Here is a 230,686-nt window from a genome sequence, read left to right as displayed (position 1 = left end):
GTGGGACGGTGAGGCATTCCAACCTCGGTTGATGATGCCGCTATGCCTCTCCTATGACCACCGAGCGGTAAACGGCGCCGACGCGGCTCGCTTCACCGCCTTCCTGGGACAGGTGTTGAGCGATATCCGTCGATTGCTGATGTGACGCTCAGCTGCATCGCCTGCCTGAAATGACGGCGCCTGCGGGCGCCGTTGCTCTTGATAGGTGCTGCGACAACGGCGTATCTACAGACCAAAGTGTTAGCCGGGTCGTCAACTCGTTGGCATACAAGCTTTTCTTCCGCCATGACAGACAGGCCGGACTGTATGAGTCGCTTGTCTCCCAACGCTGCCGACGGTATTGTCTGCGCTAATCCCTTTGATAAAAACAGTTTCCACTGCAATTCAAGGAGCACCACTGATGCGTTTGATCCTGTTGGGCGCCCCGGGGGCCGGCAAGGGCACCCAGGCCCAATTCATCTGCGAGCGTTACGGTATCCCGCAGATCTCCACCGGTGACATGCTGCGCGCCGCGATCAAGGAGGGCAGCGACCTGGGACTCAAGGTCAAGGAAATCATGAACAGCGGCGGGCTGGTTTCCGATGACATCATCGTCTCGCTGGTCAAGGAGCGCATCAGTCAGCCCGATTGCGCCAACGGTTTCCTGTTCGACGGCTTTCCCCGCACGATTCCACAGGCGGATGCCATGAAAGAGGCGAACGTGAAGCTCGATCATGTCCTCGAGATTGCCGTCGATGATGAGGAAATCGTCAATCGTCTGGCCGGCCGTCGTGTCCATCCTGGCTCGGGCCGTGTGTATCACGTCGAGCATCAACCGCCCCAGGAACCCGGCAAGGATGACGTCACGGGCGAGCCACTGGTCCATCGCGACGATGACAGCGAAGCGACGGTACGCAATCGTCTGTCCGTCTACCATGAGCAGACCGCGCCCCTGGTCGATTACTATCGTCGTTGGGCGGAAGAGGAACCCGCAACGGCACCGGCGTATCACCGCATATCCGGGATCGGCAGTGTCGATGACATCACACGCCGCGTCGTTGACGCACTCGAAGGGTGAGATAACGACCTCGATGCCTACCTTATTGGCTCTCGATGCCTCATCGAATGCCTGTTCCGTGGCATTGATGCATCGCCCTGCCGGAGCAGAGGCCGATGAGGTGTCAGCACGCTTATCGTTGACACCTCGCGAGCATACGCATCGTCTGATGCCGATGATCGATGACCTGCTGGCCGAAGCTTCACTAACGGTCGAGGATCTCGATGCCATAGCTTATGGGCACGGTCCGGGGTCCTTTACCGGGCTGCGAATCGCCGCCGGTATTGCGCAGGGCTTGGCGTATGGTGCGGAAAAGCCATTGATCGGCGTATCAACGCTGGCGGCCATGGCATACGCCGCCCATCGACAATATCACCTGCGCTACGTGATACCGGCACTCGATGCACGAATGGGCGAAATCTACGTTGGGGCCTATTATTGCCATCAGGGGCAACTGACGCCCCTGATGGACGAAGCCGTGATGTCACCGGAGGCGCTTTCGCTTCCCGCCGGACAGGAGGACGTTGATTGGGTCGGCGTCGGTTCGGGGTGGAAACTGTGGTCGTCGATGCCGGCCCAGTTGCAAGCGGAGATCGGCCAGCATATCGAGGATTTGGCACCGGTGGCCGAGGATATGGCATATCTGGCCTCCCGGGAGTACCTTGCCGGGCAAGGACAATCCCCTCACCTGGTTCAACCGGTGTATCTGCGTGACAAAGTAGCCTGGCGACGCTAGCCATGTCCTGGCAAGAACGTGTCGTTGTGTGTGGTGAGTCGCTCGAGCCGCTGGCGGACGAGTTGGGACTGCCCATGGTGTCCACTGCCGGGCCTGGCCTGACGTTGATGATGCAGGCAGGAGCCTTGGTTCTGGCCGGTGATGAGCGTTGTTATGGCAAACCGTTGAAAGCCGATTTCGTGTCGGGACGTACCGCACATCGCCGGCGTTTCGGTGGAGGGCGAGGCCAGTTGGTGGCCAAGGCGTGCGGTCTGGGGAAGACCGCCTCGCCGGTGATCGTGGACGCGACAGCAGGCCTCGGACGTGATGGTTTCGTGCTGGCTAGCCTGGGCGCTCGCGTCGTGTTGGTTGAACGCCATCCGGTGATCCATGCCTTGTTGGCGGATGCTCTGCAACGCGCACGTCGGGTCGATGAACTTGCCGATGTGGTGTCTCGGATGACTCTTCGTCAGGGTGATGCCAGTCGCGATCTGGCCGCTATCATGGCGGAAGTCGAGCTGCTTCCCCAAGTGGTTCATCTGGATCCCATGTTCCCCCACCGTCACAAGTCCGCTCTGGTCAAGAAGGAAATGCGGGTCTTTCGTGAATTGGCCGGCGATGATGCTGATGCTGCGTGTTTGCTGGAAACCGCTCTTGCTACAGCAACGCACCGAGTGGCGGTCAAGCGGCCTCGCAAGGCACCACCGATCGAGGGAGTCTCGCCCCACCATGTCATTGCCGGCAAAACCAGTCGTTATGACCTGTATGTACACCGGGGGCTTTAGGCATTGATTGCCTTCTCTTCGGTTGGAAGGAGGTTGTGCAACAGGCGAACGGCATACTGGCTATCCGGGGTATCGTTGACCATCCAGCTCTCGTCCCGTGGCGTGATCAGCCCATGCGCGTCGAGTACGGAAAGCGTGTCCTTCCAGGCGACATCGATGGAAACGGGGAGAGCGATATAGTATGCCTCGCATCGAGCCTGCCATGCCTGCCTGTGCAGCTCGAGCGGTGCGGCACTCACCGATCCCGTTTCGTATAGCGCCGTCGCGATCATCTGCACCAGTACGAAGCCATGAAGGACGTTGTGGCGATACCAGTCGAGCAATCCGGCTTGCATCGCGTTGGCATGAACGCGGGGCTTGGCCCCCTCCGTTGAGTCGTACTGAACAAGACCGAGCATGGCGACGCGTTCGATCCAATGTGCAGGGAGCCCTTCCGGTAGCGAGACGGCCGGGGCCGCGGACCGATGGCGTTGCAGGTCCGTCAACAAGCGCAGTTGTCGTTCGAGCGACTGCGACTCCATCGCGTGCTGATCCGTGGCCAGAAGTGCCAAGGCGACCAGGTTGACGGGATTGAGTGTCATGGCGGCGTTGATCCGGCAGGCCAATGCATTGCCCAACTGCGGGACCGCTTCGCGCGTCCAGTCAGGGCGATATGGAGATGAAGGCTGGCGCCAGCGAGGGACGTGTCGATCGAGGAAAACGTCGAGGTCCAATGGGTCGCCGACATTGACGGTGACCTTGCCGAACGGTTGTCTGAGACGATGAATCACTCTCAGCAGGGCGAGAGGCGTCTCGCGTCGTTTCTTGCCGCCTTGCCGTTCCCGCAGATAGCTATTGTCTTCCATGATGCGCTCGTAGCCGATATATATCGGGACGAAGGCGAGTCGTCGGCCGCTGCCGGCCGCGCGGGCATGTGAGCGTAAGGTCATGGCCAGCATGCCCGGTCGGGGAGGCAACATCCTGCCACTGCGTGACCGTCCTCCCTCGATGAAATATTCCAAAGGATGGCCGCGTAGCAACAGACGATGCAGATACTCGGTGAAAACCGCACTGTAGAGGCGGTTATTCTTGAAGCTGCGGCGGATGAAAAATGCCCCGCCGCGGCGTAGTATCGGACCGATTAATGGCATGTTGAGATTGCGGCCTGCCGCGATGTGTGGCGGCATCAGCCCTTCCTGGAAAAGAATATAGGAGAGCAGCAGGTAATCGACATGGCTGCGGTGGCAGGGAACGTAGACCAGCGTGTGATCGCCTGCCACGGCCTTGACCTTGTCGAGTCCCTGAACATCGACACCGTCGTAGAGTCGGGTCCACAGCCGTCTCAGCAGCTGGTCAAGGACGCGCAGAACCGGGTATGTCATGTGGGAAGCGATCTCGCGGCCGTAGCGAAACGCACGTCGTGTGACGCGCGCTCGGGAACGTCCTTGAGCGATGGCCACTTCCTCGATGGCCTGACGCACGGTCGGGCTATTGACGACTCCCTCGATCAGGGTTCGCCGGTGGGAAAGATCCGGTCCGAGCAGTCGGGTCCGCGTTCGTCGGAAATGGACTCGCAACAGCCGGGCCGCCCGTCGAGCCATGACATCCTCACTGCGATCATCCAGAAGCTGACGCAGCGTCAGCGGTGTACCGAAATGGACTTCCACACGCTGGCGATTGACGAGCATCGATAGCCCTCGGCGCAGTCGTCCCGCCAGTGGCCAACTATCCGCCGCAAGAGTATGCCAGAATCCGAAACGTTTGCCCGGCGCCCGCCCCCAGAAGACGCTGACCGGCACCAGTTGGATATGCGCCTCAGGATGAGTGGTGAGATGATGAATCAAGTCGTCCAGCAAAAGGTTGCGCGAGGAGCGTCGGCGATGTGTCAGCGCGAAGCACGCTCGCGTTCGGCGTGAGGCCAGCGTATGCCATTGATCGGCGGCCGGCAGGTTGTGGGCACGGCATAAATTTTCCAGCAGCAGGCTATCCGAGAGGGCCGGAGAGGGCAGGACATAGAGGGTCATTGCCTTGTCGTCGAGGGGTAGCTCGCCAGGCTCCGGTTCGATCCGGCGTGGCGTCACCCAGGCATCGAGCAAGCGGCGTAGCCCTTTGCGCCATCCGGCTGGGATGAGAGGTGACCTGTCCATGGCATTATCCGTGATTGAGTGATGCCGGCCAGTATAACGAGCATGTCGCAATCGTCGTAGTCGCGATGACACCGACACAATGTCATGATGCTACGTACTAGCGTGTCGTCGGGAACAGGGAGAAGGGAGATGCGCACCAGCCGGGCCATGCGCAGTATCTGGCGTCAGGGAAATCGGTTCACGATGTTGCCGGAGGCCAAGCGCTTTCTCCCCGAAATGCTCCAGGCTGTCGAATCGGCTCGACACTGGATCCTGGTCGAACTCTATCTCATGGAATCCGGCCGGCTGACGGACGATATCATCGCGGCGTTGGGACGTGCTTGCGAACGCGGCGTCAGAGTACTCGTCCTGCTGGATGGTTTCGGGGCGCTGGGGCTGAAGGACAATGACCGTGAACGGCTGGTGGCCCAAGGGGTGGCATTGCGATTTTTCAATCCGCTGGCCGTCAGGTCGTTTGCGAGGAATCTGAGCCGCGATCATCGCAAACTGCTCGTCATTGATGGTGAGCTGGCTTTCACGGGCGGGTTCGGTGCTGTCGATGAATTTCTTGATGCATGGTATGAGGTCGCCGTGCGGATCGAAGGGCCCGTAGTCTCGGACTGGGTCGCGCTGTTCGCTCGTCTGTGGCGTTCTTCTCTGACCCGTGGCAAAGGCGACCGGGCCCTGGTGAGGGGGTTGATGCCTGCCAGCGAAAATTATCCAAAAGGCGATATGCTCGGGCGTGTGGTCTGGGGCCAGGGCTATCGTTATCAGGCGATCCGTTACTCACTTCTCCGCCAAGTCGCCTATGCCCAACGTCGTATCTGGATCTGTACCCCTTATTTCGTCCCGACCTTGCGATTACGAATGCGCCTGGTCAGGGCGGCGCGACGGGGTGTCGATGTGCGTCTGCTATTGCCCGGTGACCGTCACGATCATCCTGGCGTTCGTTATGCCGGACAGCGATTCTACGGGCGATTGCTTCGCGCGGGCGTGAGAATTTTCGAATTCCAGCCGACGTTCATTCACGCGAAATTTTCGGTGGCCGACGATTGGAGCAGTATTGGGTCATGCAATTTCGATCACTGGAGTCTGCATTGGAACCTGGAAGCCAATCAGGAAGTGCAGGATCCGGGGTTTGCCAACGAGGTCGTGGCGCTCTTCGAGCGTAACTTTCGGGCCAGTCGGGAGATCGAGCCGAACGAATGGGCGGCCCGGTCTCGGTGGAGGCGGTTGCGGGAGTGGTTGTTTGGCATCCTCGACGACCTGCTGACCCGGGTACGCTAGCCGGATAAGCAATGCAGAGAACGCAAGGAGGCGTTCAGTTGGATAGTGAATGGCATCCTTGCAGTTTACCGTGCCCTTTTGCGTCCGGCGGGTTTTTTCTTGCGCGGTGATGGCTTGGGTTTTTCCGGCGGGACTCGGTAGTGCAGATAAAGGTCCAGTGTCAGTTCAGGGAGTTGTCTGACCAGCCGTTCCTGCTGCATGGTGTCGCCAAGGAAGTCTGACATGTCGGGCTCATCCTCGAACAAACCGGACAACGCCATGAAGGGAAGCAGTAGCGTGGCGGCGTTTTCTTCATCGTTCTCGAACCAGGCGGTTTCGTCGAGGAAGACACCTTCCATGAACCCGGCGCACCAGTCACCGATCGGTGTTTCTTCCGGGGCCATGCCTCCGAGTTCGAGGTCGAATGGCAGTTCGGGCAGTTGTCCCTGTTCCAGGGCATTAATGGCATTGTTCTTCAGTAATTCCAGCAGACCGAGGATCTCGCGACGTTCGTCATCATCCGCAAATGCCGGTTCCCCCTGAAACAATTCTCCGACCCAGACGGTCGGCTCGATTTCTCTTGGAGCGATTGCCAGTGCGACGAGAAAGCCATGCGTTCCTACCAGGTCGAGCGTATCGGCATTGACCCGATCGGATTCCAGGAAGTCGTCGAGGTGGTCCAGGGCATCATCATCAAGCAACGGTGTGGGTTGTGAAGTTTCGGCCATGTCGGTCTCGCTGCATTCGGGGTTGGGTAACGTCGGTTACCGTGCTGGACGTCACCGATTCAATACGTCATTTTACCATCTCATGAGATCTCCCGCGCTTTCTACACCTTCATCCGACACTCTGGCGTCGCTGGATGAGACAGCTCTCGAAGCCTGCCTGCAACGTCAGGTCAGCATGGCCATTCAGTTGTGTCGGGATGTCTTTCCGGCGCTGCCATATCCCCACGTCTGGTTCGATCTGCGAGGAAAGTGCGCCGGTCAGGCGCATTTTGGCCGAGGTGGGTTGCGCTTCAATCGAACTCTCTTGCGTGAGAACCGCTATACTTTCCTTGCCGAAATCGTGCCCCATGAAGTGGCACATTGGCTGGTGCATCATCTGGAGGAGGGGCATCGCGTCAGCCCTCATGGCCATGAGTGGCGTACAGTGATGAGAGAACTGTTTGGCCTGGAACCACGGGTAACGCATGATTTCGATGTATCCCGTGCAAGCCCGGCGCCATATCGCTACCGTTGCGATTGTCGCGACCATTTTTTTACGCCACGTCGGCATGCGCTGGCCAGGCGTGGGACACGCTACTTTTGTCGACAATGTGCCCAGCGATTGGTCCATGAGGCTTCTCAGCGTCCCCAGAATGGTGCATAAGCAATTGAAATATTGGAATAATTCGTTAATACCAATGTCTAAAGGGCGATAGGTGCCTGTGCGGTATATGCTGGTCGTGCTTCAGGGTACGGCGAGCAGACCATCGATTGCCGCCGGCGACATTCACTTCCTGGCACAGAGGTACCTTCATGACCGAACAGCATCAGCACGTCTATCCAGTACGCGAGGAATTCGCCGCCAATGCCTGGATCGACAACGAGAAGTACCTGGCCATGTATCAGCAATCGGTGGATGATCCGCAGTCGTTCTGGGCCGAACAGGCCAGGCGACTGGACTGGGTCAAACCGCCGAACCAAATCAAGAACGTGTCCTTCGCGTCCAACAATGTGGATATTCGCTGGTTCGAGGACGGCGAGCTCAATGCGTGCGCCAACTGTCTGGACCGCCACCTGGAGACGCGTGGCGAGCAGCCGGCGATCATCTGGGAAGGCGATGAACCTTCCGATTCCAAGACATTGACGTATCGCGAGTTGCACGAGGGCACCAGTCGACTTGCCAATGCTCTCAAGTCACTGGGTGTCAAGAAAGGCGATACCGTCACGCTGTACATGCCAATGATTCCCGAGGCGGCCATGGCTATGCTGGCCTGTGCTCGAATTGGTGCGATTCACTCAGTGGTCTTCGGCGGTTTCTCCCCGGATGCATTGGCGCAACGGGTCGTCGATGCGCAATCGAAGCTGGTGATCACGGCTGATGAGTCGGTGCGTGGTGGTAAGCAGGTGCCCCTCAAGGACAATGTCGATTCGGCTCTGACGCGTGAGGGCACTGAGGTCGTCGACAACGTCCTTGTCGTCAAGCGCACCGGCGGTGATATCGATTGGCATGACGGTCGCGACATCTGGTATCACGAAGTGGTCGACAAGCAGTCGAATGACTGTCCGGCTGAGCCCATGAATGCCGAGGATCCGTTGTTCGTGCTTTACACGTCCGGCTCCACGGGCAAACCGAAAGGGCTCAAGCATACGACGGGCGGTTATCTGTTGCATGCGGCCATGACTCACCAGTATGTCTTCGACTACAAGGATGGCGAAGTCTATTGGTGTAGTGCCGATGTGGGCTGGGTCACCGGTCACAGCTACATCGTTTATGGTCCCTTGGCCAATGGTGCCACGACCCTGATGTTCGAAGGGGTGCCCAGCTATCCGACGCACGGTCGTTTGGGTGAAATCATCGACAAGCACCAGGTGTCGATTCTCTATACGTCACCCACGGCGGTTCGGGCGCTAATGGCGCATGGCGATCATGTCATGGATTCCAGTTCGCGCAAGAGTCTGCGTCTGCTGGGTTCGGTCGGCGAACCGATCAATCCCGAGGCATGGGAATGGTTCTATCGCGTGATTGGCAATGAGCAGTGCCCGATCGTCGATACCTGGTGGCAGACCGAAACCGGCGGCATCATGATTTCACCGCTACCGGGGGCCATTGACCTTAAACCAGGGTCGGCGACGCGTCCTTTCTTCGGGGTGCGACCCGCATTGGTCGACAACGAAGGACATATCCTCGAAGGGGCTACCGATGGCAATCTGGTGATCCTCGACTCCTGGCCGGGGCAGGCACGCTCGATCTGGAACAACCATGAGCGGTTCGTCCAGACTTACTTCTCGACTTATGAAGGGATGTACTTCACCGGCGATGGCTGCCGACGCGACGAAGACGGCTATTACTGGATCACCGGCCGGGTCGATGACGTACTCAACGTCTCGGGACACCGGATGGGAACCGCCGAGATCGAATCGTCATTGGTGGCGCATGATGCCGTGGCCGAAGCGGCCGTCGTCGGGTACCCCCACGATATCAAGGGTCAGGGTATCTATATCTATGTGACTCTTACCGATGGGGTCGAGCCAAGCGATGACCTGAAGAAGGAGCTCACCCAGTGGGTTCGCAAGGATATCGGGCCGATTGCCTCACCGGACGTCATTCAGTGGGCCGATGGTCTGCCGAAAACGCGTTCGGGCAAGATCATGCGCCGTATACTGCGCAAGATCGCCGCCAACGAGGTCGATGGACTCGGAGATACCAGCACTCTGGCGGATCCCAGTGTCGTGGAGGATCTGATCGAGAACCGCGTCAATTGTTGATGAAACCGATGATAAGAACAGTCTCACTGCCTGGTCATGATCAGGACAAGAAAAAACGGGCGATCAATGTCAGTATGTGAGCATCCAGACAGATGTGCCGGCCTGAGGGCCGGCTTTTTCTTATCTCATGGCGACTGTGTCGACAATCATGCCTCCGGGCTTGGGAAACCTTCACACCATGGGGTAACATGCAGTATAAGAAAGGCGAACTGGAACCTAGCAGCGGCCCAGCCGGCAACCTCGTTCGCCACATAAGGACTCGGAGGAGATGCAATGGCCTTTGCCCAGAAGTTCATCGTGGCCGATGACCACCCGTTGTTTCGCGCGGCCCTGACTCAGGCGCTTCGTCAGGTAGCGCCCCAGGCCGAAATCGTCGAATCCGATACCATGGATGCCACGATCGACGTCGTGTTGCGACACCCCGATGCGGATTTGATTCTGCTTGATCTGCATATGCCCGGGGCTCATGGTTTTTCCGGACTGATCCAGTTACGTGGGCAATCACCGGATATTCCGGTCGCCGTCATCTCCGGCAGTGATGAGCCGCATGTCGTGCGTCGTGCCATCGACTACGGCTCCTCGGGATTCATACCCAAGTCCGCTTCACTGTCGCTGATCGCCGAAGCCGTTGGCGAGATTCTCGATGGTGAAGTCTGGCTACCCCCGGAGTTGGCCGAGACCTTGGGTGATGTCGACGAGGAGGAAGCTCGCTTTGCCGAGGCGATCGCCGCGTTGACTCCCCAGCAATTTCGAGTACTCAACATGCTCACTGATGGCCTGCTCAACAAGCAGATTGCCTTCGAGCTGAATGTCAGTGAGGCCACCATCAAGGCACATGTCACTGCGATCCTGCGAAAGCTCGGTGTCCATTCCCGAACGCAGGCGGTGATTGCCGCTCAGAAGCTTGAAGTCGAACCGCCGAAGGTGGAAGAATCGTGAAATTCAGCTGTCAGCAATGAGCTGTAGGCCGTCATAAAAAGCGAACCCCACTGGCCTGAAAGTCGTGGGGTTCGCTTTTTATGACGTTGGCCAAAGCCGGTTCACGGATCACGCGTCGCGCGCTAACTTTCCTGCCTCGCAGCTCGATTGGCTTGTAGCGTGCGCGTCAACAGGGCGCGCAGGGCGGCGGGACGGACGGGCTTGAGTAGAATCTGATAGCCACCACGTTTGACTTCTTCAGCCACTTCCTCGGTACGGTCGGCAGTGATCACGATACCCGGTACGGGACCGTCGAAACGCTCGGCCAGCGCGTCGAGTGCCATCAAGCCAGTGACCTCGTTATCAAGGTGGTAGTCGGCGAGGATGGCGTCGGGATCTTCATCCAGGTGCCGAAGGATCGATTTGGCACCACCGATCGATGTGGCGGTGAACACCTCGCATTCCCAACCACTCAACATGGCTCGCATGCCTTCCAGGATCAGCGTTTCGTTGTCGATGCAGACAATTCGGGCGCCGGCGAGTTTATTGCCGGCCCGACGAGCGGGAGCGTCCTCTTCCGTCGTCGTACCAGCCCCCGCAGCCACGACAGGAACGCTGATCGAAAAGCAGGTGCCTACGTCCTCCTTGGATCGCACATGAATCGGGTGCTCCAGGACACGACTCATTCGATCGGCGATCGATAGCCCCAACCCGAGCCCCTTTTCGTTCTCCTTGTGACGGCTACTCTGATCCAGACGGCGAAACTCCTGGAAAATTTCGCTGAGCTTGGATTCGGGAATGCCTGGACCGCTATCCCAGACTTCGATCGTCAGTCGGTCGCCATGACGCCGACACCCTAATAACACTCGGCCGTGAGGCGTATAACGAATGGCGTTGGAGAGAAAATTCTGGATGATCCGTCGCAGCATCTGGGCATCGCTATCCACCCACAGCGCCGTGGGAACGACCACCAGATCCAGCCCCCTCTCTTCGGCCATGACCTCGAATTCTGAGCGTAAAGGGCGGAAGATATCCGCTAGTGCGAAGTGGCTGCGACGTGGTGTCAGGGCGCCGGCATCGAGTTTGGAAATATCCAGCAGGGTGCTCAACAACTCTTCAGCGGACTGTAATGAGTTATCGATATGGCCGATAGTGGTGTTCAGATTGTCGACGTCGGTCTGCTGAGATAATGCGGAGGTGAACAGGCGTGCTGCATTGAGCGGTTGCAGCAGGTCATGACTGGCAGCAGCGAGGAAGCGGGTCTTGGAGGTGTTGGCGTCTTCCGCAACCTGCTTGGCTTGGCGCAGCGCCTGTTCAGCTTCAGCACGAACACGGTTTTCCTGGCGCAGGGCGGCGTTGGCTTCGGAGAGCGCTTGCGTGCGTTCGCGAACCCGTTCCTCCAGGTTCTCGTTGGTTTCCTTGAGCGCCATTTCCGCCAGCCGCCGTTCGGTGATGTCCTGATACAAGGCGAAAAAGCCCAGAATCGTACCGTTATCACCGAAATGGGGAGTATAAGTCACTAGCAGGTAACGTGTGCCACCTTCATTGTCATCGCGCGAGATCTCGAAGCTGACGCGTTCTCCTTCCAACGCGCGACGCATCCAGGGCTCCCTGGCCTTGGTGATACCCGCGGGCATGACATCGGCGAAGCGCTCACCGATGACGGCGTTACGATCGACATCGAATACTTGCTCATAGGCGCGGTTGGTGAACAGGTAGCGGCACTCCTTATCGAAGTAGGCGATCAGGGCCGGAACGTTATCGGTGTAGATGCGGATATTGTTTTCCGAGCGTATCAGGGCTTCCTCGGTACGCTTCTGCTGGGTAATGTCCTGATAGGTGTAGACGAAGCCGCCGCCAGGCATGGGATTGCCTTGTACCTCGAGTACGGTACCGTCCTGGCGATAACGGACATAGCGATGAGGATGGCCCTGACGGATGTTGTCGATCAGCAGGTCGACATGCTCTTCCGGGTCGCCGGGGCCGTACTCGCCATTATGGGCGTTGTAACGGAATATCTTGTCGATCGGTGCGCCGACACGTATCAGGTGATCGGGGAAGCGAAACAACTCCAGATAGCGTTGGTTCCATACCACCAGTCGCAGATTCTGATCGACCACGCTGATGCCCTGATTGATGTTCTCGATGGTGGCCTGCAGCAGTGCACGGTTGAACTCGAGAACCTGTGACGCTTCATCGACGATCGAGATGACATCGGAAATGCCGATGCCACGGCCTTGTAGCGCGGAGTTGACCACGATCCGGGCCGAGGATGCGCCGAGCACCGAGGCCAGGAAGCGTTCGGTGAACTGAATGACATCGATGGATGCACGGGCGGTATCGTCGAGCGGCTTACCGGAGCGCTGGCCGTAGTCGTCGAACGCTCTGGCAACTTGGTTGGCACTCAGGAAGCGTTCACACAGCACCTTGAGATCCCCGACCGTCGTCGCTCCGGTCCAGGGGCGATTGACAGACGTCTGGCGGGTTTCGACGCTATCGACGAACAAGGAGGCTTGAATGCGTTCGACGACCCGCTGTGGCGTCATCTGCGAAACGAAGATGTAGCCGAACAGATTCAAGCCCAGTGACAGCATGACGCCATGGGTGAAACTGTCGCCGATGTTGAGGCCGAAGAGTTGCGTTGGCGACAGCCATTCTATGCCCAGAGGACCGCCGATGAGCCAGGCTTCGGGCAGGACGCCGGCATTGATCAGCGTGGGGAGCAGCAACGTGTACGCCCAGATGGCGAAGCCCACATTCATGCCGGCGATGACGCCGATGCGGTTGCCGCGTTTCCAGTACAAGCCGCCCAACAGGGCGGGGGCGAACTGAGCCGCAGCGGCGAACGAGAGCATGCCGGTGGATGCCAGCGTGCTGAATTCGGCAATCAGCTGATAGAAGCCGTATGCCATCGCCAGGATGACGACGATGGTGATACGTCGGGCTCGCAGCACCAGGCGCCCATAATCGCGTGCCTTGGTGTCGAACCAGCGTAGCCGGAATAATAACGGAATGACGATCTCGTTGGAGATCATGATAGAGATTGCCACGGCAGCCACGATGACCATGCCTGTAGCGGCCGAGAAGCCTCCGATAAACGTCAGGAGCGTCAACAGACTGTTATTGGTGGCCATGGGAATCGCCAACACAAAGGTGTCGGGATCCACGCTGCCGTCGGGGAACATCGTGAGGCCGGCAGCGGCAAGCGGTAGGACGAAGAAGCCGATGACCAGCAGATAGAGCGGGAACAGCCAGCGCGCCTTGTTGGCGTCATCGCGATGGGTGTTTTCCACCACAGCGACATGGAATTGTCTCGGCAGGCAGAGGATCGCCAGCATCGCCAACAGTGTCTGGGCCCAGAAACTGCCACCGAAATTCTGTTCGGCCAGTTGCTGCTGCAATTGCATGTAGTTCTCGGCTCGGCCCAGCAAGTCGCCGAGGCCATCGAATAGCCCCCATGTCACGTAAGCACCGAGAATCAGGAAAGCCGCCAACTTGATCAGGGATTCAAACGCGATGGCCTGAACCAGACCTTCATGGTGTTCGGTGGCGTCGGTATGACGGGTACCAAAGAGAATGGCGAACAACGCCATGACGGCGGCGACATAGAAGGCGGTATCGCCGAACAGGGGCGTGCGGGTAACATCCGACGTATCGGTAAGTACCATGAATGCGGCTGAAACGGCTTTCAGCTGCAAAGCGATATAGGGCAGGGTTCCGATGAGGGCGACCAGGCTGGCGAAGGCGGCCAGTGACTGGGTCTTGCCGTAACGGGAGGCAATGAAGTCGGCGATCGATGTGACATTCTGATGTTTGGCCACTCGAATCATCTTGGCCAGGACCGGCCAGAACAGCAAAAAGGTCAGAACCGGGCCGATGAAGATGCTGGCGAAAGACCAGCCGGCAGTGGCAGCCTCCCCGACTGCCCCATAGAAGGTCCAGGAGGTGCAGTAGATGGCCAATGCCAGGCTGTAGATGATCGGACGCCGCTGGCTGGGGCCATGTTTCTGGGCATGGCGGTCGCCTCGCCAAGCGATGGCGAACAAGATGCTGATATACAACAGCGAAACGGCAATGAGTAGCCAACCTGAAAACATGCACTTCTCCCTCTGTCTGCGACCATTCTAGGGCAATGCGTACATGTGTGGCAGTGGGGTTGTCAGGATGACGGGCAGACCGCTTGGTAAAGTTGGCTTGATGTACTGATACGCCGAAGCTCGACATCCTGCCGTTGCTCGAATTCTTCGGTGAGCGGAACGATCTCCTCGGCGGAGCAGTTGAGCAGATAGGCTTGGTGAGACACTTGATCGGTCGGCTGTTTCTCGAAGCGATAGAGGATGAATTCCACGACTCGCTCGTCTTCTGTTTCGTTTGTCGACAGGTTGTCATGATCCACGACGGTAAATGCCGTGGTCATGGGGAACAGGTACGTCCAGGGACGCCAGAAGGTGGCTTCCTGTTCGGTGGAAATAACCTGGGCCGAGTCTGGTAGCTGCATTTCCTTGTGGCTGTACCAGGTGTATTCGTGATGAACCTGGTAGCTCAGCATGCCCGCACCGGCAAAGGCGGGAATGATCCAGCGTGGCAGGCGTTTGCCACTGATGACACGTAACAATAATGCAATACCGGCTGCTGCTAATCCGGCAAACATGGCGGCAATCAAATGCCATATCATAAATTAGCCTTCCCGAAAGCCATCGGGCTTCCCGCAGGAAGCCCGATGGGGTTGTGATTCCATTCCCCGGTGGGGAGTCGAGCGGAATCGATTATGACTCAGTGAGCGGTCGCAGCACCAGCACCCTTGGGAGAGCGTACGCTTTCCACCAGATCCTGGATCTCCTGCGGCGGTTCTTCCGTGGCATTGGAGACCAGGAAGGCCACGGTGAAATTGATGACTGCACCCACGGCACCGAAGGAGAGCGGGGAAATACCCAGCATCCAGTGCTCCGGCGTATTGGGCAGCATGTTGGTCTCCGGAACAAAGAACCAGCCCAAGTAGGTGAAAATGTACAACAAGGTGGCGAGAAGGCCTGCCAGCATACCGGCGACGGCACCTTTGTTGTTCACCCGCTTGGAGAAGATCCCCATCATCAGTGCCGGGAAGAGCGATGCACCGGCGATGCCGAAGGCCAAGGCGACCGTTTGTGCTGCGAAGCCGGGGGGATTCAGCCCGAGATAGGTCGCCACCAGGATCGAACCGGCCATGGATATCCGTGCCGCCAGCATCTCCCCTTTCTCGGTGATATTGGGGTTGATCATGTTACGGATCAGATCGTGACTGATCGCAGAAGAGATGGCCAGCAATAGCCCCGCAGCGGTGGAGAGTGCTGCTGCTATGCCGCCGGCAGCGATCAAGCCGATGACCCAGCCTGGCAAGTTGGCGATTTCCGGATTGGCCAGAACGAGGATGTCGTTGTTGACGTCAAGTTCGCTACCTTCCCAGCCGCGTTCCTCTTCGGTGTCGGCAAAGTCCTCATTGCCATCGTTGTACAACTGAATGCGTCCATCGTCGTTCTTGTCCTCGAACTCGATGAGTCCGGTATCCTCCCAGGTACGGATCCAGTCAGGGCGTTCTTCGTAGCGAATCGGGTCGCTGGCCGCCTCTTCATAGTTTTCCACCTGACCACTCATTTCCGGGTAGATGGTCGTCATCAGATTCAGGCGGGCCATGGACCCGACGGCCGGCGCCGTGACGTAGAGCAGGGCGATGAACACGAGTGCCCAACCGGCTGACCAGCGTGCATCTGCCACCCTTGGTACGGTGAAGAAACGGATGATGACGTGAGGCAGACCGGCAGTACCGACCATCAACGACAGTGTGAACAATGTCATGTTCAGCTTGTTGTCGACGTCGGCCGTGTAATCCTGGAAGCCGAGCGCATTCACTACATCGTCGAGTTTCTGCAGCAACGGTACACCGGATTCCGTGTGGGTACTGAACATCCCGAACATGGGAATCGGGTTATTGGTCAGTTGTAGAGAGATGAATACCGCCGGAATGGTATAGGCAATGATCAAGACGATGTACTGAGCCACCTGGGTATAGGTGATCCCCTTCATGCCGCCGAATACGGCATAGAGGAAGACGATAGCGGCGGCGATCCAGATGCCAAGCGTATTGGGCACTTCCAGGAAGCGCGAGAAGGCGACGCCGGCACCGGTCATCTGCCCGATGACATAGGTGACGGAAGCCACCACAAGGCAGACTACAGCGACAAGTCGTGCCGAGTTACTGTAGAAGCGGTCGCCGATGAAATCCGGGACCGTGAACTTGCCGAACTTGCGCAGATAGGGTGCTAGCAGCATGGCCAGTATGACGTAGCCACCGGTCCATCCCATCAGGAAAGTCGAGTTGGCATAGCCGCCGGAAGCCAGCAGGCCGGCCATGGAAATGAATGAGGCGGCGGACATCCAGTCGGCAGCAGTTGCCATGCCGTTAGTGACTGGGTGCACGCCGCCGCCGGCAATATAGAAGTCTTTGGTCGATCCGGCGCGTGACCATATGGCGATCCCTATATACAGGGCGAAGGACGCACCGACGAATAGCAGATTGATTGCAAACTGACTCATGCTGGCTTACTCCCCGAGGCCGTATTGCTTATCCAGCCGGTTCATCTTCCATGCATAGAAGAAGATGATGCCGATGAATGTCAGGATCGATCCCTGCTGGGCAAACCAGAACCCCAGGTCCGTCCCACCTATCGGAATACCGGATAGTAGCGGCCTTAGCAGAATGGCGAAGCCATAGGAGACCAGTGCCCAGACGATCAGGCACCCGGTGATCAGGCGGATATTCGCCTTCCAGTAAGCGTCGGCATTGGACTTGTCATCAGCCATGGTGTCGCTCTCCATTCGTGTTTCGAGTTTTTAGGTCGTAGTGAGAGTTGGTGATGGTTTGATAAGGCAATAGCATCTATAGAACACGTTTCGACACACAGTCAGTGATACGAAGGTATTGCACCTAATTGTTAGGTATAGACTATCGTCTATATGTTTACCTTTCACGGTTTACCCTGCATGCGACAAGCTGAATAGTGGTCAATGTCCGGGAAAAAATAAATCCCATACTTTGGTATCACTTCATGTGAGTTTTAATATTTGTAATTAATTAAATCATTAAAATCAATTAGATAATATAGTTTTTTCTGGTTGGTATGTGCTGACTTTTTATCGATATGGGACCATTGTCTATCTCTAGTTAGACGATCGTTGTGGGGGGATTGGTTAAAGTATAGAACGATCGTCTATGTATGATTGCTAGCTGCCTCTTTGCTACTCTTGTTCCTTACTAGGCGCCGGTATTTACATGTGTCTATCCTGAAAGCGTCCTGCCAATACCTGGGGTGGTGTAGCAGTGGGATGGCGCCGGGACAGGCGTATAACGAGGGCACCATCATGGTCGATATCGATCTCTCGCAGCCGCCCTTTACCTTGCTGGACGAGCCGGGACGTGAAAGGGTGCGTAGTGGGGTCGATCTGGCTTACTTCGACACCGAAGAAATCATCCTTGATGCGGGGCAGCCCGGTGAATTCGTGTACGTGATTCACAAGGGCGAAGTCGCTGAACTGGATATCTCGATGCCGCGATCACAAGCCCGCATTGGTCACTACACGGCGGGGGATCTGTTCGGTGCCATCAGCATTCTCAACGGCTCGAGCCGGTATCGCTTTCAAGCCGATCAGGAAAGCCTCTGCTATTTACTGCCCAAGGCGCTGTTCGAGCAGTTATGCGAGTCGTATCCGGCGTTTGCTGAGTTCTTTCGTCAGCGCTTGTCCGATAAAGCCCGCCTCTTGACCGAGCATCGTGCCCAAGGTGGGGTGACCATGGCCGGCTTTATGTTGGCCAGTGTCAGTGAGTGTATGCGTGACCCTCTGGTGGTGTCGGCGGGAACGAGTATTGCCCAAGCTGTCGCGTCGCTGAACGACAGTCAGGCAGATAGTCTGCTGGTAGGCGACAGTCAGCGGTTCGGCATGGTGACCAAAACCGACCTGCTCAACGCGCTGGTGGTTGATGGTCTGGCTCAGGACGCTCCCGCGCTGACGATCGCGCATTTCGAGTTGGTCAGCGTGAGGCCTGAGCAGTACCTCTTTGAAGCCTTGGTCGATATGACCCGTCATAAAGTGTCACGCGTCGTGGTCATGGAAGCCGGCAAGCCCATCGGGGTCGTCGAGCTGATGGACGTACTGAGTTACTTCTCGAGTCGCAGTTATGTCGTCAGCCTGCAGGTTGAGCAGGCGACGAGCCTCGATGAGTTGGCTCGAGCGAGTGCGAGAACGCCGGAACTGGTGCAGGCGTTGATGGCGCAGGGCGTCAAGCTGCGTTTTGCAATGGGGCTGCTCGGCGCACTCAATGGACGGATCATGGCCAAGGCCTGGCGCTTTCTCGTCGACGATCCGTACCGGGATCGTTGCTGCTTGATGGTGATGGGGAGCGAAGGTCGGGGAGAGCAGATTCTCAAGACCGACCAGGACAATGCCCTCATCCTGCCTGACGACCTGGAGTGGCCCGATGTCAGTGGACGTATGGGCGAGTTCACCGACGCATTGATTCGTATGGGCTACCCCCCTTGTCCGGGCAATATCATGGTATCCAACCCGGAGTGGCGAGGGACATTGAGCGAGTGGTTGCAGCGTCTGGATCGCTGGGTCGAACGTCGTGACGGGGACAGTCTGATGAACCTCGCCATTTTACTGGATGCGCATGCCGTCAGTGGCGATTCACGGCTGCTTCAGTCGCTGCGGGAGGCGATGTTCTCACGCTGCTCGGGCAATGAGTTGCTGTTGACCTATTTTGCCCGTGCCGCGCTGCGATTTTCTACGCCGCTGACATTATTCGGGACACTGAAGAAACCCCAGCACGGCATCGACATCAAGAAAGGGGGCATATTTCCCATCGTTCATGGCGTTCGCACCCTGGCCCTGGAGCGCAGTATTCAACCGACATCGACTCTGGAACGACTGGATGCATTGGTCGAAGACGGTCGACTGGAGGCGCGTTTTGCCGAAGATCTGGGGGAGTCGTTATCGCTGTTCATGGAGTTGCGGCTTCGCCAGCAACTCGAGCGGCTTCACGATACCGAGCCCGGCAAGCAGGACAGCCGACTGGTCGTGCAGCAACTCTCCTCATTGGAGCGGGATCTGTTACGTGAAGCCTTGCATATGGTCAAGGATTTCAAACAACGATTATCTCATCGGTTCCACCTGGAATATTGATAGAGAGTGACGAGGAGTCAGTAGGATGCTGAGAACGCTACGACGCGCCGCTGATCGTCGCCGTCAGGCGGGGGGAGATTATGGATGGCTGTTCAATCCCTATACCGGGGACGAACTGGTGGCCATCGACTGTGAAACGACCGGCCTCGATCCCCGTCGTGCCGAGCTTGTTTCGATCGCGGCGGTCACGGTGCGTGGTGAGCGTGTCATAACCAGTGAATCTCTGGACCTGCGGTTGCAATGTCCGACGAGCCTCGACGGGGATTCGATACGTATTCACGGTCTCCGGGGTGTCGATCTCGATGGCGGCGAAAGCGTGGGGGACGCGCTTGCCAGATTACTTGACTTCATCGGTAATCGGCCGTTGCTCGGCTGGTGTATCGACTATGATGTCACCGTCATCAATCGTCAATTGCGCCCCCGGTTCGGGTTCGATCTTCCCAATGCGCTGATCGATATTTCGCATCGATATGCCCGTGAGTTGCGCCGCAAGCACCCCGATATCGATCCTGATCGGGGGTTCGAGTCGATGGCGCGCATGCTGGATGTGCCGGTAATGGGGCGCCATACCGCGCTGGGGGATGCCGTGACGACGGCCCTGATGTACTTGCGCCTGCAGCGGCGAGCGCTGGATGTCGGCTGATAGCTGACGGCTCGGGGTTGCAGTGGTAGCATGTGGCTCCATTTCGATAGTGATGCTGTGAGCATGTCCGAGACGATCTCAGCGGAGGCTTCCGCGCAGGCCTCCGGCGCAGCCAAGCAGAAGCGGGAATTCAACAAGCTGCAAAAGCGCCTGCGTCGCCAGGTGGGTAATGCCGTGATCGATTACGGCATGATCCAGGAGGGTGACAAGGTCATGGTGTGTCTGTCCGGCGGGAAAGACTCCTACACCATGCTGGAGATTCTGCGCAGCCTTCAGCGTAATGCGCCTGTGTCATTCTCGTTGGTTGCGGTCAATCTCGACCAGAAGCAGCCGGGCTTCCCCGAGCACGTGTTGCCCGAATATCTCGACGGTATCGGTGTCGATTACCATATCCTCGAACGCGATACTTACTCGGTCGTCAAGGAGAAAACGCCCGAAGGCAAGACGACCTGTGCGCTATGTTCGCGCTTGCGGCGGGGGTCTTTGTACGGTTTCGCTGAAGACATCGGTGCGACCAAGGTGGCGTTGGGCCATCATCGCGAAGATATTCTCGAGACGCTGTTTCTCAACATGTTCTTTGGCGGTACGCTCAAGTCCATGCCCCCGAAGCTGCTTTCCGACGATGGCAAAAACATTGTCATACGCCCGCTGGCTTATTGCCGGGAAGCGGACATTGCCGAATTCGCCCGGCAGATGCAGTTTCCGATCATTCCCTGCAACCTTTGCGGCTCGCAACCCAATCTGCAGCGTCAACAGGTCAAGGAGATGCTGGCTGAATGGGAGGCCAGGCATCCCGGGCGGCTGGAGTCGATGTTCAAAGCGGTGACGAATGTTGCTCCCTCGCAACTGGCGGACCGTGATCTATTCGATTTCGAAGGACTGGAAGCCAAGCAGAAGCATTTACGCCAGACGCGTATCGAGGCACTCGATCTCGGCGCAGAGTTGGATACCGATTGATAAGAGACGGAGTGGCACTCGCTTCTTCCGTCTAGTGTATCCCCGCAGCTGAGCTTCCCTTCGTCAGGGGGCGTCCTCTCCTTCCGCTAATCGCTCCAGCGCACTCATGTCGAGAATGTTGATCTCTCGTCCGGAGGTTGCCACCAGCCCTTGCTGTTGCAGTCGTCCAAGCACACGACTGACCGTTTCGATGGCCAAGCCAAGATAATTGCCGATATCGCTGCGTGACATGGAAAGACGGAAGCTGTAAGGCGAATAGCCTCGGCGTCGGAAACGTGCGGAGAGACTGATCAAAAAGCTGGCCAGTTTTTCATCGGCGGTCTTGCTCGACAGCAACCGTAGCATGCGGCGGTCGTCACGTAGCTCCTTGCTCATGCTGCGGTACAATTGGGTGCGTAGTTCGGGCAACTGCTGGGCCAGAGCATCGAGTTTGTTGAAGGGGATCTCGCAGATCGTCGTGGTTTCGAGAGCATGTACCCGACCTGGGTAGATGCCCTCGTCGATGGCGTCGAGCCCGATCAGCTCGCTGGGTAGATAGAAATTGGAAACCTGCTCTTCGCCCTTTTCGTTGACCACCTGTTTCAGACTGCCCGAGCGGACTGCGAACACACTATTGAAGGGAGTGCCCTGGTGGATCAGGACCTCGCCTTTTTTCAAGGGAGCGTGGCGCTGAATGATGGCATCGAATTGATCCATGTCAGGCATTTCGAGTGCCAGGGGCAGGCACAGAGAACTGAGACTGCATGTCCTGCACCGGGTTTCGTTCATGCGGCGGTAACGAGGTTCGCGAACCGTGGTGGTCATACATGACCTCCCTGGATGAGGGCAATTTTCCTCATTATGAAGTAGCGTTGCGGGTAGGCAAAGTGGTTCATCCGATGACATAAAAATCGTTGACTTTCCAAGGTGTGCCTGTAGAATGCAGCGCCACGTGACCAAGGGTGGTTAGCTCAGTTGGGAGAGCACCAGCCTTACAAGCTGGGGGTCACTGGTTCGAGCCCAGTACCACCCACCATCATCCTTGATGGGTTGATCACGTAGAGGATAATGCGGACCGGTAGTTCAGTTGGTTAGAATGCCGGCCTGTCACGCCGGAGGTCGCGGGTTCGAGTCCCGTCCGGTCCGCCATTCCCTCATTAGTCATCGTCTGCCGGATTGCGGTTTGTGCCGAATCCATATGCGGACCGGTAGTTCAGTTGGTTAGAATGCCGGCCTGTCACGCCGGAGGTCGCGGGTTCGAGTCCCGTCCGGTCCGCCATATGCGTCGATGTCTACCCTCCCGCATGATTTTACTGATGGGTGATTAGCTCAGTCGGTCAGAGCACCAGCCTCACATGCTGGGGGTCACTGGTTCGAGTCCAGTATCACCCACCATACGGACCGGTAGTTCAGCTGGTTAGAATGCCGGCCTGTCACGCCGGAGGTCGCGGGTTCGAGTCCCGTCCGGTCCGCCATCAAGTTTCGACCATTTCTTCTGGAACCAACCCCGCCTGACGCCAGCATTGCCGTCATTGAACGGTCTTCCGTCGTGCCTGCCATTGTGTCCAGCAGCCGATTCGCTACACTATTCATACAGTTGTTTGAATACAGGTGAGTCCTGCCGTGAAAGAGACATCGAGCGTGAGCCGCTATCCTCATGTGTTCCGCCCTGTATCACTGGGGACATTGACGCTGCCCAACCGCATTCTGATGGGGTCCATGCACACTAATCTGGAGGAGGCGCCGGACGGTTTCCAGCGACTGGCAGCGTTCTATGCCGAACGCGCCAAAGCGGGTGTCGGGTTGATCGTCACCGGAGGGATTGCCCCGAACCCGGAAGGTGCCGTTTTCCAGGGAGCCGCCAAACTGACGAATGCAGAAGAAGCGGACCGGCATCGTCCCGTGGCGACAGCAGTCCATGAGGCGGGTGGTTACATTTGTCTGCAGATTCTGCATGCGGGTCGATATGCCTACTCCCCCTCGTTGGTGGCGCCGTCACCGATTCAGGCACCAATCAATCCGTGCAAGCCGCGTGAACTCACGGCAAGGGAGGTCGAGGAGCAAATCGAGGATTACGTCAACTGTGCTTGCCTGGCCAATGACGCGGGGTATGACGGTGTCGAGGTGATGGGATCGGAGGGATATCTCATCAATCAGTTCGTATGTCCGCGCACCAACCACCGTCTTGATGCGTGGGGAGGCGATCTAGCAGGTCGTATTCGCTTTCCCGTCGAGATCGTTCGACGTATCCGCGCCGCGCTGGGGCCCGATTTTCTGATCATTTTCCGGCTTTCGATGATCGATCTGGTCGAGGAGGGGAGCACCTGGGAAGACGTGGTCACCCTCGGCAAGGCTGTCGAGACAGCAGGCGCCGATGTGATCAATACCGGTATCGGTTGGCATGAGGCTCGGGTGCCGACCATTGTCACCAGCGTACCCAGGGCAGCGTTCGCCGAGGTGTCACAACGCATGAGAACCGAGTTGACGATCCCATTGATCACGACCAACCGGATCAATATGCCGGCAGTGGCTGAGCGGATACTGGCCGAGGGAGCTGCGGACATGGTCTCGATGGCACGCCCCTTTCTGGCGGATCCGGAATGGGTTCGCAAAGCGGCAGAAGATCGTGCCTCGGAAATCAACACCTGTATCGCCTGTAATCAGGCCTGCCTGGACCATACGTTCCAGGGACGGTTGACCTCTTGCCTGGTCAATCCCCGTGCCTGCCACGAAACGGAGATCGAATTGACGGCGGCCGGTATGCCTCGGGATGTGGCCGTGGTTGGCGCGGGCCCCGCCGGACTGGCTGCTGCGGTGACGGCTGCAAAGCGGGGACACCGGGTGACGCTGTTCGAGCGTCACGCTGAGGTGGGTGGCCAATTCAACTATGCGCGCCGCATTCCAGGCAAGGAGGAGTTCGACGAGACGCTACGCTACTATCGAACGATGCTCGACAAATATGGCGTACGTGTATTGCTTCAGTGCGATGTCGATCCACAGACTCTCCAAGACTTCGATACAGTAATACTGGCCACCGGTGTGCGCCCACGGCCATTGGCATTGCCGGGTAGCGACCATCCGAGTGTCATGTCTTATGCTTCGGCCATTCTCCATCCGGAACGGGTCGGGTCACGTGTTGCCATCATAGGTGCTGGCGGTATCGGCTTCGATGTGGCCGAACTGTTGACCCACACAGAGCGACCTGCCTTGGATTCTCGGGCCTGGTGCGATGAGTGGGGCGTGGATCTCAGCGTGCGGCGGCCGGGTGGCCTCAAGGCGCCGACACGCCCTGTCTCGCCTCGCCGGGTGTTTCTGTTACAACGCAAGACCAGCAAGCTTGGCAAGGGGTTGGGGACGACGACTGGCTGGGTCCATCGGCTATCGCTTCGTCATCGAGGGGTCGAGATGCTGGCGGGATGTGAATACCGCTGCATCGATGATGAGGGCCTTCACCTCCGGGTCGATGGTGAGCCCCGTGTGCTGGCAGTCGATAGCATCGTGACCTGTGTCGGCCAGGAGTCGGTCCAGGATCTGTATGACCCGCTCTCTGCCATCGGTATCGACGTGCACCTCATCGGCGGGGCCCAGAAAGCGGCGGAACTCGATGCCAAACGTGCCATTGATCAGGGCACACGCCTGGCAGCTAGGCTATGACTCCAGGTCGTTCGGGGGGTGTGCTGGACGTTGCGAGTGTTAGACTTGAAGCAAGCGCGTGATCCGTGCTCTTCATGGGCATGCGATGGCACCCGGTCGCAGCCTGTCAATAACGACTCATGTAAGGATACTCTCACCATGCGATCCGACTGTACCCCTCGCTTTCTTGCCAGCGACAACACCTCCGGTATCTGTCCTGAGGCGCTGGAATCGCTGCTCGAGGCCAATCGTTGTGATGACCTGGCCTACGGCAATGATACCTGGACCGACAAGGTGGCGGATCGTTTCAGGGAATTGTTCGATTACGATTGTGAGGTGTTTTTCGTATTCAACGGTACGGCGGCCAATTCACTGGCACTCGCCGCCATGGGACGTAGCTATCACAGTGTCATCTGTCATGAGTTGGCGCACATCGAGACGGATGAATGTGGCGGCCCGGAGTTCTTTTCCAATGGTGCCAAGCTGCTGACCAGCTCAGGCGATCATGGCAAGCTGACGCCCGAAGGGATCGAACAGCTGGTCATCAAGCGCAGCGACATCCATTACCCGAAGCCGCGTGTGGTATCGCTGACACAGGCGACTGAAGTCGGGACGCTCTACGACCGTGAAGAATTGCTCGCGATCCGGGCGATGGCCGACAAATACGACTTGCGTGTCCATATGGACGGTGCTCGTTTTGCCAATGCGTGTGCCGCTCTGGAGTTGGCTCCGGCCGAGTTGACCTGGCAGGTCGGTGTCGATGCACTGTGTTTTTCCGGTACCAAGAACGGGCTGGCAATGGGAGAAGCCATTCTGTTCTTCAACCGTGATCTCGCCGAGGACTTTGCCTGGCGGTGCAAGCAGGCTGGCCAGCTGGCCTCCAAGATGCGGTTTATTGCCGCACCCTGGTTGGGGCTGTTGGAGAGTGGAGCCTGGTTGCGCAATGCCGAGCATGCCAATGCCATGGCACGTTATCTGGCGAAAGGGTTGGCGGGTCTGCCTGGCGTTGAAACGATGTTTCCGACTCAGGCCAATAGCGTGTTCGTCAGCCTACCAACGATGGCGGTCGAATGGTTGCGTGACCGCGGCTGGACCTTCTATACCTTTATCGGCGCCGGTGGCGTGCGTTTTGTCTGTTCCTGGAATACTACCACCGAGTTGCTCGATGCCCTGATCGCCGATGTGAAAGCGGTTCTGGGCGCCTCTTGAAACGTCTGAACCGGGTGTGTGGTACGAAACGGACAAATGATTGATCATGTTTCAACGAACCCAACGCGATCATTACGTTCTCAGGAAGTAGGACGTCGTCTAATCCTTGCGTTGAAATCTCTCATCGACGGCCAGTCTCTAAATCGGTCTACGCTTATAGATAGGTCATCCCTCGTCGGCGGTGACGGCCCGAATGACCGGGGATTCGTGCTAAGGAGGCTTGAATGAGCATCTTCGACCATGTGCAGAATCGCTATGAAGAATTCCAGCAGGAAGAGATGAGCCTGCAGGAGTATCTCGAGCTGTGTCGCCGTGATCCCAGTGCGTATGCGTCGGCAGCTGAACGCATGCTGGAAGCGATCGGTGAACCGGAGGTGATCGATACCGCCAAGGACTCCCGGCTGTCACGAATCTTCTCCAACAAACTCATTCGACGGTATCCGGCGTTCTCGGAATTCTATGGTATGGAAGAGGCGATCGAGCAGATCGTGGCCTATTTTCGTCACGCGGCTCAGGGGCTGGAGGAGAAGAAACAGATTCTCTATCTCCTGGGACCGGTTGGCGGCGGCAAGTCGTCGTTGGCCGAGCGCCTCAAGCTATTGATGGAGCGTGTGCCTTTTTATGCCATCAAGGGATCGCCGGTCTATGAATCGCCGCTCGGCCTGTTCTCACCGGAAGATGATGGCGAGTTGCTGGAAAAAGAGTACGGCATTCCCCAGCGCTATCTGAAGAGTGTGATGTCACCCTGGGCGGCCAAGCGTCTCAAGGAGTACAAAGGAGATATCTCGCAATTTCGTGTCGTGAAACTGTATCCATCACGATTGAATCAGGTGGCGATTTCCAAGACCGAGCCCGGTGATGAGAATAACCAGGACATCTCGTCGTTGGTGGGCAAGGTCGATATCCGCCAACTGGAGTTGTACGCTCAGGATGATCCTGATGCATACAGCTTCTCCGGTGGGTTGTGTAAGGCCAACCAGGGCATGATGGAATTCATCGAGATGTTCAAGGCGCCCATCAAGGTGCTGCATCCGCTACTGACTGCGACCCAGGAAGGTAACTACAACCCCACCGAGGGCATGGGAGCGATTCCCTTCGATGGCATCATCCTCGCCCACTCCAATGAAAGCGAGTGGCAGACGTTCCGCAATAACCGCAATAATGAAGCGTTCCTCGATCGTGTCTATATCGTCAAGGTGCCCTATTGCCTGCGGGTGACCGAGGAGATTGCCATTTACAAGAAGCTGCTCGAACACTCCTCGCTGGCCGAAGCGCCCTGTGCACCGGATACGCTGCGGATGCTGGCCCAGTTCTCGGTGTTGTCACGGCTCAAGGAGCCCGAAAATTCCAGCATATACTCCAAGATGCGGGTCTATGATGGCGAGAACCTGAAAGATACCGATCCCAAGGCCAAGTCGATTCAGGAGTATCGTGATGCGGCTGGCGTTGATGAGGGTATGGATGGGCTCTCGACACGTTTCGCCTTCAAGATACTGTCGAAAGTATTCAACTTCGATAATACCGAGATCGCGGCCAACCCGGTGCATCTGCTGTATGTGCTGGAACAGCGACTCGAGCAGGAGCAATTGCCCAAGGAGACGTTCGAGCGCTACTTGCGCTTCATCAAGGAGTATCTGGCTCCGCGGTATGTCGATTTCATCGGCAAGGAGATTCAGACGGCTTATCTCGAGTCCTATTCCGAGTATGGTCAGAACATCTTCGATCGCTATGTCACCTATGCCGACTTCTGGATCCAGGACCAGGAATACCGGGATCCGGAGACTGGAGAATTCTTCGATCGACAGGCGCTCAACGAAGAGCTCGAGAAGATCGAGAAACCCGCCGGCATTTCCAATCCCAAGGACTTCCGACATGAGGTGGTCAACTTCGTGCTGCGTGCGCGGGCGCAGAATAATGGTATGAATCCCAGTTGGCAGTCCTACGAGAAGCTGCGTAGCGTGATCGAACAGAAGATGTTTGCCAATACCGAGGAGTTGTTGCCGGTAATCTCCTTCAATGCCAAGGCATCGCAAGCGGACAAGAAAAAGCACGAGGATTTCGTGGCTCGCATGGTGGATCGGGGGTATACCGAGAAACAGGTGCGATTGTTGTCTGAGTGGTACCTGCGTGTGCGCAAATCGCATTGATGACTTGAGCAACGCGTCATGGGCGACCAGAGGTGGGCGGCATGGTCTCGGAGGTTCTCCCGGCCATGCCTCATCCGCAGTGGAGGTCAGCAATGAGTTATTTCATCGATCGACGCGCCAATGCCAAGAACAAGAGTGCCGTGAACCGTCAACGTTTTCTGGACCGATATCGCACTCACATCAAGCGGTCCGTGGAGGAGGCGGTCAATCGGCGCTCGATCACCGATATGGAACGTGGCGAGAATGTCTCCATTCCCAGCCGCGATATCTCCGAGCCGATATTCCAGCATGGAACCGGTGGCAAGCGTACGATCGTTACCCCCGGTAACAAGGAGTTCGTCGAAGGGGACCGTCTGCACCGCCCAGGTGGCGGCGGTGGAGGTGGAGGCGCCGGTGAAGGTGGCGCTTCCAACCAGGGAGAAGGCATGGATGAGTTCGCCTTCAGTCTGACCCGTGAAGAGTTCCTCGATTTCGTCTTTGACGGTTTGGAGTTGCCGCACCTGCAACGTAAGCAGTTAGCGGACATGGAAGAAACGCGCCCGGTCCGTGCCGGGATTGCCCGGGAAGGGGTGCCGGCCCGCATCAATATCGTACGTTCCATGCGTGAGGCTCATGCCCGTCGGATAGCCATGCGTGCACCGATTCGACGTGCCTTGCGTGAGGCGCAGCAAGCGCTTGAAGAAGAGGAACGCAAGGATTCGGTGCTGCGTAATCCCTCACGTATCGCGGAACTCAAAGCCGAGATAGAGCGCTTGGAAAAGCGACTCGAAGCCGTACCCTTCATCGATACGTACGATCTGCGCTACAACAACCTCGTTGATCAGCCACAACCATCGAACAAGGCGGTGATGTTCTGTGTCATGGACGTGTCGGGGTCCATGACACAGGCGCACAAGGATATCGCCAAGCGGTTTTTCCTGTTGCTCTACCTCTTCCTGGAGCGCAACTACGAAAAGGTCGAACTGGTCTTCGTTCGTCACCATACCGCGGCGAAGGAAGTGGATGAAGATGAGTTTTTCTATTCCCGTGAGACGGGGGGAACCATTGTATCCAGTGCCTTGTCCCTGGTGGACGAGATCATCACGGATCGTTATCCACCGGGAGAGTGGAACCTGTATGTGGCTCAGGCTTCCGATGGCGATAACTGGGACGATGACTCGACCACTTGCCGTAGCCTGCTGCTCGATTCATTGATGCAGAAGTTGCAGTATTTCACCTATGTCGAGATCACGCCGCATGCCCATCAGGCGTTGTGGGAGGAGTATGAAACGGTGGCTGCGGAGTTTCCCTCGCGCTTCGCCATGCGACAGATCGTCGAAGGTGGCGATATTTTCCCGGTCTTCCGCGAACTCTTCCGTCGACGGGCTGAAGCGTGAGGGAGGCTAGCCGAGAGGCGAGGAGGTAGCGACGATGCGACAACGTCCCATTGCCAGCGGTTCCGACTGGAATTTCGAGGTGCTGACCGAGTATGAGCGCGAGATTGCGCGATTGGCTGACGAGTATCGTCTGGATACCTATCCCAATCAGATCGAGATCATCACGTCGGAACAAATGATGGATGCCTATGCCAGTGTGGGCATGCCGGTGGGGTATCACCACTGGTCGTTCGGCAAGCAGTTTCTGGCTGTCGAACAAGCGTATCGGCGTGGCCAGATGGGCTTGGCCTATGAATTGGTGATCAACTCCGATCCCTGCATCGCGTATCTGATGGAAGAGAATACCCTGATGATGCAGGTGCTGGTCATGGCTCATGCCTGTTACGGGCACAACTCGTTCTTCAAGGGCAACTATCTCTTTCGTACATGGACTGATGCCGGCTCGATCGTCGATTATCTGGTCTTTGCGCGCAGATACGTTGCCGAGTGCGAAGAGCGACATGGTGTCACAGCCGTTGAACAGCTGCTTGATGCCTGCCATGCGTTGCAGAATTACGGGGTCGACCGCTACAAGCGTCCTTCGCCGATTTCCGCGGAGGAAGAGGCGCAGCGCCAGAAAGAGCGCGAGGAATACCTTCAGGCACAGGTCAATACCCTATGGCGGACGATTCCCGGGTCGGATAACGAGGGTTCCCCTGAAGACGAATTCGATGAAGAGGATCCGTTGGGGCTTCATCAGAGCGGCCGATTCCCGCCGGAGCCCCAGGAAAATCTGTTGTACTTCATCGAGAAGAATGCGCCGCTACTGGCTCCTTGGCAACGTGAGATCGTACGTATCGTGCGTAAGCTGGCCCAATACTTTTATCCACAACGCCAGACTCAGGTGATGAATGAAGGGTGGGCGACCTTCTGGCACTATACGCTCATGCACCGGCTCTTCGATGAGGGACTGGTGGATGAAGGACTAATGCTGGAATTCCTGCAATCGCATACCGCGGTGGTCAATCAGCCGGCATTCGATAGCCCGTATTTCAGTGGCATCAATCCCTATGCACTGGGGTTTGCGATGTTCACGGATATCAAGCGGATTTGCGAGGAGCCCACAGAGGAAGATCGTGAATGGTTTCCCAACATCGCGGGTAGCGACTGGCTGGAAACCGTGCATTTCGCCATGCGCAACTTCAAGGATGAATCATTCATCCAGCAATTCCTGTCCCCCAAAGTGATTCGTGATCTCAAGCTGTTCAGTGTCGTCGACGATGATCAGGATGACATGCTGACCGTCAGCGCCATTCATGATGAACGCGGCTATCACCGGATCCGTGAGGAGCTCGCCAACCACTATGCGCTCTCCGTGCGCGAACCCAATATTCAGGTCTATTCTGCCGATATTCGTGGAGACCGCTCATTGACGCTGCGTCATGTTCAGGACCGGCGGCGTCCTCTGGCCAAGAGCGTCTACCCGGTGATGCGCCATCTACATCAACTGTGGGGATTCGCGGTCAAGCTGGAATCTATGGAAGATGGTGAGGTCGTACGCCGTTATCAGTGGCCGCTGCCGGAAGATTCCGGTAGTGAGTGAAATTCGGGCGACGGAAATCATGCAGGTCGAATCCGGCCTGCATGATGCTATTGGATGGCATCGGTCTTGAGAGATATCAGAGTGGGCATCTAGGCCTCTGCCCAGGACTGGCACCAACCGTCGGGTTCTACGCTATTGTCCGGGAACAACTGGCATCCTTCGTTGGAGGAGTCGAAAAATTCGCAGTTATCGCAGGTTTGCCCGTCTTCATAGGCAGGATGATCACTGGCGTCACTGGCATTCTCGACATAGTTGAGGGCTTGTGCCTGTGAGTCTTCTGAATCCAGGCGGGGCAATTCCTGAGCGGTGGCGGTTCTGGCGAGCACGCCGGTGCCCACAGGAATGGCAGCCAGGCCCAAAAGACTGTGACGCATGAAGTCACGACGACTTTGGTAAGCCATGGTTACTCCTTGTCAAAGCGTTTGGAGCCCACATTGTCATTCGGGTCGTTGGGGCTCGTGTGTCACGATAATCAGGGCGGTTGTCCGCTTCTGCAGTGTTGGGCCACGCCATGACGATCCGCTATGGCGTAACCGGGAGGCAGCTGGAGTGAGCATGAAGGGATGCCAACTCATATTCGCTCTCTCTATGGTAGAGGATAAGGTGATGTCGTTGTGACCGTCGATGGTCTAATTGCGGCAAAGGGTCGCGCTTCGGAACCAGTGAGGACACGCTATGGACTATACGCTCGTTCCATCGCCGATGGGCGAGGTGCTACTGGCAGGCCGTCAAGGGGCCCTGTGTCGCCTGATATTCATGGAGAGTGCATCGGGCAAACCGACGATACCTGACGAGTGGCGCCGAAACGACGAGACGTTCACGGAAGCGATATTCCAGCTCGATGGCTATTTCGAGGGACGCCGCCGCCGCTTCAGCATTGATTTATTCCCCGAAGGGAGTGAGTTTCAGCGTCAGGTCTGGGCGGCTTTGCTGCGCATTCCTTATGGACATACCCGAACCTATGGCAATGTGGCGCGACGGTTGGGTCGAGAGGGGGCGGCTCGTGCGATCGGTGCGGCCAGTGGTGCCAATCCATTGCCGATATTGATTCCATGTCATCGCGTGGTGGCGGCTGATGGTATCGGTGGATACACCGGCGGTGAATCCCTCAAGCGACGCCTGCTTGCGCTCGAGGGGATACAGGCTTAATGTTTGGCTCCCGATAACAGTCCGATCAAGGCAAGGAGCTCACCATGCAGAACGCTGTCATCCTGATCAATACCGACAAAGGGCAGGTCAAGCCTGTTGCCGAACGATTGGCGGATGTCGAAGGCATCAGTGAGGTCTATTCGACCTGCGGTCGTTACGACCTGGTTGCCATTGCCAGAACACGCGATTTCGAAAGCCTGGCGACGTTGGTCACCGAGCACTTGAATCGGGTCGAAGGAATTCGTGACACTGAAACGCTCAATGCACTGCAGGTGCACTCCCGTCATGACCTGGAAACCATGTTCTCGCTAGGTTGGTAGCGTCTCGTCGTTCATGAAAAAACGCATGGTCTGGCGCCGTTTGCGGCGCCAAGTCGGGATCGGTCTGGTCTTCGCTACTGTGGCCGGTGGGTTGTGGTACTTTCAGGAGAGTGAATATCGTGATCGGCTCACCTGGAAAGGCACGCCCGAGTGGGACAGCATGGCTCCCCTTAGCTGGCATCGGGTATTGCGTAATGATGGTTTTCTGGTCGGTTGGTCGGATGTTCGCGTCAGTCCGCTCTGGGTGAGCTATCTGTTACATGATGACAAGCGTTCCCGTATCGCCGAGCGACCCGACTTTCAACGAGACTGGCGAACCATATGGCCGGTGCAGCCTACCGGGTATCGCGGAAGTGGTTATGATCGTGGCCATCTCGCTCCCAATTATGCCCTGGCGGCGGTTCACGGCCGCGACGCTCAGCAGGCGTCTTTTCTCATGAGCAACATCACGCCGCAGCGGCCCGATCTCAACCGGCGCTTATGGCAGCGGCTTGAAGAGGCGGTCATGGATCATTTCGTGCCCCGGTTCGACCAGCTTCTGGTGATCACCGGGCCGATATTCCATGATGATTTTTCTCGGGGCGTACTCAATCGTGTTGGGTTTGTCGAGATACCCGAGGCGTTCTACAAGATTCTGGTGGTACCTGGCGAGACGCCGCGTGGTTTGGCTTTCATGATGCCACAGGATGTGAAAGGGGATGAGCCACTCGATGATTTCCTGGTCAGCATCGATGAGATAGAGGCGCGAACGGGGTTGGATTTCTTGCCGGCGCTGAATGCCGAACAACAACAACGCCTGGAGTCGAGAATTCGAACCGAGGGCTGGGGACTCGAGCAGGTAGCCGATCTACCGGGGCGGTACGAATAGGAAGCAAGAATGAGGGGTTTGAGTCGTGTTGCCGGCTGGGCATGGTGCCCAGGAGAGGACTTGAACCTCCACGTCCGTAAGGACACTAGCACCTGAAGCTAGCGCGTCTACCAATTCCGCCACCTGGGCGAACACGACTTGATGCCTGTAGGGATTCAAGAATCCCGAGCGTCCTTTTGAAACGCTTTGAATTGGTGCCCAGGAGAGGACTTGAACCTCCACGTCCATAAGGACACTAGCACCTGAAGCTAGCGCGTCTACCAATTCCGCCACCTGGGCAAGTGGCGCGTATGATACCGACTCCACTGCATAATGCAAGCCCATAAAGGAGAGTTTGGTCCGCTTTTGCATCATCGATGAAACATGTGGTATCGACGGTTGGGTCATGTGCCGCTCAACGCTATACTGCGCGGATGAAACTGAAACCGCTTAATATTGCCTCACGACCGCGAAGTCTCGCGCACTCTTTCTCAAGGACGTTCTCATGACTCACTGGACGCTCAGCGATGATCCGCACGCGGCACGTGAAGCTCGCAAATACGAAAATCCCGTTCCCAGCCGCGAATATCTGCTCAGGCGATTGAAAGAATACGGCAAGCCTATTGGTCACGAGGAGATGAGCCTGATGCTCGGCCTCGAGGATGAAGAGCAGCAGGAAGCCGTCCGTCGCCGACTGGCAGCGATGGAGCGCGATGGCCAGGTGTTGCGCAATCGTCGGGGCGCCTATGCACTGATCGATAAACTCGATCTGATCAAGGGCAAGGTGTTGGGGCATCGCGATGGCATAGGCTTCCTGTTACGTGATGATGGCAAGAAGCCGGATCTGGTATTGCCACCGCGCCAGATGCGGCGGGTCTTCCACGGCGACCATGTATTGGTACGCATCAGTGGGCGAGACCGGCGAGGACGTGATGAGGCGACCATTGCGGAAGTCATCGCTCGCAATACGCAGACCATCGTGGGAGTGTATCGCCAGAACAGTGCCGAGTTCGGCGTGCTGATCCCGGAGAACTCGCGCATTACTCAAGAAGTGGTGATTCCGCATAGCGCCTGTGGTGGTGCCAAGGACGGTCAGGTCGTGTCGGCGCGAATCGTCAAACAGCCGGAGACCCGTGTTCAGCCGGTTGGCGAGGTGATCGAGGTGTTGGGGGAACGAATGGATCCCGGCATGGAGATCGATATCGCCATCCGCAGTCACGATATTCCGGCCGACTTCCCCCCTGAGGTGGAAGAACAGATCGCTGGCATGTCGGCCGAGGTGGCGGAAGCGGACAAGGCACATCGCATCGATCTTCGCCATGTGCCTTTCGTCACGATCGATGATGAGAGTGCCAAGGATTTTGACGACGCGGTTTGTGCCTGGAAAACCAAATCCGGTAGCTGGAAGCTGCTGGTGGCGATCGCCGATGTCTCCCACTATGTGCGTCCCGGTTCCCCGCTTGATCAGGAGGCGCATACTCGAGGTAACTCGGTCTATTTTCCAGGGCAGGTCGTGCCGATGCTGCCGGAATTGCTGTCCAATGGCCTGTGCTCACTGAACCCTGAGGTCGATCGCCTGGCACTCGTGTGTGAGATGAATATCTCGAAATCCGGGACGATCAGTCGTTACTGCTTCTATGAGGCAGTATTTCAGTCGCATGCGCGTTTGACCTACAACAAGGTCGGCACGATCCTGCAAGAGCCGGACAGCGATCAAGGCCGAGAGTTGCGCGAACGGTATCGTGAGTTGGTGCCGTCGCTCGAGAAGCTGCATACGCTCTATAAGTTGCTGCGCCAGGCGCGCGTCGAGCGGGGGGCGATCGATTTCGATACAACGGAAACCGAAATCGTATTCAATGACGAGCGCAAGATAGAAACGATCGTTCCGCGGCAGCGGAATGATGCCCACAAGATTGTCGAAGAGTGCATGCTAGCGGCCAACGTGGCGACGGCTCGTTTTCTCGACAAGCATGACCTGCCGGCGTTGTATCGCATTCACCCGTCTCCGTCGGCGGAACGTCTCGACAAGCTGCGGCTGTTTCTCAACGAGCTGGGCTTGACGCTGGGAGGGGGGGATGACCCGACGCCACAGGATTTCCAGGCGTTGCGTGAAGCCATCAAGGATCGGCCGGATGCCGATATCATCCAGACAGTCATGCTGCGCACGATGAATCAGGCGGTCTATTCTCCCTATAATGAAGGGCATTTCGGCCTGGCCTATGCTGCCTATGCCCATTTCACATCACCCATTCGCCGCTATCCGGATCTGTTGGTGCATCGTGCGATCCGCTCGGTGATTCGCGGTCCTCGGCAGACCAATACGGTGTTGCGCGCTGAAGAGGCGCCCGTCGATCGGCCTAGCCAATGGTGCCCCTACACCTTCGAGCAGATGGTCGAGCTTGGCGAACACTGCTCCATGACCGAGCGGCGTGCCGATGATGCGACACGGGATGTGGAGGATTGGCTGAAGTGTGAGTTCATGTCCGACAAGGTCGGTGAAGTTTATGAAGGCTCGGTCGCCTCGGTGACGCAGTTCGGTATTTTCGTGCGTCTTGATGCCATCTATGTCGAGGGGCTGGTGCATGTCACGTCACTGCCATCCGACTATTATCACTATGAACCGGAAAAGCACCGTTTGAAGGGTGAGCGCTCGGGGATGTCTTATCGACTCGGCGATGGTGTCACGGTTCAGGTGGCGAGGGTGGATCTGGACGAACGCAAGATCGATTTCGATCTCGTCGATGCCAAGCCAAGACATCGTCGACCACCTCGCCGACGCAAGACGGAGCAAGCCGGCGCAGAACCAACCACCAGGAAGTCGACCTCCTCGGGAGGAAAGAAGAAGTCGGGCAAGCCGGGGGCGAATGCCAAAGATGGGGTCGCCGGCAAGGGGAAACCGCGCCGTGGCAGCGGTAATAAAGCGCGGGGGAAACGCTGATCGTGCTCAATGATAAGCAGGCAGCTCACCAATGACACGAACTCCTCAACGGCGCCCCTCACGGCCTCCCGATGGTCTGGATGCCGTTTATGGCGTCCACGCCGTGCATGCGCTGCTGGAACGCGAACAAGCTCCTCGTGAACTATGGGTTCAAGAGGGCAGTGCGGCCAAGCGTCTCGATGAACTGGTCGAGCAGGCGCGCACCCAGGGTGCGCATGTCGTCCGTCATTCCCGCGAGACACTCGATGAGCTGGCGCGGGGCGTGGCTCACCAGGGCATCATTGCCTTCTGTTCACCGCTGGTGCCGGAAAATGAAAGCTATCTTTGGCAACGCCTCGATGAGTGGACGGCAGCGTCACCGCCCTTGTTGCTGATCCTCGATGGTGTGACCGATGTCCACAATTTCGGCGCCTGTTTACGCAGTGCCGATGCTGCTGGCGTGCATGGCGTCATCGTGCCCAAGGATAAGGCGGCGCCGCTCAATGCGACCGTACGTAAAGTGGCTTGCGGCGCTGCCGAAGCGGTGACTGTCTATCGCGTGACCAACCTGGCTCGAGCCATGGAACGTCTCAAGAATGCCGGGGTCTGGATTACCGGCACGGCCGGCGATGCATCGGCCAGCCTGTATGATGTCGATTATACCGGCCCTGTTGCGCTGGTCATGGGTGCCGAAGGGAAGGGCATGCGCCGTTTGACGCGTGAAGCGTGTGACAACCTTGTCAGGTTGCCGATGGCGGGAAGTGTCTCGAGCCTCAACGTGTCGGTGGCGACGGGAGTCTGCCTGTTTGAGGCGCTGCGTCAACGTCAGCTTGCAAGCGCCTGACGCGATCACTACAATTACGCGGCTTGCCCGTGGATGCTGGGTGAGCGACTGGATCCTATAATCACCTCCTTGCTTCCCCGGTAGCGGAGAGAACGTTCCCGTCGGAAGCTGTCAAACCGTAAGGAGATTCCATGCGTCATTATGAAATCGTGTTCATGGTCCATCCGGACCAGAGCGAACAAGTTTCCGCGATGGTCGAGCGCTATACCAGCCTCGTGACCGAAAGCGGCGGCCATGTACATCGTCTTGAAGATTGGGGGCGCCGCCATTTGGCCTATCCGATCAACAAGATTCACAAGGCACACTATGTGTTGATGAATATCGAGTGCACCGGTGAGACTCTCGAGGAAATCGAGAATATCTTCCGTTTCAACGATGCCATCATCCGTAGCCTCGTGGTGCGCTGCAAGGAAGCCATTACCGAAGCCTCCCCGATGATGAAGCCGGCAGAAGAGAAGCGTGCTCGCCGTGAAGATAAACCGCGTGAGCGCAGCGAAGAAGCTGCTGAAGCCAACTAAGTCAGACACTGAGAGGAGAGTTTTCAATGGCACGCTTTTTCCGTCGCCGCAAGTTCTGCCGTTTTACTGCTGAAGGCGTAAAGCAGATCGATTACAAGGATATCGATACGCTCAAGGCCTACATCACCGAAACCGGCAAAATCGTCCCGAGTCGAATCACTGGTACCCGTGCCCGCTATCAGCGTCAGCTGTCGACCGCCATCAAGCGTGCACGCTATCTGGCGCTGTTGCCGTATACCGATAGTCATCAATAAGCCCAGAGTGTGATGCAGTCCATAGCCCGCTGGTTGATGCGTGGTACTCCCCAGGCAGCGGGAGCCGCGGCTCTGACAGGCGTTATTCCCTGGTTGTTCTGGTTCAGTGCCGCCGTTGCGGCATTGGTGACGCTGAGACGCGGATTGGGACCTGCGACACCGACCATTCTGGCGGCCGCGGTTCCGGCCGGCTGGTGGTGGACCCAAGGTGATGTCATCCCGCTGGCGAGCGTGTTGATGGTGACGCTGATGGCCGTGGTGTTACGTGCCAGACTGCGTTGGAGCGAAACCCTGATTGCCGGGGTGCTGGTCGGATCGGCGATGATACAGCTGGGGGTTTTCATACCGCCTGAAGGGGTGGGGCCCTTGCTGGAACAGTTACGGACCAGTTCGCCGGAAATCGATAGCATGCTGTCCGATCTCGCTGACCAGGGAGTTGCTACCGAGTCATTGGCAGTCATGCTGATCGGTGGCGTGACGGCGCTTATCGTACTGTTGACGTCGATTGCCTGCTTGGCACTGGCGCGTGGTTGGCAGGCGGGGCTATACAACCCCGGCGGCTTCAGGGGGGAATTCCATGCCTTGCGATTGGCGCCGCGGGAATTGGCCGTACTGGTTGGACTCGCTGTCATCGGTACGGTACTTGGATTGCCGGCACTGTCGATGCTCGCTTGGGTTCCGCTGCTGATCGCGGGGATTGCACTCACACATGGAGTTATTGGGCTCAGGGGAATGAACGGGTTGTGGTTGGTGGCGTTTTATGTCTTGCTCATCACCACGTGGCCCATGATTCTGATCGTGCTGCTGTTGGCCCTGATCGATACATTTGCGGATTTTCGCTCACGGCTGGCACGCAGCGACTGAAAAGAGGTTAACGAGATGGAAGTCATTCTGCTCGACAAGATTGGCAAGCTGGGCAACCTGGGTGACAAGGTCACCGTCAAGCCCGGCCATGGCCGCAATTACCTGGTGCCATACGGTCTGGCCGTGCCGGCAACCAGAGAAAACATTGAAGCATTCGAGACCCAGCGTGCCGAGCTCGAAGCCCAGGCGGCCGAGCGTAAGGCGGAAGCCGAGGCCCGCGCCGCGCAACTGGCGGAAATCGAGCTGTCTCTGGTGGCCAAGGCCGGTGACGAAGGCAAGCTGTTCGGTTCCATTGGTCCGCGTGATCTGGCTGAGGCCATCGCCCAGGCCGGTATCGATGTCGCCAAGAGTGAAGTCCGGATGCCGGACGGTCCGATTCGCCAAACCGGTGAATACGACATTGAGCTCAATCTGCATGCCGAAGTATCCACCAGCGTGCATGTCGTGGTCGTGGCTGAATAATCACCACGACAAGTCGGTTGCATGGTTGAATGGTGAGCGCAAGAGGCCTGGGCTTCTTGCGCTTTTTCATGGATGAGCCATGGCTGCCGATGATTGCCAAGGACCTCGGTACCTCTTATCGTCATTGAGATACACTGCTGGATGTCGTCCCATCATCGAAGGCCTGTAACCCCATGAGTGAGATCTTGGAGTCGGATCAGGAAACGGCTGCGCTCAAGATACCGCCGCATTCACTGGAAGCGGAACAGTCAGTGCTGGGGGGCTTGATGCTCGACAACGCGGCCTGGGATTCCGTCGCGGAACATTTGGTCGCGGGGGATTTCTATCGCTATGAGCATCGTCTGATATTCAATGCCATGGGCTCGCTGGCTGAAGAGGGGCACCCTCTGGATGTGGTAACGCTCTCCGAGGCGCTGGAAAATCGCGACCAGCTCGAAACCACCGGCGGCTTGGCCTATCTGGCCGAATTGGCGCGCAACACGCCGTCGGCAAGCAACATCCGCGCTTATGCCGATATCGTGCGAGAGCGGGCCACGCTGAGAAAACTCATCCAGGCAGCCAATCAGGTCGCCGAGAGCGCGTTCGCTCCCCAGGGACGCCCTTCCGACGAACTGGTCAATGAAGCGGAACGTCTGATCTTTCAGATCAGTGAGGATCGTCCCAAGACAGGCGGTCCCATCGGCATGAGCGATCTCCTGTCCAAGGCGGTGGATCGCATCGATGAGCTCTTCAATATGCAGGGCGAGATGACGGGGCTGTCGACGGGATTTCGCGATCTCGATGACATGACGTCCGGTCTGCAGACATCGGATCTGGTGGTCATAGCCGGGCGCCCATCGATGGGGAAAACGACTTTCGCCATGAATATCGTCGAGCATGCGGTGATATCAAGTGACAAGCCGGTGATGGTGTTCTCCATGGAGATGCCCGCGGAGTCATTGATGTTACGGATGCTGTCTTCATTGGGACGGATTGACCAGACTCGGGTCAGGACCGGTCAACTCGAGGACGAGGATTGGCCACGTCTCACATCCGCGGTCAATCTGCTCAAGGACAAGAAGTTGTTCATCGATGATACGGGGGCCCTATCGCCCAACGAGATGCGTTCTCGGTTACGTCGTTTGGTACGTGAGCACGGTAATGTCGGGCTGGTAATGATCGACTATATCCAGTTGATGCAGATTCCGGGCTTTTCCGAGAATCGTACTGGCGAGATATCCGAGATCTCGCGTTCGCTCAAGGGGCTGGCGAAGGAGTTCGGCTGCCCGGTGATTGCGCTTTCCCAGCTCAACCGTTCTCTGGAGCAGCGCCCCAACAAGCGTCCGGTGATGTCGGATCTGCGCGAATCCGGCGCCATCGAGCAGGATGCTGACGTGATCGCTTTCGTCTACCGTGATGAAGTCTATAATCCGGATAATCCGGATAGTCACGGATTGGCGGAGTTGATCATCGGCAAGCAACGTAACGGCCCCATCGGTACGGTGCATATGGCCTTTATCGGCAAATATACGCGCTTTGAAGATTTGGCGCCGGATAGTTATGGGCAGCATTTCGGCGAGGGTTGAGGCTGACCGCGGGCTACGTATAATCTTCGCCTCGTTCAGCGATGGTATGAGAGGATCCTATGGCAGGCGGTTTTCAACGCGGAAGACGCAAGCGTATTCCCAAGCTCGAGGCCCGGGGTGAGTTACAGGAAGCCGAGCGGGAAGGGCCCTTCAAGGAGTGGCTTGGCATGCCGGATCTCTATCGTTTTCGCTTGGTCATCGACGGTGAGGAATACAGTTATCAGACGGAAGAGGCTGAATTGCCGGTACAGATCGGTGACCGGGTCGTACTGCGTTACAAGGAGACCAAGGCGGGACGATGGGTGGACCGAAACTCATTGGGCAAAGCGATCGATCCTTCCGACTATCAGTAACGTAGGCTCCGAACGTGCCTGACGTCTTCGTGAGTCATGACTGTGATGGGAACTCGACAGTCGTCGGGATGTCATAAAAGAGACGTCAGTTGGACATGATGATGTCATTGGGCACAGCTAGGCTGTGCCCTATTTGTAATATGTAATAGCCATGACCATGACGCCAGGATTGCGTCGCCGGTCATTGCCCATGTCTGCATCATCAGGAGCACGCAATGGAACTCAATGAATTCAAGGCGTTTGTTGGCCATAATGATAATTACGAAATACGTGTCATCAGCCACGCGGGTAGTCATTTCTACCAGGTGGAACTTGAAGACGTCGAAGGTGAACGGCATATGCTGACACAGCGCGGTAAACCGATGCTGTTCCGTTCACTGGATGATGTGTATCTGGAACTCAAGCGTTCGGGTATTCATCGGGCTTACCTGGTCCAGTATGTGGCCCACGACGAAATGATCGGGCGTGATGCGCATTATTCTGAGCCTTTGACATCACGAATGCCCCTGGTCTTTTGATAGAACGGGACACGCCCGAACCGTTGTCCTTCCCTGGCGCGTCTGCTGCGGCCGGCTAGCGATCGTTCTTCCCCTGACTCGATACTATCTCCGATATTATCTCCAAGGTATTCATACATGCCTTGGTTGTTAGTTGTCTCTGTCTTGTACAAATTGGTCCGATAGTATAACTTTATTCCGCTTCGTGCAGCGGCCATTGATAGAATAACGCTTATCGTAACCACCGTGACGACAAGGATCGCTTTGCATGTCTTCAGATGAAACGCTGTTCGATCGGCCCGGTGAAGGCCGTCTCGTCCATGCTGACAAGGATCATCCCCCGGTTCCCCGAGCAAAGGTGGGTGTCCTGTTGGCGAATTTGGGAACACCGGATGGGACCGATTACCGTTCCATGCGGCGCTATCTCAGTGAATTCCTCTCGGACCGCCGTGTCGTCGACTATTCTCCCTGGTTGTGGCAGCCCTTGTTGCAGCTTGTGATCCTGACCAAGCGTCCTTTCAGTTCCGGGGAGGCCTATCGTAGTATCTGGAACACAGAGAACGATGAAAGTCCGCTGTTGACGATCACGCGTGAACAGACGCGCAAGATTGCCGAGGCATTGGAAATGGATTACGGCGATCGCATCGTCGTGGATTTCTGCATGCGTTACGGAAATCCGTCGACGGGTGGTGCCTTGCGTCGATTGCAGGCACAGGGATGTGAACGCATCCTGTTCTTCCCGTTGTATCCGCAGTATGCCTCGCCGACAACGGCGACAGCGAATGACCATGCGTTCCGGACCCTGATGACAATGAAGTGGCAGCCGGCATTCCGGACGGCGCCTGCCTATTTCGACCAGCCGGCGTATATCGATGCCTTGGCTGCTTCCGTGAAAGAGTCCTTCGCTCAGGCCGATCGACGCCCCGATGTGCTGGTAGCGTCCTACCATGGTGTCCCGGAGCGCTATCTTCACGAAGGCGATCCTTATCATTGCCAGTGTCAGAAAACCACTCGCCTGCTCAAGGAGCGACTGGGCTGGTCGGATAGCGATATCGTCACGACATTTCAGTCACAATTCGGTCCTGAAAAATGGGTCGGCCCGGCGACGGTTGATCATGTCGCCGAATTGGCCCGCCAGGGATATAAGGATATTGCCGTGATTTCACCAGCCTTTGCCGCTGACTGCGTGGAAACGCTGGAAGAGATTCAGCAACAGATCAAGGAGAGCTTTCTGGAGGCGGGAGGCGAAGGATTTACCTATGTGCCGTGCCTGAACGACCGGGATGACCATATTCAGGCACTACTGGGCGTGATGCGTAACGAATTGTCGGGGTGGGTATGAAGCATGCCTTAACCATGCCCCTTGTCGGGGTGCGGTACGGGTTTTTCTCCCACTTCCTCGCGGCGTAATTCGACCGGATGGCCACGCGTCTTCTCGACGTGCTCCAATCGCAGGTGCAGTCCTGTCTTGGCCAGCAGGTGTGCAGTCACGGGGGCGGTGATGAACAGGAACAGCGTGATCAGGAGTTCCTGGATATCGGGTTTACCCTCGGTGACCCAGAAGTACAGCATTGATGCGATCAGAATACAGCCAATGCCGATGGTGGTGGATTTGGTCGGGCCGTGCAGGCGCATGTAGAAGTCGCGAAGATGGGTCATGCCCAGTGAACCGATGAAAGCAAAAGCGCCACCGGCGATCAGGAAAAACGCGATCACACCCTCCAGAATTACGTAATGTGTCATCCCGACATCTCCCTTACTCGATGATATCGCCGCGCAACAGGTACTTGCAGACAGCCACTGTGCTGATGAAACCGAGCATGGCGATCAGCAATGCCGCTTCGAAATAGTGCTTGGTGTTGAGCCATAGCCCCAATAGTACGATCAGGGCAATGGAGTTGACATACATGGTATCCAGTGCCAGCAACCTGTCGGGTAGCGAGGGGCCGATGGTCAGTCGATAGACGTTCAGGGCCAGGGCCATCACGATCAGGGCCAGACTGATCCACAATGCGGTGTCTAGCATTCGTAGATCTCCTTGATGGGACGTTCGTAACGTTCGCGAATGGTCTCGATGAGCGCATCCTCATCGCCGACATCAAGCGCGTGGATCAGCAGGGTTCTGCCATCCATGCGTAGATTGGCCGAGACGGTGCCGGGGGTGAGGCTGATGGTATTCGCCAGCAGTGTGATGGGAAAGCGCTCTTCGAGCATCAACGGGTACTCGATGAACGCCGGACGTGTTCGCCGCCAGGGGTTGATGATCAACCATGCGACTTCCAGGTTGGCAAGGATGATGTCCTTCAGTACACGTAGTACGAAACGGAGAAGCAACCACGGTTTCTTGACTCGCGGCTGAGCATCCCAGAAACGTTGTGTCACCAATGGGATAGCAATGCCCAGGAAGGTGCCCAGGAAAATATGACCGAACGCGATGCTGCGGACCAACAATAGCCAGACGATCAGCAGCAGGATCGACAGTAGCGGGGTGGGCAGCCAAACACGTGGGGCAATCATGACTCATCTCCCTTATCGGGCAGCAACGCACGGATATGCGTTTCCGGCGTGGCCAACTGCTCTGCCGTGGCGGCGGTGTAGTCATTGATGGGGCCGGCGAAGACAACGATCAGCGGAGAAGCGGCAAGCAACCAGACGACACCGAACCATTGGCACCGAGAGACGTGGGTATGGCCGGGCGTCCCGTCCTGGCCACGCCAGAATAGGGTCGAGCCGGCTCGGGAGAGGGCTATCAGGGCACACAGTCCGGAAAGCAGCAGAATCGGCCACAACCAGAGTTGTTGATCCGGACCGGCCGATTGCAATATCAGCACCTTGCCTATGGCGCCGGAAAGCGGAGGAAGCCCGGCAATCGCAACGGCACCGAGGAAGAATAGGCCCGCTAACAGGTTAGCGTGATGCATGGGGCGTCCCTTGACCAATCGTGTGCCGGCTTTGCCTCGCTGGATGCCGATCATTTCGGCGAGCAGGAACAGGCCGCCGGTGACCAGTGTCGTGTGAATCAAATAATAGAGGAGGGCCTGCGTGGCATCGGGGGTGCGCATACCGATTCCTGCCAGCAACGTGCCTACGGAGACCAGCACCAGGTAGGCTATCAAAAGACGTAGATCCCGGGCCGCGAGTACGCCGGTTGCGGCCATTGTCAGTGTGGCCAGCGACAGCCACCAGATCCAGGGCTGATCGGGTGCCGACAGACTGCCGGCATGATCTCCGAATACCAGGTGATAGACGCGTAGAATGGCGTAGATGCCCACCTTCGTCATGATGGCGAACAACGCGGCCACCGGAGCGGGAGCCGCAGCATAGGCGCGTGGCAGCCAGAAATACAATGGCAGAATGGCTGCCTTGAGTCCGAAGACAACGAGCAGCAGCAGGGCACCGGCTCTTACCAGACCAGTGCGTTCAGGGTCGATGTCGGATAGCCGTACGGCCATGTCGGCCATGTTCAGCGTGCCTGTCGCTCCATAGAGGACCCCGACGGCGATCAAAAACAGCGATGAGCCGGCCAGGTTGAGTACCACGTAGTGCAGACCGGCCTGGATGCGGCCCTTGCCGCCGCCATGCATCAGTAGTGCGTAGGATGCCAGCAACAGCACTTCGAAGAAGACGAACAGGTTGAAAAGATCGCCGGTCAGGAAGGCCCCATTGATCCCCATCAGCTGAAGCTGGAACAGTCCGTGGAAATTGCTCCCCTCCTCGTCGACACCGGCACAGGCATAGATGACACACCCTAGCGCCAGTATCGCGGTGAGCAGAACCATCAACGCCGACAGGCGGTCCAGTACCAGGACGATACCGAAAGGAGGCCGCCAGTCACCAAGGGCATAGTAGGTCACCTCGCCACTACTTGCCGTCGTGGTCAATGCTACAGCCACGGCGATCAGCAAGATGGTGGCCAGGGCGCTCATTAAACGCTTGTGTCGACTACTGCCGGCCCGTGTGCGCAGGAGAACGATGCCGGCGATCAGGGGCAGCAGGATCGGCAGGATGATCAGATGTTGGCTCACCTGTGCTCCTCCCTGCTGTCGTCGGTCTGTCGACCGTCGACATGATCATTGCCCAGGTCGCCTCGGGCGCGCATGGCAAGGATGACCACGAAAGCGGTCATGGCGAAGCCGATGACGATGGCGGTCAGGACCAGCGCCTGGGGGAGCGGGTCGGCATAGTCGGCAAAGCCATCGAGAATGACCGCGCCGTCGGTGGTCAGGCCGCCCATCGAAAACAGAAACAGGTTGACGGCGTAAGATAGCAACGTCAGGCCAACGACCACGGGAAAGGTGCGGCCTCGTAGTATCAGAAACAGCCCACAGGCACTCATGACGCCGGTGGTAATGGCATACAGGCTTTCCATCAACGTGGCTCCTTGCTGGAAGGCTGCGGCTGCTGGGTGCCGGCTCGCGAGTCGTCTTTTCTGGGGCGATGGGGTGTCGTTACCTTGCCGAGGTTGGCCAGGATCATCAGAGTGGCACCGACCACCGCGAGGTAAACACCCAGGTCGAACAGCATCGCTGTCGCCAGTTCGAAGTCTCCCAACCATGGCAAATGGAAGTGGCCGAAGGCCGATGTCAGGAACGGATAACCGAAAACGAAGCTACCGAGTCCCGTCAACGTGGCAACGGCGACGCCGCCGATGGCAACCGGTTGATAGGGAAAGTCCAGGTGTGACTGCGTCCACTCCACTCCTCGCGCCATGTAGATCAGGATCAATGCCACGGCGGTGATCAGACCGGCGATGAATCCGCCACCCGGCTGGTTGTGGCCTCTCAGGAAAATGAAGGCCGATACCAGCAGTGCCAGCGGTAACAGCGTCTGGGAGACGCTAGTGAGGATCATCGGATATCGGTCGGGAGACCAGACACGCCCCTCACCGTCACTGTGCGGCATGAAAAGGCGCAGGCGGTTGAGCAACTTGTAGATGGCCAGGCCGGCCAGCGCGAGTACGGTGATTTCCCCCAGCGTATCGAAGCCGCGGAAGTCGACCAGGATGACATTGACCACATTATGGCCGCCACCGCCAGGAACACTGTTCTCGACGAAGAAATTGGAGATGCTGTCGATATCTCGGGTCAGCACGGCATAGTTGAGGCTGGCGATCACCATGCCCAGGCTGCCGGCCAGTGTGAGATCACGGATATTACGCTTGGCCGAGGACTCGCGCGGTGTCTTCTGTGGCAGGAAGAACAACGCCAGCATGAGCAGAATCATGGTGACGACTTCCACTGACAGCTGTGTCAGTGCCAGATCCGGGGCTGAGAAGCGGGCGAAAGTCAGCGATACGACCAGTCCAACGACCGAGAGCATCAGCAAGGAAATGAGGCGGTGGCGATGTGATACCACGGTGCCGATGGCACCGAAAATCATCAATGCCGCGCCGAGTAGCAAGATCCCGTCGACCGGGTGGGTCGCCTGTCCGCCATCCAGTCGGGGTAGTTGTACCAATCCCAATGTGGCCAGCAGTAACGCACCGCCCAGCAGCCAACTCATGTATCGCTGCAGCGAACCGTTGTCCAGGCGTCGGGTCAGCGTATGCGCGATGGATGCGATTGTCTGAATGGCTCCCTCGAAGACCAGGCGTGCGTCTATCGGAGCGAACTGTCTGACAAAACGCTTGAGGTGAATGTGGAGGCCATAGGTGGCAACTCCTGCGATGATGGCGATGAGGCTCATCAACAGGGGCAGGTTGACGCCATGCCAGATGGCAAGATGCAGTTCCGGTACCGACTCCAGCACAGCAGTACTGGCCAGTTCAAGAATGCCTGTCGCCAGCAGGGCGGGAAAGAGGCCGACGGCGATACAGATCATGACCAGCAACATGGCGGGTGCCCGCATTAGTCGCGGCGGTTCATGAGGCGTTTTCGGTGGTTGGCGCCTGGCGGGCTTGAAGAAGACGGCATGTACCAGGCGCAGCGAGTAGGCTACTGACAGAATCCCCCCCAGGGTCGCCAGCATCGGCAGCAACCAGCCGAGTCCACCCAGCAGGGGCGTATACAGCGTCTCGGCAAAGAACATTTCCTTGGACAGGAACCCATTGAGAAACGGTACGCCGGCCATCGCGGCGGCGGCGATCATGGTCACCAGAGCCGTCATGGGCATTGCATGCCGCAGTGCACCGAGCTGGTCCAGTTCACGTGTGCCGGTCTCATGGTCGATGATGCCGGCATTCATGAACATCGCGCCCTTGAAGGCGGCGTGATTGAGAATGTGGAATAGGGCCGCGACGATGGCCATGGGACTACCGATTCCCAGCAAGGCGGTAATCAGCCCGAGGTGACTGACCGTGGAGAACGCCAGAATGGCCTTGAGGTCGGTCTTGACAAGAGCGAACCAGGCGCCGTACAGAAAAGTTGCCATGCCTGTCAGGGTCACCAGCCAGGACCAAAGCAGGCTGTCGCCGATGGCTGGGTGCAGGCGGGCCATGAGGAAAATGCCGGCCTTGACCATGGTGGCCGAATGCAGATAGGCGGAGACGGGTGTCGGCGCCGCCATGGCGTGCGGGAGCCAGAAGTGGAACGGGAATTGGGCCGACTTGGTGAATGCGCCCAGCAACACGAGTACCAGCATGATCGGGTAGCGGTCGTCGGCGACGATAGCCTCGCCACTGGCGAGCACCGTGCCCATGTCGAAACTGCCCGCCATATCACCCAGCAGCAGGAGTCCTGCCAATAGAGCCAGCCCACCGGCACCCGTGACGGTCATGGCCATGCGCGCCCCTTTACGGGCATCCGTCCAATGGGACCAGAAGCCGATCAACAGGAAGGACGACAGGCTGGTCAGTTCCCAGAAGATCCACAGCAGGATGAGGTTGTCGGCCATCACGATGCCTATCATCGATGTCATGAACAGCATGAGATAGGCATAGAATCGCCCTGAGGCTTCTTCGGCAGACAGATAGTAACTGGCATAGAGAATGATCAGCAGGCCAATGCCGAGAATCAGCACGGCGAACAGCAACGAGAGACCATCCAGTCGGAATGCCAGATCAAGCCCCAGACTGGGAATCCAGGTGAGCGAGAAGTGGGGCAGCCCACCGCTCAGTAACATCGGAAGTTGGGACAGGACCAATATCAGAGCGATCACTACCGGCGTGGCCGTGGCGAGGGTGCACAGACGCCGTCCGAAGCGTTCCATCGGTACCGGAATCAGCACGCCAAGAAGTGTCAGCAAGGGAATCCATGCCAAAGTCATTTAACGATCATCCTGTCTGATCCAGCGGAAATGGGCTCACTCCCATGATGTCATCGCCTGAGTCATCATGCCGGTCTCGGCACCTCAATGCCGATTCAGAAACCAAGGTCAGTCATACTCTACCGCAAAGTGGATAGCGTCGCCGAATTGTCTGCGGACCTTGCTTTCCCTGACCGAGAATCTATAGAGTTTACCGAACCTATGACGGTTGCCGCCAAGGCTGACCGTGCCACGGGTGGTGCGACGATGGTTCGAACCGCCCAGGGAGACGACAAGGAGACTGCAGGTAATGCAACTTGCCGTATTGGGAGGGTTCGTTCTCGCGGCCTTCGCTCCACTGTTACATCGCTGGTTCGGGGAGCGGGCCGGCCTGGTCATGGCTATCCTGCCGGCGGGGCTGGCGCTGTGGCTGTTCGGGCAGCTCCCGTCAGTGGTCGCGGGTGACACGTTGGTGTTCGAGTATGCCTGGATGCCGGGGCTGGATATCACCCTGACATTTCTGCTCGATGGCTTGTCGTTGCTGTTCGCTTTACTCATCAGCGTGATCGGTGTTTTTGTCCTGGTCTATGCTGGCGGCTATCTGAAAGGGCACCAGGATCTGGCACGTTTCCATGTCGTGTTAGTCGCCTTCATGATGTCGATGCTTGGGTTGGTGCTGGCCGACAACCTGGTTGCCATGTTCGTCTTCTGGGAACTGACCAGCATCACGTCCTACCTCCTGATCGGCTTCAACCACAACGATCCCGAGGCCCGAAAATCGGCACTTCAAGGGCTGTTCGTCACGGTAGGCGGTGGCATGGCCTTGATGGCGGGACTGGTAATGTTGGCGAATGCGGGGAACAGTTGGTCACTGCAGGAACTGATCACCCGTGGTGATGCGCTGCGTCAACATGAACTGTACCTGCCCATGCTGTTATGCCTGTTGGGAGGCGCCTTTACCAAATCGGCGCAATTTCCGTTCCATTTCTGGTTACCCAATGCCATGGCGGCGCCGACACCCGTCTCCGCCTATCTGCATTCGGCCACCATGGTCAAGGCCGGTATCTACCTGATGGCCCGTTTACATCCTGCACTGGGGGGAACGGAGAGCTGGACGTTGATCCTGTCATTGTTCGGTGCCCTAACGATGGTGACCGGGGCGTTCTTGGCCCTGCGTCATACCGGCATAAAGCAGGTGCTGGCATATTCCACGGTGATGGCCTTGGGCACCCTGACCATGCTGTTGGGCATCGGTACGCAAGAAGCGCTGATCGCCTTCGCGACTTTCCTGCTGGCCCACTCCCTCTACAAGGGGGCGCTGTTCATGGTGGCCGGTATTCTCGACCATGAGACCGGTACCAAGGACATCGCCGCCATGGGCGGCTTGCGCAAGGCGATGCCCATTACCATGGTGTGTGCCGTCGTGGCGGCGTTGTCGCTGGGGGGCATCATTCCGATGCTTGGTTTCATCGGCAAGGAATTGATGCTCGAATCGGTGCTGCATGCCGAACGGTTGAACGGGTTGTTGCTGATGATGAGCCTTGCCGCGGCGATCATGACGATGGCAGCGGCGGCCATCGTGGCGCTCCGGCCTTTCTTCGGTAGCTGGAAAGACACGCCCAGATCGCCACATGAGGGGCCGGTTTCAATGCTGGCGGGACCGGCAACGCTGGCGACCTTGTCATTGTTGTTCGGCCTGTTGCCATCATGGGTCAGTCCCTTGGTCATGGCTACGGCCTCGAGTGTCGAGGGTAGCGCCGTCGACTCCTATCTGGCGCTTTGGCATGGTGTGAACCTGCCGCTGATCCTGTCGTTGATCAGCTTGGCGGTCGGCCTCTTGATCTATCGCCATTGGGAGCGTTGGCGCGACTGGCAAGGACGCCTCGACCCGATACTTAATCGCGGTCCCGAAGCCTGCTATTTCCTGTTGATGAATCTGATCGTCGTCGTTTCCGAATGGCAGACCCGTATGCTGCAGAATGGTTACATTCGCAATTATCTGGTCATGACGCTGCTCGTGTTGGTGGGGCTGACATCGCATGCGCTGGTCTACCGTCATGACCTGGTACTGGATGTCAGCCTGGATGTGCGTGCTCACGAAGCCCTGGTCGCCGGACTGATGGTGGCCGGTGCGGTGACTGCCTGCATCATGCGTTCGCGCCTGGCTTCGGTAGCCGCTGTTGGCACCATGGGGTTTTGTATCGCCTTGACGTTCGTGCTCTTCAGTGCCCCGGATCTCGGTATCACCCAAATGCTGGTCGAAACGCTGACCGTCATCCTGTTGATCCTGGTGTTGTTCCGTTTGCCTCGTTTCGCCACGTTGTCGACACCGTTGGAACGAGTGAGGGATGTCGTGGTCGCGCTGGCGACCGGTGGCCTGATCACTGTCTTGATACTGGCCGTCATCAGTGGCGAGCAACTGCCGAGTATTTCCGATTACATGGTGGCCAACAGTGTGCCGGAAGGGCATGGTCACAATATCGTCAATGTCATTCTGGTCGATTTCAGGGCGCTGGATACGCTAGGAGAGATTTTCGTGCTGGCGCTGGCGGCTATCGGTGTATATGCCATGCTGCGTTTCCATGCCGACGAGTACGATGCCGCCAAGCAGCGGCTGCCTCACGAGGAGTATCTCGATGGTTAAGTCAGGGACATTGATTCTGAGTGTGGCGGCGCGGTTATTGATGCCGCTGCAACTGCTGTTCTCGCTGTTTCTGTTGTTGAGAGGCCACGACGAGCCTGGTGGTGGCTTCATTGCAGGGTTAGTGGCGGCCGGGGCATTTGCTCTCTATCTGTTCGCTTATGGACTGACGGCGACCCGGGCCATGCTACGCGTTTCACCGCGCGACCTGGTGGGGTTGGGACTGTTTCTAGGCGTGCTGTCGACACTACCTGCCTGGTGGAACGATCAGGCATTCTTTACGGCACAGTGGTGGACGATTCCGCTGATCGACTACAAATTTTCGACGCCGCTGATCTTCGATATCGGCGTCTACCTGGTGGTTCTGGGGTCGGTGCTGACGGCCGTTGTGGCGCTAGTGGAAAATGACCCGGATTGAGACGGAACGAAGGGGACGCTTATGGAACCGTTGATGGCCGTGGTGATCGGCATCCTTTATGCCACGGCAATTTATATGATGTTGCGGCGATCCATCGTCAAGCTGGTGATCGGTCTGATGCTGCTCTCCAATGCTGCCAACCTGCTGATCTTCACCTCGGCCGGCATGACGCGTGGCGCCCCTCCCTTGATCCCCGAGGGGGCCAGTGAGCCCTTGAGGCAGGTCGCAGACCCGCTGCCACAGGCGTTGGTGTTGACGGCGATCGTCATTGCCTTCGGAGTACTCTCCTTTGCCGTAGTATTGATTCGCCGCGCCTATGAAATCGTCAAGGCGGATGACCTCGACAAGATGAAGGATACCGACACGTGAGGCCTGAAGTCGCACTCCCCATTCTCATCCCGTTGATGGCCGGTGCCACGTCGCTGCTGTTCTGGCGGCTACGCTTGGCGCAACGCCTGTTAGCCGTCGGTGGGACGGGCGCCCTGCTGCTGACCAGTCTATGGCTACTGCATTCCGTGAGTCGCGACGGAATTCTGGTAATGCAGATGGGCGATTGGCCCGCGCCTTTCGGGATCAGTCTCGTCGCCGATCTGTTCGGCGCCATCATGGTCGTACTGACCGGCATCATCGGTTTCGCCGTGGCGTTGTACTCCTTGGCCACCATAGGTCGTGGGCACGAAGCCTTCGGCTATTTTCCGCTGATGCACTTGCTGCTGGCCGGTGTGGCCGGGGCATTCCTCACCGGCGACATCTTCAATCTCTATGTCTGGTTCGAGGTCATGCTGGTGGCGTCATTTGCGCTGCTGATCCTGGGCAGCGAAAAGGCGCAGATGGAGGGCGCGATCAAGTATGTCACGCTCAACCTGCTGTCGTCGGTGATTTTTCTGTCTGCTGTCGGCCTGCTGTATGGCATGGTCGGGACGCTCAACATGGCGGATATCGCCCAACGGCTTTCGCAGGTCGAAGAGAGCGGCATGATCGACGTCCTGGCAGTCATGTTCATGGTGGCCTTCGGCATCAAGGCCGCCGCTTTTCCGCTGTTCTTCTGGCTACCGGCGTCCTATCACACCCCGCCGGTCGCGGTTTCGGCGCTGTTTGCCGGATTGTTGACCAAGGTCGGGGTCTATGCCCTGTTTCGTGTCTTCACGCTGATCTTTCACCAGAACCCGGGATATACCCATGAAATTCTGGTATGGGGTGCCGGTCTGACCATGTTGTCCGGGGTGTTGGGAGCGGCTGCGCAGTACGAGTTCCGGCGTATCCTGTCCTTCCATATCGTCAGTCAAATCGGTTACATGATCCTGGGATTGGCACTGTTCACGCCCTTGGCGTTGATCGGCGGTGTGTTCTATATCATGCACCATATCATCGTGAAGACGAATCTGTTCCTGGTCAGCGGCTTCGTCAATCGCCTGCGGGGAAGCTATGATCTGAAGAAGCTTGGCGGTTTGTATCGTACCCATCCCTGGCTGGCGATTCTATTCCTGATACCTGCACTGTCCCTGGCCGGTATGCCGCCTCTGTCAGGATTCTTCGCCAAATTCATCGTCATTCGTGCGGGCATTGAAGCTGAGGCCTATGGAGTCACTTTCATCGCCTTGCTGGTCGGACTGCTGACACTCTACTCGATGATCAAGATCTGGGCCGAAGTCTTCTGGAAGTCGCCACCAGAACCGGGAGAGAATGAGCCTGAATTGGCACCGGTCAGCCAGCGCGAGATGTGGCAGCTCTATGCCCCGATCGTGGGGCTGGCGTTATGCACGGTATTCATCGGTCTCAATGGTCAGCCGATTTACGAGCTGGCGTCGGCGTCGGCGGACCAATTGCTCGATCCGACGCGTTATATTGATGCCGTCATGAGCGATTCGGGGGAGGTGGCGCCATGATTGGGGCGGTCTGGAATTTGCTGCTGGCCCTCGCCTGGGTTGTCCTGACCGGCGATTTCAGTGGCCTCAATCTGCTCGCCGGGGTGGTGTTCGGGTACCTGACACTGGCCTTGATCCAATCACAGGTCGAGGTGCTGGATGGTTATGCGCAACGTGTTCCCCGATTGATCATGTTCGTGGGCTTTTTCCTGAGTGAATTGATCAAGGCCAATCTGCGAGTCGCTTTCGATATATTGACGCCGCCCTGGTACATGAAGCCCGGGGTCATCGCCATGCCGCTTCGAGCGCGCACGGAGGTGGAAATCGCATTCGTTGCCAACCTCGTATCGTTGACACCGGGGACCTTGAGTCTGGACGTATCGGATGATCGTCGGGTGCTGTACATCCATGCCATGTTCCTTGATGACGAAGAGGAACTGCGTCAAAGCCTTGCCGAGATGGAGCGCCGAGCCCTGGCGCTGTTCCGGTAAATCGACCACTGGCATCGCTTGGAGGAGTCGTTTGGATATCGTGATCACCATAACGCTCGTGATGATGGCCGTCTCGTTGTGCTTGGCGTTCATTCGTCTTGTCATGGGACCCTCGCTTCCCGATCGTGTCGTTGCACTGGAGTTGTTGTCGACATTGATCGTAGGGATCATCGGCGTCATTGCCATTGCCACGGATGTTGCCAGTTTCCTGGATGTCACCATCGTCATGGCATTGATGGCGTTTCTCGCGACCATTGGTTTCGCTCGCTTCCTGGAGCGAGGAGGGCCGCGAGATGATTGACGTACTCAAGAGCATCCTGATGCTCACGGGGGCATCCTTCATGCTGCTTGCCGTCGTGGGTCTACTGCGCTTGCCGGATCTATTGACCCGGCTCCATGCCACCACCAAGGCGGCGACGTTAGGGGTGGCCATGGTCATGGTCGCCGTGGCGTTGCATTTTGCTCAGGTTGCCGTCGTGGCCAGGGCATTCGGTGTGATTCTGTTCCTGCTGATGACCGCTCCCGTGGCAGCCCATGTCATCGGTCGAGCCGGATATTTCGTGGGGTCACGCCTGTGGAATGGTACGATCAAGGACGAGCTCCGACCGCATTACGACCCCATTACCCATGAGCTGAGGAGCGGTCTCGAGGGCGATGAGCTCGTTGAAGGTGGGATGGTAATTGATCCCGCCCAAACGCAAACGACTGATTCGTCGGACGACGAAGAGACTTCCAGCCAACAATCGGGATGACAAGGATGATCATACGCCATGCGGTGCTTGCATTGGCCCTATGTGTGGGGTTGATCGGCTGCCAGACGCTGGCGCGGGAAGACGCCGGCGCGGATGAGGATGCCGTCGTTTCCGGCGACGCTTCACCGTCGACGGAGGCCGCGACAGAGGAGGGTGAGACAGCGGAGGAGAGTGGCGATGATGTCGACGCGGCCGAGGATTTCGATTCCTGGGTTGCCGCGTTCCGACTGGAGGCGGCCCGGGAAGGGATCGACGAGCCTGTCCTGTCTGAGGCTTTTGATACGGCAAGGTATCAACCACGGGTCGTGGAGCTCGACCGTTCGCAGCCCGAATTCGTACGTCCGATATGGGATTATCTGGATAGCGCCGTGTCTGAGACACGCGTCGAGAGCGGTCGCGAGCGTCTGGCCGAGTACCGCAATACCGCAAGGCGCGTCGAGCAGCGTTATGGTGTGCCTGCCGAGATCATCGTCGCGATCTGGGGGATCGAAAGCAATTACGGTGGCAATTTTGGCGACTTTTCCACTGTTGAGGCGTTGGCAACCCTGGCCTATGACGGTCGACGTCCCGAGTTTGCTCGCCGTGAACTGATGTCGGCGTTGCGTATCCTTCAGCGCGGTGATATCGAACCACAACAGATGCGTGGTTCCTGGGCCGGTGCCATGGGGCATACTCAATTCCTGCCGACGAGTTTCGAGCGCTATGCCGTGGATGCCGATGAGGACGGACGTCGCGATATCTGGAACAGTATCCCAGATGTCTTGGCATCGACGGCTCACTACCTCGACGAGGCCGGTTGGCGTTCCGGCGAACCCTGGGGGGTGGAGGTGGCGCTGGACAGTGATTTTGACTATGCCTTGGCGGGATCGGATACTCGTCGTTCCAGTGGGGAGTGGGCGTCTTCCGGGGTCCGTCCTTTAGAGGGCGAGTCTCTGCCCGATCTCAGCGAGGCCTCCCTGCTGATCCCTGCCGGTGCCGAGGGGCCGGCGTTCATGGTCGGTCCCAATTTTCGTGCCATCCTGCGTTACAACAATGCCACCAGTTATGCGCTGGCGGTCGGTGTGCTGTCGCAACGGATCGCGGGTGAAAGCGGCATAGAACAGTCCTGGCCACGCCATGAGCAGCCACTGTCACGGCAAGATGTGCGTGACATGCAGCGATTGCTCAACCGCCTTGGTCACGATGCCGGCACACCGGATGGCGTGCTCGGCCCCAATACGCGGAAGGGACTGCGTGATTTCCAGCGGCGTATCGGAGAAACACCTGACGGATTCGCGACTCAACGTCTACTCGAGAGATTGCGTGATCGGTCAAGCGAGACGGGAGAGTAGGGCGATGACTGCGGTTTCCACACGCAGTATACGTTCGCCCAGATGGATGCCCTGGCAGCCGACATCCAGCAATGTGTCGACCTCGTAGTCGATGAAACCGCCCTCCGGGCCCACGACCAGTATGGTGGGGTGCTCGATACCCCGGGGACAGGGTGCCGGCGTGCCGGGATGGGCCAATAGTCCCTGACGCTCGTCGAGCCAGCCTGCAAGCCGATCTTCCACGAAGGGTTTGAAACGTGGCTCCAGGGAGACCGAAGGAAGACGGGTATCGCGTGCCTGTTCCAGTCCCAGTACCAGATGCTGGTGTATCTTGTCCGGGTGAAGTTCCGGGGATTGCCAATAACTTTTCTCGACGCGTCGTGTGTGCATCAGGGTGATCGATTTCACGCCCAAGGCAGTGACATGCTCCAGCGTGCGGGCCAGCATTCGTGGCCGGGGAAGAGCGAGGATCAGCTCGATTGGCAGAGGCGCCGGTGGTGCCTGATCCAGGGCCTCGAATTCGAATACGGCACGCTGGCCGGAAAACTCGGTCAAACGACCTCGTCCGATGCCGCCTTCGCGTCGCCCCAGGGTCAAGGTGTCGCCAATCTCGACGTGGTGGACATCGTGTAGATGTTGCAAGCGGCGCGGGTCGCGAATACACGCCTGGTGTCGGTCAAGGAAGTCGGTGTCATCGAGCAGTATCAGATTCATGGGCGACTCGGACAGAACATGGTTTGGCTTGAAGCGTGGCGCAGTGCAAAATACCCGAACCAAGCCAGTTTCGAACAACGAAGATAATAGGAGCGGCGCCGTGCGCGTGATTCGCAAATATGCCAACCGTAGACTCTATGATACCGAACAGAGTCGCTATGTAACCCTCGAGGATTTGAGACGTCTGATACTCGACGAGGTACCGTTCCGGGTCGAAGATGCGAAAAGCGGCGAGGACCTGACCCGGACCATTCTATTGTCGATCATTATCGAACAGGAGCAGGCCGACAGTGAAGCCGAGGTGTTCTCCAACGACCTTCTGCAGCAATTGATCCGTGTCTATGCCATGTCCCAGCCTCTGCCGCTGGCACACTATCTCGAACAGGGCACACGATTGATGCTGGAGCAACAGGAGCGTATGCAGGACCAGTGGCAGCAGGCCATGCGGAACTCTCCCATGGAGGTGATGCGAGAGCTGGCTGAGGAAAACATGCGCTTCTGGCAGAAGACCTTCAATCAGCGCCCCGATCAGGACGATGATGACAAGTCGTGACGTGTGAGTCTGATGGTCCCCGAACTGCAGACGGTGGCGCGGTGTCGCACGCGCGCAGTGGCCCGGGTTTTCTGGCATAATACCCGGCTTTTCCATACCAGTGTCGAACAGTAGCAAGGGTTTCGGATGAAGGTTCTGATCATCGGCGGCGGCGGCCGCGAGCATGCGTTGGCTTGGAAAGTGGCACAGTCGCCGCGAGTCACTCGTGTCTATGTGGCACCGGGAAATGCGGGAACGGCACGGGAGCCGGGCATTGTCAATGTCGCGATCGGGGCCGAGTCGATCGCGGAGCTGGAAACCTTCGCTCGCGACGAGTCTATCGACCTGACCATTGTCGGGCCCGAAGCCCCGCTTGTGGCTGGTGTGGTGGATCGTTTCCAGGCGGCCGGACTGACCATTTTCGGGCCGACCCGTGCGGCTGCCCAGCTCGAGGGGTCCAAGTCGTTCGCCAAGGATTTCCTGGCACGCCATCGAATCCCCACGGCCGACTATGCCACCTTCACTGAATTGACCCCGGCGCTTGAGTATCTCGCCCGCAAGGGGACCCCTATTGTTATCAAGGCGGATGGCTTGGCGGCCGGAAAGGGCGTGATCGTGGCGACGAGCGAGTCTCAGGCCGAGGCTGCAGTGCGTGACATGCTGGAAGACAACGCCTTCGGCGATGCCGGTGCCCGCGTCGTGATCGAGGAGTTTCTGGAAGGGGAAGAGGCCAGCTTTATCGCCATGGTTGATGGCGGCACCATCCTTCCCATGGCCACCAGCCAGGACCACAAGCGCGCTCTGGACAATGATCAAGGGGCCAATACCGGCGGAATGGGCGCGTATTCTCCAGCTCCGGTGGTGACCGATGAGGTGCATCGACGCATCATGGAGGACGTGATTCGGCCCACGGTGGAGAGCATGGCAGCCGATGGGCACCCCTACACCGGGTTTCTGTATGCCGGTTTGATGATCACGGCGGATGGCATGCCCAAGGTCATCGAGTACAACTGTCGGTTCGGTGATCCCGAGACTCAGCCCATCATGCTGCGTCTGACATCGGATCTAGCGTCGCTGTGCCTTGCCGGCGCTCGCGGTGAGTTGGCGGGTTGTCGGTGTGATTGGGATACCCGTGCCGCCGTCGGTGTGGTGCTGGCAGCGGGGGGGTATCCCGGTAGCTACCGCAAGGGCGACCCCATCAATGGTCTGGAAGCTGCAGAAGCCGCGGGGTGTCGCGTCTTCCACGCCGGCACGTCGCAAGACGACCAAGGTCGGGTCGTCACCAGTGGGGGGCGCGTGCTATGTGTGACGGCCTTGGGAGAGAGTGTATCCGAGGCTCGTGATCTTGCCTATCACGGGGCTGATGCCATCTCCTGGCCTGACGTACATTATCGTCGGGATATCGCTCATCGGGCCATTGCACGTCAGGCCTGATCGAAGGTTACGGAGACACCGTTATGCAGATGAAGGGGCGTTAGAATGTCGCGCGAATATCCGGTCATTGCCGTGACCGGCTCGTCGGGCGCCGGCACCACGACGGTCAGGCGCACATTCGAGCGTATGTTCGCTCGCGAGGACGTTCATGCCGCTTTCGTCGATGGCGATGCCTTCCATCGCTATACCAAGGACGAGCTGGCGCGAATCTTCCGCGAGGAACCCGAGCGCAAGGATGAGCTTTCGCATTTTGCTGTCGAGGCCAATTTACTGGATCGGCTTGAGGCCTTGTTCCAGGAATATGGTGAGCACGGTACCGGAACCTACCGTCATTATGTGCATGCTGAAGACCGCCGCTTGGTAGAAGGGGGGCATCAGGTCGGCACCTTCACCGATTGGCAGTCCTTGCCATGTGGTACCGACCTGCTGTTCTACGAGGGATTGCATGGCGGCCTGGTGACCGCCGATCACGATATCGCACGTCACGTCGACCTGCTGGTGGGTGTCGCGCCGACGATGAATCTGGAGTGGATACAGAAGATCGATCGCGATACCAAGCTGCGAGGCTACTCCCAGGAAGCGGTAATCGATACGATCCTGGGGCGCATGCACGACTATGTGCGCTATATCCAGCCACAGTTCTCACGTTCCCATATCAATTTCCAGCGTGTACCAACCGTGGATACGTCCAATCCGTTTGAAGTCCAGGATATCCCGACCGATGCCGAATCGTTCGTCGTGGTGCGTTTTCGCGATCCGTCGACCGTGGATTTCCCTTATTTGCTGGCGATGATCCAGGATGCTTTCATGAGTCGGCCCCACACACTGGTAGTGCCCGGTTCGCGCCTTTCGCTGGCAATGGAGCTGATCCTGGGCCCATTGGTACGACAGTTGCTCAGTCAGCGGCGGTTTCGCTGATTCCGGTGCCGGGGTTATTCTGCCCCGTGTCATAATCTGTTTCATCGATAAACGGGAGAACGGTCATGGACTGCCTGTTTTGCAAGATCATCAATCGCGAGATCCCCGGCGACATCGTCTATGAGGATGATGATGTTCTGGCCTTCAACGATATCAATCCTCAGGCACCGACCCATGTTCTGATCATCCCCAAGCAGCATATCGCCACGCTCAATGATCTCACGGAATCCGATCAGGCGTTGATCGGGCGCATGACGCATACGGCGGCATCTCTGGCCAAGGAGAAAGGGTTTGCCGATGATGGTTATCGGGTGGTGATGAACTGCAATGAAAAAGGTGGCCAAACGGTCTATCATATTCATATGCACCTGATGGGCGGTCGCGGCTTTACCTGGCCGGCTGGGTAGTCGGCGCTTCACGAGACAGCTCGTGACAGCTTCCAAGTGAGCGACGCATCAGTGCATCGTATTCGAGCCGCTTCGGGATACCGGAGCGGCTCGTTCGTTCCTGGCGCTTTTTCACCGACCTGCCCTCGAGTAGACTGTGGGCACGCAGCAGAAACGAGGCTCAGACATGACCCGCCAGCTCTCCCGTGCCGATAATCTGATTCATCAGTTCGATACGATACTGCGAACGCTGGTGCCGCATGCCGCGCGTCCATCACGCCCTTCACCGGCGGCCAATCTCGAAGAGACGCCGATGAATGAAGCGGATCGGGAACATGTCGTGGGTCTGATGCGGATCAATCACACCGGCGAGGTGTGTGCCCAGGCGCTCTATCAGGGGCAAGGGTTGACTGCCAAGCTGCCCGATACGCGCGAGCAGATGGAGCAAGCCGCTCAGGAGGAAATCGACCACCTGGCCTGGTGTGACGCCCGTATCGAGGAGCTCGACGGACGCACCAGTCTGCTCAATCCTGCTTTCTACATGGCGTCCTTTGGACTTGGAGCCATTGCCGGTGCCGTTGGCGATCGGATCAGCCTGGGATTCGTGGCGGCTACCGAAGAACAGGTCGGCAAGCACCTAGACGATCATTTGCAGAAATTGCCGACCGATGATCGCCGTTCGCGGGCGATCCTCGAGCAGATGCGAGAGGATGAAGCGCATCACGAGCGCTGGGCTCTGGAAGCCGGCGGGACGCGCTTTCCGTTACCGGTCAAGCTGGGGATGCGCCTCATGTCGAAAGTGATGACGAAGAGTGTCTATCGTCTCTGAGGCGCAGCCCCGCCACGTTTGAACGTCATGCTTCGATGATCGTGTAGTCGTGGGTGATCTCCACGCCGCCTTGCGCCAGCATGATGGAAGCGCTGCAATACTTCTCGGCCGAGAGAGAGACGGCACGTTTGACCTGCGCGTCTTTCAGGCCCTTTCCCGTCACCTTGAAATGAACATGAATGTGCGTGAAAACGCTTGGTACACTGTCGGCACGTTCCGCCTCGATCTCAGCGATACAGTCGGTTACCGGTGCCCGGGATTTCTCCAGTATTTCCATGACATCGAACGAGGTGCAGGCGCCCAGTCCCATCAGCATCATTTCCATCGGGCGCGGTCCGGTGTTTCGTCCGCCATGATCGGGCGGACCGTCGATCACGACGCTATGCCCGCTTCCGGATTCGGCGACGAATTGGCGTCCATCCGTCCATTTGACACTCGCTTGCATCGAAGGGCTTCCTTTGGTGAGCGTTGAATGATGGCGTGCAGCATATCATGCCTGGCGCAGTCTGGTGTCCAGTTCCTGGAGCCGGGCCGGCGTCCCGACATCCACCCATTGTCCCTCATGCTGGTGGCCGCTAACGCGATCCTCGGCCATCGCCTGGCGTAGCAGCGGCGCCAGCGGAAACGTCCCTGGTGCATGGTCAGCCACCAGCGCAGGGTCGATCAGGGCGATGCCGGCATAGGTCAACCGAGGGTCTTGCCGGTGGTCGCTGACGCGGCCGTGATCATCGAGGTGAAAATCGCCACTGGCATGATGATTCGGGTTGTCGATCAGCCACAGATGGCTCAGATCGTTGTCCAGGCGTGGTAGTTGCCGGAAATCGTCATCGCACCATACGTCGCCGTTGATCAGCAGAAACGGCGATGTGCCAAGTAACGGTAATGCCTGGCGAATGCCGCCTCCGGTTTCCAGTGGGGTCGCCTCACGGCTCCAGGCGATCGACAGGCCATAGTGGTGACCGTCGCCCAGTGCATCGATGATCTGGTCGCCACGGTAACTGACATTGATCACGACCTCGCGGAAGCCGGCAGACGCCAAGCGTTCGAGATGATGGACGATCAACGGCTTGTCGGCCACCGGCAGTAGCGGCTTGGGACAGTCATCGGTCAGGGGCCGCATGCGTTTCCCCAATCCGGCAGCGAGAATCATGGCTTTCATGAGGATGCCGACCCCGTGAGTGGTTGCCGCTGTAATTCAGCGTGCAGCCTTGGCTTGAAATGCGCATCCAGCCAGGTACGGAACTCCGTGAAAGCCGGCCACGGCGTGAGACTGTCCTCGAGATGCCCCAGGAAATGTGGCAGACGCGCCAGGAAACGCGTCTTGTGGTCACGCAGGGCCAGGCGACAGAAAATGCCCAGCACCTTGAGTGAGCGCTGTGCGGCCATGGCATCGGCCTGGAAGCGGAAATGGTCGAAAGCATTGCCGTCGGGGAGACGCCCGTCCGTCAGTGCACGTTGATGAAATCCCGATATCCAGCTGGTGTATTGCTCAGCGGAGAAGCGGCAGTAGCGTCCGCGCAGTAAAGAAACCAGATCATAGCTGATCGGTCCCTTGACGGCGTCCTGGAAGTCGATCATGAAAAGCTGGTCGTCGTGGACCATAAGGTTCATGGCATCGTAATCGCGATGCACGGCGGTACACGGTTGTTCGAGTGCGAGGTCGATGAGTCGTTGACGCAGGAATGGCCAACTCGACGGTACGTCCGTTTCCAGCAGAGCGCCGAGGCACCAGTCTTTGAACAGGTCGAGTTCAGTACCCAGCAGTGTTGCATCGTAGGCAGGCAACGCATCGGCCGGGGCACGGACCTGCAGCTGGTCGAGCAGTGCCAGGGCGCGATCGTGCCAGCTCAGGGTCGCCGGAGCGCTCTCGCTGCCGAGGTGATGATGCATTGGCGTGTCGCCCAGGTCGTCGAGTTCGATGAATCCCTGTTCGAGATCCCGGTGATGCATGTGGGGCACCGGCAGTCCGGAATCATACCAAGAGTCGCCGATGGAGACGAACGGCCGGCTGTCTTCCTTGTCCGGCGGGGCGTCCATGATGATTCGCGAATCGCCTCCGGGTAACACCAGGCGGAAATAACGTCGAAAACTGGCGTCATCCGCAGCCAGACGAAGGTCCAGGCTGTCAGGCATCAACCCATGGTGTTCGGCCAGCCAGTGGCGCAGTTGGTCATGACGTGAAAGAGCGGAGTCCGAAGACATGGGGGCTCCTTGGTTGACGGGACGGTGTCGCCACCGCATGCTGATTTCCTGAAAGCGCCACCAGGGCGCGTTGCCTGCACAGGTCGTGTTGCGGGCTGTATGATAACGGTTTCCCATCGCCAAGGACATCGAGGAACATGGGTAAGCGATTGTATTGGACAGCTCTCGCCACGCTTGTGACCGGTTCCGGGATAGTGATCGGCCCCGTGCAGGCCGCTCCTCCCGAGCCGCTACCCGCGGACCAGCTTGACTGGCAGGCGTGGGGCGATGACGCACCACCGAACGCCGTTTGCCGAGGACGTTATGTCGCCCCCGACTATCGCTTACCGGCGGGTGACACGCCGGAACAAACGCGTTCGGAGTCGGAATCCGCCGAATACGGTGATGATGGCGAGACGATCCTGGGAGGCGAGGTTATTCTGCGGCGCGGTCAGAGCCAACTCGAAGCACCGCGGGTGCGCGTCAACGCCGAACGAGACCGGGTGTTTTCCGCGGGACCGCTTGCCTTGCGAGATGAAGGGATGCTGGTTCGCGGTGATGCTGCGGAAATGTCTCTGGAAAGCGATCAGGCGGAAGTCGAGACGGCTCATTATGTAGTGCATGAGGAGCGTCTGCGTGGCGATGCCCAACGACTGGAGCGTCTGAAGGATGGTCGCTATGTGCTCGACGATGCCAGTTTCACGACCTGTGAGCCGGGCAACAACCTCTGGACCTTGATCGGCAAGGATGTGGAGATCAATCGCGAGGAAGGGTTCGGCACTGCCCGTCATGCCCGGCTGGAAATGGCTGATGTGCCGGTCTTCTACTGGCCCTGGGTTCGATTCCCGATCGATGAACGACGCCAGAGCGGGTTCCTGTGGCCCACATTGGGACTGTCCACGGATTCTCTGGATTACGGGCAGCCCTATTATTTCAATATTGCCCCCAATCTCGATGCCACCGTCACGCCCCGGTTCATCAGCGAAAGCGGTCTGCTGCTCGGTGGCGAAGTGCGTTATTTGCAGCCCGGTTTCGAAGGACAGATCGAGGGGGCGTATCTACCCAGCGACAACGATGGCGGCAGTAGCGATAATCCCAATGATCCCGATGGCCAGTTCGAGGGTGAGGATCGCTGGTACGTCGATTTCCGGCACCAAGGACGAATTTCGGACCGTTCGGATTATAACCTTCGTTATGGTGCAGCCAGTGACGGCCGCTACTTCGATGACTTCGGGCGCAATTTCGCCGAGCGCGATACCAACAGCCTGTCTCGCCTGGCCCAGGTGGATTACCAGGGAGATCGCTGGCAACTCGACGCGCGTGCACAGGGATACCAGAAGCTGGATTTCCCGTTGAACCCTCGGGACAAGCCGTTCTATCGCCTGCCAAGCCTGACGGCGAATGCCCGTTGGAATCAGGATGCCGGTTTCTATCAGCAATGGCGCTCCAATGTGACCCATTTCTGGCGGGATCTGGATACTGATGAAAATGGCGTGGCGGAGGACGAGTTGGGTCGATCCCGCACAATACCGCTACGTGAAGCCGCCAATGGAACGCGGCTGCATCTGTCACCGGCCGTCGGTTGGCGGTCGTCGCCGAGCTGGGGCTTCCTGGAACCTCGGGTCGAGTTGCTGCATACCAGCTATGAGCTCGACTACGGCAATCGTGATACCGATCGCAGTGAGAGCCTGTCACGCACCGTGCCAGTGACGTCGGTGGATGGCGGGTTGGTATTCGAGCGCGACATGAACTGGCTCGACTCCACCTATCGCCAGACCCTGGAGCCTCGGCTCTATTACGCCTATGTGCCGGAGAGCGATCAGAGCGAGTTTCCCGATTTCGATACCAACGAGCGCGCCTTTTCCTACAATCAGCTCTGGTCACCCTATCGCTTTTCGGGCAGCGATCGCGTCGGCGACCAGAACAAGATCTCCTATGGAGTGTCCTCACGGTTCCTCGAGGACGAGAGCGGCCGTGAACGGCTCTCCGTGGCCCTGGGGCAGAGTCGCTACTTCGAGGATCGCAACATCGATATGAATGGCGATCCCGATACCTTGCCGCCGGAAAGCAATGCGGAACGTTATTACAATGCGGTCCGTGAGCGTTCGCCTGTCGTAACCCGCATTGACTGGCAGATGACGGATCGCTGGAGCACACGCTACGAGTGGTTGTATGACGAGCACCGTGACTTGACGGAACGCAACAGTGTGAGCCTGCGTTATCGCGATCCCGAGGGACATGCACTGAACCTTGGCTACCGTTGGGAACTCCAAGGGTTCGACCCGTCAGGCGATGCCGAGGATCGTTTGGGTTACAACCGTGAGGAGTACGACATCTCGGGGGCCTATCAACTCAACCCGCGCGTCGATTTGATCGGTCGTTTCCTGTATGACAACACCAACGATCGGGCCCTGGAGCAACTCGCGGGTGTGCAGTGGAACGACTGCTGTTATGGTTTGCAGCTGGTATGGCGTGAGTGGGTGGAAGACAACGATACGGCCAACCGTATTGATGACGACTACACCGACCGGGGTGTCTTTCTGCGGTTCGTGTTCAAGGGACTGGGAGGCACCGGCCAGGAAGCCGACGAGTATTTCGAACAAGCGATTCCAGGATATCGTTCCACGGCGTTCTAAGACATGTCGAGCACCATGGTGAATTCGACCGACACGAGACCCTAATTCGGGAAACAGCATGAGAGTAAAAGAGGTAGTTATGCGCAGCCGTTCGATCGCCCTGCTGGGAGTGGCCCTGCTGCTGACCGTCACACCGTTGATGGTCCACGCACAGAGTGCCGAGCCGTTGGACAGGATCGTCGCCGTGGTCAACGACGATGCCATCATGCAAAGCGAACTTGAGACCCGGGTCGATCAAGTGCGCAATCAGATGTCGAGTCGCGGTATGCAGGGGCCGGATGAGCAAGCGCTGCGCCGCCAGGTGTTGGACCGCATGATCGTCGAGGAAATCCAGCTGCAGATGGCAGAGGAAGCCGACCTCAGCGTCGATGACACGGAACTCAATGCGGCGGTGCGTAGTATCGCCGAGAACAACAACATGACACTCGATCAATTCGCCGATGCGTTGGAGGAGGATGGACTCTCGTTGGCGGATATTCGTCGCCAGGTACGCCGGGATCTGCTGATGCGTCAGGTACAGCAAGGTAATGTCTCCCGCCGTGTCAATGTCAGCGACCGTGAGATCGAGCGTTATCTGGAACAGCAAGGTGGCAGCCAGGGCGAACGATATCGATTGGCCCACATTCTCGTGGCGACTCCCCAGTCTGCGGAGTCTGACCAGATCGAGGAAGCTGAAGCCAAGATCCGGCGGCTGGCCGAGGAGTTGGATGACGGTGCCGATTTTGCCGAATTGGCTGCTGCCGAATCCGATGGCAACAACGCGCTGGAAGGCGGTGACCTCGGCTGGCGCAATACAGGTGAAATGCCGAGACCTTTTGCTGATGCCGTGACGGGACTCGAGGAGGGTGAAGTCTCCGAACCGTTGCGGAGTCCCAGCGGCTTCCACCTCATCAAGTTGCTGGATCGCGAGGAACAGCAAGTCGGCAGCCAGGACCAGCGAGAGCAAGCGCGCCGGGCACTTTTCCAGCGCAAGGCCAATGATGAGCTGGAAACCTGGTTGCAGGAAATTCGCTCCGATGCCTTTGTCGACAATCGGCTCGATGAGGCCTATTGAGGCGGCTCCCGTGTCGAGCCCCGTACTGGCTTTGACGACCGGTGAGCCGGCCGGCATCGGTCCAGAACTGCTGGTCAAACTGGTTGCCGATACGGTGTCATTACCGGCGCGGTTGGTCGCCGTGGGTGACCCTGATTTGCTGGCGGAACGTGCGCGCATGGTGGGCGTGGACATTGATGTCCGCACGCTTGACAAGGGACGAGTGCCGGAATCGTTTAGCCCGGGCGTGCTGCCGGTCTGGCCGGTGACGCTGCGTGCGCCTTCTCGTCCCGGTTGTCTGACCGTTGACAATGCCGCTTATGTCATCGAGACCCTCGATGTGGCGGTTTCGACCTGTCTGCACGGCCCCGCGGATGGCATGGTGACGGCACCGCTGCACAAGGGGATCATCATCGACGCCGGGCTTTCCGGGTTTACCGGCCATACCGAATACCTGCGTGATGCCTGCGGCGTCGAAGGTGTCGTGATGATGCTGGCGACACAGGATCCGTTGCATGCCCGGCAAGTCGCCTGGCAAGGCACTCGGTCGTTGCGTGTGGCGCTTGCCACCACTCACCTGCCATTGCGTGATGTGGCTGATGCCATCACAGGGGAAAGCCTCGAAAACGTCGTTCACATCCTGCACACCGATCTTCAGCGCCATTTCGGGATCGAGTCGCCGCACATCCTGGTCTGCGGACTGAATCCTCACGCCGGTGAAGACGGTCATCTGGGGCGCGAGGAACTCGAAGTGATCATTCCCGCGCTCGATCATCTGCGTGACCAGGGCCTGCACGTTACCGGCCCGCTGCCGGCGGATACCCTGTTTACCCCGCGTCACTTGGCGCGTGCTGATGCTGTCCTCGCCATGTATCATGATCAGGGTCTGGCAGTGCTCAAGTATGCCGGTTTCGGACGTGGGGCGAACATCACGCTGGGTTTGCCGATCATTCGAACCTCGGTGGACCATGGCACGGCTCTGGATCTCGCCGGTACCGGACGCGCCGAGACCGGCAGTTTGTCCGAAGCTGTCTCAATGGCTTGCCTCATGGCCGGACACGCATTTCAAACCCATGATTGATATGATCACCGCCTTTGCGAGTCCAAGGAATTCATAGCCGCATGTCCTCCCGCCCTCAGCCCCATCGGGCGCGTAAGCGCTTCGGTCAGAACTTTCTGCGTGACCCGGGAATCATTTCCCGTATCGTGCGTGCGATTGCCCCCCGGGAAGAGGACCGTCTGATCGAGATAGGTCCAGGGCAAGGCGCGTTGACCGAACCCTTGCTGGAAGCCGCCGGCCACCTGGAAGTCATCGAACTGGATCGCGACCTGATTCCCGGCCTGAGAGTCCAGTTCTTTCGCTATCCCGGCTTCGTCATTCACGAAGGGGATGCCCTGAAGATGGATTATGCAGCCCTCAAGGGGGAGGGACCTGGACTGCGAGTGGTAGGGAATCTTCCCTACAATGTCGCCACTCCCTTGATCATCCGCTTGATGGAGTCCGGCGCAGCGATTGCCGATATGCACTTCATGCTACAACAGGAGGTCGTCGAGCGCTTGGCGGCCTCGCCCGGGGGAGCGCAATGGGGGCGGTTGTCCGTCATGGCCCAATACCATTGCCGGGTCGAGTCGTTGTTTACCGTGCCGCCTGAAGCGTTCGTGCCCCGGCCCAAGGTGGATTCCGCCATCGTTCGCCTGACACCCCATGCCGAGTTGCCCTGTGTCGCCGAGGATGAAAACCTGCTGTTCGACGTGGTCCGTGAGGCTTTCGGGCAGCGTCGCAAGACACTGCGTAACAACCTGAAGGGACGTCTGTCCTCCACGGCATGGGAGCAGTTGTCGATTGATCCTGGTCGCCGGCCCCAAACGCTGACCGTGGAGGAATACGTACGTATCGCCAACTTCCTGGCCAGGGAATCATCATGAGTGCGTCGTCTCCGTCATCATCCGCCGAGGTCCATGTACAGGTCGAGCCGGCTTATTGCGAGGAAGAATCCTCCCCCGCTGAGCAGCGGTTCGTATTCCGCTATACCATCACCGTGCACAACGGTTCCCGGCACAGCGTTCAGTTGCTGGCCCGCTACTGGAAAATTACCCAGGGGAGCGGCAAAGTCCAGGAAGTGCGCGGTAAAGGAGTCGTCGGTAAGCAGCCATTGATCGGTCCCGGCCAGACGTTTCGTTATACCAGTCGTGCCGTGCTCGAAGGGCCTGTGGGGGTCATGCAAGGCGCTTATACCTGTGTCGATACCGCGACCCAGCAGACGTTCGATGTCGATATTGCTCCTTTCCGCCTGGCCACCCCCAACCAGGTTCATTGAGCATCGGTAGGCATCAGCTCGTGAGCTCATTGCGATAGTTGGTAACGCAGGAGAATGTATGACCACGTATGTCGTCGGCGACCTTCAGGGGTGCCATGAAGAGTTCGAGGCACTGCTCGAACGCCTTGAGTTCGATACCGATCGTGACCGGTTGTGGTTGGTTGGCGATCTAGTCAATCGGGGACCGGGGTCTCTAGCTTGCCTGCGACGGGTATATCAATTGAGAGATGCAGCCACGGTGGTGCTGGGTAACCATGACCTCCATCTGCTGGCGGTAGCGCGCGGTGGCGCCGAACTCAAGCGCAAGGATACGCTGGCGCCCATCCTGGAAGCTCCCGATCGCGAAGAACTGCTCGACTGGCTTCAGGCGCAGCCGTTGATCGCGACCGAGCGCAATGACGTCATGGTGCATGCCGGGTTGCCACCCCAGTGGAACGTTCAGCAGGCTGTCGAGTTGGCTGCAGAGGTACAGAACCGATTGACCGGCCCGCGTAGCGGTGCATTCCTGGAACGGATGTACGGCAACCAGCCTGATGTCTGGCATGATGATCTGGAGGGCCTGGAGCGGTTGCGTGTGATCGTCAATATCTTTACGCGTATGCGGTTCATCGATGTCCAGGGGCGACTCGATTTCGCGGCCAAGGAAGGGCTGGATTCGGCGCCTGCGGGGTTTGCGCCCTGGTTCACCTTTGCCCGGGAAGACGACCCGCATATCCTGTTCGGCCACTGGGCGGCGCTGGAAGGGCGAACGCCGGATAGTCGGGTGCGTGCCGAAGCCCTGGATACCGGCTGTGTCTGGGGAGGCTGCTTGACGGCGCTCGATCTGTCGTCGGGGGAGCGAGTCAGCGTTCCCAGCCGCCAGCCGGGTCGTTGACCGGGTTCCTGTCACCGGCTGATGCGGATAGAGGCAAACCAGGCATGACATGTCGAGATGATCATCTGACCGGACTGGAAGTCTACCGAGTGGGCGGCGCCGTTCGTGATGCCTATCTGGGATGGCCGGTATACGACAATGACTGGGTGGTTGTCGGTGCGACTCCCGAGATCATGGAGCAGCGGGGTTTCAAGTCTGTTGGGCGTGACTTCCCGGTATTCCTGCATCCCGAAACCCACGAGGAGTACGCGCTGGCGCGTACCGAACGTAAGAAGGGTCGTGGCTATACCGGCTTCGAGGTCCAGGCCAGTGCCGATGTGACACTCGAGGACGATCTGAAACGCCGTGACCTGACCTGCAATGCCATGGCGGAGACCCCCGAGGGAGAATTGGTCGACCCCTATGGCGGTCTGAAGGATCTACGTCGGGGGGTGTTGCGTCATGTGTCGCCGGCCTTTGCCGAAGACCCACTACGCGTCTTGCGCACGGCACGTTTTCTGGCGCGTTATCGCCATCTGGGATTTGCCATTGCCGAGGACACGCAGGACCTGATGGCGGCCCTGGTCGATAACGGAGAGATGCAGTACCTCGTGGCCGAGCGTATCTGGGTGGAAACCGTCAAGGCATTGGGTGAACCCTCGCCAGATGCCTACTTCGAGGCACTGAATGCTTGCCGGGCCTTGTTCGTACTGATGCCGGAACTGGCCACTGATCAAGCGGAGCTGGAAGCGGCGCTGCTACGTATGCAGCGCCTTCCCGAAATCGAGGAAGCGGATGACGAGGTGATACCACGCTGGCGCTGGGCCAGGCTGTGTGAGCACCTCGACGATGAGGCCCGCCTCTCCCTTCAGCAACGTTTACGGGTGCCCAATGCATATGCCGATCTTTCGGCTCAGGTGGCAGCGACACGCCGCCTGCGAAAGGCATCAGTGAAGGGAGGGGCGGAAGCCGCGAAAGTGGTTGACTGGCTCAATGCCATCGATGCCTGGCGGCGCGATGAACGGGTTTATCCACAACTTCGTTTATTGCGTCAGGACACCCCCTGCCTGGCCGACAGGATCGCGCAAGGTTGGGAGGCGGCTTCCCGGATTCAGCCCCGAGAGCTGCTCGACGCCGGCTACCAGGGCAAGGCTCTGGGTGAGGCCTTGGCTGCGCGTCGGATGGCGGCCATCGAGAACGCGCTGGTCAATGAGCGGGAGCAGTAACAACCTGCGTTTGTGGGTGGAGGGTTTGTTGATCAGCGATGTCGGTGGCCTGGCTCTGTGCCATCGGCATGGGAAATGCGACGTCCTTGCCAAGTGAAGTCGACCGGCCACAGGCGCTGATGTTCTTGAGGGAAGTCGGCCCACAAGGCGGCATAGGTGCGCCCCTCGACGGGGTGGCGTTGGTCAGGTAGTAGTTCAGCCATGGGCAGTAGCACGAAGGCGTGGTAGGTGATCTCGTCACGAGGCAGGGTGACTCCATCGATAGTGCCGCTCAGGCCATCCACGGTCAGCAGGTCGATATCCAGTGTGCGGGGACTGAACTTGGGACTGTCCTTGCGACGGCCATTGGCATACTCCAGTTGCTTGCACCAGGCCTGAAGCTGACCGACGCTCAAGGTGGTATAGAAAACGGCCACCAGGTTGTAGAAGTTTCTGCCATCTTCGAAACCGACCGGCTCGCTTTCAAAGACACGCGACAACTGTGGGGTTCCGAAATTGGCCTGCAGGGCGTCGAGGCATGTGCGAACATGCCGCTCGCGTTCGATATTGCTACCGATACTGACGGTGACTTGCTTCATACGAAGTTTCCGCGTTCGATACGTACACCGACTGACTCGGCATCGGTAACGGCACCGGGTTTGCGTACCGTCAGGGATAGCCCGGTGATGCCGAAGTCCTGGCGTAGTGAGTCGCTGAGACGCTCGGCGAAAGTCTCGACGAGCCCGAAAGCGTGAGAGTCGGCAAAGTCGATGATATGCTCGCTGATCGCAGCATAGTTCAGTGCCTTGTCCAGGTCATCGTTCGCTGCGGCATCCCGAATGTCGGTAGCCATTTCGAGGTCGATCACGAGGCGTTGGCGAATATGTCGCTCCCAGTCGTAGACGCCGATAATGGCTTCCACACCGAGGGACTCGATCAATACGCGATCCATCAAAGCAAGGTCCTTGTTGCATCGAGGTGAGGGGTTCAGGGTCGGTGCTCGATTGTACGTGAGTCCCGGACCAGAATCATGGGATATCATCCCGATCCACAGGAAGTTTCAAATGACGTCCGCCGTTTCTTATACGTCACTGGCTGGTTTGGGGGCTCTCGGTTATCTCTGTGGCTCCTGGCTGAGTGCCATCACAGTGTGTCGGCTCGCCAATGTGCCCGATCCGCGTTATCAGGGATCCTGTAATCCGGGATTTTCCAATGTCCTGCGTTTATATGGTCGCCGTCTGGCGCTGGTCACGCTGCTGCTGGACATGTGCAAGGGCATGCCGGCACTCTGGCTGACCAAGCTCATGGGGTGGTCACCCTGGGCACAAGGGCTGGTCGGGCTGGGCGTCTTGCTGGGGCATAGTTACCCACTATGGTATCGCTTTCGCGGGGGGAAGGCGGTGGCAAGTGCCTTTGGGGTGTTGCTGGTATTGGCCCCGCTGGTTGCGTTGTGCTGTGCCCTGTGCTGGGTGGTACTGGCCTGGCGGGTGCGCACCGCCGCCGTGGCATCGCTCGCCAGCGCTACACTGGCCCCCTTGCTCAGTTTCTGGCTGGCGCCGGATTACGTGCTGGTCATCATTGGTTTTGCCTTGCTGGTATTGGTGCGCCACTTCTGGAATATCCTGCGTCTCAGTCGCGGGATGGAAAGGCCTCTGACCGATCATGGTCGCAAAGGTGAGGTCAAACTGCCGGAGGACGAAGGTCAGTGAGCGGCCAGCGGGGTACGGCGAGTATGGCGCTGTCATCGTGTTCCCCGGCCATGAGGCGCTGAGCTCCTGCGTAAGCAATCATGGCACCGTTGTCGGTGCAGAACCGGTTGCGCGGATAGAACGCCTTTGCCCGACGCTTGGTGAGGGCGTGGTCGAGGCGTTCGCGTAGTCGCACGTTGGCGCTGACTCCGCCTGCCACGACCAGGCGCTTGAGTCCCGTGTCATCCAGCGCGCGTCGACACTTGATCACCAGCGTGTCGACCACGGCTTCCTCAAACGCTCTGGCTATGTCCGCATGTGCCTGCTCATCGAGAGCACCTTCGTCGCGCAGGGCCTTGATCGTCGTCAGCGTATGGGTCTTGAGGCCGGAAAAGCTGAAATCCAGTCCGGGGCGGTCGGTCATGGGGCGTGGAAAACGGAAACGCGTCGGATCGCCATGTTCGGCTAAACGTGCAATGGCCGGACCACCGGGATAACCCAGTTCGAGCATCTTGGCCGCTTTGTCGAATGCTTCGCCGGCGGCGTCGTCCACCGACTCCCCGAGCAAGCGGTACGCCCCGAGTCCCTCCACGGCGACCAGTTGTGTGTGCCCGCCCGATACCAGTAGCGCCACGAAGGGAAACGCCACTGGATCGTCCTCGAGCATGGGGGCCAGCAGGTGGCCTTCCATATGATGAACCCCCAGAACCGGGATATCCAGGCTCCTGGCCATGCCGTGGGCGGTCGAGGCACCGACCATCAGTGCTCCGACCAGGCCGGGGCCGGCCGTATAGGCGATGGCATCCAGGTCGGCACGCCCACAGTGGGCCTCACCGAGGACGTCATCAATCAACGGTAGTAGCTTGCGGGTATGATCACGTGAGGCGAGTTCGGGGACGACGCCCCCGAAATCGGCATGCATCGCTACCTGGCTGTACAGGGCGTCGGCCAGCAAGCCGTGTCGGGTATCGTAGAGGGCGACACCGGTTTCGTCGCAAGAGGTTTCTATCCCCAGAACGCGCATGATGTGGTACCAAATTGACGGTTTCAAGGCTGGAATATTCTACGCGTTTTTGTCGCGTTTGTGGCAATGACGGGTATCAGGCCATTTGCATGGCCGGCGTTGTCACGCTAGAATACTGTGCGCTGTACGACTGGGTCGTGCGCCTGCAGCTTCCCGTTCCTTAGTCGCGGTTCGGCGATGTAGCAATGGCTACATCGGTTGAGTTAGTTGATATGCCATTGATTGGGGAGCATAGGGTGTGCGTAAAAACCGAACTCAAGATTTTTCAAGGTAGGTGAGTGCTTAATGCCTTCTGTCAAAGTACGTGATAACGAGCCGTTTGACGTGGCGCTGCGTCGCTTCAAGCGTTCTTGCGAAAAAGCTGGCGTTCTCTCTGAAGTACGTCGTCGTGAGCACTACGAAAAGCCGACGGCAGAACGTAAGCGTAAGGCGGCGGCTGCCGTCAAGCGTCATGCCAAGAAGCTTCAGCGTGAGCGCAAGCGCTTCGAACGGCTTTACTGATCCGTACTGAAATCGGTCGACGTCATTGCATCGGCCGTTTCTAGAGGGGTATAGAGCGGCTGCCGTAGGGTAGCCGCTCGTCTTTGTATTGTTCCTGTCATTGCTCCATTACCGCCCCGAGGTCGATTCACTACCATGGGTCAGATTCCTCAGCGTTTCATCGATGATCTCCTGGCTCGGGTCGACGTCGTCGACGTGGTCGGAGAGCGGGTGCAGTTGAAGAAAGGGGGGCGCGACTACATGGGGTTGTGCCCCTTCCATCAGGAAAAGACACCCTCGTTTACCGTGAGTCCCGGCAAGCAGTTCTACCACTGCTTCGGGTGTGGTGCTCATGGCAGTGCCCTGAACTTTTTGATGGAGTATGACAACCTCAGTTTCCCGGAAGCCGTGGAGTCGTTGGCAGCGCGTCTGGGAATGTCCGTGCCACGGGAAGGAGATGACGATCCACGGGCGCAGGTACGCGAAAAGCAGCGCCAGGAGGGGGTCAACCTGATGGAGCTGTCAGCGAGCTTTTTTCGCGAGCGACTACGGATGCCGGAAGGCAAGGCAGCGCGCGACTATCTCCATGCTCGTGGTCTGTCGCCGGAGATTCAGGAAGATTTCGCCATCGGTTATGCCCCTGAGGCCTGGGACGCGCTAAAGCGTCATCTGGGTGAGCGGGGTGTCTCGGAATCGGTGCAGATCGAATACGGTCTGCTGATCCATCGCGAGGACAGCGGCCGACGTTATGATCGGTTCCGTGATCGCGTGATTTTCCCTATCCGCGACATCAAGGGGCGAACGATTGCTTTTGGTGGCCGGGTGATGGGCGATGCGAAACCCAAGTATCTCAACTCGCCAGAAACCCCGGTATTCCACAAGGGGCGGGAACTTTACGGCCTCTATGAAGCTCGTCAGGCCAACCGGCACCTTGAGCGGTTGCTGATCGTGGAAGGCTATATGGATGTCGTGGCGCTGGCGCAGTTCGGCATACGTAATGCCGTGGCGACACTGGGAACTGCGGCGAGCGAAACGCATCTGCAGCGCCTTTTTCGGCTGGTTGACGAGGTGGTATTCTGCTTCGACGGCGACCGCGCGGGACGGCAGGCGGCAACACGGGCCCTGGAGACGGTATTGCCGCTAATGATCGATGGTCGTCAAGCGCGTTTTCTGTTCCTGCCGGAAGGGGACGACCCGGATACCCTCGTGCGCCGTGAAGGCGAAGCCGCATTCCAGAATCGGATTACTTGTGCCAGTCCGCTCTCGGAATTTCTCTTCGAGCAGGCCGCTGAAGGACGGGACCTGGGAAGCATCGAGTCGCGGGAGCGCTATGCCAGCCAAGTGCTCAAGGCGGTGGAGCGTTTACCGGATGGGGTGCTGAAATCACTGATGCTGAGTGAGCTGGCGTCACGGACCGGCGTGGAAACGTCACGTTTTGAAGCGCTCCTGAATCGCCATGATACCGCCTCGGCATTTCCGGAGCCTGCTGCGGAAAGCGATATCTCGGCTTCGCATGGGGCGGCGCCAACGATATCGTCAGCGGGGCAGCGCCGTGCTGACTCCCGGGTCGATCTGGCCAACATGGCTCGCGTGTTGCAACTGCTGCTCCGCGACCCTCGATTGGTCGATCAATTGCCGGATTCATTCGACTGGTGCGATGAAGAGGACCCGGATACGCCCTTGTGTACCTCGGTCATTGAATTGGTCCGTGCGGGGCGTTATCGCAGCTCCCAGGTGCTTCTGGCCCATTTTCATGGGACTTCCGAGGGGCAGCGGCTAGCGGAACTGGCCAAGCGGGAGTTGCCCATCAAACCCTCGGATCGGGCGGCGGTGCTGAGTGAGTTGGTTGGGTATTTTCAACAACGTGCAATGCAGGAATCTCCCCGGGAGGAAATCGATGCGCTGTTATCAAAAGAGCGTCGGGGAGAGCGGCTGTCTCAGCCGGAAAAACTACGTCTTCGCGAACTATTGAGTTCGCTGGCGCGTTGAGAGACTGGTACACCGAGGGTGGTGCCAATGGTTCTTTGCTGGCGTCGGGGTTGAATTTTTGCCTAATATCACCATCTAAGAGGCAATGATCTCAAGCCCAGCGGCAATGCAACCGAACAAGCTAACACACCTAAACGTAAGCGCAAATGAAAAACTGGCGAACCTGAGGGGTAAGCCGCTATACTATTCGGCTTTACGGAATTTTGCCGCCTAAACGTTTGGGTGCTTCATTCTTCTTCGCTAGATAGGGTTTCTATGGCTGGAAATGCGCAGCAGCAGTCACGTCTGAAGGAGTTGATCGCGAGAGGCAAGGAGCAAGGCTTCCTGACCTACGCAGAGGTCAACGATCACCTGCCTGAGGATATCGCTGACCCGGAACAAGTGGAAGACATCATCGGTATGATCAACGACATGGGGATTAATGTCGTTGAGGAAGCCCCTGATGAAGATACGCTGATGATGGCCGATCACTCTGCCGATGAGCAGGCTGCCGAAGAGGCTGTGGCAGCATTGGCTGCGGTCGAGAGTGACGTTGGCCGCACCACGGATCCCGTGCGCATGTACATGCGTGAAATGGGAACCGTCGAGCTGCTGACGCGCGAAGGCGAGATAGAGATTGCCAAGCGTATCGAGGAAGGGACGCGCGAGGTCATGTCGGCGCTCGCCTATTTGCCCGGTGCGGTTGACTCGATACTGGAAGCATACGATAACACCCAGGATGAAGAAGCGCCGGGGCGGTTGTCGGATCTGTTCTCGGGATTCATCGATCCGGATGAAGGTATCCCCGGCGTCGCGGAAGCCGAGGTCGCCGATCCCGAAGTTGCTGACGGGATCGACACCGACGAGGAAGTCGACACCGAGGCGGGGGACGACGAGGACGAAGATGCCGCCGGCGGCGATGGCGGCCCCGATCCCGAGGAAGCGCGTGCGCGTTTCGAGCAGATTCGGATGCAGAACGAGCGAGTCAAGGAAACCATCGAAACCCATGGTCGCGGTTCTGCAGAAGTCAATGAGGAACAGGCGCGTCTGGCCGAGTTGTTCTCGCCGATCAAACTGGTTCCCAAGCACTTCGAGCGTCTGGTGAACCAGGTTCGGATCAGTGTCGAACAGGTGCGCGAGCAGGAAAAGACGATCATGCAGATCCTCGTCAAGCGAGGCAAGGTGCCGCGGAAGACATTCATCAAGTCGTTCCCCGGCAACGAATCCCGGACAGCATGGTTTGACGAATTCCTGGCGGCCAACGACAAGTACGCTGAACGCCTGAAACCGTTCCAGGGGGATGTGGCTCGCGCACAGCGCAAGATCGCCTTTGAGGAAGACATGGTTCAGTTGACAGTGGGGGACCTCAAGGAGGTTAACCGCAAGCTGTCGATCGGTGAAGCCAAGGCGCGTCGTGCCAAGAAAGAGATGGTCGAGGCCAACTTGCGTCTGGTGATTTCGATTGCCAAGAAATACACCAACCGCGGTCTGCAGTTTCTCGACCTGATTCAGGAAGGCAATATCGGCCTGATGAAGGCGGTGGACAAGTTCGAGTATCGCCGTGGCTATAAGTTTTCCACTTATGCTACCTGGTGGATCCGTCAGGCAATCACGCGATCGATCGCCGATCAGGCGCGCACCATTCGTATCCCGGTGCACATGATCGAGACCATCAACAAGCTCAACCGTGTTTCCCGTCAGATGTTGCAGGAGATGGGACGTGAACCGACTCCCGAGGAGCTTGGCGAACGTCTGGAAATGCCGGAAGACAAGGTGCGCAAGGTCCTCAAGATTGCCAAGGAGCCGATCTCCATGGAAACCCCGATCGGTGACGACGATGATTCTCATCTCGGTGATTTCATCGAAGACGGTACCATGCTGCTGCCCATCGACTCAGCGACCGGCGAGGGGCTGATCGAGGCGACCCGCAATGTCCTGGGTGGATTGACGGCGAGGGAGGCCAAGGTTCTACGTATGCGTTTCGGCATCGACATGAATACCGACCATACCCTGGAAGAAGTCGGTAAACAGTTCGATGTCACTCGTGAGCGTATTCGCCAGATCGAAGCCAAGGCATTGCGCAAGCTTCGTCATCCATCGCGCTCCGAGTCGCTACGCTCGTTCCTCGAGGAATGAGCAAGGCTCGATAAGTCGACTGCTACCAAGCCCACCAGTGACGGTGGGCTTTTTCATATCTAGGTGTTGTCGGTGCCGTTGTGGCTGAGTCGCCAGCGCCTGGCCAGTAATACCAGTTCAATGATGGCGAACAAGAGCAGAGCGTAGCCGAACAGCTCTGTCACTTCTTCGGCGGCATCCTTGAATGTTCGTGCGTAATGATCACCGAGAATTGCCATCCAGACTTCGCTGCGTCCGTAAAGGCGTGAAAAAACATAAGTGGTCAAAAAGCCGGCAGCAAACAGGCCGAAGGAAAAGGTGTTCGAGTAATGCGTGAATTCGTCGATGAATTGGCGGCGGCGGCGAATGACAAAGAACAGGCAGGGTAAAATGACCAGCGTCACCAGGACTTGCCATGCGCCGTCAAAGAGATAGGTGTCGAGGTGAGAATCCTGTTCACGAATCAGGGATGCAAACAGAAAGCCGAATAGCAGCAATGTGACCTGGGGCATGCTCTTGAGCCCATGCCTGGCATAAATCAGTAGTGCAGAGGCGATTGTCAGAAGTAGCGTCTGCGCCAGCTCGGTGAATCCTCTCTCGGTAAACTGGTTGTCAGGAAGATAGAGCGCTTCATAATAGACGCCCTGCATCAATGCGCCGGTCAGAAGAATATAGATGACAGCGCGTATACACGTAGCTCGAAAGCTGATGGAATCGGGAGCGGGCATTCAAGATTTCCCTATCGGTCAGTCACATCCAGAGAAACATCATTTTAACTGCCTGCTTCACGACTCGCTACAGGGGGCACTAAAGCATTCTGACCGGAGGAAGCGCGTCGTGCTTCTTCCACCAGCCAATCATGAACCGCCTTGACACGTCGATCGTCCAGTGCGCCCTGGGTATGAACAATGCCATAGCGTTTGCCGGTGGCCACGCGTTCGGCAAACGGCGATATCAGGGCACCGGTCTGGAGCTCGTTGGTGATGAGTGTTTGACGAGCAATTGCCACGCCCATGCCCGAGATGGCCGCCTCCATGGTGAGCTGGTTACGGTTGAATGTATAGCCGCGTCGCACATTGACATGCGGTGCATCGATCGCTTTGAGATAGTGCTCCCATTCTGCGTGATCATGGCTGCCGCGCCAGGCGGTGACATCGTGGAGCAATGGGTACCAGGCGAGATCCTCCGGTCGCTGTAGTGGGGGCTTGCCGCGCAACAGGCCAGGTGAGCAGACCGGAAATATCACCTCATCCATCAGCGGGGTAATGCTGAGTCCCGGATAATGACCGTCGTTGAGATCCAGGGCCAGATCGAATTCACCGTCCCGTAGGGAAATGTTGCTATCTTCGGCCACGACCTGTAGTTCGATATCCGGGAAACGGGCCTGAAGGCGAGGCAAGCGAGGCATGAGCCACTTGGCGAGAAACGACGGTACCGAACGCAGTTTCAGTGTGCCGCTCATGACACCGCTGCGCAGGCGGCGTACCTCCATCCCGACTGACTGATATGCCTCATCGACGACGGCAGCCAGACGTCGCCCTTCTTCCGTGAGCTCCAGTTGGCGAGGCAAGCGTCGAAACAGCTTGAAGCCCAAACGTTCTTCCAGTTGTTTGATTTGCTGACTGATGGCGCCGGTCGTGACATGCAGCTCCTCACCGGCTCGGGTGAAGGACATGTGGCGGGCACTGACCGCGAAGACTTTCAGCCAGGCATGGGTTTGAGAATTCAAAGGATGCATAATGGTTTAGCTATTCTAAAGCCATGAAAAGATTTTCTCGGTTGCTGTCGGTGTGTTACTCGACCACCATACTCTTTGACGGGCAACGATGCCATGTCATGAGATTTATAGTTTAGTCAAATTGATGCTGAGAGCGACGGCCTCATACTCTGTCACGACGAGGTGGGCGACAATGGCCATAAGCGTATTCGACCTGTTCAAGATTGGTGTGGGGCCTTCCAGCTCGCACACTGTGGGGCCGATGCAAGCCGCACATGATTTCGTTGATACCCTGCGTCGACGGGAGCAACTGGAGAGCGTGACACATGTCGAAGTGCATCTCTTTGGTTCCCTGTCCGCCACGGGAGCCGGCCATGGGACCGATCGCGCCGTGATCATGGGTTTGATGGGCGAGCAACCCGACAGCATCGACCCCTCGGTCATTCCCTCCCGTATTGAAGCGTTACTGGCTTCGCACACGCTGTGGCTCGACAACCGGGTTGCCGTGCCGTTCCAGTGGACGAGCGATATGCATTGGCACGATGAGCGCCTTCCACATCATCCCAATGCCCTGCGGCTGATCGCATATGAGCATGATGCCCTGTGCTACGAGAACACGTACTACTCCATCGGTGGTGGTTTCGTGATCGACGAGACCCAGGCCCAGGCCGGAGATCTCGACATTGACGACACCTCATTGCCGTACGACTTCAACTCGGCCGGTGAACTGTTGGCCTTGTGCCGTATGCACGACATGCGTATCAGCGAACTGATGCTGGCGAATGAAAAAGCCTGGCGTAGTGAGGCCGACATCCGTGACGGCCTGTGGCGGATATGGGAAGCCATGCAGTCGTGTGTCGAGACCGGCATGGCGACCGAAGGAATCCTGCCCGGCGGGCTCAACGTCAAGCGCCGGGCGGCAGCACTACATCGGCGCCTGCTCGTCATGGAAGAGAGTCCCAGCCTGATTGCCTCGACCTTCTCCGCCATGGACTGGGTCAATGTCTTCGCCTTGGCCGTCAACGAGGAAAATGCCGCCGGAGGACGTATGGTCACTGCTCCCACGAATGGGGCGGCGGGCATCGTGCCGGCGGTGTTGCACTATTACATGAAATTTCAGCCGGGCGCGTGTGAGCGCAATGTCGTGGACTTCCTGCTGACGGCAGGCGCCGTGGGTATTTTGTGCAAGAAGAACGCGTCGATTTCCGGTGCTGAAGTCGGTTGCCAGGGTGAAGTGGGTTCCGCATGCGCGATGGCCGCTGCCGGGTTGGCGGAGGTCATGGGGGCGTCGCCGGCTCAGGTCGAGAACGCTGCGGAAATCGGCTTGGAACACAACCTGGGACTGACCTGCGATCCGGTGGGCGGGCTGGTACAGGTACCATGTATCGAGCGCAACGCGATCGCCTCCGTCAAGGCGATCAACGCCGCACAAATGGCACTGCGTGGCGATGGCGAGCACTTCGTGTCGCTGGACAAGGCCATTCGTACCATGCGTGATACCGGCGCCGACATGCAGGACAAGTACAAGGAGACATCGCGAGGCGGGCTCGCTGTCAATGCCATCGAATGTTGACCTGACCCATCCCTTGTCCGTCTCTGTATGAGGCGGATTCCTCCCCGTTAGCGGCCTTGATCGGACGCCTGTCTTCCATCGCTCCTGGAAGATGTCAGCATATGACGATATAACGTCATGGTCCTGATGACGATTGACCAATGGCAAAGCATACGGGCGAGGGGGCGAACGGTCGATTTCGACTGCCACTATCACAAGAGCAATTGGCTGATGCTCTGGGGCTGAGTGCCGTGCACATCAGCCGTACATTCTCCATATTGCATGATGAGGGACTCGTGAACCGAGAGCGTCACCAGGTCGAGCTGTTCGATCTGGACGCGCTCGCTGATGTGGCAACCTTCGATGCGTGTTACCTGAATCACAATATTCGTTCGCTCCTGTACGCTTGAGCTGGTATCCGGTCGGCGCGGGTCATCGATGCCGTGAATCAAGCCGGTAACGGCGTCTTGGACGGCAAGGTCTCGGCTAGATGCTCGACCAGGAAGTCGACGAACAGCCTGACCTTGGGAGACAGATGGCGATGTCGCGGATAGACGGCCCAGACCGCGGTATCCCTGTAGACGTAGTCGTCCAGTACCGATATCAGGTTGCCGTTGCGCAGGTGCTCCTCGACATAGTAATCGGGCAGTTGCGCCAGGCCGAGCCCTTTGAGGGCTGCATCCAGTAATGCCGGCCCGGAGTTCGCGTGCCAGCGCCCATCGATACGTATTTCCCGGCGGACACCATCGACATCGAACAGCCAGCTATCCCGGGTACCGACCAGGCATCGGTGATGGCTCAGTTCGGCCAGGCTGTGAGGTTGGGAAACCTGCTCGAAATACTCCTTGGACCCGACCACGTATTCATGCCTGCCGCACAAACGACGAGCGATCAGGGTCGAGTCCTTGAGTACGCCCATCCGGATGGCCAGGTCGTACCCTTCGTCGATCAGTTCGACCCGTCGATTGGTGAAGTGCATGTGCGCCTCGAGCTGGGGGTGAAGACAGAGGAAGTCGTTGACCAACGGGGCGACATAGCGCTCCCCGAATGTCGTTGCCGATGTCAGGCGAAGCACACCACGCGGTCGTGCCTGGAAATCGCTGATGGCCTCCTCGGCCTCGTGGAGGCCATCCAGCAGATGCCGACAGTATTGATAGTACAGGGTGCCGGCATCGGTCAGACGGATCTGGCGTGTGGTGCGGTACAGTAGTTGGGTGCCGAGCTGGTTTTCGAGTTGCCCGACAAGACGGCTGACATGTGACGTGGATACTCTGAGTTGGCGTGCGGCGGCGGAAAACGTTCCCAGCCGTACGACTTCGACGAAAGCTTCGCTACGATCCCAACGACGCATGTATCGTTCTCCGGTGAAGACATGAATGAATTATTGTTGTATGGCAACGATTATATGACTGAATGACGGTTTCTCCCATGGTCTTTGCTCACCTAGACTGAAACAGGTTGACCGACATCGGAGCGCCCGATGCGTTACTTTGTCGGCCTTCCACCGAATCCGAACAGCAAGAAGAGGGTGCATCCACGATGAAATCACGTGCTGCGATTGCCTGGGAAGCCGGCAAGCCGCTGGAACTGGCAGAGATCGATGTTCAGGGTCCCAAAGCCGGTGAGGTCCTGGTGCGCATGGCGGCGACCAGTGTTTGCCATACCGACGCCTTCACCCTCTCGGGGGCCGATCCGGAAGGGTTGTTTCCCTCGATACTGGGTCACGAGGGTGCCGGTGTCGTTCAGGAAGTCGGTGAGGGAGTCACATCGCTGTCGCCCGGCGACCATGTGATTCCGCTTTATACGGCGGAGTGTGGCGAGTGCAAATTCTGCCGCTCCGGAAAGACCAATCTGTGCAGTTCGGTACGCGCAACCCAGGGTAAGGGGGTGATGCCCGATGGGACATCACGGTTTTCGCTGGACGGCAAACCGCTCCACCATTACATGGGCTGCTCGACATTCAGCGAATATACCGTACTGCCCGAGGTATCTCTGGCCAAAGTCTCGAAAGAGGCACCGATGGACAAGATCTGTCTGCTCGGCTGCGGGGTGACTACCGGTATCGGGGCCGTGCTCAACACCGCCAAAGTGGAGGCCGGCTCGACAGTGGCAGTCTTCGGCTTGGGCGCGATTGGCCTCGCGGTAATCCAGGGGGCCCAGATGGCCGGTGCCGAACGTATCATTGCCATCGACGTCAATCCCGACAAGTTCGATCTTGCCGGCAAGTTTGGAGCGACTGATTTCGTCAATCCGAAAGAGTACAGTGACCCCATTCAACAGGTGATCGTCGACATGACCGATGGCGGTGTCGACTACTCGTTCGAATGCATCGGCAACGTCAATGTCATGCGCTCGGCACTGGAATGCTGTCACAAGGGCTGGGGCGAATCGGTCATCATCGGCGTGGCGGGTGCCGGCGAAGAGATATCCACGCGGCCATTCCAGCTGGTCACGGGCCGGGTCTGGAAAGGATCGGCCTTCGGTGGTGTCAAGGGCCGCAGTGAACTGCCAGGGTATGTCGAGCGCTATATGAACGGCGAGATCAAGATCGACGAGTTCATTACGCACGACATGCCGTTCGAGCAGATCAACGAGGCATTCGATCTGCTCCACGCCGGCAAGAGCATCCGTACGGTACTGCATTACTGATCAAGGGAAGGGTTGATCATGACCATGTCGGAATCGCTGGAACTCGTATCGGCGACCAAGAGTTTCGGCGGCTGGTTGAAACGCTACAAGCATCGTTCCCGGGCGCTGGATTGCGAGATGGTCTTCGCGATCTATCTGCCACCTCAGGCGGAAAACCAGAAGGTGCCGTTGATGTGGTGGCTATCCGGGTTGACCTGCACGGATGAGAACTTCATGCAGAAGGCGGGTGCGCATCGTGTTGCCGCCGAGCTGGGTGTGGCGATCGTCTGTCCAGATACCAGCCCCAGAGGATTGGATTTGCCCGGAGAGCACGACAGTTATGACTTCGGTTCCGGAGCCGGGTTCTACGTCAATGCCACTCAGGCTCCCTGGTCGGCACATTACCGCATGTACGATTATGTAGCCGAGGAGTTGCCATCCGTGGTACGTCAGCACTTTCCGGTCAATGGCCGGGAGTCGATCAGCGGCCATTCGATGGGCGGGCACGGCGCCTTGATCCTGGCACTACGTCGTCCCGGCCATTATGCGGCAGTGTCGGCTTTTGCCCCGGTCGTCAATCCCAGTGTCGTACCCTGGGGAAAGAAGGCGTTCAGCCACTATCTGGGCGAGGACCCTGCAGTCTGGACCCAGTACGATGCCTGTGAACTGGTGGCCAAGGGTGCCTCACGGCAGCCGCTGTTCATCGACCAGGGAGAGGCGGACAACTTCCTCGAGGAGCAGCTGCGGCCCGAGCGTCTGGAAGCGGTGTGCGCCGAACATGACCATCCGCTGACTCTGCGTCGACAACCAGGCTATGATCATAGCTATTTCTTCATTGCGACATTCATCGAGGATCACCTGCGCTACCATGCGGAGCGTTTGCATAAGTGATTCGCGTCACGTTGCCCCTCGATGACTGAAGCCACAAAGCGCCGAGTTCTCTCGGCGCTTTTTTCATACCAGGCCGTTCATGATGCCGTTACCTGACGGCATGACGACTACGGCATGTGTATTTGCGACATCATTGTCGGAATGCAATGCATTCTGGCTTATCGATAGGCAAATTTGTCATGTCAAAACACGACACAGGCATTACATTGCCAGCAAGACCTGTCGGGATATGATATCGAAGCGCCAGCGATGTCGTATGCCATCTGGTTTGCTGAACAACAAGGATAAAAGAGAAGCAGCGGCATGCGTGCCGCTGACCGACGTGGCCAACCGTGCAGGAGAGTGTACCATGGCAAATGTCTCCCAACGGCCCCAGGATCCCGCTACACCTCAGACGCTGGGGTTCCTGTTGCTCGACAATTTCACCTTGATTTCCCTGGCATCTGCCATCGACCCCTTGCGCATGGCGAATCAACTTGCCGGACGCGAGTTGTATCGCTGGTACACGATCAGTCATGACGGTGCTCCGGTGCGAGCCAGTGATGGTCTGCAGGTTACTCCGGATGCTGCCACCACCACGCCGCTCAAGCTGGACATGGTGATTGTCTGCGGTGGTGTGGGGCCCCATCGTAGTGTACAGCGTGAGCATATCGCCTGGCTGCAGTCCCAGGCCAAGCAGTTGCGGCGGCTGGGGGCGGTTTGCACGGGGAGCTGGGCCTTGGCCAAGGCCGGGTTACTGGATGGTATCGAAACCAGCATTCATTGGGAGTGCCTGGCTGCCATGCAGGAAGCCTTTCCCGGTGTTGCCCTCACAACACGACTGTTCTCCATCGATCGCGATCGTGCCACAGCGTCAGGCGGTACAGCACCATTGGACATGATGCTCAATCTGATCGGTCGTGATCATGGTCGTGAGCTGGCTGCCGGTATATCCGAGATGTTCATCTACGATCGGGTTCGTGGTGAACAGGATCAGCAACGGGTGCCCTTGAAGCATGTGCTGGGTACGACACAACCCAAGCTGCTCGAGATCGTGGCGCTGATGGAGGCCAATCTGGAGGAGCCGATCGGGCTCGATGAACTGGCGAATTATGTCGATGTATCGCGGCGGCAACTCGAGCGTCTGTTCCAGAAGTACCTGCATTGCTCGCCCTCACGCTATTACCTCAAGCTGCGCTTGACGCGGGCACGGCAGTTGCTGAAGCAGACGCCGATGTCGATCATCGAGGTCGCCTCGGCCTGTGGTTTCGTCTCGACCCCGCATTTTTCCAAATGCTATCGGGAGTACTTCGGTATTCCTCCCCGCGATGAACGTTTGGGGGTCGGTTCAGGTCGATCGACGAATCAGCGCTCGCTGCTGACGCCACCGCCGAGCCAGGTTGAAGCCCCACCGGAGCCGATGTCGAGTGCCCTGCTGGCATTGACCCAGGCACAAGGGGAGCCGACCTACGCCAGCGTTCCTTTGTAGCCGGCGATATATCAGTACACGACCCGGCGACGACTTCCGCCGTTGATGCCGCGCCCGAGCTATCTGGCGCGGCATTGTTATAATCGGTGGATGATAGCGGACTCGCAGGGCGTTGATAGATGATGCAAGGGTGGATACGTAAGGGGCTGCGCATTGCCGTGATGACGGCCATCGGTTTCGTCATCATGTCGCTGGTGCTGGTACTGCTGTTCCGGGTCGTGCCGGTCTTCGGTTCCATGGTCATGGCCGAGCGTAAGGTGCAGGCCTGGCTGTCCGGCGAAACGTTGACCGTCGAACAGCAGTGGCAGCCATGGCCTCGGCTCTCCGATCACGCCAAGCTGGCTGTCATTGCGGCGGAGGATCAACGCTTTCCCGATCATCGCGGTTTCGATCTTGAACAGATTCACAAGGCGTGGGAAGCCAGCCGCAATGGCGGCCGCTTACGGGGAGCCAGTACGATCACGCAACAAACGGCCAAGAACCTGTTCCTGTGGTCCGGCCGGAGCTGGGTTCGCAAGGGGCTCGAAGCATGGTTTGCGTTGTTGATTGAAACCCTATGGCCCAAACAGAGAATTCTCGAGGTGTATCTCAATATCGTTGAATGGGACAAGGGCGTGTTCGGACTGGAAGCGGCCGCCCAGCATTATTTCAATGTGCCGGCGAGCGAGTTGACGGAAATGCAGGCCAGCCGCCTGGCGGCCGTACTTCCCAACCCCAGGGAGTGGCACGCAGCCCGGCCCGGTCCATACGTCGAGAATCGCAGCTTGTGGATTCGCCAACAGATGCGCAATCTCGGTGCTGGGTACCTGGAACGCTTATGACCGCAGGCAACATGCTGGCTTGGCGATCATGACCAGGGACGCTATGCTGGCTGCTTTCGGTAAATCAGGTCGTGGTTTATGCAACCTATCAATATTGCTATCGCGGGCTTCGGTAAGATCGCGCGTGACCAGCATCTTCCTGCCATCCAGGCCGATCCCAACTATCGACTGGTGGCCATTGCCGATCCGCATGCGTCGTTGAGTGGCGTGCCCAATTTCCCCTCTCTGGATGCGTTGCTCGAGAACCTGCCCGAACTCGATGCCGTCGCCTTGTGCACACCGCCGCAATTACGTCATTCCCAGGCGTGTCAGGCGCTCGCCGCCGGTAAGCACGTCATGCTGGAAAAGCCGCCGGGTGCCACACTCAGTGAAGTCGAAGACATCAAGGCCAGTGCCACTCGGGCGAATCGGTCGTTATTCGCCAGTTGGCACTCACGTTATGCGCCGGCAGTCGGTCATGCCGCCGCCTGGTTGAGTGAGCGCCGCATCGAGCGAGTCAATATCGAGTGGAAGGAAGATGTTCGCCACTGGCACCCGGGTCAGACCTGGCTCTGGGAACCGGGCGGAATGGGAGTCTTCGATCCAGGCATTAATGCCTTGTCGATCGCCACGGCGATTCTGCCGCGCCCCTTCTTCCTCCAGACAGCCAGTCTGTCGGTACCCGAAAACTGCCAGACCCCCATCGCGGCGTCCCTGACATTCAGCGATCGGGATGGCTTGCCGATCGGCGCCGAATTCGATTTCCTCCAGACCGGGCCGCAAACCTGGGACATTCATGTCGACACATCGGTGGGACGAATGACATTAGCCCAGGGGGGGAGTCAATTATGGATCGACGATAAGCTCGAATATGAGGGCAAGGATCGCGAATATCCCGGTCTCTACGAACGCTTCTCTCAACTGATCCGCACCGGACAGAGCGATGTCGACGTCACCCCATTGCGTCATGTCGCCGATGCCTTCCTTAACGGGCGCCGTACGGTTGCTGCGCCTTTCAGTGACTCTGCCTGATCCACATTCCCGGTGCCATCACCGTGCGCCTGAAGCCTCTCCTGTCGCAGTAGCGACAGGGGTGACGCTTTTGGAATTTTGGCGGTCGCATACAGGCGTCGTGAACAGCAAGTGGCGGGCTATGCTGCCGACAAGAAAGACAGTTTATGTCAGCTTGTTGGAGCCCGACCATGACCCCTGCCGAATTGCACGACGATGCCATCGTCATCGATGGCCTGATCATCGCCAAATGGAACCGAGAACTGCTCGAGGATATGCGTCGCGGTGGCCTGACCGCCGCTAATTGCACCGTCTCGGTATGGGAAGGTTTTCAGGCCACAGTCGATAACATCGTTGCCACCAATGCACTGATGACCGAGTGCAGCGACCTGGTGCGCCCCGTCCATACGACCGCCGACATTACGCGTGCCAAGGAAGAGGGCAAGACCGGCATTATCTACGGTTTTCAGAATGCCCATGCCTTCGAAGACCAGATTGGGTACGTCGAGATATTCAAGCGTCTCGGCGTCGGTATCGTGCAGATGTGCTACAACACCCAGAATCTGGTGGGCACCGGTTGTTATGAACGTGATGGCGGCCTCTCTGGTTTCGGACGCGAGATCGTCGCCGAGATGAATCGCGTCGGCATCATGTGCGACCTCTCGCATGTCGGCGCCAGGACCTCCGAAGAAGTGATCCTCGAATCGCGCAAGCCCGTCTGCTATTCCCACTGCCTGCCTGCCGGGCTCAAGGAACATCCACGCAACAAGAGTGACGATGAACTGCGCTTTATCGCCGAGCACGGTGGGTTCGTCGGCGTAACCATGTTCACTCCTTTCCTGCGTGCGGGTGTCGACGCCACGGTCGATGACTATGTCGAAGCGATCGAGTACATCATGAATATCGTCGGCGAAGACGCCATCGGTGTCGGTACCGATTTCACCCAGGGGCAGGATCAGGCGTTCTTCGAGTGGCTGACACATGACAAGGGCTACGCCCGCCGTCTGACCAATTTCGGCACGATCATCAATCCCGAGGGCATTCGTACCATCGGCGAATTTCCCAACTTGACCGAAGCGCTTCTCAAGCGAGGGCTGAGCGAGCATCAGGTCCGCAAGATCATGGGAGAAAACTGGATGCGTGTATTGAAAGACGTCTGGGGTGCCTGAGCCATATTTCGAGAAGGCTGCCAGCGGACGCTCCGCTGACGAAAGCAACAATGATAGAGGAATACGACCGTGACAAAGATGGCTCCCGAATTGCCGATCGAGGTGGACAGCGAGACCGGCGTGTGGACCACAGATGCGTTGCCGATGCTGTATGTGCCGCGGCATTTCTTCGTCAATAACCATATTGCCGTGGAGCAAGCACTGGGTGTCGAGTCCTATGCCGATATCCTCTATCGCGCTGGCTACAAGAGTGCCTGGCACTGGTGCGAGAAGGAGGCCGAACTGCACGGCCTGACAGGCAAAGCCGTCTTCGAGCACTACATGAAACGTCTGTCTCAGCGTGGCTGGGGGACGTTCACGACCGACGCGATCGACATCGCGGCCGGGAGCGCGCGGGTTCGTCTGGAACACAGTGCGTTCGTCTATCAACTGGGCAAGGTCGGGCGCAAGGTCGACTACATGTTCACTGGCTGGTTCGCCGGGGCCATGGATCAGATTCTCGCCAGTCGCGGGAGTGATCTCCGGACTGTAGCCGAGCAGACCCAGAGCGCCGCTGAAGAAGGTTGTGAAGTGGGCTATTTCACCGTGACGCCGCGTTCATCCGAGCAGCAGGGCTGAGGACCGACCACCATGGCATTCGACGCACTTTTTCAGCCGATCGAGATCGGCAATCTCACTATCCGTAACCGGGTCGTGAGCACGGCTCACGCCGAGGTACATGCCACTGATGGCGGCATGACCACTGAACGTTATGTCAAATACTACGAGGAGAAGGCCAAGGGGGGCTGTGGGCTATGCATCTGTGGGGGGTCCTCACCGGTGTCGATCGATAGTCCTCAACCCTGGTGGAGTTCCGTGAACCTGACCACGGACCGGATCATTCCGCATTTCCAGAATCTTTCCGAGGCGGTGCATCGTCACGGCGGCAAGATCATGATCCAGATTACCCATATGGGGCGTCGTTCACGGTGGGATGGATTCGACTGGCCGGCACTGCTGTCGCCGTCCGGTATCCGCGAGCCGGTCCACCGTTCGACCTGCAAGACCATCGAAGAAGAGGATATCTGGCGTATCGTCAACGATTTCGCCCAGGCTGCGCGCCGCGTCAAGGAAGGCGGGTTGGATGGGATCGAGCTTTCCTGTGTGCATCAGCACCTGATCGATCAATTCTGGAGTCCACGGGTCAACAAGCGTACCGACGAGTGGGGCGGTACGTTCGAGGGCCGGATGCGCTTCGGCATGGAGGTGCTCAAGGCGGTACGGGCCGAGGTCGGTGATGATTTCGTGGTGGGCATGCGCATTTGCGGTGACGAGTTTCACCCGGATGGACTGACCCATGAAGACATGAAGCAGATCGCGGCCTATTACGATGCCACCGGCCAAGTGGATTTCTTCGGCGTCGTGGGCTCGGGATGCGACACGCATGACACCCTGGCCAATGTCATTCCCAACATGTCCTATCCGCCGGAGCCGTTCCTGCATCTGGCGGCAGGTATCAAGGAAGTCGTCAATACCCCGGTGATTCATGCCCAGAACATCAAGGACCCGAACCAGGCGGAGCGCATTCTCGAGGGCGGCTACGTTGACCTGGTAGGCATGACGCGCGCGCACATTGCCGACCCGCATCTGATTGCCAAGATCAAGATGGGCCAGGTCGACCGGATCAAGCAGTGTGTGGGGGCCAATTACTGCATCGATCGTCAGTATCAGGGACTGGATGTCCTGTGTATCCAGAATGCCGCCACCTCGCGAGAGTATATGGGGCTGCCGCATCAGATCGAACCCACCGAGGGGCCTCATCGTCGTGTGGTGGTCGTCGGTGGTGGGCCCGGTGGAATGGAAGCCGCACGGGTAGCGGCCGAGCGGGGGCATACGGTCACCTTGTTTGAAGCCCAGGAACAGCTCGGCGGGCAGATCACGCTGGCGGCCAAGGCGCCGCAACGCGACCAGATCGCCGGAATCACACGCTGGTATCAACTCGAACTGTCGCGGCTGGGCATCGATTTGCGTCTGGGCACGCGGGCTGATGAAGCCATCATCAATGACTTGCGTCCCGACATCGTGGTGCTGGCGACTGGCGGCACGCCGTTCCTGTCACAAAACCCTGGATGGGGGGCCGATGACGGGTTGGTCGTCAGCAGTTGGGACATCCTGTCTGGTGCCGTTGCGCCGGGCAAGAACGTGCTGATCTTCGATGCCATCTGCGAGTTCGCCGGCGTATCCGTAGCGGACTATCTGGCCGAAAAGGGCGCCCAGGTGGAGATCGTCACTGACGATATCAAACCGGGATCGGCCGTCGGAGGAACCACCTTCCCGACCTATTACCGAAGCCTCTACGAGAAAGAGGTCATCATGACGTCGGATCTGTCCATGCCGACGGTCTACCGCGAAGGGGAATCGCTGGTGGCGGTGCTCGAAAACGAATACACCGGCGCGCAGGAAGAGCGAGTCGTCGACCAGATCGTGGTCGAAAACGGCTTGCGACCCGATGAAGCGCTCTATTACGCATTGAAACCGCAATCGCGCAACCGTGGCCAGCTTGATCTCGAGGCGCTGTATGCCATCAAGCCTCAGCCCTGGTTGAGTGAGGAGGGCGAAGGGTTTCTGCTGTTCCGGCTGGGGGATTGCACGGCACCGCGGAATACTCATGCTGCCATCTATGACGCGCTAAGGATTTGCAAGGATTTCTGACGCGAGGAGAGCCGAGATGCTCGACACCCTCTTGCCCATACTGATCTTCGTTGCTTTGGCGCTGGCCGCTATCGGTGCCTGGCGGCGTATCCGGCTTTGGCGTCAAGGACGTCCGTCGCCCGTACCGTTTTTCCGGGGCCTGGCTGCCGTACCGCGACGTTATCTGGTGGATCTTCACCATGTCGTCGCGCGCGACAAGGTGATGTCCAACACGCATGTGGCGACTGCCGGCGGGTTCGTCCTGGCAGCCGTACTGATGATCCTGGTGCATGGCCTGAACCTGGCGGAAGGCGTGCTCGGCTGGCCGCTGCTTGCCGCCAGTGCCGTGATGTTCGGTGGCAGCCTGTTCGTCATGCGACGCCGTCGTAATCCGCCAGCGCGATTGTCGCGTGGTCCCTGGATGCGTCTGCCATGGAGTCTGATGGCGTTCTCGCTGGGGGTATTGCTGGCGACACTGCCGACAGTAGGGATTCTGCCTCAGGATGCCGGCAGTTGGGTACTGGCAGCGACTCTGACGCTCCTGGTGGCCTGGGGCATCGCCGAACTGTTCCTGGGCATGACCTGGGGCGGTCCCATGAAGCATGCCTTTGCCGGCGCCCTTCATCTGGCGTTTCACCGGCGTCCGGAGCGGTTTTCCTCGCGTTCCGGAGGAGAGGGGCGCTCGACCGGCCTCAAGGCCCTGGATCTGGACGATGAGCAGGCGCCGCTGGGGGTACAGACACCCAGTGATTTCACCTGGAATCAGTTGTTGGGATTCGATGCCTGTGTACAGTGTGGGCGCTGCGAAGCGGTATGTCCTGCCTTTGCCGCTGGTCAACCGCTCAATCCCAAGAAGCTGATTCAGGATATGGTCGTCGGCATGGCGGGGGGGACGGATGCCGGCTATCACGGGAGTCCGTACCCTGACCGGCCCATTGGAGAACATCGCGGTGATCCTCAGGGGCCGATCGTGGCACAGGCGGGCCAGACGCTGGTCGATGCCGATACGCTGTGGTCGTGCACGACTTGCCGCGCCTGTGTCGAGGAGTGTCCGATGATGATCGAGCATGTCGATGCCATCGTCGACATGCGTCGTTTCCTCACGCTGGAGCAAGGCAGTACGCCCAACAAGGGCGCGGAAGTCATCGACAACCTGATTGCGACGGATAATCCCGGCGGCTTCGATCCCGGCTCACGCATGCACTGGGCGGCTGATCTCGACCTGTCTCTCATGCGCGATGTCGGCCAGGCCGAGGTACTGCTGTGGCTGGGGGATGGGGTATTCGACATGCGTAACCAGCGAACGCTGCGTGCCCTCATCAAGGTATTACGCGCTGCTCGGGTCGATTTTGCCGTGCTTGGCGACGAAGAGCGTGATAGTGGCGATGTCGCCAGACGTCTGGGTGATGAGGCAACCTTCCAATCGCTCGCCAAACGCAACATCGCCACGCTCTCGCAGTACCGCTTCCAGCGTATCGTGACATGCGATCCGCACAGTTTTCACGTGCTTCGAAACGAGTATGGCGAGCTGGGTGGCCATTATACCGTCTCCCATCACAGCACCTACATTGCCGAGCTTTATGACGCTGGCCGATTGCAATTCACGTCATGGAAGCGAGGGACGGTAACCTATCACGATCCCTGTTATCTCGGTCGTTATAACGGCGAGTACGAAGCGCCACGCCATGTGCTCAAGGCCTTGGGTATCGATGTAGCGGAAATGACGCGCTCCGGTCATCGCTCACGTTGCTGCGGTGGGGGCGGCGCCGCTGCGATTACCGATATTCCCGGCAAGCAGCGGATTCCCGACATGCGCATGAATGATGTCAGGGAAACCGGTGCCGACCTGGTCGCGGTCGGGTGTCCTCAGTGCACGGCGATGCTGGAAGGGGTCGTGGACTCTCCCGCCGATGTACGTGATATTGCCGAATTCGCGGCCGATGCCCTGGTTGTGGAGTCGTCTTCCGATGCTGTCCCACCAACCGTTTCCGACAATGCGTCCAGCAGCCAGGAGGTCGTGTCATGACTCTGCCTCGCCGTGATCCTCGTCAAGAGCGGATTGTCCGCAACCGACGCCATCCCGAGCATGATCGGCTAATGGACGATCAGGGAGCCGGCGCTGCAATGGTGACATGGACCGGGCCCAGTGGTGTACGTCGATGCGATCCGCACCGATGCGGTTTCATCGGGCCCAATGGCATCAAGCGTATCGATCGTGGCGGTAGTCAGCAGCCGATGGGCAATGCGGCGCCGTCGGCCGGAAGGCAGCAGCCCACAGCACAACGCCGCCATATAGAGATCGAATCCCCGGCGTTTCTCGTTACCGTGGTGCCGGATATGCCTGGTGGTAGGTTGTCGTCACATGACCGGGATCTGCTGGGCCTGGCTCGCCAGTTGGCCGACGCCGATGCCCAGTCGCCAGGGGCGGTTCTGGCGATTGTGATGGGAGCACATAAAGAGACCCAGTGGGGGGATGCCGGTGTTGATCGTTTGATGGAGTGTGGGGATAGCGCTCTGGAAGGATACGCGCCCGAAGCTCGCTTGGGGGCATTGGAAGCGGTAGAGCGCGAACTCGCCCCTCGGTTCTGGCTGCTGCCGGATGCGGCCACCGGCGGTGCGGATCTGGGAAGACGGTTGGCGGCACGACTGGGAGAACGCCCCGTGACCGGCTTGTGGTCGCTCGAGAGCGCGCCTGAGACTGCTCAAGGCTGGCGTTGTACCACGCGAGGCGGGGCGGGAAGCCTGGATATTCAGCGTCCGTTATCACGCGTCATCCTGGCTCTCGAAGAGTGTGCTGAGCCGGTGAGTGAAACCCATCATGCAGCGAGTGTCTTGACGCTCTCCCATCCCTTGCTTCCGTTGTTGAGCCGTATCGAGGACCAGGGCCGAGTCCCTGTCGACCCGGCCAGTATTGCGCTGGCCGAGGCGGAATTCATTCTTTCCGCCGGAAATGGCGTCAAGGATTGGGAGGGCTTCCACCATGCCGCTCGGGTTCTTGGCGCTACCGAGGGAGCATCGCGTGTCGCCGTAGACGACGGATTCATGGCTCGTGATCGTCAGGTCGGCGCCACGGGTACCTGGGTCACGGCTCGTGTTTATGTCGCTGTCGGTATCTCCGGGGCCATTCAGCATCTGCAGGGTATCCAGCGTTGCGACAAGGTGGTGGCCATCAACAAGGATCCCGACTGCGACATGATCAAACGGGCGGATCTCGCCGTCATCGGGGATGCCGGTGAGATTCTGTCAGCGCTGGTGGCCAGGGTCGAACAAGAGCGTGAGGAGCAACGTGATGCCGCATGAACTGACCAAGCCCGCTTCGCTGACAGTCGCCGTTCTGTTGTCGGTAGGGCGTCATCCCGTCACCGGACGGGCCCGCCGTGCCGATCAGGATGCCCGCGGCCTTGAGTTGGCGCTTTCTCTATCGGCAGCGCGTATCGAACTGGTCCATGCCGGGCCATTCGATGATGCCTGTGAGGCCTCCATGCGTGGCTATCTAGGTATGTCATCGGGATACACCGAGACCGGTGCCGATAGCGTGACCCTGGTGGAGCAGCCCTCCCAAGCCGATGTGCTGCCTGCGCTAAGCCACGCGCTATCCGAGTCATTGGCTCCCCAACTGGTGATCGCTGGCGAGCGTACCGAGCAGGGGGAAGGCTCGGGCATGCTGCCTTATCAACTCAGTGAATCTCTGGGATGGCCGATCGTGGGTGGCATCGTCGCTGTCGAAGCGGTCGACGAGGGGGTGGCGACCTTGCTGCAAGCGCTCCCCAGAGGGCAACGACGGCGGCTCAGTGTGCGGTTGCCGGCCATCATCACGGTCAATGCGACTGCCACGTCTCCCCGTCAGAGTGCTTTCGGCCCTGCCCGCCGAGGGACGTTGGCGGTCGTCGAACAGCCCGCCGTTCATGATGAAGCGCAGGACGAATGGCACGTCGAGCCGGCGCGGAAGCGCCCCAAGCGACTCAAGATCGTCAAGTCGACATCGGCCCGAGAACGGTTCAAGGCGGCCGCAGCCAAGAGTGATGGCGGTGGCGGTCAGGTCCTGACCGATGTCACGCCCGACGAAGGGGCGGCTGCCATTCACAAACTTCTCAAGGAGGAGGGTGTGTTGCGCTGATTCCCTGACCCTTCATCCTCGATCAAGACAGCCCTATCGCCTCGCGTACGGTACATAGCTGGGAGTGAGGATGGGGCGCCAGGCTTGCCAGGGAAGGCTTTGCATAAAAGTACCCCTGTTGGCGGACGATACCCTGGCTTGCCAGCCAGCAGGCTTCTGCCTGCGTTTCGACCCCTTCGGCAATCAACTGGATACCCAGGTCTATGGACAAGGCGATGATGGCATTGAGCAGCGATTGCCGCCGCTTGTCATGATCGCAGTCCTGAACCAGTTCACGATCGATTTTCAGAAAATCGGGATGCAAGTCGGTCAGCAGGTCCAGATTGGCGTAACCGTTACCAAAATCATCCAGTGCCGTCATGAATCCCATCGATCGGTAGGAGTCGATGATGTTGCTCAGATGAGCACGGTCTTCCACCAGTTCGGTTTCCGTGATCTCGAACACGATACGCTCGGCGGGCCAGCCGACCTGTTTCGATATCTCCAGGGTCGCTTGAATGCAGGCTTCAGGCGCATAGACGGCATTGGGCAGGAAGTTGATCGACAGTCGTTCCTGCATGCCCAGACGGCTGGCCAACTGAATCGCCTTGACACGGCAGCTCTGATCGAATCGGTACATCAGGTCCTGAGTAACCTGGGAAATGATGCTGAACGCCGATTCGCCGGCGGGTCCACGGACCAGGGCTTCATGGGTCGTTATTCGGTTGTGGGCGACATCCACGATTGGCTGGAATGCCATGGTGAAATCGAAAGGGAGCGGCGTATCGCAACGGCCGCAGGTGTCATTGACACGTGCACAGTGACCCATGAGCTTTCCTGATACTCGTTTGTTGACTCTGCAGTGTCGCTGCCGAGGTGGCATGGACTTATAGCCATTAATGTAATGATAACGAGGCAGCGTCAACCGGACATTATCATGGGTTATCGTCAGGCACGGCACTTTCTTGAGTCTGACATGGCGTTGGAACCCCGTGTTCGAGGTCATTCATTGCTTTAATAACAAAAGTTGACAATATGTTTCATAAAGATACGTAAAAAGTTTGAACCCATGGCAGCGGGTGTCGTCACATGTGTGCACACACACAGCAAGAACCCTTGGAGGTATTTTTTCATGCAACGGATGACTGCCCTGTTTTCTGCAGCCCTGCTTTCTGCCGGTGTTATGACTGCGTCAGCTGCTATGGCGCAAGAAGACCCTGCTGCTTCCGAACAGGATCCCGCCGCTACGGAACAGGATCCCGCCGCCGCTGCTACTGCTGAAGACTTCTCCGACGAAGAGCTTCAGATGTTTGCCGATGCATCCCAGGAAATTGCTGTGGTGTCGCAGGACTACACCGAGCAACTGCAGGAAGCGGAAGACGAGTCCGAGCAGCAGGAAATCCGGATGGAAGCCAATGACAAGATGGTAGAGATCGTTGAAGACAGCGGTCTGGATGTCGATACCTTCAATGCCATCGGCCAGGCCATCCAGCAGGATCCTGAAATGATGGAGCGCGTGCAAGGCATGGCTGAAGAGTAAGACAACAGCCTGTCTGATCGCTTGCCTTCTTTTGGGCAAGCCATGAAAGCGTAAAGGCCACCGAAGCACATCGGTGGCCTTTCGTGTCTCTGGGCAATAGCAAGCGTCGAGCGCTTTACAGCCACCATCATGCCAATCAAACTTTCCTTGTCAGACAGGAAGGAAAGGCAATGGACGTCGAGCTGCTAGACATTCGTGAACACATGGCGCGCTTTCCCCCTTTCGAGGGGCTCTCCGATGAATTGCTCGATGATGTAGCGAGCCATGTGGAAGTCGCCTATTTCGAAGCCGGGTCGGATATCCTGAGTTATGATCAGGAGGTGAACGATCTGCATTACATCCGGCAAGGCGCGGTGGAAATTCGCCGTCGTAACGGTGAACTCTATAATCGGCTGGGTGAAGGGGATATCTTCGGTCAATTCAGCCTTCTGAGGAATCACCGTGTTCGTTATCCCGCCCGATCGATCGAAGATACACTGATCTATTTCATTCCCGAGACGGTTTTCCAGCGACTCTGTGAGGCGGATGATCAGTTCGCTGACTTCGTTGAACTGGGACGGACGCGCCTCAAGGCCGTCGTCGAAGAACAGCACAACCGTAATGACACCATGATTACGCGAGTCCGACGGCTCGTTTCCCGCGCCCCGGTCATGGTCGATGTCGCTGTGCCGGCACAGGAAGCCGCTCAGCGCATGAACAAGGAAAATGCCTCGGCGGTTCTGGTCGTGGCTTCGCAAGATGACAGTGATCCCCAGCGGACATTCATGGACCGGGATGGCACCCAAAAACGCCTTATCGGCATTCTGACCGACCTGGATTTTCGTAATCGCGTTGTTGCGGAGGGGCGTTCGGCCGAGGTCCCGGTGGGAGAGCTCGTTACCGAGTCCTTGATTGCGATCCAATCCGACGAGTCCGTGCACGAAGCCATGCTGTGCATGCTGCGCAATAATGTTCATCACTTGCCGGTGCTGTATCGCCGTCGACCACTGGGAGTGGTGCACCTGTCCGACATTATCCGCTATGAGACACATAGTAGCTTGTATCTGGTCAGCAACATTTTCGCTCAGACGACGGTCGGAGGGCTGGCTCGCCTCGAGCCCGACGTGAAGTCGACATTCGTGCGTATGGTCGAAGAGGGGGCGAATTCCCAAATGGTTGGCAGCGCCCTTTCCACCATCGGGCGCAGCTTCACCCGGCGGTTGCTGGAACTGGCTGAACTCTCCCTAGGCCCGCCTCCCGTGCCTTACTGCTTCATGGTCATGGGATCCATGGCCCGTAATGACCAGACTATCGTCAGTGATCAGGATAACGCCTTGGTCCTCGATGACGCCTACGATCCCGACCAGCATGGCGACTACTTTGCGGCATTGGCCAAACAGGTCAGTGATGGTCTGGATGCCTGTGGGTATCCTTATTGCAAGGGGGATATCATGGCGACCAATCCCCGCTGGCGTCAGCCCCTGGCAGTATGGAAGCAGTATTTCAGCGACTGGATCGACAAGCCGAATCCGGAGCATTTGCTGCACAGTTCGATTTTCTTCGATCTCGATAGTGTTCATGGGGAAGAAACCTTTGCCGAACAGCTTCAGGATCTCGTCGCAGAAAAAGCATCTCAAAGTCCAATGTTTCTGGCCGCCATGGCACGCAATGCCCTCAACCGAACGCCGCCGTTGGGCTTCTTTCGCAAGTTCGTCATGGAGAAGGACGGTAAGCACAACAATTCGATCAATCTGAAACGCCGCGGAACAGCGCCGATCGTGGATCTCATCCGTGTACATTCATTGGCCTGCGCCTCGCGGGCGCAAAACCCTTTCGAACGCCTTGATGACATCGCCAAGACTTCACTTCTACCGTCCGGGACCGGAGACAGGATTAGCTATGCGCTTGAGTTTATCTCGATGGTGCGTATCCGGCATCAGGTCCTTGATATCAAGGCAGAGCGCGAGCCTGATAACAACATCGAGCCCGAGCAGGTCTCAGATAGCGATCGTCATCATTTGAAGGACGCGTTCCAGGTGTTGAGCAATGCACAGAAATTCCTGAAATTCCGTTATCCCATGCCGACGACGTCACGCTCGCGATGAGATGGATGCCTCGTTCACTACCGAAGGCCTCCACCCGGCGGCCCGATTGGTTACCGTATTTGACCTCGCGTGCTACCGAGGCGGCACATCCGGCGTTGCGGCAGTACTATTCGCTCTCCGCCTTCTCTTCCGAGACACCCATAGAGGACGTTCCCATGTTGGCGCTCGACATGGAAACGACGGGGTTGGACGAGCGCCGTCATGCCATCGTCAGTATCGGCATGGTCCCGTTTGACCTGCACCGGATTCGCCTGGCGGAACGCCGCTACTGGATCGTGAAACCGCCTCGGCCATTGGTTCGTCAGTCCGTGGCTTTCCATCACATCACTCATTCGGAAATAGCCCATGCGCCGGACTTGGGCGAGATTTTCGATGAATTGCTGGATGTTCTGACCGGCCGTTTGATTGTCGTCCATTACCGTAATATCGAGCGGCAGTTTCTTGATACCGCTGTCAAGGCCCGCCTCGGGGAAGGATTCCAGTTTCCCGTCATCGACACCATGGAGCTGGAAGCACGACTCCACCGGCGGACTTATTGGTCGCGTATCAAACGTCGTCTGGGTGGTAAACCGGTCTCCATCCGCTTGCATAACAGTCGAGTCCGGTACGGTCTGCCGGCCTATCAATCTCACCATGCCGTCACCGATGCCTTGGCCACGGCGGAACTCTTGCAGGCCCAGGTGGCACGCCACTATTCACCTGACACCCCTTTGGGCGATTTGTGGATTTAGGCCGGTATATCATGAAAAAGGGCGGCCATCATGGCCGCCCTCATTTCAGCGAGATCAATAGACTGACTTATTTTGCTTTCGGTTCGCTTTGCAACCCTTTGATGATGGCATAACAGGCCACCAGGAGCACCAGGGTGAAGGGCAAGCCAGTCGTGATGACCGCCGTCTGCAGGGCGGTCAAACCGCCTCCCAGCAGCAGAGCGATGGCGATGGCGCCCTCGATGATCGCCCAGAAGATACGCTGAGGTTTGGGTGCATCGACCTTACCGCCAGCGGTGATGGAGTCGATCACCAAAGAGCCGGAGTCCGACGAGGTGATGAAGAATACCATCACCAGCACGATACCCACGAATGAGGTGATACTGGTCAGTGGTAGTTGGCCGAGCATCTCGAACAACTGCAATTCAAGCGCCGCATCCTGAACGCCTTCGAAGCCATCGTTGACGACCTGGTCGATGGCGGTACCGCCAAAGGCCGTCATCCAGATGACCGAGACGATCGATGGAACCAGCAACACGGCGATCAGGAATTCGCGGACGGTGCGACCGCGGGACACGCGCGCGATGAACATGCCGACGAACGGCGACCAGCTGATCCACCAGGCCCAGTAGAAGGCTGTCCAGCCCTGCGTGAAGTTGGCATCTTCACGACCGAACGGGTTGGCAAGAGCCGGCAGGTTGACCAGGTAGGCGATCAGATTCTCGACGAAGCCGGTAGCCAGCATCAATGTCGGCCCTACCAGGATGACGAAAAGCAGTAGCAATGCCGCCAGCCCCATGTTGAGTTGGGAGAGCCGCTGTACCCCTTTTTCGACGCCGAGCAGAATCGAGCACAGTGCGACGGCAGTGATGCCCATGATCAGGAGCACCATGGTGACGTTGGTATTCGGCATACCGAACAGGTAGCTGAGACCCGCCGAGGCCTGAGAAGCCCCTAACCCTAGCGAGGTAGCCAGCCCGAAGAGGGTAGCGAAAACGGCCAGGATGTCGATCACATGACCCCACCAACCCCAGACACGCTCGCCCAGTATCGGGTAGAAGATCGAGCGCATGGTCAGCGGTAGCCCCTTGTTGAAGGAGAATAGCGCCAATGCCAGCGCGACCACGGCATAGATACCCCATGGGTGCAGGCCCCAGTGGAAGATGGTGGCAGCCATGCCGAGTGTGGTAGCGGCAGCCTCATTCCCTTCAGCGGCGCCAAGCGGTGCCCAATCGGTTCGTGCGCCATTTTCGGTCGAGATGCCGCCTAGGGCGGTATCGAAGTGCGTGATGGGCTCGGATACGCCGTAGAACATCAGGCCAATGCCCATACCGGCCGCAAACAGCATGGCGAACCAGCCCAGATAGCTGAAGTCGGGCGTCGCATGTGCCCCACCGATACGTACCTTCGCCAATGGCGTAAAGATCAGCACGATCGATAGGAGGACAAAGATGTTGGCAGCCAGCAGGAAGAACCAGGCCATATTGCCGGTCAGGAAGTTGAATATGGCGTTGTAGACCGGCTCGACCTGATTCTGGAGCGCCATGGTGATGATGACGAAGAACAGTATCACCAGCGACGAAATTGCGAAGACCTTGCCGTGCAGGTCCAGGTCCACACCGAACTTGGTCGTGGCGATATTGTCCTGTCCGATCACGTAATCCGTGTCGATGAGGTTGGCGGGACCATCCGGCGCCGGAATGCCTTCCGATCCCTCGTATTGATTTTGCGATGAGTTATCAGTTGCCACAGGGAAATCTCCGTCTTTAGGACTTCGGATTCCAGAGGTGTATCAACAATCCCCTTGCCACTCTATTGTGACGCGTTATTGCGTTATTTCCACCCTTGAAATATTTCGTTTCATTCACGGTTGCTGTCAATGTCGGGGGTTACATCTTGCCAGCACGACATCAATTGCCTTCGCTCATATCGTTGATACGTTCATTGATGGTTTCCATGGCGTCCGCGGCGCCTTCTCGGGTACGTTGCCAGGCACTTTCCGCGCCTTCACGCGTTTCCTGCCAAGCCTGTGCGGCCCGTTCCCGGGCTTGATGCCACCAATCCCGATCGTAGGTGGGCAATTCCTGTAGCTCGTCTTCTGAAAGACCGATGATCACGCGATGATCGATATCGTCGTCATCTTCATGTCGGGTTTCGAGGCGGAACTGGTCATTTTCAATGACGACTTCACGACCCTCGATCGTGGATGTGCCATCGATATCGACGATCAAGGCCTGCACCTGCATGTTGTCATCCAGCAGAATGTCGTCGACTTCGCCGATGTCGTTTTTGCTGTCGTTTTCCAGATAGGCATCGGCGTCCATGATGTCGTCGGCGGAATACAGGCCCTGGGGGTCTGGTGACTGGGCCTGTGTGATACCTGCCAGCAGGCATCCGCCGGTGAACAGGGCTGCATGGGAAATGAATGATATTTTAGACATCGCTTTTTTTCCTTGCTGATATTGCATGATATTCCTCCTCTGAAAATCACCAGTACGCGTCCTAACCATAGACGTTGACACTTGAAATTCAAAACATCGTCGAGTTCTGGCCGGCGAGTTTTGCCAGAAACGACATCCGCGTAGCTGTTGCGTCCGCTCCAGACCTTATGATCATTGCCGGGTCGCCGAGGTGGTGCCAACATTCAGGGAGAGATGTTGAAAACGAGCGGTGGTAAAACCGACCTTGAAGAGCACGCTATGACCGTCCAGACCGTGACCCCACAACGTCGCTTCCGTGCCAAGGCGCGCGGTCGCGATCTCGACCCGGCCGCACTCGATGAACTCCGTGCGCTGCTGGGTGATGAACGCCAGTATGCGGAACTTCAGCAACGGGATAGGCTGATCGAGCATCTGCACGTCATTCAGGATGCCCAAGGACATCTGTCACTACGGCATCTGCGGGCGCTGTCGGCGTTCATGAATCTCCCGATGGCGGCGGTGTACGAAACGGCAACCTTCTATGCCCATTTCGATGTCGTGCATGACGATCAGTCACCTCCGCCGGCCATCACCATCCGTGTCTGTGATTCTCTCTCCTGCCAGTTGGTAGGCTCGGAGGCCCTGCAGCGTGAGCTTGAGTCAGGCACCGATGCCGGTCAGGTACGGGTTGTCCGGGCGCCATGTATGGGGCGTTGCGAAATGGCGCCGGTCGTGGAGGTCGGTCATCGTCATGTCGCTAGTGCGACACGGGAACGGGTCGCTGCCATCCTCGCGGAGGGAGACTTCGAGCCCCGAATCCATGAATGGCAGCATCTCGATGATTATCGCTGTGAAGGCGGGTATGAGCTTCTGGCTGATTGCCAGGCTGGCAGGGTGTCAGTGGATCAGCTCATGCAGACACTGGAAAGCGCCAACCTGCGCGGTCTCGGTGGGGCCGGGTTTCCCACCTTCAAGAAGTGGTACTTCGTTCGTCAGGAAGCGGAACCTCGGTACTGTGCCATCAACGCTGATGAGGGCGAACCCGGCACGTTCAAGGATCGCTACTATCTGGAACGTGCACCACACCGCTTTCTTGAAGGTGCGCTGGTCAGTGCCTGGGCCGTCAATGCCCAGGGCCTGTATATCTATTTACGCGATGAATATCCCGGGCTGCATCGGGTACTGCGCGAAGCGATTGCCGAATTGGAAACCGCCGGACTGGCAGCGCCTGGCTATATCATCCTGCGTCGCGGTGCCGGCGCCTATATCTGCGGCGAAGAGTCGGCAATGATCGAATCGCTGGAGGGCAAGCCCGGCAAGCCGCGCCATCGCCCTCCATTCGTGGCTCAGCGTGGCTTGTTCGATCGTCCGACGCTGGTCAACAACGTTGAAACCGTCTATTGGATACCATTGATCTGGCAGCGAGGTGCCGACTGGTTTGCCGGTCATGGCCGACATGGACGAAGCGGTCTGCGCAGCTTTTCCGTCTCGGGACGGGTCAAACGGCCCGGCGTTCATCTGGCGCCGGCCGGCATCACGCTAGGTGAACTGATCGATGAGTATTGCGGTGGTATGCAGGATGGACATGAGCTGGCGGGCTATCTGCCCGGTGGCGCGTCCGGCGGCATGCTGCCGGCCTCCAAGGCAGATATTCCGCTGGACTTCGACACCCTGCAGGAAGAGGGATGTTTCATTGGTTCGGCGGCGATCATCGTGGTGTCCGATCACGATGATCTCAGGCGTGTCGCGACCAACTTGCTGGCGTTCTTTGCCGATGAGTCCTGTGGGCAATGTACCCCGTGTCGGGTCGGCACCGAAAAGATGCTGACACTGCTCGAGCGGGATGAATGGAATGTTGAGGAATTGATGCGACTCTCACAGGTGATGATAGATGCATCGATCTGTGGGCTGGGGCAAGCGGCCCCCAATTCGATACTGGGTCTGCTCAAGGACTTCCGCGAGCCATTGGCTGCCCAGAACGTCATCGTCAAGGGATAAGAGTCGAGGAGACCGATCATGAATACATCACTCGCTCCGACGGCGGATTCCCGAGCCGAGTCTTTCACGCTGACGCTGGATGGCGTTGACGTCAGTGGGTATCCCGGCGAGACGTTATGGCAGGTTGCCAAGCGGGCCGGTGAAACCATTCCCCACCTGTGTTTCAAGGATGCGCCGGGCTACCGTCCCGATGGCAACTGTCGTGTCTGCATGGTCGAGATCGAGGGCGAGCGGGCCCTGGCTGCCAGCTGTCTACGCCAGGCGAAGCCCGGAATGGTCGTCAAGAGTGCCACATCCGACCGGGCTCGCGTCTCGCGGGAAGGGGTGATGGAGCTGCTGATCGCCGATCAGCCCGAGCGCGAAGAGAGTCCCGACCGCTCCAGCCACTTCTGGGACATGGCCGACAAGCTGGCCATCGATGCCTCGGCCGTGCGTGAGTGGCTCCCGCCTCAATCGGTGCGCTCCGAGCCGACGGTGCATCATGTCGCCGAGCGCGAAGGGTCACTGATGCATGATGCGACCCATTCGGCGATGAACGTCAATCTCGATGCCTGCATCGAATGCAATCTTTGCGTGCGCGCCTGCCGTGAGGTACAGGTCAACGACGTCATTGGACTTGCCAATCGTGGCGGGGCATCCAAGATTGTCTTCGACTTTGACGATCCGATGGGCGAGAGCACTTGTGTCGCCTGCGGTGAGTGCGTCCAGGCTTGTCCCACCGGTGCGCTGATGCCGGCAACGCTGATCGATGCCGAGGGTCGTGGCGACTCCAGGTCGGCGGATAGCACCGTAGACTCCGTGTGTCCGTATTGTGGCGTCGGCTGTCAGTTGCGGTATCACATCAAGGACGACGAGATTCTGTTCGTCGAGGGGCGTGATGGCCCCTCCAACCACAACCGGCTGTGTGTCAAGGGCCGGTTCGGTTTCGATTATCCTCGCCATTCATCGCGCCTGACGGTGCCACTGATCCGGCGTGAAGGCGCCCCCAAGGGGGTCGATCCCGACTTCGATCCTGCCCAGCCATGGAGTCATTTCCGTGAAGCGACCTGGGAGGAGGCCCTGGACCGGGCGGCACAAGGGTTGGTATCGCTCAAGAACGCTCATGGTCCCAATGCCTTGGCTGGATTCGGCAGCGCCAAGTGTTCCAATGAAGAGGCCTGGTTGTTCCAGAAGCTGGTGCGCACCGGCTTCGGCTCCAATCATGTCGATCACTGCACGCGGCTATGTCACGCCAGCTCCGTGGCAGCTCTCATGGAATGCATCGGGTCAGGCGCCGTGACAGCATCATTCATGCAGGCGCAACAAGCGGATGTCGTGATCCTGACGGGCTGTAACCCCGCCATCAACCACCCGGTGGCGGCGACCTTCTTCAAGCAGGCGGCGAAGCAGGGGACCAAGCTGATCGTCCTCGATCCCCGAGGGCAGGCGATGGGGGCGCATGCGTATCGCACCTTGCGTTTCACCCCGGGCAGCGACGTATCGCTATTCAATGCAATGCTGAACGTGATTGTCACCGAAGAGCTTTATGACCAGGCGTATATCGACGCGCATACCGAAGGCTTCGAAGCACTCAAGGCCCACGTATGGGACATGACTCCGGAAATCATGGCCGATAGTTGTGGTGTCAGTGCCGATGCCATTCGTGAGGTGGCGCGGCTCTATGCCACGGCAGACAACGCCATGATCTTCTGGGGCATGGGCATTTCACAGCATACGCACGGCACCGACAATGCCCGCTGCCTGATCTCGCTGGCGCTGGCCTGCGGCCATACCGGCCGCCCCGGCACCGGCCTGCACCCGCTGCGCGGCCAGAACAACGTGCAAGGGGCCTCCGATGCCGGTCTCATTCCCATGGTCATGCCGGACTATCAGCCGGTATCCGATGCCCAGGTACGTTCCGCTTTCGAAGAGCTCTGGAATACGCCGCTGGACGACAAGCCGGGACTGACGGTCGTGGAAATCATGGAAGCGGTTCGTGACGGCACCATCAAGGGCATGTATATCCAGGGGGAGAACCCTGCCATGTCCGACCCCGACCTTGATCATGCTCGCGCAGCACTGGGGACATTGGAGCATCTGGTTGTACAGGATCTGTTCGTGACCGAAACCGCCCAGTTTGCCGATATCGTGTTGCCGGCATCCGCCTGGCCCGAGAAGGACGGGACGGTGACCAATACCAACCGTCAGGTCCAGCTGGGCCGTCAGGCGATGCCATTGCCGGGGCAGGCCAAGCCCGACTGGTGGATCATCCAGGAGATCGCCAAGCGCTTCGGCCTACCCTGGGACTACTCGCATCCCCGTGACGTATTCGCCGAGATGAAGCGTGGCATGCCGTCTCTGGACCACATCACCTGGGAGCGTCTCGAACGTGAGGGGTCGGTCACCTATCCCTGCCTCTCCGACGACGGCCCGGGAGAAGATGTCGTCTTTTCAGAGACATTCCCCACCACGACGGGGCGGGCCAAATTCAGCCCGACATTGCCATTGCCGCCTGATGAACCCATCGATGCCGAGTATCCCACCGTGCTGACAACCGGTCGTCAGTTGGAGCATTGGCATACCGGGTCCATGACACGGCGCGCTCGCGTGCTGGACGACCTGGAACCGGAGGCGGTCGCCAGCCTGGCGCCCGGTGAGTTACGACGCCTGGATATGCAGCCGGGCGACCCCATCAGCATCACGACGCGTCGCGGCAATATCACACTGAAGACCCGTGTCGATACCGGCATGCCCGAAGGCATGGTGTTCGTGCCGTTCTGTTATGCCGAAGCGGCCGTCAACCTGCTGACCAATCCGGCACTGGACCCTTATGGCAAGATTCCGGAATTCAAGTATGCGGCTTGTCGAGTGGACAAGGCCGAGGCAACGGCTGTGGCCGATTGAGGTGGGAGGGCGTCAATCATGATGATCGTGGATCTGATCGATGGCGATGATTTTCGTCATCGCCTGGTAGCATTGGGAGTGCGTATCCCGGAAGGGTCCTGTCCCGAAACCTGCGCACGGATGGCCTTACGCCGACACCGCGACGTCGGTGTGCCGGGATTGCGGGAACAGGTTCAGGAATGGATGCAGCATACGGATATGATGTTGCCCTCGGTACGCCAGGCGATCGAGCGTTTCCTGCTGCCGGGATTGCGTTGACCGGGATAGGCCGGGCGGCATTCACGCGGGCTGTGTCGAACCCGGGACTCAGCGCGATGTGACAGAATGACCCATGTGTCGTTTGTCGGCCACACACCTAGTGTTCTACCGCCGGCTTGATGTTTATAACTCCTTGATTATACTTTGGTATGACTGTTGGCATGACTTGTGCTTCGTATTGAGTGCCGTACCGGTTACGCATCGAAATGGAACCTTTGCGCGGTACGGCACTCGGTATCATGGGTGGTTTTATACCCATAGATTGGAAAGCCGCAGTTTATAGTAAGGAGTGCAAGCATGTTACCCAAGGAATTACTCAAGTCACTCGGTGTATTGGGCGTCTCTCTCGGGCTGGTGGCCAGTCCGCTGGCAATGGCCATGGAAGAGGAAGACGATCCGACGGCCCAGTCCACGGAGCAGTCCGCCGATGAAGGTGCTGTCGGCGGAGAGACCGAGCCGGAGGCCTCGCAACCTGATGAGGACATGACGTCCGATCAAGGGATGGAAAACGATGGCATGGACGGGACGCAACAGGATCCCGCCGACGAAGGTACCATGGGCGGTGATGCCACTGGCGGCCAGCCGGACGAAGAAATGCAGGGTGACGCTGAGGAGAGCTACGACTCCGATGGTGAGGACGCTGGCTTCGGGGAAGGAACCGACGACCTGCCTGAAGAAGAGCCTGAAGAGGTGACGAGCGAACCTGCCGATGAGACCTGATAGGTGATTCATGCCCTCGAGGCAGACTCGGGGGCTAGACACTGCCATCCAGTCGTTATCCATCACCGTCATCGAGCCGCCGATAGAGCGTCTTGCGTGCAATGCCAAGAATGTCGGCGGTTCGTCTTTTGTTGCCTCCTGTCGCTTCCAGTACTTTCTGGATATAACGCTTTTCGACATCTTCCAGGCTGGGCCACGACGCTTGGGTGGCGGGAAGACCGCTACCTTCTTCCTCCGTGATGTTTCTCAATTGTCGGGGGTCCTGTGCCTGAATACGCTCCGGTAGGTCTTTATGGCTGAGGATACCGTCCTCGGCGAGGGTGACGGCACGCATGATGGCATTTTCCAGTTCCCTGACATTGCCGGGGTAGGCGTAGGACAGCAGCATTTGCAAAGCAACCGGTTCGACTTGTTCGATACGCTTGCCTTGAGTGTCGGCGTGCTTTTCGATCAAGGCAGCGATCAAGCGATCGATATCGCCGTTGCGTTCTCGTAATGGAGGGATCTTGAGGGAAAAGGTCTCGAGTCGGTAAAACAGGTCGCTACGGAAGTTACCTTCCTGTATCTCCTTGTCCAGATCGCGATGCGTGGCGGCGATGATTCGGACATCGACCGCTTCCTCCTTCTCCGCGCCAACGGCACGCACGGTTTTCTCCTGGAGCGCCCGCAATAGTTTGGCTTGAAGGGCGATCGACATCTCGCCGATCTCGTCAAGGAACAGGCTGCCCCCTTGCGCGGCCTGGAATAGCCCCTGGCGGGACTCATTGGCCCCGGTGAATGCCCCTTTTACGTGGCCGAAAAATTCGCTCTCCATCAACTCGGCAGGGATACTGGCACAGTTGATGGCGACAAACGGGGCGTCACAGCGTGCGCTTTCGGCATGGATGGCGCGGGCAAGCAATTCCTTGCCGGTTCCGCTTTCCCCCAGGATCAGGATCGGGGCATCACTCCTGGCCAGCCGAGCCGCATTGTGAAACAGTTCCTGCATGGCAGAACTTTCGCCGACGATGCCATGGAAGTGCGGGCTTTGCTGTCCTGCCTCGGCCAGCCGGGAAGCGAGCCGTCGGTTTTCCTGTACGCGGTATACGGCTTCACGGACATTTTCGAGGTCCAGTGGTTTGGTCAGGAAGTCATCGGCACCGATCTTCAGTGCCTCTACGGCCTGTTCGATGGTACCGAAGGCCGTAATCACGATGAAACCGGCCTTGTTGCCGTCATGGCGTAGCTTTTCCAGTAACTCCATGCCGCTGATGCCGGGCAACCGGACATCACAGATGATCAGGTCCACCGGCTCGTGGCTGAGAGTGGCAATCGCTTCTTCGGCGCTGCCGGCCCCCAGCGTTTCGTAGCCGGCATCCCGCAATTCGTCTTCGAGCAGTTCGAGGATGGCGCTGTCATCCTCCACGATCAGAATAGGGGCTTGCACGGTAATTCCTCTCCTTGTCCTTGCATGAGTGGTTCATTCGTCCTGTGACGTGACCGCATAGGTTTCCAGTGGCAGGCTGATATCAAAGCCGGCGCCACCGAGCTCACTGTCGAAGACACCGACAGTGCCGCCGTGGTCGTTGACGATACGATGAACCATCGATAGTCCCAGGCCGCTACCTTGACCTACGGGCTTGGTCGTATAGAAAGGGTCGAAGACCTGGTTCTTGACGTTGTCATCGATACCGGGCCCATCGTCCTCGATGAGCAGGTTTACCTCGTTGTCCTCGAACCTGGCCTTGATACGAACATGGCCGCCAGGCGTGGCTTGCAGCGCATTATGTAATAGGTTGGTGATGACCTGGATGATTTGCTGGCCATTGACCACGATCTCCGGGGCCGATTCCGGCAGATCGATCTCGATCCGTGTGCTGTGAATGTCGACATCCTCGTCGAGCAACTCCAACGCGGCAGTCACCAGATCGCCGATGTGGCGTGACTCTTTTTCCACGTTGTGCTGCCGACCAAGGTCCATCAACTGGCGGACGATCACGACGATCCGGTCGACCTCACTGCGGATGCGTTGCAGTTTCGCCTGTTCTTCGTCAGACATGTGTTCACTTCGCGCCAGACGTTGTGCCTGTCCATTGATGACGGTCAAGGGGGCGCCGATTTCATGGGCGACCCCGGCGGCCAGAACGCCGAGCTCGGCGAGTTTCTTGGATTTGCGCAGGCGTTTCTCGAGCTCGATCTCCTTCTGCCGGCGCGCCTCGATATCGGCATCCTTCTCCGCCATTGCATCGAGCATGCCATTGAGAGCGACGGATAACTGCCGGTACTCCTCGGGCCCTTCGACGGAAGCGCGGTGTTCTCTATCGCCCTTCTCGACACGCTCCATGACGCCCAACAACCGGTTGAGAGGACGTTCGATATACCGTCGGAATCCCCACCAGATCATCAGGGCGATCCCGGCCGCCCCAACGGTGAAGACCGCCACAGCGACCAGACTGATGAAGCCCGTGTAGTTTTCGATACCGGTATTGAGACGATTGACCTGAAGGACGCCACGTACTTCACCGTCCGAAGAGGTCAGAGGCATCAGGGTGGAGTAGTAGTTCCAGCGCTCATGCTCACGGTAGGCACCGGTCTGTTCGCCACTTTCTGCCACGGCATGGATATCTTCGGGCTCGAATAATTCCTCGCCCAGCCCCAGACCGTAAATCTTCTCCCCATCTTCGTCGAAGACATACGCACCGTAGATACGATGGAAGGAAAAGGCCGAATGCAATGCCTCCTGCATGGCCTCGGGGGTCTCGTTGTCGAGTGCATAACTCAGGGTCGTGCCGATGGCATGCGTGATGATCTGCACTTCGTTCTGCAGTTTGGAGCGGACATTGTCCTCCAATGACTTGATCGCGACCATGCTGAAGACCAGCAGTGTGGCGAACAGTGGCACGATGACCGTAATGAGAATGATGTTGCGTAAACGCATCAGTGTCCTCGGAAACGACTCGGGAAACCGACCTTGTGACCGTTTCCACAGCAGCACGTTCGTCCGAGAGGCATCAGGGCGCCCGATTTTTCTGCTGGCAAGCAGAGTACGAGCGCGAGAGTGATGCAACGAGGCCCGCCATGACGGGCCCCGTTACGGGGAGGTCAGCCTTGGGCAAGATGCAGGTGAGATGCGTTCTGGTTGAGATTGTCCTGCATTCGTTCGCTGTACCATTCGACGAAGTCGATCACGGCGAATTCGTAGGTGGGGGAGTAAGGGCCGGGGCGATAGGCCATCGAGTTGACGCCACGCTGATTCTCTTCCACCAGTTGGCGGTCCTGTGCGTTGGTGGCATCCCACACATATCGCAGCCGCTCGACATCATAGTCGACACCTTCCACGGCATCCTTGTGGACCAGCCACTTGGTCGTGACCAACGTTTCCTGCGCGGATATCGGCAATACACGGAAGGAGACACCATGATCACCACAGAAATGATTCCACGAGTTGGGCAAGTGGAGCATGCGTAGCGTCCCCATGTCGGCACTGGTCATGCGCCCCATGAGTTTTTGACAGGCAAGTTTGCCGTCGAGGGTCATCGACACGGCGCCTTCCAGCAGAGGGGTGCGTGCCAGACGGTTGCGACGTCCGAAACGGGCCTGCTGCCAAGGGATGTGCTCGCTGTCCCAGTCGGCCTGCTTGCGTCGGCAGAACGTCTTGTATTGAGGAGTCGCGCGAGGATCCTCGGCATCATCGAATTCCGAGAGCGTCTTCAGGAGCTCGGGGTGTGAGGCATCGCAGTGATAACACTCACGGTTGTTCTCCATGACCAGCTTCCAGTTTCCCTGCTCGATGATGTTCGACTCCGCGGCCACTTTGACATTTTCCATGTCGTAGGGCTCATAGTAGTGCTCGAGACTGACCAGGAAGTCGTCGATGGGCGCCGGATTGTCACCCAAGTTGATGAAAATATAACCGCCACCAGAACGGACGGCGACCGGGGCCAGACCGTGATCGGACAGGTCGAAATCGGGCCCCATTTCGGTGCCTGCAAACAGCAATCGACCGTCAAGATCATAGGTCCATTGATGGTAAGGGCAGACCAGCTTGGCGACCTTGCCGCGTTCGGCGGTACAGAGACGTGAACCGCGATGGCGGCAAGTGTTGTGGAACGCATGAATCGTGCCCTTGTCACCTCGCACGATGATCACCGAGCCATCGCCGATCTGAAGGGTCATGTAATTTCCCTTGCTGGGAATTTCACAGGTATGCCCGGCGAACAGCCACTCCTTGGCATAGATCTCCTGCATGTCCAGGGCGAACAGTCGCGCATCGTTGTAGAACGGCTGCGGCAGTGAATAGCCGTAGGCACGCTGTTCGAGCATGGTTGATGTTGCCTCGCGAACCGAAGCCAGGGGATCGTCCAGATGATGAGAGGGTAGCGCGGGCATGGCTGATATCCTTGGATGTCGAACGATTGATGGTGGATGTTCAGCTGAGTCTGAAACAGCGCTCGATAGCACAGTTGTCTGGCGACGACGCTGACTGCATCAGGCGCGACGCCAGGGGGGGCTTCTGCTCTCCATCCGGGGAAAGAGTGACATGTCCATGTCGTTGCCAGATAAGTGGGGGTAGCCAAGGCTGCGCAGAATGCGTGAAACGGTGTGCTATGTCGCACGTCGATCACCCATTGCAGACAGGCGGGAACGACCATGACCACGAGCTTCCTCAACCAGGTGACGACCCAGACCTGGACCAACGGCCGGCATCAAGTGCGCTGCGTCAAGGTGATCCAGGAAACCTGGGATGTGCGGACGTTCTGTTTCATGGCCGAGCAACCGTTGATGTTCTTTTTCAAGCCGGGGCAGTTCGTGACGCTGGAGCTGGAAATCGAGGGCGAGTCGATCATGCGCTCCTATACGATCTCGAGTTCGCCCTCGATCCCCTATAGTTTCTCGATTACCGTCAAGCGCCTGCCGGGAGGCAAGGTGTCGTCGTGGTTGCATGACAACATCAAGGTGGGTGACGAACTGGCCGTTCATGGTCCGGTCGGCGATTTCAACGTCATCGACTACCCGGCCGACAAGATACTGATGCTGTCCGGTGGTGTGGGAATCACGCCGTTGATGTCGATGGCGCGCTGGTTCTTCGATACCAACGCCAGCGTCGATCTGGAGTTCATCCATTGCGCACGGTCGCCACGAGACATCATCTATCATCGTGAATTGATCCACATGTTTTCGCGGCTGCCCGAGTTCAAATTGCATATCGTCTGTGAACGCAGTCAGGACATGGGCGAGGTATGGGCCGGATTTCGTGGATACGTTAATCAGCCCATGCTTGAATTGATGGCACCGGATTTCCTCGAGCGCGAAATCTTTTGCTGTGGTCCGACGCCGTTCATGAAGGCCATCCGGGGCATTCTGCACGATAATGGTTTCGACATGGCCCATTATCATCAGGAGACCTTCGGAGCCACGCCGGCCGATGTGCAGGAAGAGGTGATCGAACTGGCGGAACAGGCCGAGGCAGAAGCCGAAGAGATCAATATCAGCGACATGGTCAATGTCGAGTTTTGTGAATCGGGCAAGAGCGTGCGTGTCACGACCGACGAGACGGTGCATGCGGCAGCCTCCAAGCTCGGGCTTCACATTCCCAAGGCATGCGGCATGGGAATTTGTGGCACCTGTCGGGCCTCGTTGCGCTCCGGTGAGGTGGATATGGAACACAACGGTGGCATTACCGAAGAAGACATCGCCGAGGGCTATATCCTGACGTGCTGCAGCAAACCCAAGGGCGATGTCGTCGTCGAGTATTGATGTAAGCGATCAGTTCAACGGCTCGAGTCGGTAGAGACTGCCCTCGGTCTCATCAGTGAGCAGATAGAGATAACCGTCGGGCCCCTGACGAACATCGCGGATGCGGCCGATTTCGCTGTCCAGTACCAGTTCGGCGGCGTCGACGTCATCGCCATCGATAGTCAGACGAGTCAGCTTTTCACTCGACAGGCCGCCGGCGAGCAGGTCGCCTTCCCATTCAGGGAATCGGTCGCTGCTGACGTAAGCGAGTCCCGACGGGGCATAGCGGCCTTCGAAGACGTGTAGCGGGTCGCGCATGCCGGGCGCGGAATCCTTGCCGATCGGTTCGTTCGTGGCGTAATCGTTGCCGCGCGAGACTTCCGGCCAACCGTAATTGACACCGGCCTCGATCCGATTGACCTCGTCACCGGTCCGGGGCCCGTGCTCCGTTGCCCAGATGGTCCCGTCCGGGGCCACGGTCATCCCTTGGATATTTCGGTTGCCGAGGGTGAACAGTTCATCCAGCGCATCTTCGTTATCCACGAAGGGATTGTCATCCGGAACACTGCCATCGGCATTGAGTCGCATGACCCCACCGGCGTGATCGCCTTTGTCCTGGGCGCGTGCCGGATCTTGGCCTCGATCGCCGATACCCAGTAGCAGGGTGCCGTCCTCCCGCCAGGCCAGACGACCGCTATAGTGACGGCCGGGCTCTGAAAACCGGTCCTGAACGAAAATGTCCTCGACGTCCTTCAGGGACGACTCCCCCAGCCGGGCACGCGCCACGGCCGTGGCGCTACCCCCGTCACCCGGTTTGGAATAACTGAAATAGAGCCAGTCGTTCTCGCCGTTGTCGTAATCGGGATGCAGCGCCAGGTCGAGTAAGCCGCCCTGACCCTGCGCCGACACCTCCGGTACGCCTTCCAGCGTGGTTTTCTCACCGTCGTCGATCAGTGTCAGCCGACCCGGACGCTCGCTGACCAGGTAGCGGCCATCGGGCAGGAACGCCGTGGACCAGGGATACTCGAGGTCCGAAACGATTTCCACCAGGCGGAAGTCGAGATGCTCGCTCTCGATCCGTTCGTGGGTCACCGTTTGTGCCTGGAGAGGCAGGGCGAGAGCCATCAGGCCGACGCCTGCCAGGGGCGTGATCATCACCTTGAGTGTCATGATATCTCCCTCGTCGCGTTGCCATCTCTGACACTCTAGCAGTCAAAGGGCGTCGTGGGACGATTACATCATGACCGCCAGCAGGACCGGCAGATAGAGAAAGGAGAGTAGCGTTGAGCAGAACACCAGTGCTGCCACATACTGGGGTTCACGCTTGGCGCGTTGGGCGAATAGATAGTTATAGACGGCAATCGGCATGCTCATCTGCAACACCAGGATGGTGTGGGCCAGCGGAGGCAGCGACAGCAGCATCCCGACGCCATAAGCCACCAGCGCAGCCGTCAATGTACGCAACAGGCTGAATCCGAGACCGGACTTGAGATTACGGACCTGGATGCTCGCCAGCGATACCCCCAGTGTGATCAGCATCAACGGCACCGTGAAACCGGAGATCAGGTCCACGGTATTGGCAATCCACAATGGCAGATCGGTATCGGTCAGCAACAATGCCAGGGAAATCAATATCGCATAGACAGTCGGCGTACGGACCAGCGTTCTGAGCGGATTACGGTTACGGCTGGCCATGACCGCACCGAAGGTGAATTGCACCAGCGCAACCGTGACCATGACGGTGATGGCGAAGGCGAACCCCGACTCACCAAAGGCATAGAGTGCCACCGGCAGGCCCATGTTGCCGGTGTTGGGATACATCATCGGTGCCAGCAGCACCCGCCAGTCCTTGCGCAGCAGCCATGCCATCGCGAAGTTCAACAATGCCATGCTGAAAAGCACGCATAACGTGCCGAGCATGGTGCGTCCGAAACTGCCGGCATCGATGTTGGCCCCGGACAACGAGGCGATGATCAGCGAGGGCGTGCCGATGTTGAAGACCAGTTTGGTGACGAACTCGACCGGGTAGGGGTGGCCCAGGCGAATCCAGATGAAACCCAGGCTGGCTCCCACGAAGACGGGAGCCATGATGGCGATGAGTTCGACGAGCATGAACGGATCCTGATGCGATGTTGGGTGATGTGACGTTAGTCGAAAGGCGTATTGTCCTGAAAAACAGGGTGTGGTGGCAAATCGCACGTGTTTGCCGCTCCGGATAGCCGGTGATTTCGCATTCGCGACAGGCGTGTCGCAAACGCATCGTGTCGTGACGTCGCCAAGCATCTTGCGGTGTGAGCCTGGGTCTACCATCGCCGCATAGAGGGGCAAGTCGGCCAACTCGGGAGAAGCAAGCTATGCAACGGTATTCAGGTTTCGGGCTGGTCAAGCACGCGCTGCGCCATCACGAGGATTGGCAGCGCCAATGGCGCAATCCCGAACCGAAAGCGCAATATGATGCGGTAATCATCGGCGGCGGCGGTCATGGTCTGGCGACCGCTTATTACCTGGCCAAGGAACACGGGATCACGAATGTCGCCGTGCTGGAGAAAGGATGGCTGGGTGGGGGCAATACCGCCCGCAATACCACCATCGTACGTTCCAATTATTTGTGGGACGAAGCGGCGGCCCTGTATGAACACTCCCTCAAACTGTGGGAAGGCCTGTCACAGGACATCAACTACAACGTGATGTTCTCCCAGCGCGGCGTGCTGAATCTCGGTCACACTCTCCAGGACATGCGTGACATCCAGCGCCGCGTCAATGCCAATCGGTTGAACGGCGTCGACAGTGAAGTCCTCGATGCCAAGGGCGTGCAGGAGATCGTGCCGATCATCGATGGCTCCAAGCGCGCTCGCTATCCGATCATGGGGGCGTCCTGGCAGCCGCGCGCCGGTGTGGCGCGTCACGATGCCGTGGCCTGGGGGTTCGCGCGAGCCGCTGATGCCTATGGCGTCGACCTTCTGCAGAACACCGAAGTGACCGGCTTCAAGATCCTCGACGGCCAGGTGGTTGGCGTGCATACCAATCGTGGCGATATCGAAACCCGCACCGTGGGCTGTGTCACGGCCGGCAACTCCGGTGTGCTGGCCGGCATGGCGGGGTTCAAGCTGCCGCTGGAATCCCATCCGCTGCAGGCTCTGGTGTCCGAGCCCATGAAGCCCATTCTGGATACCGTGGTGATGTCCAATGCCGTCCACGGCTATATCAGTCAGTCCGATAAAGGCGATCTGGTGATCGGCGCCGGTATCGATGGCTATAACGGCTATGGGCAGCGTGGCAGTTACGCGACGGTGGAGCACACGCTGCAGGCCATTGTCGAGATGTTCCCCATCTTCTCGCGGGTCAGGATGAACCGTCAGTGGGGAGGCATCGTGGATACCTGTCCGGATGCCTGTCCGATCCTGTCGAAGACGCCGGTCAAGGGACTCTTCTTCAATTGCGGCTGGGGTACGGGGGGCTTCAAGGCCACGCCGGGGTCAGGGCATGTGTTCGCTGCGACCCTGGCCAAGGGCGAACCACACCCGTTGGCCGCTCCCTTCAGTATCGATCGTTTCCATAGTGGAGCGCTGATCGATGAACACGGTGCAGCCGGCGTTGCTCACTAAGGAGGCATGACCATGTTTTATATTTACTGCCCCTACTGCGAGGAGCATCGCGAGGAGGAAGAGTTCCACCCCAAGGGCCAGGCGCATCTCGCTCGCCCCGAGGATCCCGATGCCTGCTCGGATGAAGAGTGGGGCGATTACCTGTTCTTCCGCAACAACCCACGCGGTATCCATCACGAAATGTGGGTGCATGCGTTGGGCTGCCGAAAATTCTTCAATATCACGCGGCACACGGTGACCTACGAGATTCTCGAGACCTACAAGATGGGTGAGCAGCCGACGATCACGGCGGAAACAGAGGCCTCCCGGCCGGCAGCGACTGCCTCGTCGACAGACGATCGGGTGTCTACCGAGACCAAGGGTGCACAAGGAGTTCAGGCATGAGCCAGTCAGCCAAGCAACCCAATCGCCTGGCAGCAGGTGGCTGCGTCGACCGCAACCACACGCTGAACTTTACCTTCAACGGGCAGGCATACACCGGTCATCCGGGGGATACCCTGGCCTCGGCGTTGCTCGCCAATGGCGTAGACCTGGTCAATCGCAGCTTCAAGTACTCGCGTCCGCGTGGAATCGTGGCTGCAGGGTCGGAAGAGCCCAATGCAGTGGTGCAGTTGGGTGCCAGCGAGGCAGCTCAAGTGCCTAATGTGCGCGCCACTCAACAGGCACTCTACGAGGGCCTGGTTGCCCATAGCACCAATGGCTGGCCCGATGTCCAGAAAGATCTGATGGGCTGGATCGGCAAGTTGGGGGCTCCCTTCATGCCGCCCGGCTTCTATTACAAGACCTTCATGGCCCCGGCATCGATGTGGATGACCTACGAGAAGTACATCCGCAAGACGGCTGGGCTCGGGCGTAGTCCGACCGAGACGGATCCGGATATCTATGACCACATGAGCCAGCACTGTGACGTGTTGGTCATCGGTGCCGGGCCGGCTGGGCTGGCTGCGGCTCTGGCGTCGGCGCGTGCCGGGGCTCGGGTCATCCTGGCCGACGAGCAGGAAGCGATGGGCGGTTCGTTGCTCGATTCCCGCGAGTGTCTTGACGATCGTCCGGCAGGTCAGTGGATCGCCGATGCGCTTGCCGAGCTCGAGCGGCTGGAGAACGTCACCCTGCTGCCGCGCACTACGGCCAACGGTTATCACGATCACAACTTCGTGACGCTTCACGAACGGCGTACCGAGCACCTGGCAGACAGCGCCCCGTCTATCGAGGGGCGGCGTCAGCCACGCTCACGCCTGCATCGCGTGCGTGCCGGCCAGGTAGTGTTGGCCACCGGTGCCCATGAACGTCCGCTGGTGTATGCCAACAACGATGTGCCGGGCAATCTGCTGGCGGGTGCCGTGTCCACCTATATCCGTCGCTACGGGGTGATACCCGGTCGCAGATTGGTGCTGACCACGAGCAACGACCACGCCTATCGCGCCGCGCTGGATTGGCTCGACGCAGGACATGATGTCGTCGCCATCGCGGATGCCCGTGAAACCCCCGATGGCGAGCTTGTCGAGCAAGCGCGGGCTCGGGGTATCCGTATCATTCCCGGCAGCGCCGTGATCGAGGCGAGCGGCAGCAAGCGGGTCACCGGTGCGCGTATTGCCCGAATCGACCGAGAGGCCTTCAAGGTCATCGGCCCCGTGGAAACGCTCGATTGCGACACCATTGCCAGCTCCGGAGGCTACAGCCCGGTCATTCACCTGGCCTCCCATACCGGGGCCCGCCCATCCTGGAACGAGACGATCCTCGGTTTCGTGCCCAATACCGTGAAGGGCGTTGCGGCGGCAGGCGGCGCACGTGGCATTTATCCCCTGGCCGACGTGTTGGCGGATGGTGCGGATGCCGGCGCCAAGGCGGCGGCGTCTCAGGGCTTCGAGGCCGTTTTCGAGACGACCGCTCTGCCTCGAGTACCGGCGATCCGGGAAGGCGAGGCCTGTGCGCTCTATCAAGTGCCGCATGAAAAAACGACGTTGCGTGCGCCCAAGCAGTTCGTGGACTTGCAGAACGATGTCACCGCGGCAGCGATCGAACTGGCCACTCGTGAAGGCTTCGAGTCCATCGAGCATGTCAAGCGTTATACGGCCATGGGCTTCGGCACCGACCAGGGCAAGCTCGGCAACATCAACGGCATGGCCATCGCCGCACGCTGTCTGGGACGCTCGATTCCGGAAGTCGGTACCACGGTGTTCCGTCCCAACTATACACCGGTCACCTTTGGTGCCGTGGTCGGCCGTCATTGTCGTGAGCTGTTCGACCCCGAACGTTATACCGCGATGCATCAATGGCATGTCGAGCAGGGAGCGGAGTTCGAGGATGTCGGCCAGTGGAAGCGCCCCTGGTATTATCCGCGCCACGTGAATGGCCGGCTCGAGTCCATGCATGAAGCGGTGGTGCGCGAATGTCGGGCGGTGCGTGAACGTGTCGGTATCCTGGATGCTTCGACGCTGGGCAAGATCGACATCCAGGGGCCGGACGCGCGCGAGTTCCTTGGCCGGGTCTACACCAACAAGTGGGCCAAGCTGGCGCCCGGCCGTGTCCGTTACGGCCTGATGTGCAAGGACGATGGCATGGTGATGGACGACGGCACCACCAGCTGCCTGGGTGAGAACCACTTCCTGATGACCACCACTTCAGGAGGCGCCGCCGCAGTGCTCGAATGGCTGGAAATGTGGCACCAGACCGAGTGGCCGGAACTCGACGTGTATTTCACCTCCGTCACCGATCACTGGGCGACCATGACCGTGACCGGCCCGGAGGCGCGCAAGCCGCTTGCCGAGATCACCGATATCGATCTGGACCGCGAGTCCTTCAAGTTCATGGATTGGCGGGAAGGCAACGTCGCCGATGTGCCGGCGCGAGTTTTCCGGATCTCCTTCACCGGTGAGCTGGCGTTCGAGATCAATGTGCAGGCCAATTACGCCATGCATGTCTGGAAAACGCTATTCGAGCACGGTGACAAGTACGGGCTGACGCCATACGGCACCGAAACCATGCACGTGTTGCGTGCCGAAAAGGGCTTCATCATCGCCGGCCAGGATACCGATGGCTCGGTCACGCCGGAAGATCTGGGCATGTACTGGGCGATCGGTTATGACAAGCCGTTCCCCTGGATCGGCAAGCGCGCCTTGTCGCGTTCCGATACGCGTCGCACGGACCGCAAGCAGTTGGTGGGCCTGCGTCCCGCGGACCCTGCCGTCGTACTGCAGGAAGGCGCACAGATCGTTTTCGATCCGCAACAGGCAATCCCGATGACCATGGTCGGTCATGTCACGTCCAGCTACTACAGTCCGACCCTGGAAAGCGGCTTTGCCCTGGCGGTCGTCAAAGGTGGCCATCAGCGCCTTGGCGAGACCGTCTATCTACCCATGGCCGATGGCACCATTCACGAAGCCGAGATCGTCGGCACCCAATTCGTCGACCCGGAAGGAGAGCGTCAGAATGTCTGATATCCGCCAATTCCAGACGCATCCCGAGGTAGATGTCGCCACTGAATCGCCGCTCGCCTATTCTCTGCAGCGATCCGGCGCGCCGGCGATCACGTCGACCTCGCAGGTCATACTGCGTGAACGGCCCTGTCTGGGGCACTTGATCCTGCGCGGTGGAGCGATCGTTCTCGATGAAGCGTTGCGCGAGGTGCTGGGCCTGTCGCTGCCCAGCCAGCCTCATGGGCTGAATCATGATGCCAGTGGTGAACGCTCCGTGCAGTGGCTGGCACCCGACGAGTGGTTGTTGATCGTGCCGGGAGGCGAAGAGTTTTCGCTCGAGTCCCAACTGCGTGACGTCCTGGGCGACTCTCATGTCAGCATCGTCAACGTCAGTGGCGGTCAGACGGTCATCGATATCGAGGGCGAGATGGCCCGTGCGGTACTGATGAAGTCCTCGCATTACGATGTCCACCCGTCGGCGTTTCCGGTTGGCAAAGGCGTGACGACCGGGTTCGCCAAGACCTCGGCGATCCTCCGCCGCCCATCGGCATCACGGTGGGAATTGGTGATACGGCGCAGTTTCGCTGATTACCTCTACCGCTGGCTGCTGGATGCCGGGGAAGAGTACGGCATCGGCGTCGAACGCTGACGGAGGTATCGAGCATGAGCGCTTCACCGCCAGCCTGGACCATTGCCGCGCAATCGCCGAGTCGCTTGGGAACCGTGGATGTCGTTACCCGGTTTCTCAAGGAGCAGCGCTGCTATATCACCGAGCTCAACTCCTTCGATGATCGGTTGGTCGAACGTTTTTTCATTCGGGCCGAGTTCCGTCCCGAAGATGACGACTTCGATGTCGACGCTTTCAGTGACGCATTCGCGTCGCGTGCCGACGAATTCGACATGACCTTCGAGTTGACGCCGCCCGAAGCGCGCATGCCGGTCGTGATCATGGTGTCCAAGGCGGATCATTGCCTCAATGATTTGCTGTATCGCTATCGTATCGGCCAGCTTCCCATGGATATCCGGGCGGTCGTTTCCAACCATCCCGACCTCGAACCGCTGGTCGCCTGGCATGACCTGCCTTATTACCATTTCCCGATCACGCCCCATACCAAGGCCGAGCAGGAAGCCCAGGTCTGGCGGGTGATCGAGGAAACCGGGGCGGAGCTGGTCATCCTGGCGCGTTACATGCAGGTACTCTCCAGCGACATGTGCCACCGACTGGCGGGGCGAGCGATCAATATCCATCACTCGCTGTTACCGGGCTTCAAGGGCGCCAAGCCCTATCATCAGGCCTACGAGAAGGGTGTCAAACTGGTCGGGGCAACGGCGCACTATATCAACGACGATCTCGATGAGGGGCCGATCATCACCCAACGTGTTGAAGCGGTGAGTCATGCCGACTACCCGGAAGACCTGGTCGCCAAGGGGCGTGATGTCGAGCGCCTGACGCTGGCGCGCGCCGTCAGCCATCATATCGAGCGACGTGTCTTTTTGCATGCCCAACGTACGGTCGTTTTCGACCGCTGAGACATCGAGTAGCCGCGCACTGACTGTCGTAAATCCATGAGCCTGTAGGTGGCAGTCAATCAAGCAGAGGGTTGCCGGGTGCGGTTTCATGGCTGGATGGCGATTCCAGTAACGGGACATCGGCGGTAGTGCCGGTGCCCGTCAACAACAGCGATACGCCCAGTGCCAGGATGACAAGCCCACCGCCCAGTGCGGCCCAGTCTAGCAGGTGTCTGGCGCGGCTGGACCGAGATTGTCGCGCCAGGCGGCGTTCCGCCCAGCCTCTGGCCATCACGCTGGCTAGCGCGAGGCTGGAGACGGTGAGCGCGGTGCCGGCCGCCATGACCAGCACTGCCAGCACACCGGCCCAGAAATAGCCCATCAGCGACGCAGCGCCGAGAAGTATTACGCCCCCGCTGCAAGGACGTATGCCGATCGTCGCGATGGTGATCAGTGCCGTAGGCCAATCGCCAGCCTCGCTCGGCGAGATGTGATGGTCGCACTCGCAACTGCCGTGATGGTCATGTGCATGATCGGCATGGGGACGTGACGGCTGCTGTCGTAATCGGCTCCCGGCCCGCCAGCATAACCAGAGCCCAAGCAGCGTGACCATCAGATAGCTGGCGTGTTCCACCCATACGACCGAGCCGACCGTATGGCGTGTCAGCCAGCCGAGGCCATGCACCAATACGGCGACCAGGGTAATGGCCGTCAAGGCTTGCAACAGGGACGCAGCACATGACAGCGCCAATGCACGTCGCCAGGCACCTCCCTGGGTAAGCAGGTAGGTGCTGAGTACCGCCTTGCCATGGCCGGGGCCTGCGGCATGAAACACGCCATAGCCGAAACTGACACCAAGCAATACCGACCAGGTGGTCGCGGACGGCGTCGCCGACAGTTGGGCAAGCGCCTGGGTGAGGGCGTGATGCAGATCGCGTTGCCATATGACCAGTTGCAAACTGATGCCTCGGCCTTCCTGAAGCAACCAGACGAGCACGATGACACTCAGCAGGAAAGTACCTGCGATCAGCAAACGCCGGGGCAGGCGTGATCCTTCAGTCATGACCGTCATGAAAGGCTCCTTCGCAGGGCGGGATGATGGAATGGTATGAGCATGGGATCATGGGGCACATTGTACCTCGCCAGTTTCGGCGAAAAATCGGCCCAGGCCGTCCGGTGCGTCGTCGGTCTGATCCAGTCGAGCCGCTTCCGCCACCCGTTCCGGATCGGGGTCGGCGGGGATAATACGTGTCGTGCAGTCATTACCAGTGACTGAAAGTGCCTCGTCCTCCCGGCCTTCGTCATCGGCGTCGTGTACGATCTCGATATAGTAGGTCGGATCGTAGATGCGATACTGCAGCGGCTGGTCTTCCAGTGAAAGGGGCGACGCGAGAGGCAGTCGGAAGGTGAACTCCACCCGCTCGCCACGTGCCATGGTGGTGTATTCCTCGACCCGGCCCGATGGCACCGACTCACCTGCATGAGCGATTTCGGTGAAATACCCTTGAGAGTCGAGGTTGTCACGAATCTCCGTACCCAATTGATCGAGGCGGGCATCCATGGAGGCATCGCTGTCGGCGCGACCCAACTCTTCCAGCAATATCAGGCTATAAAAAGGATCCAGGCGCCAGCGCTGCTGGAGCGCTTCGACGCGACCTTGTTCATCGAGGATGACGCTGACCTGTAGGTCGACCCAGCCATGCGGATGGGCCGCGGCACTCAGAGGGATCATGAACAGTGTGATAGCGATTGCCAGATCGCGACCTCGGGTGACTATCCTGCGAACCAGGTTCACCATCCATGCATCCTCAGTGATGTATCAGAAAGCCAGTGGTAAGAATACCTGTTAAAGTCGCCGCAAGCCCCACATGAAATAGGCACCTCCTACCAGCGAGGCGACGAGTCCGGCGGGCAGCTCTTCGGGATACAGCAGTTGCCGGCCCAGCCAGTCGGCGATCGTCATCAAGACGGCACCGACCAAAGCGGCACCCATCAGTTGTGAACGGCCTCTGGCAAAGCCCATCAAGCGGGCCATGTGCGGCGCCAGAAGGCCGACGAAGGAGAGCGGTCCAACCACCAATGTCGCGCAGGCCGTAAGCAAAGCTACCAAGCCGAGCAGAAGCAGGCGTGCCTGGCCGATATGAATGCCCAACCCCCGAGCGGTCGGTGTGCCCAAGGGAAGAATATCCAGCCAGCGGGCGAATGGTCGTGCCGCCAATGCAGCCAGCAGTGCGCCGGCCGCCACGATGACTGCCGTCGTCAGATCGACATAATAGGTCGAGCCCGACAGCCAGGCGATGACCTGCTGTCCACGTGGATCACCACCGGCTAGTACGATCGCTCTCAGAGCATCGAAGAGTGCGGTGACCGCGACCCCGGTCAAAAGCAACCGTTCCGGCAGGAAGCCGCTGCGATGGTTGAGCAGTACAAGCAGTCCCAGCACGGCCAGCGCCCCCAGGGTACCGATACCGATCATGGTCAGATGAGAGGCCCCCGGCAGAAAATACATGGCGCCGATCAGTGCGATGGCGGTACCGCCGCTGATCCCGAGCACTTCTGGGCTCGCCATCGGGTTGGCTGTCAGGCGCTGGATGAGGGTCCCCGCGACCGCCAGCATGATACCGCTACCGGCAGCCGCCAGCAGACGCGGAAGTCGCCACTCCAGCGTGCTCCACTGGGAGGGACCCAGCCATTGCCAGCCGTCGGCTCCCTGGCCGGTCATGAGAGCCATGATGGCCGCCAGGACCAGCACCCCGCTCAGGACCATCGCCAAACGTTCGGGAGCAGGATGGCGTCGCATGATGGCGTGTTGACCGGAAACGGGATTGCCACCGTGAAGACCCAGACGGGGAATCAGCCATAGCAGCAAGGGTGCTCCCAGTGCTGCGGTGGTGGCACCGGTGGGTATCAGGGTGGGCAGAGCGCCGGAAAACCGTTGCAGCAATAGGTCGGTACTGGCCAGCAGGAGCGCGCCGAGCAAGGGTGCCCAGACCAGACGCTGACTGAGTCGCCTCGCGCCCGACAGCCTTACGATGGCCGGCGCCGCCAGACCGATGAAACCGATCACGCCGACTACACTGACCACACAAGCCGTCAGGAACACGCCCAGGCCGAGTCCGGCCAGACGTACAGACTTGAGTGATACGCCGAGGCTGCGGGCATTGGCATCGTCGAGATCGAGAATCGCCAATGGCCTGAGCATGATGGCGGCCAGGACGGCACCGACAACCAGCCGTGGCCACAGGAATCCGACACCATCCCAGCCACTTTGGGAGAGCGAACCGGCACCCCAGATCAGCAATCCCTTGAGCGTTTCCTGATGGAACAATAACAGGGCCATGCCAAGCGCGCCGGCATAGAGATTGACCACCAGGCCGGCCAACACCACGACCATGGGGGCCAGGCCGCGCCGCCAGGACAACAGGAAAACCAGGCCCATGGCCAGGCCGCCGCCGGCGAGGGCGACCCACTCACGCCCGAAATCGAACAGCCAGGGAGCCATGAGTGTCGCGACCATCAGCCCCAGATTGGCGCCACTGGCGACACCCAGTGTGGTGGGCGCGGCCAGGGGATTGCGCAGGACCTGCTGCATCAGTACACCGGCCAGACCCAGGCCGGCGCCTGCCAGCAGGGCGATGGTCAGGCGTGGCCACCAGCCGTAATGCAGCACGAGTTGAGTGGCGTTACCCGCGTCTGGAGCAAACAGTGCCTCGAGACCGGTCGACAGAGGGCTGGCATGTTGAAGTGCCAGCCCGGCCAGCCCCAAGGCGAAAAGCGAAAAGATCAAGCACAGCCGGGGCGGTGTCAGACGATAGGGTATGTCAAGCACGGTCGGCGTCCTCCAGAGCCTCGGTGAGCAGGTCGGCGAACCGTTGTGCCGAAGGCAGTGCACCGAAGGTCCACACCGGATCGAGCCAGATCACATCGTCGCGTTTCACGCTGGGGAGCTGTTGCCACAGGCCGCTGTCAGCCAACCGAGCTTTGACACCGACCGGTAGCGGCTTGATCACCACCAAACGGGCCTCGATGCCCATGAGGTCCTCAAGACCCACCAGCGAGAAGCCCCAGGCATTGGTGGTACCTTGCCAGGCGTTCTCCAGTTCCAGTCGATCGGTGACAGCCTGCAACAGGCTGTGATCGCCGAACACACGGGCGTGGCGCTCATCCATCAACTGAATCATCAACAGTGGCCGATCATCGGTGGACGACAGTGTCTGGCGTTGACGTTCCAGGCGTGTCTCCGTCCGCTCGATGAGCGCATCAGCTTCCGCTTCTTGATCCACCATGTCTCCCAACCGGTGGGTTAGAGCAACCAGCTGGTCCCATAGCTCGCGCTCGCCGTTGTAGAAGTCGAGGGTTTCCACCTCGGCAATGCGTGACAGCTTGGGCGTCAAGCCAGCGAACATCGGCGAGATCAGAATACGCGAAGGATCGAGTTCCGAGAGACGTTCCAGGTTGGGCTGAGTCCGCAGACCGAGATCGACGACGTCATCCGGCAATTCCGGTTCCCCGACCCAGGCATGATAGGCATCGACCTGAGCGACGCCGGCAGGAGGGGCATCCAGAGCCACCAGCGTCTCGGCCAGGGTCCAATCGATGGCCGCGATGGCATCATCGTTCGCGAGTACCCCGCTGGTCGGCAATAACGTTATCCAGAGCAATGTGAACCGCCGGATCCAACGGCAAACGGTGTGGAGGAACAAGGGAACGGTTGGCAATGAAGGCCTCGAGTCGGTCATCGCAGGCGGTAGTCAATGAATCACGGCAATGGAATGCTTGCCACTGGGATGAGACATGATATGCATGGGGATGCCGTAGATGGCTTCCAGGGTGTCGTCCGTCATCATGTCGCCGGGGGAACCCTGGGCGAGAACCCGGCCGCTATGCAGGGCGACAAGATGGTCGCAATAACGCGCCGCCATGTTCACGTCATGAAGCACGATGACGACACCTAACCGTAACTCGACACACAGTTGACGGATCAAGGTCAGCACCTCGATCTGATGTGCCATGTCCAGCGCGGCCAATGGTTCGTCGAGCAGCAGAAAGCGGCTCCCTTGTGCCAGCAGCATGGCGAGCCAGACACGCTGACGCTCACCCCCGGAGAGCGTATCGACCAGCCTGTCGGCAAGATCCTGTGTGTGCGTCAGTTCAATGGCGCGTTCGATCTGGCCATGATCCTCTCGGGTCAGCCGGCCCAGCAGGCCATGCCAAGGATAGCGACCGAAACCGATCAGTTCACGGCCGGTCAGCGTTTCCGCACTGGGAAGATGTTGAGGGAGATACGCTACCTGCCGGGCAAACTCCCGGGGAGACCAGTCCACCAGTGGACGCCCGTCAAGATGGATCTCACCGCTGCTGACGGGTTGCTGTTGGGCCAGCAGCTTGAGCAGGGTCGATTTCCCCGAGCCATTGTGACCAATGAGGCCGTAGATCCGGCCTTCGGAGAACGTCAGGTCGGTCGGGTGAAGAAGACAGTTGCCATTGACCTCGAAGGTCGCGGCCTTGACATCGAACATGTTGGACTCCGCGTGCAGAGGCTGGCGCATAGGCGCTACACTGAGGGTGGCAAACTCGAACATCGTCATACCAAGCATCACGACGTTGATGGGATGCCATACCAAGCGCCAACTCTAAAGCAAATAAGAATAGTTATCAAAGTTCAGCCGGGCCCGACGTGAAACATGTCGGCACCATGATTGATGATTTGCCCTTGAGTTCGTCGAATTCCATCCCCATACAGTGAGATGGCATGCAGGAACAGTGGTGAATCCGTCGGGTGTTGCGTACATGCACTGGCGCAGGCCACTATTCTCGAGCCCAAACCATAAGGAGTTGATGATATGCCACACACTCTCCCCGAACTGCCGTACAGTTACGACGCGCTGGAACCCCATATCGATGCCATGACCATGGAAATTCACCATTCACGGCATCATCAGACATATGTGAACAATCTCAATGGCGCCCTGGAAGGCACTGGCCTGGAAGAGGTCCCGGTCGATGAGTTGATTGCCAACCTGGACCGTGTGCCGGAAGCCAAGCGTCAGCCGGTAATCAACAACGGCGGCGGCCACTCCAACCACTCCAAGTTCTGGACCATGATGTCTCCCCAGGGTGGTGGTCAGCCGACGGGTAAGGTGGCATCTGCCATCGATAGTGAACTGGGTGGTTTCGATGCCTTTAAAGACACGTTCAAGAAGACGGCGCTGGGCCGCTTCGGTAGCGGTTGGGCATGGTTGAGTGTCACGCCGGAGAAGAAACTGGTCGTTGAAAACACGCTCAATCAGGACAGCCCGCTGATGCACGGCAACACGCCGATTCTGGGCATTGACGTCTGGGAACATGCCTATTACCTGAAGTACCAGAACAAGCGCCCGGATTATGTCGAGGCGTTCTTCAATGTCGTCAACTGGGACGAAGTCGAACGTCGTTATCAGGAAGCCGTTGCCTGAACGGTGGTCTGACGACAACGGTTGATCCAACCGTTTATCCAAGCGCCGCGATCCTGAGGGATTGCGGCGCTGTCAATTGCGAACCCGTCTGTCACAGCCTTCCAGCGGACAATTTCCGCAATAGTCAATCTCCGGCAGCAGATAGCGCAGGCAACAGAGCTTGCGTACCCGTTTGACGTCCTGATTCCGTGACTCGATGTAGCGTATCGGGCGATACAGCGGGTTGCGGCGCCCATCGGGATAGTGGCGTGATTCCAACAACGCTTGTGCGTCTTTGGCAATACCGGGTGAGGCCTGGGGATGTTGCTCGATCATTGTGGCGTAATGTTCGAATACATTACCCGCATTGCTCCAGAAGACCCGGGGGGACGCACCGGATAAGGCAGAAAGCGTCGTGAACAAGGGCGCCAGGTGACCATCGAGCAGTGTCTCGAAACGTATGAATGGGCTTCGCGACGCGAGGGGAGTCCCTTCGTGGGCCAGGCAAAGGCGTTCGGTTCGACCCTCGGATGTCACGACCAAGCGAGTATCCTCGAGGGCGATTGGCAATTCGCGCTCGAGGATCAGGTTGGCGAGCAGCGTCGGCGCCAGTACGGCATTGATATGCCATTTCGACCATAGGGAGGCGACGGCTCGCCGGTCGCCATGATCGTACTGGGCGGCGAACTTTTCCAGCAGCGCATCCAGTGTCTCTGTGTTCTGCAATTCGCTGCCCGTCAGGGCATGTTCCGGGGGCGCGCCGATATCGGGAGGTGACAGCGCGTCGAGAGGCCCCACATACAGATCGCTCAGACATGGTGCGGTCACTGTGGCAAACGGCGAGTGAGCAGGTGCATTCATGGCTGAACCTCTGACGTGGGAACCTCCACTGTAAAGTCAATACGAATCGTTATCAACTGTGTCGATCATTAGAAATCATAACTGATCGTGGCGGTGACGTTGCGTTCGGCACCGAAATAACAGTGTTGAAGCGAGTTGCACGAAGCGACGTACTCTTTATCGAGCAGGTTGCCGACCTTGAGCCGAGCGCTCATGCCTCCCAAACCGAATTGTTCGAGATCGTATCCAAGGGTGGCATCCACCAGCGTGTAGTCGGGCACTTTCTCGGTATTGGCACGATCGGCATAGATGTCGGCGTAATAGCGTACGCCCAAGCCGGCATCAAGTCCTTCGAGGGCACCTTCCTGAAAGGCATAATGGCCCCACAAGCTGGCCTGATGGCGAGGTGCATAGATGGCATGGCTGTCTTCCTCGCTCTCTACGTCGCTCTTGGCGTAGGTGATGTCGGTATAGCTGTAAGCGGCTTGCAGGCGTAGTTCGTCCGTCAGTTGCTTACGGGCTTCCACTTCCAGGCCTTGTGACTCGATCTCGCCGATGGAGCGGTAAGGGTCGGTAGGCTGCTCCTTAGTCGCCACGTTTTCCTGGTTGATGCGGAAAAACGAGAGACTGTAGCGGTCTTGCGTACCCGGTGGCTGGTACTTGAGGCCCGTTTCCCACTGCTCGCCCTCCATGGGGTCGAGCACATCGCCGTCGATATCGACGAAGCTGGTCGGTGTGAAGGCCGTGTTGTAACTGACGTAGGGTGCGACCCCGTTATCGAACAGATACAAGAGCCCCGCGCGGCCGCTGAAATAGGTTTCGTCGAGCGTATCCTCGTGATCGGCCAGCTTCTGCTCATTGGTGATCGAGACCCAGTCGTAGCGGCCGCCGAGCGTCAGTCGCCAGCGATCGAACGCCATCTGATCCTGTAGATAAACGCCAGTCTGGGTCAGTTCGTGGCGTTCGTCGTTGGTAACGGCGATTTCCCCCACGTGATCGACACCATACTGCGGGTCGAAGGGATTTACATTGGGAAAGGCCCCCGAGGTATAAACGACGTCGTTCTCGCGCTTCTGATAGTCGACGCCCACCAGCAGGGTATGATCGATGAAGCCGCTCTTGAGCTTGGCTTCCACTTGGTTATCGATGGTCCAGGCATCGAGTGACTCCTCGGCACCATAATAATAACGCTTGAGCTCATTGCTGTTCCCGCCGACCCAAACGTTTTGCCCTATCAAGTGACCTGCATTGTCGTAAACGTACTCAGCACCTTGGGCGACCTGATCCATATCGACATCGGTATTTAGATAACGCACTTTCTGACGCGCGGTCCAGGCGTCATTGAAACGGTGCTCGAGGCTGTAGCCAAACATGCGCTGAGTGCGCTCGAACTTGTCGTAATCGGCTTCGCCGTCGAAGAAGTTATTGCTGATCTTCTGGCCATTGTGGCTTTCCACCGCTCCCTCGTAAGGCACGCCGGAGTGGTAACCGCCTTCCGGATCCTTTTGCAGATACGCCATGAACGACAGGGTCGTGTCATCGGTAACGTCCCAGGTCACCGAGGGAGCGATGGCATAGCGCTCCTCCTCGACTGGGCCGAACTGCGTATCCGCGCCGCTGGCCAACCCCACAACGCGATAGGCAGCACGACGCTCGTCGTCCAGCGGCCCCGTGAAATCGAATGCGGCGCTGCGCTGACTGTTGTTCCCTACGCTGAAGCGCAGTTGACGCTGCGTGTCGAACTGCGGCTGCTTGCTGGTCATGGCCACCAGACCACCGGGAGACGAACGGCCGTAAAGTACCGAGGCCGGCCCTTTGACGACCTCGACGTTCTCCAGGAAATAGGGATCAACCACCATCGAACTGTAACCATTGGTATCCCCCATCACCTTGAGGCCGTCGAGGTAGGTATTGTCCAGGCTGCCGTCGGAGAAACCGCGCATGACCATGTAGTCGTAGCGATTGGAGGCACCGACCTGGTTGGTATAGACCCCAGGCGTGTATTGCACGGCGTCCCTGAGCGTGCGGGCCCCACGTTCGTCCATCTCCTCACGACTGACCGTGGAAACGGATTGCGGCGTCTCGATGAAAGGCGTCTCGACCTTGGTGGCGGCCTGTTGGGCCGTCACGGTAACTGTCTCCAGCGAGTTGGAATCATCATTGGATGATGCCGTGGACGTCGTTTCGTCCTGAGCCCACGCGGGTGTCAGCATACTGCCTGCCAGGAGGGCGATTGCCAGAGAGAGTGGATGTCTTGTCAACATGAAACGTATCCCTTGATGTGAATAATTCTATTAATGAGAATTATTCCATTTTTTGGGTGGCTTCTGGGTATGCGTGCTGACAATAAGCGTATGGTCAATGACTCGAGCGATAGGGTGCGCATCATTAAAATGCGCTGGGTGACATACCGTAGCGTCGACGGAACGCCGTCGAAAAGTTGGTCGCATGCCGGTAACCGACAAAATGGGCGGCTTGCTGCACACTGAATCCCTGCAAGAGATACTCCCTGGCCAGTTCGAGTCGGCGATCGCGTAGATAGGTGAACAAGGGTTCGCCATATAGCGAACGGAACTTGTTGCGAAGGCTGCTGGGGCTCATCGACGCCAGCTTGGCAAGGGCTTCCAGCGAGTGTTCTCGGGCCGGCTCATCACGCAATAGATTGCGGATGCGTTCCAGCCGTTGCCGCTCTTGAGGCAGGAGTGCATGCTCGCGCGGCTCTAGTGAGCCGGAAAAGGGCAGACCATGGGCGAGCAATTGCAGTGCCAGTCCTTCGAGCAGAAGCTGGCGCTGCATGCCTCGCCATGCATGACTGAAACCATGATCCAGTGATGGAAGGAGATACCCAGGCAGATCCCAGGTGTGCAGTTGGAAGTCGGCGTCCTCTAACCATTGTCGCAGTGCTGCATCGTTGTCGGCGTGTTCGCGAAGGGCGTCGGTGCTCAACGAAAGGTTCAATGTCCTGAGATGCTGTCCGGGCGGTTGGGATGCACTCAGTGCCAGGGTATTTCCCAAGCGCGTGCTCATGGCCATGCCCTCGCTCAGCAATCGCTCTTGCTGACCAAGACGAACGCGAACCTGCCCCTGGAGTATCACGACAATGAATAGCGGAGTCGCCAGCAGTGAGGTCGATTCGTATGGCTCGATAACCTCGATATCGGATGCCGTCAGGCGTATGCCCGGACGCAGCAGGAACTCCTCGACGTTTCCCTGAAAGACCGTGGCACGCTGCTCGTCATGGGGCGCGCAGTTGGAGGTCAACATCGGAAACCGATACGCAATACCGTAATGATCGCCGAAGCGGCGCAAGTCAGAGGCGGAAAAGCAGTTTAGTGTCGATGGTTCCGGCATGGCGGCGTGTCTCTAGGTCTCGGTGTCTCTAGATGCAGTGATCCTTCCTGAATGTGTTGAACGGCCATCCTTGCTGCCTGTCGAGCGGACTGATAGTTGCCGCAAATAAGAAATAGAATCATTATTGACTGTAACGGGTCATGCGTCACAATACAATGCAATGCACCATTTGTGGGTCGACAAGGATCGTTCATGGAACTGCTGCGTGTCGTCTGCCGATACTATCGCTGGGGTCGCAACTGGCACTGACCACGTTAGGTCACCATTTTGTCTACCAACTGCGCGGCAAACTGATCAAACGCATCCTGGATACCGATATCGAACGCCTCGAACAGTTGGGGAGTGCCCGGTTACTGGCCAGCCTCTCCAGTGATATTCGCTATATCACCGTAGCGTTCGTGCGTTTGCCGGAATTGGTGCAGGGTATCATTCTGACGCTGGGGCCGTCCTCTACCTCGGCTGGTTGTCGCCCAGCATGCCGATCGTTTGCTGGAGATGCGTGATGGCGGCCTTGTCGAACTGACCGGCGAACAGCGCGAACTCGCCAGCCGCGATGCCGTTGCCAGAATCGATGAATGACGGCGCTTCAAGGGGGCTGATGCCCTTGTTCCTTCATCCAGGACCCTACATATATGCAGTGATCATTTCTGAGAGTTTTGAATAGCAATCCTTGTCATAAGGGAGATACCTCGATGGCATTCCAGACGAGGCTTTCGGAGGGGCCGTCGTCCAGGTCGGAGCACATATCGACACGCAGGATCGTCGTCGTTTCGCATATGACCTGCAGGCGGCCATGCTCACCATCCTGCTCCCATCGCCACAGGATGCGTCGCCAATGCTCGTTTCCGGTATCTTTCAGCAACACCAGGCTGGCCGTCTCCTGCCGTGGTTCCAGGAAGGTCAGGACCGCGAGTTGGGCACACTGTTGCGCGGGTGTCAGCCGTGAGTCGCCGCGATAGCCGGGCAGGAAGCGACGGCCTCGCGCCTCGGCCTGCAGGAAGGGCAATGCCTGCCGTGGTGTGATGCGGCCGTACTTGCGCACCGGCGACAGCAGGATGATGCTGGCGGCGAGGCGGCAGCCGCCCAGATGGCTGCTTTCCCAGACATCGAAGGGCAGCCCGTGTGCCGCGACGACCTGGGCCAATTGCTTGTAGGTCTGGTAACCATACTTGGCGCAGCACTTGTCCTTCTTGCCGTGGGTACAGCACAGCAGTAGATCCCCGGCGACCCGCCCCCGTTCCCATTCCGTCAGCGGTGCCTCTGCCTGCCAAGCGGCCAGGAACTCCTCCAGCTCCTTGCGCGGCACGACGAAGCGTCGGCGCTCGGGCATCAGCAATATCTGGTGGACGTCACCGGGCTGGTCGCGGCGATGAATCAGGTTGACCCGCCGACCGTCGGCGGCGATGGCGTCGAGGGTTTGCACCAGGCTGTCCGGCATGTCGCTAGCCTGGCGCAGGTTACGTGTCCACTTGGCGCGAGGCCAACTGATCAGGAGATTGTGCTCAAAATGCGCTGCACTCCCGGCCAGCGGATCATCCTGCTCACGGCTGAGATCGGCGCAGAATCGATGGCTCATGAAACACGACGCTGGTGGGCGGTGGGCTGGGAACGCCGATGGGCTCCCCGTTTTTTGTGGGGAACGCAGATCGGGCTGCCGGTCTCGGGATCCTCGAGCACATGGGCATCGAGATCGAAGACATGCTTGAGATTGGTGGCCGTGAACACCTCCTCTGGCGCGCCACTAGTGACAATATGACCTTCACGCATCATCACCAACCGATCCGCGTAGGCCGCCGCTAGATTCAAGTCGTGCAGTACCAGCAGCAGGGTACGGCCGTGCTCGTGGGCGAGGCGGGATAGCAGCTCCAACAAGTCCACCTGCACCTTGAGATCGAGGAAGGTGGTGGGTTCGTCGAGCAGGATCAGGTCGGTTTCCTGAGCCAGTACCATGGCGATCCAACAACGCTGCCGCTGACCGCCGGAGAGCGCATCGACACTACGCTCGGCGAACTCCGTGACATCGGTATAGGCCATCGCCTCGCGAACGGCGCGAGCATCCTGCTCGGCATCCTGTTGCCACAACCGTTGATAAGGAAGGCGTCCCATGCCGATCAGCTGTCGGACGGTCAGCCCCTCTGGTACGGAAGGGCCCTGCGGCAGGATACCCAGGCGCTGGGCCACTTCGCGCGTCTTGCGGCGGTGGATGTCCTTGCCATCGAGACAGACACGACCGGCGCTGGGCGTCAGGGTTCGTGCCAGCGTCTTCAGCAGCGTCGACTTCCCGCTACCGTTGGGGCCGAGCAGCACCGTCAGCTGACCCTCGGCCACCGCCAGGTCGACGCCGTCCAGCACGCGTCGGGACTCGTACCCGGCGTACAGGGCTTCGCCCGTCAGTCGCGGCGGCTTGGCAGGTATCGAGGGCATGGAGTTCGGCTCATCGGTGTAGTTCCTTGATCGAAGCACCCTAAGACAAAAAATTCTCATTTTCAACGCCAAGCATCACGACTGCCTGGCCTTTTCAGCACAATGGATTGTCAGGATATAGCGAACGGATCGATTGAGACGCATGGACAGCCTTGACGCAAACAATTATCGTAATCATTCTTATTAACGGAATGATATCGACGACCCGACGAGTACAACCATCACGATAACTTCGCAATGTGACTAGCGAGGGATGCGCGGATTCACTGGCCAACGGGCGCTGGAAGCCGATGGAGGATAGGCCATCGACGAGATCTGGGGTCTATAGCTAACGGCTCGCAGGAAGGGTGAATCTTTACAGGACGGTATTGTTGCGGAGGCTACATGAGCTACGCCCGTTTCTCTCGCTTACCCGGCGAGATAAGCCGACACGCATCCATGCATGCGTTGCTGAATTGCATCATCAAGGAAGTGGCAATACCGCATGACGCCATGTTCCACCGATGGCCGGACCGGCGGGAAGGCCTGCCGGAGCACCTGCATGGCACACCTCTGCTGATCGAATGGTCGGCATCGTTGTCGCTGTTCGTGATGGTGGATCGGCGCTCGGTGATCGGCAGCCACTTCTACCTATCCGACACCTACCTCCGGGAATCGGGAGCTGCCGGTTGGCATGCCCCCGAGATGGCGGAGTTGATCTCCACCCTGCTGGAGCACTGCCAGTGGCATGACGGGACGCTCAATCGGGAGCTGTGTGATCAGGTTGTGCAAAGTCAGGACATCATGACGGCGATCGTCGCGCATGCCGTCGGGCAGCCCAGACTTCATCCATTGGCGGATTATCGTTGCAGTGAGCAGGGGCTATGGTTCGGCCATCCCAACCATCCCACGCCCAAGGCCAGGCAATGGCCATCCCATCTGTTGCAGGACAGGCCCGCCTATGCCCCGGAATTCAGTGCCACGACGGCCCTGCACCAGTTTTCCTTTCCTGTGGAGGGGCTGAGTGTCCAGGCCAATCGGTTGAGTGACCTGGATGTGCTGTCGCATGTGGCAGACCAGACCCATGCCGAGGATGCCGAGCGAGGGGTGCTCAGCATGCACCCGGTACAGGCCGACCTCTTCCGGCAGGATGCCCGGGTGGCGGAGATGATTCGGGAAGGCATCATCGGCGATCTCGGGCAGAACGGCTGGCCTGCCGCGCCCACCGCTTCCATGCGTACCTGGTACATCGAGGGACACCCCTGGTTCCTCAAAGGGTCACTCAATGTGCGCATCACCAATTGTGTGCGCAAGAACGCCTGGTATGAGTTGGAGAGTACGTTGGTCATCGACCGCATCATGCATCGGCTCGCCCAGAGGAAGGACTCAGTGCTGGAGGCGCTGTGTGTGGCACAGGAACCGGCGACGGTGCACTGGGCGCCGACCGAGGGTGATGATGACGTGAAGCGCTGGTTCCGGGAGCAGACCGGCGTGATCCTGCGGGAGAACTTCTGTCAGCGGTTCTCGCCCGATCACTGCCTGCTCAGCGCGACGCTGTTCGCCCGTGATACCCAGTTAATGCCCATGGTGCTTCCCTTCATCGAGGGGGCGGCTCTCAGTGATGGAGATCGCATACTTCCGTCGGAATGCCGGATTCGACAGTGGTTCCAGGACTATCTGCGCACGCTGGTGGCTCCGGTCATGGGACTGTTCTTCCGTCATGGCATCGTCATGGAGCCCCATTTGCAGAATTGCGTGCTGATCCACGACGAGGGCATGCCCTGGAAGATGCTGCTGCGTGACTTCGAAGGGGTCAAGCTGACCGACGACAAGGGCGTGGACTGGCTCGCGGGGGAGTCTCTGCATCCCCGTGTCAGGGAGTCGATGATCTACCGCCGCGAGCAGGGGTGGAACCGGATCGCCTATTGCCTGCTCGTCAACCATGTCGCCGAGGCGATCCTGGCGCTGAGCTGGCAGCGCCCCGAGCTGGGCGATGCCCTGTGGCAGGACACCCTGGACGAATTGCATCGCGTTCGACAGACCCTGGACATGCCGGCCCCCGAGCTGGATGCGTTGTTGGCGGGAGGGGGCCTACCCTGCAAGACCAACTTCAAGCTACGGCTCATGGCCCAGGCGGACCGACAGGCCCAGTACGTGGCGCTGCCCAGTCCCTGGCAGGTCGCCCGGACGGTGGACAGGGAGGTGGCTTATGGCTGAGCACTTTCGGATTCCCGGGCACATCCTCGATGCCATCGAGGCGCATCGACAGGCATGCCGCGATCCCATGGCGGCGTTCTTCTATGACCTGCCGGCACTCGCGGCGCACGGAAGCGCCATGAAGGCGGCATTACCGTCGGGCGTCGAGCTCTACTACGCGATCAAGGCCAACAGCGAGGCGGCCATCATCGATACGCTGGCGCCCGTGGTGGATGGGCTCGAGCTATCGTCCGGTGGCGAGATCGAGCGTGCCTGCGCCTGTTCGACGCCGCGCCCCTGGGTGCTCTCCGGACCGGGCAAGCTCGACGCCGACATGCGTGAGGCCATGACTCGAGGTGTCGAGGCCTTTCATGTCGAAAGTCTCGGCGAAGTGGCTCGTCTGCAGGCGATCGCGGCATCGCTGGATCGCGTGCAGTCCGTGCTCGTGCGTATCAACCCCTCGCTGCCCGCAGGTCTCAACAGTCGACTGAGAATGGCCGGCACCGCCACGCCGTTCGGTATCGATGAGGCGCAGTTGGCCGATGCCGTGCAAGCGGTGGATGAGGCCCCGAACCTGATGCTTGTCGGCTTCCACGTGCATGCCATGTCGCACCAGAAATGCGAGCAGCGACACCAGCGGCTCCTGGCATTCTATCTGGAGCGCTGGCCCGAATGGCGCGCGCTGGCCCGTCACCCCGAGCAGGTGGTCCAGCTCAACGTGGGGGGCGGTATCGGCGTGAACTATCTCCAGCCGTCCGAGCAGTTCGACTGGCCTGGCCTGTGCCGGGCCCTGGAGCGACGACTGTCGACCATGCACGAGCCGCCGTTGGTGCGCTTCGAGATCGGTCGTTTTCTCTCGGCCTTCTGTGGCTACTACGCGGTTGAGGTGCTCGATACCAAGGTCAGCCATGGGGAAGGCTTCCTCGTCTGTCGGGGCGGCACGCACCAGTTTCGCCTGCCCGCGGCCCAGGGGCACGACCACCCGGTCATCCACTTGCCGCGCGATCCTCGGCGAGCGCGTGAGGGTGAGCGTCGGGCCTGGACCGTGGTAGGGCAGCTCTGTACTCCGAAGGATGTGTTGAGCCGCCAGCAGGCGCTGCAAGGGGTCGTGGTGGGAGACCTGCTGGTGCTGCCGTTGGCCGGCGCCTATGGCTACAACATCTCTCACGCGGACTTCCTGTGCCACCCACGTCCCGATCAGATCTTCGTCTCCGCAAGCCGCGAGAGCAGCGTCCCCGAGACGAGGGCTCAACGGCGCGCCGAGCCGGTGGGCTGAGTTGATCCATTTTCCAGATTTTGTAGGTGCATCATGTCATCACATGAATGTGTTCTGCCGCAGGCTGCGGCAACAGTGGGCGTCTCCAACGCCTTGGGCTCCGTCTCCATGCCCTTCGCCTCCGCAGCGCACTGGCGTCATCACGCCCGCGTCGAGCAACGCGTCGTCGGTCAACTGTTGCAGACCCTGCTTTACGAGGATGTGCTTCCGCATGAGGCCGTCTCCGATCCGGAGGCCGGCGTCGCCGGGGCGACGATCTTCGCGCTGACACTGGGCAGGCGCCGCTATTGCGTCAGCGGCTTGCGCTGTCACAGCTTTCAGTTGATTCGCCTCGAGCATTCCACTCTGGTAGTCGAAGACCATGAGGGCACCCCGGAGCCAATGAGCCTGCAGCGATTCCTCGAGGACCTTGAGGCGGCGCTGGGGGATGCCGCGATTCAGCCCGGCTTCGTCAACGAACTGACGCAGACGCTGATCAAGGACGTGCAGTCATCCGCCTGGCCGGTGCCCTATCGAGAGACGCCGCAGACGTTGGATGCCGATGCCCTGGAGCAGTACTTCACCGACGCGCACAGCTATCATCCCTGCTACAAGTCACGGCTCGGCTTTTCTCTGCGGGACAACCAGCGTTATGGGCCGGAGTTCGCGCAGCCGCTGCGGGTTTGGTGGCTTGCCGTGCCGGCCCGCCTGGCGCACCAGGGAGCGGTCAGCGGAATGGCGCTGGCCGATCGGGTCGCGGAGGATGCCGGGCCGCGAGTGCTGGCGAGTCTGGATGACTACCTGGCGCGGCGGCGACTAGCGCGAGACGAGGTCGTGCTGATGCCGGTGCATCCCTGGCAGTGGGAAAATGCGCTGGTGCCCTCGCTCTACCCGGAGCTGGCCAGTGGCGAGATCGCCCTGCTGGGCGAGGGGGAAGCGACCTATACCGCCCAGCAGTCGATTCGCACCCTGGCCCCGCGAGAGTCGGACAAGCCGTATCTCAAGCTGGCGATGAGCATCACCAATACGTCCAGCACGCGCATCCTGGCACGCCACACCGTGACCAACGCCCCCGTCATCACCCAGTGGCTCCAGCGGCTCATCGACACGGATGCGACCGCCAGGGCGGCGGGTTTCGTGATCCTGGGCGAGGTGGCCGGCGTGGCGCTGGACGAGCGTGCCTTTCCCGAGGCCCGATACAATGACGTCTATGGCAAGGTCGGTGTCATCTGGCGGCAGAACGTCGGCGAGTTCCTGCAGGATGGCGAGCGGGCCGTGCCCTTCAATGGTCTGAGCCAACTCATGCGCGATGCCGAGGGGGAGCCTGTCACCCCCTTCATCGCCCCCTGGGTGGAACGTCATGGGTTGGAAGCCTGGACCCGACAACTCGTTCACGTTGCCACCTTGCCGATCATCCACATGCTGTTCGCCGAGGGGGTGGGAATGGAGTCCCATGGCCAGAATATCGTGGTCATTCACCGTGACGGCTGGCCGCTCAGGGTGGCGTTGAAGGACTTCCATGACGGCGTTCGCTTCAGCCCCTCGCACCTGGCACGGCCCCAGTTGGCCCCTGTCCTGGAGCCCGTGCCCGAACGTCATGCCGCCCTCAACCGCAACTCCTTCCTCGTCACCGATGACCTGGACGCGGTGCGTGATTATTCCTGCGATGCCTTCTTCTTCATTGCCCTGGCCGAGATGGCGATCTTCCTGCATCGGTATTTCGGATTGGAGGAATCGCGTTTCTGGGCGATGACAGCGGACGTGATCAAGGCCTATCAGCGTGCTCATCCGCGGCACGACGAGCGCTACCGCTGCTTCGATGTCTTCGCGCCGCACTGGGAGGTGGAAGCCCTGACCCGCCGTCGTCTCTTTGGCGATGACGTTCCCCAGATCAAGCACGTGTCCAACCCGCTGGCGACCTACGCGCCAGGGGAGGCGGCGTCATGCTGAGGACCAATCGACTGAAGCGGGCGCTGGTCGAAGGGCGGGAAGTCCACGGTGTCATGGCCTCCCTGCCCACGGCGGCCTCCATCGAACTGATCGCGGAGGCGGGCTTCGACTTCGTGGTGATCGATACCGAACACGTGCTGATCAACCCGGAAACCGTCGAGCACATGATCCGTACCGCCGAGAGCTACCGGCTGACGCCGCTGGTCCGGGTCGCGGATGCCGACCCCAAGACGCTGCTACGCCTGCTCGACGGCGGCGCCCAGGGTATCGTGCTGCCCAACGTGGAAGACCCCGGGACCCTCGAGCGGGCCGTGGCCGCGTGCAAGTACGCCCCGGAAGGCGAGCGCAGCCTCAATGCCGGGCGTCCCGGTGCCTTCGGCAAAGCCTCCCTGGCGGAATACGTCGTGCAGGCCAACCGGGAGATCATGGTGGTCGCCATGATCGAGAGCCGCCAGGGGGTGGCACGGATCGAGGCGATTTGCGGCGTGCCGGGCCTCGACATGGTGCTGGAGGGGGCGGCGGACCTGTCCCAGTCACTGGGGGTGACCTGGCAGACCGGTCACTCCGACGTCGTCGAGGCCCTGGAAGCGGTACAGAGCACGGCGAGCGAGCATCGCATCCCCTACTGCGCTTTCCTGCGTCATCCGGAAGCCAAGGCCCGGTGGCAGGCGCGCGGTGTCGGCGCCTTCATGTTGGGCGACGAACGGGGTATTGCCTTTCGCGCCCTGCAGAAAGCGCTTGATGAGGCCAGGGCACTGGCGTCACGCGAGGCTCCCCGTTCATGAGTTCACCGACGACAATGCCTGGCTTTCCGCCTCGTCGCGCGAGCGTGCTGGCACTGCTGTTTCCAATGATTCCGTTTTCTCTATGGAGTTCACAACCATGAAAGCTCTCGATGCCCAGCGCCATGCCCAGGCGCAGATCATGCAGTCGCTGGTGGATGGCTTGCTGGTCGAAGGCCTGTTGGACGACTTAGACGCGGTCTGGCTGGCTACCACCGAGGTCGATGACTGGATCACCCAACTGCCGGTGTTTGAAGGCTACTTAGGTGATCCTTCAAAGCGATTCTGGCACTGGTCACAGGGCCGGCATCATGGGATTACCATGTTGCTGCAGCCCGGTATCGCCCAGGCGTGGGAAAAGGTGCCACGCACCCCGGTGATCGTGAGGTATCACCAGAGCGGGGAGTGGGAGTCGCTCGACCCCGTCGCCTTCATGCGCCGTGTCTTCGGTGCCGTGACGGAAGACGACGACCAGGCCCTGGGGCAGGGAGAGCAGGTGTTTCTCGAGGCGCTGTCCGACAGCCTCTGGCAGGCAGCCAGTTCCGTGGCGCACCGGGTCGAGACACGCGACCTGCTCACTCGCGACACGGCCGAGCACTTCGCAATCATGGAGCAGTGGGCGTCGTTGCTCGATCGGCCTTACCATCCCACGGCGAAGGCTAAGCAGGGGCTCAGCGAGAGCGAGTATCACGCCTACATGGCCGAGTTCAATGCCCCCATCACGCTGCGTTGGGTCGCGATGGCCCGCGACCAGGTGATGACCGGCGCCGGCGTCGACGCGGCGTGCCTCATGCCGGTGCAGTGGCTCGTCGGTGACGAAAGTCGCCAGGTGCTCGAGTGGGAGATGACCTCGCGGGGGCTGTCCCGCAGCCATGTCGCCATTCCGGTGCATCCCTGGCAGCACGAACATGCGCTGCCTCGCTGGCTGGAAGCGGCCTTCGCGGCGGGGGACTGCGTCTCGCTGGAATCGGTCACGGAGCCCTGGCTCGCGACTTCCTCGCTGCGTTCGCTGGCCCCCACCACGGCGAGCCCGCACTTCCTGAAGCTGCCGATGGCCATCCACTCGCTCGGCGCCTCGCGCTACCTGCCGGCGGTCAAGATGTTCAATGGCGACCTCAGCGCCCGCTTGCTGCACCAGGCCAGGGAGAAGGACGCCCGGCTCGCCGAGGCGCTCTACCTGTGCGACGAGGGCAAGTGGTGGGCCTATATGCCGGAGGGGGCGACGCTGTTCGACGAGGCTCCCAGGCATCTGTCCGCCATGGTGCGCAGCTATCCCCGTACGCTGCTGGAAGACCCGAGCGTGCGTTTAGTGCCCATGGCCACACTGGGGACCCCGCTGCCGGGTGGCGAGCATCACGTGTTCGACGACTGGCTGGCACAGCGTGGCATGGCGGCCAGCCCCGCCTCGGTGCAGGCACTGTTCGGCGAGCTCTGCGATGGCTTCTTCGAGATCAACTTGCGCATGTTGCGGCTCGGCATGCTAGCAGAAGTGCATGGCCAGAATGCCGTGCTGGTCTTCCGGGAAGGCCGGTGCCAGGGGCTACTGCTGCGCGACCACGATTCGCTGAGGATCAACGTTGCGCGCCTGGAACAAAACGGCATGCAGGACCCGTGCTACTGCATCAAGCCCGGCCACGCCAACACCCTGTATCACGACAGTCTCGAGGCCCTACTGTTCTGGCTGCAGACGCTGGCGATACAGGTCAATCTGCGGGCGACCATCGACACCCTGGCGGATCACTACGCCTTGTCAATCCATGATCTCTGGCGGGAGATGGCGGTCCGCCTCGAGGCCCAGATCGACGCGGTCCCCTTCGACCGTCGTGATCGCGGGATGCTTAAGGAGCAGCTCTTCGAGCGTGGGCAGTGGCCCTACAAGCGACTCATCGCGCCGATCATCGATCGGGCCGGCGGGCCTGGCAGCATGCCCTTTGGCACGAGTTCGACCTGTAATCCCTTCGTTCGAGTAGGCCGGCAAGCCGACGAGGCGGTAGCCGAAGCATTGACCGAAGCCTGATGCGAACACCGCCCGATATGGCGTCGGGCGGTGTCTTCATGCGGTTTGCGCTTTCAACGAAACCACTCAGGGAATTCGGCCTCGAGGGCGTTTCGCTTTTCCGCCTCCCGGGCCTGCTTGGCTTCCGCGGCCTCGGCCAGGGCGTCGGCGCGATGCGGCGGGATGACGAAGAGCCCGTCGTCGTCGCCCACCACCAGGTCTCCCGGGTTGACCGTGACACCGTCGATGGCGACCGGGGTGTTGATTTCGCCTTCCAGCTCCAGCGCCCGGGTGGTCAGTGGGCTGGTCGACCGGGCGTAGGTGGGCAGGTTCAGCTGGGACAGGGCGTCCCAGTCGGTGATGGCGCCGTTGGTGACAATGCCCGCGAGTTGCTTACGTAGCGCCGCGTAGGCACGGAATTCGCCCCAGCAAGCACGACGCTGATCGCCGGACACGTCGATTACCAGCACGTCGCCCGGGCAGGCCATCTTCAGCGCCTCGCGGATGATGCTGCCGTCAAGGTGGGGAATCCTGACCGTGAGGGCCGGGCCGAGCAGCCGCATGGGGCGCTGGAGCGGCGCGAGCGAGGTAATGGCACCGAAGTCGGTGAAATGACCCAGGGTGGAGGTGGCCAGGCTTCGATAGCGCTGCCGCTGCTGCGCCGTGACGGTGTCCTGACGGGGAGCGATATGGAACATGTGTTTTCCCTTATCTGCCATGGGTATCAGCGATGAAGAGTGAGTGATGATGGGTGGATCGCTTCAATGATTCTGGTAGCGGGTGCGATGCAGCAGATAGACGAAGAAGGGCGCACCCACTCCCGAGACGAAGATGCCGGCGGGCAGGTCCTTGGGGAGGAACGCCACTCTGCCCAGCAGGTCGGCGTAGAGCACGATCAAGGCCCCGATCAGGGCGGCGGCGGGAACCAGCCTGGCAAAGCCCCGCCCCACCAGGCGGGCGGCGATATGGGGTGCGATCAGGCCCACGAAGCTGAGCCCCCCGGCGAAGGCCACGGCCGCGCCCGCCAGCGCGACGCTGCAGGCCATCAGCACCAGCCGGCTGCGCAGGACGTTCACGCCCAGGCCCTGCGCCACCTGATCTCCCAGCGCCATGGCATCCATGTGCCGTGCCTGGCTCAGGCACAGGGGAACGGCCGCCAGCAGCCAGGGCAGCATGCCGAGAACGTCCTGCCACTGGGCGGCGTAGAGGCTGCCGGTCAGCCACACATAGGCAACCATGGCAGCGGTATCGTCGCTGACCACGATCAGCAGGGTGGTTACGGCTCCCATCGCAGCGGAGAGTCCGATGCCGACCAGCACCATGCGCGAGGGCGTCATGCCGCCCTTCCAGGCCAGCAGGAACACCAGCGCGGCGGCAAGCAGTGCGCCGAGCAACGCGGAGGCCGGCAGCCAATGGATGCTCAGGCCGGTGCCGAATAGCGCAAGGAAAGCGACGGCGGCCATGGCGGCGCCGCTGGTGATGCCGATGACGTCCGGAGAGGCCAACGGGTTGCGCACGATGCCCTGGAGTATAGCGCCGGCCACGGCCAGGGCCGACCCCACCAGCACAGCCAGCAGGATACGCGGCAGGCGCAGTTCCCAGACGATGAAGGTGATGTCGCTGCCCTGCGGCACGGCCAGCGCGTGCACCACCTGGTCGAACGAGGTGGGGAAACTGCCCAGGCTTAGCGACAGACCCATGCTGGCCAGCAGCACCAGAACGAGCAGAGCGCTTATGATTACAGGACGGGGCGTATGGGTAGCAGTGATGTCGTTACCTGTCTGTGGCAGGGAAGGGGTGTGCGTCATGGTCAGACCTGCTTCCTGCGTGCCAGATAGATGAAGAAGGGCGTGCCGATCAGCGCGGTCATCACTCCCACCGGCACATCCTGCGGGGCCATCAGGAAGCGCGAAGCCACATCGGCCAGCAACAACAGGCTCGCTCCCAGCAGGGCACAGGCCGGCAGCAGCCAGCGGTGGTCGACGCCGAAGAGGCCTCGCGCCATGTGCGGTACGATCAGGCCGACGAAACCGATCATGCCGGCCAGCGCGACCGAACTGCCGGCGAGCAGGATCACCACCAGGCCGAGCAACAGTTTGGTAGTGCCGGCGCGCATGCCCAGGCCCTTGACGATGTCATCACCCAGCATCAAGGCATTGGCATGGCGGACGAGCAGCATGCACAGCAGCAGGGCGCCGCCGAAGAACGGCAGCAAAGGCACCACTATCGACAGCTCGCGCCCGGACACGGAACCGGCCAGCCAGTACAGCACGCTCTCGAAGCTCTGTTGGTCGATGATCAGCAGTCCCTGACTGAACGAGACGAACATGGCGGTGACGGCCACGCCCGCCAGCACGACCCGCAACGGCGACAGCTCCCCATGACGACCGCGACTCAGCATGACCACCAGACAGGCCGCGACCAGGGCGCCCAGCAGCGCCGCCCAGACGTACTCGGCCGGCGTGTGGAGAGGCAGCAGCGAGACCGCGATCACCACGAAGAACATGGCTCCCGCGTTGATTCCCAGGATGCCCGGTGAGGCGAGGGGATTGCGGGTCATGGTCTGCATCAGGGCGCCGGCGATGGCCAGGCTGGCGCCGACCAGGGCTGCGATGACCGCGCGTGGCAGGCGCTCGGTGACAATGATGATATGCGCGACTCGAGCGGGATCGTAGTGCACCAGCGCTTGGACGAAGGTCGGCGGGGCGATATCCGTGGTGCCCAGCATGACGCTTGCCGCGAAGGCCGCCGTGACCAGTACCACCCCCAGCAGCAATCCCGCGATCCGTGAAACACGCTGATTCAGCATGTGGTGGTCTCCTCGTCCTGTGAGGGAGGCAACACCTTGGTACCCGTGATGCAGGCAACAGCGGACGTGGTATCGGCCGACATGGGGGGCGCCGGCACCGCATGCTCGCGGGGAGTCACCAGCCTGTAATGGGCGTAGAGATCATCCAGCATGGCATTGGCGGCCAGGATACCGCCGCCCATGATCCAGTCCACCGCATCCACCTCGAAGACGCGCTCGTCTTGCACGGCGTCCAGTCGTTTCCAGAGAGGATGAGAGCGCCAGTGCCGGTAGTTCCGGGCGATGGCCGGGTCGTCCGGTTCCAGCAGTACGAAGATCACATCGGCATTCAGCACCGGGATGTTCTCTTCGCTGGTCAGCTTCATGCCCCAGCCCTGGTCGTGCACGGCATCCGGTTGTTCGAAGCCCAGCTCATCGAGGATCGAGCCGGCGAAACCCGTGGAATAGAGGCGCACATGGTCGCTCTTGAAGCGGACCACGGCGGCCTTCTGCGGCCAGGCATCACCCAGCGTATCGGCGATTCTTTGGCGGAAGTCTGCCACGCGTGAGTCCCAGTCGTGCAACAGCTCACGAGCACGGGCTTCCCGCCCTGTGGCCTTGGCGATCAGCCTTAGGGTTGCCTTGAAGTCGAAGACGGTCTCTGTAGCGACCGTCGGCGCGATCTTCTCCAGCAGTGGCTGGACCCGCTCGTGACGAAAGCGCGTGGCCACGATCAGGTCAGGGTCCAGCCAGGCGACCTTCTCCAGGTTGGGCTGGGTCTCCAGGCCGACGTGCGTCACGCCGTCGAGGGCGTCACGCAAGTAGTGATACATGGGCTGTTCCAGCCAGGAGTCGACGACGCCGACCGGTGTGAGGCCCAGCGCCACCGCGCTGTCTGTGGCGCCCTGGTAGAGAGTGACGACGCGCTGCGGGGTAGCAGGAAGGTAGGTGTCGCCGAACGCATTGGTGACGGTACGTCCATCGCGGGCACCGTCGGCAACGGCCCCCAGCGGGATGAGGGACGCCAGCACCACCGCCAGGCACAGGTGCCGGATTCGGGGGCGAATTTTCATTCCGACCCCCTGACGGATGCGGTCTTAAAAGATCGGTCGAGGGGGGGAGCAGGCAATGACACAGTGTCTGGTGGGGCCGCGTCGTGTCGCGTCACGGCACGGCCTAGCCGCCAGGCCAGTGGCATGCAGCACACGGCGACCGCCGCCAGCGCCAGGAAGGCATGATGGAGGGCGGTGGCGCTCGCCTCGGTATAGGGAATACCCCGATCCAGTGCGTCCTTGACGGCCGTATCGTAGTAGAGGGTAAGCGCGACGATACCGAGCGACGAGACCAAGCGCCGAGACATATTGTTCATGGCCGAGGCCTGGGCGACGTGTGACTCGGGAAGATCCTTCATGCCTACGGTGGTCGAGGGCAGATAGGCGCAGCCGAGGCCGAGACCGCGCAGGCCCATCCAGGCGCCGATCATCCACACCGGCGTGGCTTTTGTCAGAGTGGCAAGTCCCACCAGGCTGATCATGGTGATCGTCAGTCCGGTACCGATGCACCACTGCGGTGGATAGCGGTCGATCAGGCGTCCCGCAATGGGTGAGCAGGAGGAGGCGGCCAGCGCGGTGGCCAGGAATACCAGCCCGGTGGTTAGCGGGTCGAACTCCAGCGCATTCTGCATCCACAGCGGCACCAGCAGGATGCAGCCGAACAGGATGATCGATTGCAGGCAGGCCAGGATAACGCTGAGACGATAGCCTTGATGGGTGAACAGCGACAGGTCAAGCAGAGGCGTGTGGGTACGTCGCTCGGTTCGCACGAACAGCACGAGCGCCAGGAGTCCGGCGGTAAGCGGCAGCAGGGCCTGGGTGCGCCCTAGGTCGTTCAACGTCTCCACCCGGCTGAGGGAGAACAGCACCGCGCCCATGCCCAGAGTGATCAGCGCAAAGCCGGGCAGGTCGAACCGACGCCGGCGATTGGCGGCTTCGGCCGGGAGATAGCGATAGCCGCATATGAGCCCCAGCAGTGCGAAAGGCATGTTCATCAGGAACAGCGCCCGCCAGTGGCTGACCTCGAGCAGCAGCCCGCCGACGCTTGGACCGAGGGCCGGGGCGAGCATCACCGCGAAGCCCCAGATCCCGCTGGCGCGGCCTCGCTGGTCGGCGGGATAGGCAGAGAAGATCAATGACAGGGACAAGGGGATCATTAGCCCCGCGGCCACGCCCTGCAGTCCGCGCGCGAGGATGATGCCGGCCAGGCTCTGGGCCATGGCGCCAAGCGCGGAGCCTGCCAGGAACCCCCATAGGCCCAGCAGATAGATAGACCGGCGACCGAAACGGTCGGCCAGGTAGCCGGTCAGCGGCATGGTCATGCCCATGGTAATCATGAACAGCGTCACCACCCAGCTGACCCCCGTGGCGCTGGCTTCGAAGGTGACCATCAGTTCGGCCACGGCAAGGTTCAGGGCGCTGTTGTTGAGGCTGACGGTAAAGGTGCCCAGCAGCACACTGATCAGCACCTTCCCGCCATGCCCGGAAGCATTCAGCATGGACACTCACTCGGCGGGGGACGACAGGCGCTGGTTGGGCGAGGCGCCTGCGTGAAATGCATCATGGACAGAAATGATAACATTGCCGGGCTTAAATGCAAAACGTTATCAATTGCGAGTGATAGGGTGACGGTGCGCCGGGGGATGCTTGCGACTAAAGCGGCGCCATGGGGCGCCGCTCAACAAGCCAGATCAATCGGACGTCTTGCTTAGAAGTCGAGCTGGTAGCTCAGGGTGAAGGTGCGCCCCCGGCCCTTGAAGTACAGGTCGTCTTCAAGCGCGGGCGACTGAGGGAACGATTGTGAGTAGTAGGTGAAGTAGTCCTCGTCGGTGAGGTTCTCTATGCCCAGGCTGGCGCGACCCATGGGTAACTGGTAGGTCAGGGAGGCGTCGACGAGGCCGTAGCCGTCGAACTCGAGCTCTGGGTCGTCGAAGCTGCGGTCACGATAGTAGCTGTACTGGAGGTGGGAGGAGAGCTTGTCGTTCCAGGCCGCGCTCCAGGCCAGTTTGACGGTGTCCGGAGCGAGATCTCGGCCCGTCAGCTTGGTGTCCACGCTGCCGTCACCATCGGTGTCCGATTTGCCCTTGGCGTGGGTGTAAGTGAGCCGCAGCTGGTGGGCGTCATTCACCTGGGCCTCGCCGGTGATCTCGACGCCCTGGATCTCGGTCTTCTCCCGCTGGACCCGGTAGACGCCCTGGTCATCGGGCTCGATGCGCTGGCCGAGGTCGGAATTCGACTCATAATAGCTCAGCTCGAGGCCGTAGCGGTCCCAGTCGAAGCGGGCGCCGACCTCACGGTTGTCGGTGACGATGGGCGAGAGGTCGATCAGGGTGTCGACGTCCTGGCCGGGTTCGTTGACACCGCGCAATACCCGGCCCACGTCGGGCATGCCGAAGCCCTCGGAGTAGTTGGCGTAGAGCTGGGCCCAGTCGGTGGCCTGGTAGATGATACCGGCATTGAACAGGGTCTCGTCGAAATCGGGATTACCGCCCTCCACCGAGACGAGGTCGTTTTCGACACTGGTACTACGATCCACAGTCGAGTAGTCGTCGACGTTCAGCGTGGCATGCTCCTGGCGGACCCCGGCATGCAGGCTCAACGACTCGGTCAGGTCGTAGTCGCCCTGCAGGAAGGCGGCAAGGTTACGGAACCGGCTCTCCGGCACATAGTTACGACCGGTCTTCACCAGCTGCTGGCGGGTGTCGTCCTGCAGCAGGTCGAGGCCAGTGGTCAGCTTGAGGCGATCGTCGAGCAGGCCGTCGCGGCTCAGGGAGAACTTGGCACCGACCTTGTCGGACTCGTTGCGGGTGTGGTCGAAGAGGGTATTGCCCGCATCGTCCTGGTAGGGGAAGGAGCCTAGGCCGGTGGCACCAAACTGTGCGCGGAAGCGCTGGGTATAAAGTTGGGCATCTAACTCGTTGCCCAGCCAGTCGCTGTTCTCGTAGGACAGCCGGGCGTTGGTGACTCTGTTGTAGCCCGGGTCGTTATCGGGATTACCCTTGCGGGCTGTGGTCGGCACGCCCGCGTCGCGATCGCCGGATACCGGCACATAGTCGTCGTCGACATCGAGGTCGTAATGATTGAGGGAGAGCTCGACGTTCTGGTTGTCGTCGATCCAGTAGCCCGCCTTGGCCATCAGGTCGTAGCTCTCGGAGTTCTGGATCTCGCCATGATAGGCCATGCCGACGATCTCGTCGTCGCCATCATAGAAGACGCCGCGTTTCTGGCGGCTAGCGGCGACCGTGTAGTCCCAGTCGCCGTCCTGGCCGCTGAGGCGATAATCCACCTTGTTGCCGAAGCCTTCCGACTCGAAATCATCGTCGCTGGTCAAGCTGACGCCGACATGCTGGCTTACCCCGGCGCCTTCGGGGCGCTTGGTCACGTAGTTGATGATACCGCCGGTCGCCCCCAGGCCATGCTCGGCGCTGGCACCGTGGATGACTTCGATACGCTCGACCATGGAGAGATCGATGGTATAACTATCTCTTCCCCCGCCGCCCAGCGGATTGGACTGCGGTACGCCGTCGACCATGAACAGAGCCGATCGGCCGCGGAAGGTCTCGCCGCTATTGTTGAGCTTCTGGCGGCTGGGCGAGTAGGAGGGGATCAGGTTGCTGAGCACTTGGCTCGGGTCCTGGGTGATCGCCAGCTGCTGCTTGATCTGCTCGCGGTCGATGATGGTGACCTTATGCGGGGTCTCGCCTGCGCTACTGCGGTTGCGGGTCGCATTGATCACCAGTGGGTCCAATTCGTTGCCGTCGGCTCTCTCCGACCCGGATGTATCCTGTGCCATGGCAGTGGCGGGCAGGGCAGATAAGAACGCGAGTGGCAGCAGGCTCAGCCGTACGTGGCGCGGTCGTTGGTAACTTGGCATAAGGAAAATCCCCTGTTTGATTCGATGTAATGATGTTTTGTTGTTAGTGATGGCTTGTTAGAGAAATACGGTGACGAACGATAACGTTTTTCATTTGCTTCTGCAATATAGGCGCATATACGGGTGCGATAGAGACGCATGATCATTGTTACCTATCTTGGCCTCGGTCCCGGCCTGGAGTGCTGGGGCATTGATGCGGGCGTCACGGGTCGGACAATGGCTGTCGCACCAATAAAACGCCCCGCAACAGTGCGGGGCGAAAGCGAGCATCGGGGCGATGAATCAGTAGGACATGGACCAGTTCAGCGTGTACGTTCGGCCACGTCCCTGGTAGTCGTAGAGGTATTCGGGGCCATAGCGAGGAGAGTAAAGCGAGGCGGCACGTTGGCCCCAAGTCGTTGAATAACTCTCATCGAGTAGATTCTGGATACCCAGACTGACTTTGCCGACGTCGGTCTGCTGGCTCAATGACAAGTCGAGAGTGGTGTGGCTATCGATACGACCACCTTCGTCATCCTCCAGATCGAACTCATGATTGGCTTGAAGACGTGCGGATCGGTCAAGATCCGACCACCCGACGAAGGCGGTGGCACTGGACGGTGATGAGGTATCGATACCACGCTTTTCCCAATCGCCGCTGTCGTTCTTCTGCTCGGAACGTACCAAATGGAGCGTACCCCCTGCCTCGAAACCGTTGTCGAAGTAGCGGGTGACTTTGCTCTCGAGACCGAAATCCCGTTTTTTCTCGTCGACGACATTGACGCTCAAGCCATCAGAGTTGTATTCCAGTGATTCATCGGACCAGGCGTAATAGGCAGCAGTTTGTGCCTGCCAATGAGCGCCTTGATACCGCCAGCCAATTTCGAATTGATTGGTCTCGATGGCAGAGAGTGGATTCTCAGCGACATTGAATCCTTCATCCTGGCCATAATACTTTGCCGGATCGGGAAGCTCGAAGCCCTGGCTGAATTGCACCCAGCTCTGTTGACCATTCTGAAAATCATAGAGTGCTTGGGCGTTAAAAAGCGTGGCGTCGTAGTCGTTTTCTCCTCCCGGGATGCCCTGGAAATCATCGATTTCCACATCCATATATTGGTGGCGTATACCGCCGCTGACTTTCAAGGCATCCGTCGCTTGCCAGTCACCCTGCATATAACCGGCATAGGTGTCGATCTCGTAACCGGGGTAGCGCGGGGAAATGCCAGCATTACGTTGGATTAAACCTCCACTGGCATCGGTGAGAGCAGTATCGAAATACATCTGAGAAGCGTCGAAAGACTCTCGGTCCAGATCCACGCCGTAGGTCAGGTTGACATCCTGCCCAGGCTGGGCATCGAACAAAGCCTTGATGCCTGTCAGGTCGGTGTTCTGCTTGGAGGCAGAGAAGGCATATTGATTGACTGGTTCATCGAGGTCCCACTCATCATCACCATCCAAGTCGTCATAGTCTGAGACATACGGGAATGGATGAAAGCTGGCTTCTTCCTCTCGATGGTAGGCCTGTAAGTAAAAATTCTGTTTGAGGAAATCGGCATTGTGATATTGCAGGTTGACCATCTTGCGGTCGGTTTCGGGCTCGCGATCCGCATTGAAGCCATCGCGAATTTCTGCATCATTCAGGTTGGCGGGATCAGCATCGAGGTTAGGAAAATATACGCTGCGATCCCCCTCGTAGCCTGAACGGTAAAGCTGGGCACCCAGTTCCAGCGTCTGGTTGGTATCCAGGTTGACAGTCAAGCTGCCGAAGATATCGATACTGCGATTATCCTGCAGATCGGTTTGCGAGATGTCAGGAAAGATTTCATCGCCGTTGCCATCGTATTGGCGGCCATTGTCCTGATAGGCGACGCCGATTCGACCCTGAATGTGTTCGTTGCCGCCACTGGCGGATTGCGCCACTCGGTAGTCTCGGTCGTCACTGTTATTGAAACCGGTTGTGACGCCAGCTTCACTTTCCCAGTGCGGCCCACCAGATTCGCCTCTCTTGGTGATGATATTGATGATGCCGCCTGTGGCGCCGCCGCCGTAGAGACTGCTGGCACCGGATAGAACTTCGATTCGCTCGATATTGAAGGGATCGATGGAATCGAATTGACGGGATAATCCCCGTGAACTATTCATCGAGATACCATCGACCAGAACCTGTACGCTACGTCCGCGCATGTTCTGGCCATAATTGGTCCGACCTTGCGGCGCGAAATCCAGCCCTGGCACCAGCTTGCCTAATGCCGTCTTTAGGTCGGCTCCCGTTTCGATCTGCTGTTGTAGCTCTGCTTCCTCGACGACCTGAACGGCACTGGGTATCTGATTGATCTGGGTAGGGGTACGGGAGCCAACCACCACCATGGTATCCTTGTTTTCCTGGGCGTATAGGCCGGATGCCATCGACCCGGCGGTTACCACCAGGCCGAGTGTCAGCGGTTTTTTCATTGCGGTTTTCCTTGCTGAGGATGCTTGGTATTGGAATGCGCGGCTCAGGGTAGTGAAGATGACAATTAAACTCAATAAGAGTAATTTGCATTTATTTCAACAGACTGCCGTTCGCTTCGGTCGGCATGCGGTCATGGAGAAGGAGTCGAAATGCGCGTCGATGTCGCTGTGATCGGGGCCGGACCTGTCGGGCTATGTTTTACCCGGGCGCTGGCAGCCGCCGGGCTGTCGGTGGCGCTGGTCGACAAACAGTCGATGGCAACACTGCGTGATCCGGTACCGGATGGTCGCGAGATCGCGCTTCACCACGCCTCCCAGGCCATTCTGAAAGCACTGGATATCTGGCATCGGCTGCCGGCCGATGCCATATCACCGTTACGCGATGCTCGTGTCTTCAACGGCGACTCACCATTCGCCATGACAATCTCGAGTGGGCGAGGGGATTCACGCCAGCCTCTGGGGGTGCTGGTGCCCAACTATCGGTTGCGTCAGGCGGCGTTCGACGCTGTAGCGGAATGTGACGGGGTAGTCTGGCATGAAGCGGCGTTGCAGCGTATCGATAGCGATTCCCGGCATGCCCGGCTATGGCTCGATGACGGTACCCGACTCGAGGCTGACCTGGCCGTGGCGGCCGACAGCCGCTTTTCGGAGGCGCGGCGGCAGATGGGTATCGGCGCCGAGATGTGTGATAACGGTCGCAGCATGCTGGTGTGCCGCATGCAACACGATAAAGCCCATGACCAATCGGCTTGGGAGTGGTTCGACCATGGCCAGACGCTGGCGCTGTTGCCATTGGGACCGCATGAATCCTCGGTGGTCGTGACGCTACCCAAGCGCGAGATGGAATCGCTGACGGCCCTGGATGACGAGACCTTCTCGACCCATATCGCGGCGCGTTTCGACTACCGGCTCGGCGACATGCGCAAGCAGGGCGAACCGGCCGTCTACCCGCTCGTGAGCACCTATGCGCATCGTTTCGTGGCACGCCGATTCGCTCTGGTCGGCGATGCCGCTGTCGGCATGCATCCTGTCACGGCGCACGGTTTCAACCTCGGCCTTCAGGGGCAGCAAGAACTGGCCAGGCGTGTTATCGTCGCGCACCGCCAGGCACAAGATATTGGGGGCCGGGCCGTTCTGGGCCCCTATGAACGCCATCACCGCCTGGCAACCGGCCCGCTCTATGTGGCCACTCAGGCGATCGTGTCGCTGTATACCGATGATCGTCCGCCGGCACGCCTGTTGCGTCATGCCGGACTCCGACTCGCCGAACGTGTGACACCGTTGAAGATGGCGATTGCCCATCACTTGACCCGGCAAAAACCGCCTATCTCCTGACTCCGAACGTTGACTGGCAGATGAACACAATTTGCTACAAAAAACCATATATTGATTTTTCGTCGGTGTGTTCTACCATATGTGGTGTGCCGTTCATGGACGGTGTCCGCAAACCATCACGCTGCCGCGCGTCGTCAACAAAGGGAGTCGCAATCATGACGATCAAGATTTACAGCAAACCTGCCTGCGTTCAGTGCAACGCCACTTACCGCGCTCTGGACAAGCAGGGGCTAGATTACACCGTCATCGATCTTACCGAAGACCCTGTGGCGCTCGAGACGGTACAAGACATGGGATACCGTCAACTGCCGGTGGTCGTCGCCGGGGAAGACCACTGGTCAGGCTTCCGTCCGGACAGGATTCAGGCCCTGGTGGCATGAATCAGCCCGCAGCGCTCGACACGGAGCCTGCAGCAGGGGGGGAGCTGGTCTATTTTTCGACACGTTCAGGAAACACGCACCGTTTCGTGGAAAAGCTGGGATTACCGGCCCAGCGCATTCCCTTGAATCGTGATGAGCCATTCCTGCGGGTCGACTCCCCCTACATATTGATCACCCCGACCTATGGCAACGGCCATCTCAAAGGGGCGGTTCCGGGGCAGGTCATCCGTTTTCTCAATGACGAACACAATCGCGGGCTGATCCGCGGTGTGATCGCCGCTGGTAACACCAACTTCGGTGCGGCCTTCTGCCTGGCGGGCCGAATCATCGCCGAGAAGTGCCAGGTGCCACTGCTCTATCGGTTCGAGTTGTTGGGCACCCCTGATGATGTCGCCGAGGTTCGCAAGGGAGTCGAGGAATTTTGGAAACAACAAGCGTAGTTGCGCCACAGCGTGAAAATGCCTCGAGCAACGAAGCACGAGAGCTGGATTACCATGCACTCAATGCCATGCTCAATCTGTACGGTCCGGAAGGGGAGCTGCAGCTCGACAAGGATCGCGAAGCGGCGCGTCAGTATTTCCTGCAGCACGTCAATCAGAACACCGTCTTCTTCCACTCCCTGGAAGAGAAGCTCGATTACCTGGTCGAAAAAGGCTATTACGAAGGCGACGTGCTCGAACAGTACGACACTGTCTTCATCAAGTCGCTGTTCGAACAGGCCTATGCCTACAAGTTCCGCTTCCCGAGTTTCCTCGGAGCGTTCAAGTACTACACCAGCTACACGCTGAAGACGTTCGACGGCAAGCGCTATCTGGAGCGTTACGAGGATCGCGTGTGCATGGTCGCGCTGACGCTGGCTCGTGGCGACGAGACGCTGGCGCGTTCTCTGGTCGACGAAATCATCAACGGCCGTTTCCAGCCTGCCACCCCGACGTTCCTCAACTGCGGCAAGCGCCAGCGCGGGGAACTGGTGTCGTGCTTCTTGCTGCGCATCGAAGACAACATGGAGTCCATCGGCCGCTCGATCAATTCGGCGCTGCAGCTCTCCAAGCGTGGCGGCGGGGTCGCGTTCCTGCTCAGCAACGTGCGCGAATCCGGGGCACCGATCAAGCACATCGAGAATCAGTCCTCGGGTATCGTGCCGATCATGAAGATGCTCGAAGACGCATTTTCCTACGCCAACCAGCTGGGGGCGCGTCAGGGCGCCGGAGCGGTGTACCTGAACGCCCACCATCCCGACATTCTGCGCTTCCTGGATACCAAGCGCGAGAACGCCGACGAGAAGATCCGCATCAAGACGCTGTCGCTGGGCGTGACGATTCCCGACGTCACCTTCGAACTGGCCAAGCAGAACGAGGACATGTACCTGTTCTCGCCCTACGATGTCGAGCGTGTCTACGGCGTCCCGTTCGGTGATATCAGTGTCACCGAGAAATACGATGAGATGGTCGCCGACCGGCGGATTCGCAAGGACAAGATCAACGCCCGCGAGTTCTTCCAGACGATCGCTGAATTGCAGTTCGAATCCGGCTACCCGTACATCATGTTCGAGGATACGGTGAATCGGGCCAACCCGATCGCCGGGCGGATCAACATGAGCAACCTCTGCTCCGAGATCCTGCAGGTCAATACGCCGACCGAGTACGACGACGATCTCGGCTATCGCGCGATCGGCCACGACATTTCCTGCAACCTCGGCTCGATGAACATCGCCAAGGTGATGGATGCCGGCGATATCGGTACCAGTGTGGAGATCGCCGTGCGCGGCCTGACCGCGGTCTCGGAAATGAGCAACCTGAAGTCGGTGCCGTCCATTGCCGAGGGCAACGCGCAATCGCACGCCATCGGTCTGGGGCAGATGAACCTGCACGGTTTCCTGGCGCGCGAACGAATCTTCTACGGTTCCGATGAAGGCCTGGACTTCACCAATATCTACTTCTATTGCGTGGCCTATTACGCGATTCGCGCCTCCAACCGCCTGGCGATCGAAAAAGGGCAGAGCTTTGCCGGTTTCGCCGAATCCGACTATGCCAACGGCACCTTCTTCGACAAGTACACCGATCAGGTGTGGGAACCGCGCACCGAGAAGGTCCGGGGATTGTTCGAGAAGGCCGGTATTGCCATTCCCGGCCAGGCGGACTGGCAGGCTCTGAAGGAGTCGGTCATGGCCTACGGGCTCTACAACCGTAACCTGCAGGCGGTACCGCCGACCGGTTCGATCTCGTACATCAACCACTCCACCTCGAGCATCCATCCGGTGGCGGGCAAGATCGAGATCCGCAAGGAAGGCAAGCTGGGTCGTGTCTACTATCCGGCGCCGTATCTCAGCGACGACAATATCGAGTACTATCAGGACGCCTACGAAGTCGGTCCCGAGAAGATCATCGATACCTACGCCGAGGCGACGAAACACGTCGACCAGGGGCTGTCTCTGACCCTGTTCTTCCCGGATTCGGTGACCACCCGCGATCTCAACCGGGCCCAGATCTACGCCTGGCGCAAGGGTATCAAGACGCTCTACTACGTGCGTCTGCGCCAACCCGCGCTGGAGGGGACCGAGGTCGAGGGCTGTGTTTCCTGCACACTGTAAAAAAGACGGCCACGGCCGTTTCGTTCGACACCTGATATGTCATGCCGCGCCGGGGGCGTCTTCGCCCCTTGGCGCCAACGCGACGAGACACACGATATGACTGCTACAGCTGCCAAACGCCTCAGTCGCATTAATGCGATCAACTGGAATCGCCTGCAGGACGACAAGGACCTGGAGGTATGGAACCGGCTGACCAGTAACTTCTGGCTGCCGGAGAAAGTGCCGCTGTCCAACGACATTCCTTCGTGGAACACGCTCACCGAGCAGGAACAGCAGCTGACCATCCGTGTCTTCACCGGCTTGACGCTGCTCGACACCATTCAGGGCAGTGTCGGCGCACCGGTGCTGATCGAAGACGCCGTAACGCCACACGAGGAAGCGGTCTATACCAACATCGCGTTCATGGAATCCGTGCACGCGCGTTCCTACAGCTCGATCTTCTCGACACTGTGTACCACGCGCGATGTCGATGATGCCTTCCGCTGGAGCGAAGAGAACCCGATGCTCCAGGCCAAGGCCGATCTGATTCTCGACCGCTACCGTGCCGAGGATCCGCTGATGCGCAAGGTCGCCAGCGTGTTCCTGGAATCCTTCCTGTTCTACTCCGGCTTCTATCTGCCGATGTACTGGTCCAGCCACGCCAAGCTGACCAACACCGCCGACCTGATTCGTCTGATCATTCGGGACGAAGCGGTGCACGGCTACTACATCGGCTACAAGTTCCAGCAAGCACTGGCCGAAACGTCGCCGGCGCATCAGGAAGAGGTCAAGATGTACGCCTACGAGCTGCTGCACGAGCTCTACGACAACGAGGTGAAGTACACCGAGTCACTGTACGACGGTGTCGGGCTCACCGAAGACGTCAAGAAGTTCCTGCACTACAACGCCAACAAGGCGCTGATGAACCTCGGCTTCGAGGCGCTGTTCCCGAACAGCGTGACCGATGTCGACCCGACCATTCTTGCCGCGCTCTCTCCCAGTGCCGACGAGAACCACGACTTCTTCTCGGGTTCCGGCTCGTCCTACGTGATCGGCAAGGCCGTCGCCACCGAGGACGAAGACTGGGCGTTCTGAGACGGACAGGTCACACCTCAAGCGGCCCGAATGGGTCGCTTGACGCCTCGCCATGGCTCGTCGGTGCGCTCCAGCTCCCGGCATGAGTCGTAGTATGCTGTTCGCCCCAGCAAACGCGCCGAGAGGAACGCCGTGAGTCTTGCCCAGCCTTCCCGCCGAACCAGCAGTTTCCATGCCCTGATACGCCTGCTGCGTTATGCCCGGGGCTACCGGCGCCATATCATCGCCGCGGCCAGTTGTTCGATCATCAACAAGCTATTCGATATCGCTCCCGAGATCCTGATCGGGGTGGCCATCGATGTGGTCGTCAACCAGGAGCGCAGCTTCGTCGCCCGGCTCGGTTTCACCACGCCCCAGGAGCAGATCATGATCCTGGCCGTGCTCACCTTCTTCATCTGGGCCGGCGAGTCGATCTTCGAATATCTCTACCAGATCCTGTGGCGCAATCTCGCCCAGCGCCTGCAGGCCGACCTGCGTCAGGACACCTACGAGCACGCCCAGCGGTTGGACATGGCGTTCTTCGAGGCGAAGAGTTCGGGGCAACTGGTGGCGACCATGAACGACGACGTGAACCAGCTCGAGCGGTTTCTCGACGGCGGGGCCAATGCGCTGGTGCAGGTCGGTGTCACCGTGGTGGCGGTGGGTGCGGTGTTCTTCGTCATTTCTCCGCTGATCGCCCTGCTGGCCTTCACGCCGATTCCGCTGATCATCTGGGGCGCGTTCTACTTTCAGCGCAAGGCCGGGCCGCTCTACAGCGATGTGCGGGAGAAGGTCGGCGATCTTTCCAGCCGGCTTTCCAACAATCTCGCCGGTATCGCCACGATCAAGAGCTTCACCAGCGAGGCCCGCGAAGCCGATCGTCTGCGTGTGGCAAGCGAGGCCTACGTTGAAGCCAATCGTCGTGCGATTCGGGTGAGTTCGGCCTTCATCCCGGTGATTCGCATGGCGATCCTGGCCGGCTTTCTGGCCACCTTCACCGTCGGCGGCATGCTGGCGCTGCGCGGTGATCTCAACGTCGGCGCCTATGGCGTGCTGGTGTTCCTCACCCAGCGTCTGCTGTGGCCGCTGACCAACCTGGCCGAGGTGATCGACCTGTTCGAGCGGGCCATGGCCAGTACCCGGCGCATTCTCGATCTGCTGCAGGTGCCGATTCTGGTGCAGGACAACAGCGCCCGCGAGCTTGCCCAGCCGGTGCGCGGGGCGGTTAGCTTCGATGCGGTCAGCTTCCACTATGCCAGCAGCGGGGCGGGGGTCGAGGCAGTCAGCCTCGAGGTGCCGGCGGGTACCACCCTGGCGCTGGTCGGAGCCACCGGTTCCGGCAAATCGACGCTGATCAAGCTGCTGCTGCGTTTCTACGATCCTCAGCAAGGTGAGGTGTGCGTCGACGGCCAGCCGGTCCAGAGCGTCAGCCTGGCATCGCTGCGCCGTGCCATCGGCCTGGTCAGCCAGGATGTGTACCTGTTCGAGGGCTCGATACGCGACAACATCGCCTACGGCAGACCCGAGGCCAGCGAGGCGGAGGTCATCGAGGCGGCGCGCATCGCCGAAGCCTGGGAGTTCATCGAGGTACTGCCGCAAGGACTCGATACACCGGTGGGCGAGCGTGGCATCCGCCTCTCCGGTGGCCAGCGCCAGCGTCTGTCGCTGGCCCGGGCGCTGCTCAAGGATTCACCGATCCTGATTCTGGATGAAGCCACCAGCGCGGTGGACAACGAGACCGAGGCGGCCATTCAGCGTTCGCTGAAGCGTATCGCCCACGGCCGCACGGTGATCATGGTCGCGCATCGGCTTTCCACCATCGTGCATGCCGACGAGATAGCGGTGGTGCATCGGGGTCAGGTGGTCGAACGAGGCTCGCATCGTACACTGCTGGCGCTCGACGGCTACTATGCGGCCCAGTGGCGAGTGCAGACGGGGTCGGCGCGTGCCAAGGACGTGCCGCTCGCCTAGCGCATCGGTGACGTCTAGCGATCGACCAGGGTGGCATTGAGCTCCACCGGTATCTCATCGCCGATGCGCTCGTAACCGAGCAGGTTGACGATCGTCCGCCCCGTTTCATCCTTCATTACGTCGCTGCCGTTCAGCACGATGCGCTCGGCATTGGTGATATGAATCCTGTCGTCACTCTCGCGCGTGAAACGCAGCCGCAGCGGCTCCTCCTGAGCGGTACTGGACGTATCGGCACGGAACAACAGGGTTTCGGTGAACGAGTCACCGACCGCCAGGTCGTTCAGGCGTTCCGGCGGCAGTTCGGTCGAGAGCGTGACCAGCGTGCGATCCGTCAGGGTATCGAGCCAGGGCGGCAACTCACCGAGCTGTTCGAGCACATCGGTCTGGTTGAGCCGTAACGGCAAACGCAGGCGCCCTTGTTCATCGATCGAACCATCCAACTCCCGCACCGAGTGCTGATGCGGAATCGGCCCCTCGGACGCCAACTCGATGACCGTTGCATCGATCCGCGAGCGCTCGGGGTCCAGTTGCCAGTCGGCTTGCGCCACGCCCGCACTCAACAAAAGCGCCACACTCAATCCATAGCGTTTCATGATCGACACGGCATCGCTCCTCGTTCATCGACATCCAGGTATGGCTGGCCTCGAACGCCAGCATTCGCTATCATACGCCCGCGTTGCGTAAGGGCCTATAGCTCAGTGGTTAGAGCAGGGGACTCATAATCCCTTGGTCGCTGGTTCGAGTCCAGCTGGGCCCACCATTCCCTCCTATGACCCTCCGGGTCACGTTACGCTCCCCGACGATTGTGCAAATAGCGGGCAAGGTAGAGGCTGGCTATGTTGTGTATCGGAAAGTAATAGCTGGTACTGAGTGGAAAACTTGGAACGTAAGAAAGTGAACCACCTTTATTAACGTTGGTCACAGTAGATGCTTGAGCGCTTGATCTATTATCTGACACCACACGGCCCCCGCCTCTTGGCTCTTACTGAGCTTACGCGGGGGTTCTTATATTTTTCGCTTCCAATGCAGCCTGTGGGGCGCAGGGATAATGAATAGAACTGCTCACCGTACTGGCTGATAAAACCGTTAGGAAGTTGAATTCAGCTCAGATTGCCGTCTCCTCAACAGATACCGTAACCTACGGTAAATTATTAGAACTACGCCAAAGTCACTGCTTGGCCGGTCATCGCGGGGGAAGGCATGGAGATCATCGACAACGTCAGCCGGCTGCTCGGCGACGACCTGAAGGATACCCTGCGGCCAGGTGGCCGTCTCAAGATCGCGGCCTCCTGCTTCTCGATCTACGCCTATGAGGCGCTCAAGGATGAGCTGGAGGCGCTGGACTCGGTCGAGTTCATCTTCACCTCACCCACCTTCGTGCCTGACCAGGCCAGCGACAAGTTCCGCAAGGAGCACCGTGAGTTCCACATCCCCAAGGCGGAGCGCGAGCGCAGTGTCCACGGCAGCGAGTTCGAGATCCAGCTCAAGAACAAGCTGACCCAGCGGGCCATTGCTCGTGAGTGCGCCGACTGGATGCGCCGCAAGGCCCGGTTCCGCTCCAACCGTGGACAGGCCGCCATGCAGCCCTTTGCCGGCGTTGAGGCCCCAGGCGGCGATACGGTCTACATGCCGCTGCAGGGATTCACTGCTGTGGATCTGGGCTACCAGCACGGTAACGCAGTCTCCAACTTCGTCACCCGCTTCAGTGAGCCAACCCACACCTCTCAGTTCATGGCCCTCTTCGACCAGCTGTGGCAGGACGAGGAGAAGCTCGAGGACGTCACCGAACGGCTGCGCGAGCATATCGCCTCGGTCTACCGGGAGAACCCGCCGGAGCGCATCTACTTTCTGATGCTCTATCACATCTTCCACGAGTTCCTGGAAGACATCAGCGAGGACGTGCTGCCCAACGACCGCACCGGCTACCAGGACAGCGTCATCTGGCACCAGCTGTTCAACTTCCAGCGAGATGCGGCCACCGGCGTGATCAACAAGCTGGAGACCTACAACGGCTGCATCCTGGCCGACAGCGTTGGGCTCGGGAAGACCTTCACCGCCTTGGCGGTCATCAAGTACTACGAGTTGCGCAACCGATCCGTGTTGGTGCTGTGTCCCAAGAAGCTCGCCGACAATTGGCTGACCTACAACCGTAACCTGACCACCAACGTGCTGGCCCAAGACCGCCTTAACTACGATGTGCTCTGTCATACTGACCTGCAGCGCACCCGTGGTGAATCCTTCGGCATGCCGCTGGACCGGGTCAACTGGGGCAACTACGACCTGGTGGTGATCGACGAGTCGCACAATTTTCGCAACAACGACGTCTACAAGGATCGCGAGACCCGCTACCAGAAGTTGATGAATCAGGTGATCCGTGCCGGTGTGAAGACCAAGGTACTAATGCTCTCGGCCACGCCGGTCAACAACCGCTTCACCGACCTGAAGAACCAGCTGGCGTTGGCCTACGAGGGCGAAGCCGAGAACCTGACTCGCCATCTCAGCGGTGCCAAGGACATCGAGGGCATCTTCCGACGCGCCCAGGCCACCTTTAATGAGTGGTCGGCGCTCCCGCCGGGCAAGCGCACCACGGGAGCCATTCTCCAGGCCCTGGACTTTGAGTTCTTCGAGCTATTGGACAGCGTCACCATTGCCCGATCACGCCGGCATATCGAAACCTTCTACGACACCAACGAGATTGGCAGTTTCCCGGAGCGTCTCAAGCCGCTCGCGTTTCACTGCCCGCTGACCCACCGGTCCGGCGTGATCGGCTTCAATGAGATTTTCAGGCAGCTCTCCCAGCTCAAGCTCTCGGTCTATGCCCCGATCAGTTACATCTTGCCCAGCCGCCTCAAGAAGTACGAGGAGATGTACGACACTGAAGTGTCCAGCGGGGGTGGGAGCTTCAAGCAGGTGGATCGTGAAAAGAGTCTTCAAGCACTGATGACCACCAATCTGCTCAAGCGCCTGGAAAGCTCGGTGGCGGCGTTTCGCCTGACTCTGGAGGGGCTGCAGGATAGCTACCAGACCATCCTGGCTAAGATTGACGCCTTCAAGCGGACCGGCCGTGCGGAGAGCTTTGCGGATATTGCCGCGTCCTTCGAAGACGCCGACCCCGACGACGACAGCATTCCCATGCCGGGCGATACCACGGTGGGCAAGAAGGTCCAGATCAGCCTGGAAGACATGGACCTGCAGTCTTGGGAGCACGACCTGAACACCGACCTGGTGTGGATCGAACTGCTGTTGGAGGAAATGGCCAAGATTACCCCGGCTGACGATGCCAAACTGCAGCACCTGAAAACGCAGATCGCCAGCAAGCTGGCCTCGCCGATCAACCCTGGCAACCGCAAGGTGATGATCTTCACCGCCTTCGCAGACACCGCTAAGTACCTCTACGATAACCTGGCGCCTGGCCTGCTGGAGAGCCAAGGCGTTCACACTGGTCTGGTGACCGGCAGCGATGCCCCGAAGTCGACCCTTGGGGCTATGCCCAACAGTCGCCAGCACTACGACTTCCAGGGCCTGCTGACGCTGTTCGCCCCACAGGCCAAGAGCAAGAACGTGGTGTACTCCGGTGAGCCCCGCGAACTGGATATTCTGATCGGTACCGACTGCATCTCGGAAGGCCAGAACCTGCAGGACTGTGACTACCTGATCAACTACGATATCCACTGGAACCCGGTGCGTATCATCCAGCGCTTCGGGCGCATCGACCGCATCGGCTCGCCCAACGCCAGCATCCAGTTGGTCAACTACTGGCCGGACATCAGCCTGGACGAGTACATCAACCTTAAGGAGCGCGTCGAGAACCGCATGGTGATCGCCGACGTTACTGCCACTGGCGACGACAACGTGCTCAACGCTCAGTCCAACGATGTCGCTTACCGGCGAGAGCAATTGAGGCGGATGCAGGACGAAGTGGTGGAGATGGAAGACCTCAAGTCCGGCGTGTCGATCACCGACCTAGGCCTGAATGAGTTCCGCATGGACCTGCTGGGTTACATGAAAGAAAACGGTGACCTGAGTCGAATTCCCAACGGGCTGCATACCGTCGTGCCGGCCTGTCCCGAGAAGGGCCTGCAGCCTGGGGTCATCTTCACTTTGCGTAACCTCAATCAGCGGGTAGGCCATCAAGGGAGTACTCTGCAGGAGCAGAACCGCCTACATCCCTTCTACCTGGTCTACATCAGTCACACTGGCGAGGTGATCAGCGACTACACCGAGGTCAAGCGCCTGCTGGACCTGGCACGTACCGCGTGCAAAGGGCTGAGCGACCCCGTCGAAGCCGTCTATCGATCCTTCAACGAGGAAACTCACGACGGCCGGGATATGCACGCCTATTCGGCGCTACTGGATGAAGCCATCCGTTCGATGATCGAGTTGAAGGGGGACAAGGACATCGACAGCCTGTTCAGCGGTGGCGAGACTACGGCGTTGGTCGATACCATTGAAGGGCTCGATGACTTTGAGCTGATTACCTTCATCGTCATTCGTGAGGCGGGCTCAGCCACAGGGCGGGCACGGAGCGTCATGCGGCCAGCAGGGAAAGGGAATAAAGAACCATGATGACGCCGTTCTATCAGTACCCCGCCAAGACGCTGCTCGGTCGTGTGGTGGCCAAGCAGCGCATCCTGGCGCATGTGAGGGCCACCGCCAAGCTCAGGGAGCGCCTGCGGGATGACGTCGCCCAGGTCGCTTGGTATGCCAAGCTGGCCCATAATACGATCAACCTGCCAGGTACCTTCGAGGTGCCGGAACTTCAGGTCTTCGTGATCACGCTCAAAGGCGAGGACCTGCACCGAGACGTGCTGCGGGCCATCGACCGCGCCATTCCCTTTCCGATCCTGTTCGAGCTACATGGTGACCGAGGCATCCGAGTCACTGCCGCTTACAAGCGGCCCAGCCAGGCTGATCCCAGCAAATGGGTTCTTGATGACTACTACGCCAGTAGCGACTGGCTGCCAGCCGAAACACCCCGGCAGCCGCTGCCCACGGCCATCGACCTGAAGCAGCTCTACCAGCAGCTGCTGCGCGGCCTCCTTCCAGTGCCGGCGCGTCAGGGTGAAGGCCTGCCAGAACAGCTGGAGCGCTTGAGGGCCATAAATGTTCTCAAGAAGGACGCAGTCAAGCTTGAGAAGCGGCTACGTAACGAAAAACAGTTCAACCGTAAGGTCGAAATTAACGCCAAGCTTCGCCTAGTTGATAAGCAAATAAAATTAATGGAAGGAGTGATTAAATGAATATAGGGTTCTTTGGTCAAGCTACTGATGTTTTTCTTGAGGTTGAAGTACCTCAGAAAAAGGCTCAACTATTTGAAGCTGAATATTTAAATATCACGGGCACAATGCCCGTACTTGGCACTGGTTATCAATACCAGGATAAAAAGTGGGGGCGTGAAGTGCGCGTGTACTTTAATGGAGAGGCTGAGCTTTTAGATGAGTTTGCCTCGACCGACGTGCATGTGGAGCAGGGAGATCGTCCTTATCGGTCTCGTTGGGCTTATAGAATCAATAATAGCGACTTTTTCTGGTCGCTGGTTCGCGCCGGTTACCGGTTGGGTGAAAACTGAAGTTGTTTATTTGTGAACTACTAAAATAGGCTGTTAGTTAATATGGCAATTGAAAAGCTCAACATGGAAACGAAAGATGCTTCTCTTAAACTTGTGGATGCTATCGAAAAGATATTGCCAGAAGCGATTACTGAAGTCAGGGACGACAAGGGGGGACTAAAGCGCGGTATAGACTTTTCTCTATTAAAGCATGCGCTTCATGGGATTGATACCGATGATACTCAGGAGCGCTATCACCTCGACTGGCCTGGGAAACGTTCCGCACTGGTCGATTCAAATTCAGCTATTCAAAAAACCCTTCGACCATGCACTAAGGAGAGTGTATCATTTTATGAAACCAAAAATCTCTTTATCGAGGGTGACAATCTCGAAGCGATGAAGCTCGTTCGAGAAGGATATTTGGAGAAAGTAGACGTAATCTACATTGATCCTCCTTATAATACAGGGTCAGACTTGATCTATGAAGATGATTTTTCATCAGATGTGTCTTCTCAGTTAAGTGCGACCAACCAGAAGGATGCGGAAGGAAACAGGCTTGTAACAAACCTGAATAGTAATGGGCGATTTCATTCCGACTGGCTGACCATGATGTATTCGCGGTTACGTGTTGCCAGACAGTTGCTGAAAGAAAGTGGGATCGTCTTTATATCGATAGATGATAATGAAAGAGCCAATCTCCAAAAGCTTTGTGAAGAAGTCTTTGGTGGGTCGAATTTCCTCGGCTGCTTTGTCTGGAAACGTCGCAGTGGTGCCATGGATGCCGTTGCAAATTTGAGTGAAGATCATGAATACGTTCTGGTTTATACCAAGGCTGTCGCTTCCTTGAAAGGCGTGGAGCGCACCTTCGAGAAGTATTCCAACCCAGATAATGACTCAAGAGGTGCCTGGATCTCCGATAATCTCAGCGCGGGAAAGCCGGGCGGAGACACGTACTATTCCATCCGTGATCCTGAGACCGGGAATGAGTTCTGGCCACCGAAGGGGCGTTACTGGCCCTATAGCCGTCAGACTATGGCCAAAAAAATATCAGAAGGGAGAGTGATTTTTCCGAAATCTCTAGAGGGTACGCCAATGCTGAAACGGTTTGCTTCGGAAGCCATGAAGCCTACTATTCCAGTTTCATCATGGATAGAGCGGCCTGGCTCCTCTGCAGGGCAAAGTACGATAGTTTCGCCAATGAATAGCTTTGCTACAAGAGAGTTTAAGAATTTGTTTGGCGAAAAGCTGTTTTCGTTCCCTAAGCCAGTGGAATTGATCCAGGCTATTATTACCCAAGGGGCACCGGAAGACGCGCTGGTAATGGATTTTTTTGCCGGGTCTGCGACAACCGCTCATGCAGTTTTTGCATGCAATGCCAAAGACGGTGGGAATCGTAGGTTCATACTGGTTCAGTTGCCTGAAGAAATAGAAGAAACATCTGCTGCATACAGCCAGGGCTTCGAGACGATTGCTGACCTTGCCAAAGAGCGTATCAGAGTCGCCGGAAAGAAAAGCCTCGAAGGCGAGTGCCATCCTGGTTGGAAAAAAGATATTGGCTTTCGCGTTCTCAAGGTAAGTACTACCAATATGAAGGATACTTACTACCGACCTGACAGCCTGTCGCAACAGGGGTTGCTCGACTCTGTGGAGAATGTCAAAGAAGGCCGCACTCCTACAGATCTTCTGTTTCAAGTTTTTGTTGACTGGGGTGTCGACCTTTCCCTGCCCATTTCCCGCCACGAGGTTGATGGAAAAACCGTTTTCTTGGTCGACGGAGCCGAGAAGCATATGGCCCTGGCCGCCTGCTTCGATCTGGAAATCGACGAGGCATTCGTCAAGCAGCTCGCCGAGTACGAGCCACTGCGCGTAGTGTTCCGCGATGCCGGTTTTGCCAGCGACAGCGTAAAGATCAACGTTGAGCAGATCTTTGCCCAGAAGTCGCCCAACACCGACGTCAAAGTGATCTAAGTTCATGAGCATGAAAGAGCAAGGACTGAAGCAATTGCTAAGCGATCTAGTTAGCAAGCTGGACGAGCTGGTGGTGATGCTGCAGAAAGGAACGACGATTCTGTAGAAAGAGATTGAACGAACAGTCTATTAAATTATTGATTTTAAAGTTAAAGCATCGAGAGTCCTTCTGCAGACTCCGATGCCGGTGCAGAAAGGAAGGCCATGAAGCTCAAGTTCAAGACTCAGGAATACCAGACGCGGGCAGTCGAGGCGCTGGCGGACTGCTTTGCTGGCCAGCCCTTTAGCAGCGGTATCCGCTACCGCATCGATCCGGGCGAGGATATGTCCCTGATGAAGCCGATGCAGCGGGATATGTACGCCTCCCCAGAGCCCGACGACGCCGGTTTCAAGAACGCCGCACTGGAGCTGACGGAGCTTGAGCTGCTGAGCAATATCCGGACCGTACAGCGCCGCCAGAACTTGCCGCTCTCTGACGGTCTGAAGAAGGATGACAAGACCGGCTGTCCCTACAACCTGGACGTAGAGATGGAGACCGGCACCGGCAAGACCTACGTCTACCTGAAGAGCATGTTCGAGCTGAAGCAGCGCTATGGCTGGAGCAAGTTCATCGTGGTGGTGCCGAGCATCGCCATCCGCGAGGGAGTGTACAAATCGCTTCAGATCACTGCCGACCACTTCCTGGAGAGCTACGGGGAGAAGGCGCGCTTCTTCGTCTACAACTCGAAGCAGTTGCACAATCTGGAAAGCTTCTCCTCGGATGCTGGCATCAGCGTAATGGTCATCAACGTGCAGGCCTTCAACTCTCGGAGTGCCGACAACCGCCGTATCTACGATGAACTGGACGATTTTCAGTCGCGGCGCCCCATCGACGTGATCAAGGCCAACCGCCCCATCCTATTTCTAGATGAACCGCAGAAGATGGAAGGGGGCAAGACGCTCAGCTCATTAAACGAGTTTAACCCGCTGTTCATAGTGCGTTACTCGGCGACCCACAAAACGACCTACAACAAGATTCACCGCCTGGATGCCCTGGACGCCTACAACCAGAAGCTGGTGAAGAAGATCTCGGTACATGGTGTCACCACCAAGGGCCTCACCGGGACCGATGCCTACCTCTACCTGGAAAATATCGAGACGGCCAAGGACAAGCCCCCTGTGGCCTGGGTCGAGTACGAGGAAAAGTCGGCCAGTGGTGTGAAGCGCAAGCGCCGCAAGCTAAGTAAAGGCGACAACCTCCATGAGCTGTCGGGTGGGCTGGACCAGTACAAGGGGTTCGTCGCCTCGGACATTGACGCACGGGTCGACCAACTCAGCTTCACCAACGGCGTCGAACTCACTGCCGGGGAGGTAACCGTCGACGTCACCGAGAAGGCGCTTAGGCGGATTCAGATCCGTGAGGCTATAAAGGCGCACTTCCAGAAGGAGCAGCAGCTTTTTTCTCAGGGCGTCAAGGTGCTCACGCTGTTCTTCATCGATGAGGTGGCCAAGTACCGACAGTACGATGAAAGCGGTGAGGTCTTGGGTGAATATGCTCAGATGTTCGAGGAGGAATATAAATGTCAGCTCAATCAGGTGCAGACCCTGGAAGATAGTGAGTACAACCGTTACTTAAAGGGCATCAGCACTTCGGATACCCACAACGGTTACTTCTCCATTGATAAGAAGTCCAAGCGCTTGGTTGACCCCAAGACTAAGGCGCGTGCAACGGAGACGGACGATGTCGATGCCTACGACTTGATCCTGAAGGACAAGGAACGCCTGCTCTCCTTCGAGGAACCTACGCGCTTCATCTTCTCCCACTCCGCACTGCGGGAGGGCTGGGACAACCCCAACGTGTTCGTTATCTGCACGCTGAAGCACAGTGACAACACCATCTCCCGGCGTCAGGAGGTGGGGCGCGGTCTGCGCTTGGCGGTCAACCAGTTGGGTGACCGCATGGACGACCCCATGACGGTGCACGACATCAATGAGCTGACGGTGGTCGCCAGCGAGAGCTACAAGGACTTCGTCACTGCCTTGCAGCGCGACATCAGCAACGACCTCTCCGAGCGCCCGCGTGTCGCCGATGAGTCCTACTTCACTGGCAAGCTGCTCGTGTCGGATGAGGGCGAGGTAGAGGTTACGCCCGCTATGGCCAAAGAGATCTACCGATACCTGCTCAAGAATGACTATACGGATAGTGCTGACCACATCACCGAGGTCTACCACCAGGCCAAGCGGGATGGCACCCTGGCTGAGCTGCCGGAGGCGCTGCAGCCCTATGCACAGCAGATTTTCCAACTGATCGACAGTGTCTTCAGCAACGCCCAGTTGCCCCACATCGGGGACGGTCGGAAGGCCAAGCTGAACCCACTCAACGAGAACTTCCACAAGAAGGAGTTTCAGGAGCTCTGGGAGCGCATCAACCGTAAGGCGGCCTACTCCGTCAGCTTCGACTCCAACGAGTTGATCGAGAAATGTGTGGGCTACCTTGATCTGAAGCTGAGTGTAAAACGTCTGGAGTACCAAGTGCAGCGCGGTACCCAGAAGGCGGAGGCTAGTTACCAGGACCTGACTAGCGGTCAGGCCTTCACTGTCAAAGAGAGCCAGCGAGTTAAGTATAACGGAACGCTGCATTCGGCGGTTCAGTACGACCTTATCGGTCGTCTAACCGAAAGCACACAATTAACACGGCGTACCGTTGCAGCAATTCTCTCCAAGATTCAGCCGAAGACCTTCAAGCAGTACCAGATGAACCCCGAGGACTTCATGGCCCAGGCTGCCAGGCTGATCAACGAGCAAAAGGCCAGCATGGTGGTCGAACACATCAGCTACGACCCCATCAATGAGCAGCACAGCCAAGAAATCTTCACCATCGAGAAGCCTGAGAACCAGTTGGAAGGTGCCTACAGAGCCAACCGTCACGTCTACGACTACGTGGTGACTGATTCCAAGATCGAGAGAGACTTCGTTGAAGAGCTCGATACCGGGAAAGAGGTGGTGGTCTACGCGAAGCTGCCGAGAAGCTTCTTCATCCCTACGCCGGTGGGCAACTACAACCCCGACTGGGCCATCGCCTTCAACGAGGACGATGTCAAGCATGTCTACTTCGTGGCCGAGACCAAAGGCAGCATGTCATCACTGGAGCTTCGTGAGATCGAGCAGGCCAAGATCAAGTGTGCTACGGAGTTCTTCGACACTATCGCCACGGCGAAGGTGAAGTATGATGTCGTAGATTCCTATGACAAGCTGATGAATATTGTTAGGTGAATGTAAAATATAATGCAGGCTTCCATACTGGAAGCCTGCATTATATTAAAATAATTTATATTTCTGCTACTGGACGACACTGAGGCTGGGTTTCTTAAATCTTTTATACCAAGCCTGCGAGAGCTCGTCTTCTGGAATATCAGGCATCACATTTTTTAGAAGTTCAGGGTGCACCCCGATTTCGTCAGCCAGATCATAAAAGCTTACCCCAAAATGGGCATGAATGACCTTCAAAGACTTTATTATAAGCTCAGCCTGCTCTCTTACAATAAGGCAGTCCTCGTCTTCTTTCTTGCTTTGTCCGCTATTTTTTAAATATATCACGCCGCCTTTATAAGTGTTCTCGCTAATAAGCCCAAGAGTTTTCGCCCTGTAAAGAACAGCTGCTTTAGAGGTTCCAAATTGCATCTTTATATCAACAATGCATTGCCAATCCAAGCGCTGTCCCCTCGAGCGAAAAGCTTTAGAAAAAGTGGACCTTGGCAATAAGAAGGCGGAAGCAAATCGATTTGCTTCAGTTTCGGTTGTTCTATCACCTGTAATTATCCCTTCATGCAAGATCAAGTGTGCCATCTCATGTGCAATATCAAAGCGCTGCCTAAGGGGGCTCTCTTTAGCATCATTTCTAACAATAATTGGTCTTGATGCAGGGATAGACAATGCATCGACTTCCGTCGAAGCATCTCTGAAGAACGTCACCAATGCTCCAGCATGCTCAACAACACGAACCATATTTTCTATTGGGCCTAGGCCTAGGCCCCAATAACTTCTGGTTCGTTCAGCAGCACGCTCAATTTCTTCAAATGTTACTGCGCCAGAGTGATCCGGAAAGTCAACATCAGGCAAAGAAACATGCCTATCTATGTAGTTGGCAAGGTGGCTAAAAATAGTACCTCTTGCCAAAACTTTTAAGCGTGTACTTACCTTGGTGGAAGCAAGACGGCGGAAGTGAGCTTGATCCTCTGAAGGACCTGGCGGAGTCTGTCTATAAAAAAACCCGGGAGTCACCTTCAAGCACTTCGCAAGTAACCCTACCGTATCATCGCCAATGTTTTTTCCAGCCTTTCCATTCTCAATTTGAGATATATACTGCCTGGTTTTACCAACTTCTTCCGCGATGTCATTTAAGGTCTTTCCCCAGTAATGACGAGCAAGACGAAGCTGGCTTCCTTCAAACTGAGTCATCGTTGGGCTTTTTAGTTTCATTGACATCGTCTTCATCCAAAAGCTCTCGACGGGGCTCAAGGCTAGGCTCGGGGAGCTTCGTTGCAGAGGGAATTTCTGCGTCTGAAGAAACAAATGTTTTTACGGCCGTATTAAATTGCCATTTAGCAATTGCTTCTTTCAATCCGGACTTGTACTTGACGCAATAAAGTTCATGTTCGTCATCTTCATTAAGTGACTTTCTAATCATGAACCGCCAGAGCCCATCCGGATCTTCGTAAGAATCAGCTCCTTCGAATAGTGGTAAAGTAAAGTTTGAGGCTTCTGCCTCGGTTGGCAAAATTACAAATCTCTTTTGTGGGCTTTCAGGGTCATCGCAAAAGAAACGAAAGACTGACGTGCTTCCTATCTTGAACTGAATATCATTACCCCGATGGACCACTTTTAGCCACGGGAAATAATTTTCATATTCTAGAATAGCCTCTCTCACCCATGCCCAACCTCTCGAGCCTTGGGTATAGGTATTATCGTATTTATGCTGAGTATTGGAAATTGCTTCTGAGTAGACATCTAGGATGAATCTCGCAACAGCATTGAGGCGATCATCAGTGAGTTCCGGATCAAGTTCAGAAGGATGGACTGCTTGCTGCATGGCACTATTCCATTTCGTCAGTTTGTAAAGTGCATGATTGTTCCTATGCTTAGGTTTGTCAAGTGAGCAAGTGTCAATTCTGAGAAAGAATTACGCCAATACCTTTCGCCTGCTATCGTTGTGGTGGGGCTACCTCTAGGCTCGATCAGGGGTGTTGGTGCAGCTTTCGGTTTGATTTCTGTACTGAAAGCGGCCTTTAATGGCGATTTTGTGCTTGAGGATAAACCAGCTTAGTTTATTCTTCACTCTGAAGACGGAATTTAAGGCCGCTTTTTCACGTGAAAATAAACCAGCTACTGCACAAGATCCCGTATGGCGCCGTCGTGACGACCGCCTGGCTGGCATCACACGGCGTCACCTCGGATCAAGCGCGTAAGCTGGCCGGCAGTGGCTGGCTGCAACGCGTGGGGCACGGTGCCTACTGCCAAGCGGGGGAGTCTCTTACCTGGGAGAGTGCTGTCTTCGCTCTTCAGGCGAGCGACGACACGGGCTTACCCCCGCTTTGGCCGGGTGGCCAGACGGCCCTGGCACTGCATGGCTTTGCCCACTATCTGCCTATGGGGGAGCGCACGACGCAGCTGTATGGCAAGGAGGCTGCTCGGCTGCCCCGATGGTTGAGTGACGCGGAGTGGGCAGGGCGGATGGTGCTCCACTCTGAAAAGGGCCTGCCAGTGCAGCTTCCCGGTAGCTTCACGGACTACGCGCCGGATGGCAGGGCCTTCAGCTTGCAGGTATCGACCCCCGAGCGAGCGGTCCTGGAGTGGATCGCCGTGACGCCGAATGAGCTGCTGTTCAGCAGTGAGCTGGTGGACACCTTCGGCGGGCTCAATACGCTGCGTCCGCGCCGGCTTCAGGCATTGCTGGAGGGGTGTAGTTCGGTGAGAACCAAGCGGGCCTTCCTGGTGCTGGCTCGCCACGCCGGGCATGCCTGGTATGGTCGCCTGGAACCACGTCGACTGAACCTCGGCAAAGGCAAGAGGCAGCTCTGCCTGGGCGGCAAGCTGGACAGGGAATATCACGTGACGGTGCCGGAGGCGTTCCTGCATGCCGATTGAAGCTCGCTACCACGAACAGGTCAGGCTGCTGGTCTCGCTGCTGCCATTCCTCAATGACGAGCCGTGCTTCGCCCTCAAGGGTGGCACGGCCATCAACCTCTTCGTGCAGCCATTACCCCGCCTTTCGGTCGATATCGACCTGGCCTACCTGCCGCTGGAGCCCCGTGACGAGGCCCTGCGACGCTGTCGCGAGGCGCTGCAGCGGCTGGCAGGGACCTTCAGTGCTCGGCTGCCAGGCGTACGCGCCGAGCTTCAGGATAATCGCCGAGATGAGCTGAGGATCCTGGTGAGCTGAGGGCATAGCCAGGTGAAGGTGGAGGTATCGCCGGTACTGCGTGGCACCCTGCACCCGCCTCAGGAGCGCGATGTCGTTGAAGCCGTGGAAGACGATTACGGCTTTGCGGCGGTGCAGGTGGTGTCACTGCCGGAACTGTATGGCGGCAAGATCTGCGCCGCGCTGGATCGCCAGCACCCCAGAGATCTCTTCGATGTGAAGCTGCTTCTGCACCAGGGCGGCCTGGATCGAAGCGTATTCGAAGGCTTCCTTGTTGTCAACGGACAAAATTAATTGACCCACTTTCCGGACAATATTTTTGACCCACCCCTCGTTTGGTCATCGTTAGTTTCCACCTCCTATCAGTCCACTTTGTCGTGCTTGCCGGAGTCGGTAGCTCTCTCCCCGGATTTGGATCACGTGGGCATGATGCAGTAACCGGTCAAGCATGGCACTGGTCAGGGCGGTATTGCCGTCGAAGGTTTCCTCCCAATCTCCGAACGACAGGTTTGAGGTGAGGATGACCGATCCCTGCTCATACCGTTTGGCAATGACCTGGAAGAATAAGTCGGCCTGATCCTTTTTCAGGGGCAGGTAACCGATTTCGTCCAGGACCAGTAAGCTCGGTCCGAGAATGCCTCGCTTGAGGTACTGGTCCAGCCGCCCCTCACGGCGCGCTTTCTCCAGTTGCAGAACCAGGTCGGCTGCGGTCAGGAAGCGGACCTTGTAACCCTTTTCCGTGGCCCGAATCCCCAGTGCCGTCGCCAGGTGACTCTTGCCAATCCCACTGGGGCCCAGGAAGATAATGTTCTCTCTTCGCTCAACAAAGGCCATGCCTGCCAACTCCTGGATGCGTGCCCTGGGGGCACTGGGAGCGGCGTCGAAGTCGAACTCTTCCAGCGTTTTGACGGCGGGGAAACCGGCAAGCTTGGTCAGCGTTTGCCGTCGACGTTCTCCCCGGAGTTGAGCTTCGGCCCGGAGTACCTGTTCCAGGTAGTCGACGAAGGAACGTTTCTTCTTGGCTGCCTCGTCCGCCAGGTTGGCGTACTGCTCCGCCACGGCGACCAGGGAGAGTTCCGCGCACAGCAGCTCCACTTTCTCGCTCATCAGCCCACCTCCCGCAAGAAGGCGTCATAGACCTTCGGAGAACGTTGCAAGGGGTAGCATGGCCAACGACTGGCCACTGCCGAGTCGGGTTTTACCGGCGGCGCGCTGTAGGGCAGCATGGCCGTCTGTTCAACCGGCAATCGGGTTTTGGGCTGCATCCCGGTAGTCCCGTGGATCCGAACATTCGCCACCGAACCACACCAGTATCGGGCCTCGGCATTCAGTTCTTCCAGGCTGGGCACTCGCCCCTCCATCGCCAGACGGGTGACAAAGGGGTGGAAGAAGCTGTTGGCGATGTAATCGATACTGCGCTCCACCTTGCCTTTGGTCTGTGGCCGCGCCGGGCGACACAGGCGAGGCCGGTAGCCACAATCCGCAGCGAAGCTCCAGATCGCCTCCTGGAAGCGGTGTCGGCCTCGACCATAGGCATCGCGTTGGGTGACGACGGTCTTCATGTTGTCGTAGAGGATCTCCCGAGGGACGCCCCCAAAATCGGCCAACATGCGCCGATGGCAGTCGATCAGTACCTCCGAACGCATGGAATCCACATACTCGAAGTAGAGCCACCGGCTGTACCCCAGGACGCCGACAAAGGCGTAGACCTTGCGCCGGTTCAGCCGGTATTCCCCCCAGTCCATCTGGGCCTGATGTCCCGGCGCGGTCTCAAAACGAATGACAGCTTCAGGCTCGGGCTCCGGGTAGAGGCTTGCCACGAAACGCCTGACAGTGCGTTCGGTGCCATCAAACCCCATGGCTGCGATCTCCCGATGCAGGACCGTTGCGGGCAACCGCACCGGCTGCGCGCTGCTAACCCGCTGGCGTAACCAATCTTCATAAGGCGCCAGCTTGCATGGCCGGCCCGGGCCTTTACGATCCGGAGGCTTCAAGGCTTCTCCGCGAAGATATTTGCGCACGGTATTCCGTGAAACCCCTAGCTCCCGGCTAATGGCTCGAATACTCATACCCTGCCGCGACAAAATCTTGATCTCCATCATGGCTTCCTTTGTCAGCATGGGCCGCCCTCCTGTCGAGTCGGCCCTTATTAAAACAAAGGTGGGTCAGTAATTTTGTCCGAAAAGGGTCAGTTTCCTATGTCCGGTGACATCACGGCGCTCCGTATCTAGTTCGGTTTGCCGCCGGACCCAACTCCGTAACGTTTCTGGCGTGAAACCAATATTGGGGGCAATGGCACCGATGGCTGCCCATTGGGGGTAGTTGTCGGCCTCGTACTCGAAAACCATACGAACCGCGTGCTCACGGACTTCAGCGAGTATCGTTTTGATGTGCTCATGGTTCCAGTTTTGCAAGGTTTGGAGCCTCCGGGAATCCCAGCACGGTTCATCGTTCTGGGACTTCCATGGCTGGTGTGCACTGCTTATTATTCAAAAGGTTTGCTCGCGTGACCGGTATTAAGGATTAGCGGCAGAGGCGCTTTAAAATGTTTAAGCCAGTGTAGAGTGGGGAGGACTGTATCCCATTGCTTACGAGTTAACATGAAAACAGCCATCAACTGCTACACTTGGAAATCAAGTCCGACGCGCACCTTGCTAGTTATCAACTCTCTAAAGGATGTTAGTCCTCATGAATAACCAAAGAGGTTTTGTAGATTGGTGGGTTATGATGAGTGAAAAAATAGCAGCTTGCGAGAGCCACGATGAAATACTTGATTTCATAGGAATAGAAGCAGCATCGCTTGGCTTTAATAATTATGCATATGCTATTCGCACTACAGAACCATTCACCAGGCCAAAGACATATATTTTAGGCAGCTACCCTAACGAGTGGATAAAGCGATACCATGCCAAAAATTATGGACCACATGACCCAACAATTGAGCTAGGTATCAGGCGCAAGAAGCTAATTTTATGGGACAGGAAGGTTCATAAAGAAAACCCCCAACTCTTTGGCGAGGCTAATGAATGGGGACTGAAATACGGAGCCACGTTCACTACAAAAGGTGTAGACAATACATTGCAGGTGTTGTCATTTTCCAGAAAGCATGAGGATATTTCGAAAAAAGAAGAGCCAATTATAAATCTAACGCTAAAGTGCCTTCTTGATATTTGTTATGACAAGATGCGTGAGATTAATGTCCATCCATTTTATGATTTTGAAATCACTCTCAGCCCAAGGGAGAAAGAGATTCTTCAGTGGACAGCCGATGGGAAGAGCGCCTCAGAAATATCAATAATCTTAGGAATCACAATTCATACGGTTAACTTTCATTTGAAAAACATACAGAAAAAAATGGGGGTTAACAATAAAACCGCTTCCGTGGCGCGCGCAGTAGCCCTAAGCCTTATTTGATTTAGGATACCTACTAAGTCTAGTAGTTGCCATGAGCGAGTCCCTTCTCTTAATATCAAAGGAGGTGGTGGAATAGATAAGGCTGTCCGATGATTAATATAAAAATATACACTGCGCCATATAGTGAGCTGCATGCAGCAACGTTTTTTGAACTTGCTGAGCTTAGATATAGAGTATTTGTTGACAGGCTGGACAGGTGCCTCCTGAGACAGGTAGATTTCTAGCTTTACTTGCTAATATGGCTCCTAATGGTAGTTTTATTGAAGTAGGGACAAGTGCAGGCTATTCTTCGCTTTGGATATCACTTGCCTGCCGAAATCGGGCAGTTAGACTGAAGACTTATGAGGTTTTGGAAAATAAAATAAAACTAGCAAGTGAAACTATCGCTAGAACAAAGAGCGAAGACTATATAGAGCTAGTTTCTGGTGATGCAAGAGACCATTTGGGGTCGCTTAACACTATTTCATTTTGTTTTTTAGATGCGACGAGTGATGCTTATATGGATGTTTATGATAAAGTCGTCCCTAAGCTAGTTACCGGTGGCATATTAGTAGCTGATAATGCCATCAGTCATTTTAGCGAAATTGAAAGTGTGGTAAAAAGAGCCGAAGATGATTGTCGCGTTGACAGTACTATTATAGATGTAGGGAAAGGTGAAATGGTGGTTGTTAAGAAGTGATGTTTTATAATGGAATTGACATTCTTCTCTTCGCGGGAATGATAGGTGGTCTGGTTATAACTCCGGGTCCAAGTACCTTAATTGTGTTTACAATTGCAGCGAGCTCTATAAAAAATCAATCAAGTAGAATAATTCTAGGTATTTTGATAGCCATGCTGGCGTTAACGGCAATGGCGTCAATGCTTGTTTACTTATCTTTTATGGTCTCTCCTTCCATTATGTCTGTAATGCAGGTTATTAGTTTGGGCTTCATGTTGTTGCTGGGGGGAAAGATGCTGCTCTCTTATAGAAAATCCAAGAAGGCATATGAATCAGAAAGTCTAAAAAAATTCCACAAACCTTTTCTTACTGGCTTTGCTATATCTTTTTTTAATCCCAAGCCGCTTGCTTTTTATCTTTCCTTTCTGCCAAAGATTGCCAGACCGTCTGAAGGCATTCATGATTATGTATTTAGCACATCAATGCTCATTGCAATACACATCGCTATGGCTTTTTTTAGTTTGCTTCTATATGCATGGCTGGGGAAAAAGGTTTCGTCTGTAATCTCCATGAAGTCACTGAATATCCTTGGGTCGGTAGTAGGGGGGGTATTAATTGTATACGCGATTAACAATTTTCTTTACATACTTTAATATATGCTGTCTACTCAGACCTAAATAATGAGAAGAAATATATTTATGGGTTGTCCTACAATAACAGCAGCAAGACCGCTAAGGGGCACTTTACAGCCTCATCACATCATACTTCGGCTGCTCCACCACTCCACGACACTGAACATCAAGGGCGAGAGCTACCGGCTGAAGGACAGGCGGCGAGCGGGACTGGTGACTCCCCCACGACGAAGGAGAACAACACCTCACACGAACCTGACTCTGTATCGATGAAAGCGCAATGACAAAAGCCGGACAAGCTGAGTGATAAAATACGGACCGCCTTCACTGATATTGACAACCGTGGCTATCCAGGAATCGGGCTTGGGGCTGACCCACAACCCTGTCCAGAACATATGCAAGCCAATAGCCAAATCTCTCAGTTGCTTAAGCCACTACATAACTCAGCTATGTGTCACATAACGAATGACTGTGATGGCGCCTTTAGCGGGAGGCTGGGAAGTGACGCCGCTTTACAGAGTTGGGTCCAAGCAGACTCGATGCGCTCAAGAGAGTTAAAAATGCTGGCGTTTACAATCATGCCATCAATTGTGATAACAAAAAGTTGCGAGAGGGACTGCGGATTCTCGACGCCCGCACCACGCAGGAGGTCAGTGAGCAAGGTGGCCACATAGTCTTTGTGTGCCTGTGACACATTCAGGAAGTCCTCAACGTCGTGGAACTCTCCTGTGGCCTTTATAAACATGCAGCCATGAAAATCTTGAGAGAAAAACCAGGCGACATGCCAGTTGATAAATGCACGTAGCCTTTCAAGTGGATCAGAGTGTTTAAAAACCTCGGCTTCGAGAGAGTCTTTGAACTTGTGGTGTCTCAGCTTTAGAACCTCTTCCACCAAATTCTCTTTGTTGGAAAAATATTTATACAGAGTCATCTTTGAAACTTGAGCTTCGTCACGAATCCGGTCCACACCAACAGCGTGATAGCCATGTTCATTAAAGAGTCGAAGAGCGGTGTTAAGGATGTCGTCGCGTTTGCTCATAGCTAATACCTATTAATTAAGGAGAAATAATAGCCAATTAGACATTGAAGGCCTGAGGAATGTTGCTTACTGTACAGACCTGTCTGTACACAATAGCACAGAGGTCAAAAATGTTTCACAAAATGAAAGGCAAAGGCATTGCTCCTGCGCGCCCTGACACGTTCCAGATACTAACAGGGCTGATCGGTGGGATCGCCGGGATCGGTGCCGCGTCCCTGCTTACACAATTGGCGGGCGTCCCACTGCTGATGGCTCCGTTTGGGGCGACGTGCGTTCTCTTGTTTGCCGCTCCCCAAGCCCCTCTAGCGCAGCCGCGAAACGTAATAGGTGGCCACGTCGTGGCAACTGCAGTGGGCCTGGCAATTATCACGGCATTTGGCAGCGGGATGTGGCAGATGGCGGTGGGTGTTGGTATAGCCATTGCTCTCATGCAAATCCTGCGAGTAGTGCATCCACCTGCTGGCGCAAACCCCTTGGTGGTACTGACCGCAGGCGTCCATGACTGGGGATTTCTGGTCACTCCGGTATTTGCTGGATCGGTCATCCTAGTAGTCATTGCTTTGTTCATTAACAACATCGGCCGTGCCAAAGAGTGGCCACATTATTGGGTCTGAAGGAGTAGTTATGCCAATTATTAATGTAACTGACCTGCCCCCAGCATTTAATCCAGCTGTTCCCTGGTAATGTCCGTTGCTGGCCCTGTCCTCGTATTAGGTCCAGCCAGAATTGGAAAAATCCGGCTCTAGCTGTTGATGTTTGCGCCGAGAAACCGCACGTTTCCTGGCGTAGTCAGAAGGCGTGGACCACTCCAGTGCGGAATGGGGTCTGACTTGGCTATAGAACGTCCACCATGCTTCGGTTTTGTCCCGGGCCCGGGACGCTTATCGATAAGGCTCGCAGAGCCGAAGAAGAATACCATCCCACTCCAATCAATAATCCTGCCACCGCTGTCGTTCTATATAAGACCATGCTTTGGACGGGCTGGTGGGTGACCTCCTTGAATGTTGACATCGCACTATGCTGTTGGAGCATATAACGTGCATAATTGACGCATTATGCCTTCATGATGACAAGTAATCTGTTGAATTTTATAGGGATTTTTTCATAGATGCTGGTCTACAATGCCACCAAACAGCAATTCATCAATGATGTGCGTGCCAACGTTATCAGCGAAGCCATCGAGAACGAGGTGGCACGCAAGCTGAACCGAAATTCGCCCCGCAATGAGGTGGCATCTTGGGAAAGTTCCCTTCGTTTCATGATGAGCGTACTGCTTGATGAGGGAATTCCTGCATCGGCGGGGGTGGCCATCGAATATAATATTCCGCTGACCAATCGCCGTGTTGACTTCATCCTGACCGGCAAGAACCACCAGCGGGACGATGCGGCGGTCATCGTGGAACTGAAACAGTGGCAGTCCGTCGAGGTGACGAAGAAGGACGCCATCGTGCGCACCCAGCTGGGCGGTGGCGTACGCGAGACCAACCATCCGTCGTATCAGGCGTGGTCCTATGGTGCGCTGATCGAGGATTACAACGAGACGGTACGTTCCGAATCGATCGGTCTGGTGCCCTGTGCCTACCTGCACAACATGAAGCAGGCCGATGCCATCAATGATCCCTTCTACGAGCACCACACACGCCGTGCGCCGGTCTTCATATCGCAGGATGCCTTGAAGCTCTCGAAGTTTCTGAGCCAGCACATCAAGTACGGCGATAGCAACGACATCATGTATCGCATCGAACACGGTGTGATCAAGCCGAGCAAGAACCTGGCGGATGCCCTGGCATCGATGATGCAAGGCAATGCCGAGTTCCTGATGATCGACGAGCAGAAGCTGGTCTATGAAACCGCGATTGACCTTGCTCACCGTGCAGATACCGGAAACAAGCAGTGCCTGATCGTCAAGGGCGGGCCGGGAACCGGCAAGTCCGTGGTGGCCATCAACCTGCTGGTGGAGCTGACAAACCGCGAGATGATGACGCAGTTCGTGTCACGCAATTCGGCTCCGCGCGAAGTGTTCAAGAAGAAACTGACGGGCACCCATAAGAAGACCCATATCGATAACCTGTTCAAGGGCTCGGGCAGCTACGTCAACGCCGAGCCGGATACCTTCCATGCGTTGATCGTCGATGAGGCTCACCGCCTGAACGAGAAGTCGGGCATGTACCAGAACCTGGGCGAGAGCCAGATCAGGGAGGTGATCGCAGCGTCACGCTTCTCGATCTTCTTCATCGATGAAGCGCAGCGCGTGACGCTGAAGGACGTGGGGACGGTCGAGGAGATCAGGCGGCGGGCAGCCGAGTGCGGCGCCGATGTGAATGAGCTTGAACTGGCGTCGCAGTTTCGCTGCAACGGCTCGGACGGTTACTTGGCATGGCTCGATCATGCCCTTCAGATTCGCACCACGGCCAACACCGACCTGGAGGACATCGACTACGACTTCCAGGTGTTCGATCACCCGAGTGCCATGCGTCGGGCGATTCTCGAGAAAAATCGCAAGGCCAACAAGGCACGCATGGTAGCGGGCTACTGCTGGCCCTGGGCCAGCAAGAAGGACAAACACGCCATGGACATCGTGTTTCCCGAACATGGCTTCGCCGCCCAGTGGAACCTTAATGACGACGGTATGCTGTGGGCCATCGCCGATGGATCAGTAGAGCAGGTCGGCTGCATCCATACCTGCCAGGGGCTCGAATTCGACTACGTTGGCGTCATCATCGGGGATGACTTCGTGATTCGTGACGGCCGAGTCGTGACAGAGGCGCGGGAACGGGCAGGGCAGGATCGTTCCGTGCATGGCTACAAGAAGATGCTCAAGGAGCAGCCCGAGCGTGCTCGGGCCCTGGCGGATCAGATCATCAAGAACACCTATCGCACGTTGATGACGAGGGACCAGAAGGGCTGTTACGTCTATGCCCCGGATGCCGAGACTCGCGAGTACTTCGCTGCCTTTGCTCGAGCTCAAGCAGCGACCGAGCGACTGGACGTGTCTGAGGAAGCCGAGACGCTGGATGGCTTGCATCTCCCCATCGTTACGCGTGATGAGGCAGCGCCGTTCGAGCGTCATGTGCCCGTGTACGACTTGAGCATCGCCGCCGGCGAGTTTAGCGAGATGCAGATCGCCGAAGCCGAGCACTGGGTCGAGCTGCCGGACTTCATGCGATTGAGCCCCGACCTGTTCGTCAGCCGGGTGGTGGGGGAGTCGATGAATCGGCGCATCCCCAACGGCGCCTGGTGCCTGTTCCGTGCGAATCCAGGTGGCACACGGCAAGGCAAGATCGTTGTGGTGCAGCATCGCGCCATCGAGGACCCTGACCACGGCGGCAGCTTCACGGTGAAGCAGTATCAGAGCGAGAAGGTCGAGGAGTACGGCGAGTTCGTGAACCAGCGCATCGTGCTGAAGCCCCAGACCAATGCCTTTGGCTATAAGGACATCGTGCTCGAAGACGAGCTTGAGGACCTGAGGGTCATCGGCGAATTCCTATCCGTGCTGTGAGGGATAGGAAGTTTGATGAACGTCTGTATCGATACTCGCTGGATAGCGAGCAGCAGAGCAGGCATGCTCACAGCAACCCAATACCGTAGAACCAGGTGATCCCCACATGCCAGACCCGTTCAAGAAACTCCACGACGCGATGGACCAGTTTGCCACCGAGCGCGACTGGGACCAGTTCCATTCGCCGAAGAACCTGGCCATGGCGCTGACAGTGGAGGCAGCAGAGCTCCAAGAATGCTTTCAGTGGCTGACCGAGGCGCAGTCCAAGGAGCTGGATGAGCAGCAATTAGCTGCAGTACGTGACGAAATTGCCGATATTCAACTCTACCTGATTCGGCTGGCTGGCAAGCTGGATGTTGATATTGAAGCGGCATGCTGGGCGAAGATGGAGAAAAACGCGGACAAATATCCCGCCGACCAAGTGAAGGGAAGTGCGAAAAAGTACACGCATTATCAGGACGAGTAACATGTGCATCTTCTTCGCTATCTAAGAGCGACCTTCACAACCCTGCGCCCCTATCTCTCGCGGTGGCGATTCGTTGTGAGGTCCTGAAGCTGTCGGGGCGCGATACGATTCGCTACTAGGGCCACTACATCCCTCACGGTCATGACGAGTGGCAGCAATGCCTTCAATAGGCAAGGCATCATCCTAAGTCGCCTTTTCTTGGCAATCCTTAAGCGCTAGTCTGTCACGCATAATTACACCAAGCACAGGGAGAAACGCATACGCCTGAAATAAACCGAGGGCGACTACGGCCTCACCCCGGTCACCGAGGTGGGCTCAGGCAAGCTACACGATTCCGAGAAACAGCGCCTGGCCGAGATCATCGACCGACTCAATAACCTCTACGGCGCCGAGGTCAGCGACGACAGCAAGCTGTACTTCGCCAAAGGTATCGCCAGTCGCATCGAACACGATGAAGCAGCGAGGGCCCTGGTACGCAGCCACAGCGAGATGCATGGCCTGTTCCCGAAGACGTCGTGTGTGACGTTCTCTGCGATCGCGAGAAGCTGAGCATGGCGCTACTGGAGGATGGGATGCGGAGACGAGCAGACCAGACCGTTTGTGTCACTGATCTGGAAAAGTTGGCGGGGAGGACGAACCGTGAAATGCGTGCTGGAAAGCAATCCCAATCTACTGAAGGGGGCAATTTCGACCGCTAACGACCCAAAGCGGACAATTAATAAAAGCTAATGTAATGCTGAGTCATTAGGTAAAAATTTTTCCAGAACTCAAATTGACCACTCAGGCAACCCTCTCAAACCCCAAGTATAAGATCAGGTAGTGTCTAAAAATCTCGGGGCGATTCAGAATGCCAAGCGTGGCCTTGCCAGACCTAGGGCCACCCCGAATTAGGTAAGCCCGCCGTGGTATCAACCCCCCATGAAGTATTTGATCGAGGCCGGCAACTCCGGTGAGGAAGCGTGGGTCGTGGGTGCAGGTCATGCTTAGATTGCTGTTTAGCAACGGGTCCAAACGGGCGGTCTATGGATTTGGAAGCAAAATGCTAATTTTTATGCCTGAGCTGGTTAGCTGTCAGTGGAAATGAGCATGAAGGGAAATATCAAAGTACCCGGATAGTGCAGAGAAGGTGAACCTTTAAGTCTAGCTTTTCCTCGTAAGCACAGACGTTAACCTTTGTGCCCCTCCATACGTAAGGTGACCTCTATGTCTAAATTTAACATCTGACTTATCAGGCAGGCTATAGCTAATACTCAGTGCCATTGCTAAGTCTGCTCGAAACGATCCGCTATTTTGCTAATGGGGCACAGTAGTATCAGAACTGGGAAACTCTCTATCAAGAAGCCTTGATTGGTGTAAATCACTCAGCCTGGAAGTTGTTAGACGAAAAAAACGGGTTGAGACGCTGCCATTGGTCAAGGTGGGCATGTAAAGCAGAAAACGTCATATTAGCCCCTTCAATAACGCTTTTGATGTCATCCTGGTAATGGCGCTCCAGCCCCCTGTGCAACCAACAACGAAAAGCTTTCCAGGAGTTGTTACTTTGGTGAATATTAAAAAAGCTGGCACCTGAATTCTCACCTACACCCAAGGTGTCAGCCAGGTGTTTGGCAATAAACCGGCCGCCCTGGGTAGACCCCTCAATCACATAGAGTATCCCCAAAAAATAAGCACCACTGCCGTTCAGCCGGAGTTCTATTGGGGAATGAATGAAACCTGAAGAAACACAGCCCAGCGCTCGGCAGTCACTGGCCAGTAAAGGTTCACGAGGCAGATATCGATAATTCGGATCTGGATGTTGCGCGAGAAGGGCTGTTGTAGCGGTAACTAGTACCGGCTCCAGGGATTGGTAAAACGCCAACATAGATTGCAGTAGCTGGCCGTAATCTGTTTCTGTCAACCGACTGGACAATAGCCTTTGCAGTAATGGCTGAGATTCCAGGGCAAGATGGGCTGGCCGGGTTTGCTCACGCAGCTGTACCAGCATTGGGGAATCCATAGCGCCTCCACGCGTGAACATATATGCAAGCATCCGCAGAAGAGCCAATATGCCGCTTTAAGTGTAGCCAAACGGTGAAAATGAAGTGGCTGCTGTCAGTTGGGGAATTTGCGAGTGCTGATAAGTTTGGGTCCGTCGATGGCTGGACGGGGTTTGTTTTGCCTTGAATCAAGGGGGAATGGTGCTCGATGCTTCAGCCTTCACTTGGTTGCGGCCCTCTTCCTTGGCCTCGTACATCGCTTGGTCAGCCCGGGCGACCAGGCTCTTGCGACTGTTGCCGCGTCGCCAGGAGGCCACGCCAATGCTAATGGTTACCCCGCCCAGCTTGCCCAGGTCCAATGCCTCGGCGCTCTGCCTGAGACGTTCGGCGAGATGTAAGCCCCCGATGAGGTCGCAATCGCTGGCCAGCACCAAAAACTCCTCGCCGCCCCAGCGGCCCAGGTTGTCGGTGGGACGTAGAATGTTCTGCAGAACACTGGATAGCGTCATTAGCACTTGATCGCCTGCCTCATGACCGTAGGTGTCGTTAAAGTGCTTGAAGTGATCAATGTCGAACAGTAGTACTGAGAAGGGCCTGTCATGGCGCTCGGCATCGTTGAGCTCTGCGTCGAGCGCTTGCTCCATGCGGTAGCGGTTCCAGGTACCGGTCAGGCCATCATTGTAGGCCATGTTCTTGAGCTGCCGGTTGGCCTGATGAAGTTTTTCATTGAGCTGGGAGATCTCATGGCTGGCGGTCAGGACGGCCAAGTTCTTAGCGAGATCGCCGATGGATCGGCACTCGATAGCGCGCCAGACGCGGCTGCGGCCCCTGACTTCCTCCTGCCATTGGGTAAAGGAGCGGCGTGGCGTCATGACCAGTTGCCCGTTCCTGACCATGGGCGTGTCCTCGGGCTCGCCTGCCCAGCGCCTGCTGTATCGATGCTCGCGGCGAAACAGCATCAACCAGTGGGTTGTCTCAGTGGGCAGGGCCATAGCGAGCAAGCCGCAGAGATCGCCTTCCTGCCAGGGCGCCAGCGCTGTCTTTGCTAGTGTCTGAGTGTGCCAGGGGGTGTCGTGACGCTGGTGGCGGCTCAGCCAGTCGGCCATGGCGACCAGGTTCTCCTCGGTCGGCAGGGCGCCCAGGCCGCTGCTCTTATTCCCTGTGACCAGGGCGATACCACTGGCTTCCAGCAGCTCTAGCCATTGTCCACCGTGAGCCTGGATCAGGCTTTCCGGACCGAGAAGGCGCCCACTCTCATCGGATAGAATCTCGTTGCTGTCGTGGATGCCGTGAAGGAGACGGGTGTCGGCTCGAGTGCGCAATACCATCAGCCGCTGCATGGCGATTTGAACCAGGGCGCACAGCGCATCACGTAGGTCAGCCTCCAGTGGCCTGGGTTCCAGACCGTGACAGGCCAGCAGGCCCCAGAGTTTCCCCTGCTCGTGCATAGCTATCGACAAAGAGGCGCCGACCCCCATGTTGGTGAGGTACTCCTGATGTATCGGCGCGACGGCACGTAGCACCCCCCGGGACATATCCAGTGGTGCCCTCTCCTCTGGGCTACAGGGCGGCACCAAGGGAACCGCTGGTGCCAAGGCATCTGGAATGCTACGCACCCTGTTCATGTCGTAGAGTCGGCGCACCTGGGCGGGAATGTCACTGGCCGGAAAGTAATGATCGAGATAGCTCTCTGCTACGGGCAGGCGGGTCTCTGCGATCACGCGGCCGTTCCAATTCTCGTCGAAACGGTAGACCATCACCCGCTCATGGCCGGCCCACTCCTGTATCCTTCGCGTCAGGGTATCAAGAAGGGTATCGATGTCATCGATTTTCCCCACTTCGACCAGCCAGTCGTTCACCTGATCCAGCAGGCGATGCCCATCCGGGCACATCTGGTATTCCAGTTCCACGACGAAAGCATCGTCGCCACTGGGGTAGGCCACCACATGGTAGCGGCGTCGTTTGCCCTCCACGTCGCCCTGGGCGGTGGCGGTGAGAACGGAAGCAGAGTTGTCCTGCTTCACCAGTTCAGTTTCCAGAAGATCCATCAACTCGTCGCCCAGTATTTCCCTGGGGTGGCCAACCAGGACATCCGTAACGCTGATACCTAGGTAATCCTCGATATTGGCACTGACCTGGCGAATCCGGCCCATGTCAGCATCCAGGCTCACCAGGCAGCCCATCGGCTGGATGGCACCAGGGATATGCACCGGTTCACTTGCACAAGCCTCAAGGGCGGCAGCGATTTCGGCATCACTGTAATGGGTGTTGGGCATAGGCGAGCTACAGTTAATAGGTTTAGGCGTTGGCCAGGGCGCGGGATCCGGTCGCGAGGCATCTAAACTCCGACTGAATTTGTCAAAGGCCTATTGGGCCATGTTGGCAGCGGCGGTCTCAGTTTGTCGAGCGCGCTTCTTGATTATTTCCGTGGGAATGCCATGCAGGCGCTCTTTTCTTTTGCGTAGGGGCATTCCAAAGTACCATGCCATTGGGTTCTGGTATATCAGTCATGCTGAAGCTTTATGTAAATTGAACGAACATATGTTTACGAATAGTAATTGAAAATACATAGATGCGACGATTAAGCCCTAATAGGCAAAGTCTCTTAACGTGGTATTTTTTACAATTGGACTTCGCTAGATCTACAAAGTTAATGAGTATTAGCGTATTGATACATTAAGTCTTGCTTAAAGACAGCTCCTGGCCGGATAACGACGGCCCTCCTCAGGCCGTCGTTAGTCCTTATTAAACTTCCATCTGCTCAGCCATGTCCAAGGGCATCATCTACCTCTATCCCAAGGTATCTGACGGGGCTTTCCGGCTTCGTATGACCCAAGAGTAGCTGTACCGCTCTCAAGTTTTTCGTACGACGGTATATCAACGATGCTTTGGTGCGCCACATCGCGTACCATCGATGGATGCATCTAAACCAATTTCGCTAACCTAGGCTTTCACGATACGAGCATACTGTCTAATACCTGCTAGCGGTAACATCTGCCAGAAAATCAATCGACAGGTCGGAGGAGAAATGAATAAGGCGAAAAATATTTCTGATTTAATAGGGCGTGCTGTTTATGGAATCATCTGCTTGAGCTTGGGCGTTATAAGTCTCACAATGATAGGTGTTGCCTTATGGGATATATGGCTCTCGGCACATGAAAGAACCTTGCTTGTTGCATCCCTTCTTAATGCTATCGGCTTGATCGTAATTGGAATGGCTGTCTTTGATGTGTCAAAGTTCTTGTTGGAGGAAGAGGTTTTTAGTAGTAGCTCTACAAAGTCGCCTGCAAAACAGAGAGAGGCTTTGTTAAAATTTCTCGTAATAATAGCTATTGCTATAAGTCTAGAATCCTTGGTGTTCGTGTTTGACGCCGGGACAAAAGATATTACTAAATTGATCTACCCTACTTTTTTGTTGATTTCAGCCGTTTTGGTGGTGGTCGGTCTTGGTGTCTATCAGAGGTTGACTCGTGATGATGATAAATAGGTGAATGAAAAACCGGTTTTTCGTCGTTTTATATGGACTTTTCCTGATCCGACAGATGGCCCACTTGACTGCCAATCAGGTCGATCTTCATCAAACGTCGAAGAGCCTGTTTTTGGTGAATTATGTGGTTATCAACCTGGGTTTTATCCTTGTGGGAGAACTCGTTGCCTAGACTGACTACAACTATCCAGATCTTATAATAGGTGCCGTGGTGGGTGTTATTGTAATTAACAGTGTCAGGCGAATTTTTCTATCAAAATTTAAATGTTAATGTATCGACGCTTGGGTAATTGACTGCCCAGGCTTCGATAAACTGTGAAAAGGTTTTAGCGTATATGCGAAGGTGACCAAAGTCCGAGTTTGGCTGAATGAAGAACGTTAGGCTATACTGCAGGAGTAGACAACGACCCAAAGCCGGCCTTCCGAAAAATTCAGTTGTTGAGCTCATCGGTATTATGCAGTCGGCATGATGCTTATTGTTATGTGTGTCAACCATGCTTGATATACTGATTTTACAAATGGGCGGCTTCATTGTATGCAGTATTGCAGTATTATAAGGGCACGTAGAGATGTTTGTCCAACCATAGGAATTGTTAGGAGGTGAGGAGGTGTTTCATGCGTCATTTGGACTACGGTGCAATCAATTAAATCACGAAGAATGCCCCGAAAAAGCTACATTAATTTTATCGTTTTTATCTGGAGTGTCTGATGTTTGTTGTTAAAAATAACACGAATTTGTCCTCAAGGTGAAAGATGAATCACGAGTCACAAGGGTTACAGGAACAAAACGATGGAACTTATCGTAGATGCCATCATGTCTGAGTTTTCGGATTTTAACGATTTTAGTGAGTTCATCGTTGTTGTGATTCGATTACTGTTCGCTGCACTTCTGGGGGGTGTGCTTGGGCTTGAACGAGAACGGCGTGGCAAGGCCGCTGGAATACGTACCCATATGTTGGTTTGCATGGGGGCTGCTCTGTTTATATTTATTCCGCAGCAAGCGGGTATCTCGGATTCGGAGATGAGTCGAGTCATTCAGGGGGTAATTACCGGCATCGGCTTTCTGTGTGCTGGAACCATCATCACCGGCGAGGATGACCAAGGTGTTACAGGGCTTACCACGGCGGCTGGTATTTGGTTCACGGCAGCCATAGGGGTAGCCGTTGGTCTGGGCCGCGAGCAGACTGCGGTGTTGTGTACGGTTCTAGCTTGGGTGGTACTGTATGTGGTGCCTTTCTTTACTCGCTTGATACGCAATGACCCCTCATAATGCTGAGCACCAAAAAATTAAATTCTTTTCAGCGCTTCGGCCTTGAACTCATCGGAATAGCGGTTGCGCTTTTGCTTGCTCATCGTGGATCACCTCATAAGCGGATTGTACTCGCTTAACACGGTGTCCAGAATCAGCGGGTCGGATCAAGGGCGAGAGCTACCGGCTGAAGGACAAGCGGCGAGCGGGACTGGTGACTACCCCTACGACGAAGGAGAACAACGCCTCGCACGAACCTGACTCTGTATCGATGAAAGAGCAATGACAAAAACCGGACAATCTAAGTGATGAAATGGGGGTGCGGCGTTTTTCTTGGACTCTTTCATGCTGTGATCCCTAGGCTTTCTCGGTATTCGAGAGGGCGCAAGGACAAGCCCTGCGGTGACAACCCGATCGGAGATGGAGTTCGCCGGACGATCGACATAGCTAAGGACTGACCTAAGGTCACTTTTGGGGTGCAAGGGATCAGGGATGCGTGTCGCCGCCAAATGCGGCACCATCAAGAAGATGGAAGACAACCCAGTGAAAATGAAAACGCTGCTGCTGAAATACGAAAAGGGCAAGGCCAGCATCCTTGCCAAGGTCGAGCACCCGTTTCATGTCATCAAGAACCTCTTCGGCTACCGGAAGGTTCGCTACAAGGGGCTGGCCAAGAACCAGGTGCAGTTGTTCACCCTGTTCGGCTTGGCCAACCTGGTGCTTGCAACACGATGCCAGGGCAAAAGGCCACCGTCGTGGTCAGAAAGTGACCGTTGACGCGGTGAATGTGCCGTCATGATCGCTTCAGCCGCTCAGAGACGAATTGATCAGCAGTTTCTTAGGGAAACACTGATTCATTCCGCCGTGGGCGGCGCCGATCGTGCACGTCTGGGATAATACGCGGGTGTTCGGACCGCCGGCGGCGATCGAAGCGCAGTACCATCAACCACTTCAGGGGTCCGTTCTTGCAGCGTGATCCAAACCAACGGGACTCCGGGAAACCCGGGGCGGTTCATGCGCGGTCATACCGGTGATGCCATAGCGCCGTGCCAGTTCTGGGTTACTCCCGCTGGACGGTGCCTCCTGAAGCTATCGCCCGACCTGGGGCGTGGTGCGCGTTCGAATGACTCGTACTCGCCATGATGTCATCCCTGCGTTAGGTTGTCAGAAACGATAGGCAAGCAGTGTCCCGTCCAGTGGTGTAAGAGCGGTGAGGTTCTCCTTCGTTGTTGCGAGTGCGGCGACTGCAACGCTAACGAAGGCCCACGGTGGCTTCACCACCCTCGATCTGCACCACTTCCAGGGACGTCCGGATCCGGAGGAGAATGGAACGTTGCGAACTTGGGTCTAGTTCTGATTAAGGCTAATGTGGCACGGTTATTGCAGCCGGAACCCGGCCATCCGATTCCTGCGAGGGGCACAAGCATGTCAGCAAGACAACAAGTCACGGAACTGCTGAGCAGCGCTGACGTCGAGGTAGGCGGCGAGCGGCCCTGGGATCCCCAGGTCTACGACGAGCGGTTGTACCAGCGCGTTCTGGCCGAGGGGACGCTCGGCGCCGGGGAGGCCTACATGGACGGCTGGTGGGACACCGAGCGGCTCGACGAGTTGTTCTTCCGGATGCTCCGGGCCAGCCTGAACCGCAAGGTGCGCACGCCGGCTATGCTCGGGCGGGTATTGCTGAGCTGGCTCGGGAATGAGCAGAGTCGATGGCGCTCGCGGCGGGTCGCGGAGCAGCACTATAATCTTTCGAACCGGCTCTACGAGGCGATGCTCGGGCCGACCATGCAGTACACTTGCGCCTATTACGGCCCCGACGGGGCCGACGCGCCCCTGGATGAGGCCCAGCGTGCGAAGCTGGAGCTCATTGCGCGCAAGCTGCACCTGGAACCGGGCATGCGTGTGCTTGAGCTGGGCGGAGGGTTCGGCGAACTGGCCCGGTTTCTGGCCGCGGAGCACGGATGCGAGGTGACCAGCTACAACATCAGCAGCGAGCAGGTGGAGTACGCGAGAGGGCTTTGCGAAGGCCTGCCGGTCGACGTTCGGCAGCAGGACTACCGCGAGGCGGCCAATGATTGCCGGCAATACGACCGTGTCCTGAGTGTCGGCCTGATGGAACACGTCGGGCCGAAGAACTTTCGCGCCTTCTTCGAACTGGCCCGGGCCCGCTTGAAGCCCGGTGGCCTGGCGCTGGTCCACACCATCGGCGGCAACATCAGCCACGGCGGCACCGACCGCTGGATCGCGAAATACATTTTCCCTGGCGGCGTGATCCCGGCCGAGGCTCAGCTCACCCGGGCCAAGGAAGGTCTGTTCGTGCTCGAGGACTGGCACAACTTCGGCCCGGACTACGACCGCACACTGATGGGCTGGTACGACAATTTCGTCGCCGCCTGGCCGGATCTGCAACAAAGCGAAGGGCTGGACGAGCGCTTCTACCGGATGTGGCGCTATTACCTGTTGAGCTGTGCCGGCGCCTTTCGGGCGCGCCATCTGAATCTCTGGCAGCTCGTACTCAGCCACGGCGATCTGCCGCGCTATGTGTCAGTCCGATGAGTAAAGCCGCCTGGGACGCCCACCGCGCCCGCGTGGAGGCGATGGCCGCGGCGCTGGCCGAGTCCGACGGGCCGGTACGCCTTAGAAAGCCCACCAGCAACTTGTTCAGGCCGCGCGAGAATGCCTGCCGGACCGGGATCGACGTGGGATCGCTCAACCACGTCATCGAGATCGACGTCGAGGCCTGCGTCGCCGAGGTCGAGGGCATGACGACTTATGCCGACCTGGTCGATGCAACTCTGTCGCATGGCTTGGCCCCGGCCATTGTGCCGGAACTCAAGAGCATCACGGTCGGCGGCGCGACCACCGGGATCGGCATTGAGTCGGGCGCGTTCCGCTACGGCCTGGTGCACGACATGGTGCAAGAGCTCGACGTTCTGGTCGCCGACGGCCGCGTGTTGACCTGTTCGCGCGAGCAGCGCCCGGAACTGTTTTACGGCTTTCCGAACTCCTACGGTAGCCTCGGTTACACCACGCGGGTCCGCGTCCGCCTGATTCCGGTGCAGCCTTATGTCCGGCTCGAGCACACCCGTTTCCGCGAGCCCGAAGAACTGTTCGCCGCGATCGGCGAGGAATGCGCGCAACCGACCTGCGCTTTTCTCGATGGCGTGTACTTCGCACCCGACGATTTCGTGCTGACCCGCGCGCATTTCATCGTATCGCTGCCAGCGGGCACCGAGGCCAGCGACTACACCTGGCTCCACCAGTACTGGCGGAGCCTGCGCGAGCAACGCGAGGATTATCTGAGCATCCACGACTACCTCTGGCGCTGGGACACCGACTGGTTCTGGTGCAGCAGGAATGTCGGCGCCCATCTCATGCCGGTGCGGCTGCTTCTCGGACGCAAGCGCCTGTCGAGCGTCACTTACCAGAAGATCATGCGCTCCAGCCGGCGCTGGCCGCTGAGCCTGCTCCAGTCCATTCGGCCGCGCACCGAGGCGGTGATCCAGGACGTCGACATCCCGATCGCCAACGCCGCGGCGTTTCTGGAAGATTTCGAGGCCGAAATCGGCATCCGCCCGGTGTGGATCTGCCCGTTTGTCGTTCCCGGCGCCGGGTTCTCGTTGTTCCAGCTGCGTACCGATACCCCGTACATCAACTTCGGTTTCTGGGACATGGTCCGCTCCAGCGAGCCCGACGGTCACTACAATGCCCGGGTCGAGGAGCTGGTCGCGAAGCACGGCGGCAAGAAGAGCCTGTACTCGCGCAGTACCTACGACGAGACGACGTTCTGGCAGAACTACGACCGCCCGGCCTATGAGGCCCTCAAGCGCGAATGCGATCCCGACGGGCGCTTTCCGGGACTCTATGAAAAAGCGGTCAAACTGGGCTAAGACCGGTTGTCTCCGTGCGGAAAATGCTTGTCCACCCCTGGCTTGTTGCGCGCCAGGAAATCGGGGGAGACCGGGACGATCGCGATCGACTGTGAATGCCCCGTCGCGCGTGAGCGCATAACCCGACTGAAGGATTCGATCTAACCGCTTCAGGAAACCATGCGTTTGGCAACGAGGCCGTCCATGATTGTACTCACCGGCGAAACCGACTAATACCTCTGGATCGCCGAGGACCACGACGCGGACGTCTTCTACAATCTAGGAGAGGTCTCCACAATCCCTCGCCAGTGGCGCCGGCTCTCCCGTTGACGTCGCTTCACTGCCACGAGTGCTGCGCCGCCCTTGTTCACGCACTCCAGGAGAGATCCAATGTACCTGTCTTACGTGCGAGCGATACTGATCGGCACCGGCCTCTGCACCGCCGGGGCCACCCTCGCGGAGACGCCAGCGTCTCCGGCGTCGACGGTTCAGGAGGTTGAGGCTGAGGAGCTTTTCCCTCTGGTCCCCAGTGAAAGCACGTTCGAGGTGGTGGACGGAGACGGCGAGGGACGGCAGGTCGTGATGGAACTGAGTTCAGCAGACAGTGAAGGCCGCTGGGAAGTTCGATTTGGCGACTACAACATCCTCCATCTATCCAAGCTCCGGGATGGCAGCGTGCTGCTCACCGGTCTGGACGTGCTCACGCAAGGCCAGACCGTGCAATACGAGCCGCCCGTGGTACTGCTGCCCAACAGGATCGTGCCCGACAGGACATGGAGCACCTCTGGCAGGGCTACGGTCGTTAACATAGAGACGCGAGAGGTCGAACATACGGGTGAGTACCAGCACCGAGTCATGCCCATCACTCGAGAGCCGTATGTGACTCCGGCGGGTGATTACGAAGGTTTCCTGGTGCCGCTCGAGCAGACCATCGATCTTGAGGCTCAGGCGGTGATCCGGTTGTCGCTCGATCTCGGCTTCTTCCCCGGCAAAGGTCTGGTGAAACGTTCGATGAAGTTCGTCATCGACAAACCCTTGTTTTTCGGCTCAACCACACGGCGCACAGCAGAGCTCACCCGTTAGGGCCAGGTTTTGGGAGATCAGTCAGGAATTACCAGCCATTCATCACAGGCTGTAGGGGTGTCTTCTGAAGCACCCGGACGATTGGCTTAGATTTTCTCGCTCTCCCGTCAGCAGGTGGAAAAAATACCTTCCTGATTACGCATACGGTTCAGCTATTTTCAGGAACCGGTACGGCATCGGTGGGGTTCTCACCGCCACCGTGAGAAAGCGCGGGATCATGGTCTTGAGGTCATAGCGCCGATTGAAAAGGCTGAGCCCTTGAGCGTCGAATTCGACTGAAAGGCGTACCAGCGAGGATGACAAGGAATCTCCCATCATGACGCAAGATCGGCTGTTTCCCGCCTCCGCCATGCCGGACAGGGACTGGTGGCATACGCTTTGGCCGAACCCTGACAGAGTGGTCAGGGCCTTGCGCATCGGACAGGGGATGACGGTCATTGATCTCGGCTGTGGCGATGGTTATTTCACTGCAGCTATCGCCCGGCAAGTCCTCGGCCAGCAGCGAGGCCCAAAGACCGAAATGCGCATGTCGCCGGAACAAACCCGCACGATGGTCGAGCCGGCGGGCTTCAAGCTGGAGACGCGTGTCGAGCTGCCTCCCTACCACTATGGGGCAATTTTCATTCGTATAACGGCATAATTATGGCGCTTATCGTTTCAGGCTCGGTTACGTAGAGGCATGGTGCCGACCTTACCTGGGCGTCGTAGTGTGGTGTCTGACCTTAGTAGGGTTTCCTGTTTGGGTCACAATATAAAGAAAACCAAGGTTTGTTTGCGAAGGGGCGCACCAACCAACACAGTAGTTGATACCGACGGAATGGTCCGCTTTTGGTCGAAAGAAGCCAGCATGCCTTTAAAGGAATGAAAACTTGCGGCCTCTAAGGTGCATACTGGTCGAGAGTGGGTAGCCCCCAAACGGTACACGCACCAGCTTCGGCGGCAAGCTACCTGCCGGACTGCATCGGATGGATGATGGGGCGAGCGACCTCCTGTCGATCGCCCACGATTTTCCGTCCGGTTCGCGGATTTACGTTATTGCCAGGTATCGCTGGCTTTCCTGCTGTTCGTCCTTGAGCTTGAAGCTGCCGACCAGTTCCGCCAGGCGGTCGGCTTGCTCGCGCAGTTGTTCGGCGGCGGAGGTGGATTCTTCCGCCAGCGAGGCGTTCTGCTGCGTCATGCGGTCGAGCTCTGCCACGGCAACGTTGACCTGGCCGATGCCATCGCTCTGTTCGGTGGTGGCGTGGCTGATTTCTCCGAGCATGCCGGCCACGCGGTTTACCACTTCGACGAGCTCGTTCATGGCGTTGCCGGCGTCGCGTACTAACTGGGTGCCCCCTTGGACTTTCTTGTCCGAAGCGTCGATCAAGCCGCGGATATCCTGTGAGGCTTGGGCGCTGCGCGTGGCCAGTTGACGAACCTCGTTCGCCACCACCGCGAAGCCCTTGCCGCTCTCGCCGGCGCGGGCGGCTTCCACCGAGGCGTTGAGCGCCAGCAGGTTGGTCTGGAAGGCGATGTCATCCATGACCTTGATGATGTCGCCGATCCGCTCGGAGGCGTGCTGGATGTCACCCATCGTCGTGACCACATCAGTGACCGTGTCGCCGGTGCCCTGGGCTAGCTCGGCGGCGGATTGCGAGAGGTTGCTCGCTTCGCGAGAGGAGGCCGAGGTGTTTTCCACCGTGCCGGTGATCTGCTCGATCGAGGCTGAGGTCTGCTGCAGGCTGGACGCCGCCTGGTCGGTGCGTCGCGACATGTCCTGCCCGCCACTGGCGATCTCCTGGGCTGCGTGGCGAACGGCGTCACTGCTGCCCCTGACCTGGGCAAGCACGTCATGCATCTTGTCCGCGAAGGCGTTGAACTGGATGGCGAGTTCGCTCGCTTCGTCCTTGCCTTGAACGGGGAGCCGCAGTGTCAGGTCACCATCGCCATCGGCAATCTCGCCCATGGCTTCCGCGGTGCGTCGAATCGGGCGGAACAGGGCGCGCAGCAGCAGCGCGAAGACCACGAGGCTTGCCAGCATGATCGCGGCCACGAGCAGCATCACCAGAAACACCGCTCGGTTGAGGTCGGCGAACAGTTCGCCGCGCGGTATCTGTGCAAAGGCAACCCAATCGGTGCCGGGCACCTCGATGGCGGCGGCCAGCTGCTCGTTGCCCTCTTGGTCGGTGAGGGTGGTGTAGCGATAGCCTTCCCCGGACAACAGCTCGGCGGCCTGGGTCTCCCATCCGGGCAGGTCCGCTACTGACTGGCCGGCCATGGAGGCGCCCTCGGGGTGTACGCTGATGGTTCCGTCCTGGCTGGCCAGAAATACCGAGCCGGTGTCGCCGAGTTGATAGTTGTTGATGGTGTCGACCATGGTGTCCAGGGTATAGCCGACCCCGGCGACGCCCACGCGTTCGCCTTTCATCTCGACCACGTGATTGATGAAAACCTTCAGTTCCCCGCCTTCGGAATCGACATCGAAGGCGTAATCGGCATCGTTGGCCTCGTCGACCATGTCGTAGAACCACTGGTCTTCCTCACGGTCCAGTGTCCGCTCGACGCCATTCGCCGTGTAGTAGTTGCCGCTGAGTGCCGAGACGAAGAAGACGGTGTTGGCCCCGGTGCGTTGCTGCAGCCGTTCGAAGTGCTCCACGGCGCGCTCGCTACCTTCCTGCGATTCCCCTTCGGCCAGCCACTCGTGCAGATAGCCGTTGTTCGCCAGGCTCTGGGCGGTGGTGATCGGCCCGGTCAGGGTGGCGTTGATGTCATTACGAATGCTTTCGAGCGTGGTCGGCAATTCCTCTTGGGTGACTCGGTCGGTGATCAGGTCGCTGAACAGGCGATACTGAATGGCCGTGGCCCCGCCGACGATCAGGATCATGCAGAGGCTGATGGCGATCATCAGCTTTTGGGCAATGGTTAGATTCTTCACTTTTCCCCCTGGTTCGCGCTCTATCAGAGCGCCTACGTTGTTGTTGACTACTTGGTCAACATGTATCGGCGGGATGCAGAAAATCTGTAGGCAACGCACGGTATCGGATGTGCAGTGTCGCTTGAGGCGGTGCGAGTCGCGCTGATCGCGGCGGGTGTCGCAACGAAGACAATCCCCTGCGCGTCGGCGCTTACCATGGCGACAAATTTCAACAACAGGTGGAATCCTCCATGGTCTATACCGCAGCCATCGTGCTGAGCCTCATCGGCTATTTCATTATCGGCAACCTGGCCGGTCGCCGGGTCAAACATCTCGACGACTATCTGGTCGCCGGCCGCAACGCGCCCACCCTGATGATCCTCGGCACCCTGGTCGCCAGCTATCTGAGCACCAGCGCCTTTCTGGGCGAGACAGGTTTCGCTTACCAGGGCTACCCCTTCGTCATGCTGATCTTCGCCGCCATCAGCACCGCCGGCTGCCTGCTCGGCGCACTGGTGTTCGGCCGCTACCTGCGCCGTAGCGAAGCGCTGACGGTGCCCGAGTTCTTCGGCAAACGCTTCGCCTCGAAGCGAGTGCAGATGATCGCCGGACTCACCACTATCGTCGGGCTGGGTGCCTATCTGCTGGGCGTCATGCAGGGGGCCGGCATCATGTTCGAGGAGCTCACCGGGCTGCCCTACTGGACGGGGCTGGTGCTGGTGTGGGTTACCTATACGGGTTTCATTCTCTACTCCGGCTCCCAGGGCGTGGTGTTGACCGATACGGTGATGTTCGTGATCTTCTCCATCGCTGCGGTGGGCGGTTCGCTCTATATCATCAGCGATCTCGGCGGCTGGTCGGGAGTGATCGAAGGGCTTCTGGCGCAGAGCGACAAGCCCGGTATCGCGCTGTGGCACGGTGTCATCGAGGGTGAGGGTGCCACCTTCTCCTCGCCCGGCGAGGCGCTCGTCTGGGGACTGACGCTGGGGCTGGTGTGGGCCACGGTGCTGGCGGCCAGTCCCTGGCAGTCGAGCCGCTATCTGATGGCGCGCAACGAACACGTGGTGATGCGCTCAGCCATGCTCACCGCCGTGGTGCTGGCGATCTTCTACGCGCTGATGATGATGACCGGCGCGGCGATCAACCTCTACGACCCGACCCTCGACGGCGAGCGCGCCATGGTGTGGGCGGCACTCAATGTGTTGCCGGGCTGGCTCGGGGTGATCATTCTCACCGGGGTGTTCGCCGCCGGTCTCTCTTCCTGCTCGACCTTTCTGTCGATCATCGGCTTCAGCCTCGCTCACGACATTCTGCCTGCCTCGCGCGGCGAGCGCGGCGCCATGCGGGCGAGCCGTATCGGCGTGCTGGCGGCCGGGTTGGTAGCGTTGTTGCTGGCGCTCTTTCAGCCGCCGGCGGTCATGGCGGTGGTGTGGTTCGCCGCCACGCTGTTCGCCTCCTCCTGGGGACCGGTGGCGCTGATGAGCATCTGGAGCCGTCGGATTACCGCCGCGGGAGCCGGCTGGGGGCTGGGGGTCGGCTTCGTCGGCAATTTGATCCTGTCGCTGATGGAGCAAGCCGAGTGGATCTCGCTGCCGGTCTATCTCCACCCGGTGTTACTGAGCGCCCTGGCGGCGCTGGTGGCGATCGTGATCGCCTCGATGCTGACCCGCGTCAGCCAGGCCGAGCGTGATTACCGCGCCTTCCTGCACCGCAGCCCCGTGCGAGACGAGCGCAGCTGGGCTGCGGTAACCCGACGGGTGGCGGTGGGCACGATGGTGACCGGTGTCGCGGTAGGGGGCTTTCTGTGGTGGCAGTATGCCGGGTCCCTGTCGGCGCTGGCAGCGCGCTACGGGGTCGCTGAAGGCACGGTCACCGGCGCCTATCTGTTGGCAGCGGGCTGCGGCACCATGCTGGTGATCGCCGGCGCCGTGGGCTGCTGGTTGGTCCGGACGCGCCGCAGCGAAGCCGGCAGCGCTCAATTGGCAGAGTCCTGAGAAGTGCGCTGGCGCTGGTGGTCGAGCATCACCAGCGCTAGCTGCCTGTCATCATTCGCTGTACCTGCCATATTGCCGGACACCTCCGTTGCCCGATTGACGCAGGCCAAGCCAGGCATTGATGAAGAGGGTAAGCAGGATCACCGAGCCGCCGAGCAGGGTCGCCTGTGGTGGCTGTTCACCCAGCCACCACCAGACCCACAGGGTGCCCAGCACGGTTTCCACCAGATAAAACAGGGCGACCTCGGCCGAAGGCAGATAGCGGGTCGCACTGTTGATCAGTGCGGTGGCCAGTGGCATCTGCAACAGGCCCATCAGGGCGAGTACGCCATAGCTTTGCGGGGTGAGTGCCAGTGGCGTCGCCATCGGCAGGGCAACCAATGCCGATATACCTCCGCCGATGGCAATGAGTGGAATCCTGTCGAGATCGGGGTGCCGGCGCAGCAGGGTCAGGTTGCCGCCGACGGCTGCCGCTGCGATCAGTGCATAGAGATCCCCGACCAGCCCATCGCCACTCAGGGATCCCGAGAAGACCAGTAGCATGCCGAACATGGCCAGGGCAATCGCCAGCCAGGTTCTCAACGCCACCGGTTCATGCAGGAAACAACGCGTGAAGAGGGCAGCAAAGAGTGGTGCGGCGCTCAGGATGACGACCACATTCGCCACCTTGGTGTTCATGACGGCGAGTACGAACAGGGTGGACGTCACACCCAACAGTATCGCAGAGACCGACGATATCCCCAGGTGACCGCGCAATGTCGCCAACCGACGTCCTCCCAGGCACAGCAGGCCGAGAGATAGCCCCATCAGGCCGCCTCGCCAGAAAATGATGTTCCAGCCATCCGTGGCCGCCAGGCGAACCAACAAGCTGTCGACGCTGAGGACAGTGACGCCGGCAGCGGCCATGAGCAGGCCCCGTCCGTGGTCGTTAAAAGAGAAGGACATCCAGTGTGCTCCTGATTGCAGGGATAACATGATCATCCGGTGAACGGCATACCGACACGGCCAATGGATAGCCGATAGTGAAATCACCAACTCAGGCCAGCATAGGCAGTGGTGGAAAGGGCAAGAGGTTATTGACTTTGTGCCTGCCATGATACCGAGGGGGGACTGGCAGGCTGTTCTTTTCACGCCATATCGAACGGTTGGAGCGACACGCGGTTGATGTCCCGATACGCAGGTATGGCAGCAGCTTGTAAGAGATCGCTTACATCACGCGTAGCAGATCTCTTGCAGAAAAGTGACGATGGTATGACTACGCTGAAAGTGTGACTTCATTGGTACGTCTCAGCGGTTTGAGCCAGCGTGTTGTTCCCCTTATAGAGAAGTGTCGTTTACCCCGGTACCTTACCGGGGTTTTTCTTTTCGGTCTCAACCACGAATCAACCGTGCGCCGGGCGGCACGTCGTGGCGCAGCCGTGAACAATCGCCAGGCGGCGGCTGCTGGCCGGGTGGAGTATCCGGGTACCAGATCCGGCACTCTCCGGGTGGAGGCATATGTCCTTCGGGCACACCCCCGTGACCTCGTTGTTCGTGATGCCTGTCCCGGTCAACGCCATATACGGCGCATCCGCTCAGACCGGCCAGTATCATGACGGCGACTACCTTACCGGCTTCAGAGGGAATCGTTTCAATGTATCGCCTCATGTCGACTTACTCCGCGGTTGCACTTTGCCTGTCGATATCGCCCTGATTGCCGTGGTGGTAGACATGCATATCCTGTTGAGGGAAGGGAATACGAATACCTTCTCGATCAAAGCGACGCTTGATCTCTTCGGTCATTCCCCAATAGACATCCCAGTAATCTGCGGCGGTCACCCAGGGGCGTACGATCCAGTCCACACTGGAGTCATTCAGCGCGCTGATGCGAATGTTCGGTGCGGGATCCTCCAGGACCCGGGAATCGTCGGCCACTACGCTCTCGAGCACGCGTCGCACGGTATCGATGTCGTCGTCGTAGCTGACTCCCACCACGAGATCGACACGCCGGGTCGCGTGGGTGGAGTAGTTGGTAATGGCGCCCGACAGCATCTGGCCGTTGGGCACGATGATTCGCCTGTTATCCGGTGTGTTGAGCTCGGTATTGAAGGTTTGTACCTCATCGACGGTACCGGATACGCCACCGGCCTCGACGTAATCGCCGACCTTGTAGGGTCGGAACAGTACTACCATCACCCCGGCGGCGAAGTTGGCCAGTGCGCCTTGCAGCGCCAGACCGACCGCCAGGCCGGCGGCACCGATCACGGCAATCAACGAGGTCGTCTGAATGCCGATCTGGCTGATCGCGGCCAGCACGACCGCAAACATCAGCACCACATAGAAGATATTGCCGATGAACGTCACGATCAGTGGGTCGGTTTCTGCTCGCTTCATCGCCTTGACGGTGAGTTGGTGCAGTAACTTCGCAATCCAGCGCCCTACCACGAAGATGGCAATCGCGGCGATGAGGTTGATCGCGAAGCCCGTGCCCTGTACCTGCAGGAACTCTGTGACTGTGTCGAAATCCATGTCGTCTGCGCCTTGGTGGAAGGTATGTTGGAAACCGTTGGCTCGGGACCTGACCTATGTCGGTGATCACCCGCCCACGGCCTGTCTACCTTCGATACTTTAGCACTCCCTTGATCCCCTGGCCTGGTCGTGCCGGCGATCAATACCTTCGGTCCTGACAGCGCCTATCGTGGCTCCCTTGAAGGACCGGTGCACGAGCCTCGGTTTCTCGAACTGATCGTGGCCACTCTGGGCAAAGGACAGGGACCATGCAGCTAGTACGCAGACTGTCCTTTTATGTGCGCTTGAAGCTGGGCGGCAAGTTGCTGTGTCGCTTCAGTGGGGCGCCCGGGGCTACGATGTAGCGTGATTTCCGTCGTCTGCAGCTCGGGCAATCCTTCGTCCACGCCGATAATGCGAAGATCCGGACCGATCATGGAGGGTGTCAGCACCGTTACGGCCAGCCCCGCCCGAACTGCAGCGGAAAGTCCTGACAGGCTGGCGCTGGCATAGGCAATCCGCCAGGCGATTCCAGCCGCTTCAAGTGCCATGATGGCGCGCTCTCTGAAAATGCACACCCCTTCCTTCGATACCGCCAGCGGTAATGGTGAGCGGTGATGGGTATCGTATCCGGACGCACTGGCCCATACCATCGGCTCGCGACACAGCACCTCACCACCGGGGCTATTGGGCTGGCGAGTCGCAATGGCCAGGTCCAGAGCGCCAGCCTGTACGTCCTGGACCAGATCGACACTCAAGCCGCATCTGACCTCCAGTTCAACGCCGGGAAAGCGTGCCTCGAATTCCGATAGTGCCTCGGGCAGATAGACCACGTAATCGTCAGGTATGCCGAGTCGTACCACACCATCAAGACGCTGCTCATGTACGTCCTGCCAGGCCAAGGCATTCTGGCGCAGCATCTGCCGGGCATGGGCCAGGAGACGCTCACCGGATGGCGTAGGCGTAGCGACCTTTTGTCCTCGCTGCAGCAGCGGACAGTCGAAGGTTGCTTCCAGACGCTTCATGTGGGCACTGACGGTGGACTGCGCCATATGCAACTGTTCGGCCGCTGCGGTGAATCCACCCTGGTCCACCACGCTGACGAACGTCTTGAGCACGACAAGATCCAGTGGTCTGGGGATATGAGAACTGGTCATCACGTTTCTTGATGGCTCCATCGAAATACTTCGTTTCCATGATGCTGAAATGTTCCCCAAGATACCCGCCACTGAAGCATTTCGGTTCATCTACGGGGGGTACAGAATGAGGAGTTCTCACAGTGTTATCGGACTTCTCGCGGGTCTCTTGACAGTCATCCTGTGGGGGAGTCTACCGGTACTTCGCAATCTGGTACATCTACCTCCCATGTTGACAGCGGCCATCGCGATGTCGTCGGCCGCTGGCTTTGCACAGGTACTCGAGCGGTGGATGCACGAACGCAAGTCGCCAGTGCCGTTTCGTGACTGGCGGTTCTGGGTCATGGGCGTGGGTGGTCTGACCGGTGCGCTCTATTGCTATTTTCTGGCACTGGGTGAGGGCGATCCGGCCAGGGTCACGCTGGTGACCTATACGTGGCCCTTGGGTTTCGTATTGGTCGCCGACCGACTGGCAGGCCGGGGGCTGAGAATGCGAACGCTGCTGGGCGCGCTGGTCGCCTTTTCGGGATTGGCGCCACTGATTCTCTCGTCCGACGAGGGAATATCCACTTCGCCATTGGCTTATAGCGCCGGACTGGCGGCGGGCATGTCGTGGATTCTCTTTTCCCTCTATCTGAAAGACAACAGCCGCTCAGGATTGAAGAACTATAAATATATTTTCGCCTGCGTCGCGGGTACTGCCTTGTTGCTGCATGGTCTGTTCGAAGCGTCGGTTGAGAGGGCAACGTACGTGGACTGGCTGATGGCGGCGTCGATCGGCATTGGCCCCTATGGGTTGGCCTTCATGACGTGGGGGTATGCGTTACTCAGGAGTCCGACCACGCTGCTTGGCATCTTGACCTACTTTGTACCCGTCATTTCTTCACTGTTTCTGGTCGTGGTGGGCCTGGCCTCACCTAACTTGCAGTTGATAGTCGCTGTCGTGGCAGTGCTGGCAAGCGCCGTCATTACCCAAACGTCACTTTCAATGAAGTGGAGGGAATTGAAAGTTTTTCACCATGTTTTCAATGAACCAGGAGTGAACATGTCACGCAAATACGCCGTTTCCACTGAACACGAATCCTCTGTTTCTAACGTTCGTGACAATTTCCCGGCTCTGTATATGCCAGCGATGCCTCCGCTGGGATTTATGGATTGGAGTAGGCAACAGTTAACCAGGCTCCTGACAAAAGCAAAGCGATAAACATGACGTTGCCGCGCCATGCAGCCGCCCTAAAGTGAGAGGGCGGCTTTGACATTGCAGCAGTATGCCTTTCGACGATGGTGCCTCAGCCCCCCATCCCCGCCACAACGATGACCGCCCCATAAGTCGCCACGCCTGCGGCCACTGGCCAGCCAAGCGAGCGTGTGCGATACCAGACGAGCAGGGTGGCAATGGCGCCTATCGCGGTGGCCAGCCATGAGAGGGGCGATGCCGGGTCGCTGGGGACGAGCGATACGCCGAGTACGGCGGTGATCATCAGCGGCCCGAGAATGCTCAGCCATTGGGGCATCGCGTCTATCCTGTCGCTCTCGGCCAGCTTGCGTATGCGTCGGCGCATCCATACCAGTGGCAGGCACCGCATCAGGAACGTACCGATGGCCGTGGCCAGTACGGCGATCCAGAGTTCGCTGCTCATTCTTGCCTCCGGTTGCGGGTATCGAACTGCACGGCGTAGAAGCAGAGAGCGCCGAGAATGGCGGCGAGGGGAATGCCGAGGTTGGTCACGCCGGCCAGTGTGCAGAGCATGGCGGTGACAATGGTGGTGCACAGGGCCAGCGACCACTGCCGGGACGTGAAACGGGGCACGACCAGCACCAGGAATAGGGACGGTAGAGCGAAGGGCATGATCTCGCCCAGCAGCGGCCAGCGACTCGTCAGCCACTCGCCGGCAACGGCGCCTAGTGTCGTGCCGGCAATCCAGCTGCCCCAGGCCAGTAGCGCGGCGCCGGTGAACCAGCCCAGGCGTTGTCTCTCCGCCAATTGCGGCAGGCGACTGTGGGCGAGGGCGAACACTTGATCGGTCAAGCCGTGCATCAGCCAGGGCCAGCAGCGATGGTGTGTCAGCCAGGGGGCCAGGTTGGGGGCGTACACCACGTGGCGGACATTGATCAGCAGCGTCATGACGACGACCAGCCACAAAGGGGCGCCGCCGGTCACCATGCCGACGAACAGGAACTGGGAGGCGCCGGCGTAGATCAGTGTCGAGATCAGCGCGGCTTCCCAAGTGCTGAATCCGGCCTGGACGGTGACCAGGCCGAACGAGATGGCGACCGGGATGTAACCGCCCAACAATGGTATGGCTTCGCGTATGCCCGTCAGCCAGGGGCGGGACAAGTCGGAGGTGGCCTGCAAGTTCATGACGGGGTTCCCTGCCTGGCGTAGACGATGGTGACGAGCAGTGTCACCCACGTCTCATTAGTGCGGTAAAGGTGCGGTTGGTCGGCCGCGAAAGTGAGAGTGTCGCCTGCCGCGAGGGGCGTTGTCGCATCGATCGGCCCCGCCTCCAGCTGGCCGCTGATGATGGTGAGCGATTCCTGGGCGCCCGGCGTGTGCGCCTCGGCATGTCGTTTCGTATGCGGCGCGCAACGCATCCAGTAGACATCGACATGGGGATCCTCCTTGCCCTGATCCAGCAAACGCACCTGAACACCGTCCTCGCCCAGCGGCACGTCATAGATGGGGGCGACCAGGGTGCCGAACGGCACGTTCAGCTGTACCGCCAGCCGCCAGATCGTATCCAGTGTAGGATTGCCGTTGCCCTGTTCCAGTCGCGACAGGTTCGATTTCGCGATGCCGGCGGCGGCGGCCAGCTGCGACAGCGACCAGCCCCGGGCAAGACGCAGCGTCTGCAGGTGCTGCCCCAGGGTGTGGAGCGAGAGTTCATCCATGCCGTTGCTTCCAGAGACGTTCGATATAAAGAACGTTCTATAAAAGGAACGGTCGGAATGTCAATGATTCTCTCGCTATCCCCCCACATTCGCTCGCGTGATCACCTGCGGCGGGGCGTCGAAGGTTTCGGCGCTGGCCATGTTCCAGTAGTGGCGGAAGACCTCATGCCGGGGCGGAACCTCCTCGAGCAGCTCGCCGGGTTCCAGATACGCGAAGAGAGTGTCGTAAGAACGAATTTCATGGCGCGAGACTCGGCGCAGGATGTGTTCCGGCCCGAGCTGGTTGGTGTGCGACAGGCCGGCGGCGGCGAGCATCTCGCTCAGAGCGTTCATGGTATTGCGGTGGAAGTGGTAGACACGCTGGCTCTTGTCGCTCACGTCGAGCTTGCTGCTGCGCTGCGGGTTCTGGGTGGCGACCCCGCTGGGGCAGCGATCGGTGTGGCAACTGCGGGCCTGGATGCAGCCCAGGGCGAACATGTAGCCACGCGCGGCGTTGCACCAATCGGCGCCCAGGGCGATGGTGCGGGCGATGTCGAACGCCGAGATGATCTTGCCGGCGGCGCCGACCTTGATTTCCCGGCGCAGATTGACCCCGACCAGCGTGTTGTGGACCAGCAGCAGCGCTTCGTTGAGCGGCATCCCCAGTCGGTTGATGAATTCCAGCGGCGCGGCCCCGGTACCGCCCTCGCCACCGTCGACGACGACGAAATCCGGATGCTCGCCACTTTTCCGCATCGCTTTCACCACGGCGAACCACTCCCAGGGGTGACCGATCGCCAGCTTGATACCGACCGGTTTGCCGCCGGAGAGTTCGCGTAGGCGGCGAATGAATTCCATCATCTCCATGGGCGTGGCAAAGGCGGTATGGGCGGTGGGGGAGATCACGTCCCGTCCTTCCGGCACGCCGCGCGTCTTCGCGATCTCGGCAGTGACCTTGGCACCGGGCAGGATGCCTCCGTGGCCCGGTTTGGCGCCCTGGGACAGCTTGATCTCGATCATCTTGACCTGATCGAGACCGGCATTCTCGATGAAGCGTTCCTCACTGAAATAGCCATCGTCATCCCGGCAGCCGAAATACGCCGAGCCGATCTCCCAGACCAGATCGCCGCCCCGCCGGTGATAGGGAGAAATCGCGCCTTCGCCTGTGTCATGGTAAAAGCCGCCGGACCGGGCGCCGGTATTCAGGGCGCTGATGGCATTGGCCGATAACGCCCCGAAGCTCATGGCCGATATATTGAAGACATTGGCTGAATAGGGCTGCGCCCGCTGCTCTCCGATCGTGATGCGGAAGTCGTGGTCGTCGATGTGGGCCGGGGTCAGCGATGGATTGATCCACTCATAGCCCTCGGCGTACATGTCATGCAGCGAGCCGAACGGCTTCTTGTCCACCACGTTCTTGGCGCGCTGATAGACCACCGAGCGTTGCTCGCGTGAGTAGGGGCGTTCGTCGGTGTCGGACTGGATGAAATATTGCCGGATTTCCGGGCCGATCGACTCCAGGCTGTAACGGAAATGTGCCAGGATGGGATAGTTACGGCTGACGGTGCGTCGCCGCTGGAGCACGTCATGGGTGCCGAGTACTGCCAGTGGTGCGAACACGAGCAGGCTCCAGGCCCAGGCGCTTCCCGCCCACCAGGCGATGATCGCCGTGACCAGGCCGAGCAGGCTCAGGGCATAGGCGGCATAGCGTGACGGCATGATGGCGAAAAGCGATTTGACGTGCGGCCGGCCGAACGGCTTGGACATGAAGCGGGCTCCTCGAAACGGGGGATCAGGGATCATTGCAGAGGTCGACGTACGGTGATGTCAACTCTGCGTGGCCGGAGCGTGCCAGTCTCAGATCAACGACAGGAACGGCCAGAGTGTCAGCGTCAGAATGACGCCGATCGCCGCCAGGTAGAGCAAGGCGGTCAGCGGATTGTCACGCAATCGTTGCCAGAGGGTGGGGGCTTCACCGCGCGCTTGCAGATCAGCGTACTCATCGCGAACACGTTGACCGAGTTCCTGCTGATAGGCGTCGATGACCTGCCGGGCGGCCTCGTACTGGCTTTCATCCTGCAGCCAGATTGCCGGTAGAGACAGTTGCCAACGCCCGGCGGTAGTCTCGTAGGTGTCGAAGCCGTGCTCATCGAGCAGGCGTCGTACCGCCTCGGCTTCCTCGTCGGGGACATTGCGTAGCTTGAAGAGCAGTACCGCCATGATCGGTCACATTCAGGGAGAGGAGGATTGCATGGCCAGATCCTGTTGGGTGCTGCGGGCGTCGATGCTTTCGGCGAGTATCGAGTCGCGCTGGCAATTGAGGAACTCGGATTGGGCCATCCATTCAGAATCAGGATAGTAGGCAAAGAGGTACTGATCGTCCTTGATGCTGTCGATCAATGGCGCTGCTACGTCCTGGGGCACGGCCGGACAACCCAGGCTGCGTCCCAGGCGACCGTTTTCGTCGATGAACGACTCGCTGACATAGTCGGCGCCGTGCATGACGATGGCGCGCTCATAGGCCAGATCGTTGATACCGTACTCCAGGCCTTCCAGGCGCAGCGAGTAGCCGTTGCTGCCGTCATAACTGTTCATGGTGCGGAACAGTCCCAGACTGGACTGATGGCTGTCGGGCGTGTTGGAAAAGGACATGGCGAGTTCGTCGCCGGTGCCGCGTCCGTGGGAGACCAGTTCTTCGAACAGCAGGCGATCGTTGACCAGATCGAAGACCCACAAGCGCGGTTCGTTTGCGGAACGGGAAAAGTCGATGATGGCCAGTCGCTCGGCATCCGGTTGGGCGCAGTTGAGCGCATTGGTGGCCATTCTCAGCACCTTTGGATCGGCATCCGGGGCCAAACGTTGCAAGGTGGTGGCGTAAGGGGTGGCAAATGAGGGTAAACTGGCAAGTAACAGGGATGTCAAAAGAAGCAAGGGACAAAGTTGGCGAAAAAACAAGCGCAAATCGTATGGTCTGATTGCTTTTGTTATTGGCATCGTAGGGCGCTCCGTTTCCTGCGGTGTCACTTGATCAGCGGCTATTATGACCGTAGAAGGGCGCGAGGCCAATGCCACACAAGGGAACTGTAGGAGTCGAGTGATGGCAAGACAGTGGATTCAGGCCTGGTGCGTGGGCTTATGGCTAGTGGTGGGCATGATGGGCGTGTCGTCGGTATCGGCGGCGCCCACGGATGAGGCGGTTGCGGCCGCGATCCGGGAGCGGGTCGACACCCTTGACGACAAGGTGGAACTCGACCGAAAACTAGAGCAATTCTATGCGGCCAGGGAGTATCAGGCCGCCTGGCATGAGCAGTCCGACATCGATGCGCTGCTCGCGGAGATTGATGATCTGGCCAACGATGGTCTGCAGCCGCAGGATTACCACCCCGGACGCTGGTTGCCTGCCTATCGTGAGGCGTATCGGGATGGTGCCGATGCCGAAACGCGAGCCCGTTTCGACCTGGAGGTGACTCAAACGCTGCTTTCGGCGCTGGCGCATCTCCACCACGGCAAGCTCGATCCCCGTCGCATCGAGGAACACTGGGACATGGAACGCCCCGAACTCGACCTGTCCATGGCGCAAGCCTCCCATGCGGTGGATAGCGGCGAACTGTCAGCATTGTTCGAGCAAGTCCGTCCTGATCACCCCCCGTATCAGCATTTGCGCGAAGGACTGGCGCGTTACCGGTCGATTCAAGCCACGGGAGGCTGGCCGCGTCTGCCGATGCGTGACGAGTCACTACGTCCGGGCGATACGCATGACGACGTCCTTCTACTGAGAAAACGTCTGGCGGCACTGACTGATCCTGCCGAGCGACCGGCGGACGACGGCTACTACACGAATGTCGAGACACGGAGTACGGACATTCGCGCGTCAGCGGCTAATGACGAAGGACGTGGACCCCGCTACTACGACGATGAACTTGCGGAAGACGTCAAGGCATTCCAGCGCCGTCATCTGTTGGCCGACGATGGAGTGGTTGGCCCCAACACGCGAGTGCAATTCAATATCGGGGTGGAGACCCGCATCGACCAGATCCGCGTCAACCTGGAAAGAGCGCGATGGTTGCTGCATGGGTTGCCGGAGGCCTTCGTGCTGGTCGATATCGCAGGGTATGAAGTGCGCTATTACCGTCCGAATGGCGATGTGTGGGAATCCCGCATCGTGGTCGGCCAGCCCTATCGCAAGACACCGACCCTGCGGTCGTCGATAACCCACCTGACCTTCAACCCGACCTGGACGATACCGCCGACCATCTATCGTGAGGACATGCTGCCGAAGATCCGCGAGGATCTGTCGGTGCTCGAGGAGGAGAACCTCGATGTCATCGATGCCGACAATGGGGAGCGTCTCGACCCGGAATCGGTCGATTGGGAGCACCCGCCGAACCTGATGCTGCGCCAGCCGTCCGGTGCTCATAACCCGCTGGGACGGGTGGTGATCCGCTTCCCCAACGATCATGCGGTCTACCTGCACGATACCCCGAACCAGTCACTCTTCAATCAACCCCGCCGTGCGGCCAGTTCCGGCTGCATTCGTGTGGAGAACGTCACGGAGCTGGTTGGTTTATTGCTCGACGACGAGCGTCGCTGGGACAGGGAAGCGATCAACAGCATCATCGACAAGGGCGACACGCGCCATGTCTCCTTGAACGATCCCGTGCCGATCATTCTGCACTACTGGACGGTCAATGCAGACGAGAATGGCATGCTCTCCTTCAAACCCGATATCTACGAACGTGATCGGGACTTGCTGATGGCACTGGATACGCCGGCACTACAGACGCTGTGATCGTCATTGTCAGCCTCGCCGAAACGCCGATGTTGCGGTAGGGTATCGAAAATTCTGCATGAAGAGGCCGACATGAGCAGCCCCGACGAGTTGATCATCGAACCGCAATCCGGCAGGCCCGTCGATGCCTGTGTGATCCTGTTGCACGGCCTGGGGGCCGATGGCCATGATTTCGAGCCCCTGGTGCCGGCACTGAGCCTGCCATCGGATCTGGCGGTGCGCTTCATACTGCCTCATGCCCCCCGAATGCCGGTCACCGTGAATGGTGGCATGACCATGCCGGCCTGGTACGACATCCTCGAGGCCAATCTCGATCGCCGTGTCGACGAGCCGCAACTCGTGGCATCGGCCGACCGGGTCCACCGCCTGATCGATGCCGAGATCGATAAAGGGATCGAGAGCCGCCGGATCATCGTCGCCGGATTCTCCCAAGGGGGCGCAGTGGCCTATCATGCCGCACTCACCTATCACAGACCTCTGGGCGGGCTGCTGGCGCTGTCGACGTATTTCGCCACGGCCGATAGCATCGAACCCAGTGAGGCGAATCGGGATCTGGTGATCGAAGCCCACCACGGCACTTTCGATCCCGTAGTACCGGAATCCTTGGGGCAGCAGGGTGCGGAGCGCGCCAAGGCGATGGGGCACCCGGTCAATTACCGTCGCTACCCCATGCAGCACTCGCTGTGCCCGGAACAGATTCCGCATATCAGTGCCTGGATCACCGAACGGCTGACACGTGAATAAGACGATGGAGTGTCCTGATCCCATGTCGCAACAACCGGGAGCCCGCTTGAAGAGTCCGGCAACGCAGCGCAATCGTGAGCCGATCCTGGAGGTGTTGCGCGATTGCCTGCCTACGCAAGGCAAGGTGCTGGAAATTGCCAGTGGCAGTGGTGAGCATGCGCTGTATTTCGCCTGGGCACTGCCAGGTGTGATCTGGCAACCCACGGATTCCAGTCACGAGGCGCTGGCATCGATCGACGCCTGGCGGGCCACCGAGTCACTGGATAACCTGCTTGCCCCACAGCAACTCGATGTGGTCCGACGCCCCTGGCCGGTCGACGACTTCGACGCCATCGTCTGTATCAACATGGTGCATATCTCGCCGTGGGAGGCGACTGAAGCCTTGCTGGCGGAAGCGGGAGCACGCCTGCCTGCTGGTGGTGTACTCTATCTCTATGGGCCGTACAAGCGTGGCGGTCAACATACGGCATCCAGTAATGAGGCCTTCGATGCAGATCTTCGCTGGCGTAACCCCGAATGGGGCATTCGTGACCTGAATGATGTCGTGGAACTGGCCGAATACCATGGCATCGAACAGGTACGGGTCGTCGAGATGCCGGCCAACAATTTGAGTGTGGTATTGCAGCGACGCGTGTCGTGATGGCGTCGCCTGGAGCCACTGTTCAACAAGGAGTGAGTCATGCCTGATCTGTCCGAGGATTTTCGCCTGCCTGTGGGCTGTCGTAATTGTGGAAGCCATCATATGCGCGTCTCGGAGGTCCACAATCCGGATGACAGGGTGTTCTGCGCTTCATGCAATCGCTATGTCTGCTTGTACACCGAAGCCATGGAGATTCTGAACCAAGGTCCTGGCAGCGAGAGCGAAGCCTTGTTGGAAAAGGCCGCCCATCGCCACCCGTAACCAGCAGCGCCCGCCAGAGCGGGCGCTGTGAGTGGAGACCTCTGAGTGATTGGATCGTGTTAGAGTAGTTCCTCGGCGGCCAGCGCCAGACGTGAACGCTCCACACTCTGTAGCGTGATATGCCCTGCGTGCGGCCAGTCCCGGAAGCGTTCCACTACCGCTGCCATACCGCAGGTATTGGCCGTGAGATACGGTGTATCGATCTGCCCGACGTTGCCCAGGCAGACGATCTTGGTATTTCGCCCGGCGCGGCTGACCAATGCCTTGAGTTGCTTGGGCGTGAAGTTCTGTGCCTCGTCGATGATCAGGAAAGTGTCGTTCAGGGTCCGTCCCCGCATGAAGCCCGGTGAACGAATCTGAACCCGCGATCCGAGCAGTTGCCGTGTCGCGCCATCGTTCCAACTGCTCGACCCGTCGTGTTCGTCACGCAGCAGGTTGTCCATATTGTCGTGGAATGCCCCCATCCACGGTGACATCTTCTCCTCTTCGGTGCCGGGCAGGAAGCCGATATCCTCGCCCATGGGGATCGGTGCCCGGGTGAACACGATACGCTCGAACAGCTTGGTATCCAGCGTTTGCTGGAAGCCTGCAGCGAGTGTCATGAAGGTCTTGCCGGTACCGGCGTTGCCGGCGATGGTTACCAGGTCGATCTCCGGATCCATCAGCAGGTTGAGGGTGAAGTTCTGGCGACTGTCGTGAGCATGCACACCCCACACACCGGCATGATGCCGGTAATTGGTGAGCAGTTGCAGGCATGCGCTATGCGGACCGACCTCACGCACGACAGCCTCGAATTCCGCACCGTTCTCGCTGTCCGACACCAGCATGCCGACATGCCAGTCATCCGGCATATCGCCTTTGAGGTGATAGAAAGTGTGGTCGTCCTGGCGTTCGACCTTCACCTCGACATTCAGCGACGCCCAGAGTTCGGCGCCATGCTGGCCGGCCCGTGCATAGACCTTCGCTCCTTCGATCATGGCGTCGCGATCGGAGAAGACCCGGTCGTTGAGGTAATCCTCTACCGGCACTTTCAGCGCGGATGCCTTGACCCGCAGGTTGATGTCCTTGGTGACCAGGATCACCGAAGCATCGGGGCGTTCATCGCGCAGCCGGCAGGTTTCTGCGAGCAGCCGGTTGTCGGGGCTGTCCTCCATGTTGTCCAGCGGCAGCAGATCCTGATAGCACAGGAAGCGCAATCGACCCGTCGGACCAATGGAGCCGGGGATCGGGATGCCTTGCTGGATTTCGGCGAAAGTGACCTGACTGGTGAGGTCGGAGAGGGTGCGGCTGACCTGCCGGGCGGTGCGAGCGATTTCGCGAATGCCGTTCTTGTGTTTGTCGAGTTCCTCAAGGACCGTCATGGGTATGACGACATCATGTTCCTCGAATTGGTAGATGGCAGCGGGGTCGTGGATCAGGACATTGGTGTCCAGCACGTAAAGCCGTGTGGCTTTCTTGTCGAGTCGTACCATCGGCAAAGGCACTCCTTGGTTGATGGCAACCTCGACACTGGCAGCGTGATGTGACCAGCATGTGACATCGGCGCCAGCGTCGCTCTCCTGGCGTAGCTCGCGTCTGCTTTCCTCCTGTCCGGTTCAAGATTGATGGGTTCGCTTCATTTGTTCTTATGACAATAAGATGAACCGGAAATGCCATTCTTGCCAGTCTACCGTTTCCACGCTGGAGTCACTCGACCTGGACTCAATGGCTCCTTATCGTCGAATCACTGGAATTCGCTGGAAATGTAGGTGGCGAGATTGGCGATGTCCTCATCGGAGAGGTCTGCGGCATTGGGTATCATCAGGCCGGAATTCGATCCCACCTTTTCACCGTCGCGGTACTGCTCCAGGCGGGAGGCGATGTAATCCGAATCTCTGCCGGCGACCGAGGGGAAGCTCGCCATTCCCTTACCTTCGGGGCCATGGCACTGGGCACATGAGTCTGCATATAGCGCTTCGCCGGCAGCGGCATCGGGTTCCTCGGCATTCGCCGCACTCATCGTCAGGGCGGTGGTGACGGCAATAAGTAACTTCTTCATCGTGTCGTGATTCCGGTTAAGTTCAGACTGGAACCGCACCGCCCTAAGGCGGTGCAGTCCGAGGTGGAGCGTTACAGGATGGCGTGGGTTACTCCGGGATGATGCGGTAGATATTACCCTCGTCCACGGCCGCATACAGGTTACCATCGGGGCCCTGAACCAGCGAACGGAAGCGGGCGGGCCCCATGGGCACATGCATCTCTGCGACATCATTGACCGCTTCGCCAGTCTCATGAAGGTCGATCAGATTGATGCGTTGTCCCACTGCGGTGTCCCCGAAACCGATCCCCATGAAACCGATCGCCATACGGCCATCCCATCCTCTCCACTGCTCGCCGGTCAGGAAATCGGTACCGTTGATGCCCTGAGACAGTCCATTGTTTTGCCAGGCTGGCGTCATGGCGTTGGGATAGACGGTGGTGTCCGTCAACGGCATGTAGGCGGCCCGCTCCTTCGGGCTCATGCCCTCGTTCTGATTGGGCTCATAACCACAGTAGTTGTCCGGGCAATCGCCGCGTCCCGACATGTTCGGACGCGGATCCCAGCCGCTGTTGCCGCCATTGACCAGGGCATTGACCTCATCGGAATGCCAGGGGCCATGCTCGGTCACGATCGGCTGATTGGTTTCCGGGTGGAAGGTGAGGCCTTGAACGTTGCGGTGGCCATAGGTATAGATCCGCGGGTCGAATCCTGCCGGCGGGTCATTGTCCTCTGCCGCCTCGCCAGCGCGGTCGATACGTAGCACCTTGCCTCCCAACGAATCCGGGGATTGCGGCAGCTCACTGTTGTGGTTGTCGCCGGTGGGGACATAGAGATAGCCGTCTTCCGGCCCAAAACGGATGCGCCCGCCATTATGCGCGCCGGCATCGCCAAATGGGTGGTCGGTGGCTTCGGGTTTGAAGGGGATGTCGTCGACGATGTCGGTGCGGTCCGATACCTCGGTGAAATCCTCGTTCACCGTCAGCCGGAGCACGCGGTTAGTGATGGGCGATGACATGTTCGATGCCGAGTAGACGTAGACGTAGCGGTTGTCGTCGAAGTCGGGGTCGATCGCCACCCCGTTCATACCCGCTTGCCCAGAGCACATGAGGTCATCCGCGGTGCTGGCATAGCCGTCGGAATCTTCCATTCCCAGTAGATGGTTGACGTCGCCGTCAGCGTCCCGCACTGAGAGACCGAGGCACTTCTCGGTGAAGAACATGGTGCCGTCGGGCAGGAAGGCCATGTCCCAGGGGTCTTCTAGGCCAGATAGCAACGTCTCTTGGCTGAGGTCAGGAGTGTCGGTGCTAGAGAACGCTGCGGTCGACAACCCGGTGATCATGGCAAGAGTGACGATCCCATAGGCCGAGCGTGTAGCGAATCGTGGAGACATCTGAGCTTCTCCTTTCTTAATTGGAATTATCGTGAGAGCACTGGAGCGTACCTCTTTCAGGATAAGTCAGGACCACAGGCGGTCAACATCTTTTACCAACGGCCATCGACGGGTGGGTTCGTCGTACTGGCCGAAAGCTCATCACACCTCAATACACACTTCATCGCCCTTGAAGCTCACCTTCCAGGTGCGCAATTGCACCGACTCGTCTTCCAGGCACTGGCCGTCTTCAAGGCGAAAGTGCTGCTTGTAGATGGGCGAGGCCACCACGGGTTGACCCTTGAGGTCACCAACGATGCCGCGTGCAATCACGTTGGCCCTGGAGAAGGGATCGTGATGATCCACGGCGTAGAGTTCCTGGTCGTGGCCGGGCAGGTAGAACAGTGCCACCTGCGCGGGGCCATCGGATGTGTCGAGCCAGGCCGCGACGCCGGAAAAGGCGACCAGATCGGCCTTGGAGCAGATGGTTTGCCAGGTCATGGTGTCAGTCTCGGTCTTGAGGGCGGTTGCGGTCGTCATTGGTTGTTCCTCGGGACTATCTAGGATCGCTCATTCACGATGATCGCGGTGGCAACCACCCCTACGAACTCGCTAACCGAGCTGGCTGTAGGAGCGGCTTTAGCCGCGATCCCATCATGCGGGGCGCAGTTGGCCTCGTTCGCTCGTCATGATGATATCGGGATCCGGGCGCTCGTCATTGACGAAGCTACGGAAGCGCTTGAGCTTCTCCGGGTCGCTCAAGGCGTTGGCCCATTCACATTCATACGTATCGATGACGGTCTGCATCTGTTGTTCGAGTTCCTCGGCGATGCCCAGGCTGTCCTCGATGATGACTTCCTTCAGATAATCCAGCCCGCCTTCCAGGTTCTCGCGCCATACCGAGGTTCGCTGCAGGCGATCGGCGGTACGGATGTAGAACATCAGGAAACGGTCGATGTATTTGAACAGGGTTTCATCGTCCAGGTCGGTGGCGAACAGTTCGGCGTGGCGTGGACGCATGCCGCCATTGCCGCATACGTACAGGTTCCAGCCGTGTTCGGTGGCGATGACGCCGACATCCTTGCTCTGTGCTTCGGCGCATTCGCGGGTACAGCCGGAGACCGCGAACTTGAGCTTGTGCGGTGAACGCAGCCCCTTGTAACGGTGCTCGATTTGCTGTGACATGCCGACACTGTCCTGCACACCATAACGGCACCAGGTGTTGCCGACGCACGACTTCACGGTACGCGTGGCCTTGCCGTAGGCATGACCGGTCTCGAAGCCGGCATCGATCAGCGCCTGCCAGATATCAGGCAGGTCATGGAGCTGAGCACCGAACAGGTCGACACGCTGGCCACCGGTGATCTTGGTATAGAGTTGATACTTCTTGGCTACCTCGCCGAGCACGATCAGCTTGTCGGGGGTGATTTCGCCGCCGGGGACGCGCGGTACAACGGAGTAGGTGCCGTTCTTCTGCATGTTGGCCATGAAGGTGTCGTTGGTGTCCTGCAGGGGCACATGCGCGGCATCGGTGATCGGCTCGTTGAAGCAGGAGGCCAGGATCGAGGCCACGGCGGGCTTGCAGATGTCGCAACCCAGGCCTTGGCCGTGCTTTTCCAGCAGTTCGCTGAAGGTCTTGATGCCCTCGACCTGCACGATGGAGTAGAGCTCCTGGCGCGTATAGGCGAAGTGCTCGCAGATCGACTGGTCGACTTCGACGCCGCGGGCTTCCAGCTCATGGTCGACGACACTCTTCAGCAGTGCCGCACAGCCCCCGCAGCCGGTGCTGGCCTTGGTCTCCGCCTTGACGGCGCCGAGGTCGGTTGCGCCGGCGTCGAGGGTGTCGCACACCGCACCCTTGGTGACGTTGTGGCATGAACAGATGGTCGCCGTGTCGGGCAGGGCATCGGGACCCAGCGTCGGGGCGCCTTCGCTCGACGGCAGGATCAGCGAGGCCGGGTCGTCAGGCAGTTCCAAACCGTTGCTGTAATACTGCATCAAGGTGTCGTAATAGCTGTTATCGCCGACCAGCATGGCACCCACCAGCTTCTTGCCATCGCTGGAGACAACGAGCTTGCGGTACTCCTGTTTGATTTCATCCAGGTAGCGGTACATCCGCGCCCCGGGAGTGCGGTCGCCATGCGCATCGCCGATCGCGCCGACATCGACACCGAGCAGCTTGAGCTTGGTGCTCATGTCGGCGCCCTGGAAGCGTTCGCTACCGTTGGTCAAGGTATCCGCCGCGGCCTTGGCCATCTGATAACCGGGGCCGACGAGACCGAAGATGCTGTCGTTCCACAATGCCACTTCGCCCACCGCGAGAATGGCCGGATCACTGGTCAGGCAGTGATCGTCGATCACCACGCCGCCACGCTCGCCCATTTCCAGGGCGCAATCGCGGGCCAGTTCGTCGCGCGGACGAATCCCGGCGGAGAACACGATCAGGTCGGTCTCCAGCACCTTGTCGTCCTGGAACACCATGCGGTGGTAGCTGGCCTCGCCATCCTCGATGCGCTGGGTGGCGCGGTCGGTCAAGGCCTGTACCCCCAGAGCCTCGATCTTCTCACGCAGCAACTCGCCGCCTTCGCTGTCGACCTGCATCGGCATCAGACGCGGGGCGAACTCCACGACGGCGGTATCGAGATCGAGTCCTTTCAGGGCATTGGCGGCTTCCAGGCCGAGCAGCCCGCCGCCGACCACGACACCCGTATTGGCATTCCTGCCCGCTTCGCGAATCGCATCCAGGTCGTCGAGCGTGCGGTAGACCAGGCAGTTGGGGCGGTCGCCGCCTTGAATCGGGGGCACGAACGGATAGGAGCCGGTCGCCAGTACCAGCTGGTCGTAAGGGTAGCGCCCCAGGGGCGTCACGATCTCGCTGTTGTCGCGATCGATGGCGGTGACGGCTTCGTCGAGTCGCAGTGCAATGTCATTTTCTGCGTAATAGTCCGAGGTGCTCAGTGCCAATGACTGCGCATCGCGGCCGGCGAAGTATTCGGACAGGTGGACGCGATCGTAGGCCAGGTGACGCTCCTCGCCGAAGACGGTGATGTCGTAGCGCGTCGTGGCATCACGTTCGACCAGCTGCTCGACCAGATGGTGGCCGACCATGCCGTTGCCGATGATGATGAGTCGTTGTTTGTCGGTGGAAGTCATGCGGCCTCCTGATAGGCAGGGGTATCGTGTTCATCGTGCGATGCCGCCAGTAGCGGGGTAGCATCGGCAGGGCCGAACAGCAGCGCCTGACGGCAATTGCCGAGGTCGCGTTCGGCCATGGACTGTTCGAAGTACCAGGGGCCGGCGGTGGTATCGCCATACAGCACGGCTCCCTCAAGGCGGTTGTCGCGCAGTAGCAGTCGGCGGTAATCGCCCTGCTGGGGATCGTGGTAAGTCAGCACATCGTGATCGTCACTGGCCTCGATGGGGCCGAAGGCGTAGAGCGAGACGCCACTGACCTTGAGCTTGGTGGCGGTGGGGGTATCGACGTAGCCTTCGGTGTCCTCTTGGGCCAGCCGGGCGGCCAGGACATCCACCTGGTGCCAGATCGGATCGACCAGACCATAGGTCTGGCCCTGGAATTCGCAGCACTCGCCGAGGGCATGAATCGCCGGATCGGAGGTGGTCAGATAGTCATCGACGACGATGGCACGGCGGGTTGCCAGGCCGGCCGCCTGTCCCAGTTCTGAATTGGGCGTGATGCCGGCGGCGATGACGACACAGCAGGCGGGCAGGAAACGGTCGTCTTCCAGGCGGCAGCCGTTGACATGGCCGTCACCATCGGCCGTCAGTTCGGCCAGTCGACTGCCGGTCACGATGGACAGGCCACGTTTGATCAGTTCCGTCTCGAGCAGGTGCGCGGCGGTGGTATCGAGCTGTCGATTCATCAGGCGTTCGCTGCGCTGGACGACACTGACCGACATGCCGCGCTTGCGCAGCCCTTCGGCGGCTTCGAGACCGAGCAGGCCGCCGCCAATCACTACCGCCGGATCGCCGGAGGCTACGGTCTCGGTCAGTTGGATCAGCGACTGGGCGTCGTCCAGATCACGGAAGCCGAGAACACCATTGGCATCAAGGCCTGCGATCGGTGGCATGGTCGGGCGGGAGCCGGTAGCCAGAACAAGCCGATCATAAGTCAGTTCCCGCCCCGTATCGGTGGTGAGCCGTTGTGTCTCGCGGTCGATGGTCTCGACGCGTTCGCCGAGAACCAGCTTGACGCCATGCTCGTGGTACCAGTCGGTGTTCCGGAGTGTCAGGGCCTCTCGGTCCATCTCGCCGGCGAGCCAGGGAGAGAGCAGAATCCGGTTGTAGGCGTGCGCCTGTTCCTCGCCGATCACCGTGATGTGCTTGGGTCGGCCGGGTTTGGCTAACAAGGCTTCCAGTAGTCGCTGTCCCGCCATGCCGTTGCCGACGATGACGAGATGATCTTTCCGGGATGTGGTTTGAGAGGTCATGATGCCTCCTTCGGTGAATCCCATAAAAAAAGACGTCCCTGCATGCCCGCCTGTGATCAAGGGGCATGAAGAGACGTCTTCGTCACACTCGTTCGTTGGCAGTCGCCTTTGACTACCTGGCGGTCGCGCCGCCTTGAATTTTGGCGTCGTCACATCATGGACGACGGAATCTATCTGTCATTATTCAAGAACCCGGCCAGGATGCCGGAAATAAAGACAATTCGATTTACTATCAGGGTGTTATGTCCATACGGAGGGATTGGCGTGGCGGTAGATACCGCCACGTCGTGCACGCTACTGGTGCGCCAGATGGTCGTAATGCACGGGGCTGTAACATTCGGCGAGGGTATCGTGATCCAGTCGCCGTCCGTTACTGCGCATATGCTGATCGATATACTCGGCGACATGCGCCATGGCTGTCGGGTCGGGGCGCAGGAGGTCGGGTCCGGCTAACCGTTGCCGGATGGGGGGCTCATCCAGGGCGAAGTGCGCTAGATGGGACACCGAGCGATCCAGGTAAGGGGGAAGGGCAAGCCATTCGAGTGCACGGTCACTGTGTGCGGGATCGCTCGCCAACCAGTTGCTTGCCTGGAGCAGTGCACGCATGACCCGTGTCAGTGTGGCGGGATAGCGGTGCACCCATGAGCGAGTCACCCCCAATACCTTCTCGGCATGATCGGGCCACAATTGCGCGCTGGTGGCAACGAGCCGCCCGACTCCTTCGGCTTCGGCCAGCGATCCCCAGGGCTCGCCGACGCAGAAACCGTCGATGGTACCATCACGCATGGCATCGACCACTTGTGGGGGCGGCATGGCGATCACATCGACGTCTCGATCGGGACGGATATGACCGAGATCCAGCCAATGGCTGAGTTGGTAGTGATGACAGGAGTAGGGGTAGACCATGGCCAGCCGGGGGCGGGCCGCCTGGTGATGCTTCCGGAGATAATCGCCCAGGGCGCGGGCACTGGCAGCAGGGTCATCCGTCAGTGCGGCCTTGGCCGCATCGGCTAGCGCTTCCGACAGTACGATGGTATTGCCGTTACGGCTAAGCAGCATCGGCGCCAGCATGTCGCACGGGGCGCGGCCGAGCCCCAGACTCATCGCCAACGGCAAGGGGGCGAGCATGTGTGCACCGTCGAGCAGGCCCGCGGCGACTTTGTCGCGTAGCGTTGCCCAGGCATTCTGGCGCAGCAGCGTCACCTCGATGCCTTCCTCGGCGAAGAAGCCGCCCTCGCGCGCGACGACCGGCAAGGCACAATCGAGCAGGGGAACGAAGCCGAGTTGCAGCCGATCCAGTTCGGCCTTGGGTATATCGTTCATGAACCTTTCTCCAGACCTTCAAGAATATCGATGACGCTATTGGCTACCTGGGCAATCCGTTGCCCCCGGTCCATGGCGATCTTGCGCAGCATGCGATAGGCCTCCTCTTCATCGCAGCCTTGATGCTTCATCAACAGCCCCTTGGCACGTTCGATACGTTTGCGTTCGGCGAGTTGATTGCGCGCCTTGTCGAGTTCCTGGCGCATTGACTGGAAGGCCTCGAAGCGAGTGATCGCGACATCGATGATGGTCTTGACGCGGCTTTGCACCAGTCCATCGACCACATAGGCACTGACTCCGGCCTTGAGTGCCGCCTGCATGGTGTCGGGGTCGTGTTCATCGGCGAAGAACACCACGGGCTTGGGGTTTTCTCGGTTGAGTTGCGACATGCTTTCCAGGGTGTCGCGGTCGGGCGATTCCATGTCGATGATCACGACATCGGGCTGGTGGCGCCGGACCATGTCGTTGAGACTGGCAGGACTGGTCAAGTGGCAGATCACCTGGTGTCCTTCACTGGCCAGGGCTTCCTCGACCATCGCGGCGCGCACGACTTCATCGTCGACCAACAGAACTTTCAGTGCTGAAGCTGCAGGCATGGGCGTTGGCTCACTCATCGAAACTGGCGCACGGTAATTGTATCCGTACCATGCAAGGCATGTTCCACTCTGGTGCCATGAGTGAATAAATGCCCTAAAAGAGGGCGATTGGCACGCTGTTGTCACTGCGTTAACAGACCAAGATCGCGATCTGGGTTGCGTCAAACGGGTGCTTGTTCCGGGCGTTTTGCCATTCTCTGGTGCAGAACGTGCCATCGATCGACCTCGACGGCTGTTGTGCCTCAATAGACGTCGGGACTTAACTCTCTCTTTTACCGTATTTCCGGCGCCATTTTCCGGTGGAATGGCATGTCTATTGCTTCTTGTAGGCAAGAAAGTGAGTGGGGCGACATGATACCGCCCTCGGGTCAGCGACGATCCGCCACGAATTCATCTGCATATCAGGCAATGACGTCCAGTGTCGGTACTCTTCCGGGTACCGGTCTGGGCGTTTTTTGTTCTTGGAGGGCCCAATGCATCAGCCCACGGACAAGCCGGCGCCCACGTCCGGACAACGAATATGTACCACCTGCCCCTATTGCGGAGTCGGGTGCGGTGTGGAGGTGATCCATGATGGCGACATGGTGACCTCGGTGCAGGGCGATCGCGACCATCCCGCCAACTTCGGGCGTCTCTGCGTCAAGGGCTCGGCCCTGCACGAGACGCTCGGCCATCATGGGCGATTGACCCGGCCTCGGGTTGACGGTCGTGAGGTGGACTGGGACACGGCACTCGACAGCGTCGCCAGCCGTCTGGCCGCCACCCGTACCGAGCATGGCGATGCCGCCGTGGCTGCGTATCTCTCCGGTCAGTTATTGACCGAGGACTATTATGTCGCCAACAAGCTGTTCAAGGGCTTTCTCGGGACGCCGCATCTGGATACCAATTCGCGACTCTGCATGGCGTCCGCCGTCGCCGCCTACAAACGGGCATTCGGGGCCGATGCCGTGCCATGCAGTTATGAAGATATCGAAGAGGCCGAACTGGTCGTGCTGGTCGGCTCGAACCTGGCCTGGAACCATCCGGTGCTTTACCAGCGCTTGAAAGCAGCCAAGCAGCGTAATCCCTTGCTGCGGGTCGTGGTGATCGATCCGCGTGTGACCGATACCTGCGAGATCGCCGATCTCTATCTGGGGCTCAAGCCAGGCAGTGATGCCCGCTTGTTCAATGGATTGCTGGCCTGGATGGCCGACAAGCAGCGTCTCGATACCATCTACCTGGAAAAGCATACCGCAGGGTTGGACGAAGCCCTGGCGGCCGCACGCGAAGACGATCCCCGTATCGAGGCGATTGCCGCCGATTGTGATCTCGATAGCGAAGCCCTTGAAACCTTCTTCTACTGGTTCGCCAGCCAGTTGCACGTCGTCACGCTCTACTCGCAGGGGATCAACCAGTCCACCAGTGGCACCGACAAGTGCAATGCCATCATCAATTGCCACCTGGCCGGCGGCAAGCTCGGATTGCCCGGTGCCGGGCCGTTCTCGATCACCGGCCAGCCCAATGCCATGGGCGGTCGTGAAGTCGGCGGCCTGGCCAACCAGTTGGCGGCCCACATGGATTATCACACCCCTGGTGCCATCGAGCGAGTGACCCGCTTCTGGACCACCGGCGATCTGACGCCGCGGCTCCCGAACAGTCCCGGTTACAAGGCGGTGGAACTGTTCAATGCCGTGGAGCGCGGCGAGATCCAGGCGGTGTGGATCATGGCGACCAACCCGGCGGTCAGCCTGCCCGACGCCAATCGAGTGCGGGCAGCGCTTGCCAAATGCCCGTTGGTGATCGTCTCCGACTGCATGGCCGATACCGATCTGATGGACTATGCCGATATCGTCTTGCCGGCGACGTCCTGGTCCGAGAAGGATGGCACCGTCACCAACTCAGAGCGACGCATCTCTCGTCAACGCGGCATGCTGCCACCACCCGGCGAGGCGCGCCATGACTGGTGGATCATGGTCGAGGTGGCGAAACGATTGGGCTTCGATGCCGCCTTCGCGTACACGCATCCCGGTGAGATATTCGATGAACACGCCCGGCTATCCGGTTTCGAGAATACGGGTGAAGGATCCCGGTTGTTCGATATCTCGGGACTGGCAGGCATGGACCGGGCCGCTTACGATGCGCTGACGCCGATCCAGTGGCCGGTCAATCGTGCCGCACCGTTCGGTACAGAGCGCTTGTTCGAGGATGGCCACTTCGCGACACCGACGGGGCACGCCGCATTGGTGCCCGTGCGTCCCCGAGCCCCTGAACAGGCCCTGAGTGCGGCACGCCCACTGCGCCTCAATACCGGACGTGTCCGCGACCAGTGGCACACCATGACGCGGACCGCCCGCGCACCGCGACTGATGAATCATCGTGCCGAGCCCTTCATCGAAGTGAGTCCCGCCGATGCCGCAGCGCTGGGAGTAAGCGATCAGCAACTGGCGTGCCTGACCAGCCGGACAGGGGAGTATTGCGGACGCATACGTCTCTCCAAGGGCCAGCGTCGCGGCGAGGTGTTCATTCCCATTCACTGGACCGACCGTTTCAGCATGGCTGCCCGTACCGGCGGACTGCTGGAGGCCCACATCGATTCCCTGTCCGGGCAGCCGGAAGCCAAGCATGGGGCGGTGTCGCTGGCGCCACTGTCGGTCGGCTGGGAAGCCACGTTGCTGGTGGCGGAATCACTGAGGTGTGACACCGACTGGCAGGAGGGCAACCGCTACTGGACCCGTATCCCGTTGGGGCATTGCCAGCGGTTGCAGTTGGCCGGTGGTGAGCCAGGCGAACGCCGTGACTGGCTGGCCTGGGTGGAGGAACTCCTGCCGGTGTCTCCCTCGCTGTGGTGCGACGATCCCGCCAGCGGTCGACTGCGTGCTGCCGGTATCGAGGACGGCCGGTTGTGTTGGTGGTTGATGGTGGCGCCGCCCTGTGAATTACCCGGCATGAACTGGCTGGATGACCGCTTTGCCGACGCGCAAGCCGGTGAGCGGCTCGATGACAATCAGCGTCGCCGCCTGCTGGCCGGTTGCGAATCGGGGGAAGCCGATAATGGTCCGCTGGTGTGTAGCTGCCATCAGGTCGGCCAGAAGGCCATCGTCGAGGCCATTCGCGAAGGTGATGCCAGCGTCGAGGCGCTGGGGGCCCGGCTGGCGTGCGGTACCCAGTGCGGCTCCTGCGTTCCTGAATTGAAATCCCTGATTGAAGAGGAGAGCACTCATGCGCACTCTGCAACGACACCTGAAACGGAAGTGGCCTGAGTTCCTCGCTCGCATGAGCCAGGGAGTCTCGCGCTATCTCGACGGTCTGTCTCAAGCGACCGGCCGTGATTCGCCGCTGCCGGCGCGACTGTGCGGTGACTGCCGACCTGGTATGGTCTATCTGGTCGGGGCGGGCAGTGGCGATGTCGAACTGTTGACGCTCAAGGCGGTACGACTGCTGCAACAGGCCGATGCCATCGTCTACGATCGCCTCATCGGCGATGACGTCCTGTCACTGATTCCTGCCGGCACCGAGCGCTATTACGTGGGCAAGGCGAGCGGCCATCATAGCGTTCCTCAGGCCGAGATCGGCGCGCGTCTGGTCAAGCTCGCCCGTGAGGGCAAGTCGGTCGTTCGTCTCAAAGGCGGCGATCCCGGTGTGTTCGGTCGCATGGGCGAGGAACTTGCCGCCTTGGGTGAAACCAACATTCCCGCCCAAATCGTTCCCGGTATTACTGCTGCCTCAGCGGCCGGCGCCGAGGTGGGGATCCCCCTGACTGATCGTGGCCATGCCCAGCAATTGCGTTTCGTCACTGCCCAGCTCTGTCGTGAAGGCGGCGAACCGGATTGGCACTCGCTCGCGCGTACCGATGAAACCCTGGTGTTCTACATGGGGCTGTCCAAGGTCGCTGCCATCTGTGGCGGATTGCGTCGTGCCGGGCTCCCGAATGACTGGCCGATCATGCTGGTCGCCAACGCCAGCCTGCCCGATCGGCAGGCATTAGTGGGAACGCTGGACGACATGCCCGGCAAGCTGGCGGCTCAGCCGCTACCGTCTCCCTGCCTGATCATCGTCGGCAGTGTGGTGAGCATGGCCGAGACCAGCCCGGCATCGTGCCTCGAAGATGCGCAGGCAACGTTGCATCAGCGCTGAACACGGTATACGGAATCTGCCGGTATCGGCATGGCATGACCGCGACTTTGTAAGAAATCGCCGACAATACGTGTAAGCCATCTCAGTCGAACCGTGTCAGGCCGGTTTTCTCAGGGACTCACTTGTCGTAGCGTAACGGCCGCGCCTGACGACAAGGATAGTTTCATGGCCCAGACCGGTCTGCAGTTTACACTCGAGGGGGCCGGCGTCCCCGACGATGAGTTAGCCGTCGTTGCCTTCACCCATACCGAGCAGCTGTCGCACCCCTTCACGCTCGAGGTCACGGCCGCCGGCCGCGATGGCGACCTCGCGCCCGCGGCCTTCCTCGACCGCGAGATGACCCTGACGCTCTGGCAGCAGGGCGAGCCGTTGCGCCGGATCGCGGGCATCGTCAGCGAATTCGGGGTCGGCGATCGCGGCCATCACCATACGTTCTATTCCCTGACCCTGCGACCCGCCCTGTGGCGACTGTCGTTGCGCCACAACTCGCGTATCTTCCAGCACGTTTCGCCGCTGACCATCATCCACACCCTGTGCGAGGAGCGCGGTCTCCGCGATGTCGCTTTCGCCGTCACCCGCGAGCCCGAAGAGCGCGAATACTGCGTGCAGTACCGCGAGACCGATCTCGCCTTCATCGAACGCCTGGCCGCCGAGGAAGGGCTGTGCTACTTCCACGCGTTCGACGACCGCGGCCACCGGCTGGTATTCACCGACGCCCCACAGCAGATGCCCACCCTGGGGGCGCTGCCCTACCAGGCCCGGGTCGGCGGCACCGCCCCCGAACGGCATGTGCGCCGGCTCCGGCAGGTCTCGCGGGTGCGCCCCGCCTCGGTCACGCTCAAGGATTACAGCTTCAAGCAGCCCGACTACGCCCAGTTGCATGAACGCGTGGGCAGCGAGCTCGAGGCTCAGGGACAGCGGACCGACTACGAACACTACGACTATCCCGGTCGCTACAAGGCCGACGCCTCGGGCCGGCCCTTCACCCGGGGGCGTCTCGAGCATCTGCGGCGTGACGCCGTCACCGCCGAGGCCGACAGCGACCTGCCCGAACTCGCCCCCGGCCGGCGCTTCAGCCTGACCGATCACGACCTCGCCGAGCTCAACCGCGACTGGCAGGTCGTGAGTGTCGTGCATCACGGCGAACAGCCTCAAGCGCTGGAAGAGGACGCCGTCGGCAGCGACGGCATGACCCGCTACCATAACGAGGTCGTGCTGACGCCCGGTGACGCCGCCTGGCGGCCCGAACCCGATCCCAAGCCGAGAGTCGACGGCCCCCAGGTCGCCTTCGTGGTCGGCCCCGAGGGCGAAGACATCCACTGCGACGACCACGGGCGGGTCAAGGTCCAGTTCCCCTGGGATCGTTATGCCGCCCCCGACGACACGGCGAGTGCATGGCTCAGAGTGAGTCAGGGCTGGGCCGGCGGCGGCTATGGCAGCATCGCCCTGCCGCGCATCGGCCACGAAGTGATCGTCTCCTTTCTGGAGGGCGACCCGGACCAGCCGCTGATCACCGGGCGCACCTACCACGCGGTGAACACGCCGCCCTATGCGCTGCCCGAGCACAAGACCCGCAC

At 58.7% G+C, this 230,686-nt stretch carries 196 protein-coding genes, 8 tRNA genes and 6 pseudogenes (1 of these 210 cut by a window edge); 128 read left to right on the top strand and 82 right to left on the bottom strand.

The features are described 5' to 3' along the window. The 4 genes from aceF to BLW01_RS04390 form a co-directional block, all read left to right on the top strand. Positions 1–145: the 3' end of a pyruvate dehydrogenase complex dihydrolipoyllysine-residue acetyltransferase gene (gene aceF / locus BLW01_RS04405; protein ID WP_092568290.1), read on the top strand. It extends 1,862 nt beyond the left edge of the window; 145 of the gene's 2,007 nt are visible here — the last part of the coding sequence; the start codon falls outside the window, past its left edge; its stop codon occupies positions 143–145. A 255-nt stretch (positions 146–400) separates the two neighbouring features. Continuing rightward, on the top strand, positions 401–1,057 hold the full coding sequence (adk, locus tag BLW01_RS04400; RefSeq protein ID WP_092568289.1) for an adenylate kinase: 657 nt from the start codon (positions 401–403) through the stop codon (positions 1,055–1,057). A 13-nt stretch (positions 1,058–1,070) separates the two neighbouring features. After that, a complete protein-coding gene (tsaB, locus tag BLW01_RS04395; protein WP_092568288.1) occupies positions 1,071–1,772 on the top strand; it encodes a tRNA (adenosine(37)-N6)-threonylcarbamoyltransferase complex dimerization subunit type 1 TsaB in 702 nt (233 codons plus the stop codon). Positions 1,773–1,774: 2 nt separating this feature from the next. Then, positions 1,775–2,536 (top strand): class I SAM-dependent methyltransferase, encoded by a 762-nt coding sequence (locus tag BLW01_RS04390; protein WP_092568287.1) that lies wholly within the window; start codon positions 1,775–1,777, stop codon positions 2,534–2,536. On the opposite strand, the gene plsB is transcribed toward BLW01_RS04390, so the two are convergent. Further along, positions 2,533–4,662, bottom strand: coding sequence for a glycerol-3-phosphate 1-O-acyltransferase PlsB (gene plsB, locus BLW01_RS04385; protein ID WP_092568286.1), 2,130 nt, complete (start codon positions 4,660–4,662; stop codon positions 2,533–2,535). The two genes, BLW01_RS04390 and plsB, sit on opposite strands and share 4 nt — an antisense overlap. Before the next feature lie 147 nt (positions 4,663–4,809). On the opposite strand from plsB, the gene BLW01_RS04380 reads away from it, so the two are divergent. Continuing rightward, positions 4,810–5,928, top strand: coding sequence for a phospholipase D-like domain-containing protein (locus tag BLW01_RS04380; protein ID WP_092568570.1), 1,119 nt, complete (start codon positions 4,810–4,812; stop codon positions 5,926–5,928). 65 nt (positions 5,929–5,993) lie between these two features. Here the strand turns inward: BLW01_RS04380 and BLW01_RS04375 are convergent, their stop codons facing one another. Beyond that, a complete protein-coding gene (locus BLW01_RS04375) occupies positions 5,994–6,635 on the bottom strand; it encodes a YecA/YgfB family protein (RefSeq protein ID WP_092568285.1) in 642 nt (213 codons plus the stop codon). Here BLW01_RS04375 and BLW01_RS04370 point away from each other — a divergent pair. The 3 genes from BLW01_RS04370 to BLW01_RS04360 all read left to right on the top strand — a co-directional run bounded on the left by BLW01_RS04370 (position 6,634) and on the right by BLW01_RS04360 (position 10,319). After that, positions 6,634–7,278: a SprT family zinc-dependent metalloprotease gene (locus BLW01_RS04370; RefSeq protein WP_373294040.1), complete on the top strand. Its 645-nt coding sequence runs from the start codon at positions 6,634–6,636 to the stop codon at positions 7,276–7,278. The two genes, BLW01_RS04375 and BLW01_RS04370, sit on opposite strands and share 2 nt — an antisense overlap. A 149-nt stretch (positions 7,279–7,427) precedes the next feature. Next, positions 7,428–9,380 (top strand): acetate--CoA ligase, encoded by a 1,953-nt coding sequence (gene acs, locus BLW01_RS04365; protein ID WP_092568284.1) that lies wholly within the window; start codon positions 7,428–7,430, stop codon positions 9,378–9,380. A 273-nt stretch (positions 9,381–9,653) separates the two neighbouring features. After that, positions 9,654–10,319: a LuxR C-terminal-related transcriptional regulator gene (locus tag BLW01_RS04360; RefSeq protein ID WP_092568283.1), complete on the top strand. Its 666-nt coding sequence runs from the start codon at positions 9,654–9,656 to the stop codon at positions 10,317–10,319. Between the two features lie 122 nt (positions 10,320–10,441). Here BLW01_RS04360 and BLW01_RS04355 read toward each other — a convergent pair whose 3' ends face one another. From BLW01_RS04355 to BLW01_RS04340, 4 genes are all read right to left on the bottom strand, one after another. Then, entirely contained in the window at positions 10,442–14,395 is a 3,954-nt protein-coding gene (locus BLW01_RS04355; protein ID WP_092568282.1) for a hybrid sensor histidine kinase/response regulator, read from the bottom strand. 62 nt (positions 14,396–14,457) lie between these two features. Beyond that, a complete protein-coding gene (locus BLW01_RS04350; protein WP_092568281.1) occupies positions 14,458–14,973 on the bottom strand; it encodes a hypothetical protein in 516 nt (171 codons plus the stop codon). Between the two features lie 98 nt (positions 14,974–15,071). After that, on the bottom strand, positions 15,072–16,868 hold the full coding sequence (locus BLW01_RS04345; RefSeq protein WP_092568280.1) for a sodium:solute symporter family protein: 1,797 nt from the start codon (positions 16,866–16,868) through the stop codon (positions 15,072–15,074). A gap of 6 nt (positions 16,869–16,874) precedes the next feature. Then, positions 16,875–17,135 carry a DUF4212 domain-containing protein gene (locus BLW01_RS04340; RefSeq protein ID WP_092568279.1) on the bottom strand — a complete coding sequence of 87 codons (261 nt, stop codon included), beginning with the start codon at positions 17,133–17,135 and terminating at the stop codon, positions 16,875–16,877. A gap of 558 nt (positions 17,136–17,693) precedes the next feature. On the opposite strand from BLW01_RS04340, the gene BLW01_RS04335 reads away from it, so the two are divergent. The 3 genes from BLW01_RS04335 (at position 17,694) to ttcA (ending at position 21,111) form a co-directional block, all read left to right on the top strand. Then, a complete protein-coding gene (locus BLW01_RS04335) occupies positions 17,694–19,511 on the top strand; it encodes a DUF294 nucleotidyltransferase-like domain-containing protein (RefSeq protein WP_092568278.1) in 1,818 nt (605 codons plus the stop codon). 25 nt (positions 19,512–19,536) lie between these two features. Continuing rightward, positions 19,537–20,154 (top strand): 3'-5' exonuclease, encoded by a 618-nt coding sequence (locus BLW01_RS04330; RefSeq protein WP_092568277.1) that lies wholly within the window; start codon positions 19,537–19,539, stop codon positions 20,152–20,154. A 63-nt stretch (positions 20,155–20,217) separates the two neighbouring features. Then, on the top strand, positions 20,218–21,111 hold the full coding sequence (gene ttcA / locus BLW01_RS04325; RefSeq protein WP_229806373.1) for a tRNA 2-thiocytidine(32) synthetase TtcA: 894 nt from the start codon (positions 20,218–20,220) through the stop codon (positions 21,109–21,111). Positions 21,112–21,174: 63 nt separating this feature from the next. Here ttcA and fnr read toward each other — a convergent pair whose 3' ends face one another. Next, positions 21,175–21,915, bottom strand: a complete 741-nt coding sequence (gene fnr, locus BLW01_RS04320) for a fumarate/nitrate reduction transcriptional regulator Fnr (RefSeq protein ID WP_092568275.1) — start codon at positions 21,913–21,915, stop codon at positions 21,175–21,177. Positions 21,916–22,050: 135 nt separating this feature from the next. Between fnr and BLW01_RS04315 the strand changes: the two genes are divergently transcribed. The 10 genes from BLW01_RS04315 to BLW01_RS04270 all read left to right on the top strand — a co-directional run bounded on the left by BLW01_RS04315 (position 22,051) and on the right by BLW01_RS04270 (position 31,037). After that, positions 22,051–22,126: transfer RNA gene (locus BLW01_RS04315), tRNA-Val, on the top strand. Between the two features lie 36 nt (positions 22,127–22,162). After that, positions 22,163–22,239: transfer RNA gene (locus BLW01_RS04310), tRNA-Asp, on the top strand. Positions 22,240–22,292: 53 nt separating this feature from the next. Next, positions 22,293–22,369 (top strand) — tRNA-Asp (locus tag BLW01_RS04305). A gap of 39 nt (positions 22,370–22,408) precedes the next feature. After that, positions 22,409–22,485, top strand: a tRNA-Val gene (locus BLW01_RS04300). Positions 22,486–22,488: 3 nt separating this feature from the next. Beyond that, positions 22,489–22,565 (top strand) — tRNA-Asp (locus tag BLW01_RS04295). 166 nt (positions 22,566–22,731) lie between these two features. Next, positions 22,732–24,744 (top strand): NADPH-dependent 2,4-dienoyl-CoA reductase, encoded by a 2,013-nt coding sequence (locus tag BLW01_RS04290; protein WP_092568274.1) that lies wholly within the window; start codon positions 22,732–22,734, stop codon positions 24,742–24,744. Positions 24,745–24,882: 138 nt separating this feature from the next. Next, a complete protein-coding gene (locus tag BLW01_RS04285) occupies positions 24,883–25,932 on the top strand; it encodes a threonine aldolase family protein (protein ID WP_092568273.1) in 1,050 nt (349 codons plus the stop codon). Positions 25,933–26,156: 224 nt separating this feature from the next. Beyond that, positions 26,157–28,079 (top strand): PrkA family serine protein kinase, encoded by a 1,923-nt coding sequence (locus tag BLW01_RS04280; RefSeq protein WP_092568272.1) that lies wholly within the window; start codon positions 26,157–26,159, stop codon positions 28,077–28,079. A gap of 92 nt (positions 28,080–28,171) precedes the next feature. Continuing rightward, a complete protein-coding gene (locus BLW01_RS04275; RefSeq protein ID WP_092568271.1) occupies positions 28,172–29,455 on the top strand; it encodes a YeaH/YhbH family protein in 1,284 nt (427 codons plus the stop codon). 34 nt (positions 29,456–29,489) lie between these two features. Then, positions 29,490–31,037, top strand: coding sequence for a SpoVR family protein (locus BLW01_RS04270; protein WP_092568270.1), 1,548 nt, complete (start codon positions 29,490–29,492; stop codon positions 31,035–31,037). Between the two features lie 89 nt (positions 31,038–31,126). On the opposite strand, the gene BLW01_RS04265 is transcribed toward BLW01_RS04270, so the two are convergent. Further along, complete coding sequence (locus tag BLW01_RS04265) at positions 31,127–31,438, bottom strand: high-potential iron-sulfur protein (protein ID WP_092568269.1); 312 nt, start codon at positions 31,436–31,438, stop codon at positions 31,127–31,129. Positions 31,439–31,712: 274 nt separating this feature from the next. Here BLW01_RS04265 and BLW01_RS04260 point away from each other — a divergent pair, with 274 nt between their 5' ends. From BLW01_RS04260 to BLW01_RS04250, 3 genes are read left to right on the top strand one after another with little or no spacing between them, the layout of a single operon-like run. Beyond that, positions 31,713–32,186 (top strand): methylated-DNA--[protein]-cysteine S-methyltransferase, encoded by a 474-nt coding sequence (locus tag BLW01_RS04260; protein ID WP_092568268.1) that lies wholly within the window; start codon positions 31,713–31,715, stop codon positions 32,184–32,186. Positions 32,187–32,230: 44 nt separating this feature from the next. Further along, entirely contained in the window at positions 32,231–32,506 is a 276-nt protein-coding gene (locus BLW01_RS04255; RefSeq protein ID WP_092568267.1) for an Lrp/AsnC family transcriptional regulator, read from the top strand. A 25-nt stretch (positions 32,507–32,531) separates the two neighbouring features. Beyond that, the gene (locus BLW01_RS04250; protein WP_092568266.1) at positions 32,532–33,374 is read left to right on the top strand and encodes a DNA/RNA non-specific endonuclease; all 843 of its coding nucleotides are present in this window, start codon (positions 32,532–32,534) and stop codon (positions 33,372–33,374) included. 42 nt (positions 33,375–33,416) lie between these two features. Here BLW01_RS04250 and BLW01_RS04245 read toward each other — a convergent pair. Both BLW01_RS04245 and BLW01_RS04240 read right to left on the bottom strand, forming a co-directional pair. Further along, positions 33,417–33,503 (bottom strand) — tRNA-Leu (locus BLW01_RS04245). Positions 33,504–33,566: 63 nt separating this feature from the next. Beyond that, positions 33,567–33,653, bottom strand: a tRNA-Leu gene (locus tag BLW01_RS04240). Positions 33,654–33,858: 205 nt separating this feature from the next. Between BLW01_RS04240 and rnr the strand changes: the two genes are divergently transcribed. The 10 genes from rnr to hemH all read left to right on the top strand — a co-directional run bounded on the left by rnr (position 33,859) and on the right by hemH (position 42,969). Next, positions 33,859–36,291: a ribonuclease R gene (gene rnr, locus BLW01_RS04235; protein WP_092568265.1), complete on the top strand. Its 2,433-nt coding sequence runs from the start codon at positions 33,859–33,861 to the stop codon at positions 36,289–36,291. 31 nt (positions 36,292–36,322) lie between these two features. Then, positions 36,323–37,114 (top strand): 23S rRNA (guanosine(2251)-2'-O)-methyltransferase RlmB, encoded by a 792-nt coding sequence (rlmB, locus tag BLW01_RS04230; protein ID WP_092568264.1) that lies wholly within the window; start codon positions 36,323–36,325, stop codon positions 37,112–37,114. A gap of 131 nt (positions 37,115–37,245) precedes the next feature. Then, positions 37,246–37,632, top strand: a complete 387-nt coding sequence (gene rpsF / locus BLW01_RS04225) for a 30S ribosomal protein S6 (RefSeq protein WP_092568263.1) — start codon at positions 37,246–37,248, stop codon at positions 37,630–37,632. A 26-nt stretch (positions 37,633–37,658) separates the two neighbouring features. Continuing rightward, complete coding sequence (gene rpsR, locus BLW01_RS04220; RefSeq protein WP_016415881.1) at positions 37,659–37,886, top strand: 30S ribosomal protein S18; 228 nt, start codon at positions 37,659–37,661, stop codon at positions 37,884–37,886. A gap of 12 nt (positions 37,887–37,898) precedes the next feature. Further along, the gene (locus tag BLW01_RS04215) at positions 37,899–38,750 is read left to right on the top strand and encodes a hypothetical protein (protein ID WP_092568262.1); all 852 of its coding nucleotides are present in this window, start codon (positions 37,899–37,901) and stop codon (positions 38,748–38,750) included. Between the two features lie 15 nt (positions 38,751–38,765). Next, positions 38,766–39,212, top strand: coding sequence for a 50S ribosomal protein L9 (gene rplI, locus BLW01_RS04210; protein WP_092568261.1), 447 nt, complete (start codon positions 38,766–38,768; stop codon positions 39,210–39,212). Positions 39,213–39,385: 173 nt separating this feature from the next. Continuing rightward, on the top strand, positions 39,386–40,777 hold the full coding sequence (gene dnaB, locus BLW01_RS04205; RefSeq protein ID WP_092568260.1) for a replicative DNA helicase: 1,392 nt from the start codon (positions 39,386–39,388) through the stop codon (positions 40,775–40,777). Between the two features lie 59 nt (positions 40,778–40,836). Beyond that, positions 40,837–41,130 carry a hypothetical protein gene (locus BLW01_RS04200; protein ID WP_092568259.1) on the top strand — a complete coding sequence of 98 codons (294 nt, stop codon included), beginning with the start codon at positions 40,837–40,839 and terminating at the stop codon, positions 41,128–41,130. 215 nt (positions 41,131–41,345) lie between these two features. After that, a complete protein-coding gene (locus tag BLW01_RS04195; protein ID WP_092568258.1) occupies positions 41,346–41,648 on the top strand; it encodes a DUF6482 family protein in 303 nt (100 codons plus the stop codon). A gap of 247 nt (positions 41,649–41,895) precedes the next feature. Beyond that, entirely contained in the window at positions 41,896–42,969 is a 1,074-nt protein-coding gene (gene hemH / locus BLW01_RS04190) for a ferrochelatase (RefSeq protein ID WP_092568257.1), read from the top strand. A gap of 8 nt (positions 42,970–42,977) precedes the next feature. Here hemH and BLW01_RS04185 read toward each other — a convergent pair whose 3' ends face one another. From BLW01_RS04185 to BLW01_RS04160, 6 genes are read right to left on the bottom strand one after another with little or no spacing between them, the layout of a single operon-like run. Continuing rightward, positions 42,978–43,370: a Na+/H+ antiporter subunit G gene (locus BLW01_RS04185; RefSeq protein ID WP_092568256.1), complete on the bottom strand. Its 393-nt coding sequence runs from the start codon at positions 43,368–43,370 to the stop codon at positions 42,978–42,980. 13 nt (positions 43,371–43,383) lie between these two features. Next, the gene (locus BLW01_RS04180; protein ID WP_092568255.1) at positions 43,384–43,653 is read right to left on the bottom strand and encodes a K+/H+ antiporter subunit F; all 270 of its coding nucleotides are present in this window, start codon (positions 43,651–43,653) and stop codon (positions 43,384–43,386) included. Next, on the bottom strand, positions 43,647–44,144 hold the full coding sequence (locus tag BLW01_RS04175) for a Na+/H+ antiporter subunit E (RefSeq protein ID WP_092568254.1): 498 nt from the start codon (positions 44,142–44,144) through the stop codon (positions 43,647–43,649). The genes BLW01_RS04180 and BLW01_RS04175 overlap by 7 nt, the downstream gene beginning before the upstream one ends. Next, on the bottom strand, positions 44,141–45,652 hold the full coding sequence (locus BLW01_RS04170; protein WP_092568253.1) for a monovalent cation/H+ antiporter subunit D: 1,512 nt from the start codon (positions 45,650–45,652) through the stop codon (positions 44,141–44,143). The genes BLW01_RS04175 and BLW01_RS04170 overlap by 4 nt, the downstream gene beginning before the upstream one ends. Next, entirely contained in the window at positions 45,649–45,996 is a 348-nt protein-coding gene (locus tag BLW01_RS04165) for a Na+/H+ antiporter subunit C (RefSeq protein WP_092568252.1), read from the bottom strand. Before BLW01_RS04165 ends, BLW01_RS04170 begins: the two co-directional genes overlap by 4 nt. Then, the gene (locus tag BLW01_RS04160) at positions 45,996–48,830 is read right to left on the bottom strand and encodes a monovalent cation/H+ antiporter subunit A (protein WP_092568251.1); all 2,835 of its coding nucleotides are present in this window, start codon (positions 48,828–48,830) and stop codon (positions 45,996–45,998) included. Before BLW01_RS04160 ends, BLW01_RS04165 begins: the two co-directional genes overlap by 1 nt. Positions 48,831–49,119: 289 nt before the next feature. Between BLW01_RS04160 and BLW01_RS04155 the strand changes: the two genes are divergently transcribed. From BLW01_RS04155 to BLW01_RS04120, 8 genes are read left to right on the top strand one after another with little or no spacing between them, the layout of a single operon-like run. Beyond that, on the top strand, positions 49,120–51,453 hold the full coding sequence (locus BLW01_RS04155) for a putative monovalent cation/H+ antiporter subunit A (protein WP_092568250.1): 2,334 nt from the start codon (positions 49,120–49,122) through the stop codon (positions 51,451–51,453). Next, positions 51,446–51,868, top strand: a complete 423-nt coding sequence (locus BLW01_RS04150) for a Na+/H+ antiporter subunit B (RefSeq protein ID WP_092568249.1) — start codon at positions 51,446–51,448, stop codon at positions 51,866–51,868. Before BLW01_RS04155 ends, BLW01_RS04150 begins: the two co-directional genes overlap by 8 nt. Before the next feature lie 21 nt (positions 51,869–51,889). Next, entirely contained in the window at positions 51,890–52,237 is a 348-nt protein-coding gene (locus BLW01_RS04145; RefSeq protein WP_092568248.1) for a Na+/H+ antiporter subunit C, read from the top strand. Continuing rightward, the gene (locus tag BLW01_RS04140; RefSeq protein WP_092568247.1) at positions 52,234–53,754 is read left to right on the top strand and encodes a Na+/H+ antiporter subunit D; all 1,521 of its coding nucleotides are present in this window, start codon (positions 52,234–52,236) and stop codon (positions 53,752–53,754) included. Before BLW01_RS04145 ends, BLW01_RS04140 begins: the two co-directional genes overlap by 4 nt. Further along, entirely contained in the window at positions 53,751–54,224 is a 474-nt protein-coding gene (locus tag BLW01_RS04135) for a Na+/H+ antiporter subunit E (RefSeq protein WP_092568246.1), read from the top strand. Before BLW01_RS04140 ends, BLW01_RS04135 begins: the two co-directional genes overlap by 4 nt. A gap of 31 nt (positions 54,225–54,255) precedes the next feature. Continuing rightward, on the top strand, positions 54,256–54,525 hold the full coding sequence (locus BLW01_RS04130; protein ID WP_092568245.1) for an MrpF/PhaF family protein: 270 nt from the start codon (positions 54,256–54,258) through the stop codon (positions 54,523–54,525). Beyond that, entirely contained in the window at positions 54,518–54,976 is a 459-nt protein-coding gene (mnhG, locus tag BLW01_RS04125; RefSeq protein ID WP_092568244.1) for a monovalent cation/H(+) antiporter subunit G, read from the top strand. Before BLW01_RS04130 ends, mnhG begins: the two co-directional genes overlap by 8 nt. Before the next feature lie 5 nt (positions 54,977–54,981). After that, on the top strand, positions 54,982–56,307 hold the full coding sequence (locus tag BLW01_RS04120) for a lytic murein transglycosylase (protein WP_373294033.1): 1,326 nt from the start codon (positions 54,982–54,984) through the stop codon (positions 56,305–56,307). Here BLW01_RS04120 and BLW01_RS04115 read toward each other — a convergent pair. Continuing rightward, positions 56,287–57,000 (bottom strand): 16S rRNA (uracil(1498)-N(3))-methyltransferase, encoded by a 714-nt coding sequence (locus BLW01_RS04115; RefSeq protein WP_092568242.1) that lies wholly within the window; start codon positions 56,998–57,000, stop codon positions 56,287–56,289. The two genes, BLW01_RS04120 and BLW01_RS04115, sit on opposite strands and share 21 nt — an antisense overlap. A gap of 100 nt (positions 57,001–57,100) precedes the next feature. On the opposite strand from BLW01_RS04115, the gene phaR reads away from it, so the two are divergent. From phaR to coq7, 5 genes are all read left to right on the top strand, one after another. Continuing rightward, a complete protein-coding gene (gene phaR / locus BLW01_RS04110) occupies positions 57,101–57,553 on the top strand; it encodes a polyhydroxyalkanoate synthesis repressor PhaR (protein ID WP_092568568.1) in 453 nt (150 codons plus the stop codon). 126 nt (positions 57,554–57,679) lie between these two features. Then, entirely contained in the window at positions 57,680–58,966 is a 1,287-nt protein-coding gene (gene purD / locus BLW01_RS04105; RefSeq protein WP_092568241.1) for a phosphoribosylamine--glycine ligase, read from the top strand. A gap of 45 nt (positions 58,967–59,011) precedes the next feature. Beyond that, positions 59,012–59,884 carry a phosphoribulokinase gene (locus BLW01_RS04100; RefSeq protein ID WP_092568240.1) on the top strand — a complete coding sequence of 291 codons (873 nt, stop codon included), beginning with the start codon at positions 59,012–59,014 and terminating at the stop codon, positions 59,882–59,884. A gap of 65 nt (positions 59,885–59,949) precedes the next feature. Further along, positions 59,950–60,291 carry a histidine triad nucleotide-binding protein gene (locus tag BLW01_RS04095; RefSeq protein ID WP_092568239.1) on the top strand — a complete coding sequence of 114 codons (342 nt, stop codon included), beginning with the start codon at positions 59,950–59,952 and terminating at the stop codon, positions 60,289–60,291. 166 nt (positions 60,292–60,457) lie between these two features. After that, the gene (gene coq7, locus BLW01_RS04090; RefSeq protein ID WP_092568238.1) at positions 60,458–61,099 is read left to right on the top strand and encodes a 2-polyprenyl-3-methyl-6-methoxy-1,4-benzoquinone monooxygenase; all 642 of its coding nucleotides are present in this window, start codon (positions 60,458–60,460) and stop codon (positions 61,097–61,099) included. Positions 61,100–61,124: 25 nt separating this feature from the next. Here coq7 and BLW01_RS04085 read toward each other — a convergent pair whose 3' ends face one another. Genes BLW01_RS04085 through BLW01_RS04075 form a run of 3 tightly spaced genes read right to left on the bottom strand, consistent with a single transcriptional unit; the run spans position 61,125 to position 63,301 of the window. Further along, the gene (locus tag BLW01_RS04085; protein ID WP_092568237.1) at positions 61,125–61,544 is read right to left on the bottom strand and encodes an OsmC family protein; all 420 of its coding nucleotides are present in this window, start codon (positions 61,542–61,544) and stop codon (positions 61,125–61,127) included. A 45-nt stretch (positions 61,545–61,589) separates the two neighbouring features. Beyond that, a complete protein-coding gene (murU, locus tag BLW01_RS04080) occupies positions 61,590–62,258 on the bottom strand; it encodes an N-acetylmuramate alpha-1-phosphate uridylyltransferase MurU (RefSeq protein WP_092568236.1) in 669 nt (222 codons plus the stop codon). Next, positions 62,255–63,301, bottom strand: coding sequence for an aminoglycoside phosphotransferase family protein (locus BLW01_RS04075; RefSeq protein ID WP_092568235.1), 1,047 nt, complete (start codon positions 63,299–63,301; stop codon positions 62,255–62,257). The genes murU and BLW01_RS04075 overlap by 4 nt, the downstream gene beginning before the upstream one ends. 137 nt (positions 63,302–63,438) lie before the next feature. Here BLW01_RS04075 and BLW01_RS04070 point away from each other — a divergent pair, with 137 nt between their 5' ends. The 7 genes from BLW01_RS04070 to BLW01_RS04040 all read left to right on the top strand — a co-directional run bounded on the left by BLW01_RS04070 (position 63,439) and on the right by BLW01_RS04040 (position 71,346). Beyond that, on the top strand, positions 63,439–65,916 hold the full coding sequence (locus BLW01_RS04070) for an LPS-assembly protein LptD (protein ID WP_092568234.1): 2,478 nt from the start codon (positions 63,439–63,441) through the stop codon (positions 65,914–65,916). Positions 65,917–65,995: 79 nt separating this feature from the next. Beyond that, positions 65,996–66,970, top strand: a complete 975-nt coding sequence (locus BLW01_RS04065; RefSeq protein WP_092568233.1) for a peptidylprolyl isomerase — start codon at positions 65,996–65,998, stop codon at positions 66,968–66,970. After that, positions 66,933–68,030, top strand: a complete 1,098-nt coding sequence (gene pdxA, locus BLW01_RS04060; protein ID WP_244889963.1) for a 4-hydroxythreonine-4-phosphate dehydrogenase PdxA — start codon at positions 66,933–66,935, stop codon at positions 68,028–68,030. The genes BLW01_RS04065 and pdxA overlap by 38 nt, the downstream gene beginning before the upstream one ends. A gap of 41 nt (positions 68,031–68,071) precedes the next feature. Next, the gene (gene rsmA, locus BLW01_RS04055) at positions 68,072–68,875 is read left to right on the top strand and encodes a 16S rRNA (adenine(1518)-N(6)/adenine(1519)-N(6))-dimethyltransferase RsmA (protein ID WP_092568231.1); all 804 of its coding nucleotides are present in this window, start codon (positions 68,072–68,074) and stop codon (positions 68,873–68,875) included. After that, on the top strand, positions 68,872–69,267 hold the full coding sequence (gene apaG, locus BLW01_RS04050) for a Co2+/Mg2+ efflux protein ApaG (protein ID WP_092568230.1): 396 nt from the start codon (positions 68,872–68,874) through the stop codon (positions 69,265–69,267). Before rsmA ends, apaG begins: the two co-directional genes overlap by 4 nt. A gap of 58 nt (positions 69,268–69,325) precedes the next feature. Then, positions 69,326–70,141 (top strand): symmetrical bis(5'-nucleosyl)-tetraphosphatase, encoded by an 816-nt coding sequence (locus BLW01_RS04045; protein WP_092568229.1) that lies wholly within the window; start codon positions 69,326–69,328, stop codon positions 70,139–70,141. Between the two features lie 44 nt (positions 70,142–70,185). Continuing rightward, positions 70,186–71,346, top strand: coding sequence for a tRNA nucleotidyltransferase/poly(A) polymerase-related protein (locus BLW01_RS04040; RefSeq protein WP_092568228.1), 1,161 nt, complete (start codon positions 70,186–70,188; stop codon positions 71,344–71,346). 32 nt (positions 71,347–71,378) lie between these two features. Here the strand turns inward: BLW01_RS04040 and folK are convergent, their stop codons facing one another. Continuing rightward, positions 71,379–71,924 (bottom strand): 2-amino-4-hydroxy-6-hydroxymethyldihydropteridine diphosphokinase, encoded by a 546-nt coding sequence (gene folK / locus BLW01_RS04035; protein ID WP_092568227.1) that lies wholly within the window; start codon positions 71,922–71,924, stop codon positions 71,379–71,381. Further along, positions 71,921–72,277 (bottom strand): dihydroneopterin aldolase, encoded by a 357-nt coding sequence (gene folB / locus BLW01_RS04030; RefSeq protein ID WP_092568226.1) that lies wholly within the window; start codon positions 72,275–72,277, stop codon positions 71,921–71,923. The genes folK and folB overlap by 4 nt, the downstream gene beginning before the upstream one ends. A gap of 112 nt (positions 72,278–72,389) precedes the next feature. Here folB and plsY point away from each other — a divergent pair, with 112 nt between their 5' ends. Then, positions 72,390–73,034 carry a glycerol-3-phosphate 1-O-acyltransferase PlsY gene (plsY, locus tag BLW01_RS04025; RefSeq protein ID WP_092568225.1) on the top strand — a complete coding sequence of 215 codons (645 nt, stop codon included), beginning with the start codon at positions 72,390–72,392 and terminating at the stop codon, positions 73,032–73,034. Here plsY and tsaD read toward each other — a convergent pair. Then, positions 73,006–74,037: a tRNA (adenosine(37)-N6)-threonylcarbamoyltransferase complex transferase subunit TsaD gene (gene tsaD, locus BLW01_RS04020; RefSeq protein ID WP_092568224.1), complete on the bottom strand. Its 1,032-nt coding sequence runs from the start codon at positions 74,035–74,037 to the stop codon at positions 73,006–73,008. The genes plsY and tsaD overlap by 29 nt on opposite strands. A gap of 285 nt (positions 74,038–74,322) precedes the next feature. On the opposite strand from tsaD, the gene rpsU reads away from it, so the two are divergent. The 3 genes from rpsU to rpoD all read left to right on the top strand — a co-directional run bounded on the left by rpsU (position 74,323) and on the right by rpoD (position 78,621). Beyond that, positions 74,323–74,538 carry a 30S ribosomal protein S21 gene (rpsU, locus tag BLW01_RS04015; protein ID WP_016416934.1) on the top strand — a complete coding sequence of 72 codons (216 nt, stop codon included), beginning with the start codon at positions 74,323–74,325 and terminating at the stop codon, positions 74,536–74,538. A 135-nt stretch (positions 74,539–74,673) separates the two neighbouring features. Continuing rightward, on the top strand, positions 74,674–76,506 hold the full coding sequence (gene dnaG, locus BLW01_RS04010; protein ID WP_092568223.1) for a DNA primase: 1,833 nt from the start codon (positions 74,674–74,676) through the stop codon (positions 76,504–76,506). Positions 76,507–76,761: 255 nt separating this feature from the next. Further along, entirely contained in the window at positions 76,762–78,621 is a 1,860-nt protein-coding gene (gene rpoD / locus BLW01_RS04005) for an RNA polymerase sigma factor RpoD (RefSeq protein ID WP_092568222.1), read from the top strand. 59 nt (positions 78,622–78,680) lie between these two features. On the opposite strand, the gene BLW01_RS04000 is transcribed toward rpoD, so the two are convergent. Next, positions 78,681–79,328 carry a hypothetical protein gene (locus BLW01_RS04000; protein ID WP_092568221.1) on the bottom strand — a complete coding sequence of 216 codons (648 nt, stop codon included), beginning with the start codon at positions 79,326–79,328 and terminating at the stop codon, positions 78,681–78,683. Positions 79,329–79,372: 44 nt separating this feature from the next. After that, a complete protein-coding gene (locus tag BLW01_RS03995) occupies positions 79,373–80,338 on the bottom strand; it encodes a LysR substrate-binding domain-containing protein (protein ID WP_229806372.1) in 966 nt (321 codons plus the stop codon). 172 nt (positions 80,339–80,510) lie between these two features. Between BLW01_RS03995 and BLW01_RS03990 the strand changes: the two genes are divergently transcribed. After that, the gene (locus BLW01_RS03990) at positions 80,511–81,890 is read left to right on the top strand and encodes an L-serine ammonia-lyase (RefSeq protein ID WP_092568219.1); all 1,380 of its coding nucleotides are present in this window, start codon (positions 80,511–80,513) and stop codon (positions 81,888–81,890) included. Positions 81,891–82,030: 140 nt separating this feature from the next. After that, positions 82,031–82,279, top strand: a complete 249-nt coding sequence (locus BLW01_RS03985) for a Crp/Fnr family transcriptional regulator (protein ID WP_092568218.1) — start codon at positions 82,031–82,033, stop codon at positions 82,277–82,279. A gap of 38 nt (positions 82,280–82,317) precedes the next feature. Here the strand turns inward: BLW01_RS03985 and BLW01_RS03980 are convergent, their stop codons facing one another. Beyond that, positions 82,318–83,220, bottom strand: coding sequence for a LysR substrate-binding domain-containing protein (locus BLW01_RS03980; RefSeq protein WP_092568217.1), 903 nt, complete (start codon positions 83,218–83,220; stop codon positions 82,318–82,320). 188 nt (positions 83,221–83,408) lie between these two features. On the opposite strand from BLW01_RS03980, the gene BLW01_RS03975 reads away from it, so the two are divergent. From BLW01_RS03975 to etfB, 11 genes are all read left to right on the top strand, one after another. Next, a complete protein-coding gene (locus BLW01_RS03975; RefSeq protein WP_092568567.1) occupies positions 83,409–84,518 on the top strand; it encodes an S-(hydroxymethyl)glutathione dehydrogenase/class III alcohol dehydrogenase in 1,110 nt (369 codons plus the stop codon). 18 nt (positions 84,519–84,536) lie between these two features. Then, positions 84,537–85,388, top strand: coding sequence for an S-formylglutathione hydrolase (fghA, locus tag BLW01_RS03970; protein WP_092568216.1), 852 nt, complete (start codon positions 84,537–84,539; stop codon positions 85,386–85,388). Between the two features lie 349 nt (positions 85,389–85,737). Further along, a complete protein-coding gene (gbdR, locus tag BLW01_RS03965; protein ID WP_092568215.1) occupies positions 85,738–86,856 on the top strand; it encodes a choline metabolism transcriptional regulator GbdR in 1,119 nt (372 codons plus the stop codon). Positions 86,857–86,975: 119 nt separating this feature from the next. Continuing rightward, positions 86,976–87,677, top strand: a complete 702-nt coding sequence (mtgA, locus tag BLW01_RS03960; RefSeq protein ID WP_092568214.1) for a monofunctional biosynthetic peptidoglycan transglycosylase — start codon at positions 86,976–86,978, stop codon at positions 87,675–87,677. Positions 87,678–87,755: 78 nt separating this feature from the next. Further along, complete coding sequence (locus BLW01_RS03955) at positions 87,756–88,688, top strand: Gfo/Idh/MocA family protein (protein ID WP_092568213.1); 933 nt, start codon at positions 87,756–87,758, stop codon at positions 88,686–88,688. Positions 88,689–88,858: 170 nt separating this feature from the next. Further along, positions 88,859–89,836, top strand: a complete 978-nt coding sequence (locus BLW01_RS03950; protein WP_092568212.1) for a dipeptidase — start codon at positions 88,859–88,861, stop codon at positions 89,834–89,836. 69 nt (positions 89,837–89,905) lie between these two features. Then, a complete protein-coding gene (locus tag BLW01_RS03945) occupies positions 89,906–90,454 on the top strand; it encodes a 4-vinyl reductase (protein ID WP_092568211.1) in 549 nt (182 codons plus the stop codon). 12 nt (positions 90,455–90,466) lie between these two features. Then, positions 90,467–92,527 (top strand): dimethylglycine demethylation protein DgcA, encoded by a 2,061-nt coding sequence (gene dgcA / locus BLW01_RS03940; RefSeq protein ID WP_092568210.1) that lies wholly within the window; start codon positions 90,467–90,469, stop codon positions 92,525–92,527. A 16-nt stretch (positions 92,528–92,543) separates the two neighbouring features. Beyond that, entirely contained in the window at positions 92,544–94,532 is a 1,989-nt protein-coding gene (locus BLW01_RS03935; RefSeq protein WP_092568209.1) for a (Fe-S)-binding protein, read from the top strand. Continuing rightward, positions 94,529–95,806 carry an electron transfer flavoprotein subunit alpha gene (etfA, locus tag BLW01_RS03930; protein WP_092568208.1) on the top strand — a complete coding sequence of 426 codons (1,278 nt, stop codon included), beginning with the start codon at positions 94,529–94,531 and terminating at the stop codon, positions 95,804–95,806. The genes BLW01_RS03935 and etfA overlap by 4 nt, the downstream gene beginning before the upstream one ends. Continuing rightward, on the top strand, positions 95,796–96,623 hold the full coding sequence (gene etfB / locus BLW01_RS03925; RefSeq protein WP_092568207.1) for an electron transfer flavoprotein subunit beta: 828 nt from the start codon (positions 95,796–95,798) through the stop codon (positions 96,621–96,623). Before etfA ends, etfB begins: the two co-directional genes overlap by 11 nt. Positions 96,624–96,645: 22 nt before the next feature. Here etfB and BLW01_RS03920 read toward each other — a convergent pair whose 3' ends face one another. Next, complete coding sequence (locus tag BLW01_RS03920; RefSeq protein WP_092568206.1) at positions 96,646–97,431, bottom strand: EAL domain-containing protein; 786 nt, start codon at positions 97,429–97,431, stop codon at positions 96,646–96,648. Between the two features lie 303 nt (positions 97,432–97,734). Here BLW01_RS03920 and BLW01_RS03915 point away from each other — a divergent pair, with 303 nt between their 5' ends. The 3 genes from BLW01_RS03915 (at position 97,735) to BLW01_RS03905 (ending at position 100,957) form a co-directional block, all read left to right on the top strand. Next, the gene (locus BLW01_RS03915) at positions 97,735–98,142 is read left to right on the top strand and encodes a DUF4168 domain-containing protein (protein ID WP_092568205.1); all 408 of its coding nucleotides are present in this window, start codon (positions 97,735–97,737) and stop codon (positions 98,140–98,142) included. Positions 98,143–98,312: 170 nt separating this feature from the next. Further along, positions 98,313–100,226: a DUF294 nucleotidyltransferase-like domain-containing protein gene (locus tag BLW01_RS03910; protein WP_092568204.1), complete on the top strand. Its 1,914-nt coding sequence runs from the start codon at positions 98,313–98,315 to the stop codon at positions 100,224–100,226. Between the two features lie 5 nt (positions 100,227–100,231). Beyond that, on the top strand, positions 100,232–100,957 hold the full coding sequence (locus BLW01_RS03905) for a 3'-5' exonuclease (protein WP_092568203.1): 726 nt from the start codon (positions 100,232–100,234) through the stop codon (positions 100,955–100,957). A gap of 67 nt (positions 100,958–101,024) precedes the next feature. Here the strand turns inward: BLW01_RS03905 and BLW01_RS03900 are convergent, their stop codons facing one another. Beyond that, positions 101,025–102,686 (bottom strand): BCCT family transporter, encoded by a 1,662-nt coding sequence (locus BLW01_RS03900; RefSeq protein WP_092568202.1) that lies wholly within the window; start codon positions 102,684–102,686, stop codon positions 101,025–101,027. A 160-nt stretch (positions 102,687–102,846) separates the two neighbouring features. Further along, positions 102,847–103,377 (bottom strand): PRC-barrel domain containing protein, encoded by a 531-nt coding sequence (locus tag BLW01_RS03895; RefSeq protein ID WP_175529761.1) that lies wholly within the window; start codon positions 103,375–103,377, stop codon positions 102,847–102,849. Positions 103,378–103,635: 258 nt separating this feature from the next. Between BLW01_RS03895 and BLW01_RS03890 the strand changes: the two genes are divergently transcribed. The 4 genes from BLW01_RS03890 (at position 103,636) to BLW01_RS03875 (ending at position 109,215) form a co-directional block, all read left to right on the top strand. After that, entirely contained in the window at positions 103,636–105,354 is a 1,719-nt protein-coding gene (locus BLW01_RS03890) for an NAD(P)H-dependent oxidoreductase subunit E (protein WP_092568201.1), read from the top strand. A gap of 18 nt (positions 105,355–105,372) precedes the next feature. Next, positions 105,373–108,237: a formate dehydrogenase subunit alpha gene (fdhF, locus tag BLW01_RS03885; RefSeq protein ID WP_092568200.1), complete on the top strand. Its 2,865-nt coding sequence runs from the start codon at positions 105,373–105,375 to the stop codon at positions 108,235–108,237. Positions 108,238–108,255: 18 nt separating this feature from the next. Next, positions 108,256–108,495 (top strand): hypothetical protein, encoded by a 240-nt coding sequence (locus tag BLW01_RS03880; RefSeq protein ID WP_092568199.1) that lies wholly within the window; start codon positions 108,256–108,258, stop codon positions 108,493–108,495. A 297-nt stretch (positions 108,496–108,792) separates the two neighbouring features. Continuing rightward, positions 108,793–109,215 carry a hypothetical protein gene (locus tag BLW01_RS03875; RefSeq protein ID WP_092568198.1) on the top strand — a complete coding sequence of 141 codons (423 nt, stop codon included), beginning with the start codon at positions 108,793–108,795 and terminating at the stop codon, positions 109,213–109,215. Between the two features lie 55 nt (positions 109,216–109,270). On the opposite strand, the gene BLW01_RS03870 is transcribed toward BLW01_RS03875, so the two are convergent. The 3 genes from BLW01_RS03870 to BLW01_RS03860 form a co-directional block, all read right to left on the bottom strand. Further along, a complete protein-coding gene (locus BLW01_RS03870) occupies positions 109,271–110,641 on the bottom strand; it encodes a sigma-54-dependent transcriptional regulator (RefSeq protein ID WP_229806371.1) in 1,371 nt (456 codons plus the stop codon). Between the two features lie 33 nt (positions 110,642–110,674). Next, positions 110,675–112,132, bottom strand: coding sequence for an ATP-binding protein (locus BLW01_RS03865; RefSeq protein WP_092568196.1), 1,458 nt, complete (start codon positions 112,130–112,132; stop codon positions 110,675–110,677). A gap of 164 nt (positions 112,133–112,296) precedes the next feature. Then, positions 112,297–113,583, bottom strand: coding sequence for an aromatic ring-hydroxylating oxygenase subunit alpha (locus BLW01_RS03860; RefSeq protein WP_092568195.1), 1,287 nt, complete (start codon positions 113,581–113,583; stop codon positions 112,297–112,299). 261 nt (positions 113,584–113,844) lie between these two features. Here BLW01_RS03860 and BLW01_RS03855 point away from each other — a divergent pair, with 261 nt between their 5' ends. Beyond that, positions 113,845–114,951, top strand: a complete 1,107-nt coding sequence (locus tag BLW01_RS03855; protein WP_092568194.1) for an FAD-binding oxidoreductase — start codon at positions 113,845–113,847, stop codon at positions 114,949–114,951. Between the two features lie 9 nt (positions 114,952–114,960). Here BLW01_RS03855 and BLW01_RS03850 read toward each other — a convergent pair whose 3' ends face one another. Continuing rightward, on the bottom strand, positions 114,961–116,100 hold the full coding sequence (locus tag BLW01_RS03850) for a PQQ-dependent sugar dehydrogenase (RefSeq protein WP_217635482.1): 1,140 nt from the start codon (positions 116,098–116,100) through the stop codon (positions 114,961–114,963). Positions 116,101–116,163: 63 nt separating this feature from the next. Continuing rightward, positions 116,164–117,042 (bottom strand): AEC family transporter, encoded by an 879-nt coding sequence (locus tag BLW01_RS03845; protein WP_092568193.1) that lies wholly within the window; start codon positions 117,040–117,042, stop codon positions 116,164–116,166. Positions 117,043–117,284: 242 nt separating this feature from the next. Between BLW01_RS03845 and BLW01_RS03840 the strand changes: the two genes are divergently transcribed. From BLW01_RS03840 to purU, 5 genes are read left to right on the top strand one after another with little or no spacing between them, the layout of a single operon-like run. Further along, entirely contained in the window at positions 117,285–118,535 is a 1,251-nt protein-coding gene (locus BLW01_RS03840; protein WP_092568192.1) for a sarcosine oxidase subunit beta family protein, read from the top strand. Between the two features lie 12 nt (positions 118,536–118,547). Then, positions 118,548–118,919, top strand: coding sequence for a sarcosine oxidase subunit delta (locus tag BLW01_RS03835; RefSeq protein ID WP_092568191.1), 372 nt, complete (start codon positions 118,548–118,550; stop codon positions 118,917–118,919). After that, a complete protein-coding gene (locus BLW01_RS03830) occupies positions 118,916–121,972 on the top strand; it encodes a sarcosine oxidase subunit alpha family protein (protein ID WP_092568190.1) in 3,057 nt (1,018 codons plus the stop codon). The genes BLW01_RS03835 and BLW01_RS03830 overlap by 4 nt, the downstream gene beginning before the upstream one ends. After that, a complete protein-coding gene (locus tag BLW01_RS03825; RefSeq protein WP_092568189.1) occupies positions 121,965–122,600 on the top strand; it encodes a sarcosine oxidase subunit gamma in 636 nt (211 codons plus the stop codon). Before BLW01_RS03830 ends, BLW01_RS03825 begins: the two co-directional genes overlap by 8 nt. A gap of 14 nt (positions 122,601–122,614) precedes the next feature. Then, positions 122,615–123,481 (top strand): formyltetrahydrofolate deformylase, encoded by an 867-nt coding sequence (purU, locus tag BLW01_RS03820; protein WP_092568188.1) that lies wholly within the window; start codon positions 122,615–122,617, stop codon positions 123,479–123,481. 55 nt (positions 123,482–123,536) lie between these two features. On the opposite strand, the gene BLW01_RS03815 is transcribed toward purU, so the two are convergent. From BLW01_RS03815 to BLW01_RS03795, 5 genes are all read right to left on the bottom strand, one after another. Next, positions 123,537–124,532, bottom strand: a complete 996-nt coding sequence (locus BLW01_RS03815) for a nickel/cobalt transporter (protein ID WP_229806370.1) — start codon at positions 124,530–124,532, stop codon at positions 123,537–123,539. Between the two features lie 48 nt (positions 124,533–124,580). Continuing rightward, entirely contained in the window at positions 124,581–125,258 is a 678-nt protein-coding gene (locus BLW01_RS03810; RefSeq protein WP_092568187.1) for a DUF1007 family protein, read from the bottom strand. Positions 125,259–125,306: 48 nt separating this feature from the next. Further along, complete coding sequence (fhuB, locus tag BLW01_RS03805) at positions 125,307–127,289, bottom strand: Fe(3+)-hydroxamate ABC transporter permease FhuB (RefSeq protein ID WP_217635481.1); 1,983 nt, start codon at positions 127,287–127,289, stop codon at positions 125,307–125,309. Beyond that, the gene (locus BLW01_RS03800; protein ID WP_229806369.1) at positions 127,282–128,121 is read right to left on the bottom strand and encodes an ABC transporter substrate-binding protein; all 840 of its coding nucleotides are present in this window, start codon (positions 128,119–128,121) and stop codon (positions 127,282–127,284) included. Before BLW01_RS03800 ends, fhuB begins: the two co-directional genes overlap by 8 nt. Positions 128,122–128,211: 90 nt before the next feature. Next, positions 128,212–128,979, bottom strand: a complete 768-nt coding sequence (locus tag BLW01_RS03795; RefSeq protein WP_092568563.1) for an ATP-binding cassette domain-containing protein — start codon at positions 128,977–128,979, stop codon at positions 128,212–128,214. A 324-nt stretch (positions 128,980–129,303) separates the two neighbouring features. On the opposite strand from BLW01_RS03795, the gene BLW01_RS03790 reads away from it, so the two are divergent. Beyond that, positions 129,304–129,915, top strand: coding sequence for a superoxide dismutase (locus tag BLW01_RS03790; protein ID WP_092568185.1), 612 nt, complete (start codon positions 129,304–129,306; stop codon positions 129,913–129,915). A gap of 72 nt (positions 129,916–129,987) precedes the next feature. Here the strand turns inward: BLW01_RS03790 and fhuF are convergent, their stop codons facing one another. The 3 genes from fhuF to BLW01_RS03775 all read right to left on the bottom strand — a co-directional run bounded on the left by fhuF (position 129,988) and on the right by BLW01_RS03775 (position 134,085). After that, positions 129,988–130,755, bottom strand: a complete 768-nt coding sequence (fhuF, locus tag BLW01_RS03785) for a siderophore-iron reductase FhuF (RefSeq protein WP_092568184.1) — start codon at positions 130,753–130,755, stop codon at positions 129,988–129,990. Between the two features lie 68 nt (positions 130,756–130,823). Further along, positions 130,824–132,998, bottom strand: a complete 2,175-nt coding sequence (locus BLW01_RS03780) for a TonB-dependent siderophore receptor (protein ID WP_092568183.1) — start codon at positions 132,996–132,998, stop codon at positions 130,824–130,826. 124 nt (positions 132,999–133,122) lie between these two features. Then, entirely contained in the window at positions 133,123–134,085 is a 963-nt protein-coding gene (locus BLW01_RS03775; protein WP_092568182.1) for a helix-turn-helix transcriptional regulator, read from the bottom strand. A gap of 221 nt (positions 134,086–134,306) precedes the next feature. Between BLW01_RS03775 and BLW01_RS03770 the strand changes: the two are divergent. Next, positions 134,307–134,572 (top strand): annotated as a pseudogene (locus tag BLW01_RS03770) (multidrug ABC transporter permease/ATP-binding protein); the annotation flags it as partial. Between the two features lie 186 nt (positions 134,573–134,758). Here BLW01_RS03770 and BLW01_RS03765 read toward each other — a convergent pair. Both BLW01_RS03765 and BLW01_RS03760 read right to left on the bottom strand, forming a co-directional pair. Next, positions 134,759–135,661, bottom strand: a complete 903-nt coding sequence (locus tag BLW01_RS03765; protein ID WP_092568181.1) for a ferredoxin family protein — start codon at positions 135,659–135,661, stop codon at positions 134,759–134,761. Further along, positions 135,658–136,509: an ABC transporter ATP-binding protein gene (locus tag BLW01_RS03760; protein ID WP_092568180.1), complete on the bottom strand. Its 852-nt coding sequence runs from the start codon at positions 136,507–136,509 to the stop codon at positions 135,658–135,660. The genes BLW01_RS03765 and BLW01_RS03760 overlap by 4 nt, the downstream gene beginning before the upstream one ends. A 384-nt stretch (positions 136,510–136,893) precedes the next feature. On the opposite strand from BLW01_RS03760, the gene BLW01_RS03755 reads away from it, so the two are divergent. The 5 genes from BLW01_RS03755 (at position 136,894) to BLW01_RS03735 (ending at position 144,688) form a co-directional block, all read left to right on the top strand. Next, entirely contained in the window at positions 136,894–138,705 is a 1,812-nt protein-coding gene (locus BLW01_RS03755) for an IucA/IucC family protein (RefSeq protein WP_092568179.1), read from the top strand. Next, positions 138,698–139,960, top strand: a complete 1,263-nt coding sequence (locus BLW01_RS03750; protein WP_092568178.1) for a type III PLP-dependent enzyme — start codon at positions 138,698–138,700, stop codon at positions 139,958–139,960. The genes BLW01_RS03755 and BLW01_RS03750 overlap by 8 nt, the downstream gene beginning before the upstream one ends. Before the next feature lie 33 nt (positions 139,961–139,993). Next, positions 139,994–141,889, top strand: a complete 1,896-nt coding sequence (locus BLW01_RS03745) for an IucA/IucC family protein (RefSeq protein ID WP_092568177.1) — start codon at positions 139,994–139,996, stop codon at positions 141,887–141,889. Further along, a complete protein-coding gene (locus BLW01_RS03740) occupies positions 141,883–142,674 on the top strand; it encodes an HpcH/HpaI aldolase family protein (RefSeq protein WP_092568176.1) in 792 nt (263 codons plus the stop codon). The genes BLW01_RS03745 and BLW01_RS03740 overlap by 7 nt, the downstream gene beginning before the upstream one ends. A gap of 82 nt (positions 142,675–142,756) precedes the next feature. After that, the gene (locus BLW01_RS03735; protein ID WP_092568175.1) at positions 142,757–144,688 is read left to right on the top strand and encodes an IucA/IucC family protein; all 1,932 of its coding nucleotides are present in this window, start codon (positions 142,757–142,759) and stop codon (positions 144,686–144,688) included. A gap of 53 nt (positions 144,689–144,741) precedes the next feature. Here BLW01_RS03735 and BLW01_RS03730 read toward each other — a convergent pair whose 3' ends face one another. The 7 genes from BLW01_RS03730 to BLW01_RS03700 all read right to left on the bottom strand — a co-directional run bounded on the left by BLW01_RS03730 (position 144,742) and on the right by BLW01_RS03700 (position 154,811). Continuing rightward, on the bottom strand, positions 144,742–145,365 hold the full coding sequence (locus BLW01_RS03730; RefSeq protein WP_092568174.1) for an RraA family protein: 624 nt from the start codon (positions 145,363–145,365) through the stop codon (positions 144,742–144,744). Positions 145,366–145,428: 63 nt separating this feature from the next. Beyond that, complete coding sequence (locus tag BLW01_RS03725; protein WP_092568173.1) at positions 145,429–146,475, bottom strand: FecCD family ABC transporter permease; 1,047 nt, start codon at positions 146,473–146,475, stop codon at positions 145,429–145,431. A 2-nt stretch (positions 146,476–146,477) separates the two neighbouring features. Further along, positions 146,478–147,476, bottom strand: a complete 999-nt coding sequence (locus BLW01_RS03720; protein WP_092568172.1) for a FecCD family ABC transporter permease — start codon at positions 147,474–147,476, stop codon at positions 146,478–146,480. Continuing rightward, positions 147,470–148,528, bottom strand: coding sequence for an ABC transporter substrate-binding protein (locus BLW01_RS03715; protein ID WP_092568171.1), 1,059 nt, complete (start codon positions 148,526–148,528; stop codon positions 147,470–147,472). The genes BLW01_RS03720 and BLW01_RS03715 overlap by 7 nt, the downstream gene beginning before the upstream one ends. After that, positions 148,525–150,006: a DHA2 family efflux MFS transporter permease subunit gene (locus BLW01_RS03710; protein ID WP_092568170.1), complete on the bottom strand. Its 1,482-nt coding sequence runs from the start codon at positions 150,004–150,006 to the stop codon at positions 148,525–148,527. The genes BLW01_RS03715 and BLW01_RS03710 overlap by 4 nt, the downstream gene beginning before the upstream one ends. 209 nt (positions 150,007–150,215) lie before the next feature. Then, entirely contained in the window at positions 150,216–152,381 is a 2,166-nt protein-coding gene (locus BLW01_RS03705) for a TonB-dependent receptor (protein WP_092568169.1), read from the bottom strand. 282 nt (positions 152,382–152,663) lie between these two features. Beyond that, positions 152,664–154,811: a TonB-dependent receptor gene (locus BLW01_RS03700; protein WP_092568168.1), complete on the bottom strand. Its 2,148-nt coding sequence runs from the start codon at positions 154,809–154,811 to the stop codon at positions 152,664–152,666. 150 nt (positions 154,812–154,961) lie between these two features. On the opposite strand from BLW01_RS03700, the gene ubiM reads away from it, so the two are divergent. The 6 genes from ubiM to BLW01_RS03670 all read left to right on the top strand — a co-directional run bounded on the left by ubiM (position 154,962) and on the right by BLW01_RS03670 (position 162,140). Further along, a complete protein-coding gene (gene ubiM / locus BLW01_RS03695) occupies positions 154,962–156,146 on the top strand; it encodes a 5-demethoxyubiquinol-8 5-hydroxylase UbiM (protein ID WP_092568167.1) in 1,185 nt (394 codons plus the stop codon). A gap of 155 nt (positions 156,147–156,301) precedes the next feature. Further along, positions 156,302–156,526, top strand: a complete 225-nt coding sequence (nrdH, locus tag BLW01_RS03690) for a glutaredoxin-like protein NrdH (RefSeq protein ID WP_092568166.1) — start codon at positions 156,302–156,304, stop codon at positions 156,524–156,526. After that, entirely contained in the window at positions 156,523–156,966 is a 444-nt protein-coding gene (nrdI, locus tag BLW01_RS03685; RefSeq protein ID WP_092568165.1) for a class Ib ribonucleoside-diphosphate reductase assembly flavoprotein NrdI, read from the top strand. Before nrdH ends, nrdI begins: the two co-directional genes overlap by 4 nt. Continuing rightward, positions 156,948–159,116 (top strand): class 1b ribonucleoside-diphosphate reductase subunit alpha, encoded by a 2,169-nt coding sequence (nrdE, locus tag BLW01_RS03680; protein WP_092568164.1) that lies wholly within the window; start codon positions 156,948–156,950, stop codon positions 159,114–159,116. Before nrdI ends, nrdE begins: the two co-directional genes overlap by 19 nt. Positions 159,117–159,212: 96 nt before the next feature. Continuing rightward, complete coding sequence (gene nrdF / locus BLW01_RS03675; RefSeq protein WP_092568163.1) at positions 159,213–160,190, top strand: class 1b ribonucleoside-diphosphate reductase subunit beta; 978 nt, start codon at positions 159,213–159,215, stop codon at positions 160,188–160,190. A 132-nt stretch (positions 160,191–160,322) separates the two neighbouring features. Then, positions 160,323–162,140, top strand: coding sequence for an ABC transporter ATP-binding protein (locus BLW01_RS03670; RefSeq protein ID WP_092568162.1), 1,818 nt, complete (start codon positions 160,323–160,325; stop codon positions 162,138–162,140). Between the two features lie 14 nt (positions 162,141–162,154). On the opposite strand, the gene BLW01_RS03665 is transcribed toward BLW01_RS03670, so the two are convergent. After that, positions 162,155–162,733: a hypothetical protein gene (locus BLW01_RS03665; protein ID WP_092568562.1), complete on the bottom strand. Its 579-nt coding sequence runs from the start codon at positions 162,731–162,733 to the stop codon at positions 162,155–162,157. A gap of 91 nt (positions 162,734–162,824) precedes the next feature. On the opposite strand from BLW01_RS03665, the gene BLW01_RS03660 reads away from it, so the two are divergent. From BLW01_RS03660 to BLW01_RS03635, 6 genes are all read left to right on the top strand, one after another. Next, a tRNA-Ile gene (locus tag BLW01_RS03660) sits at positions 162,825–162,900 on the top strand. A gap of 440 nt (positions 162,901–163,340) precedes the next feature. Further along, positions 163,341–166,706, top strand: a complete 3,366-nt coding sequence (locus BLW01_RS03655) for a helicase-related protein (RefSeq protein ID WP_092568161.1) — start codon at positions 163,341–163,343, stop codon at positions 166,704–166,706. Beyond that, entirely contained in the window at positions 166,703–167,380 is a 678-nt protein-coding gene (locus BLW01_RS03650) for a DUF4391 domain-containing protein (RefSeq protein ID WP_217635480.1), read from the top strand. The genes BLW01_RS03655 and BLW01_RS03650 overlap by 4 nt, the downstream gene beginning before the upstream one ends. Continuing rightward, positions 167,377–167,709, top strand: a complete 333-nt coding sequence (locus BLW01_RS03645) for a hypothetical protein (protein WP_092568160.1) — start codon at positions 167,377–167,379, stop codon at positions 167,707–167,709. Before BLW01_RS03650 ends, BLW01_RS03645 begins: the two co-directional genes overlap by 4 nt. A 42-nt stretch (positions 167,710–167,751) precedes the next feature. Continuing rightward, entirely contained in the window at positions 167,752–169,656 is a 1,905-nt protein-coding gene (locus BLW01_RS03640) for a site-specific DNA-methyltransferase (RefSeq protein WP_092568159.1), read from the top strand. Between the two features lie 204 nt (positions 169,657–169,860). After that, positions 169,861–172,908, top strand: coding sequence for a type III restriction-modification system endonuclease (locus BLW01_RS03635; protein ID WP_092568158.1), 3,048 nt, complete (start codon positions 169,861–169,863; stop codon positions 172,906–172,908). Between the two features lie 66 nt (positions 172,909–172,974). Here BLW01_RS03635 and BLW01_RS03630 read toward each other — a convergent pair whose 3' ends face one another. After that, positions 172,975–174,120 carry an XRE family transcriptional regulator gene (locus BLW01_RS03630; RefSeq protein WP_175529760.1) on the bottom strand — a complete coding sequence of 382 codons (1,146 nt, stop codon included), beginning with the start codon at positions 174,118–174,120 and terminating at the stop codon, positions 172,975–172,977. After that, the gene (locus BLW01_RS03625; RefSeq protein ID WP_092568156.1) at positions 174,080–174,724 is read right to left on the bottom strand and encodes a hypothetical protein; all 645 of its coding nucleotides are present in this window, start codon (positions 174,722–174,724) and stop codon (positions 174,080–174,082) included. Before BLW01_RS03625 ends, BLW01_RS03630 begins: the two co-directional genes overlap by 41 nt. Positions 174,725–175,002: 278 nt before the next feature. Between BLW01_RS03625 and BLW01_RS03620 the strand changes: the two genes are divergently transcribed. Further along, positions 175,003–175,779 (top strand): type IV toxin-antitoxin system AbiEi family antitoxin domain-containing protein, encoded by a 777-nt coding sequence (locus tag BLW01_RS03620; RefSeq protein WP_092568155.1) that lies wholly within the window; start codon positions 175,003–175,005, stop codon positions 175,777–175,779. Further along, positions 175,769–176,347: pseudogene (locus tag BLW01_RS03615) on the top strand (nucleotidyl transferase AbiEii/AbiGii toxin family protein). Before BLW01_RS03620 ends, BLW01_RS03615 begins: the two are co-directional and overlap by 11 nt. 51 nt (positions 176,348–176,398) lie before the next feature. On the opposite strand, the gene istB reads toward BLW01_RS03615, so the two are convergent. The 3 genes and pseudogenes from istB to BLW01_RS18630 form a co-directional block, all read right to left on the bottom strand. Beyond that, positions 176,399–177,160 carry an IS21-like element helper ATPase IstB gene (gene istB / locus BLW01_RS03610; protein WP_092568154.1) on the bottom strand — a complete coding sequence of 254 codons (762 nt, stop codon included), beginning with the start codon at positions 177,158–177,160 and terminating at the stop codon, positions 176,399–176,401. Further along, positions 177,160–178,173, bottom strand: a complete 1,014-nt coding sequence (gene istA / locus BLW01_RS03605) for an IS21 family transposase (protein ID WP_092568153.1) — start codon at positions 178,171–178,173, stop codon at positions 177,160–177,162. Before istA ends, istB begins: the two co-directional genes overlap by 1 nt. A 90-nt stretch (positions 178,174–178,263) precedes the next feature. Continuing rightward, positions 178,264–178,401: pseudogene (locus tag BLW01_RS18630) on the bottom strand (IS3 family transposase); the annotation flags it as partial. 340 nt (positions 178,402–178,741) lie between these two features. Here BLW01_RS18630 and BLW01_RS03595 point away from each other — a divergent pair. The 3 genes from BLW01_RS03595 to BLW01_RS03585 all read left to right on the top strand — a co-directional run bounded on the left by BLW01_RS03595 (position 178,742) and on the right by BLW01_RS03585 (position 180,778). Next, positions 178,742–179,467, top strand: a complete 726-nt coding sequence (locus BLW01_RS03595) for an autoinducer binding domain-containing protein (protein ID WP_175529759.1) — start codon at positions 178,742–178,744, stop codon at positions 179,465–179,467. Between the two features lie 196 nt (positions 179,468–179,663). After that, positions 179,664–180,146 (top strand): O-methyltransferase, encoded by a 483-nt coding sequence (locus BLW01_RS03590; protein ID WP_139243910.1) that lies wholly within the window; start codon positions 179,664–179,666, stop codon positions 180,144–180,146. Further along, positions 180,146–180,778: a LysE family translocator gene (locus BLW01_RS03585; protein WP_092568149.1), complete on the top strand. Its 633-nt coding sequence runs from the start codon at positions 180,146–180,148 to the stop codon at positions 180,776–180,778. Before BLW01_RS03590 ends, BLW01_RS03585 begins: the two co-directional genes overlap by 1 nt. A gap of 433 nt (positions 180,779–181,211) precedes the next feature. Here the strand turns inward: BLW01_RS03585 and BLW01_RS03575 are convergent, their stop codons facing one another. Then, positions 181,212–181,796: a TetR/AcrR family transcriptional regulator gene (locus BLW01_RS03575; RefSeq protein WP_092568147.1), complete on the bottom strand. Its 585-nt coding sequence runs from the start codon at positions 181,794–181,796 to the stop codon at positions 181,212–181,214. 59 nt (positions 181,797–181,855) lie between these two features. Between BLW01_RS03575 and BLW01_RS03570 the strand changes: the two genes are divergently transcribed. After that, on the top strand, positions 181,856–182,410 hold the full coding sequence (locus tag BLW01_RS03570) for an HPP family protein (protein ID WP_175529758.1): 555 nt from the start codon (positions 181,856–181,858) through the stop codon (positions 182,408–182,410). Between the two features lie 96 nt (positions 182,411–182,506). Here BLW01_RS03570 and BLW01_RS18950 read toward each other — a convergent pair. Next, positions 182,507–182,659 (bottom strand): annotated as a pseudogene (locus BLW01_RS18950) (IS3 family transposase); the annotation flags it as partial. Between the two features lie 245 nt (positions 182,660–182,904). Here BLW01_RS18950 and BLW01_RS03560 point away from each other — a divergent pair. The 3 genes from BLW01_RS03560 to BLW01_RS18325 all read left to right on the top strand — a co-directional run bounded on the left by BLW01_RS03560 (position 182,905) and on the right by BLW01_RS18325 (position 186,310). Continuing rightward, on the top strand, positions 182,905–185,295 hold the full coding sequence (locus tag BLW01_RS03560; protein ID WP_092568146.1) for a DNA/RNA helicase domain-containing protein: 2,391 nt from the start codon (positions 182,905–182,907) through the stop codon (positions 185,293–185,295). A gap of 106 nt (positions 185,296–185,401) precedes the next feature. Next, a complete protein-coding gene (locus BLW01_RS03555) occupies positions 185,402–185,761 on the top strand; it encodes a nucleotide pyrophosphohydrolase (protein WP_092568145.1) in 360 nt (119 codons plus the stop codon). A gap of 309 nt (positions 185,762–186,070) precedes the next feature. Further along, complete coding sequence (locus tag BLW01_RS18325) at positions 186,071–186,310, top strand: hypothetical protein (RefSeq protein ID WP_139243908.1); 240 nt, start codon at positions 186,071–186,073, stop codon at positions 186,308–186,310. 231 nt (positions 186,311–186,541) lie between these two features. Here the strand turns inward: BLW01_RS18325 and BLW01_RS03550 are convergent, their stop codons facing one another. From BLW01_RS03550 to BLW01_RS03540, 3 genes are all read right to left on the bottom strand, one after another. After that, on the bottom strand, positions 186,542–186,742 hold the full coding sequence (locus BLW01_RS03550; protein WP_092568144.1) for an ATPase domain-containing protein: 201 nt from the start codon (positions 186,740–186,742) through the stop codon (positions 186,542–186,544). Positions 186,743–187,118: 376 nt separating this feature from the next. Further along, positions 187,119–187,745: a biliverdin-producing heme oxygenase gene (locus BLW01_RS03545; RefSeq protein WP_092568143.1), complete on the bottom strand. Its 627-nt coding sequence runs from the start codon at positions 187,743–187,745 to the stop codon at positions 187,119–187,121. Positions 187,746–187,925: 180 nt separating this feature from the next. Beyond that, the gene (locus BLW01_RS03540) at positions 187,926–190,013 is read right to left on the bottom strand and encodes a sensor domain-containing diguanylate cyclase (RefSeq protein WP_092568142.1); all 2,088 of its coding nucleotides are present in this window, start codon (positions 190,011–190,013) and stop codon (positions 187,926–187,928) included. 752 nt (positions 190,014–190,765) lie between these two features. Between BLW01_RS03540 and BLW01_RS18445 the strand changes: the two genes are divergently transcribed. From BLW01_RS18445 to BLW01_RS03505, 6 genes and pseudogenes are all read left to right on the top strand, one after another. Beyond that, entirely contained in the window at positions 190,766–191,224 is a 459-nt protein-coding gene (locus BLW01_RS18445) for a general glycosylation pathway protein (RefSeq protein WP_175529757.1), read from the top strand. 790 nt (positions 191,225–192,014) lie between these two features. Next, positions 192,015–192,494: an MgtC/SapB family protein gene (locus BLW01_RS03525; protein WP_092568141.1), complete on the top strand. Its 480-nt coding sequence runs from the start codon at positions 192,015–192,017 to the stop codon at positions 192,492–192,494. Positions 192,495–192,935: 441 nt separating this feature from the next. After that, positions 192,936–193,250: pseudogene (locus BLW01_RS03520) on the top strand (transposase); the annotation flags it as partial. A 648-nt stretch (positions 193,251–193,898) separates the two neighbouring features. Then, on the top strand, positions 193,899–195,029 hold the full coding sequence (gene cfa / locus BLW01_RS03515) for a cyclopropane fatty acyl phospholipid synthase (RefSeq protein ID WP_092568140.1): 1,131 nt from the start codon (positions 193,899–193,901) through the stop codon (positions 195,027–195,029). Continuing rightward, on the top strand, positions 195,026–196,363 hold the full coding sequence (locus BLW01_RS03510; protein WP_092568139.1) for an FAD-binding oxidoreductase: 1,338 nt from the start codon (positions 195,026–195,028) through the stop codon (positions 196,361–196,363). Before cfa ends, BLW01_RS03510 begins: the two co-directional genes overlap by 4 nt. 369 nt (positions 196,364–196,732) lie before the next feature. Beyond that, complete coding sequence (locus BLW01_RS03505) at positions 196,733–197,425, top strand: hypothetical protein (protein WP_092568138.1); 693 nt, start codon at positions 196,733–196,735, stop codon at positions 197,423–197,425. A gap of 135 nt (positions 197,426–197,560) precedes the next feature. Here BLW01_RS03505 and BLW01_RS18315 read toward each other — a convergent pair. Beyond that, positions 197,561–197,671 (bottom strand): annotated as a pseudogene (locus BLW01_RS18315) (IS1595 family transposase); the annotation flags it as partial. A gap of 70 nt (positions 197,672–197,741) precedes the next feature. Between BLW01_RS18315 and BLW01_RS03495 the strand changes: the two are divergent. After that, entirely contained in the window at positions 197,742–198,065 is a 324-nt protein-coding gene (locus BLW01_RS03495; protein WP_092568136.1) for a class I SAM-dependent methyltransferase, read from the top strand. A 387-nt stretch (positions 198,066–198,452) separates the two neighbouring features. Here BLW01_RS03495 and BLW01_RS03490 read toward each other — a convergent pair whose 3' ends face one another. Then, positions 198,453–200,339, bottom strand: coding sequence for a methyl-accepting chemotaxis protein (locus BLW01_RS03490; RefSeq protein ID WP_092568135.1), 1,887 nt, complete (start codon positions 200,337–200,339; stop codon positions 198,453–198,455). 230 nt (positions 200,340–200,569) lie between these two features. Here BLW01_RS03490 and BLW01_RS03485 point away from each other — a divergent pair, with 230 nt between their 5' ends. Continuing rightward, on the top strand, positions 200,570–202,312 hold the full coding sequence (locus BLW01_RS03485) for a sodium:solute symporter family protein (RefSeq protein WP_092568134.1): 1,743 nt from the start codon (positions 200,570–200,572) through the stop codon (positions 202,310–202,312). A gap of 51 nt (positions 202,313–202,363) precedes the next feature. On the opposite strand, the gene BLW01_RS03480 is transcribed toward BLW01_RS03485, so the two are convergent. From BLW01_RS03480 to BLW01_RS03470, 4 genes are all read right to left on the bottom strand, one after another. Beyond that, positions 202,364–203,257, bottom strand: a complete 894-nt coding sequence (locus BLW01_RS03480) for a DMT family transporter (protein WP_092568133.1) — start codon at positions 203,255–203,257, stop codon at positions 202,364–202,366. A 426-nt stretch (positions 203,258–203,683) separates the two neighbouring features. Further along, positions 203,684–203,959, bottom strand: a complete 276-nt coding sequence (locus BLW01_RS18310) for a hypothetical protein (protein WP_139243906.1) — start codon at positions 203,957–203,959, stop codon at positions 203,684–203,686. 6 nt (positions 203,960–203,965) lie between these two features. Continuing rightward, positions 203,966–204,820, bottom strand: a complete 855-nt coding sequence (locus BLW01_RS03475; RefSeq protein ID WP_092568132.1) for a mechanosensitive ion channel family protein — start codon at positions 204,818–204,820, stop codon at positions 203,966–203,968. 254 nt (positions 204,821–205,074) lie between these two features. After that, positions 205,075–205,956 (bottom strand): LysR substrate-binding domain-containing protein, encoded by an 882-nt coding sequence (locus tag BLW01_RS03470; RefSeq protein WP_092568131.1) that lies wholly within the window; start codon positions 205,954–205,956, stop codon positions 205,075–205,077. A 49-nt stretch (positions 205,957–206,005) separates the two neighbouring features. Here BLW01_RS03470 and BLW01_RS03465 point away from each other — a divergent pair, with 49 nt between their 5' ends. Continuing rightward, positions 206,006–207,139 (top strand): DMT family transporter, encoded by a 1,134-nt coding sequence (locus BLW01_RS03465; RefSeq protein ID WP_092568130.1) that lies wholly within the window; start codon positions 206,006–206,008, stop codon positions 207,137–207,139. An 85-nt stretch (positions 207,140–207,224) separates the two neighbouring features. Here the strand turns inward: BLW01_RS03465 and BLW01_RS03460 are convergent, their stop codons facing one another. The 6 genes from BLW01_RS03460 to BLW01_RS03435 all read right to left on the bottom strand — a co-directional run bounded on the left by BLW01_RS03460 (position 207,225) and on the right by BLW01_RS03435 (position 211,800). Then, complete coding sequence (locus BLW01_RS03460) at positions 207,225–207,575, bottom strand: AzlD domain-containing protein (RefSeq protein ID WP_092568129.1); 351 nt, start codon at positions 207,573–207,575, stop codon at positions 207,225–207,227. Beyond that, positions 207,572–208,297, bottom strand: a complete 726-nt coding sequence (locus BLW01_RS03455; RefSeq protein WP_092568128.1) for an AzlC family ABC transporter permease — start codon at positions 208,295–208,297, stop codon at positions 207,572–207,574. The genes BLW01_RS03460 and BLW01_RS03455 overlap by 4 nt, the downstream gene beginning before the upstream one ends. Then, positions 208,294–208,827: a helix-turn-helix domain-containing protein gene (locus BLW01_RS03450; RefSeq protein ID WP_092568127.1), complete on the bottom strand. Its 534-nt coding sequence runs from the start codon at positions 208,825–208,827 to the stop codon at positions 208,294–208,296. The genes BLW01_RS03455 and BLW01_RS03450 overlap by 4 nt, the downstream gene beginning before the upstream one ends. Positions 208,828–208,902: 75 nt before the next feature. Beyond that, positions 208,903–210,573, bottom strand: coding sequence for an FMN-binding glutamate synthase family protein (locus BLW01_RS03445; RefSeq protein WP_229806533.1), 1,671 nt, complete (start codon positions 210,571–210,573; stop codon positions 208,903–208,905). Positions 210,574–210,663: 90 nt separating this feature from the next. After that, entirely contained in the window at positions 210,664–211,026 is a 363-nt protein-coding gene (locus BLW01_RS03440) for a DUF6164 family protein (protein WP_092568126.1), read from the bottom strand. A 12-nt stretch (positions 211,027–211,038) separates the two neighbouring features. Beyond that, positions 211,039–211,800, bottom strand: a complete 762-nt coding sequence (locus BLW01_RS03435; RefSeq protein ID WP_092568125.1) for a murein L,D-transpeptidase catalytic domain family protein — start codon at positions 211,798–211,800, stop codon at positions 211,039–211,041. A gap of 103 nt (positions 211,801–211,903) precedes the next feature. Between BLW01_RS03435 and BLW01_RS03430 the strand changes: the two genes are divergently transcribed. From BLW01_RS03430 to BLW01_RS03415, 4 genes are all read left to right on the top strand, one after another. Continuing rightward, the gene (locus BLW01_RS03430; RefSeq protein WP_092568124.1) at positions 211,904–213,595 is read left to right on the top strand and encodes a L,D-transpeptidase family protein; all 1,692 of its coding nucleotides are present in this window, start codon (positions 211,904–211,906) and stop codon (positions 213,593–213,595) included. Positions 213,596–213,667: 72 nt separating this feature from the next. Then, the gene (locus BLW01_RS03425; RefSeq protein WP_092568123.1) at positions 213,668–214,339 is read left to right on the top strand and encodes an alpha/beta hydrolase; all 672 of its coding nucleotides are present in this window, start codon (positions 213,668–213,670) and stop codon (positions 214,337–214,339) included. A 22-nt stretch (positions 214,340–214,361) separates the two neighbouring features. After that, the gene (locus tag BLW01_RS03420) at positions 214,362–214,979 is read left to right on the top strand and encodes a DUF938 domain-containing protein (RefSeq protein WP_092568122.1); all 618 of its coding nucleotides are present in this window, start codon (positions 214,362–214,364) and stop codon (positions 214,977–214,979) included. Positions 214,980–215,018: 39 nt separating this feature from the next. Then, complete coding sequence (locus tag BLW01_RS03415) at positions 215,019–215,240, top strand: hypothetical protein (protein ID WP_092568121.1); 222 nt, start codon at positions 215,019–215,021, stop codon at positions 215,238–215,240. Between the two features lie 59 nt (positions 215,241–215,299). On the opposite strand, the gene BLW01_RS03410 is transcribed toward BLW01_RS03415, so the two are convergent. The 8 genes from BLW01_RS03410 to BLW01_RS03375 all read right to left on the bottom strand — a co-directional run bounded on the left by BLW01_RS03410 (position 215,300) and on the right by BLW01_RS03375 (position 224,996). After that, positions 215,300–216,712 carry a PhoH family protein gene (locus tag BLW01_RS03410; RefSeq protein ID WP_092568120.1) on the bottom strand — a complete coding sequence of 471 codons (1,413 nt, stop codon included), beginning with the start codon at positions 216,710–216,712 and terminating at the stop codon, positions 215,300–215,302. Between the two features lie 251 nt (positions 216,713–216,963). Beyond that, complete coding sequence (locus BLW01_RS03405) at positions 216,964–217,278, bottom strand: c-type cytochrome (RefSeq protein ID WP_092568119.1); 315 nt, start codon at positions 217,276–217,278, stop codon at positions 216,964–216,966. A gap of 88 nt (positions 217,279–217,366) precedes the next feature. After that, positions 217,367–218,650 carry a PQQ-dependent sugar dehydrogenase gene (locus tag BLW01_RS03400; RefSeq protein WP_092568118.1) on the bottom strand — a complete coding sequence of 428 codons (1,284 nt, stop codon included), beginning with the start codon at positions 218,648–218,650 and terminating at the stop codon, positions 217,367–217,369. Positions 218,651–218,791: 141 nt separating this feature from the next. Then, a complete protein-coding gene (nirD, locus tag BLW01_RS03395; RefSeq protein ID WP_092568117.1) occupies positions 218,792–219,169 on the bottom strand; it encodes a nitrite reductase small subunit NirD in 378 nt (125 codons plus the stop codon). 114 nt (positions 219,170–219,283) lie between these two features. Beyond that, the gene (gene nirB / locus BLW01_RS03390; protein WP_092568116.1) at positions 219,284–221,782 is read right to left on the bottom strand and encodes a nitrite reductase large subunit NirB; all 2,499 of its coding nucleotides are present in this window, start codon (positions 221,780–221,782) and stop codon (positions 219,284–219,286) included. Beyond that, positions 221,779–223,077, bottom strand: coding sequence for an NAD(P)/FAD-dependent oxidoreductase (locus tag BLW01_RS03385; protein ID WP_092568557.1), 1,299 nt, complete (start codon positions 223,075–223,077; stop codon positions 221,779–221,781). The genes nirB and BLW01_RS03385 overlap by 4 nt, the downstream gene beginning before the upstream one ends. Before the next feature lie 294 nt (positions 223,078–223,371). Then, positions 223,372–224,400: a CmpA/NrtA family ABC transporter substrate-binding protein gene (locus BLW01_RS03380; RefSeq protein WP_092568115.1), complete on the bottom strand. Its 1,029-nt coding sequence runs from the start codon at positions 224,398–224,400 to the stop codon at positions 223,372–223,374. Continuing rightward, complete coding sequence (locus BLW01_RS03375) at positions 224,397–224,996, bottom strand: ANTAR domain-containing response regulator (protein WP_092568114.1); 600 nt, start codon at positions 224,994–224,996, stop codon at positions 224,397–224,399. The genes BLW01_RS03380 and BLW01_RS03375 overlap by 4 nt, the downstream gene beginning before the upstream one ends. A gap of 473 nt (positions 224,997–225,469) precedes the next feature. Between BLW01_RS03375 and BLW01_RS03370 the strand changes: the two genes are divergently transcribed. The 3 genes from BLW01_RS03370 to tssI all read left to right on the top strand — a co-directional run. After that, on the top strand, positions 225,470–228,235 hold the full coding sequence (locus tag BLW01_RS03370) for a nitrate reductase (RefSeq protein WP_092568113.1): 2,766 nt from the start codon (positions 225,470–225,472) through the stop codon (positions 228,233–228,235). Beyond that, a complete protein-coding gene (gene cobA, locus BLW01_RS03365; protein ID WP_092568112.1) occupies positions 228,195–229,109 on the top strand; it encodes a uroporphyrinogen-III C-methyltransferase in 915 nt (304 codons plus the stop codon). Before BLW01_RS03370 ends, cobA begins: the two co-directional genes overlap by 41 nt. Positions 229,110–229,274: 165 nt before the next feature. Beyond that, positions 229,275–230,686, top strand: a 1,412-nt coding sequence (tssI, locus tag BLW01_RS03360; protein ID WP_092568111.1) for a type VI secretion system tip protein TssI/VgrG, incomplete at its 3' end; no start/stop codon positions are given.

Origin of the sequence: Aidingimonas halophila (genome assembly GCF_900106955.1) — a bacterium.
In the GTDB taxonomy this organism is placed as follows: domain Bacteria; phylum Pseudomonadota; class Gammaproteobacteria; order Pseudomonadales; family Halomonadaceae; genus Aidingimonas; species Aidingimonas halophila.
This window is presented reverse-complemented; position numbering and strand designations above follow the sequence as displayed.

Excerpts from the sequence above, each read along its gene's own strand:
- adk (WP_092568289.1), top strand. The coding sequence starts at position 401 with ATGCGTTTGATCCTGTTGGGCGCCCCGGGGGCCGGCAAGGGCACCCAG.
- tsaB (WP_092568288.1), top strand. The coding sequence starts at position 1,071 with ATGCCTACCTTATTGGCTCTCGATGCCTCATCGAATGCCTGTTCCGTG.
- BLW01_RS04390 (WP_092568287.1), top strand. The coding sequence starts at position 1,775 with ATGTCCTGGCAAGAACGTGTCGTTGTGTGTGGTGAGTCGCTCGAGCCG.
- plsB (WP_092568286.1), bottom strand. The coding sequence starts at position 4,662 with ATGGACAGGTCACCTCTCATCCCAGCCGGATGGCGCAAAGGGCTACGC.
- BLW01_RS04380 (WP_092568570.1), top strand. The coding sequence starts at position 4,810 with ATGCGCAGTATCTGGCGTCAGGGAAATCGGTTCACGATGTTGCCGGAG.
- BLW01_RS04370 (WP_373294040.1), top strand. The coding sequence starts at position 6,634 with ATGTCGGTCTCGCTGCATTCGGGGTTGGGTAACGTCGGTTACCGTGCT.
- BLW01_RS04375 (WP_092568285.1), bottom strand. The coding sequence starts at position 6,635 with ATGGCCGAAACTTCACAACCCACACCGTTGCTTGATGATGATGCCCTG.
- acs (WP_092568284.1), top strand. The coding sequence starts at position 7,428 with ATGACCGAACAGCATCAGCACGTCTATCCAGTACGCGAGGAATTCGCC.
- BLW01_RS04360 (WP_092568283.1), top strand. The coding sequence starts at position 9,654 with ATGGCCTTTGCCCAGAAGTTCATCGTGGCCGATGACCACCCGTTGTTT.
- BLW01_RS04355 (WP_092568282.1), bottom strand. The coding sequence starts at position 14,395 with ATGTTTTCAGGTTGGCTACTCATTGCCGTTTCGCTGTTGTATATCAGC.
- BLW01_RS04350 (WP_092568281.1), bottom strand. The coding sequence starts at position 14,973 with ATGATATGGCATTTGATTGCCGCCATGTTTGCCGGATTAGCAGCAGCC.
- BLW01_RS04345 (WP_092568280.1), bottom strand. The coding sequence starts at position 16,868 with ATGAGTCAGTTTGCAATCAATCTGCTATTCGTCGGTGCGTCCTTCGCC.
- BLW01_RS04340 (WP_092568279.1), bottom strand. The coding sequence starts at position 17,135 with ATGGCTGATGACAAGTCCAATGCCGACGCTTACTGGAAGGCGAATATC.
- BLW01_RS04335 (WP_092568278.1), top strand. The coding sequence starts at position 17,694 with ATGGTCGATATCGATCTCTCGCAGCCGCCCTTTACCTTGCTGGACGAG.
- BLW01_RS04330 (WP_092568277.1), top strand. The coding sequence starts at position 19,537 with ATGCTGAGAACGCTACGACGCGCCGCTGATCGTCGCCGTCAGGCGGGG.
- ttcA (WP_229806373.1), top strand. The coding sequence starts at position 20,218 with ATGTCCGAGACGATCTCAGCGGAGGCTTCCGCGCAGGCCTCCGGCGCA.
- fnr (WP_092568275.1), bottom strand. The coding sequence starts at position 21,915 with ATGACCACCACGGTTCGCGAACCTCGTTACCGCCGCATGAACGAAACC.
- BLW01_RS04285 (WP_092568273.1), top strand. The coding sequence starts at position 24,883 with ATGCGATCCGACTGTACCCCTCGCTTTCTTGCCAGCGACAACACCTCC.
- BLW01_RS04280 (WP_092568272.1), top strand. The coding sequence starts at position 26,157 with ATGAGCATCTTCGACCATGTGCAGAATCGCTATGAAGAATTCCAGCAG.
- BLW01_RS04275 (WP_092568271.1), top strand. The coding sequence starts at position 28,172 with ATGAGTTATTTCATCGATCGACGCGCCAATGCCAAGAACAAGAGTGCC.
- BLW01_RS04270 (WP_092568270.1), top strand. The coding sequence starts at position 29,490 with ATGCGACAACGTCCCATTGCCAGCGGTTCCGACTGGAATTTCGAGGTG.
- BLW01_RS04265 (WP_092568269.1), bottom strand. The coding sequence starts at position 31,438 with ATGGCTTACCAAAGTCGTCGTGACTTCATGCGTCACAGTCTTTTGGGC.
- BLW01_RS04260 (WP_092568268.1), top strand. The coding sequence starts at position 31,713 with ATGGACTATACGCTCGTTCCATCGCCGATGGGCGAGGTGCTACTGGCA.
- BLW01_RS04255 (WP_092568267.1), top strand. The coding sequence starts at position 32,231 with ATGCAGAACGCTGTCATCCTGATCAATACCGACAAAGGGCAGGTCAAG.
- BLW01_RS04250 (WP_092568266.1), top strand. The coding sequence starts at position 32,532 with ATGGTCTGGCGCCGTTTGCGGCGCCAAGTCGGGATCGGTCTGGTCTTC.
- rnr (WP_092568265.1), top strand. The coding sequence starts at position 33,859 with ATGACTCACTGGACGCTCAGCGATGATCCGCACGCGGCACGTGAAGCT.
- rlmB (WP_092568264.1), top strand. The coding sequence starts at position 36,323 with ATGACACGAACTCCTCAACGGCGCCCCTCACGGCCTCCCGATGGTCTG.
- rpsF (WP_092568263.1), top strand. The coding sequence starts at position 37,246 with ATGCGTCATTATGAAATCGTGTTCATGGTCCATCCGGACCAGAGCGAA.
- rpsR (WP_016415881.1), top strand. The coding sequence starts at position 37,659 with ATGGCACGCTTTTTCCGTCGCCGCAAGTTCTGCCGTTTTACTGCTGAA.
- BLW01_RS04215 (WP_092568262.1), top strand. The coding sequence starts at position 37,899 with ATGCAGTCCATAGCCCGCTGGTTGATGCGTGGTACTCCCCAGGCAGCG.
- rplI (WP_092568261.1), top strand. The coding sequence starts at position 38,766 with ATGGAAGTCATTCTGCTCGACAAGATTGGCAAGCTGGGCAACCTGGGT.
- dnaB (WP_092568260.1), top strand. The coding sequence starts at position 39,386 with ATGAGTGAGATCTTGGAGTCGGATCAGGAAACGGCTGCGCTCAAGATA.
- BLW01_RS04200 (WP_092568259.1), top strand. The coding sequence starts at position 40,837 with ATGGCAGGCGGTTTTCAACGCGGAAGACGCAAGCGTATTCCCAAGCTC.
- BLW01_RS04195 (WP_092568258.1), top strand. The coding sequence starts at position 41,346 with ATGGAACTCAATGAATTCAAGGCGTTTGTTGGCCATAATGATAATTAC.
- hemH (WP_092568257.1), top strand. The coding sequence starts at position 41,896 with ATGTCTTCAGATGAAACGCTGTTCGATCGGCCCGGTGAAGGCCGTCTC.
- BLW01_RS04185 (WP_092568256.1), bottom strand. The coding sequence starts at position 43,370 with ATGACACATTACGTAATTCTGGAGGGTGTGATCGCGTTTTTCCTGATC.
- BLW01_RS04180 (WP_092568255.1), bottom strand. The coding sequence starts at position 43,653 with ATGCTAGACACCGCATTGTGGATCAGTCTGGCCCTGATCGTGATGGCC.
- BLW01_RS04175 (WP_092568254.1), bottom strand. The coding sequence starts at position 44,144 with ATGATTGCCCCACGTGTTTGGCTGCCCACCCCGCTACTGTCGATCCTG.
- BLW01_RS04165 (WP_092568252.1), bottom strand. The coding sequence starts at position 45,996 with ATGGAAAGCCTGTATGCCATTACCACCGGCGTCATGAGTGCCTGTGGG.
- BLW01_RS04160 (WP_092568251.1), bottom strand. The coding sequence starts at position 48,830 with ATGACTTTGGCATGGATTCCCTTGCTGACACTTCTTGGCGTGCTGATT.
- BLW01_RS04155 (WP_092568250.1), top strand. The coding sequence starts at position 49,120 with ATGCAACTTGCCGTATTGGGAGGGTTCGTTCTCGCGGCCTTCGCTCCA.
- BLW01_RS04150 (WP_092568249.1), top strand. The coding sequence starts at position 51,446 with ATGGTTAAGTCAGGGACATTGATTCTGAGTGTGGCGGCGCGGTTATTG.
- BLW01_RS04145 (WP_092568248.1), top strand. The coding sequence starts at position 51,890 with ATGGAACCGTTGATGGCCGTGGTGATCGGCATCCTTTATGCCACGGCA.
- BLW01_RS04135 (WP_092568246.1), top strand. The coding sequence starts at position 53,751 with ATGATTGGGGCGGTCTGGAATTTGCTGCTGGCCCTCGCCTGGGTTGTC.
- mnhG (WP_092568244.1), top strand. The coding sequence starts at position 54,518 with ATGATTGACGTACTCAAGAGCATCCTGATGCTCACGGGGGCATCCTTC.
- BLW01_RS04120 (WP_373294033.1), top strand. The coding sequence starts at position 54,982 with ATGATCATACGCCATGCGGTGCTTGCATTGGCCCTATGTGTGGGGTTG.
- BLW01_RS04115 (WP_092568242.1), bottom strand. The coding sequence starts at position 57,000 with ATGAATCTGATACTGCTCGATGACACCGACTTCCTTGACCGACACCAG.
- purD (WP_092568241.1), top strand. The coding sequence starts at position 57,680 with ATGAAGGTTCTGATCATCGGCGGCGGCGGCCGCGAGCATGCGTTGGCT.
- BLW01_RS04100 (WP_092568240.1), top strand. The coding sequence starts at position 59,012 with ATGTCGCGCGAATATCCGGTCATTGCCGTGACCGGCTCGTCGGGCGCC.
- BLW01_RS04095 (WP_092568239.1), top strand. The coding sequence starts at position 59,950 with ATGGACTGCCTGTTTTGCAAGATCATCAATCGCGAGATCCCCGGCGAC.
- coq7 (WP_092568238.1), top strand. The coding sequence starts at position 60,458 with ATGACCCGCCAGCTCTCCCGTGCCGATAATCTGATTCATCAGTTCGAT.
- BLW01_RS04085 (WP_092568237.1), bottom strand. The coding sequence starts at position 61,544 with ATGCAAGCGAGTGTCAAATGGACGGATGGACGCCAATTCGTCGCCGAA.
- murU (WP_092568236.1), bottom strand. The coding sequence starts at position 62,258 with ATGAAAGCCATGATTCTCGCTGCCGGATTGGGGAAACGCATGCGGCCC.
- BLW01_RS04075 (WP_092568235.1), bottom strand. The coding sequence starts at position 63,301 with ATGTCTTCGGACTCCGCTCTTTCACGTCATGACCAACTGCGCCACTGG.
- BLW01_RS04070 (WP_092568234.1), top strand. The coding sequence starts at position 63,439 with ATGGGTAAGCGATTGTATTGGACAGCTCTCGCCACGCTTGTGACCGGT.
- BLW01_RS04065 (WP_092568233.1), top strand. The coding sequence starts at position 65,996 with ATGCGCAGCCGTTCGATCGCCCTGCTGGGAGTGGCCCTGCTGCTGACC.
- pdxA (WP_244889963.1), top strand. The coding sequence starts at position 66,933 with ATGCCTTTGTCGACAATCGGCTCGATGAGGCCTATTGAGGCGGCTCCC.
- rsmA (WP_092568231.1), top strand. The coding sequence starts at position 68,072 with ATGTCCTCCCGCCCTCAGCCCCATCGGGCGCGTAAGCGCTTCGGTCAG.
- apaG (WP_092568230.1), top strand. The coding sequence starts at position 68,872 with ATGAGTGCGTCGTCTCCGTCATCATCCGCCGAGGTCCATGTACAGGTC.
- BLW01_RS04045 (WP_092568229.1), top strand. The coding sequence starts at position 69,326 with ATGACCACGTATGTCGTCGGCGACCTTCAGGGGTGCCATGAAGAGTTC.
- BLW01_RS04040 (WP_092568228.1), top strand. The coding sequence starts at position 70,186 with ATGACATGTCGAGATGATCATCTGACCGGACTGGAAGTCTACCGAGTG.
- folK (WP_092568227.1), bottom strand. The coding sequence starts at position 71,924 with ATGAAGCAAGTCACCGTCAGTATCGGTAGCAATATCGAACGCGAGCGG.
- folB (WP_092568226.1), bottom strand. The coding sequence starts at position 72,277 with ATGGATCGCGTATTGATCGAGTCCCTCGGTGTGGAAGCCATTATCGGC.
- plsY (WP_092568225.1), top strand. The coding sequence starts at position 72,390 with ATGACGTCCGCCGTTTCTTATACGTCACTGGCTGGTTTGGGGGCTCTC.
- tsaD (WP_092568224.1), bottom strand. The coding sequence starts at position 74,037 with ATGCGCGTTCTGGGGATAGAAACCTCTTGCGACGAAACCGGTGTCGCC.
- rpsU (WP_016416934.1), top strand. The coding sequence starts at position 74,323 with ATGCCTTCTGTCAAAGTACGTGATAACGAGCCGTTTGACGTGGCGCTG.
- dnaG (WP_092568223.1), top strand. The coding sequence starts at position 74,674 with ATGGGTCAGATTCCTCAGCGTTTCATCGATGATCTCCTGGCTCGGGTC.
- rpoD (WP_092568222.1), top strand. The coding sequence starts at position 76,762 with ATGGCTGGAAATGCGCAGCAGCAGTCACGTCTGAAGGAGTTGATCGCG.
- BLW01_RS04000 (WP_092568221.1), bottom strand. The coding sequence starts at position 79,328 with ATGCCCGCTCCCGATTCCATCAGCTTTCGAGCTACGTGTATACGCGCT.
- BLW01_RS03995 (WP_229806372.1), bottom strand. The coding sequence starts at position 80,338 with ATGCATCCTTTGAATTCTCAAACCCATGCCTGGCTGAAAGTCTTCGCG.
- BLW01_RS03990 (WP_092568219.1), top strand. The coding sequence starts at position 80,511 with ATGGCCATAAGCGTATTCGACCTGTTCAAGATTGGTGTGGGGCCTTCC.
- BLW01_RS03985 (WP_092568218.1), top strand. The coding sequence starts at position 82,031 with ATGGCAAAGCATACGGGCGAGGGGGCGAACGGTCGATTTCGACTGCCA.
- BLW01_RS03980 (WP_092568217.1), bottom strand. The coding sequence starts at position 83,220 with ATGCGTCGTTGGGATCGTAGCGAAGCTTTCGTCGAAGTCGTACGGCTG.
- BLW01_RS03975 (WP_092568567.1), top strand. The coding sequence starts at position 83,409 with ATGAAATCACGTGCTGCGATTGCCTGGGAAGCCGGCAAGCCGCTGGAA.
- fghA (WP_092568216.1), top strand. The coding sequence starts at position 84,537 with ATGACCATGTCGGAATCGCTGGAACTCGTATCGGCGACCAAGAGTTTC.
- gbdR (WP_092568215.1), top strand. The coding sequence starts at position 85,738 with ATGGCAAATGTCTCCCAACGGCCCCAGGATCCCGCTACACCTCAGACG.
- mtgA (WP_092568214.1), top strand. The coding sequence starts at position 86,976 with ATGATGCAAGGGTGGATACGTAAGGGGCTGCGCATTGCCGTGATGACG.
- BLW01_RS03955 (WP_092568213.1), top strand. The coding sequence starts at position 87,756 with ATGCAACCTATCAATATTGCTATCGCGGGCTTCGGTAAGATCGCGCGT.
- BLW01_RS03950 (WP_092568212.1), top strand. The coding sequence starts at position 88,859 with ATGACCCCTGCCGAATTGCACGACGATGCCATCGTCATCGATGGCCTG.
- dgcA (WP_092568210.1), top strand. The coding sequence starts at position 90,467 with ATGGCATTCGACGCACTTTTTCAGCCGATCGAGATCGGCAATCTCACT.
- BLW01_RS03935 (WP_092568209.1), top strand. The coding sequence starts at position 92,544 with ATGCTCGACACCCTCTTGCCCATACTGATCTTCGTTGCTTTGGCGCTG.
- etfA (WP_092568208.1), top strand. The coding sequence starts at position 94,529 with ATGACTCTGCCTCGCCGTGATCCTCGTCAAGAGCGGATTGTCCGCAAC.
- etfB (WP_092568207.1), top strand. The coding sequence starts at position 95,796 with ATGCCGCATGAACTGACCAAGCCCGCTTCGCTGACAGTCGCCGTTCTG.
- BLW01_RS03920 (WP_092568206.1), bottom strand. The coding sequence starts at position 97,431 with ATGGGTCACTGTGCACGTGTCAATGACACCTGCGGCCGTTGCGATACG.
- BLW01_RS03915 (WP_092568205.1), top strand. The coding sequence starts at position 97,735 with ATGCAACGGATGACTGCCCTGTTTTCTGCAGCCCTGCTTTCTGCCGGT.
- BLW01_RS03910 (WP_092568204.1), top strand. The coding sequence starts at position 98,313 with ATGGACGTCGAGCTGCTAGACATTCGTGAACACATGGCGCGCTTTCCC.
- BLW01_RS03905 (WP_092568203.1), top strand. The coding sequence starts at position 100,232 with ATGCCTCGTTCACTACCGAAGGCCTCCACCCGGCGGCCCGATTGGTTA.
- BLW01_RS03895 (WP_175529761.1), bottom strand. The coding sequence starts at position 103,377 with ATGTCTAAAATATCATTCATTTCCCATGCAGCCCTGTTCACCGGCGGA.
- BLW01_RS03890 (WP_092568201.1), top strand. The coding sequence starts at position 103,636 with ATGACCGTCCAGACCGTGACCCCACAACGTCGCTTCCGTGCCAAGGCG.
- fdhF (WP_092568200.1), top strand. The coding sequence starts at position 105,373 with ATGAATACATCACTCGCTCCGACGGCGGATTCCCGAGCCGAGTCTTTC.
- BLW01_RS03880 (WP_092568199.1), top strand. The coding sequence starts at position 108,256 with ATGATGATCGTGGATCTGATCGATGGCGATGATTTTCGTCATCGCCTG.
- BLW01_RS03875 (WP_092568198.1), top strand. The coding sequence starts at position 108,793 with ATGTTACCCAAGGAATTACTCAAGTCACTCGGTGTATTGGGCGTCTCT.
- BLW01_RS03865 (WP_092568196.1), bottom strand. The coding sequence starts at position 112,132 with ATGCGTTTACGCAACATCATTCTCATTACGGTCATCGTGCCACTGTTC.
- BLW01_RS03860 (WP_092568195.1), bottom strand. The coding sequence starts at position 113,583 with ATGCCCGCGCTACCCTCTCATCATCTGGACGATCCCCTGGCTTCGGTT.
- BLW01_RS03855 (WP_092568194.1), top strand. The coding sequence starts at position 113,845 with ATGACCACGAGCTTCCTCAACCAGGTGACGACCCAGACCTGGACCAAC.
- BLW01_RS03850 (WP_217635482.1), bottom strand. The coding sequence starts at position 116,100 with ATGACACTCAAGGTGATGATCACGCCCCTGGCAGGCGTCGGCCTGATG.
- BLW01_RS03845 (WP_092568193.1), bottom strand. The coding sequence starts at position 117,042 with ATGCTCGTCGAACTCATCGCCATCATGGCTCCCGTCTTCGTGGGAGCC.
- BLW01_RS03840 (WP_092568192.1), top strand. The coding sequence starts at position 117,285 with ATGCAACGGTATTCAGGTTTCGGGCTGGTCAAGCACGCGCTGCGCCAT.
- BLW01_RS03835 (WP_092568191.1), top strand. The coding sequence starts at position 118,548 with ATGTTTTATATTTACTGCCCCTACTGCGAGGAGCATCGCGAGGAGGAA.
- BLW01_RS03830 (WP_092568190.1), top strand. The coding sequence starts at position 118,916 with ATGAGCCAGTCAGCCAAGCAACCCAATCGCCTGGCAGCAGGTGGCTGC.
- BLW01_RS03825 (WP_092568189.1), top strand. The coding sequence starts at position 121,965 with ATGTCTGATATCCGCCAATTCCAGACGCATCCCGAGGTAGATGTCGCC.
- purU (WP_092568188.1), top strand. The coding sequence starts at position 122,615 with ATGAGCGCTTCACCGCCAGCCTGGACCATTGCCGCGCAATCGCCGAGT.
- BLW01_RS03815 (WP_229806370.1), bottom strand. The coding sequence starts at position 124,532 with ATGACGGTCATGACTGAAGGATCACGCCTGCCCCGGCGTTTGCTGATC.
- BLW01_RS03810 (WP_092568187.1), bottom strand. The coding sequence starts at position 125,258 with ATGGTGAACCTGGTTCGCAGGATAGTCACCCGAGGTCGCGATCTGGCA.
- BLW01_RS03795 (WP_092568563.1), bottom strand. The coding sequence starts at position 128,979 with ATGTTCGATGTCAAGGCCGCGACCTTCGAGGTCAATGGCAACTGTCTT.
- BLW01_RS03790 (WP_092568185.1), top strand. The coding sequence starts at position 129,304 with ATGCCACACACTCTCCCCGAACTGCCGTACAGTTACGACGCGCTGGAA.
- fhuF (WP_092568184.1), bottom strand. The coding sequence starts at position 130,755 with ATGAATGCACCTGCTCACTCGCCGTTTGCCACAGTGACCGCACCATGT.
- BLW01_RS03780 (WP_092568183.1), bottom strand. The coding sequence starts at position 132,998 with ATGTTGACAAGACATCCACTCTCTCTGGCAATCGCCCTCCTGGCAGGC.
- BLW01_RS03775 (WP_092568182.1), bottom strand. The coding sequence starts at position 134,085 with ATGCCGGAACCATCGACACTAAACTGCTTTTCCGCCTCTGACTTGCGC.
- BLW01_RS03765 (WP_092568181.1), bottom strand. The coding sequence starts at position 135,661 with ATGAGCCATCGATTCTGCGCCGATCTCAGCCGTGAGCAGGATGATCCG.
- BLW01_RS03760 (WP_092568180.1), bottom strand. The coding sequence starts at position 136,509 with ATGCCCTCGATACCTGCCAAGCCGCCGCGACTGACGGGCGAAGCCCTG.
- BLW01_RS03755 (WP_092568179.1), top strand. The coding sequence starts at position 136,894 with ATGAGCTACGCCCGTTTCTCTCGCTTACCCGGCGAGATAAGCCGACAC.
- BLW01_RS03750 (WP_092568178.1), top strand. The coding sequence starts at position 138,698 with ATGGCTGAGCACTTTCGGATTCCCGGGCACATCCTCGATGCCATCGAG.
- BLW01_RS03745 (WP_092568177.1), top strand. The coding sequence starts at position 139,994 with ATGTCATCACATGAATGTGTTCTGCCGCAGGCTGCGGCAACAGTGGGC.
- BLW01_RS03740 (WP_092568176.1), top strand. The coding sequence starts at position 141,883 with ATGCTGAGGACCAATCGACTGAAGCGGGCGCTGGTCGAAGGGCGGGAA.
- BLW01_RS03735 (WP_092568175.1), top strand. The coding sequence starts at position 142,757 with ATGGAGTTCACAACCATGAAAGCTCTCGATGCCCAGCGCCATGCCCAG.
- BLW01_RS03730 (WP_092568174.1), bottom strand. The coding sequence starts at position 145,365 with ATGTTCCATATCGCTCCCCGTCAGGACACCGTCACGGCGCAGCAGCGG.
- BLW01_RS03725 (WP_092568173.1), bottom strand. The coding sequence starts at position 146,475 with ATGACGCACACCCCTTCCCTGCCACAGACAGGTAACGACATCACTGCT.
- BLW01_RS03720 (WP_092568172.1), bottom strand. The coding sequence starts at position 147,476 with ATGCTGAATCAGCGTGTTTCACGGATCGCGGGATTGCTGCTGGGGGTG.
- BLW01_RS03715 (WP_092568171.1), bottom strand. The coding sequence starts at position 148,528 with ATGAAAATTCGCCCCCGAATCCGGCACCTGTGCCTGGCGGTGGTGCTG.
- BLW01_RS03710 (WP_092568170.1), bottom strand. The coding sequence starts at position 150,006 with ATGCTGAATGCTTCCGGGCATGGCGGGAAGGTGCTGATCAGTGTGCTG.
- BLW01_RS03705 (WP_092568169.1), bottom strand. The coding sequence starts at position 152,381 with ATGCCAAGTTACCAACGACCGCGCCACGTACGGCTGAGCCTGCTGCCA.
- BLW01_RS03700 (WP_092568168.1), bottom strand. The coding sequence starts at position 154,811 with ATGAAAAAACCGCTGACACTCGGCCTGGTGGTAACCGCCGGGTCGATG.
- ubiM (WP_092568167.1), top strand. The coding sequence starts at position 154,962 with ATGCGCGTCGATGTCGCTGTGATCGGGGCCGGACCTGTCGGGCTATGT.
- nrdH (WP_092568166.1), top strand. The coding sequence starts at position 156,302 with ATGACGATCAAGATTTACAGCAAACCTGCCTGCGTTCAGTGCAACGCC.
- nrdI (WP_092568165.1), top strand. The coding sequence starts at position 156,523 with ATGAATCAGCCCGCAGCGCTCGACACGGAGCCTGCAGCAGGGGGGGAG.
- nrdF (WP_092568163.1), top strand. The coding sequence starts at position 159,213 with ATGACTGCTACAGCTGCCAAACGCCTCAGTCGCATTAATGCGATCAAC.
- BLW01_RS03665 (WP_092568562.1), bottom strand. The coding sequence starts at position 162,733 with ATGAAACGCTATGGATTGAGTGTGGCGCTTTTGTTGAGTGCGGGCGTG.
- BLW01_RS03655 (WP_092568161.1), top strand. The coding sequence starts at position 163,341 with ATGGAGATCATCGACAACGTCAGCCGGCTGCTCGGCGACGACCTGAAG.
- BLW01_RS03650 (WP_217635480.1), top strand. The coding sequence starts at position 166,703 with ATGATGACGCCGTTCTATCAGTACCCCGCCAAGACGCTGCTCGGTCGT.
- BLW01_RS03645 (WP_092568160.1), top strand. The coding sequence starts at position 167,377 with ATGAATATAGGGTTCTTTGGTCAAGCTACTGATGTTTTTCTTGAGGTT.
- BLW01_RS03640 (WP_092568159.1), top strand. The coding sequence starts at position 167,752 with ATGGCAATTGAAAAGCTCAACATGGAAACGAAAGATGCTTCTCTTAAA.
- BLW01_RS03635 (WP_092568158.1), top strand. The coding sequence starts at position 169,861 with ATGAAGCTCAAGTTCAAGACTCAGGAATACCAGACGCGGGCAGTCGAG.
- BLW01_RS03630 (WP_175529760.1), bottom strand. The coding sequence starts at position 174,120 with ATGTCAATGAAACTAAAAAGCCCAACGATGACTCAGTTTGAAGGAAGC.
- BLW01_RS03625 (WP_092568156.1), bottom strand. The coding sequence starts at position 174,724 with ATGCAGCAAGCAGTCCATCCTTCTGAACTTGATCCGGAACTCACTGAT.
- istB (WP_092568154.1), bottom strand. The coding sequence starts at position 177,160 with ATGAGCGAGAAAGTGGAGCTGCTGTGCGCGGAACTCTCCCTGGTCGCC.
- istA (WP_092568153.1), bottom strand. The coding sequence starts at position 178,173 with ATGCTGACAAAGGAAGCCATGATGGAGATCAAGATTTTGTCGCGGCAG.
- BLW01_RS03595 (WP_175529759.1), top strand. The coding sequence starts at position 178,742 with ATGAATAACCAAAGAGGTTTTGTAGATTGGTGGGTTATGATGAGTGAA.
- BLW01_RS03585 (WP_092568149.1), top strand. The coding sequence starts at position 180,146 with ATGTTTTATAATGGAATTGACATTCTTCTCTTCGCGGGAATGATAGGT.
- BLW01_RS03575 (WP_092568147.1), bottom strand. The coding sequence starts at position 181,796 with ATGAGCAAACGCGACGACATCCTTAACACCGCTCTTCGACTCTTTAAT.
- BLW01_RS03570 (WP_175529758.1), top strand. The coding sequence starts at position 181,856 with ATGTTGCTTACTGTACAGACCTGTCTGTACACAATAGCACAGAGGTCA.
- BLW01_RS03560 (WP_092568146.1), top strand. The coding sequence starts at position 182,905 with ATGCTGGTCTACAATGCCACCAAACAGCAATTCATCAATGATGTGCGT.
- BLW01_RS03555 (WP_092568145.1), top strand. The coding sequence starts at position 185,402 with ATGCCAGACCCGTTCAAGAAACTCCACGACGCGATGGACCAGTTTGCC.
- BLW01_RS03550 (WP_092568144.1), bottom strand. The coding sequence starts at position 186,742 with ATGACCTGCACCCACGACCCACGCTTCCTCACCGGAGTTGCCGGCCTC.
- BLW01_RS03545 (WP_092568143.1), bottom strand. The coding sequence starts at position 187,745 with ATGCTGGTACAGCTGCGTGAGCAAACCCGGCCAGCCCATCTTGCCCTG.
- BLW01_RS03540 (WP_092568142.1), bottom strand. The coding sequence starts at position 190,013 with ATGCCCAACACCCATTACAGTGATGCCGAAATCGCTGCCGCCCTTGAG.
- BLW01_RS18445 (WP_175529757.1), top strand. The coding sequence starts at position 190,766 with ATGAATAAGGCGAAAAATATTTCTGATTTAATAGGGCGTGCTGTTTAT.
- BLW01_RS03525 (WP_092568141.1), top strand. The coding sequence starts at position 192,015 with ATGGAACTTATCGTAGATGCCATCATGTCTGAGTTTTCGGATTTTAAC.
- cfa (WP_092568140.1), top strand. The coding sequence starts at position 193,899 with ATGTCAGCAAGACAACAAGTCACGGAACTGCTGAGCAGCGCTGACGTC.
- BLW01_RS03510 (WP_092568139.1), top strand. The coding sequence starts at position 195,026 with ATGAGTAAAGCCGCCTGGGACGCCCACCGCGCCCGCGTGGAGGCGATG.
- BLW01_RS03505 (WP_092568138.1), top strand. The coding sequence starts at position 196,733 with ATGTACCTGTCTTACGTGCGAGCGATACTGATCGGCACCGGCCTCTGC.
- BLW01_RS03495 (WP_092568136.1), top strand. The coding sequence starts at position 197,742 with ATGACGCAAGATCGGCTGTTTCCCGCCTCCGCCATGCCGGACAGGGAC.
- BLW01_RS03485 (WP_092568134.1), top strand. The coding sequence starts at position 200,570 with ATGGTCTATACCGCAGCCATCGTGCTGAGCCTCATCGGCTATTTCATT.
- BLW01_RS03480 (WP_092568133.1), bottom strand. The coding sequence starts at position 203,257 with ATGTCCTTCTCTTTTAACGACCACGGACGGGGCCTGCTCATGGCCGCT.
- BLW01_RS18310 (WP_139243906.1), bottom strand. The coding sequence starts at position 203,959 with ATGAGGCGATACATTGAAACGATTCCCTCTGAAGCCGGTAAGGTAGTC.
- BLW01_RS03475 (WP_092568132.1), bottom strand. The coding sequence starts at position 204,820 with ATGGATTTCGACACAGTCACAGAGTTCCTGCAGGTACAGGGCACGGGC.
- BLW01_RS03470 (WP_092568131.1), bottom strand. The coding sequence starts at position 205,956 with ATGACCAGTTCTCATATCCCCAGACCACTGGATCTTGTCGTGCTCAAG.
- BLW01_RS03465 (WP_092568130.1), top strand. The coding sequence starts at position 206,006 with ATGTTCCCCAAGATACCCGCCACTGAAGCATTTCGGTTCATCTACGGG.
- BLW01_RS03460 (WP_092568129.1), bottom strand. The coding sequence starts at position 207,575 with ATGAGCAGCGAACTCTGGATCGCCGTACTGGCCACGGCCATCGGTACG.
- BLW01_RS03455 (WP_092568128.1), bottom strand. The coding sequence starts at position 208,297 with ATGAACTTGCAGGCCACCTCCGACTTGTCCCGCCCCTGGCTGACGGGC.
- BLW01_RS03450 (WP_092568127.1), bottom strand. The coding sequence starts at position 208,827 with ATGGATGAACTCTCGCTCCACACCCTGGGGCAGCACCTGCAGACGCTG.
- BLW01_RS03445 (WP_229806533.1), bottom strand. The coding sequence starts at position 210,573 with ATGTCCAAGCCGTTCGGCCGGCCGCACGTCAAATCGCTTTTCGCCATC.
- BLW01_RS03440 (WP_092568126.1), bottom strand. The coding sequence starts at position 211,026 with ATGGCGGTACTGCTCTTCAAGCTACGCAATGTCCCCGACGAGGAAGCC.
- BLW01_RS03435 (WP_092568125.1), bottom strand. The coding sequence starts at position 211,800 with ATGCCAATAACAAAAGCAATCAGACCATACGATTTGCGCTTGTTTTTT.
- BLW01_RS03430 (WP_092568124.1), top strand. The coding sequence starts at position 211,904 with ATGGCAAGACAGTGGATTCAGGCCTGGTGCGTGGGCTTATGGCTAGTG.
- BLW01_RS03425 (WP_092568123.1), top strand. The coding sequence starts at position 213,668 with ATGAGCAGCCCCGACGAGTTGATCATCGAACCGCAATCCGGCAGGCCC.
- BLW01_RS03420 (WP_092568122.1), top strand. The coding sequence starts at position 214,362 with ATGTCGCAACAACCGGGAGCCCGCTTGAAGAGTCCGGCAACGCAGCGC.
- BLW01_RS03415 (WP_092568121.1), top strand. The coding sequence starts at position 215,019 with ATGCCTGATCTGTCCGAGGATTTTCGCCTGCCTGTGGGCTGTCGTAAT.
- BLW01_RS03410 (WP_092568120.1), bottom strand. The coding sequence starts at position 216,712 with ATGGTACGACTCGACAAGAAAGCCACACGGCTTTACGTGCTGGACACC.
- BLW01_RS03405 (WP_092568119.1), bottom strand. The coding sequence starts at position 217,278 with ATGAAGAAGTTACTTATTGCCGTCACCACCGCCCTGACGATGAGTGCG.
- BLW01_RS03400 (WP_092568118.1), bottom strand. The coding sequence starts at position 218,650 with ATGTCTCCACGATTCGCTACACGCTCGGCCTATGGGATCGTCACTCTT.
- nirD (WP_092568117.1), bottom strand. The coding sequence starts at position 219,169 with ATGACGACCGCAACCGCCCTCAAGACCGAGACTGACACCATGACCTGG.
- nirB (WP_092568116.1), bottom strand. The coding sequence starts at position 221,782 with ATGACTTCCACCGACAAACAACGACTCATCATCATCGGCAACGGCATG.
- BLW01_RS03385 (WP_092568557.1), bottom strand. The coding sequence starts at position 223,077 with ATGACCTCTCAAACCACATCCCGGAAAGATCATCTCGTCATCGTCGGC.
- BLW01_RS03380 (WP_092568115.1), bottom strand. The coding sequence starts at position 224,400 with ATGAACGATATACCCAAGGCCGAACTGGATCGGCTGCAACTCGGCTTC.
- BLW01_RS03375 (WP_092568114.1), bottom strand. The coding sequence starts at position 224,996 with ATGCCTGCAGCTTCAGCACTGAAAGTTCTGTTGGTCGACGATGAAGTC.
- BLW01_RS03370 (WP_092568113.1), top strand. The coding sequence starts at position 225,470 with ATGCATCAGCCCACGGACAAGCCGGCGCCCACGTCCGGACAACGAATA.
- cobA (WP_092568112.1), top strand. The coding sequence starts at position 228,195 with ATGCGCACTCTGCAACGACACCTGAAACGGAAGTGGCCTGAGTTCCTC.